Source organism: Geobacillus sp. TFV-3 (assembly GCF_009901865.1).
In the GTDB taxonomy this organism is placed as follows: domain Bacteria; phylum Bacillota; class Bacilli; order Bacillales; family Anoxybacillaceae; genus Geobacillus; species Geobacillus thermoleovorans_A.
In genome coordinates, this window is the sequence record NZ_MPSP01000001.1 from 2713794 (window position 1) to 2939425 (window position 225632).

Annotated in this window: 232 protein-coding genes, 22 tRNA genes, 3 rRNA genes, 1 other RNA gene, 10 pseudogenes and 3 riboswitches (2 of these 271 cut by a window edge); of the genes and pseudogenes, 65 read left to right on the plus strand and 203 right to left on the minus strand. The window is 52.8% G+C overall.

What is annotated here, in order from left to right:
• The 6 genes from addB to aceA all read right to left on the minus strand — a co-directional run.
• Nucleotides 1-3122, minus strand: the 5' portion of a protein-coding gene (gene addB / locus BJQ97_RS13680; RefSeq protein ID WP_328718655.1) for a helicase-exonuclease AddAB subunit AddB. 382 nt of this gene lie to the left of the window's left edge; 3122 of the gene's 3504 nt are visible here — the first part of the coding sequence; its start codon is at nt 3120-3122; the stop codon falls past the left edge of the window.
• 255 nt (nt 3123-3377) lie between these two features.
• Nucleotides 3378-3926 (minus strand): signal peptidase I, encoded by a 549-nt coding sequence (lepB, locus tag BJQ97_RS13685; RefSeq protein WP_044732177.1) that lies wholly within the window; start codon nt 3924-3926, stop codon nt 3378-3380.
• The gene (locus BJQ97_RS13690) at nt 3923-4546 is read right to left on the minus strand and encodes a TVP38/TMEM64 family protein (protein WP_044732178.1); all 624 of its coding nucleotides are present in this window, start codon (nt 4544-4546) and stop codon (nt 3923-3925) included. Before BJQ97_RS13690 ends, lepB begins: the two co-directional genes overlap by 4 nt.
• Nucleotides 4547-4649: 103 nt before the next feature.
• On the minus strand, nt 4650-5183 hold the full coding sequence (locus tag BJQ97_RS13695; protein ID WP_160157624.1) for a competence protein ComK: 534 nt from the start codon (nt 5181-5183) through the stop codon (nt 4650-4652).
• Nucleotides 5184-5303: 120 nt separating this feature from the next.
• Nucleotides 5304-5498 carry a hypothetical protein gene (locus BJQ97_RS13700; protein ID WP_160157004.1) on the minus strand — a complete coding sequence of 65 codons (195 nt, stop codon included), beginning with the start codon at nt 5496-5498 and terminating at the stop codon, nt 5304-5306.
• Nucleotides 5499-5627: 129 nt separating this feature from the next.
• Nucleotides 5628-6914, minus strand: coding sequence for an isocitrate lyase (aceA, locus tag BJQ97_RS13705; RefSeq protein ID WP_160157005.1), 1287 nt, complete (start codon nt 6912-6914; stop codon nt 5628-5630).
• 193 nt (nt 6915-7107) lie between these two features.
• Between aceA and BJQ97_RS13710 the strand changes: the two genes are divergently transcribed.
• A complete protein-coding gene (locus tag BJQ97_RS13710; protein ID WP_407066457.1) occupies nt 7108-7698 on the plus strand; it encodes an SCO family protein in 591 nt (196 codons plus the stop codon).
• A 52-nt stretch (nt 7699-7750) separates the two neighbouring features.
• Here BJQ97_RS13710 and BJQ97_RS13715 read toward each other — a convergent pair whose 3' ends face one another.
• A complete protein-coding gene (locus BJQ97_RS13715) occupies nt 7751-8056 on the minus strand; it encodes an AzlD domain-containing protein (RefSeq protein ID WP_160157007.1) in 306 nt (101 codons plus the stop codon).
• Complete coding sequence (locus tag BJQ97_RS13720; protein WP_160157008.1) at nt 8049-8765, minus strand: AzlC family ABC transporter permease; 717 nt, start codon at nt 8763-8765, stop codon at nt 8049-8051. The genes BJQ97_RS13715 and BJQ97_RS13720 overlap by 8 nt, the downstream gene beginning before the upstream one ends.
• A 254-nt stretch (nt 8766-9019) precedes the next feature.
• On the opposite strand from BJQ97_RS13720, the gene dat reads away from it, so the two are divergent.
• Nucleotides 9020-9817: a D-amino-acid transaminase gene (dat, locus tag BJQ97_RS13725; RefSeq protein ID WP_236567276.1), complete on the plus strand. Its 798-nt coding sequence runs from the start codon at nt 9020-9022 to the stop codon at nt 9815-9817.
• A gap of 145 nt (nt 9818-9962) precedes the next feature.
• On the opposite strand, the gene BJQ97_RS13730 is transcribed toward dat, so the two are convergent.
• The 5 genes from BJQ97_RS13730 to BJQ97_RS13750 form a co-directional block, all read right to left on the minus strand.
• A complete protein-coding gene (locus BJQ97_RS13730; RefSeq protein ID WP_160157009.1) occupies nt 9963-10760 on the minus strand; it encodes an ABC transporter ATP-binding protein in 798 nt (265 codons plus the stop codon).
• On the minus strand, nt 10726-11718 hold the full coding sequence (locus BJQ97_RS13735) for an ABC transporter permease (protein WP_160157626.1): 993 nt from the start codon (nt 11716-11718) through the stop codon (nt 10726-10728). Before BJQ97_RS13735 ends, BJQ97_RS13730 begins: the two co-directional genes overlap by 35 nt.
• A 130-nt stretch (nt 11719-11848) precedes the next feature.
• On the minus strand, nt 11849-12856 hold the full coding sequence (locus tag BJQ97_RS13740) for an ABC transporter substrate-binding protein (protein ID WP_160157010.1): 1008 nt from the start codon (nt 12854-12856) through the stop codon (nt 11849-11851).
• A gap of 127 nt (nt 12857-12983) precedes the next feature.
• Nucleotides 12984-14528 carry a fatty acid--CoA ligase family protein gene (locus tag BJQ97_RS13745; protein ID WP_160157011.1) on the minus strand — a complete coding sequence of 515 codons (1545 nt, stop codon included), beginning with the start codon at nt 14526-14528 and terminating at the stop codon, nt 12984-12986.
• A 137-nt stretch (nt 14529-14665) separates the two neighbouring features.
• A complete protein-coding gene (locus BJQ97_RS13750) occupies nt 14666-15400 on the minus strand; it encodes an MBL fold metallo-hydrolase (protein WP_160157012.1) in 735 nt (244 codons plus the stop codon).
• A 151-nt stretch (nt 15401-15551) separates the two neighbouring features.
• On the opposite strand from BJQ97_RS13750, the gene yhfH reads away from it, so the two are divergent.
• Nucleotides 15552-15689 (plus strand): protein YhfH, encoded by a 138-nt coding sequence (yhfH, locus tag BJQ97_RS13755; RefSeq protein ID WP_011230169.1) that lies wholly within the window; start codon nt 15552-15554, stop codon nt 15687-15689.
• A 1096-nt stretch (nt 15690-16785) separates the two neighbouring features.
• On the opposite strand, the gene hemY is transcribed toward yhfH, so the two are convergent.
• From hemY to BJQ97_RS13785, 6 genes are all read right to left on the minus strand, one after another.
• Nucleotides 16786-18225 (minus strand): protoporphyrinogen oxidase, encoded by a 1440-nt coding sequence (hemY, locus tag BJQ97_RS13760; RefSeq protein WP_160157013.1) that lies wholly within the window; start codon nt 18223-18225, stop codon nt 16786-16788.
• Entirely contained in the window at nt 18218-19168 is a 951-nt protein-coding gene (gene hemH, locus BJQ97_RS13765; protein WP_160157014.1) for a ferrochelatase, read from the minus strand. Before hemH ends, hemY begins: the two co-directional genes overlap by 8 nt.
• Before the next feature lie 16 nt (nt 19169-19184).
• A complete protein-coding gene (gene hemE / locus BJQ97_RS13770) occupies nt 19185-20222 on the minus strand; it encodes a uroporphyrinogen decarboxylase (protein WP_160157015.1) in 1038 nt (345 codons plus the stop codon).
• A 204-nt stretch (nt 20223-20426) separates the two neighbouring features.
• Nucleotides 20427-21827, minus strand: coding sequence for a hypothetical protein (locus BJQ97_RS13775; protein WP_160157016.1), 1401 nt, complete (start codon nt 21825-21827; stop codon nt 20427-20429).
• A 151-nt stretch (nt 21828-21978) separates the two neighbouring features.
• Entirely contained in the window at nt 21979-23193 is a 1215-nt protein-coding gene (locus BJQ97_RS13780) for an ABC transporter permease (RefSeq protein WP_160157017.1), read from the minus strand.
• Complete coding sequence (locus tag BJQ97_RS13785; protein WP_160157018.1) at nt 23190-23927, minus strand: ABC transporter ATP-binding protein; 738 nt, start codon at nt 23925-23927, stop codon at nt 23190-23192. The genes BJQ97_RS13780 and BJQ97_RS13785 overlap by 4 nt, the downstream gene beginning before the upstream one ends.
• 466 nt (nt 23928-24393) lie before the next feature.
• On the opposite strand from BJQ97_RS13785, the gene BJQ97_RS13790 reads away from it, so the two are divergent.
• A complete protein-coding gene (locus BJQ97_RS13790) occupies nt 24394-24816 on the plus strand; it encodes an HIT family protein (protein WP_201451700.1) in 423 nt (140 codons plus the stop codon).
• Between the two features lie 77 nt (nt 24817-24893).
• Here BJQ97_RS13790 and BJQ97_RS13795 read toward each other — a convergent pair whose 3' ends face one another.
• Nucleotides 24894-25739 carry a peptidylprolyl isomerase gene (locus tag BJQ97_RS13795; protein ID WP_160157020.1) on the minus strand — a complete coding sequence of 282 codons (846 nt, stop codon included), beginning with the start codon at nt 25737-25739 and terminating at the stop codon, nt 24894-24896.
• Nucleotides 25740-25994: 255 nt separating this feature from the next.
• Between BJQ97_RS13795 and BJQ97_RS13800 the strand changes: the two genes are divergently transcribed.
• On the plus strand, nt 25995-26084 hold the full coding sequence (locus BJQ97_RS13800) for a YjcZ family sporulation protein (protein ID WP_021322511.1): 90 nt from the start codon (nt 25995-25997) through the stop codon (nt 26082-26084).
• Between the two features lie 141 nt (nt 26085-26225).
• Here BJQ97_RS13800 and BJQ97_RS13805 read toward each other — a convergent pair whose 3' ends face one another.
• Nucleotides 26226-26405, minus strand: a complete 180-nt coding sequence (locus tag BJQ97_RS13805) for a hypothetical protein (protein ID WP_160157021.1) — start codon at nt 26403-26405, stop codon at nt 26226-26228.
• Between the two features lie 191 nt (nt 26406-26596).
• Here BJQ97_RS13805 and BJQ97_RS13810 point away from each other — a divergent pair, with 191 nt between their 5' ends.
• Entirely contained in the window at nt 26597-26938 is a 342-nt protein-coding gene (locus BJQ97_RS13810; RefSeq protein WP_011230157.1) for a YhaI family protein, read from the plus strand.
• Here BJQ97_RS13810 and BJQ97_RS13815 read toward each other — a convergent pair.
• On the minus strand, nt 26931-27536 hold the full coding sequence (locus BJQ97_RS13815; protein WP_201451701.1) for an HTH-type transcriptional regulator Hpr: 606 nt from the start codon (nt 27534-27536) through the stop codon (nt 26931-26933). The two genes, BJQ97_RS13810 and BJQ97_RS13815, sit on opposite strands and share 8 nt — an antisense overlap.
• Nucleotides 27537-27690: 154 nt before the next feature.
• Between BJQ97_RS13815 and yhzF the strand changes: the two genes are divergently transcribed.
• Nucleotides 27691-27879, plus strand: a complete 189-nt coding sequence (yhzF, locus tag BJQ97_RS18250; RefSeq protein ID WP_160157023.1) for a membrane protein YhzF — start codon at nt 27691-27693, stop codon at nt 27877-27879.
• 99 nt (nt 27880-27978) lie between these two features.
• On the opposite strand, the gene BJQ97_RS13825 is transcribed toward yhzF, so the two are convergent.
• The 7 genes from BJQ97_RS13825 to BJQ97_RS13855 all read right to left on the minus strand — a co-directional run bounded on the left by BJQ97_RS13825 (nt 27979) and on the right by BJQ97_RS13855 (nt 33482).
• Entirely contained in the window at nt 27979-28503 is a 525-nt protein-coding gene (locus BJQ97_RS13825) for a tryptophan transporter (protein ID WP_160157024.1), read from the minus strand.
• Between the two features lie 95 nt (nt 28504-28598).
• Nucleotides 28599-29681, minus strand: coding sequence for a 3-phosphoserine/phosphohydroxythreonine transaminase (gene serC / locus BJQ97_RS13830; protein WP_160157025.1), 1083 nt, complete (start codon nt 29679-29681; stop codon nt 28599-28601).
• Nucleotides 29682-29810: 129 nt separating this feature from the next.
• Nucleotides 29811-29999: a sporulation YhaL family protein gene (locus tag BJQ97_RS13835; RefSeq protein WP_015374033.1), complete on the minus strand. Its 189-nt coding sequence runs from the start codon at nt 29997-29999 to the stop codon at nt 29811-29813.
• Between the two features lie 111 nt (nt 30000-30110).
• Complete coding sequence (locus BJQ97_RS13840; RefSeq protein WP_044732201.1) at nt 30111-30239, minus strand: hypothetical protein; 129 nt, start codon at nt 30237-30239, stop codon at nt 30111-30113.
• 25 nt (nt 30240-30264) lie between these two features.
• Nucleotides 30265-31242 (minus strand): 3'-5' exoribonuclease YhaM, encoded by a 978-nt coding sequence (yhaM, locus tag BJQ97_RS13845; RefSeq protein ID WP_160157026.1) that lies wholly within the window; start codon nt 31240-31242, stop codon nt 30265-30267.
• Nucleotides 31243-31360: 118 nt separating this feature from the next.
• Nucleotides 31361-32590, minus strand: a complete 1230-nt coding sequence (locus tag BJQ97_RS13850; protein WP_160157027.1) for an ABC transporter permease — start codon at nt 32588-32590, stop codon at nt 31361-31363.
• On the minus strand, nt 32583-33482 hold the full coding sequence (locus BJQ97_RS13855; RefSeq protein ID WP_160157028.1) for an ABC transporter ATP-binding protein: 900 nt from the start codon (nt 33480-33482) through the stop codon (nt 32583-32585). The genes BJQ97_RS13850 and BJQ97_RS13855 overlap by 8 nt, the downstream gene beginning before the upstream one ends.
• 151 nt (nt 33483-33633) lie before the next feature.
• Here BJQ97_RS13855 and BJQ97_RS13860 point away from each other — a divergent pair, with 151 nt between their 5' ends.
• Nucleotides 33634-33819: a YhzD family protein gene (locus BJQ97_RS13860; RefSeq protein ID WP_044732205.1), complete on the plus strand. Its 186-nt coding sequence runs from the start codon at nt 33634-33636 to the stop codon at nt 33817-33819.
• A 37-nt stretch (nt 33820-33856) separates the two neighbouring features.
• On the opposite strand, the gene BJQ97_RS13865 is transcribed toward BJQ97_RS13860, so the two are convergent.
• From BJQ97_RS13865 to BJQ97_RS13880, 4 genes are all read right to left on the minus strand, one after another.
• Nucleotides 33857-35362: a coproporphyrinogen III oxidase gene (locus BJQ97_RS13865; protein WP_160157627.1), complete on the minus strand. Its 1506-nt coding sequence runs from the start codon at nt 35360-35362 to the stop codon at nt 33857-33859.
• 294 nt (nt 35363-35656) lie between these two features.
• On the minus strand, nt 35657-36520 hold the full coding sequence (locus BJQ97_RS13870; protein ID WP_160157029.1) for a Cof-type HAD-IIB family hydrolase: 864 nt from the start codon (nt 36518-36520) through the stop codon (nt 35657-35659).
• A 133-nt stretch (nt 36521-36653) separates the two neighbouring features.
• On the minus strand, nt 36654-37013 hold the full coding sequence (locus BJQ97_RS13875; RefSeq protein ID WP_160157030.1) for a YlbF/YmcA family competence regulator: 360 nt from the start codon (nt 37011-37013) through the stop codon (nt 36654-36656).
• Nucleotides 37014-37075: 62 nt separating this feature from the next.
• On the minus strand, nt 37076-38209 hold the full coding sequence (locus BJQ97_RS13880; RefSeq protein ID WP_160157031.1) for a DUF445 domain-containing protein: 1134 nt from the start codon (nt 38207-38209) through the stop codon (nt 37076-37078).
• A 126-nt stretch (nt 38210-38335) separates the two neighbouring features.
• Between BJQ97_RS13880 and BJQ97_RS13885 the strand changes: the two genes are divergently transcribed.
• From BJQ97_RS13885 to BJQ97_RS13900, 4 genes are read left to right on the plus strand one after another with little or no spacing between them, the layout of a single operon-like run.
• Nucleotides 38336-39412, plus strand: a complete 1077-nt coding sequence (locus tag BJQ97_RS13885) for a YheC/YheD family endospore coat-associated protein (RefSeq protein WP_160157032.1) — start codon at nt 38336-38338, stop codon at nt 39410-39412.
• Nucleotides 39413-39418: 6 nt separating this feature from the next.
• Entirely contained in the window at nt 39419-40504 is a 1086-nt protein-coding gene (locus tag BJQ97_RS13890) for a YheC/YheD family endospore coat-associated protein (protein WP_160157033.1), read from the plus strand.
• Nucleotides 40482-41834, plus strand: a complete 1353-nt coding sequence (locus BJQ97_RS13895) for a YheC/YheD family endospore coat-associated protein (protein WP_160157034.1) — start codon at nt 40482-40484, stop codon at nt 41832-41834. The genes BJQ97_RS13890 and BJQ97_RS13895 overlap by 23 nt, the downstream gene beginning before the upstream one ends.
• A complete protein-coding gene (locus BJQ97_RS13900) occupies nt 41828-42997 on the plus strand; it encodes a YheC/YheD family endospore coat-associated protein (protein WP_160157035.1) in 1170 nt (389 codons plus the stop codon). Before BJQ97_RS13895 ends, BJQ97_RS13900 begins: the two co-directional genes overlap by 7 nt.
• On the opposite strand, the gene BJQ97_RS13905 is transcribed toward BJQ97_RS13900, so the two are convergent.
• Nucleotides 42957-43358, minus strand: a complete 402-nt coding sequence (locus BJQ97_RS13905; protein ID WP_160157036.1) for a hypothetical protein — start codon at nt 43356-43358, stop codon at nt 42957-42959. The two genes, BJQ97_RS13900 and BJQ97_RS13905, sit on opposite strands and share 41 nt — an antisense overlap.
• 115 nt (nt 43359-43473) lie before the next feature.
• Here BJQ97_RS13905 and BJQ97_RS13910 point away from each other — a divergent pair, with 115 nt between their 5' ends.
• The 3 genes from BJQ97_RS13910 (at nt 43474) to BJQ97_RS13920 (ending at nt 46033) form a co-directional block, all read left to right on the plus strand.
• Nucleotides 43474-43662 carry a hypothetical protein gene (locus BJQ97_RS13910; RefSeq protein ID WP_160157037.1) on the plus strand — a complete coding sequence of 63 codons (189 nt, stop codon included), beginning with the start codon at nt 43474-43476 and terminating at the stop codon, nt 43660-43662.
• A gap of 238 nt (nt 43663-43900) precedes the next feature.
• Nucleotides 43901-44791: a PucR family transcriptional regulator gene (locus tag BJQ97_RS13915; protein ID WP_160157038.1), complete on the plus strand. Its 891-nt coding sequence runs from the start codon at nt 43901-43903 to the stop codon at nt 44789-44791.
• A 129-nt stretch (nt 44792-44920) separates the two neighbouring features.
• Entirely contained in the window at nt 44921-46033 is a 1113-nt protein-coding gene (locus BJQ97_RS13920; RefSeq protein WP_160157039.1) for an ABC transporter ATP-binding protein, read from the plus strand.
• 83 nt (nt 46034-46116) lie between these two features.
• Here the strand turns inward: BJQ97_RS13920 and BJQ97_RS13925 are convergent, their stop codons facing one another.
• Complete coding sequence (locus BJQ97_RS13925; protein ID WP_160157040.1) at nt 46117-46359, minus strand: hypothetical protein; 243 nt, start codon at nt 46357-46359, stop codon at nt 46117-46119.
• A gap of 289 nt (nt 46360-46648) precedes the next feature.
• On the opposite strand from BJQ97_RS13925, the gene BJQ97_RS13930 reads away from it, so the two are divergent.
• Entirely contained in the window at nt 46649-46861 is a 213-nt protein-coding gene (locus BJQ97_RS13930; protein WP_011230133.1) for an alpha/beta-type small acid-soluble spore protein, read from the plus strand.
• Between the two features lie 83 nt (nt 46862-46944).
• Here BJQ97_RS13930 and BJQ97_RS13935 read toward each other — a convergent pair whose 3' ends face one another.
• From BJQ97_RS13935 to tenA, 10 genes are all read right to left on the minus strand, one after another.
• Nucleotides 46945-48216: a hemolysin family protein gene (locus BJQ97_RS13935; protein ID WP_160157041.1), complete on the minus strand. Its 1272-nt coding sequence runs from the start codon at nt 48214-48216 to the stop codon at nt 46945-46947.
• A gap of 476 nt (nt 48217-48692) precedes the next feature.
• Nucleotides 48693-49718, minus strand: coding sequence for a thiazole biosynthesis adenylyltransferase ThiF (locus BJQ97_RS13945; protein ID WP_160157042.1), 1026 nt, complete (start codon nt 49716-49718; stop codon nt 48693-48695).
• The gene (locus BJQ97_RS13950) at nt 49715-50482 is read right to left on the minus strand and encodes a thiazole synthase (RefSeq protein ID WP_014194971.1); all 768 of its coding nucleotides are present in this window, start codon (nt 50480-50482) and stop codon (nt 49715-49717) included. Before BJQ97_RS13950 ends, BJQ97_RS13945 begins: the two co-directional genes overlap by 4 nt.
• Before the next feature lies 1 nt (nt 50483).
• Nucleotides 50484-50687 (minus strand): sulfur carrier protein ThiS, encoded by a 204-nt coding sequence (gene thiS, locus BJQ97_RS13955; protein WP_160157043.1) that lies wholly within the window; start codon nt 50685-50687, stop codon nt 50484-50486.
• Nucleotides 50684-51817: a glycine oxidase ThiO gene (gene thiO, locus BJQ97_RS13960; RefSeq protein WP_160157044.1), complete on the minus strand. Its 1134-nt coding sequence runs from the start codon at nt 51815-51817 to the stop codon at nt 50684-50686. The genes thiS and thiO overlap by 4 nt, the downstream gene beginning before the upstream one ends.
• A 3-nt stretch (nt 51818-51820) precedes the next feature.
• The gene (gene tenI, locus BJQ97_RS13965; RefSeq protein ID WP_160157629.1) at nt 51821-52426 is read right to left on the minus strand and encodes a thiazole tautomerase TenI; all 606 of its coding nucleotides are present in this window, start codon (nt 52424-52426) and stop codon (nt 51821-51823) included.
• A gap of 16 nt (nt 52427-52442) precedes the next feature.
• Nucleotides 52443-53225 (minus strand): energy-coupling factor transporter transmembrane component T family protein, encoded by a 783-nt coding sequence (locus BJQ97_RS13970; RefSeq protein ID WP_044732223.1) that lies wholly within the window; start codon nt 53223-53225, stop codon nt 52443-52445.
• On the minus strand, nt 53222-54676 hold the full coding sequence (locus tag BJQ97_RS13975) for an ABC transporter ATP-binding protein (RefSeq protein ID WP_160157045.1): 1455 nt from the start codon (nt 54674-54676) through the stop codon (nt 53222-53224). Before BJQ97_RS13975 ends, BJQ97_RS13970 begins: the two co-directional genes overlap by 4 nt.
• Nucleotides 54677-54690: 14 nt before the next feature.
• The gene (locus tag BJQ97_RS13980) at nt 54691-55281 is read right to left on the minus strand and encodes an ECF transporter S component (RefSeq protein ID WP_044732225.1); all 591 of its coding nucleotides are present in this window, start codon (nt 55279-55281) and stop codon (nt 54691-54693) included.
• A gap of 23 nt (nt 55282-55304) precedes the next feature.
• Nucleotides 55305-55988 carry a thiaminase II gene (gene tenA / locus BJQ97_RS13985; RefSeq protein ID WP_160157046.1) on the minus strand — a complete coding sequence of 228 codons (684 nt, stop codon included), beginning with the start codon at nt 55986-55988 and terminating at the stop codon, nt 55305-55307.
• A 106-nt stretch (nt 55989-56094) separates the two neighbouring features.
• Nucleotides 56095-56202, minus strand: a riboswitch (TPP riboswitch).
• 142 nt (nt 56203-56344) lie between these two features.
• Between tenA and BJQ97_RS13990 the strand changes: the two genes are divergently transcribed.
• Complete coding sequence (locus tag BJQ97_RS13990; protein WP_044733248.1) at nt 56345-57529, plus strand: class I SAM-dependent rRNA methyltransferase; 1185 nt, start codon at nt 56345-56347, stop codon at nt 57527-57529.
• Between the two features lie 32 nt (nt 57530-57561).
• Here BJQ97_RS13990 and BJQ97_RS13995 read toward each other — a convergent pair whose 3' ends face one another.
• The 7 genes from BJQ97_RS13995 to BJQ97_RS14025 all read right to left on the minus strand — a co-directional run bounded on the left by BJQ97_RS13995 (nt 57562) and on the right by BJQ97_RS14025 (nt 64992).
• A complete protein-coding gene (locus BJQ97_RS13995) occupies nt 57562-58767 on the minus strand; it encodes an MFS transporter (protein WP_160157047.1) in 1206 nt (401 codons plus the stop codon).
• Nucleotides 58768-58984: 217 nt separating this feature from the next.
• Nucleotides 58985-59521: a YfiT family bacillithiol transferase gene (locus BJQ97_RS14000; protein WP_160157048.1), complete on the minus strand. Its 537-nt coding sequence runs from the start codon at nt 59519-59521 to the stop codon at nt 58985-58987.
• A gap of 59 nt (nt 59522-59580) precedes the next feature.
• Complete coding sequence (locus BJQ97_RS14005) at nt 59581-61248, minus strand: glycoside hydrolase family 13 protein (RefSeq protein ID WP_160157049.1); 1668 nt, start codon at nt 61246-61248, stop codon at nt 59581-59583.
• A 141-nt stretch (nt 61249-61389) separates the two neighbouring features.
• A complete protein-coding gene (locus tag BJQ97_RS14010; protein WP_160157050.1) occupies nt 61390-62316 on the minus strand; it encodes a ketopantoate reductase family protein in 927 nt (308 codons plus the stop codon).
• Between the two features lie 164 nt (nt 62317-62480).
• Nucleotides 62481-62684 carry a YbdD/YjiX family protein gene (locus BJQ97_RS14015; protein WP_044732230.1) on the minus strand — a complete coding sequence of 68 codons (204 nt, stop codon included), beginning with the start codon at nt 62682-62684 and terminating at the stop codon, nt 62481-62483.
• Nucleotides 62677-64752: a carbon starvation CstA family protein gene (locus tag BJQ97_RS14020; protein WP_160157051.1), complete on the minus strand. Its 2076-nt coding sequence runs from the start codon at nt 64750-64752 to the stop codon at nt 62677-62679. Before BJQ97_RS14020 ends, BJQ97_RS14015 begins: the two co-directional genes overlap by 8 nt.
• A 54-nt stretch (nt 64753-64806) precedes the next feature.
• The gene (locus BJQ97_RS14025; protein ID WP_160157052.1) at nt 64807-64992 is read right to left on the minus strand and encodes a hypothetical protein; all 186 of its coding nucleotides are present in this window, start codon (nt 64990-64992) and stop codon (nt 64807-64809) included.
• Between the two features lie 31 nt (nt 64993-65023).
• On the opposite strand from BJQ97_RS14025, the gene BJQ97_RS14030 reads away from it, so the two are divergent.
• Nucleotides 65024-65473 carry a hypothetical protein gene (locus tag BJQ97_RS14030; RefSeq protein WP_160157053.1) on the plus strand — a complete coding sequence of 150 codons (450 nt, stop codon included), beginning with the start codon at nt 65024-65026 and terminating at the stop codon, nt 65471-65473.
• Between the two features lie 39 nt (nt 65474-65512).
• Here the strand turns inward: BJQ97_RS14030 and BJQ97_RS14035 are convergent, their stop codons facing one another.
• The 8 genes and pseudogenes from BJQ97_RS14035 to BJQ97_RS14065 form a co-directional block, all read right to left on the minus strand.
• The gene (locus BJQ97_RS14035; protein ID WP_160157054.1) at nt 65513-66205 is read right to left on the minus strand and encodes a TerC family protein; all 693 of its coding nucleotides are present in this window, start codon (nt 66203-66205) and stop codon (nt 65513-65515) included.
• A 13-nt stretch (nt 66206-66218) separates the two neighbouring features.
• Nucleotides 66219-66491 carry a YkvA family protein gene (locus BJQ97_RS14040; protein WP_160157055.1) on the minus strand — a complete coding sequence of 91 codons (273 nt, stop codon included), beginning with the start codon at nt 66489-66491 and terminating at the stop codon, nt 66219-66221.
• Between the two features lie 341 nt (nt 66492-66832).
• Entirely contained in the window at nt 66833-67153 is a 321-nt protein-coding gene (gene sugE, locus BJQ97_RS14045; RefSeq protein WP_160157056.1) for a quaternary ammonium compound efflux SMR transporter SugE, read from the minus strand.
• Between the two features lie 54 nt (nt 67154-67207).
• Nucleotides 67208-67310, minus strand: a riboswitch (guanidine-I (ykkC/yxkD leader).
• Nucleotides 67311-67417: 107 nt separating this feature from the next.
• Nucleotides 67418-67708 carry a hypothetical protein gene (locus tag BJQ97_RS14050; RefSeq protein ID WP_160157057.1) on the minus strand — a complete coding sequence of 97 codons (291 nt, stop codon included), beginning with the start codon at nt 67706-67708 and terminating at the stop codon, nt 67418-67420.
• A gap of 83 nt (nt 67709-67791) precedes the next feature.
• Nucleotides 67792-67893, minus strand: a complete 102-nt coding sequence (gene cydS / locus BJQ97_RS18185) for a cytochrome bd oxidase small subunit CydS family protein (RefSeq protein WP_407066458.1) — start codon at nt 67891-67893, stop codon at nt 67792-67794.
• Nucleotides 67893-68921 (minus strand): cytochrome d ubiquinol oxidase subunit II, encoded by a 1029-nt coding sequence (locus BJQ97_RS14055; protein ID WP_160157058.1) that lies wholly within the window; start codon nt 68919-68921, stop codon nt 67893-67895. Before BJQ97_RS14055 ends, cydS begins: the two co-directional genes overlap by 1 nt.
• Nucleotides 68918-69259, minus strand: a pseudogene (locus BJQ97_RS14060) (cytochrome ubiquinol oxidase subunit I); the annotation flags it as partial. The gene BJQ97_RS14055 and the pseudogene BJQ97_RS14060, both read right to left, overlap by 4 nt.
• Before the next feature lie 78 nt (nt 69260-69337).
• A complete protein-coding gene (locus BJQ97_RS14065) occupies nt 69338-70759 on the minus strand; it encodes a SpoVR family protein (RefSeq protein ID WP_160157059.1) in 1422 nt (473 codons plus the stop codon).
• A 409-nt stretch (nt 70760-71168) separates the two neighbouring features.
• On the opposite strand from BJQ97_RS14065, the gene BJQ97_RS14070 reads away from it, so the two are divergent.
• The gene (locus tag BJQ97_RS14070) at nt 71169-71774 is read left to right on the plus strand and encodes a DedA family protein (protein WP_160157630.1); all 606 of its coding nucleotides are present in this window, start codon (nt 71169-71171) and stop codon (nt 71772-71774) included.
• A 29-nt stretch (nt 71775-71803) separates the two neighbouring features.
• Here BJQ97_RS14070 and BJQ97_RS14075 read toward each other — a convergent pair whose 3' ends face one another.
• Nucleotides 71804-72052, minus strand: coding sequence for a hypothetical protein (locus BJQ97_RS14075; protein ID WP_025039331.1), 249 nt, complete (start codon nt 72050-72052; stop codon nt 71804-71806).
• A gap of 180 nt (nt 72053-72232) precedes the next feature.
• Here BJQ97_RS14075 and BJQ97_RS14080 point away from each other — a divergent pair, with 180 nt between their 5' ends.
• Nucleotides 72233-72490 carry a YhdB family protein gene (locus BJQ97_RS14080; protein ID WP_013146280.1) on the plus strand — a complete coding sequence of 86 codons (258 nt, stop codon included), beginning with the start codon at nt 72233-72235 and terminating at the stop codon, nt 72488-72490.
• 47 nt (nt 72491-72537) lie between these two features.
• On the opposite strand, the gene BJQ97_RS14085 is transcribed toward BJQ97_RS14080, so the two are convergent.
• A complete protein-coding gene (locus BJQ97_RS14085) occupies nt 72538-74295 on the minus strand; it encodes a phospho-sugar mutase (protein ID WP_160157060.1) in 1758 nt (585 codons plus the stop codon).
• Between the two features lie 114 nt (nt 74296-74409).
• Nucleotides 74410-74856 (minus strand): CBS domain-containing protein, encoded by a 447-nt coding sequence (locus tag BJQ97_RS14090; RefSeq protein WP_066233909.1) that lies wholly within the window; start codon nt 74854-74856, stop codon nt 74410-74412.
• A gap of 177 nt (nt 74857-75033) precedes the next feature.
• Here BJQ97_RS14090 and BJQ97_RS14095 point away from each other — a divergent pair, with 177 nt between their 5' ends.
• Nucleotides 75034-75471, plus strand: coding sequence for a disulfide formation protein C (locus BJQ97_RS14095; RefSeq protein WP_160157061.1), 438 nt, complete (start codon nt 75034-75036; stop codon nt 75469-75471).
• Nucleotides 75468-75941, plus strand: coding sequence for a thioredoxin family protein (locus BJQ97_RS14100; protein WP_160157062.1), 474 nt, complete (start codon nt 75468-75470; stop codon nt 75939-75941). The genes BJQ97_RS14095 and BJQ97_RS14100 overlap by 4 nt, the downstream gene beginning before the upstream one ends.
• Before the next feature lie 32 nt (nt 75942-75973).
• On the opposite strand, the gene BJQ97_RS14105 is transcribed toward BJQ97_RS14100, so the two are convergent.
• Complete coding sequence (locus BJQ97_RS14105; RefSeq protein WP_160157063.1) at nt 75974-76372, minus strand: YhcU family protein; 399 nt, start codon at nt 76370-76372, stop codon at nt 75974-75976.
• A gap of 139 nt (nt 76373-76511) precedes the next feature.
• On the opposite strand from BJQ97_RS14105, the gene BJQ97_RS14110 reads away from it, so the two are divergent.
• Nucleotides 76512-77411: an RluA family pseudouridine synthase gene (locus BJQ97_RS14110; protein ID WP_160157064.1), complete on the plus strand. Its 900-nt coding sequence runs from the start codon at nt 76512-76514 to the stop codon at nt 77409-77411.
• Nucleotides 77412-77438: 27 nt separating this feature from the next.
• On the opposite strand, the gene BJQ97_RS14115 is transcribed toward BJQ97_RS14110, so the two are convergent.
• The 5 genes from BJQ97_RS14115 to BJQ97_RS14135 form a co-directional block, all read right to left on the minus strand.
• Nucleotides 77439-78782 (minus strand): hemolysin family protein, encoded by a 1344-nt coding sequence (locus BJQ97_RS14115; RefSeq protein ID WP_160157065.1) that lies wholly within the window; start codon nt 78780-78782, stop codon nt 77439-77441.
• A 111-nt stretch (nt 78783-78893) separates the two neighbouring features.
• Nucleotides 78894-79586 carry a zinc metallopeptidase gene (locus BJQ97_RS14120; protein ID WP_066233926.1) on the minus strand — a complete coding sequence of 231 codons (693 nt, stop codon included), beginning with the start codon at nt 79584-79586 and terminating at the stop codon, nt 78894-78896.
• A 146-nt stretch (nt 79587-79732) separates the two neighbouring features.
• Nucleotides 79733-80560 (minus strand): aldo/keto reductase, encoded by an 828-nt coding sequence (locus tag BJQ97_RS14125; RefSeq protein WP_160157066.1) that lies wholly within the window; start codon nt 80558-80560, stop codon nt 79733-79735.
• A 473-nt stretch (nt 80561-81033) separates the two neighbouring features.
• Nucleotides 81034-82296 carry a dicarboxylate/amino acid:cation symporter gene (locus BJQ97_RS14130; RefSeq protein WP_160157067.1) on the minus strand — a complete coding sequence of 421 codons (1263 nt, stop codon included), beginning with the start codon at nt 82294-82296 and terminating at the stop codon, nt 81034-81036.
• Between the two features lie 213 nt (nt 82297-82509).
• Nucleotides 82510-83556 carry a TRAP transporter substrate-binding protein gene (locus BJQ97_RS14135; protein ID WP_160157068.1) on the minus strand — a complete coding sequence of 349 codons (1047 nt, stop codon included), beginning with the start codon at nt 83554-83556 and terminating at the stop codon, nt 82510-82512.
• A gap of 282 nt (nt 83557-83838) precedes the next feature.
• On the opposite strand from BJQ97_RS14135, the gene BJQ97_RS14140 reads away from it, so the two are divergent.
• The gene (locus BJQ97_RS14140) at nt 83839-85416 is read left to right on the plus strand and encodes an ATP-binding protein (RefSeq protein ID WP_160157069.1); all 1578 of its coding nucleotides are present in this window, start codon (nt 83839-83841) and stop codon (nt 85414-85416) included.
• 38 nt (nt 85417-85454) lie between these two features.
• Complete coding sequence (locus BJQ97_RS14145) at nt 85455-86135, plus strand: response regulator (RefSeq protein WP_160157070.1); 681 nt, start codon at nt 85455-85457, stop codon at nt 86133-86135.
• A gap of 157 nt (nt 86136-86292) precedes the next feature.
• Here the strand turns inward: BJQ97_RS14145 and BJQ97_RS14150 are convergent.
• Both BJQ97_RS14150 and BJQ97_RS14155 read right to left on the minus strand, forming a co-directional pair.
• A pseudogene (locus BJQ97_RS14150) lies at nt 86293-87108 on the minus strand (RNA-guided endonuclease TnpB family protein); the annotation flags it as partial.
• Nucleotides 87075-87200, minus strand: a pseudogene (locus tag BJQ97_RS14155) (LacI family DNA-binding transcriptional regulator); the annotation flags it as partial. The pseudogenes BJQ97_RS14155 and BJQ97_RS14150, both read right to left, overlap by 34 nt.
• Nucleotides 87201-87476: 276 nt before the next feature.
• Here BJQ97_RS14155 and BJQ97_RS14160 point away from each other — a divergent pair.
• Complete coding sequence (locus BJQ97_RS14160) at nt 87477-88190, plus strand: hypothetical protein (RefSeq protein ID WP_160157071.1); 714 nt, start codon at nt 87477-87479, stop codon at nt 88188-88190.
• Between the two features lie 117 nt (nt 88191-88307).
• Here BJQ97_RS14160 and BJQ97_RS14165 read toward each other — a convergent pair whose 3' ends face one another.
• A complete protein-coding gene (locus BJQ97_RS14165) occupies nt 88308-90266 on the minus strand; it encodes a PhoX family protein (protein ID WP_160157072.1) in 1959 nt (652 codons plus the stop codon).
• Nucleotides 90267-90743: 477 nt separating this feature from the next.
• On the opposite strand from BJQ97_RS14165, the gene BJQ97_RS14170 reads away from it, so the two are divergent.
• Nucleotides 90744-92402: an IS1634 family transposase gene (locus BJQ97_RS14170; RefSeq protein ID WP_160157073.1), complete on the plus strand. Its 1659-nt coding sequence runs from the start codon at nt 90744-90746 to the stop codon at nt 92400-92402.
• A 375-nt stretch (nt 92403-92777) separates the two neighbouring features.
• On the opposite strand, the gene yhbH is transcribed toward BJQ97_RS14170, so the two are convergent.
• The 5 genes from yhbH to queG all read right to left on the minus strand — a co-directional run bounded on the left by yhbH (nt 92778) and on the right by queG (nt 98984).
• Complete coding sequence (gene yhbH / locus BJQ97_RS14175) at nt 92778-93935, minus strand: sporulation protein YhbH (RefSeq protein ID WP_160157074.1); 1158 nt, start codon at nt 93933-93935, stop codon at nt 92778-92780.
• 280 nt (nt 93936-94215) lie between these two features.
• Nucleotides 94216-96111 (minus strand): PrkA family serine protein kinase, encoded by a 1896-nt coding sequence (locus tag BJQ97_RS14180; protein ID WP_160157075.1) that lies wholly within the window; start codon nt 96109-96111, stop codon nt 94216-94218.
• A 311-nt stretch (nt 96112-96422) separates the two neighbouring features.
• Complete coding sequence (gene trmL / locus BJQ97_RS14185) at nt 96423-96896, minus strand: tRNA (uridine(34)/cytosine(34)/5-carboxymethylaminomethyluridine(34)-2'-O)-methyltransferase TrmL (RefSeq protein WP_025950429.1); 474 nt, start codon at nt 96894-96896, stop codon at nt 96423-96425.
• Nucleotides 96897-96916: 20 nt separating this feature from the next.
• Nucleotides 96917-97780, minus strand: a complete 864-nt coding sequence (locus BJQ97_RS14190) for an amidase domain-containing protein (protein WP_160157076.1) — start codon at nt 97778-97780, stop codon at nt 96917-96919.
• A gap of 61 nt (nt 97781-97841) precedes the next feature.
• Entirely contained in the window at nt 97842-98984 is a 1143-nt protein-coding gene (gene queG, locus BJQ97_RS14195; protein WP_160157077.1) for a tRNA epoxyqueuosine(34) reductase QueG, read from the minus strand.
• Nucleotides 98985-99036: 52 nt separating this feature from the next.
• Here queG and BJQ97_RS14200 point away from each other — a divergent pair, with 52 nt between their 5' ends.
• Nucleotides 99037-99702 (plus strand): B3/B4 domain-containing protein, encoded by a 666-nt coding sequence (locus BJQ97_RS14200; RefSeq protein WP_160157078.1) that lies wholly within the window; start codon nt 99037-99039, stop codon nt 99700-99702.
• Nucleotides 99703-100001: 299 nt separating this feature from the next.
• Here the strand turns inward: BJQ97_RS14200 and BJQ97_RS14205 are convergent.
• The 24 genes from BJQ97_RS14205 to BJQ97_RS14320 form a co-directional block, all read right to left on the minus strand.
• Nucleotides 100002-100073 (minus strand) — tRNA-Glu (locus BJQ97_RS14205).
• A gap of 4 nt (nt 100074-100077) precedes the next feature.
• Nucleotides 100078-100170, minus strand: a tRNA-Ser gene (locus tag BJQ97_RS14210).
• A 6-nt stretch (nt 100171-100176) separates the two neighbouring features.
• Nucleotides 100177-100251, minus strand: a tRNA-Asn gene (locus BJQ97_RS14215).
• 61 nt (nt 100252-100312) lie between these two features.
• A tRNA-Ile gene (locus BJQ97_RS14220) sits at nt 100313-100389 on the minus strand.
• A 6-nt stretch (nt 100390-100395) separates the two neighbouring features.
• Nucleotides 100396-100466 (minus strand) — tRNA-Gly (locus BJQ97_RS14225).
• A gap of 167 nt (nt 100467-100633) precedes the next feature.
• A tRNA-His gene (locus BJQ97_RS14230) sits at nt 100634-100706 on the minus strand.
• 7 nt (nt 100707-100713) lie between these two features.
• Nucleotides 100714-100789: transfer RNA gene (locus BJQ97_RS14235), tRNA-Thr, on the minus strand.
• Between the two features lie 41 nt (nt 100790-100830).
• A tRNA-Ser gene (locus BJQ97_RS14240) sits at nt 100831-100921 on the minus strand.
• Between the two features lie 19 nt (nt 100922-100940).
• Nucleotides 100941-101017, minus strand: a tRNA-Ile gene (locus BJQ97_RS14245).
• Nucleotides 101018-101025: 8 nt separating this feature from the next.
• A tRNA-Met gene (locus tag BJQ97_RS14250) sits at nt 101026-101099 on the minus strand.
• 17 nt (nt 101100-101116) lie between these two features.
• Nucleotides 101117-101189, minus strand: a tRNA-Ala gene (locus BJQ97_RS14255).
• Nucleotides 101190-101197: 8 nt separating this feature from the next.
• Nucleotides 101198-101271 (minus strand) — tRNA-Pro (locus BJQ97_RS14260).
• A 6-nt stretch (nt 101272-101277) separates the two neighbouring features.
• Nucleotides 101278-101351: transfer RNA gene (locus BJQ97_RS14265), tRNA-Arg, on the minus strand.
• Nucleotides 101352-101356: 5 nt separating this feature from the next.
• Nucleotides 101357-101442, minus strand: a tRNA-Leu gene (locus tag BJQ97_RS14270).
• 5 nt (nt 101443-101447) lie between these two features.
• A tRNA-Gly gene (locus tag BJQ97_RS14275) sits at nt 101448-101522 on the minus strand.
• Between the two features lie 7 nt (nt 101523-101529).
• A tRNA-Lys gene (locus tag BJQ97_RS14280) sits at nt 101530-101602 on the minus strand.
• A gap of 295 nt (nt 101603-101897) precedes the next feature.
• Nucleotides 101898-101970 (minus strand) — tRNA-Thr (locus BJQ97_RS14285).
• 163 nt (nt 101971-102133) lie between these two features.
• A tRNA-Phe gene (locus BJQ97_RS14290) sits at nt 102134-102209 on the minus strand.
• Between the two features lie 168 nt (nt 102210-102377).
• A tRNA-Asp gene (locus BJQ97_RS14295) sits at nt 102378-102453 on the minus strand.
• Between the two features lie 4 nt (nt 102454-102457).
• Nucleotides 102458-102534: transfer RNA gene (locus BJQ97_RS14300), tRNA-Met, on the minus strand.
• A gap of 151 nt (nt 102535-102685) precedes the next feature.
• Nucleotides 102686-102761: transfer RNA gene (locus tag BJQ97_RS14305), tRNA-Val, on the minus strand.
• 8 nt (nt 102762-102769) lie between these two features.
• Nucleotides 102770-102886: ribosomal RNA gene (rrf, locus tag BJQ97_RS14310) — 5S ribosomal RNA — on the minus strand.
• Between the two features lie 242 nt (nt 102887-103128).
• Nucleotides 103129-106058: ribosomal RNA gene (locus tag BJQ97_RS14315) — 23S ribosomal RNA — on the minus strand.
• Nucleotides 106059-106297: 239 nt separating this feature from the next.
• Nucleotides 106298-107855: ribosomal RNA gene (locus BJQ97_RS14320) — 16S ribosomal RNA — on the minus strand.
• Together the 16S, 23S and 5S rRNA genes with 21 tRNA genes alongside form the textbook arrangement of a ribosomal RNA operon.
• Before the next feature lie 836 nt (nt 107856-108691).
• Here BJQ97_RS14320 and BJQ97_RS14325 point away from each other — a divergent pair.
• Nucleotides 108692-109510 (plus strand): protein-glutamine gamma-glutamyltransferase, encoded by an 819-nt coding sequence (locus tag BJQ97_RS14325; protein WP_160157079.1) that lies wholly within the window; start codon nt 108692-108694, stop codon nt 109508-109510.
• Here BJQ97_RS14325 and BJQ97_RS14330 read toward each other — a convergent pair.
• On the minus strand, nt 109481-110389 hold the full coding sequence (locus BJQ97_RS14330; RefSeq protein WP_160157080.1) for a DMT family transporter: 909 nt from the start codon (nt 110387-110389) through the stop codon (nt 109481-109483). The genes BJQ97_RS14325 and BJQ97_RS14330 overlap by 30 nt on opposite strands.
• Before the next feature lie 116 nt (nt 110390-110505).
• Here BJQ97_RS14330 and BJQ97_RS14335 point away from each other — a divergent pair, with 116 nt between their 5' ends.
• The 3 genes from BJQ97_RS14335 to BJQ97_RS17735 all read left to right on the plus strand — a co-directional run bounded on the left by BJQ97_RS14335 (nt 110506) and on the right by BJQ97_RS17735 (nt 111957).
• The gene (locus BJQ97_RS14335; protein ID WP_011232387.1) at nt 110506-111183 is read left to right on the plus strand and encodes an MgtC/SapB family protein; all 678 of its coding nucleotides are present in this window, start codon (nt 110506-110508) and stop codon (nt 111181-111183) included.
• Between the two features lie 72 nt (nt 111184-111255).
• Nucleotides 111256-111328: transfer RNA gene (locus tag BJQ97_RS14340), tRNA-Ala, on the plus strand.
• 206 nt (nt 111329-111534) lie between these two features.
• The gene (locus BJQ97_RS17735) at nt 111535-111957 is read left to right on the plus strand and encodes a hypothetical protein (RefSeq protein ID WP_236567278.1); all 423 of its coding nucleotides are present in this window, start codon (nt 111535-111537) and stop codon (nt 111955-111957) included.
• Between the two features lie 43 nt (nt 111958-112000).
• Here BJQ97_RS17735 and BJQ97_RS14350 read toward each other — a convergent pair whose 3' ends face one another.
• Complete coding sequence (locus tag BJQ97_RS14350; RefSeq protein WP_160157081.1) at nt 112001-113050, minus strand: DnaD domain-containing protein; 1050 nt, start codon at nt 113048-113050, stop codon at nt 112001-112003.
• A gap of 281 nt (nt 113051-113331) precedes the next feature.
• On the opposite strand from BJQ97_RS14350, the gene BJQ97_RS14355 reads away from it, so the two are divergent.
• Nucleotides 113332-114198 (plus strand): thermonuclease family protein, encoded by an 867-nt coding sequence (locus BJQ97_RS14355; RefSeq protein WP_407066459.1) that lies wholly within the window; start codon nt 113332-113334, stop codon nt 114196-114198.
• Nucleotides 114199-114409: 211 nt separating this feature from the next.
• Here the strand turns inward: BJQ97_RS14355 and BJQ97_RS14360 are convergent, their stop codons facing one another.
• Nucleotides 114410-114661 carry a hypothetical protein gene (locus BJQ97_RS14360; protein WP_160157083.1) on the minus strand — a complete coding sequence of 84 codons (252 nt, stop codon included), beginning with the start codon at nt 114659-114661 and terminating at the stop codon, nt 114410-114412.
• Nucleotides 114662-114717: 56 nt separating this feature from the next.
• On the minus strand, nt 114718-115218 hold the full coding sequence (locus BJQ97_RS14365) for a GNAT family N-acetyltransferase (RefSeq protein WP_160157084.1): 501 nt from the start codon (nt 115216-115218) through the stop codon (nt 114718-114720).
• A gap of 90 nt (nt 115219-115308) precedes the next feature.
• On the opposite strand from BJQ97_RS14365, the gene BJQ97_RS17740 reads away from it, so the two are divergent.
• The gene (locus BJQ97_RS17740; protein WP_236567279.1) at nt 115309-115602 is read left to right on the plus strand and encodes a hypothetical protein; all 294 of its coding nucleotides are present in this window, start codon (nt 115309-115311) and stop codon (nt 115600-115602) included.
• Nucleotides 115603-115870: 268 nt separating this feature from the next.
• Here the strand turns inward: BJQ97_RS17740 and BJQ97_RS14375 are convergent, their stop codons facing one another.
• Entirely contained in the window at nt 115871-116071 is a 201-nt protein-coding gene (locus tag BJQ97_RS14375; protein ID WP_160157085.1) for an H-type small acid-soluble spore protein, read from the minus strand.
• 111 nt (nt 116072-116182) lie between these two features.
• On the opposite strand from BJQ97_RS14375, the gene BJQ97_RS14380 reads away from it, so the two are divergent.
• Entirely contained in the window at nt 116183-117178 is a 996-nt protein-coding gene (locus tag BJQ97_RS14380; RefSeq protein WP_160157086.1) for a potassium channel family protein, read from the plus strand.
• Here BJQ97_RS14380 and BJQ97_RS14385 read toward each other — a convergent pair.
• From BJQ97_RS14385 to BJQ97_RS14395, 3 genes are all read right to left on the minus strand, one after another.
• The gene (locus tag BJQ97_RS14385; RefSeq protein WP_160157087.1) at nt 117175-117579 is read right to left on the minus strand and encodes a YugN-like family protein; all 405 of its coding nucleotides are present in this window, start codon (nt 117577-117579) and stop codon (nt 117175-117177) included. The genes BJQ97_RS14380 and BJQ97_RS14385 overlap by 4 nt on opposite strands.
• A gap of 270 nt (nt 117580-117849) precedes the next feature.
• On the minus strand, nt 117850-119199 hold the full coding sequence (locus tag BJQ97_RS14390) for a glucose-6-phosphate isomerase (protein WP_160157088.1): 1350 nt from the start codon (nt 119197-119199) through the stop codon (nt 117850-117852).
• A 768-nt stretch (nt 119200-119967) separates the two neighbouring features.
• Nucleotides 119968-121131 (minus strand): iron-containing alcohol dehydrogenase, encoded by a 1164-nt coding sequence (locus tag BJQ97_RS14395; protein ID WP_160157089.1) that lies wholly within the window; start codon nt 121129-121131, stop codon nt 119968-119970.
• Nucleotides 121132-121280: 149 nt separating this feature from the next.
• Here BJQ97_RS14395 and BJQ97_RS14400 point away from each other — a divergent pair, with 149 nt between their 5' ends.
• Nucleotides 121281-121514 (plus strand): DUF378 domain-containing protein, encoded by a 234-nt coding sequence (locus tag BJQ97_RS14400; protein ID WP_011232397.1) that lies wholly within the window; start codon nt 121281-121283, stop codon nt 121512-121514.
• Nucleotides 121515-121620: 106 nt separating this feature from the next.
• Here the strand turns inward: BJQ97_RS14400 and yugI are convergent, their stop codons facing one another.
• The 4 genes from yugI to BJQ97_RS14420 all read right to left on the minus strand — a co-directional run bounded on the left by yugI (nt 121621) and on the right by BJQ97_RS14420 (nt 124080).
• A complete protein-coding gene (gene yugI / locus BJQ97_RS14405) occupies nt 121621-121986 on the minus strand; it encodes a S1 domain-containing post-transcriptional regulator GSP13 (protein ID WP_160157090.1) in 366 nt (121 codons plus the stop codon).
• A 106-nt stretch (nt 121987-122092) separates the two neighbouring features.
• Nucleotides 122093-123265 (minus strand): aminotransferase, encoded by a 1173-nt coding sequence (locus BJQ97_RS14410; protein ID WP_160157091.1) that lies wholly within the window; start codon nt 123263-123265, stop codon nt 122093-122095.
• On the minus strand, nt 123262-123762 hold the full coding sequence (locus BJQ97_RS14415) for an Lrp/AsnC family transcriptional regulator (RefSeq protein WP_025949995.1): 501 nt from the start codon (nt 123760-123762) through the stop codon (nt 123262-123264). The genes BJQ97_RS14410 and BJQ97_RS14415 overlap by 4 nt, the downstream gene beginning before the upstream one ends.
• A gap of 54 nt (nt 123763-123816) precedes the next feature.
• Nucleotides 123817-124080: a DUF1871 family protein gene (locus BJQ97_RS14420; RefSeq protein WP_160157092.1), complete on the minus strand. Its 264-nt coding sequence runs from the start codon at nt 124078-124080 to the stop codon at nt 123817-123819.
• An 88-nt stretch (nt 124081-124168) separates the two neighbouring features.
• Between BJQ97_RS14420 and BJQ97_RS14425 the strand changes: the two genes are divergently transcribed.
• Nucleotides 124169-125392: a MalY/PatB family protein gene (locus BJQ97_RS14425; protein ID WP_160157093.1), complete on the plus strand. Its 1224-nt coding sequence runs from the start codon at nt 124169-124171 to the stop codon at nt 125390-125392.
• Between the two features lie 165 nt (nt 125393-125557).
• Here BJQ97_RS14425 and BJQ97_RS14430 read toward each other — a convergent pair whose 3' ends face one another.
• The 3 genes from BJQ97_RS14430 to kapD form a co-directional block, all read right to left on the minus strand.
• On the minus strand, nt 125558-126082 hold the full coding sequence (locus tag BJQ97_RS14430) for a superoxide dismutase family protein (protein WP_160157094.1): 525 nt from the start codon (nt 126080-126082) through the stop codon (nt 125558-125560).
• Between the two features lie 55 nt (nt 126083-126137).
• Entirely contained in the window at nt 126138-126353 is a 216-nt protein-coding gene (locus BJQ97_RS14435) for a hypothetical protein (RefSeq protein WP_063193220.1), read from the minus strand.
• A gap of 75 nt (nt 126354-126428) precedes the next feature.
• Nucleotides 126429-127049, minus strand: a complete 621-nt coding sequence (kapD, locus tag BJQ97_RS14440; RefSeq protein WP_160157095.1) for a 3'-5' exonuclease KapD — start codon at nt 127047-127049, stop codon at nt 126429-126431.
• Nucleotides 127050-127404: 355 nt separating this feature from the next.
• Here kapD and BJQ97_RS14445 point away from each other — a divergent pair, with 355 nt between their 5' ends.
• From BJQ97_RS14445 to BJQ97_RS14455, 3 genes are all read left to right on the plus strand, one after another.
• Nucleotides 127405-127836 carry a zinc ribbon domain-containing protein gene (locus BJQ97_RS14445; RefSeq protein WP_160157096.1) on the plus strand — a complete coding sequence of 144 codons (432 nt, stop codon included), beginning with the start codon at nt 127405-127407 and terminating at the stop codon, nt 127834-127836.
• Nucleotides 127837-127880: 44 nt separating this feature from the next.
• Nucleotides 127881-129203 (plus strand): ArsB/NhaD family transporter, encoded by a 1323-nt coding sequence (locus BJQ97_RS14450; RefSeq protein WP_160157097.1) that lies wholly within the window; start codon nt 127881-127883, stop codon nt 129201-129203.
• Nucleotides 129204-129323: 120 nt separating this feature from the next.
• The gene (locus tag BJQ97_RS14455) at nt 129324-129674 is read left to right on the plus strand and encodes a YuzC family spore coat inner layer protein (RefSeq protein ID WP_066227939.1); all 351 of its coding nucleotides are present in this window, start codon (nt 129324-129326) and stop codon (nt 129672-129674) included.
• Nucleotides 129675-129782: 108 nt separating this feature from the next.
• On the opposite strand, the gene BJQ97_RS14460 is transcribed toward BJQ97_RS14455, so the two are convergent.
• Together BJQ97_RS14460 and BJQ97_RS14465 are read right to left on the minus strand one after the other, a co-directional pair.
• Nucleotides 129783-129968, minus strand: coding sequence for a hypothetical protein (locus BJQ97_RS14460; protein WP_160157098.1), 186 nt, complete (start codon nt 129966-129968; stop codon nt 129783-129785).
• Nucleotides 129969-130045: 77 nt separating this feature from the next.
• Nucleotides 130046-130222, minus strand: a complete 177-nt coding sequence (locus BJQ97_RS14465; RefSeq protein ID WP_160157099.1) for a hypothetical protein — start codon at nt 130220-130222, stop codon at nt 130046-130048.
• A 305-nt stretch (nt 130223-130527) separates the two neighbouring features.
• Here BJQ97_RS14465 and BJQ97_RS14470 point away from each other — a divergent pair.
• Nucleotides 130528-130677, plus strand: a pseudogene (locus BJQ97_RS14470) (PLP-dependent transferase); the annotation flags it as partial.
• 39 nt (nt 130678-130716) lie between these two features.
• Here BJQ97_RS14470 and BJQ97_RS14475 read toward each other — a convergent pair.
• Nucleotides 130717-131316, minus strand: coding sequence for a response regulator transcription factor (locus tag BJQ97_RS14475; RefSeq protein ID WP_160157100.1), 600 nt, complete (start codon nt 131314-131316; stop codon nt 130717-130719).
• Nucleotides 131317-131456: 140 nt separating this feature from the next.
• Nucleotides 131457-132177 (minus strand): annotated as a pseudogene (locus tag BJQ97_RS14480) (IS66 family transposase).
• 330 nt (nt 132178-132507) lie between these two features.
• Between BJQ97_RS14480 and BJQ97_RS14485 the strand changes: the two are divergent.
• From BJQ97_RS14485 to BJQ97_RS14500, 3 genes and pseudogenes are all read left to right on the plus strand, one after another.
• The gene (locus BJQ97_RS14485; protein WP_160157101.1) at nt 132508-132846 is read left to right on the plus strand and encodes a hypothetical protein; all 339 of its coding nucleotides are present in this window, start codon (nt 132508-132510) and stop codon (nt 132844-132846) included.
• 891 nt (nt 132847-133737) lie between these two features.
• Nucleotides 133738-135138: pseudogene (locus BJQ97_RS14490) on the plus strand (IS1634 family transposase); the annotation flags it as partial.
• Nucleotides 135139-135499: 361 nt separating this feature from the next.
• Nucleotides 135500-136105 (plus strand): biotin transporter BioY, encoded by a 606-nt coding sequence (locus tag BJQ97_RS14500; RefSeq protein ID WP_160157103.1) that lies wholly within the window; start codon nt 135500-135502, stop codon nt 136103-136105.
• 89 nt (nt 136106-136194) lie between these two features.
• Here the strand turns inward: BJQ97_RS14500 and BJQ97_RS14505 are convergent, their stop codons facing one another.
• The 3 genes and pseudogenes from BJQ97_RS14505 to BJQ97_RS14515 all read right to left on the minus strand — a co-directional run bounded on the left by BJQ97_RS14505 (nt 136195) and on the right by BJQ97_RS14515 (nt 139566).
• Nucleotides 136195-137193 carry an inorganic phosphate transporter gene (locus tag BJQ97_RS14505; RefSeq protein ID WP_160157104.1) on the minus strand — a complete coding sequence of 333 codons (999 nt, stop codon included), beginning with the start codon at nt 137191-137193 and terminating at the stop codon, nt 136195-136197.
• 17 nt (nt 137194-137210) lie between these two features.
• Entirely contained in the window at nt 137211-137831 is a 621-nt protein-coding gene (locus tag BJQ97_RS14510) for a DUF47 domain-containing protein (protein WP_160157105.1), read from the minus strand.
• A 232-nt stretch (nt 137832-138063) separates the two neighbouring features.
• Nucleotides 138064-139566: pseudogene (locus BJQ97_RS14515) on the minus strand (leucyl aminopeptidase).
• 186 nt (nt 139567-139752) lie between these two features.
• On the opposite strand from BJQ97_RS14515, the gene BJQ97_RS14520 reads away from it, so the two are divergent.
• Complete coding sequence (locus BJQ97_RS14520; RefSeq protein WP_160157632.1) at nt 139753-140562, plus strand: cobalamin-binding protein; 810 nt, start codon at nt 139753-139755, stop codon at nt 140560-140562.
• Between the two features lie 17 nt (nt 140563-140579).
• Here BJQ97_RS14520 and BJQ97_RS14525 read toward each other — a convergent pair whose 3' ends face one another.
• From BJQ97_RS14525 to BJQ97_RS14545, 5 genes are all read right to left on the minus strand, one after another.
• Nucleotides 140580-141218, minus strand: a complete 639-nt coding sequence (locus BJQ97_RS14525; RefSeq protein ID WP_160157633.1) for a 3D domain-containing protein — start codon at nt 141216-141218, stop codon at nt 140580-140582.
• A gap of 291 nt (nt 141219-141509) precedes the next feature.
• Nucleotides 141510-141833: a YuiB family protein gene (locus BJQ97_RS14530; protein ID WP_160157106.1), complete on the minus strand. Its 324-nt coding sequence runs from the start codon at nt 141831-141833 to the stop codon at nt 141510-141512.
• A 125-nt stretch (nt 141834-141958) separates the two neighbouring features.
• Nucleotides 141959-142096: a YuiA family protein gene (locus BJQ97_RS14535; RefSeq protein WP_160157107.1), complete on the minus strand. Its 138-nt coding sequence runs from the start codon at nt 142094-142096 to the stop codon at nt 141959-141961.
• Nucleotides 142097-142219: 123 nt separating this feature from the next.
• The gene (locus BJQ97_RS14540) at nt 142220-142723 is read right to left on the minus strand and encodes an NUDIX domain-containing protein (RefSeq protein ID WP_160157108.1); all 504 of its coding nucleotides are present in this window, start codon (nt 142721-142723) and stop codon (nt 142220-142222) included.
• 120 nt (nt 142724-142843) lie between these two features.
• Nucleotides 142844-144073, minus strand: a complete 1230-nt coding sequence (locus BJQ97_RS14545) for an NAD(P)/FAD-dependent oxidoreductase (RefSeq protein ID WP_201451702.1) — start codon at nt 144071-144073, stop codon at nt 142844-142846.
• A gap of 260 nt (nt 144074-144333) precedes the next feature.
• Here BJQ97_RS14545 and BJQ97_RS14550 point away from each other — a divergent pair, with 260 nt between their 5' ends.
• Nucleotides 144334-145332 carry an NAD(P)/FAD-dependent oxidoreductase gene (locus BJQ97_RS14550; RefSeq protein ID WP_201451703.1) on the plus strand — a complete coding sequence of 333 codons (999 nt, stop codon included), beginning with the start codon at nt 144334-144336 and terminating at the stop codon, nt 145330-145332.
• 265 nt (nt 145333-145597) lie between these two features.
• Here BJQ97_RS14550 and BJQ97_RS14555 read toward each other — a convergent pair whose 3' ends face one another.
• The 4 genes from BJQ97_RS14555 to BJQ97_RS14570 form a co-directional block, all read right to left on the minus strand.
• Nucleotides 145598-145888, minus strand: a complete 291-nt coding sequence (locus tag BJQ97_RS14555; protein ID WP_144329706.1) for a LapA family protein — start codon at nt 145886-145888, stop codon at nt 145598-145600.
• Between the two features lie 224 nt (nt 145889-146112).
• Nucleotides 146113-146478, minus strand: coding sequence for a HesB/IscA family protein (locus BJQ97_RS14560; RefSeq protein WP_160157111.1), 366 nt, complete (start codon nt 146476-146478; stop codon nt 146113-146115).
• Nucleotides 146479-146630: 152 nt separating this feature from the next.
• Nucleotides 146631-147503 carry a diaminopimelate epimerase gene (dapF, locus tag BJQ97_RS14565; protein WP_160157112.1) on the minus strand — a complete coding sequence of 291 codons (873 nt, stop codon included), beginning with the start codon at nt 147501-147503 and terminating at the stop codon, nt 146631-146633.
• 131 nt (nt 147504-147634) lie between these two features.
• Nucleotides 147635-147874, minus strand: a complete 240-nt coding sequence (locus BJQ97_RS14570) for a YuzB family protein (RefSeq protein ID WP_160157113.1) — start codon at nt 147872-147874, stop codon at nt 147635-147637.
• Between the two features lie 170 nt (nt 147875-148044).
• Here BJQ97_RS14570 and BJQ97_RS14575 point away from each other — a divergent pair, with 170 nt between their 5' ends.
• Nucleotides 148045-149115, plus strand: coding sequence for an NAD(P)/FAD-dependent oxidoreductase (locus tag BJQ97_RS14575; RefSeq protein WP_160157114.1), 1071 nt, complete (start codon nt 148045-148047; stop codon nt 149113-149115).
• Between the two features lie 38 nt (nt 149116-149153).
• Here the strand turns inward: BJQ97_RS14575 and BJQ97_RS14580 are convergent, their stop codons facing one another.
• On the minus strand, nt 149154-149507 hold the full coding sequence (locus BJQ97_RS14580; protein WP_160157115.1) for a YuzD family protein: 354 nt from the start codon (nt 149505-149507) through the stop codon (nt 149154-149156).
• Nucleotides 149508-149591: 84 nt separating this feature from the next.
• On the opposite strand from BJQ97_RS14580, the gene BJQ97_RS14585 reads away from it, so the two are divergent.
• Nucleotides 149592-149834 (plus strand): NifU family protein, encoded by a 243-nt coding sequence (locus tag BJQ97_RS14585; protein WP_011232431.1) that lies wholly within the window; start codon nt 149592-149594, stop codon nt 149832-149834.
• A 40-nt stretch (nt 149835-149874) separates the two neighbouring features.
• Here BJQ97_RS14585 and thrB read toward each other — a convergent pair whose 3' ends face one another.
• The 5 genes from thrB to yutH form a co-directional block, all read right to left on the minus strand.
• Complete coding sequence (thrB, locus tag BJQ97_RS14590; RefSeq protein ID WP_160157116.1) at nt 149875-150789, minus strand: homoserine kinase; 915 nt, start codon at nt 150787-150789, stop codon at nt 149875-149877.
• A complete protein-coding gene (thrC, locus tag BJQ97_RS14595) occupies nt 150786-151847 on the minus strand; it encodes a threonine synthase (protein ID WP_160157117.1) in 1062 nt (353 codons plus the stop codon). The genes thrB and thrC overlap by 4 nt, the downstream gene beginning before the upstream one ends.
• Nucleotides 151847-153145 carry a homoserine dehydrogenase gene (locus BJQ97_RS14600; protein WP_160157118.1) on the minus strand — a complete coding sequence of 433 codons (1299 nt, stop codon included), beginning with the start codon at nt 153143-153145 and terminating at the stop codon, nt 151847-151849. Before BJQ97_RS14600 ends, thrC begins: the two co-directional genes overlap by 1 nt.
• Before the next feature lie 92 nt (nt 153146-153237).
• On the minus strand, nt 153238-154212 hold the full coding sequence (locus BJQ97_RS14605) for a 2-hydroxyacid dehydrogenase (RefSeq protein ID WP_160157119.1): 975 nt from the start codon (nt 154210-154212) through the stop codon (nt 153238-153240).
• 145 nt (nt 154213-154357) lie between these two features.
• A complete protein-coding gene (yutH, locus tag BJQ97_RS14610; RefSeq protein ID WP_160157120.1) occupies nt 154358-155359 on the minus strand; it encodes a spore coat putative kinase YutH in 1002 nt (333 codons plus the stop codon).
• A 294-nt stretch (nt 155360-155653) separates the two neighbouring features.
• Between yutH and BJQ97_RS14615 the strand changes: the two genes are divergently transcribed.
• Nucleotides 155654-156151, plus strand: a complete 498-nt coding sequence (locus BJQ97_RS14615; protein WP_011232437.1) for a phosphatidylglycerophosphatase A family protein — start codon at nt 155654-155656, stop codon at nt 156149-156151.
• An 84-nt stretch (nt 156152-156235) separates the two neighbouring features.
• On the opposite strand, the gene BJQ97_RS14620 is transcribed toward BJQ97_RS14615, so the two are convergent.
• Nucleotides 156236-157006: a TIGR01457 family HAD-type hydrolase gene (locus BJQ97_RS14620; RefSeq protein WP_160157121.1), complete on the minus strand. Its 771-nt coding sequence runs from the start codon at nt 157004-157006 to the stop codon at nt 156236-156238.
• A 24-nt stretch (nt 157007-157030) separates the two neighbouring features.
• Nucleotides 157031-157468: a type VII toxin-antitoxin system HepT family RNase toxin gene (hepT, locus tag BJQ97_RS14625; protein ID WP_160157122.1), complete on the minus strand. Its 438-nt coding sequence runs from the start codon at nt 157466-157468 to the stop codon at nt 157031-157033.
• A gap of 102 nt (nt 157469-157570) precedes the next feature.
• Between hepT and BJQ97_RS14630 the strand changes: the two genes are divergently transcribed.
• Both BJQ97_RS14630 and BJQ97_RS14635 read left to right on the plus strand, forming a co-directional pair.
• Nucleotides 157571-157840, plus strand: coding sequence for a DUF3055 domain-containing protein (locus tag BJQ97_RS14630; protein ID WP_160157123.1), 270 nt, complete (start codon nt 157571-157573; stop codon nt 157838-157840).
• Between the two features lie 57 nt (nt 157841-157897).
• Entirely contained in the window at nt 157898-158191 is a 294-nt protein-coding gene (locus BJQ97_RS14635) for a cytosolic protein (protein ID WP_160157124.1), read from the plus strand.
• Nucleotides 158192-158404: 213 nt separating this feature from the next.
• Here the strand turns inward: BJQ97_RS14635 and BJQ97_RS14640 are convergent, their stop codons facing one another.
• Nucleotides 158405-158680 (minus strand): YutD family protein, encoded by a 276-nt coding sequence (locus tag BJQ97_RS14640; protein WP_013144326.1) that lies wholly within the window; start codon nt 158678-158680, stop codon nt 158405-158407.
• A 112-nt stretch (nt 158681-158792) separates the two neighbouring features.
• Between BJQ97_RS14640 and BJQ97_RS14645 the strand changes: the two genes are divergently transcribed.
• Nucleotides 158793-159479 carry a YhcN/YlaJ family sporulation lipoprotein gene (locus BJQ97_RS14645; RefSeq protein ID WP_160157125.1) on the plus strand — a complete coding sequence of 229 codons (687 nt, stop codon included), beginning with the start codon at nt 158793-158795 and terminating at the stop codon, nt 159477-159479.
• 121 nt (nt 159480-159600) lie between these two features.
• On the opposite strand, the gene lipA is transcribed toward BJQ97_RS14645, so the two are convergent.
• Entirely contained in the window at nt 159601-160497 is an 897-nt protein-coding gene (gene lipA, locus BJQ97_RS14650; protein WP_160157126.1) for a lipoyl synthase, read from the minus strand.
• Between the two features lie 166 nt (nt 160498-160663).
• On the opposite strand from lipA, the gene BJQ97_RS14655 reads away from it, so the two are divergent.
• Nucleotides 160664-161653, plus strand: coding sequence for a M23 family metallopeptidase (locus BJQ97_RS14655; RefSeq protein ID WP_160157127.1), 990 nt, complete (start codon nt 160664-160666; stop codon nt 161651-161653).
• A 301-nt stretch (nt 161654-161954) separates the two neighbouring features.
• Here the strand turns inward: BJQ97_RS14655 and BJQ97_RS14660 are convergent, their stop codons facing one another.
• From BJQ97_RS14660 to BJQ97_RS14705, 11 genes are all read right to left on the minus strand, one after another.
• A complete protein-coding gene (locus tag BJQ97_RS14660; RefSeq protein WP_160157128.1) occupies nt 161955-162662 on the minus strand; it encodes an ABC transporter ATP-binding protein in 708 nt (235 codons plus the stop codon).
• A gap of 2 nt (nt 162663-162664) precedes the next feature.
• A complete protein-coding gene (locus tag BJQ97_RS14665) occupies nt 162665-163444 on the minus strand; it encodes an ABC transporter ATP-binding protein (RefSeq protein ID WP_160157129.1) in 780 nt (259 codons plus the stop codon).
• Nucleotides 163419-164393 carry a branched-chain amino acid ABC transporter permease gene (locus BJQ97_RS14670; protein WP_160157130.1) on the minus strand — a complete coding sequence of 325 codons (975 nt, stop codon included), beginning with the start codon at nt 164391-164393 and terminating at the stop codon, nt 163419-163421. The genes BJQ97_RS14665 and BJQ97_RS14670 overlap by 26 nt, the downstream gene beginning before the upstream one ends.
• A 16-nt stretch (nt 164394-164409) precedes the next feature.
• Nucleotides 164410-165288, minus strand: coding sequence for a branched-chain amino acid ABC transporter permease (locus tag BJQ97_RS14675; RefSeq protein WP_160157131.1), 879 nt, complete (start codon nt 165286-165288; stop codon nt 164410-164412).
• Nucleotides 165289-165389: 101 nt separating this feature from the next.
• Entirely contained in the window at nt 165390-166583 is a 1194-nt protein-coding gene (locus tag BJQ97_RS14680; RefSeq protein ID WP_160157132.1) for an ABC transporter substrate-binding protein, read from the minus strand.
• A 31-nt stretch (nt 166584-166614) separates the two neighbouring features.
• Nucleotides 166615-166737 (minus strand): hypothetical protein, encoded by a 123-nt coding sequence (locus tag BJQ97_RS17970; protein WP_268892807.1) that lies wholly within the window; start codon nt 166735-166737, stop codon nt 166615-166617.
• A 421-nt stretch (nt 166738-167158) separates the two neighbouring features.
• The gene (gene yunB / locus BJQ97_RS14685) at nt 167159-167905 is read right to left on the minus strand and encodes a sporulation protein YunB (RefSeq protein WP_160157133.1); all 747 of its coding nucleotides are present in this window, start codon (nt 167903-167905) and stop codon (nt 167159-167161) included.
• 53 nt (nt 167906-167958) lie between these two features.
• Nucleotides 167959-168261, minus strand: coding sequence for a YunC family protein (locus BJQ97_RS14690; RefSeq protein WP_160157634.1), 303 nt, complete (start codon nt 168259-168261; stop codon nt 167959-167961).
• Nucleotides 168262-168322: 61 nt separating this feature from the next.
• On the minus strand, nt 168323-169705 hold the full coding sequence (locus BJQ97_RS14695) for a bifunctional metallophosphatase/5'-nucleotidase (RefSeq protein WP_160157134.1): 1383 nt from the start codon (nt 169703-169705) through the stop codon (nt 168323-168325).
• Nucleotides 169706-169722: 17 nt separating this feature from the next.
• Entirely contained in the window at nt 169723-170622 is a 900-nt protein-coding gene (locus tag BJQ97_RS14700) for a sulfite exporter TauE/SafE family protein (protein WP_160157135.1), read from the minus strand.
• A gap of 18 nt (nt 170623-170640) precedes the next feature.
• Nucleotides 170641-171489, minus strand: a complete 849-nt coding sequence (locus BJQ97_RS14705) for a DUF72 domain-containing protein (RefSeq protein WP_160157136.1) — start codon at nt 171487-171489, stop codon at nt 170641-170643.
• A gap of 126 nt (nt 171490-171615) precedes the next feature.
• Between BJQ97_RS14705 and BJQ97_RS18190 the strand changes: the two are divergent.
• A pseudogene (locus BJQ97_RS18190) lies at nt 171616-171726 on the plus strand (LysE family translocator); the annotation flags it as partial.
• A gap of 321 nt (nt 171727-172047) precedes the next feature.
• Here BJQ97_RS18190 and sufB read toward each other — a convergent pair.
• The 6 genes from sufB to BJQ97_RS14740 form a co-directional block, all read right to left on the minus strand.
• On the minus strand, nt 172048-173445 hold the full coding sequence (gene sufB, locus BJQ97_RS14715; protein WP_011232461.1) for a Fe-S cluster assembly protein SufB: 1398 nt from the start codon (nt 173443-173445) through the stop codon (nt 172048-172050).
• Nucleotides 173446-173467: 22 nt separating this feature from the next.
• Nucleotides 173468-173902: a Fe-S cluster assembly sulfur transfer protein SufU gene (sufU, locus tag BJQ97_RS14720; protein ID WP_044732531.1), complete on the minus strand. Its 435-nt coding sequence runs from the start codon at nt 173900-173902 to the stop codon at nt 173468-173470.
• Nucleotides 173892-175112, minus strand: a complete 1221-nt coding sequence (locus BJQ97_RS14725) for a cysteine desulfurase (protein ID WP_160157137.1) — start codon at nt 175110-175112, stop codon at nt 173892-173894. Before BJQ97_RS14725 ends, sufU begins: the two co-directional genes overlap by 11 nt.
• Nucleotides 175109-176419 (minus strand): Fe-S cluster assembly protein SufD, encoded by a 1311-nt coding sequence (sufD, locus tag BJQ97_RS14730; RefSeq protein WP_160157138.1) that lies wholly within the window; start codon nt 176417-176419, stop codon nt 175109-175111. Before sufD ends, BJQ97_RS14725 begins: the two co-directional genes overlap by 4 nt.
• A 17-nt stretch (nt 176420-176436) precedes the next feature.
• Nucleotides 176437-177216, minus strand: a complete 780-nt coding sequence (sufC, locus tag BJQ97_RS14735) for a Fe-S cluster assembly ATPase SufC (protein ID WP_044732534.1) — start codon at nt 177214-177216, stop codon at nt 176437-176439.
• Nucleotides 177217-177453: 237 nt separating this feature from the next.
• Nucleotides 177454-177816: a carboxymuconolactone decarboxylase family protein gene (locus tag BJQ97_RS14740; protein WP_160157139.1), complete on the minus strand. Its 363-nt coding sequence runs from the start codon at nt 177814-177816 to the stop codon at nt 177454-177456.
• A gap of 96 nt (nt 177817-177912) precedes the next feature.
• On the opposite strand from BJQ97_RS14740, the gene BJQ97_RS14745 reads away from it, so the two are divergent.
• On the plus strand, nt 177913-178098 hold the full coding sequence (locus BJQ97_RS14745) for a hypothetical protein (protein ID WP_236567282.1): 186 nt from the start codon (nt 177913-177915) through the stop codon (nt 178096-178098).
• 126 nt (nt 178099-178224) lie between these two features.
• Here BJQ97_RS14745 and BJQ97_RS14750 read toward each other — a convergent pair whose 3' ends face one another.
• From BJQ97_RS14750 to BJQ97_RS14805, 12 genes are all read right to left on the minus strand, one after another.
• Complete coding sequence (locus BJQ97_RS14750; RefSeq protein WP_160157140.1) at nt 178225-179076, minus strand: MetQ/NlpA family ABC transporter substrate-binding protein; 852 nt, start codon at nt 179074-179076, stop codon at nt 178225-178227.
• A 15-nt stretch (nt 179077-179091) separates the two neighbouring features.
• Nucleotides 179092-179760 (minus strand): methionine ABC transporter permease, encoded by a 669-nt coding sequence (locus tag BJQ97_RS14755; protein WP_160157141.1) that lies wholly within the window; start codon nt 179758-179760, stop codon nt 179092-179094.
• Complete coding sequence (locus tag BJQ97_RS14760; protein ID WP_160157142.1) at nt 179750-180778, minus strand: methionine ABC transporter ATP-binding protein; 1029 nt, start codon at nt 180776-180778, stop codon at nt 179750-179752. The genes BJQ97_RS14755 and BJQ97_RS14760 overlap by 11 nt, the downstream gene beginning before the upstream one ends.
• Before the next feature lie 91 nt (nt 180779-180869).
• Nucleotides 180870-180979, minus strand: a riboswitch (SAM riboswitch).
• Between the two features lie 72 nt (nt 180980-181051).
• Nucleotides 181052-181399, minus strand: a complete 348-nt coding sequence (locus BJQ97_RS14765; RefSeq protein WP_160157143.1) for a sterol-binding protein — start codon at nt 181397-181399, stop codon at nt 181052-181054.
• A 151-nt stretch (nt 181400-181550) separates the two neighbouring features.
• A complete protein-coding gene (locus tag BJQ97_RS14770) occupies nt 181551-181868 on the minus strand; it encodes a thioredoxin family protein (RefSeq protein ID WP_160157144.1) in 318 nt (105 codons plus the stop codon).
• Entirely contained in the window at nt 181865-182224 is a 360-nt protein-coding gene (locus BJQ97_RS14775; RefSeq protein ID WP_160157145.1) for a toprim domain-containing protein, read from the minus strand. Before BJQ97_RS14775 ends, BJQ97_RS14770 begins: the two co-directional genes overlap by 4 nt.
• A gap of 97 nt (nt 182225-182321) precedes the next feature.
• A complete protein-coding gene (locus BJQ97_RS14780) occupies nt 182322-182558 on the minus strand; it encodes a YusG family protein (protein ID WP_044732542.1) in 237 nt (78 codons plus the stop codon).
• Nucleotides 182559-182632: 74 nt separating this feature from the next.
• A complete protein-coding gene (gene gcvH / locus BJQ97_RS14785; RefSeq protein WP_044732543.1) occupies nt 182633-183016 on the minus strand; it encodes a glycine cleavage system protein GcvH in 384 nt (127 codons plus the stop codon).
• Between the two features lie 92 nt (nt 183017-183108).
• Complete coding sequence (locus tag BJQ97_RS14790; protein WP_044732544.1) at nt 183109-183474, minus strand: arsenate reductase family protein; 366 nt, start codon at nt 183472-183474, stop codon at nt 183109-183111.
• 171 nt (nt 183475-183645) lie between these two features.
• Nucleotides 183646-185430, minus strand: a complete 1785-nt coding sequence (locus tag BJQ97_RS14795; RefSeq protein ID WP_160157146.1) for an acyl-CoA dehydrogenase family protein — start codon at nt 185428-185430, stop codon at nt 183646-183648.
• A 139-nt stretch (nt 185431-185569) separates the two neighbouring features.
• On the minus strand, nt 185570-186742 hold the full coding sequence (locus tag BJQ97_RS14800) for an acetyl-CoA C-acetyltransferase (RefSeq protein WP_066228084.1): 1173 nt from the start codon (nt 186740-186742) through the stop codon (nt 185570-185572).
• 27 nt (nt 186743-186769) lie between these two features.
• Nucleotides 186770-189157, minus strand: a complete 2388-nt coding sequence (locus BJQ97_RS14805; RefSeq protein ID WP_160157147.1) for a 3-hydroxyacyl-CoA dehydrogenase/enoyl-CoA hydratase family protein — start codon at nt 189155-189157, stop codon at nt 186770-186772.
• 188 nt (nt 189158-189345) lie between these two features.
• Between BJQ97_RS14805 and BJQ97_RS14810 the strand changes: the two genes are divergently transcribed.
• The gene (locus BJQ97_RS14810) at nt 189346-189495 is read left to right on the plus strand and encodes a YuzL family protein (protein ID WP_011232479.1); all 150 of its coding nucleotides are present in this window, start codon (nt 189346-189348) and stop codon (nt 189493-189495) included.
• Between the two features lie 75 nt (nt 189496-189570).
• On the opposite strand, the gene BJQ97_RS14815 is transcribed toward BJQ97_RS14810, so the two are convergent.
• Nucleotides 189571-190488: a proline dehydrogenase family protein gene (locus BJQ97_RS14815; RefSeq protein WP_160157148.1), complete on the minus strand. Its 918-nt coding sequence runs from the start codon at nt 190486-190488 to the stop codon at nt 189571-189573.
• A gap of 165 nt (nt 190489-190653) precedes the next feature.
• Here BJQ97_RS14815 and BJQ97_RS14820 point away from each other — a divergent pair, with 165 nt between their 5' ends.
• Entirely contained in the window at nt 190654-190911 is a 258-nt protein-coding gene (locus BJQ97_RS14820; protein WP_160157149.1) for a hypothetical protein, read from the plus strand.
• 15 nt (nt 190912-190926) lie between these two features.
• The gene (locus BJQ97_RS14825) at nt 190927-191262 is read left to right on the plus strand and encodes a spore coat protein (protein ID WP_160157150.1); all 336 of its coding nucleotides are present in this window, start codon (nt 190927-190929) and stop codon (nt 191260-191262) included.
• Between the two features lie 218 nt (nt 191263-191480).
• On the opposite strand, the gene BJQ97_RS17465 is transcribed toward BJQ97_RS14825, so the two are convergent.
• From BJQ97_RS17465 to BJQ97_RS14850, 6 genes are all read right to left on the minus strand, one after another.
• The gene (locus tag BJQ97_RS17465) at nt 191481-191627 is read right to left on the minus strand and encodes a hypothetical protein (protein ID WP_236567405.1); all 147 of its coding nucleotides are present in this window, start codon (nt 191625-191627) and stop codon (nt 191481-191483) included.
• Between the two features lie 96 nt (nt 191628-191723).
• On the minus strand, nt 191724-191918 hold the full coding sequence (locus BJQ97_RS14830; RefSeq protein WP_160157151.1) for a hypothetical protein: 195 nt from the start codon (nt 191916-191918) through the stop codon (nt 191724-191726).
• Between the two features lie 404 nt (nt 191919-192322).
• Nucleotides 192323-193702 carry an adenosylmethionine--8-amino-7-oxononanoate transaminase gene (gene bioA / locus BJQ97_RS14835; RefSeq protein WP_160157152.1) on the minus strand — a complete coding sequence of 460 codons (1380 nt, stop codon included), beginning with the start codon at nt 193700-193702 and terminating at the stop codon, nt 192323-192325.
• A complete protein-coding gene (gene bioD, locus BJQ97_RS14840; RefSeq protein ID WP_160157153.1) occupies nt 193692-194408 on the minus strand; it encodes a dethiobiotin synthase in 717 nt (238 codons plus the stop codon). The genes bioA and bioD overlap by 11 nt, the downstream gene beginning before the upstream one ends.
• 2 nt (nt 194409-194410) lie before the next feature.
• Nucleotides 194411-194974: a biotin transporter BioY gene (locus tag BJQ97_RS14845; RefSeq protein ID WP_160157154.1), complete on the minus strand. Its 564-nt coding sequence runs from the start codon at nt 194972-194974 to the stop codon at nt 194411-194413.
• A gap of 268 nt (nt 194975-195242) precedes the next feature.
• A complete protein-coding gene (locus BJQ97_RS14850) occupies nt 195243-197072 on the minus strand; it encodes a pyruvate kinase (protein ID WP_236567284.1) in 1830 nt (609 codons plus the stop codon).
• Between the two features lie 404 nt (nt 197073-197476).
• On the opposite strand from BJQ97_RS14850, the pseudogene BJQ97_RS14855 reads away from it, so the two are divergent.
• A pseudogene (locus BJQ97_RS14855) lies at nt 197477-197995 on the plus strand (FAD-dependent oxidoreductase).
• 164 nt (nt 197996-198159) lie between these two features.
• Here the strand turns inward: BJQ97_RS14855 and BJQ97_RS14860 are convergent.
• The 13 genes from BJQ97_RS14860 to hpaD all read right to left on the minus strand — a co-directional run bounded on the left by BJQ97_RS14860 (nt 198160) and on the right by hpaD (nt 209800).
• Nucleotides 198160-198627, minus strand: a complete 468-nt coding sequence (locus tag BJQ97_RS14860; RefSeq protein WP_160157156.1) for a flavin reductase family protein — start codon at nt 198625-198627, stop codon at nt 198160-198162.
• Between the two features lie 188 nt (nt 198628-198815).
• Entirely contained in the window at nt 198816-199541 is a 726-nt protein-coding gene (locus BJQ97_RS14865) for an ABC transporter ATP-binding protein (RefSeq protein WP_160157636.1), read from the minus strand.
• A 2-nt stretch (nt 199542-199543) separates the two neighbouring features.
• Nucleotides 199544-200314, minus strand: coding sequence for an ABC transporter ATP-binding protein (locus tag BJQ97_RS14870; protein WP_160157157.1), 771 nt, complete (start codon nt 200312-200314; stop codon nt 199544-199546).
• The gene (locus tag BJQ97_RS14875; RefSeq protein WP_160157158.1) at nt 200311-201372 is read right to left on the minus strand and encodes a branched-chain amino acid ABC transporter permease; all 1062 of its coding nucleotides are present in this window, start codon (nt 201370-201372) and stop codon (nt 200311-200313) included. The genes BJQ97_RS14870 and BJQ97_RS14875 overlap by 4 nt, the downstream gene beginning before the upstream one ends.
• A 13-nt stretch (nt 201373-201385) precedes the next feature.
• Nucleotides 201386-202267, minus strand: a complete 882-nt coding sequence (locus BJQ97_RS14880; protein ID WP_160157159.1) for a branched-chain amino acid ABC transporter permease — start codon at nt 202265-202267, stop codon at nt 201386-201388.
• 61 nt (nt 202268-202328) lie between these two features.
• On the minus strand, nt 202329-203501 hold the full coding sequence (locus tag BJQ97_RS14885) for an ABC transporter substrate-binding protein (protein WP_160157160.1): 1173 nt from the start codon (nt 203499-203501) through the stop codon (nt 202329-202331).
• A 78-nt stretch (nt 203502-203579) separates the two neighbouring features.
• Nucleotides 203580-204227: a GntR family transcriptional regulator gene (locus BJQ97_RS14890; protein ID WP_160157161.1), complete on the minus strand. Its 648-nt coding sequence runs from the start codon at nt 204225-204227 to the stop codon at nt 203580-203582.
• 39 nt (nt 204228-204266) lie between these two features.
• Nucleotides 204267-205778 (minus strand): 5-carboxymethyl-2-hydroxymuconate semialdehyde dehydrogenase, encoded by a 1512-nt coding sequence (hpaE, locus tag BJQ97_RS14895; RefSeq protein ID WP_160157162.1) that lies wholly within the window; start codon nt 205776-205778, stop codon nt 204267-204269.
• A gap of 16 nt (nt 205779-205794) precedes the next feature.
• The gene (locus BJQ97_RS14900; RefSeq protein ID WP_160157163.1) at nt 205795-206181 is read right to left on the minus strand and encodes a 5-carboxymethyl-2-hydroxymuconate Delta-isomerase; all 387 of its coding nucleotides are present in this window, start codon (nt 206179-206181) and stop codon (nt 205795-205797) included.
• Nucleotides 206182-206198: 17 nt separating this feature from the next.
• Nucleotides 206199-206936 (minus strand): fumarylacetoacetate hydrolase family protein, encoded by a 738-nt coding sequence (locus BJQ97_RS14905; RefSeq protein WP_160157164.1) that lies wholly within the window; start codon nt 206934-206936, stop codon nt 206199-206201.
• Nucleotides 206933-207715 (minus strand): fumarylacetoacetate hydrolase family protein, encoded by a 783-nt coding sequence (locus tag BJQ97_RS14910; protein ID WP_160157165.1) that lies wholly within the window; start codon nt 207713-207715, stop codon nt 206933-206935. The genes BJQ97_RS14905 and BJQ97_RS14910 overlap by 4 nt, the downstream gene beginning before the upstream one ends.
• A 38-nt stretch (nt 207716-207753) precedes the next feature.
• On the minus strand, nt 207754-208683 hold the full coding sequence (gene hpaI / locus BJQ97_RS14915) for a 2,4-dihydroxyhept-2-ene-1,7-dioic acid aldolase (RefSeq protein ID WP_160157166.1): 930 nt from the start codon (nt 208681-208683) through the stop codon (nt 207754-207756).
• 133 nt (nt 208684-208816) lie between these two features.
• The gene (gene hpaD, locus BJQ97_RS14920) at nt 208817-209800 is read right to left on the minus strand and encodes a 3,4-dihydroxyphenylacetate 2,3-dioxygenase (RefSeq protein WP_160157167.1); all 984 of its coding nucleotides are present in this window, start codon (nt 209798-209800) and stop codon (nt 208817-208819) included.
• Between hpaD and BJQ97_RS14925 the strand changes: the two genes are divergently transcribed.
• Nucleotides 209787-210080, plus strand: coding sequence for a hypothetical protein (locus BJQ97_RS14925; RefSeq protein WP_160157168.1), 294 nt, complete (start codon nt 209787-209789; stop codon nt 210078-210080). The genes hpaD and BJQ97_RS14925 overlap by 14 nt on opposite strands.
• Before the next feature lie 4 nt (nt 210081-210084).
• On the opposite strand, the gene hpaB is transcribed toward BJQ97_RS14925, so the two are convergent.
• Nucleotides 210085-211563: a 4-hydroxyphenylacetate 3-monooxygenase, oxygenase component gene (gene hpaB, locus BJQ97_RS14930; protein ID WP_160157169.1), complete on the minus strand. Its 1479-nt coding sequence runs from the start codon at nt 211561-211563 to the stop codon at nt 210085-210087.
• Between the two features lie 149 nt (nt 211564-211712).
• Here hpaB and BJQ97_RS14935 point away from each other — a divergent pair, with 149 nt between their 5' ends.
• Complete coding sequence (locus BJQ97_RS14935) at nt 211713-212627, plus strand: LysR family transcriptional regulator (protein ID WP_160157637.1); 915 nt, start codon at nt 211713-211715, stop codon at nt 212625-212627.
• A 126-nt stretch (nt 212628-212753) separates the two neighbouring features.
• Here the strand turns inward: BJQ97_RS14935 and BJQ97_RS14940 are convergent, their stop codons facing one another.
• The 4 genes from BJQ97_RS14940 to BJQ97_RS14955 form a co-directional block, all read right to left on the minus strand.
• Nucleotides 212754-213650: a manganese catalase family protein gene (locus tag BJQ97_RS14940; protein ID WP_407066460.1), complete on the minus strand. Its 897-nt coding sequence runs from the start codon at nt 213648-213650 to the stop codon at nt 212754-212756.
• Nucleotides 213651-213674: 24 nt separating this feature from the next.
• Nucleotides 213675-213911 carry a YuzF family protein gene (locus BJQ97_RS14945; protein ID WP_160157171.1) on the minus strand — a complete coding sequence of 79 codons (237 nt, stop codon included), beginning with the start codon at nt 213909-213911 and terminating at the stop codon, nt 213675-213677.
• Between the two features lie 531 nt (nt 213912-214442).
• Complete coding sequence (locus BJQ97_RS14950) at nt 214443-215813, minus strand: PepSY-associated TM helix domain-containing protein (RefSeq protein ID WP_160157172.1); 1371 nt, start codon at nt 215811-215813, stop codon at nt 214443-214445.
• A 114-nt stretch (nt 215814-215927) separates the two neighbouring features.
• The gene (locus BJQ97_RS14955; RefSeq protein WP_160157173.1) at nt 215928-217103 is read right to left on the minus strand and encodes a helix-turn-helix domain-containing protein; all 1176 of its coding nucleotides are present in this window, start codon (nt 217101-217103) and stop codon (nt 215928-215930) included.
• Nucleotides 217104-217330: 227 nt separating this feature from the next.
• Here BJQ97_RS14955 and BJQ97_RS14960 point away from each other — a divergent pair, with 227 nt between their 5' ends.
• A complete protein-coding gene (locus BJQ97_RS14960; protein ID WP_160157174.1) occupies nt 217331-217921 on the plus strand; it encodes a DUF6230 family protein in 591 nt (196 codons plus the stop codon).
• A gap of 16 nt (nt 217922-217937) precedes the next feature.
• Nucleotides 217938-218366 (plus strand): DUF6114 domain-containing protein, encoded by a 429-nt coding sequence (locus tag BJQ97_RS14965; RefSeq protein WP_160157175.1) that lies wholly within the window; start codon nt 217938-217940, stop codon nt 218364-218366.
• A gap of 439 nt (nt 218367-218805) precedes the next feature.
• Here the strand turns inward: BJQ97_RS14965 and ssrA are convergent.
• The 5 genes from ssrA to secG all read right to left on the minus strand — a co-directional run bounded on the left by ssrA (nt 218806) and on the right by secG (nt 223154).
• Nucleotides 218806-219157, minus strand: a transfer-messenger RNA (tmRNA) gene (gene ssrA / locus BJQ97_RS14970).
• Between the two features lie 97 nt (nt 219158-219254).
• Nucleotides 219255-219722 (minus strand): SsrA-binding protein SmpB, encoded by a 468-nt coding sequence (smpB, locus tag BJQ97_RS14975; protein WP_013144268.1) that lies wholly within the window; start codon nt 219720-219722, stop codon nt 219255-219257.
• Between the two features lie 81 nt (nt 219723-219803).
• Nucleotides 219804-222080, minus strand: coding sequence for a ribonuclease R (gene rnr, locus BJQ97_RS14980; protein WP_160157176.1), 2277 nt, complete (start codon nt 222078-222080; stop codon nt 219804-219806).
• A gap of 22 nt (nt 222081-222102) precedes the next feature.
• Nucleotides 222103-222843 carry a carboxylesterase gene (gene estA, locus BJQ97_RS14985; protein WP_044732583.1) on the minus strand — a complete coding sequence of 247 codons (741 nt, stop codon included), beginning with the start codon at nt 222841-222843 and terminating at the stop codon, nt 222103-222105.
• Between the two features lie 74 nt (nt 222844-222917).
• Entirely contained in the window at nt 222918-223154 is a 237-nt protein-coding gene (gene secG / locus BJQ97_RS14990; RefSeq protein ID WP_160157177.1) for a preprotein translocase subunit SecG, read from the minus strand.
• Nucleotides 223155-223338: 184 nt separating this feature from the next.
• Here secG and BJQ97_RS14995 point away from each other — a divergent pair, with 184 nt between their 5' ends.
• Both BJQ97_RS14995 and BJQ97_RS15000 read left to right on the plus strand, forming a co-directional pair.
• Nucleotides 223339-223593 (plus strand): toxin-antitoxin system, addiction module toxin component MazF, encoded by a 255-nt coding sequence (locus BJQ97_RS14995; protein ID WP_236567286.1) that lies wholly within the window; start codon nt 223339-223341, stop codon nt 223591-223593.
• 257 nt (nt 223594-223850) lie between these two features.
• A complete protein-coding gene (locus BJQ97_RS15000) occupies nt 223851-224066 on the plus strand; it encodes a hypothetical protein (RefSeq protein WP_044733314.1) in 216 nt (71 codons plus the stop codon).
• Between the two features lie 49 nt (nt 224067-224115).
• Here the strand turns inward: BJQ97_RS15000 and BJQ97_RS18100 are convergent.
• Both BJQ97_RS18100 and eno read right to left on the minus strand, forming a co-directional pair.
• Nucleotides 224116-224710 (minus strand): annotated as a pseudogene (locus BJQ97_RS18100) (carboxylesterase family protein); the annotation flags it as partial.
• A gap of 218 nt (nt 224711-224928) precedes the next feature.
• Nucleotides 224929-225632 carry the 3' portion of a phosphopyruvate hydratase gene (gene eno, locus BJQ97_RS17470; protein WP_201451704.1) on the minus strand. 589 nt of this gene lie beyond the right edge of the window, so only the last 704 of its 1293 coding nucleotides appear in the window; the start codon falls outside the window, past its right edge; its stop codon occupies nt 224929-224931.

A 225632-nucleotide genomic window follows, 5' to 3' on the forward strand; every position in this document is an offset into this window, starting at 1 on the left:
ATCCGAAACGGTTCCAGCAGCTTTTTCGCCATTTCCACCTCATCATCCACCCATTGCTTCGCTTGAACGATCGGATTGTGGATGTGAAAATAAAGCACCCCGGCTGGCAAAGCTGGCTGCCCGACAAGCTGTTCGGCATACGTCAGCACGATGTCCAGATAGGTGAGCATTTGCAGCGCCAGGCCGTAATATACTTCCGTCAAATCGAGCGTTTTCGCGCTCGATTTGTAATCGATGATGCGAAGAAGCACTCCTTGGCTGCTTTCCGCTTTATCGACGCGATCGATCCGCCCAACAAGCTCCATCACTGTTCCGTCGGGCAGTCGAAACCGAAGCGGCGGCAGGTCGCCATTGGGGCCGAATGACAGCTCAAGCCCGATCGGAACGAAACCGCTCGCCCGCGCATGCTCACTTAACACATGGGTTGTACGGGCAACGACATGTTTCAATTTTCGTTTCATATATTCATAGCGATGAGAGCTTGAGAGCACTTGCTGCTGGATGAGCGGGACGATTCGCTCGACCGCTTCGGCCGACAGCCGTTCACAGTCTGGTCTTGACAATTCGCGCCAATCAAGATGCTGTTCGCGCAGCCGGTCGGCGATTTGCTTGATGGCGGCATGGAACAATTGCCCAACATCTGGCGCCTCAAGTCGGAAAACGTTGCGTTCTTTCAACCGCAGCCCGTGCGATGCGAAATGGGCGTACGGGCATTTTTGAAACTGCTCCATGCGCGAGACGCTCGCCTGAATTTTTTGGCCATACAGCCGCTGGCTCCACTGTTTTTTGAGCGGCGTCGCTCCGTTTGTATAAAAGAGCGCGGAGACGGCATGCCGCACCTGCTCCTTCCAGTCCCGATGGCCGATGAATGTGTTATACACATCCCACCAAAGCGGATCGATGCCGTAGTTGCGCTTCCATGCTCGGAGCTGGCTGATCAAATACGTTTGCGTCGCCCGCGGCGCAGTCACGAACGCCTCTGCTTTTTCTGCCGGGGCGTCGAACGGGTCGTTGCCGCACAGATGCACCGGCGCATGCGGAAACAGTTCCGTAAGCTGCTTGATGAGCAGCGACGGCATCAACGCTTTCCCTTCCCCATCAGCAAGCGGATATGTAACATACAGCCGCTGGCTTGGACAAACAAGTGCCAAGTAGACAAAAAATGGGTCATAAAACAGCTGCTCCCGCCCTCCCGGAGCGAGCGCCACCCCCAACTCACGCAGATGCTCGCGCTCCACTTCCGCCATCAGCCCGTCTTCCTTCACTTTCGCTGGAATAACGCCATCGTTGGCGCCGATGACGAACGCATACTTGATGTCAATCAAACGAGAGCGATCAAGCTGAGCGACGATCACCTGGTCCATCGCCGGCGGCACAAGGGAGAACTCCAACCGATCGAGCCCAGCTTCGATAATCTTGACAAACTCAGCGAGCGGCAGTGATTCTGTCCCGAGCATTTCTACATATTGGTCAAGCAAATCGACGACGGCGTTCCACGCCTGTTCATGCTGGCGCGCTTCAACGAGGCGGCCGTCCGCTTCCGCTTGCGCGCTCATTTTCTCTAGTTTTTTTGGAATCTGCAATTCTTCCAAAAACAGATATAATGCCATACAAAACCCGCGTCCGTCCTCCGCCCGGCGCAGGCGGCGCTCCAACCGGCGAAGCGGAGCGGCCAACGCCTCACGCCATTCATTGAGCTTGTCCTCAAACTGCCGCTCTTCGTCCGTCTGTGGTGCGTTCAAACCTTCAAGCGCCTGATAGCGCCGATACGTCCAGCGCTCATTGTTTGTCCACTTATCTCCTTTGATTCCGTAAGCAAGCACATAGTTTTCGAGCTTGTCGGCCGCCTCGCGCCACATGACCAAGTCTCCGTCGGCCGGAAAAAGCAAATCCGTTTTCACCGCCCGAAACACTGCTTCATATCGCCAGCGCGTCACGACCGTCTCTAAGGCAGCGCGCACGAGTTCAATGAGCGGGTGGTGGTGCATCGGTTCTTTTTCATCCATAAAATACGGGATCCCAAAATCAAAAAACACCGTTTTCACCAGATCGCGGTACGCCTCCGTCTGGCGGATGATCAGCGCAATGTCGCGATAGCGCGCCCCTTCATCGCGGACAAGGCGGATGATTTCGCGTGCGACCGCCTCGATTTCCGCTCGGCGATTGGACGCCTCATAAAGATGGACGGCATCGGTCTTTGCACCATATGGAAGCAACGGGCGGCGGTGAAATTGCGCCTCAAGATGAACGAGCGCCCTGTCTTCATGGCGGAGGTTGGCCGAAAGCACGATCGGCTCTTCGATCGCAATCTCATTGCTTAGCGCCAACTCCCTCAGCTGGCGGTACGTTTGCGCCGGCAAATAAAAGAGATGAAGTTCGTCCGGCATTCCGTCGTCATACGGACGGTCGATCGTCAAACAAACGGTGACGCGCCGGCAATGGCGAAGAAGCTGTTCGATGATCATATATTCTTGCGGCGCAAAATGATGAAAGCCGTCGATGTAAATATCGGCATCCCGCAAATAACTTGAGCGCGGAATATGCTCAGCGAGCAAGCGCAAATAATCTTCCGAATCAAGATAGTGGCCGATAAGACTCCGCTCAAGTTCCTCATACACGAGCGCCACATCGTTCAACTTGTCAGCGAGCAAGCGTCGGCCCGGCTGGTTTGGCCCATCCTCGAACGCCTCGGCATGTCGGCGGAGTTCGCCCGGCGTCAGGCAATACCGTTTGCATTCGGCGATCATTTCGTTGAGCTGCTCGATAAAACCATGTTTGTCCGCCGCGCGGCCAAACAGTTTCAGCTCTTGTTTGCGCTGCTCAATAATTTTGCGGATCATCATCTGCACGCCAACATCATGAATGTGGTACCGGGTCATGCCGCCTGTTTCCTGCAGTACGCGCCAAGCGAGGCGGGTGAAGCTGAACACTTGGGCGCGAATCATCCCGCCCACTCCCTCGGTATGTATCAACGCGTATTCGCATTGAAATGTCATTTGCTCCGGAACGAGATAGACGATCGCCCTTCCTTTTGGATCCTCTTGCAGCTGGCGGCGAATTTCTGCAAGGCAGACAGCCGTTTTCCCGCTTCCCGACCGCCCGAGCAAAAACCGCAGCGACATTGTATCCACCACCATTCGTTTCCTTTATTTGTTTTATTTTAGCACATACGTTCGCTTTTGGGAAGAAAAAACGCCCTTCCGGCTGCGGGTTATATGGAGGCAATCTGAAACGTTAACGTTTGTTTCTTTTTGTGAAGCCAGCCGACATGTCAGCGACTGTCGGACGACTGAACAACCTCGCTTCGAAGGATCCATTTATTGGTCTCCGAAGCTTCAATTCGTTATAGAAGCGGAAGACTTCTTTCGAGATGAAGGTTAAAACTGAAAGGCGAACTGTTTAAACGGCCAGTAGCGAAAGTCCACCTTGCCGACAATTTTGTTGATTTTGACAAACCCAAAATGGCGGCTGTCCCAGCTGCTAAGCCGGTTGTCGCCAAGAACGAAAATGCAGCCGGGAGGCACCCGTGTTTTCCCGGTCACCTCCTCAAGCGTAAAATCCCCGGTCAGCCTGCCGTCAAGCAGCTTTTGCTTATACGGGCGCAAATACGGTTCGTCAACTTTTTTTCCGTTGATATACAAGATGTCATTTTTGTACGCGATCCGATCGCCAGGCAGGCCGATAACCCGCTTGACGTAATCTTCGTTTTTGTTGGCGTGAAAAACGATAATATCGAACCGGCGAATAGGCCCGATGTCATAGGAAAGCTTATTGACGATCAACAAATTGCCGCTCTCTAGCGTCGGCATCATCGATTTTCCTTCCACCACGTAATTGCTGAACACGAACAACCGAAGCGTGGCAACAACGCAAACGGCAACAAACCATGGCCATCGGCGGCCTCGTTTTTCTTTTTGCTTGGTCACTCCCCGCCCTCCTCGCCGCCTTGTTCTTCCGTCAACGAAAATCGCGCTTCCACCCGTTTTCCGGCGTACCAAAGCAACAGAACGACTGCGGCGATCATCGCTGTGCGCAGCGGCTGACGGATGAGCGCCTTCAAGTCATAGCCGATAAAACTGATTGTAAACACCATGATCATCTTTCCTAGCAGCACCGCCAATATAAACTGCTGGCGGCTGATGCGCGACAGTCCGGCGACAATATTGACAAGCGCCGACGGGGTGAACGGAAAGCAATACAATAAAAACAGCGGACCAAATCCATGTCGCTCAATCCAATGCATAAACTGCCGCACTTTGGGATGGCGGCGGACAAAATGAAAAAATCGCTTTTGTCCCACCTTCCGCGTCAGCCAAAACACGATGAGCGAGCCAAGTGAAGCACCTAGCCAAGAGATAAGAAACCCTTTCCATAGTCCAAACGCCGCTGCGTTCGCCATCACGAAGACGAACATGGGCAAAATGGGAAAAAACGACTCAAGCAACGTCGCTGCGATGCCGGGAAGCACGCCGAAAGAGCGGTATTGTTCGAGCAGGGAAAGGATGCTGTCGAGCGTGAACCATTGTTTGATTGTTTCCATATCCATGTCTATTCCCCATTCAAATGCCGTTTATATTTTTTATTTTACACGTCCAGACGCTTAATTTGAACTCATCTTTCGGAAAAACCATTTTTATCAATTTGTTCAGCTAACTCTGTTTTTCTTGCTGCATGCGAAATATGTATTGGAGTTTGCGCTCTCTCGCTTCCATCCGTTCGGACAGTTTCGTCCGGAGTTGCGCCGTTTTGTATAATTGATTGATAAACGATTTGTAGGAAACGTCGAGGAGTACGCTTTTTCCGTTGCGGAAATAAACAACGGTCCGCTCATATTTGGCAGGCTCATACTGGCAGACATGGATGTGCGAAAGCCAAACGCAGCGGGAATCGCGTGGAGAGGCGGTTGGAAATACGTAAATTTCATTGGCTGGTTCGATGGCAATCGGCGCTTTATGGGTGATGCCGATGACAGCTTTTGTCCCTTCTTTTCTCCCTTGAAAGCTGCTTCCGTAGTAATCGCAACTATGTTTAATAATGTCAATGGGCGTCTGTTTGATGATATATTCGCCGTCCTCTTCAATGACTTTCGCGTATACATCGCTGTTGACAAAGTACGGGAGAACCGCCATCGTATAACGGCTTACGACGAAATGTTTCAGCACAATGAACTCATTGACTTTCATCCGTTCATCTCCTCCCATGATCAACTGAATCACTACTCCTATCATACCATTAGGAGTCATATTTTTCTATATTTTGAAAAAAGTTAACGAAAAAACCCATGACGAATGTCATGGGGGATGTCAGGAGTTTTCAAACGTTTGACCGATCTCTTTGGCAGCCAAATATTCATTCGCCTGTTCCAAGGCGGTATGTTCGCCGACGGAGTCGCCAGCATACGTCTCTTCATTCATCGACCATTGCTCAAAATGAAGATCCGTGCTGACGCGAAACTCAGCAGGCATCAACTCCGGCAGGTCGCCTTGCTTCTTTTCCATCACATCGCCTCCTTGTACTCCATAGGATGCGTCATTTTTTCCTTATTATGCGATGGAAACAAGGTGGCTGTTCGTCTCAAACAAAAAAGCGCCCGGCCAAGCCGGGCGTCCCTTTGCTGATGATCGGCATTAGATGGCTGTAAACTGCTCCTCTTCGGTCGATCCTTTCAAGGCGACTGTTGACGATTGGCCGCCGGAGATCACTTGGGCGACTTCGTCGAAATAGCCCGTGCCGACTTCGCGCTGATGGCGCGTCGCCGTGTATCCGTACCTCTCGGCGGCAAATTCCGCTTGCTGCAACTCGGCGTACGCCGCCATGCCGCGTTCTTTGTAGCCGCGCGCCAGCTCGAACATGCTGTAGTTGAGCGCATGGAAGCCAGCCAAAGTGACAAATTGAAACTTGTATCCCATTTTGCCGAGCTCTTGCTGGAAGTTGGCGATCGTTTCGTCGTCCAATTTTTTCTTCCAGTTGAACGACGGAGAGCAGTTGTACGCCAGCAGCTTGCCTGGGAATTTTTCATGAATGGCTTCGGCAAACCGGCGCGCCTCATCCAAATTCGGCTCACTCGTCTCGCACCAAATGAGGTCGGCATACGGCGCATAGGCAAGCCCGCGGGCGATCGCTTGATCCAAACCAGCTCTTGTGCGGTAGAAGCCCTCCGGTGTCCGCTCGCCGGTAATAAACTCTTGGTCGCGCGGGTCGATGTCGCTTGTGATCAAGTCAGCCGCGTTCGCGTCGGTGCGGGCGATGAGCACCGTCGGAACCCCCATGACATCGGCGGCCAACCGCGCCGCAATCAAGTTGCGAATCGCCGTCTGCGTCGGCAAAAGCACTTTGCCGCCTAAATGGCCGCATTTTTTCTCCGATGACAGCTGATCTTCAAAATGGACGCCAGCCGCTCCGGCTTCAATCATTGCCTTCATGAGCTCAAAGACGTTCAGTTGGCCGCCGAACCCCGCCTCAGCGTCAGCGACGATCGGCACAAAGTAGTCCACGTCCCCGCTGCCTTCTAAGTATTGAATTTGATCCGCGCGCTGCAACGCTTGATTGATTCGCTTGACGACATGCGGAACGCTGTTGGACGGATACAGACTTTGGTCCGGATACATCTGCCCAGCGAGGTTGGCATCGGCCGCCACTTGCCAGCCGCTTAAATAAATCGCCTTCAAGCCCGCTTTCACTTGCTGCACCGCTTGATTTCCGGTCAGCGCGCCAAGAGCCGCGACATAATCCTCGGTATGAAGCAGCTTCCACAGTTTTTCCGCTCCGCGCCGAGCGAGCGTATACTCGATATCCAGCGAGCCGCGCAGTTTAATGACATCCTCAGCGCTGTACGGACGGACGATCCCTTTCCAGCGCTCCTCATTTTTCCAACTTTCTTCTAATTGCCGGACACGTTCAGCAAATGACGCCATGTTTCCTTCCCCCATCTCCCTATTGTTATACTACATTGTTTTCATTTACGATTTTATTATATAACAGAAAAACAAAAGTGCAAGCCTTTTTTTGAAACTTTTTTCAATTGGGAAAATGGTCGTATATTGTTCATAAACATCGCGATTTTTTCGTTAATCTTTTTGATATGATCATATTAAGGAGTGATGAATGGTGAAAAAATGGTATACGTTAGCTACCCTTCTTGTCATCATCGGCATCAGCGTCGGCATCCTGTACTTTGCTGTCTACCAGCCATCGACGATGCGGCTTCCAAATGACGTGACGATGGAAACAGCATGGGGAAAATCATACGAGTTTGGCGACCTTCCGCCGAAAGTGCGGCTTGTCGAGTTTATTTACACAAACTGTCCGGATGTTTGTCCGAACACGACAGCGCAAATGGCAAAACTGCGCGATCGTTTGAAAAAAGCCGGGGTATTTGGGAACAAGGTGGAATTCATCACGATCACGATCGACCCAGCGCGCGATACGAATGAAAAACTGCAAACATATGCCCGTACGTTTGGAATCACCAGCGACGGGCAAGGGTGGGTGTTTTTGCGCGGCAGTGAAGCGGACACGAAAAAAGTAGCGGATGCCTTCCACTTTCAATACCGCGACCCGGGCAACGGCATGATCGTACACACGACGTTCGCCTACTTGCTTGGCCGCAACGGGCGTGTCGTCAAACAAATCGGCATGGGGACATCTCAATTTCATGTCGATGAGGTATATGAGGCGATTATGGAGGAATTGTCATAAGTTTGCATAGCTGTCGCAAAAGGAAAAGAGGAAGCGATGTCCGCTTCCCTTTTTAACCAAACAACGAATACAGACTGAGCGCCGCAACCGCCGCAAGCACAACGACCATGACGTTCGCCCCAAGCCAAGCAGTGATGACGGCCGCCGCAAAACCGATGACACCGAACCAAAGATCATCTTGGAGGAAAAAAACGTCAGGAATAATGAGCGCCCCAAGCACCGCATACGGCACATTTTTCAGCACTCCTTGCCAAAACGGCGGCAGCTCGATGCCGCCGAGCAGCACAAACGGCAACAGGCGCGGCAAATACGTCACGACCCCCATGCCGATGATCATCCATACGATCGTGCTATTCACCGCCGTTTCCCCCTTCCTTCGTCAGCCATTGGACGATGATGGCCGACAACAATGTAGCCAAAACGATCGACCAGCCTTTCGACAAGTGAAGAGCAAATGTGCCGATCGAGTTAAATAAAGCCGACAGCCCCGCCAGCCAGACAATTTTCCGCTGCTTTTTCAACGCTGGAACGAGCAGACCGATAAACATGGCATACAAGGCAATGGACATACTTTCTTGCAAACTTTCCGGCAAACCGGCCCCAGCCGCATAACCAATGCCCGAGTTGACGACCCAACTGCCATACGCCATGGCAATGAGCCCAAACATATATGCGGCGTTGATCATTCCTTCTTTCATCGCCGCCACCGAAAACGTCTCATCGGTAATGCCAAAGGCGTACAGCGCTTTTTTCCAAAACGCGTCCGGCTCAGCCTTTTCATTAAGGGACGCCGACATTAAAAAATGGCGAATGTTCAATATGAATGTCGTCAACACGATTTCAAACGCCCCGGTGCCAGCGGCAAGCAGGCTTAACGCGATATATTGCGAGGCGCCAGCGAAGACGGCGATGCTCATGAGCACAGTCTCGGCGAACGTCAGTCCGGTTGTTTTGGCGAGCAACCCAAACGCCAGCGCGATCGGCATATAGCCGATGGCGATCGCTACTCCTGCTTGCACCCCTTGGCGAAACGGCGCCATCTTGCCGGCTGCCCATGTCGTTTCCATCCATTCATCCCCTCCATTTGACTAGATTGATAACTCTATTGTCTAAAAATTCCCCTCATTTCGCAACCCGAACGTCCATCTATCGTTTCCGCTCACGCCAAACACGAGACAAATGCAGAGAGAGGCCAATCTATGATATAATCAAACTGATTCATGATTGACGGCAACAGAAAAAGGGGGCACGTCCGTGTCAGTGAAACCGGTATGTATTAACCGACCGCGGCATTTTCCGTTATGAACAAGTCACGTACCCGATGGAAGAGCGCGGCTTGCAATTTGGCGATGGCGTCTATGAAGTCGTCCGCTTATATAACGGGATATATGTTTGGCTTCGCGAGCATCTTGACCGGCTGTACCGTTCAGCGGCCGCCATTCGCCTATCCGTTCCGTTTGGTTGCGAAGAGCTCATCGAACGGCTTGAGGAGCTTCGCCGCCTCAACGATGTGCAGGAAGATGCGATTTTGTATTTGCAAGTGACGCGCGGCAGCTTCCCGCGCAACCATGCGTTCCCAGCCGAAAAACGCCCGAATTTGTACGCCTACATCCAGCCGATAGCGCGGAAAACCGAGGAAATGACGTACGGTGTGCGCGCGATTTTGACAAAAGATGTCCGCTGGGAATATTGCTATATCAAAAGCTTGAACTTGCTGCCGAACGTATTGGCTAAACAGGAAGCGGTCGAGCGCAGGGCGTTTGAAGCGATTTTCCATCGCGACGGCGTCGTAACCGAAGGCAGTTCGTCAAACATTTTTCTTGTTAAAAATGAAACGGTGTACACTCATCCGGCCACCGCACGGATTTTAAACGGCATCGTCCGCACGAAAGTGAAGCAGTTTTGCGCCGAGCTTAGCATTCCATTTGTCGAAGAAGCGTTTTCCACCGCCGACCTTGCCAAGGCGGACGAACTGTTTTTAACGAGCACGACGTCAGCGATTATCCCGATCATTCAAGTCGACGAAACAGTGATCGGAAGCGGCGCCCCGGGGGCGGTGACGAAGGCGCTGCAAGCCGCTTACCGACAAGCGACACAACCGTCAGCCAAAACGATTTGACCGGCCGACCGAACAGAAGGGGCTGACCCAAAAGCGTCAATCCTCCCAAACGAAATACTATATATTGTGTTATTTTAATTATTTTTATACTATATATAGATATAAAAAAGAGTGTCCCGATCCTTTTGGGACACCTGGTTTTGTTTTATGAGCTGAGCACGGCGCGGTCGCTCGCGAACTGGCTGCCGCGGATGCGTTGGAATGCCTCAAGCAGCCGCTCGACCGTCAGTTCCTCTTTTTCTTTTCCTTCCGCCGCAAAAATGATTTGCCCACCGTCCATCATGATCAACCGGTTGCCAAGGCGGATCGCCTGCTCCATATTGTGCGTCACCATGAGCGTCGTCAAGCGGTGCTGCTCAACAATTTGCTTCGTCAACTCCGTGACCAACTCCGCGCGCGCCGGGTCGAGGGCGGCGGTATGCTCATCAAGCAAAAGCAGATCCGGCTTTGTAAACGTCGCCATCAACAGCGAGAGCGCCTGCCGCTCCCCGCCGGAAAGAAGCCCGACTTTGACGGCGAGCCGGTCTTCAAGCCCTAAATGAAGCGTTCGCAGCGTCTCCCGAAACCATTCGCGCTTTTGCTTCGTGACGCCGAGGCTTAACGTGCGCCGCTTTGTCCGGTTGTAGGCAAGCGCCAAATTTTCCTCAATCGTCATATGCGGGGCAGTGCCGGCCATCGGGTCTTGAAAGACGCGGCCGATGCAACGGGCGCGCACATGCTCCTTGAGCGCGGTTACATTACGGCCGTTGATCCACACTTCGCCGGCATCAGGAGACAGCCGTCCGGAAATGATGTTCATGAGCGTGGACTTGCCGGCGCCGTTGCTGCCGATGACGGTGACGAAATCGCCGGGGGCAAGCGTCAGATCAATGCCGCGCAAAGCGATTTTCTCGTCAGCCGTTCCTTCGTTAAATACTTTTGTAATTCGTTTCAGCTCCAGCAACGGTTTCCCCCCTCTCCAACTGCTGCGCCCTCCGCTTTTTTCGCTGCCGTTCTTTTTGCGCCGCCAACATGTTGGGCACGACGAGCGCCAGCATGACAATGAGAGCGGTAATCAATTTCACATCGCCCGTCTCCAAAAACTCCACACGCAACGCGAGCGCCAAAATAAGACGGTAGACGATGGCGCCGCCGATCACCGCCCACGTCGCGCTTGAGACCGAACGGGCGCCAAACAACGCCTCCCCGATGATGACCGAAGCCAGGCCAATCACAATCATCCCAATTCCCATCCCCACATCGCTGAATCCGCCATACTGAGCGACGAGCGCTCCGGAAAGTGCCACGAGCGCGTTCGACAACCCAAGGCCAAACACGATCAACCAATCCGTGTTGGCGGAAAAGCTCGCCACCATCAGTTTGTTGTCCCCGGTTGCCCGCAAGGCAATCCCCACTTCTGTTTTCAGCATCCAATCCAACAGCCCTTTGACCATTAGCGTGACAATCGCCATTGACACAAGCACCGCCCATGTCCGCGGCGCGAAGCCAGTGAAGGAAACAAGCTGGTTGAGCGCCGCATCTAACCCGGCTTGCCGCCAGACGGCGGTGATTTTCGTGATGACCGTTTCCTGCTGCAACAGCGGAACGTTCGATTTGCCCATAATGCGCAAATTGATCGAATACAAAGCGATCATCATTAAAATGCCGGATAACAGTGGATTGATTTTCCCTTTCGTATGCAAAAGCCCGGTCAACACCCCGGCGGCAAAGCCGGCCAAAAGCGCCGCGGCTGAGGCGGCGAACGGGTTGGCTCCATTGACAATGAGCACGGCGGCGACGGACGCACCGGTGACGAAGCTGCCGTCAACTGTCAGATCGGGAAAATCCAAAATTCGAAATGATAAATAGACGCCAAGCGCCATCACAGCGTAAATTAAGCCGGCTTCGACGGAACTGAACATCGCTGTCCACACAACTTTTCACCTACCTTTTCGGAAACACACCGAAGGCGCATTTGACACGTTGAGTGCAAAAACGCACTTTTACCTACTTTTTTGGCCCCCCCTCCTTCATCGAAGGAGGGACGGCCGCTTATTCAATATATTCCGCAATGGAATCCCATTCCGGATTGAGCTTGATGCCCATTTCTTGCGCTGCTTTTTTGTTGATGACAAGCTTCAATTTTTGTGGATATTGCACCGGCAAATCGGCTGGCTTTTTGCCGTTTTGCAAAATTTGCGCCGCCATTTCCCCGGCTTCGTAGCCGATGTCATAATAGTCGAACCCGTACGCCGCAAAACCGCCGCGCTTGACGGAATCCAATTCGCCGACAAAAAGCGGAATGTCGTGTTCATTCGCCACCTGGATCACCGACTCGAGCGCCGAGACGACCGTGTTGTCGGTGATGATGTACAGACAATCGACTTTGCCGACGAGCGACTCGGTCGCCTGCTTCACCTCTGCCGACGTCGATACTGATGCAGAAACGATTTGCAAGTCCGTTCCTTGCATCGCCTTTTTCACCTGTTCGATTTGAGCGACGGAGTTTTGTTCGCCGGCGTTATATACCATGCCGACACGGTTGCCTTTAATATATTTGTCAATAAACTGCACCGTTTTCGGAATAGCCTCCGGGTGCGTATCGGTCGTTCCCGTCACATTGCCGCCCGGTTTTTCCATCGATTGAACAAGCTGCGCGCCGACTGGGTCAGTCACCGAAGTGAACACGATCGGAATGTCTTTTGTCGCATTGAGCGCCGCCTGCGCGCTTGGCGTTGAGTTGGCAAAAATCAAGTCGACGCCGTCCGAAACAAAATTATTGGCGATCGTTTGGTTGTTGCTTTGGTCTCCTTGGGCGATTTGCACGTCATACTCAACGGACAGCCCTTTGTCTTTTAACGCCTGCTGGAATCCTTTGCGCGCCGCATCGAGCGATGGATGCTCGACAATTTGCGTCACGCCGATTTTGTACGTCTTTTCTTTCTCGCTCTTCCCGCCGCTTCCCTGGCTGCTTCCCGTCTCTTTCGCGCCGCCGCAGCCGCCAAGCAACAAAAAGCTGGCCGCGCACACCGCGGCGAGCCGCCGAATCGATTGACCCATGATCCCATCCCCCTATGTAGAGAAGTTTAGTCCTTTTAAACTTTTATGTGTTAAATTATATAAATTTCTCTGCTTGTTTTCAATATACTATTCAAAAAAAAGAAAAGGTGCTGAAAATTCAGCACCATCAAGCGTGGGAAGACGCGAGCCGCTCTTTTAGCGCTCTTCGCAAAATTTTTCCTGTCGCGTTTTTCGGCAGCTCGTCCAAAAAGTCAATCGCGCTCGGCACTTTATATTTTGCCAACCGCTCACGGCAGTAAGCAATGAGCTCTGCTTCCGTCAGCTCCCGATTTTTCGCGACGACATACGCCCGCACCGCCTCTCCGTAATCCGGGTCCGGCACGCCGATCACCGCGGCTTCCACGACATCCGGATGGCTGTACAGCACTTCTTCGACTTCGCGCGGATACACGTTGTAGCCGCCGACGATAATCATCTCTTTCTTTCGGTCGACGATATAGAAATAGCCGTCCTCGTCCATGCGCGCCAAATCGCCTGTGTGCAGCCAGCCGTCACGCAAGGCGGCCGCTGTCTCTTCGGGCATTTTGTAGTACCCTTTCATGACGTTCGGCCCGCGAACGACAAGCTCACCGACTTCGCCGACAGGCACTTCTTCTCCGTATTCGTTGACGACCTTATTTTCAACATTCTTAATGCTCGTTCCAATCGAACCGGGTTTGCGCGGCCGATCGAGCGGATTGAAGCAGGTGACGGGGGACGCCTCCGAGAGCCCGTACCCTTCCGAGATGATGACATTGAACTTTCTCTCAAAGTTTTCAAGCAAGGCGACCGGCATCGAAGCGCCTCCTGAGATGCAGAGGCGGAGCGTTCGCAAATCGTCTGCGCTTCCTTCCTCATGCTGGTAAAGGAAGTTGTACATGGTCGGCACGCCGGCAAAAATCGTCGCTTTTTCTTCGCGGGCCAGCTGGAACAACTTCGACGGACTGAACTTTGGCATAATGAGCACCGTTCCGCCGTTCATCAGCGGGGCATTGAGCGCCACGGTCAAGCAAAAAACATGAAACATCGGCAACGCGGCGATGACGCGATCGTTTTCGTTGATGCCTAAATAATCAGCCGTATCTTGAGCATTGCTGTATATGTTTTTATGAGTGAGCATCGCCCCTTTCGGCTTGCCGGTCGTCCCCGATGTGTACAAAATGACGGCGACATCGTCATCATCGAGCTCAGGTCCGGTAAAATCCGGGCTGCCGGCCGCCAACACTTCTGCAAACGATTTCATTCCTCCCGACAAGGAAATGCCTTTTTCCTTCCCTTCCGGCGTTTCACAAATGATCGCATGCTCAAGCAATGGAAGACGCTTTTTCGCCTCGTCAAACAACGGAGCGAGCAAATCGAGGCCGATCACCGCCTTTACGTCGCCGTTGTGCAAAATATAAGCGATTTCTTCCGGCGTATAAATGGGATTGATCGGAATGACGGTCGCCCCAAGCCGCAACGCTCCGTACAAGCCGATGACAAACTGCGGCGAGTTGCCAAGCAGCAAGGCGATATGGTCGCCTCGGCGAACGCCAAGCTGCGCCAACCCATCAGCAAACTGTGACACCGCAGCATTCAATTGCTGATACGTGCGCCGCTCTTTCAAAAAGACATACGCTTCCTTGTCCGGCAACTGTTTCGCGATTTGCGCCAATCGCATCGTGATGTTCATATGAGCTCCTCCCCCAAAATGAATGAATAACCATTCATTTTATAAGTAAAAAAATTCGAACTATATTCATTATAAAAAAAAAGAACAGCAAAGGGCAAGGGAAAGCGTTTCCTTTGCTGTTCCCCCTTGTTTTTGGCCTATTGCGCCCATGTCAGGCCAGTGTGGGCGAGGCGGATGACACCGCGGAACGTCCGGCCAGCCTCCTCAACCAGCTGCTCGTGCCGGCCAACGTGCGGCAAATGCGTCAGCCATAACTCGCCGACGCCAGCCCCCTCGGCAACGGCCGCCGCCTCCTCGCTCGTCATATGCCCAGCCGGCGCCGCATTTTGCCCAGCGTAAAAGTTGCACTCGCAAATGAGCAAGTCAGCTCCTTTGGCAAACGGAAGAAATTCCGGTATATAGCTTGAATCGGCCGTATAAACAACCGTCTTGCCGCCGGCAGTAATGCACATCGCGTAGCATGGCACCGGATGGACGGTTTTCATAAATGTGATCGAAAACGGTCCAACAGCCAGCACCCCATTCGGATCATAGGCAACTCCTTCCGTAATGCCGCTGTACGTCAAGCGGGAAAACGCCGCCTCGTCTTCCACATGGCCGTAAATCGGCAAGACAGGAAGGTCAGCCCCCAAATTTTTATGAATGAGACGCGCGTATTGGAGCGGGCCGATGTCGGCGATATGGTCGTAATGGTAATGGGAGATGATGACCGCATCTAAGTTTTCCACAGCCGCATAGTTTTGCAGCTTGGCAAGCGCCCCGCTGCCGCAATCAACGAGCAGGCAAAATCCGTCATGCTCGAACAAATACGCCGATGTCGCTTCATTGACGGCAGGGAATCCTCCCCAATAGCCGATGACCGTCACTTTCATTTTCGGTTCTCTCCTTCCATTCGTTTTGTCTTCATCATACACAACCGCGACTATTTTTTCATCTTTGTCGACTTTTGTTTTAAAACACATATTGACATTTTGGTTTGTGTTATAATACAATGAAATTACCAAGACAACGGAGGGGATCGGAATGTTGATGAAAGTGTTGGAATTTTTCAGAAACTTACCACCAAAAAAATGTCTGCATTGCGGCAAAGAGATTGACGAGCAACATGAATGCTACGGCAATACGTGCTCTGATTGCCTTGGCGCCGCTTACCGCCAATAGGTGAGCGGAGAAGCATCCCTTGTGTCGCAACGTCGGCTGCCCCGCCGGCGTTTGGCTGTTCCCCAATGCAGCCTGCCTTTTCTCTTGACTGCCTCCAGCTAAGAGGCATTTTTTTTGCCAATCTCAAGGACGCCATCACACACAACGTTCTAATGGCGGCCCAGCCGCAAAAAGCAATCCCCCGCCCCAGCAAATGGTTTTTATACCTATTATTTCCCATATATTGTTTGATTCCGATATTGGCCAATGCAAAAAGAGGAATGAACAGAACAGCAAAGATCCGGGACAAACACTTTCGGACGGAACACGATGGCCCGCAACTCTTTTCGCAGCATATGGCGCTCCCTCCTTTGCATAGATGACCAAATTGTTCGTATGGTCAATTCTCGGCAAAAAAAGAGGATCATCTACTTCGACAATCCTTGAAAAAATAACGGTTGACACTCCACACGGCTAAAGCCGTAGGATTCTTGGGCTGTTCGCGTCCTCATCCCTTTCTGTTTTGGACAACGCCCAAGTTTGGAGCTGTGTCATCATCCATCCCACCGAGTTTGACTTTCGTTGGTTTGTGCAGTTCTACCCTTAGTGTGATCGTGAGCATGAATTCACCTCCTTTTTCTTTTGAGATTCCACATAACGTTTGATGGTTTCGCTTGATGCATTTCCTGCTGCACTCATGACCATATCAGTCCGATGAATGAACTGCGACGGGGCTGACCCAAAAGGGAATTTCCCTTAACAAAAACACAACATATTGTTTCTTAATGATTATTTTATACCTACTATACAGTAATTAAGAAAGGGTGTCCCGATCCTTTTGGGACACCCCTATAAAGCACGAGATTTCTGTAAAACTGCCCCCATCCTTTTTTGCCCCAAACATCTAGGCGCACGTTTGGCGCTCCATTCGACATGAAAACGGAAACTCCATCACTCGCATTTTCACCGAAAACATCCATGAGCCATTTTTGCCCTTTTCCCTAGGCATGAACATGACCGTTCAAGGCGCATGTATTTTCATAAGAAAAAGACGGGCGGGCGAGCGTCTACCATCGAACGGAAGCGGCGAACCGTTCGACCGTTTACAAGTTGCTTGTTAATGGACGGTGCTATACCTAGCAGACGCCCGCTCCACCGCTGTCGGTTGCAAATGTTCAAGCACATCATGGGCCGCTTTTTCGCCTTGGTCAATGCAATCCGGCAATCCGAGCCCTTCGTATGAGCTGCCAGCCAAAAACACACCCGGCAGCGTAGCAGCCATCTGCCGCTTAATGTACGCCAGCCGCTCGCAGTGTCCGACCGTGTATTGCGGCATGGCCCGCTTCCATCGCGAGATGACGGCGAACTCCGGTTGGCCGGCAATATTCATCACTTTATTTAAATCATCCAATACAACGCGGACGATCTCATCATCAGGTTGATCGACGATCTCCTCATCGCCCGGGCGCCCGACGTAGCAGCGCAAGAGCGCCTTGCCAGACGGCGCGGTGTGTGGCCATTTTTTATGCGTCCATGTGCACGCTGTCATCGTGTAATCGCTGCGGCGCGAAACGACAAATCCGGTGCCGTCAATGTCTTGGCGGATCGCCTTTTCCGAGAATGCGAGCGCCACCGTCGCCACCGACGTCAGCGGCACTGAACGGAACGGGGCGAAAAACGGATAGTCAGCGAACATGTCGGGCACAACATGATGCGGCGTTGTCACGATGATGGCGTCTGCCCCCCACACCTCTCCTGTGCTCAGTTGCAGCCGATACGCCGAATCGGTGCGAACGATCCGCTCGACACGCACCCCTTTGATGACGCTGCCCGGCTCAAGCCGTTTTTCCACTTCGTCAACGAGCGACTGCAAACCCGTTTTTAACGTCTGGAACGCCCCTTTCCGCTCTTTTTGCTCTTTCGGCGTCGTTCGTCTCGCTCCACGGACAAGGCTTCCGTATTTTTGCTCAAGCTGAAAAAACTGTGGAAACGTCGCCATTAGGCTCATCTCATCAATGTCGCCAGCGTAAATGCCGGAAAGCAGCGGTTCGATGAGATTGTCCACCACCTCATCGCCGAGGCGGCGGCGGAAGAAGCGGCCAAGCGGCATATCACCATCGATTTTCACTGGCGGCAGCACAAAGTCAAGCGCCGCCCGCAGCTTGCCGGCCGGAGAAAACAGTCCGGTCGTCAAAAACGGGGCGATGCGCGTCGGAATGCCCATCACCGCTCCGCCCGGAATGGGATAAAGTTTGCCGTTGACCAAAATGTACGATGTTCCGGTCGCGTTATGAACGATCTCATGTTCAAGGCCGACTTCCTTCACAAGGCGAAACGCGCTCGTTTTCCTCGCCAAAAACGAGTCTGGACCGCGTTCAATGACAAAACTGTCACGGACGACCGTCTGCACTTTTCCGCCGAGCCGGTGCGTCGCCTCGACAAGTTTGCATGCAAGCGGGAGGCGTTGCTCTCGAATCGTCTTTTGCAAGTAGTAAGCAGCCGTCAAGCCGGTGATGCCGCCGCCGATGATGACGACCGTCCGTTGTCCTTCATTCATGTCGATCGCCTTCTTCCGCCCACTGCTTTAACACAACGGACGCCAATGCATCAATAAACAATGGATTTGTGTTGGGCATCTCCGGTCGGTAATAGCGGGCGCCGATCTCTTCTGTCACCTGTTTGCACTCAATGTCGTTGTCATACAGCACTTCCAAATGATCGGCGACAAAACCGACCGGCGCGTACACGAACGACGTATAGCCGCACTCTTCGTAAAGCTGGCGCGTCAAGTCTTGCACGTCCGGCCCAAGCCATGGTTCCGGCGTCTGACCGGCGCTTTGCCAGCCGACGGCATAGTGGGCGACGCCGGCTTGATCAGCAATTCGTTTCGCTGTCTCTTCGAGTTGCGTTGGATACGGGTCACCGGCTTGAATAATTTTTTCCGGCAAACTATGTGCGGATACGATCAGCACAGCTCGCTCCCGCTCACGTTCCGGCATGGCGGCAAAAATCGCCCGCACTTGTTCTGCCCAATATTGCAAAAACTTCGGCTCGTCATACCATTGATCAATCGTGTAAATGGCCGGTCCGCCGAGCTTTTCCGCTGCCGCTTTCGCCCGCTCATTGTACGAGCGAATGCTGAATGTGGAATAATGAGGGGCTAGGACGATCCCAACCGCTTCTTTGATGCCGTCATCATGCATGCGCTCGACGGCATCCTCAATGAACGGCTCAATATGCTTGAGCCCTAAATACATGCGAAACTCGACTTCATCTTGCACTTCGTTCAGCCGCTTCTCGAGCCGTTTCGCCTGCTCTTCCGTAATTTTCGCAAGCGGCGACAACCCGCCGATCGCCCGGTAGCGCGCTTTTAAATTCTCGATTTGTTCTTGCGGCGGCTTGCGCCCATGGCGAATATGCGTATAATACCGTTCAATATCATCTTCCCGGTACGGCGTTCCGTACGCCATCACGAGCAGCCCCACTGTTTTTTTCACCAATTGTGCCACCCCTCGTTTAGTTCGTTGACGTATATTCGTGGATAAAAGCGGTTAGACGCTTCAGTGTCGCCGGCTGAACATCCGGAAAAACGCCGTGGCCTAAGTTGAAGATGTAGCCCGGCTGTTCCATCCCTTCGTCCAAAATGCGCTTCACCCGTTCTTCAATCACGTCCCACGGCGCAAGAAGCACCGCCGGATCCAAGTTGCCCTGGATCGCTTTCGCAATGCCTTGGCGGCGCGCTTCGCGAATCGACAGCCTCCAGTCAAGGCCGATGACATCAAGCGGCAAGTCATTCCACTCATGCACCAAGTGACTGGCGCCGACGCCAAACATAATGAGCGGAGCCCCTTCTTCCCGCAAAGCGGCAAAAATGCGCGCCATCGCCGGCTTGATAAACGTCCGGTAATCGTCAGCATTAACGGCGCCAACCCAAGAATCAAAAATTTGCACAGCGCTTGCCCCTGCCCGAATTTGCGCCCGCACATAACGGATCGTCATCTCAGCAAGCTTGTCCATTAAGGCGAACCACGCTTTCGGTTCAGCATACATGAACGCTTTCGTCTTATGATAATTTTTTGACGGACCGCCTTCAATCATGTAACTCGCCAACGTAAACGGCGCCCCGGCAAACCCGATGAGCGGCACGTCCAACTGTTCATTGACAAGAAGCCGAATCGTTTCAAACACATACGGCACATCATGTTCTGGATCAATCTCCCCAAGCCGCTCGACGTCTTGAAGCGAGCGAATCGGATTCGCGATCACTGGCCCGACGCCGCCCTGAATCTCGACGTCCACACCAATGGCCGGCAGCGGTGTCATAATGTCTTTATATAAAATGGCGGCATCGACACCATATTGCTCAACTGGAAGTCTCGTGACGTACGCGCAAAGCTCGGGTTGATGCGTAATTTCAAACAGCGAATATTTTTCTTTCAGCGCCCGATACTCCGGCTGCGACCGTCCGGCTTGCCGCATATACCAAACCGGCACGTACGATGTTTGTTCGCCGCGGCAGGCGCGCAAAAATGTATCGTTGATCTGTCTAGCCATCTCCATCCGCCTTTCTTTCCTCACAATCCCGTCAACGGTTTCGCGTTTTCTTATCTTTAAACGTTGCCTATCTCCTTTTCACTATACAGCTTTCCGTACCCAATGTATAGAGAAGAAGGCAAACTGTCAAAAAATCGACCGATTTTCAAGTCCATGCCCATTATAGCAAAAAAGCCGCCCCGCCTGCACGGGACAGCATTTGGTTCAAATGAGAAACATGGCGACAACGGTCGTGACCAAAAGCCCGATGACAACAGGAATGAGGTTGCGGCGCGCCAACTCGAACGGATCGACGCCGCAGATGGCCGCCGCTGGAATGAGCGCCCACGGAACGAGCGTGCCGCCGCCGACCCAAATGGCGGCAATTTGGCCGAGCGCCGTCAACGTTGCCGCCCCGCCGCCGATCGCTACAGCAAACAAATGAGCGATCGAACCGGCGAGCGAGATGCCGGAAAACCCGGAGCCGTCAAGACCAGTAATCGCCCCGACGATCGTGACCGTAACCGCCCCCACCTCATTGTTCAGCGGCACTGCATGAGCCAAGGCAACCCCTAAATCATTGACGATGCCTTGCGATGCCTGGGGCAAATAGTCGCCGATGATTTTCACAAACCCCTCATCGCCGAGATAGAAAAACGCGGCGATCGGAATCACAGGGCCGAACACTTTAAACCCGAACTGAAACCCTTCAATAAAGTAATTTGTCACTTCTGCAAAACTTTCTTGCCGATGGGCGAGAACGGAGATGAGAATCAAAATGAAAATCGCCGTCCCACCGACCAGGGCAGTCGCTTCCCCGCCTTGCAACCGCAAATAAAACATCGCGATGACATCAAAGGTGAACAAAATCGGAATCAACAGCGCGAGCCATTTTTTCGTTTGTCCCGTCAGTAAATGGCTTGTTTTTTCCAGCGTCGAATCGACCGTGGCAGCCATTTCCGCCTCCCCGCGTGCCAGTCGCCCTCGCTTCATGTCACGGCGCAGCAAGTAAAACGCGGTGACCGTTGTGACGGCCCCCATGACAAAAACAAGCGGCACGCTGGCAGCGATGACATCACTGACCGGCAACCCAGCGGCATCGGCCGTTAATTTCGGCGCCCCTTGGATGATAAAATCGCCGGAAAGTGCGATGCCATGCCCGAACAAGTTCATCGCCATCGCCACTCCCAACGCCGGCAGACCGACACGGACCGCTGCCGGCAACAGAACTGCCCCCATGAGAGCAACAGCCGGGGACGGCCAGAAAAACCAAGAAATGATCATCATCAAAATCCCGATCGTCCAATACGCCCAAGCCGGCGTACGGATGAAACGGACAAACGGCGAAACCATGACATCACTGATGCCGGTGGCCGACAACACTTTGCTCATCGCCACAATAATCGAGATGACTAAAATCGTCGGCAACAGCTCCGTAATGGCGTAAATAAAGCTATTAAACACTCCACTGACCGCCGCGCTCAACGAATGGGTAGCGGCCGCCGCCAATAAAAAGATGCCGGCAATGCAAATGAGCGATGTATCTTTGCGAGCGACCATAAACCCAATAATGAGCACGATGAACAGCAAGTAAATCCAGTGCAGCGCCACAAGCTCTACACTCATGAATCATTCCCCTTTCTTCCCAACTTCCAGCCCGGCCCGCTGGACATGCGCCCAGGCCGGTGTACTACAGCATATGAAGCGGGAAAAAAGGTGTGAAAGCCCGCAGCGCCCCGTTACAAAAAGAAAAACGCCGGTGCCAGCGTAAACAGCGCTAGCGTCCGGCTTTCCGCCCGCGCGGCGGGCGCACGTACCGCCCCGCCGCCCAAAGACCCCATATGTTTCCGCCAAGCCAAGTGGCGAGCCAAAGAAGGCGCGGGGAAACAACCAACAGTACAAGATGGAATACCGTATTTTGCCCAATCAGCAGAATGGAAAGCAACCGAACCGCCGTTGCTTCCTGCTGCGCCTGCGGCAACGGATACAGCCGCGGCCATAGCGAATAGCGATGATGGGAAGGCAACGCGGCCAATTGAACGGCGGTCGCGTAAAGAAACAAAAATATGATGACCGCCCGCCCGTATTGGTGATCGATCACAGCCAACATGACGCCTCCGATCGCAGTGAGACGGACATACAGACCAGCATACCCACCGGCGCGCAAAAATGTACGGGCATACAAATGAAAAAACACATACCGCTTGCCGTACGGAATCAAAGCGAGAAGCGAATCAAGCCAGCGCCGCCGCTTCGCCGTCCCCCGCCATTCCGGAACGTCGGTAAACAAGTTGGCCAGACGATAAAACGCCCTTGCCGCCCGCTGTTCTTCGGCGATGATCTGTTCCCATTTCCACGTTTTCCCTCTCACCAACCGTGACAAATAGATGGACAGAACGGCCATCAAACCGACCAAAACGACAAAAAATGGCCATGGAGCCGCAACCAGCGCCAAATAAACGAACACCGCCGCTAGGCTGAAACGGGTAAATGCACCAACGCGATGAAAAGACTGATCGGCGATGTAGCTTCCTTGCCAACTGGTCCATAAGCTCCATCCTTTGAAGCAGAAAAGGCCAAGCAAAAAAAGCGGCCATGGCACCGGAGAAAACCGGGCATGAAGCGGTCCCGCCAACAGCAAAAGCAAAGAAAGGCCATACGCCTGCCATAACCATGAGACGAAAAACGCCCGCTGAATATACGGACCCAGTCGTTCTTCCGCCGGCAATAAAAACACCGCATCCGCCTCGCGGAACAAGGTGCGCACCGATCCGGCGGCCGCCGCCCAGCCGAACACGACCGCCGCAATCGCCGGATACGGAAACGAATCGGGAAGCGAAGACGCCCAACGCTCGTACATCACCGCTATACCGCCAAGCACGATGATCAAACCGACGAGCAAATGGTCGTTGAACATATAGCGCAAGTAGCGGATCCGTTTTCGCCATTCCGCTTGGAAACGCTGCTTCCAAAGACGGCGGGCGTCAATCATGGCGCATCGTCCTTTGTCAGTTCAATATACAGTTCATCAAGCGTTGCATTGGGCAGCCCGAGCTGGCGGCGAATGTCATCGAGCGTCCCTTTGGATTTGACGCGGCCGTTGTGCAAAATAACGAATGAGTCGCAATACCGTTCTGCCGTCGCTAAAATGTGCGTCGACAGCAAAATGCCCGCCCCCTTCGCTTTCTGTTCATTCATTCGCTCAAGCAGGGCGTGAATGGCAAGCGGATCGAGGCCGAGAAACGGCTCATCGATGATATAAAGCGGCGGTTCAAGCAAAAAGGCACATACAATCATCACTTTTTGCTTCATTCCTTTGGAAAAATAAGACGGAAACGAGGAAAGCCGCTGCTCCAACCGAAATTCGCGAAGCAGCGGCGGAAGGCGGCGTTCATACTCCTCTTGGCTCAACCCGTACGCCATCGCCGCTAGACGCAAATGTTCCTCGAGCGTCAATTCTTCATACAACACCGGCGTTTCCGGAATAAAAGCAAACTGCCTCCGATACGTTTCCGGCCCGTCCGCAAGCCGATGGCCGTTGATGGAAATCGCGCCGCGGCGCGGTTCCATCAGCCCGATAATATGTTTGATCGTCGTGCTTTTGCCCGCTCCATTTAGGCCAATCAAGGCGACCATTTCGCCGCGGTCGACCGCAAACGTCACGTCTTCAAGCACGTTTTGCGCCGTGTAGCCTCCGGATAGATCCTTCACCTGCAAAAGCGTCATCGTCCGCTCCCTTCCTGTTCAGGCCTTTATCCCCATTGTACCAAACAATCTCCACTCCTACCAAAAAAAGATCACACCGTTCTTTTGCATAAATCCACTCAAGCCGGGCATGATAAATAGCGAAGAGGGGATGAGGAATCAAAACATTGATGAACGATCCATCCGAAATGGGGTGTTCGTCAAAGACACCGTTGTGAGCCGCAAAACGTTGTAAACGTTCCTAGGAAGCGACCATCGCTTTCGTTGCTGGGAAGCAACGAGCCTGTCCAAAGGGGATGGTCACGTTGAACAAAGGAAGCGCTCACGCCGAACCAACTTTTGCTGCAAATGGGGTGTTCATCAAACGCACATTTGCTTGAATCATCCTCTCCCCTTTTCACCAATCGGGATGTAGCCTGCGTTGCAGGATTACATCCCGTTTTTTTTATGGTAAAATGAAGAAAAGAGGAAGGAAAGGGTGACCAGAGTGAGCGATTGCATTTTTTGCAAAATCATTAACGGCGAATTGCCCGCGGCGAAAGTATACGAAGACGACCATGTGCTCGCGTTTTTGGACATCAGCCAAGTGACAAAAGGGCATACGCTCGTCATCCCGAAAGTACATACAGAAAACATTTTCACCCTCACGTCGGAGGCGGCCGGCCAACTGTTTCGCGCAGTGCCGACGATTGTCCATGCACTCAAGCGAGCATTTTCCCCGGTCGGGCTCAACTTATTGAACAACAATGGCGAGCAAGCCGGGCAGACGGTGTTCCATTACCATCTTCACCTCATTCCACGCTACGGCAAAGGGGATGGGTTTGGCGCGGTCTGGAAGTCGCATGCAAGCGACTATACGCCCGCTGACCTGCAGGCGATCGCGGCTGCCATTCGCGAACAGCTCGGCTGATCTCCCGTTGTTGAACAGCAGAAAGGTCAAGCCCACAAATAAAAAAACGGAAGCAGGGATGTTCCGCTTCCGTTTTTTTACTGTTTTCCTTGCTCGTCGATCACATCTTGCAAATCTTTGTCTTTGATCTCAACACCGGCCTCTTTCACCAGTTTGTCCACTTTTGACTGCATCGTCGCAGGATCAAGCTTGTTCCGCTTGACTTCAAACGCAATTTCATCTTTCATTTCGTTGAACGACTTTTTCTTTTCTTTGTCCGTTACTTTAATGATATGGTAGCCGTAATCCGTTTTCACCGGATCGCTCACTTCGCCGACTTTCAGCTTATAGGCGGCTTCTTCAAACTCCTTGACCATTTTCCCTGGGCCAAACCAGCCTAAATCGCCGCCGTTGGACGCCGAGCCCGGATCTTGGGAGTATTCTTTGGCCAACTTGGCGAAATCCTCGCCTTTATCAAGCTTCGCCTTTACTTCTTTTGCTGTTTTTTCATCTTTGACCAAAATATGGCTGGCACGAATTTTCGGCTTGTAGTTGTCATAATACTCCTTCAGCTCTTTCTCCGTCACTTTTATGTCTTCAACGGCCGCTTTCGTCCGCAGCAAATCGAGCTTAACCATTTCGCGGATCACTTTTTCTCCGTTCTGCTGCACGGCCAAATCATATTGCGTTCCATACGCTTCCTTGATTCGTTCGATTTCGCGGTCGATCTCTTCATCGGTTACCTTGTATTTTTTGCTCAACACTTTTTCGTCAATCAAATCACGAAGGACGGATTTGCCGACGCGCTCTTTCATCTCATTATAAAATTCGTCTTTCGTAATATTGCCGTTTTTCGTTTCCACAATCGCTTCGGAACCGCCGTTACTGCAGGCCGACAAAGCCATGAGCGAAACGACGGCAGCGGCCATCATCCATTTTTTCATTCGCTTCACAACTCCTACATCTTTTTTCGATTGAATGTTCCCACGCTTTCAAGCGGCGCAGATCGAATGGCGCCCAAGCGCGCCCAAGAAACAACATGCTCGCCTCTTCAGCCACGACAATAACTATACCATATTTCCAACGAAAAAAAAACCTCTTTCCGCTTTAGTCATCCGCCCATAACATGCACGCTTGCCATACATATGATGAGGATGAAGCGCTCGACAGGCTTCTTCTTGCCGAAAGGGGGTGTTACGATGAGCGCACCTTACTCCGGAGGCTTTGCGTTGATTGTTGTGCTGTTTATTTTGCTAATCATTGTCGGCTGCGCCTGTGTCATCTACTAAACGAAAGAGGGTGCTCCCGCAAAAGGGACACCCTTTTTTGCCGCCTTCCTTGAAACGAAGGGAGAGGCAACGACAATGGAACTGGCTCCATCAAAAGGAAAACATAACAATCCCCGCATCAACCGTCAAAGCAGGGAAAAGTCATGCAAACAACACTTCAAAGTAAGAAGAGATTAATAAAATCGTAATAAGCACATTGATCGTGCGAAAAACCGCCGGCTGCTGCTCCTCTGGGATGTCACGCTGCGCGCAAAGAGAGTGGGTAAGCTGGTTGATCAAAAACAAGACTGTAACCGCCAGGAGGATGAAATAAAGCACCAAAACTGTTCCCCTCCTCATTTGATCTTCGCCAAACGCCGCCCATGGCTTTAACTTTACATCGTTCATGGCTGGAAATCAATCATTTTTCTTTTTCCGGACCCAAACCGATTTTTCTATTGGTGAATGCGCACAAATTCGGTAAAATATACGTAAAAACGGTCACATTTTCGTCACCAAAAGGAGCACGATATATGGAATCATTGGAAAAGCGAGTGGCCAAGCTGGAATTTCACCAGTCTCTGCTGATGGAAATGATCGACGAAACGAAAAAACCATTTTATTCCCTCATCATCCGCGCGGATTTGACCAAAGAAGAAGTCGACGCCTTCTTGGCGTTTTGCCAAGAGCTTGCCGACCAATACGAACAACAAAAAGCGGAAGGGTTGACGATTTTCACTCCCCTGCTCGTGCAGTTTGCTGGGATGCTTCATCCGAACCTTCCGCTGGAACAGACAGTTGACGCTCTTTTGGCCCAACAAATGTTTGTCCCGCTTATGACCGAGCTGAAAACGCTCATTCGCACCATCAGTTAGCCTGGCTGGCCAATTCTTTCTCGTGCTCTTCCGTTTTCGGCTTTCGCTTGAGAAGTTTGCCGTCCTGCTCGATAAAATCTTCTTTAATGTTTTCAAACGCCCGCTCAAAAATTTCCATAAAATCATCGCCATAAATGTTGCGGACGATGCACATCATTTCTAAAATTTCTGGAAACTTCCCGTACAACTCGCGCAGCGGCAGCGCCCCATTGAAAACGGCATTTTTCGTCGGGTCATACGTCTCCATCAGCTTCATCAACACTTCTTCGCCTTTTTCCGTCAACTCAATGTACGTATTGCGCTTATCATCCTGTTTTTTGGAAAACGAAAGCAACCCTTTTTCTTCCAATTTCTTTGAGAAGTTGAACGCCGTCGACACATGCATCACACCGAACTTGGCGATTTCCGAAATCGAGGCTCCCTTGAAGTGATAGGCAATCCATAAAATGTGATGTTCGTTAATGTTCAAGTCAAACGGCTTGATCCACCGCTGCCAATCTTTTTCAATCGATTTCCATAGCGCTTTGCTCAACTGAGCAATTCGTTGGCTGAATAACATCGCCTCTTTGATGGAATAATGCTGTTCTGTCGCTTTCATCGTTCCACCCACTCTTCCCTCACCGTATTTTTTACTCTCCATTATATCAATAAAACAAAAAGGAATAAAGACAAAAGTATTTATTTTTATGATTTTTTTTGCATATTCATATTAGTAAGCATAAGGCGCTTGGCGCATACAGGAGGAGAATGCCATGGTGTATATACAATGGCTGCTTATCGCTGTCGGATTCATATTTTTCTGTCTTTTTATAAACGCATTTTTTGCCTTATGGAAAGCGCGGGCGTACCCGCCGAAAGCATTGCTGAAAGAACAGACTTTGCGCTATATTGGAATAGCGTTCATTTGCTTGCTCACTGCTTGGCTTCTCAGCTATGTCTAATATACATCGTAAATGAATGGAACGGGAAGGATTTTTCTCCTTATCCTCTCTCTTTTGATAGCAAAAAACCCGACCAGCAATGATCGGGTTTTTCGCCGTCTACACGCGCGCTGTCACGTTCATCCGTCGAAAAATCGACGATGCGATCGGATAGATGATGGCCATCGCCACTGCGTTCAACGCCGCTGTCGGCAGCACGATGGTGACAAACAACGCCGAAAACGTCGCTCCGCCCGGCAACCCGATAAGCAAGAGCGCCGCAGCCAAAAACACCCCGCCGGAAATGACCGTGCCGACTGCCGCCAGCGCCGAAGCCCCTATGACCGTTTGGCTGTATGCTTTCATCAAAGTCGCTAGGGCAAACACGACAAAGGCGGTGATGATCTTATCGATCATATTCGGCAGCTGTCCGCCCGGGAACGTCGTCGTCATGGCTGAGATCAAGCCAGTGACGACGCCGACAAGGCCGACCGCTTTGACGTTTGGAAAAAGCAAAATCGTCAAAAACATCATCGCCAGCATCATATCCGGCTTCATTCCGAAAAACAATCCCGGAATGACCGCGTGCAACACGGCTCCGATTCCGACTAACAGCGCCATCGATACTAATGCTCTCACATTCATGCTCATCTCTCCTCATCTCCCCTCGTCTATAATCTTTTGCTCGAGAATTTTTTATCATTATATCACTTTGCAGTGTAAAAGTGAAGAAGAAATTTTCAGGCAAAACGGCGGCGGAACTCGTTCATAAACGACGCGAGCGCTTCGCACGCCTCAAGCGGCACCGCATTGTAGATCGACGCCCGGCAGCCGCCGACCGATCGGTGCCCGCCGAGTCCGACAAACCCGCGTTCTTTCGCCTCGGCGAGGAACGTCTTCGTCAGCTCCTCATTTGGAAGCGTAAAGGTGACGTTCATGAGCGAACGGCTCCCCTTTTCGGCGTGCGGTTTGTAAAAACCGCCGCTTTCATCGATCGCTTCATACAGCACGGCCGCCTTTTGCCGGTTGCGCTCTTCCATCGCCGCCACACCGCCTTGCTCTTCGACCCATTCGAGCACGAGCGACAGCATGTAAATCGCGAACGTCGGCGGCGTGTTGTACAGCGAATTGTTCTTTTGATGCGTCCGGTAATCAAGCATCGTCGGCAGCCCGTCCGGAATGCGTTCAAGCAAATCATTGCGGAGAATGACAACCGTGACTCCTGACGGGCCGAGATTTTTCTGCGCGCCGGCGTAAATGAGGGCAAATCGGCTGACATCGAACGGACGGCTTAAAATATCGCTTGACATATCCGCGACCAAATCAACCGGTGTGTTTGGAAACGCCTGCCATTGGGTGCCGAAGATCGTATTGTTTGACGTAATATGGACGTAGGCGGCGTTTTTCGGCCATTGGACGTCGTCAAGCGACGGAATGTATGTGTAGTTCGCTTCTTGGCTTGAAGCGACAACCGTTGTCAAACCGATTTTTTGCGCTTCCTTCAGCGCTTTTTCCGACCACGCCCCCGTCAGCACATAACAGCCGATTTTCCCTTCCGCAAGGAGGTTCATCGGCACCATCGAAAACTGCAAGCTCGCCCCGCCTTGCAAAAATAAAATGTCATATCCGTCCGGCACGCCAAGAAGCCGCTTGAGCCGCTCTTTCGCCGCATTATGGACAGCCTCGTATTCCTTGCTTCGGTGGCTTAATTCCATCACCGACATGCCGGTGTTTTGAAAATTAAGCAGCTCTTTTTGCGCCCGCTCAAGCACTGGAAGCGGCAGCGCTGACGGGCCGGCGTTGAAGTTGTACGCGCGTTTCATCCATCATCCCTCACTTTGCCTCCTGGTAGTCCATCGATATTATTATCCTAACACGATTCGCAAAAAAAGAAAGGGAATTTTTCGAAAAAAGCGTTTTCAGATGAAATTTTCCAAAAAAGAAAGCCCCTGCTATTGCAAGGACTTCGCTTGTTTCCGCCGCTCTCGCTCCTGGCGGATGCGCTCCATGTAAATCTCCCCTTCTTTCTCAATGAATGCTTCGTCGATTTCCCGCTCGCGCGCCGCCGTTTTTACGGTCATATAGCCGCTGAAAATAATGCCGGCAACAACCAAATACACCCACCAAGGCAAACTGAGCATCGCCATTCCCCCTTGTATGCTTGTCTTGTCTTAGTACACTATACGCGCAACAAGGGGGCAGTATGCATGGAGAAAGAGGCGGGAAAGCCGCCTCTTTCTTAGGGACAACGCTTATGCTTCGTTTCGCTTCTTCTTTGTTTTCTTCTTCGCTTTCTTCCACTGTCGGCGCAGCTCGTTCAACTCTTCTTTCGCCTGTTCATACTGAGCCGTCGAGACGATTTCAATGATCGGTTCGATCATGATCCATCCCTCCCTTGATCCGCCCCTACTCTTTACTACCCGCGTTTTTTGGCTTTGAAACAGACAAAAACGCCGGTTTGTAAAACGAACGGTTGTCAAGGGCAAAGACGCGTTCGGTGAATTCACCTGGTTTCACTTTCTCAAGCGCGCGGTCGATCATCGCAATTTTCGCATCCAAATTGTCAATGTAATGAAGCACCTCGGCTTCTTTGACAAGCGGCGGCTTCGGGCTGCCCCATTCCGCCTTGCCATGATGCGCGAGCACAAGATGCTGCAAAATGACAACTTCTTCACCTTGAATGCCGAGCTGTTCCGCCGCCTTGCTGATCTCGCTCACCATGATCGAAATGTGTCCGAGCAAATTTCCTTCAAGCGTATACGCCGCCGATACCGGACCGGATAATTCCATCACTTTGCCAAGGTCATGCAAAATGACGCCGGCATAAAGCAAATCTTTATTGAGCGACGGATAGAGATGGATGAGCGCCTTGGCGAGCTCGAGCATCGACACGACGTGGTACGCCAGTCCGGAGATGAATTCATGATGGTTTTTCGTGGCCGCCGGATACTCAAAAAACGCCTTTTCGTATTTTTTCAACAAATAGCGGGTAATGCGCTGAATATTCGGGTTTTCCATCGCAAATATGTATTCCATGACTTTCGCCTTCATTTCCTCGCGGCCGAGCGGAGCCTTCTCCAAAAAGTCATCGATGCGCACGGCATCGCCCGGATGAGCGGGACGGATCGAACGGATGCGCAGCTGCAATTTGCCGCGGTAGTTATGGATGTCTCCCGCCACTTTGACGATGCACTCCGGCACATACCGCTCTTCGTCATCCGGCGAGACATCCCACAGTTTGGCTTCAATATCGCCGCTTTTATCTTGCAAAATCAAAGTTAAGAACGGCTTGCCGTTGCTGGCGATGCCTTTCGTTGCTGATTTGATGAGCAAAAAGAGATCAACTTGTTCCCCAACCTCATAATGGATGATGCCTTTCGCCACTTCGTTCTCCTCCGTTTCTCTGTACGTACTTTCTAGTATATCATAACGGTTAGAGGGCAAAAAGAAAGCCTTGCCGAAACGGCAAGGAAACATTGGCCCAAACATCCCACCACGTTGTTTATTTTTTTGTTAACTGAATGGCCCGTTTTATATCCTTGAAAATGTTCATTCGCCCATACATCAGCACGCCGCCTCGATACACTTTGGCGCCAAAATAGATCAGCACGGCAATCGTCGCCGCTAAAAGCGAAAGGCAAAGCGCCACTTCCCATCCCGGCACGGAAACGAGGCCGATGCGCAAAAACATGAGCATCGGAGCGAAAAAGGGAACAAACGAGGCGCCGGTCACGAACGCCGACTCTGGCGCATTCAAGCCAAACATCGCGATCATAAACGCAGCGACAACCAACAACATGACCGGCGTAATCGCCGGCTGCACATCTTCGACTCGGCTGACGAGCGAACCGAGCACAGCAAATAGCACCGCATACAAGAGGTAACCGAGCAAGAAAAAAACGAGTGCGTACACAAATATTGATGCCGGCAGGTGGTCAAATCCGAGAAAACGCCACACTTCCTGCCCGCTCGTTTTTAACGCGGCGAAAGCGACGGCGAAAAAAACGAAAAATTGCGTCAAGCTGACAAGAGCAACGCCGATGATTTTTCCAAACAGCTGTTGTACCGGTGGGACGCTTGACACTAAAATTTCCATCACGCGCGACGATTTTTCCGTCGCCACCTCCGTCGCGATCATTCCTCCATACATCAAAACAAACATATACATCGCGAAAAGAAGGACATAAACAAGTGCGCGTGCTTGGTTCAACTCCTCTTCCGTCTTCGCGTTTTTTTCCAATGCCACCTTTTGGAACGGAACCGGTTTGTAAAGCTCAGTCATTTGTTCATCCGTCAGGCCGAGCTTAGCGGCTGAAAGCGCTGTTTTCAGCTGGCTTAGCACTCGTTCCAGTTCCGCAGGCGTCTGATTGTCCACAATCGTATTGGCATAATACACCGCTTCCGGCAATCCTTCCGCATCCATGGACAATACGAGCAATCCGTCCCATTTGCCTTCTTTGACTGCTTCTTTCGCTTCGTTTTCCATATCAGTAATTTTCGTCAACGCGATTTGGTCACGGTTTGCCTGCTTCTCAAGCGGACCGTACAACGATCCTGTGCGGTCAATGACCGCGACATGAGTCTTTTCATCACCGGTGAAAAATTCAATGATCGGCTGAATGTTGGCCACCCCGATGATCAACAGGCAAGTGATGGCGGTTGTCACAAGAAATGCTTTCGCCCTCAGCTTCGTTCCATACGTATGCCCCACCACAAGGAAAAACTTATTCATACGCCGCACCTACTTTTTCAATAAAGATATCATTCAGAGACGGTTCTTCCAAGGCAAACAGACGAACCGCGACTTTTCCTGCTATATGGCCGAGTATCACTTGTGCCGTCTCCTCATTGGCGATTTGCAGCCGCACCCCTTCCGCCGTCCGCTTCCACTGCAAAACGCCAGGAAACCGCGCCAATTCTTCAAACGGCCCGTCCCCTTGAATAACAAGTATTTGTTTGCCAAACGAACGTTTCAGTTCACGCAGCGCTCCAGCCACCACCGCGCGGCCGCGGCGCAAAATGCAAATGCGTTCACATAACTCTTCGACATGCTCCATTCGATGGCTTGAAAAGACAATGGTCGTGCCGTTCCGTTTTAAATCAAGCACCGCTTCTTTCAACAGTTCAACGTTCACCGGATCAAGGCCGCTGAACGGCTCATCCAAGATTAATAGCTTCGGCCGATGAAGCACAGCAGCGATAAACTGGATTTTTTGCTGATTGCCTTTCGACAGCTCCTCCACCCGCTTATTGGCGTAATCGCGGATATGGAAGCGCTCGAGCCAGCGGTCGATTTCCGGAAGAAGATCCGTCTTTTTCATTCCGCGCAACCGCCCTAAATACAGAAGCTGCTCTTGCACTTTCAGCTTCGGGTACAACCCGCGCTCTTCCGGCAAATAGCCGATCAGATGGCTTTTCGAGTCATCAATCGGTTCGCCTTGCCAACGGATCACCCCTTCCGTCGGGAGCAGAAGGCCTAAAATCATGCGAAACGTCGTCGTTTTTCCCGCTCCGTTCGCCCCAAGCAATCCGAACATCTCCCCTTCTGGAACCGTCAACGTCAAATGGTCGACGGCCGTCGCCTGACCAAACCGTTTTGTCACCTCAATGATCTCTAAACTCATCCACATTCCCCCAACATAAACCAAATTTTCCACCTACATTATTAAAACGTGCAGTCTCAAAAAAAGTTTCAGACAGAAGCAGGAATTTGCCGATCAAACCGCCAATGAAAGAGATAATATGAATGATGCTTCAGCGAAAGGAGAGGGACACATGCCGACATATACGTTGACCGCTTTTGAGCGCGATGGAGAAAAATTGCTCGATGAAACGTTTGAGGCAGCCAATGATGAAGAAGCCAAAAAAATCGGTGAACAAAAGCTGCGCGAGCGCGGCTGTTTGGACAAAACACACCGTTGCGTCAATGCCAGCGGCAAGCTCATTTTATTTCACCGCTAATCAAAACACCCCGGGGTTGCCCCCGGGGTGCTGCCGTTTAGCCAAAGATCGCTTTTAGCATATTGATTTTCTCTTCTGTATATTCGGCGAAATGCTCGTTGTACACTTTCGGTTCTTTCGGGTTCGCCTGGCGGATGATTTTCCGCGTTTTCGGATCGACGAATTTGCTTGATGCCCCGCAGCCAAGACCAATGATCGACTGCTGCTCTTCCATGATCATAATGTTGTATATGCTCTCTTGCCCCGGCAGCGCGTAGCCGACGTTTTCCAGGTTGCCGAGAATGTTTTTTTGTCGATACAAATAGTAAGGGACATAACCGTGTTCCTTTGTCCATTCTTGGGCCGCCTTCATCATCGCCTGCACTTCCTCGCGGCTGGCGACTTTGTACTTTTGTTTGTTCTTTGTCATTTCCGACGCCCGTTTAAATGACAGCGTGTGGATGGTGAGCGATTCCGGCATGAGCCGCTCCGTCTCGGCGAGCGTATGCGTAAATTCCGCCAGACCCTCGCCGGGCAGTCCGATGATTAAATCCATATTAATGTTGTTCATCCCCATTTGCCTTGCTAAATGAAACTTGTTGATCGTCTCTTCGACCGTATGATGGCGCCCGATCGCTTTTAACGTCTCCTGAATATAGGACTGTGGATTGATGCTGATGCGGTCGATCCGCCACTTTTTCAACACGTCAAGCTTCTCGGGTGTAATCGTATCCGGACGCCCGGCTTCGACCGTGATTTCGCGGACGCGGTCGACATCTGGAAATACGTCATACATATGAGCGTACAGCTGGTCCATCTCGTCGGCCGTAATGCTCGTCGGCGTCCCGCCGCCGTAATAAATCGTTGTGATGCGGATGCCGCGCTCGCGCAAAAAGCGGCCGACCGCCTCCATTTCGTAATGAAGGCCGGCCAAAAAGGCGTCGACCGACCCTTGACGGCCGTTGATGGCGTACGCCGGAAATGTGCAATAAGCGCATTTCGTTGGGCAAAATGGAATGCCGATATAAATGCTCACTTCGTGGGCCAAATCGTATAAATCCGGAACGACCGTGAGCTGACGATCCACGATCGCTTGCATTAATTCGATTTTTTCGCTTGTCACTAAATACTCTTCAGCCAGCTTCCGGTGCGCCTCTTCTTTCGAAAGGCCTGAGCGCAAAAGCTGATGAAGCAGCTTGACCGGACGAACGCCGGTCAGCACGCCCCACGGCTGAATGAGGCCGGTAGAACGCTCAAGCAACGTCAAATAGACATGCAAAACGGCGTTTTTCAGCTGTTTTTCGTACGTTTTCCCGTCAGAGCCCGCCGGCGCGCTTCGTTCATGACTCGCTTCCTCAACGCGCCCGGACGTCTTGTCGAGAAGCGTCCCAGAAACAGCGATGCATCCGTCTTCCTTGACGGAAAACATCGCGGCCATATCGGCCTCGGGAAGCGGCGCCAACGACAGCTCCGGCGCTTCGAAGAACAGCTCGGTCATCACTTCGAGCGGGCGCTGAAACCGTTCCGGATGCGGCAGTCCTTGAATTTCGATCCGCACGTTCATCACCTTTTCTTTCAAACTTCTTTCAGTGTACTGAACTGCTGTTTCCTTCGTCAAGCGGAAGAATGCACCTTTGCCGCCGACTTTATGGAAATGGCTCACGCCCGGCCAACTATATAAGTTGCAATAAAGAATTTCCGATTTTTCGTTTCTGTTTTGACCCCCATACAATTCGACTATGCTATAACTTTGCGAGTGATCGGCTGGATGTAAAACAAAATTTCAATTTATATAGATTAAAAAAGCCGGGCATTCACTCCCGGCCTCATTGAAAAACCGCAATCCCCCATGGACAGCTCACCGTTTTGTTTTGAGTTTTTGCAAAAACTCGATCCGTTGCTGTTTGCGGAAATGTTCTTTCACCATGTAGGCAACGCCGAGCTGTTCATTCGAACGCGTCACCCAGTCGGCCGCCCGCTTCACCTCAAGCGGCGCGTTCCCCATGGCGACGCCGAGCCCAGCCGCTTCAATCGCCGGCAAATCGTCAAGACCGTCACCGATCATTACCGTTTCTTTCAACGATACGCCGATATGTTGAGCCAGCCGGCGCAACCCCGCGAGTTTAGATACTCCTTGCGGGACAATTTCCATTTTTCCGTTTGGCTGCATAATCATATCAATAGCCGGAATCGATTTCATCAATAAAGCGGCCGCTTCATCCCGCTCTTCGTCTGCAGCAAAATATACATCAATTTTCGGCACAGCGATCGGTTCGTCGATCAGCACATCGCCGAGTGAATCGACAAATTGGGTCGGATAGAAAAACGGGTCGCTTGAGGAGAGAACCGTTTGCACGACAAGGTTTTTCTTCACTTTCTTCCGATTGCCGAGCGAATACCGCTCATGCATGAGGCGGATGTTGCAGTTGAAGTTTTCCAGGATTTGCACGATATTAAACGTCCGCTCCTCAGGAATCACGGCGTCAAACAGCCGATCATCAAGCGTTCTGGCAATCATCGCTCCTTGGAATGCAATGAGCATCCCATCAAGCCGCAACGCTTTCGCCACTTTCCGGGCGGAAAGCAAATTGCGGCTCGTGATTAACGTAACATAAACTCCTTTTTTCTTCACATAGTCGACCGCCTCTTTCGTTTCGCGCGGCAGGCGGCCGTTGTTTTTTAAAATCGTTCCGTCAATGTTGAGCGCCAACAGCTTATACACGGCTGTCTCCCCCTTTTGTCCGTCTCAACCTCTCTTGCCGCTGCCAGCAAGCTGGCGGCGGTTTTGCATTCCTTATCATTTTCATGACTATGACGAAACGGACAAAAAAAGAACACCCGACCGGGTGTTTTTCCTATCTTCCTTCCATGAATGAACGGTGCAACTCCTCAAGCGGCTTCATGGCGATTTGCTGAACTTCAGCGATCGTCATGCTCATTTGCTGCTCGAGCGCCATCAAGCGGGCAAGTTTCTCGTTTTGCTGGGCGAGCGCCATTGCCTTTTGCGCCTGTTCGATTTCATCAGGCAAAATGGCCGCTCCGCGCATCTGTTTTTCATGGAGCCGAAGCTGGATGTCGCGGACATTCGCGAACATTCGATAGGCGGTTTCATCTCGGCCGACATCTTCGTATGCCCGTTTCAGCTGCTGAAACGGTTCGCTCGCCCGAATCGCCTGCTCAAGCTGTCTAGCGAGCGCATGAAGGGGTTCAGACATAAAAAGTGCCTCCTATACGAATATCGTTCACGTTCTAACGTATGCGCCGCCCGACAGAGATATTACAGCCATAAGCTGATGAGCCCTTGGACAGCGCCGATCAGCCCGCCAAGCAAAGCGCCCAAATACGTAATCATCCGCAACTCGCGGCGGGCAATCGACAAAATGATCGCTTCCAACCGCCGTAACGAAAACGACTCCACTTGGTCGCGGACAATATCCGCCAGCCCAAGCTTCGCAACAATCGCCTCGATTTTGTCGCTTAACAGGCAACTGACCGTTGCCGCCGCCTGCGGGATCAGCCGGTCAAACAATGGTTGCTCGTACGGAGCGATCAACTCATCAAGCGGGCGATGCAGCCAGCCGCCGCTTTGCACCAAGCGGCGGACAGCCGAACGCACCGCCTCATCGATGCGCCGGCGGCCGATCATCTCTTCCACAGTTGCGAGCGGATAGTCCAACCATTTGTTCCACTCCGTCCAAAGAAGGCGGGAGAGCACCTCTCTTGTGCCAGCATGGCGCAAAAATTTACCGATCTCCACCTGCACCTTATCGACGAAATTGACATTGCCAAGCAGCATCTGCAGCATATTTCCAATCATCCCGCGCTCTTGGAAAAAACGCTCGATCATGCTGGAAATCTGCTGCTTTCCCTCCTCGCTGCGAAAGTAGTCAAGCGTCCTGTCGGCCAAATAACCCGCTAGACTTTCGACGCGCGCCTCCATCGTCTGCTTCAACTCCGCTGGCAAGACATCGCGTATCGGCCGCAGACGCCACGTTTCGCTCCACCGTTCGTACGCTCGCTCAGCTTGCTCGGCCGCCATCGCTTCGAGCCGCTCGGCGGGAGAGCGAATACCGAGGCGTTCAAGCAACTCAGCCGGCGCTTCTTTGCGCGCAAGCCACTTTCGAAGCCATTCCCGCCCCCACTCGGCCATCCCGGCCGTAAAGGACGGATCCATGAGTTTGCGCCGCAATCCTTCCGGCGTCACCAAATGCTCCACGACCGTTTTCCCGAGCTGTTCGGCCAGCTCCCGCCGCCGCTTTGGAATCAATCCCGGCGTAAACGGAAGCCGTTTTCCAAACACGTACATCGGCTCATATGGGCGAAACAGCATCACGATGGCGATAAAATTCGTCACCCCGCCAATGAGCGCCCCGACCGCCACCATAAACAGCAAATAAACGAACGTTTCCATCCTCTTCTCCTTCCGTCCCCGCCGCTGTCACCAAACAGCGTCCGTCATCATACGATGGCGATATAAACGTTTGCCTAATTGTTCATTATAGAGCTTGCCTGACGAATGCGCAAATGAGGGACTGCGATGAGCAAACAACGAACGATGGCCGTGCTGACGGAAATCAATGAAACAAGTGAACGGGCTGCCTTTGGATCCATCCATCACTTTTGCGAGGAATTGGCGGCATATGCTAGAATGCGTGGTCTCTTTTTTTACGTATCCTCGCCGGCGCTTTACCTAGAGGGAGTCGGCTATCAATGGACCGAAAGCGGATGGGGCAAGCGGGACGTGCCTTCGGCCGATGTCGTTTACAATCGCCTTCACTCGCGCAAGCTCGAACGCTCCCCTTTGTTTGCCGAGCTGCTCGCCCGGCTTGCCGAAGAAAACGGGCTGATGTTCAACCATCGTTTTTTGCATAAATGGGAAGTGCACTGTCATTTTGAACGTCACGAGTACTTGCGCCCGTACTTGCCGAAAACGGCTCTCTGGAGCGGCAAAGATGCGCTCGAGGCATTCCTTGGCGCTTTCCCATCCGTCTTTCTCAAGCCGATCTATGGCAGCCAAGGGCGAGGGATTTTCCGCCTCCAACATTCAGACGACGAAATTTGTCTTCGCCATTCCACTTTCGCTTCAACGGACGCATATCGTTCGATGGACGCTTTAGCTTCCGCTTTGCGGCAAAAAATCCGAACGCCGATGATCATCCAACAAGGGCTTGAGCTTCGCACCCTCGACGGCCGCCCGGTCGATTTTCGCCTGCTTTGTCATCGCGTCCGCCACAATGATTGGCGCGTCACTTCCGCCGTCGCCCGCATAGCGCCGCCCGATCAGTTTGTCGCTAACCTTGCCCGCGGCGGAGAACTGATGGCGGTCAATGATGTTTTGCGGAAGTGGTATACGAGAACTGACGCGTTCCAGCAAAAACAGCTTCTGAAAGAAATCGCACTGGAATCCGCCGCTGTTCTCGCCTCGGAAGCGGAAGGGCTGTACGGAGAGTTTGGCGTTGATCTTGCCATTGACATCCATGGCCAGCCGTGGATCATCGAAGTGAATACGAAGCCGTCGAAACAGACGGATATGGCCGCTTCCTACCAATCGGTCCGCCCGTCAGCGAAGGCGATCATCGACTATAGTTTGACATTGATGGAGGAAAAGGAGTGAACCATTTTGCTTTCACTCGGTTTTGTCACCCTTGACGAACAGCAAGACCGCACGTATTGCACTGAGGTGGCGAAACGCGCTGGACGCTACGGCATTTCCGTCTGCCGCTTTTCGCCGCTTGGCATCGATCCGCAGACGGAAAACGTCCGCGGCTTTCTCTTTCAAGAGGAAACGAACGAATGGACAAACGCCGTCTTTGCCATTCCGCCATTTTTATATGACCGCTGCTTTTACGGCAATGATGAGCGGTCCAAAAAAGCAAAACCGATTATGAACTGGTTGAAGCAGCGGCCTGACCTCACGTTTTTAGGCTATGGCCTGCCGGGCAAATGGGACGTATATGAAGCGCTCTCCTCTCACCCGCTTTTGTCCGCCTACGTGCCGCCGACTGTCCGTCTTGAGCGCGCTGATGATGTGCTTGCGCTTCTCCGCCGCGAACAAGCCGCCATCGCCAAGCCGGTGCACGGCTCCGGAGGACGCGGTATTTGTATCTTTCAAAAGAAAGGGAAGGCGCTGTCCGTCCAAGACAGTCACGGTCAAGAACAGGCCGTCATTGCCCGCCGAAGCGAGCTGGAACAGCTTCTCTCTTCTTGGGGCCGCCGCGGCGAGTATGTCCTGCAACCATTGCTTCAGCTATCGACCCCGGAGGGTGAACCGTTTGACCTCCGTATTCTTTTGCAAAAGGATGAAAACGGACGCTGGGTGGAGCGGGTGCGGGCCGTGCGTGTCGGCCGGCCGGGGGCGTGGGTGGCCAACGTCCGCGCCGGTGCGGACATTCGCCCGTTTTCCGATTGGCTCGACGGTCTATCTTCTTCCCAACGTCTCTTCGTGCTCGATGGTGTTGAGACGATCATCCGCACGCTGCCAGTTTATATAGATCACATGTTCGGCCCTTTGTTTGAAATCGGCTTGGATCTTGGTGCGACCGACAACGGGGCGGTGTGGATTTTGGATGTCAATTCCAAGCCGGGGAGAAAAGTGGTCCATCTTCTGCCCCCGGAGCAACAAAATGAACTGTACGAAGCGCCGCTTCAATATTGCTTGTTTTTGGCCAGAGGGGGAAAAGCCAATGACCTACACGTTGATCATTGACGAACAGCAAACAAATACGGTGATCCTTCCCGCCACGCTCCAAGCATCTAGGCAAACATCAGCCGCGTTCGGCAGCCTTGTCGCCCCATGCCAAGTCATTTCTTCCCCCCGTCTCACCGACTGTGTGATTGTGGCGCATGACGTTGCCCGATGCTTGTCGATCCCATTCGCCGCTGACGTTCATGTCTTTTTGACCGATGAAGCTGTTCACTTCGGGCCGCTTGTCGGCATTTTGACCGCCGGATTCACCAAGTCGCTCAACCGCCCGGTCGGCAGCCGGAGCTTCTTTTTTGCCAAGCTGCTGGCGCAAGAAAAGCAAGTCGGCGGATTTGCCTTTTTGTTTGGCGCGCCCCATATTGACTGGGAAAACGGCATGACAAACGGCTATTTTTACACAGAGCGCGGCTGGGAACGCCATACAGTGCCGTTGCCGAATGTCGTTTACAACCGGCTGCCAAACCGGCGCGTCGAAAAGGAGGAAACGTTTCAAACGATGACGAAGACGCTGCAAACCACCTACGGCATCCCGATCTTTAACGGGTGTTTTTTCAACAAATGGGACATTTACCGCCGGCTCGCTGCCCATCCGAAGGCGCAGCCGTATTTGCCGGCGACGTCCGCCCACGTGACGCAGCACACCATTGAGCAGTTTCTTGCCCGCTACCGTGAAGCGTACATCAAGCCGGCCGACGGCAGCCTCGGCCGCGGCATTTATCACCTGGCGAAAAAAAACAGTGGCTATGAATGCCGCTTTCGCGATGAACACGGAGAATTGAAAACGATGCCGTTTCCGACTGCCATGGCGGTGTGGCATCATTTACTCGCCCATGCGCCGCTCCATCGCTATGTCATCCAACAAGCCGTTCCGCTTCTTGCCGTCAACGGCCGACCGGCTGATTTCCGCGTTCACGTTAACAAAAACGAACACGGCATATGGCAAGTGAGCGCCATCGCCGCCAAAATCGCTGGAAAACAAAGCATCACGACCCATATGAACAGCGGAGGCATCGTCAAAACGCTGGAAGAAATTTTCCCGGATGCCGCCGAGCGCGAAATCGTGCTCACCCGTCTTTCTGACGCCGCCCTTACGCTCAGCCGCTGCCTTGATGAAGCATCAGAAACGTTGATCGGCGAAATCGGTTTTGACCTTGGCGTTGACCAACAAGGAAGAATTTGGATGTTTGAAGCCAATTCCAAACCCGGACGGTCGATTTTTAAGCACCCAAAATTAAAGGACGCAGACGAACGAACAACGCGGTTGCCGCTCGCTTACGCCGTCCACCTCAGCAAAACAGCCATCACCGAGCCCGAGGCGCTTTGGCCATGCTGACGATCGGCTACCATCCTGACACCGGCGAGTGGGTGTGCAACAGTCCGGGCGGCCCTTCTTATCGATTCGGCAGCGGCTGGGTTGCTCCCGCCGCTGTCCTTCCCGATCTCGTCTTTCCTGTCCGCGAGCAAGATGGACGGGTGGGACCGCTCGTCGGCGTGCTGGTCAGCGCCTCGTCCCTTTCCGCTTTGCTGTCTGGGAAAAAGCCGTGGCTTGAAACCGTCATCCGCTCCATCCACAAAGCCGGCGGCATCTCCATCGTCAGTGCGGACACCGGCATCGGAGAGAAAACGGTCTCCGGATATGTATTCGTTCCGACGCTTCATCGTTTCATCGAAGCGGCCGCTCCACTGCCCGATGTCGTCTACAATCGGGTAAAAAACCGCGAAGAAGAAGAAAGCGAGCCGTTTCAAACGGCGGCTGCCCAGTTGAGCGCCCATGGCATTCCACTTGTCAACCGCTCTTTTTTCCGCAAATCGGACGTGTATGACGCGCTGCGGTCCAACCGCCGGCTCTGGCCGCATCTATTGCCGACGGCGCCTGTCCAAACAGCGGCCGATCTTCGCGCTTGGCTCCGCCAATACAGATGCATTTACTTGAAGCGGGATGACGGCTCCAGAGGAATGGGGCTGTTTCGCCTCACCTCCTTTTCGGAGACGAAAGCCATTTGCGAATATCCGGGCGGCCAAAAACGGTTCTGCTCGCTCGATGCGCTCACATCACTCATTCAGTCCGGCCGCTACATCGCCCAAGCGGCGGCTGAAACTGACGAGTGGAACGGCCGCCGCTACGATTTGCGCGTGCTCGCCCATTGGCACAACGGCCGCCATACGATCACCGGCATCGGCGTTCGTTCGGCGGGCGTCGAGTCGGTGACGACCCATCTGTTTCATGGCGGAACCATCCTCCCGTACAAAGAAGTCAAGGAACGCATCGATGAAGCGGCGCTCGAACGGCTTATTGCCTTGAGCGGCGCACGCCTTGGCGAACGGTTTGGCTTTGTCGGCGAATTTTCCGCCGACATCGGCGTCGGAAGCGAACGGCAGCTTTACATTTATGAAATCAACGCCAAGCCGATGGTGTTTGATGAGCCGGAGATTGAGGCACGGCGGCTCGAAAGGCTCAATCAGCTGTTTGCCGAGCTCGCTCATCGTAAGCCATAGCTAGAAACTGGCCGCTGTAGCGAAGCGCCTGGCGGAACACAACATCAACAGCTTGTTTGGCGGCTCCATTTAAGCTTTGGCAGACGTTCTGGCATAACATCGCTTTTTCCCACTCAGCCGCCGCCATGGCTTGCAAGAGATCACAACGAGGTGCACCTGCTTTGCTTCGCTCTCTTTCGGCTCGACCGTCGGTGTCAGCCCCAGCAACTAAATAATGCACATATTGCCAAAGTTTACGCTGCCGCTCGGCTTCAGCCAAATAGACCGCCCATGCCTCATCCGTTTCCATCTCAGCAAGCTGCCGGGCTTGTTCTTCCGCCGCGGCGGTTGTTTCGAGCAATTTTTTGATCAGCATGATCATCGCCTGCCGCTCCTTTCTTCCCGCTTGTCCTCTTTCATCCATATGAATGACATGGATAGCATATGCCTCTTTTGGACAAACTTTAGGAAAAACGGTGAGAGAAAGGAGCGAGATGATGGAACGAAAGGAAAACGAGCGCCGGGATTCATTGTACGAAGGGCGCGATGAATACTATATGGACATCGACCGCATGATCAACGAAGGGATGGCCGGAGGTGCCGTGTACGGACACGGCGATGACGTCAACATTGAGGAAGCGCGCGATCTTGTCAAAGAAGAGCCGCCGTACGAAGCCGGCCAGTAAACGGAGCCGATTTTCCCGCCTCGGGAAAATCGGCCTTTTGTTCTATGAAGCCTCTCCGCCGATGCGTTAGGCGGGGATCGTTCGAAACGACCGCTGTTGACCAAGCCGCCCGTTCATTCGGCGGCTTTCCTGCTTTCATCCATTGTCTTTCTTTCCATTCGCGGGGATTTGGTATAATGAAAACAACGCCGATCCTCTTCGGTGTGACATCATCCTTAACGGAAAGGGGTGCGCCGTGATGCTAAAACAGCTCGAATCGCTTTATGAAGGGGACATCGTCATCAACGGTCAGCCGGAACACCCCGAAGATTACGAATGGTTTTATACCGCCGATGGTGATGAGATCGGCATCGCCAAGCATCGATTGACAGAGCAGGAGCGGCGATTGCTGGCGCTTTTTTTCACCCCCGCCGAGCGCCGGCGCGAACCGGAAAGCGAAGAGGAGCGGTCATGGAAACGATGGATGGCAACCGGCGACCCAGCCGCGCTCACTCGGCTTGCTGCTCCGTATTGCCGGTTCATTCATTTTACAGCCAGCCGGCCGATCGCCAACAAAGAGGAGTTTGCTGATGCCGTTCGCGGCTTATTTTCCTCCCCGGTTTCCATCGTCTGGGAACAAGATCGGCGCGGGCTGATCATCGAAGCAAGACAAAAACGGACGGCGGAACCACCCTTGTTGACCGACATGGCCGAAGCGCTCGCTGCTGACTTTTATACGACGATCGATTGGTTGATCGGCCCAATCCGCTCCGTTGATGAACGGCTATATGAATCGTTTCTCCTTGAAAAAGAGTGTTTTTCCGCCGCTCGGCGCTTTTGGCCGAAACGAACGGTGTACGAATGGGAAGACGTCATTCCTCTTCCGCTCTTTGAAGAAGGAGCAGTCAGTGAGAAAGCCCGCCGGATCCTCTCATTTCTTGACGGATTCGACGACGAGGAAGTGCGGGCCATGGAGACGTTTTTGCAATGCAACTTAAACGCCTCGATGGCAGCGAAAAAGCTGTATATGCACCGCAATAGTTTGCAATATCGAATCGATAAATGGACAGAGCAAACTGGTGTTGACATCAAACGGTTCAAAGGGGCGGCAGCCGTCTATTTGGCCATCTTGCACCGGCGCCGTTCGTAATCCCCCGCTTTTTTGTCATGTCGCCGAAAATCGGCGGCATTTTTTGTGCACCTTGTCCATTTACGAATGTTCCTATTTTTCTATACACTGGTCATTGGAAAACGATTTCAACGATAAGGGGGATTCACGATGGCAGAACTGCTTCTTGACCATATTTACAAAATTTACGACAACAATGTAGTCGCCGTCAAAGACTTCAATTTACATATTCAAGACAAAGAGTTTATCGTATTTGTCGGCCCGTCCGGCTGCGGCAAATCCACCACGTTGCGGATGATCGCCGGCCTTGAGGAAATTTCCAAAGGCGATCTTTACATCGACGGCAAACGAATGAACGATGTGCCGCCGAAAGACCGCGACATTGCCATGGTGTTCCAAAACTACGCCCTGTATCCACATATGAGCGTCTATGACAACATGGCATTCGGTTTAAAACTGCGCAAATTCCCGAAAGCGGAAATTGAAAAACGCGTCCGCGAGGCGGCGCGCATTCTTGGACTCGAGCAATATTTGGACCGCAAACCGAAAGCGCTCTCCGGCGGGCAACGGCAGCGCGTCGCGTTGGGACGGGCCATCGTCCGCGATGCAAAAGTGTTTTTAATGGACGAGCCGCTCTCGAACTTGGATGCGAAACTGCGGGTGCAAATGCGCTCGGAGATCGCGAAGCTCCATCAGCGTTTGGAAACGACGACCATTTACGTCACCCACGACCAAACGGAAGCCATGACAATGGCCACCCGTCTTGTCGTCATGAAAGACGGCGTCATCCAGCAAGTCGGAACGCCGCGCGAGGTATACGAAAAACCGGAAAACATTTTTGTCGGCGGCTTTATCGGTTCGCCGGCCATGAACTTCCTTCGTGGAACGCTGCAAGACGGCAAGTTTGTCGTCGGCCAAACATCGTTTGGCATTCCGGAAGGAAAAATGAAAGTGTTGCGTGAGCAAGGGTATGTCGGCAAAGAAGTCATTTTAGGCATTCGTCCGGAAGACATTCACGACGAACCGCTCTTCCTTGAAGCATCGCCGGCGACGAAAGTCACCGCTCTCGTCGAAGTCGCCGAGCTGCTTGGCGCTGAATCGATGATCTATTTTAGCATCGACAACCAAGAATTGGTCGCCCGCATCGACGCCCGCACGGAAATCAAGCCGGGCCACCGGATTGACCTAGCGCTTGATATGAACAAAGCCCACTTCTTTGATGCGGAAACCGAACGGCGCATCCGGGCGGCGGATGAAAAGTAACCCCCCATTGTTGTTCATATAGATTCATGCCAAGGCGTTCCGAAAAAACCGGGACGCCGTTTCTTTCTCCTCCGTCAACGGCTCTATTCCTTAATAAAACGAACTTCCTCCTCATGGCAGCGTGAGCAGTAAAACAAATGGACGCATTCATGGTTCATGTATGTGCGCAAATAACCGTCGACAAGCTTCATGACGTCCGCATCCATATACGGACTGTAATCATCGAAATAATCCGTCACCTTTCCTTGGTCTTCCATCGGTTGCCGGCAATAGCTGCAATACACCGTCACCCGGCGCAATCCGTTGCACAGCGGGCATACATTCATGCTGCTTCCTCCTCTAAGATGTTCCTTATCTTTACATATTCCCTAATGGTGACAGCGGTAAAACGTTAAAAATTCCCATATTCTCACCATGCATAACAGGCAAACAACGGCCCAAACTATGAGTACCGCCAGCGAAATCGTCCATCCGTTGCAACGGGGGCGCTGGCGAAGCCAAAAGCGGGTGGGCCGGTGGGTTGAGCCAAGCTTGGCACACTCCTTGCAGCGTGAAGCGTTGGTGCAAATCCAACCACCCCAACCATCCAAAATTTTAAAGAGGAGATGATCAACGATGGCACGCAACAATAACAACAACCAACTGTTAGTGGCTGGTGCTCAACAAGCCATTGATCAAATGAAGTACGAAATCGCCCAAGAATTTGGTGTGAACCTCGGCGCTGACACGACTTCTCGCGCGAACGGTTCGGTCGGCGGCGAAATTACGAAACGTCTTGTCGCTATGGCTCAGCAACAACTTGGCGGCCAATTCGGCAACATTCAATAACCCCCTTACGAGCAACTTCATATAGATGGCAAACGCCCCGGGCAGTCAGCCCGGGGCGCTTTCATATAGGAACAGGGAGCGAATCAGGCGCCTCCCGCCTGCTCGGCAAGCGGTTGGCTCAATGAGACAAGCACTTTGCGAATGCGCCGATTGTCGACTTGGCGGATCGTGAACGTCAACGGTCCGTACTGCAGCGTTTCGCCGACTGCCGGAATGCGCTCAAACATCTCAAAAATCCAGCCACCCAACGTATGCGATTCACTCTTTGGCACGTCGATGTTCATCACTTCGCAAAATTCATCCAGCGGTAGTTCAGCGCTGAACTCGAAGCTGCGTTCGTCGATTTGGCGCACCGTTTTCACTGCCTCATCATGCTCATCCCATATTTCGCCGACAATTTGCTCGAGAATATCTTCGAGCGTAATCAAGCCGGCGGTGCCGCCAAACTCATCGACGACGATCGCCATATGCACTTTGCTTTTTTGCAGCTCCGGCAGGAGATCGGACACTTTCATCGACTCGACAACGAACAACGGCTGGCGCAACAAATCGCGGATGCGCACCTCTCGCTTTTGCACAAGCTCGCTGAAAAAGTCGCTTTCCGACAAAATGCCGATCACGTTGTCAATATCCCCTTCATAGACCGGGATGCGGGAATATTTCTCTTCCAAAAACACGTCGCGAATCTCTTCAATCGGCTGGTTCACTTCCACCGCCACCATATCAGCGCGCGGTGTGAAAATTTCTCCGACCAAAATTTCATCAAAATCGAGCGAACGTTGGATCAATTCTTTTTCTTTGTTGTCGATGACTCCTTCTTCTTCACTCAGCTCAACCATCACTTTAATATCTTCCTCCGTAACAGCCGGCACAGCCACTCCATTGGCGAACCGCCTAGCGATTCGATTTTTTAAGGCTTGGAGCGACGCCGTAACCGGCGTCATCAACTTCATCAGTCCATAGGCAAGGCCGGCGTATCGGATGGCGAGCTGCTCCGCATGCTCTTTCGCCATCGATTTTGGCAAAATTTCACCGAAGACGACAAATAATACTGTCATCACCGCCAGCGTGGCAAACAAGCCCATCTGTTCCCCAAGCAACGAAACGGCGATGTCCGTAAAAAGCACGACCGTCACGACGCTGGTGAGGCGGTTGGCCACAGCAAGCGCCAACAGCACCCGGTCAAGCTGACCGATCAACGCTTGAAGGCGCTTATTGTGCAGATGCTCTTCCGCATAATGCCGCAACCGTGCCTTGCTTGCCGAAGAAAACGCGGCTTCTGCTGAAGCGAACAGCGCATTCGCGAGCATGGAGAGGAAAAACCACCCGAACAACCTTAACGGCCACTCTTCCAACGAATCTTCACACTCCTATGGATGGTGACGATGTTATTCATATCCATTTTTCCGCCAAATCATGCTGTAAAAGCCACACTTGCCGCGCTAAGCGGAAACAAAGCGATGCGGCCGGCAGCAGCCGTTTTCGCTCTTCCTATCTTAAATATAACAAATTTTTCGCCAACTGACTATAGCTGGCGAGTTGTCCTTCCATATAAATCCAGACAACCAAAAAAGAAAAATGCGCCGGATGAACCGAGGCGCATCATGATTCAAGCCAACAGGAACCAATCAAATACACCAGAACAAGCAATGAGGCAATGTTGAATGTCACTGACCACTCGGCCATTCGTCTTCCCCTCCCTTTTCTTCCCCTCTTTCATCGTACCATCTTGACGGCGGGAAAAACAGGAGAAGAAGGACGTCTTTTTGACAGTTTGATGAACAAAACAAGGGCGTCCTCCCATCAATGCATCATTTCATTTTCTCTCGTTTCAACCTAAATAACGGTAATAGATCGCCTTTGCCTCCTGCACGTCTTTTGTGCCGTGCACAAGCGCACGGCCGTCGCGAAAGACAACCAATCGCTTGTCGCCGAGCGAAGCGGAGACAAGATACGGATTCGCTTCCGCTTGAAGCCCTTGGCGGCGAAACAGCTCCGCCAATTCATTCAAGTTGTACTGGCGCGGAGCAGACGGACGGATTTGCACGGAATCGCGCCCGCACAAGACGGCCGTCTTCGTTCGTTGTTCATAGGAAAGAAACGGATACGATGGATGACGTCCGCACGTCGGGCAGCCGTCCTTTTTCACCCCGTCAATGCGAATGGCGGTGTATTCGTTCGTCCAAAGGTCAAACGAAACGAGCTTGCCGCGAAGCGCCGACCAGTCCTCCACTAAAATTTTTAACGCCTCAGCCATCTGATAGCTGACAACCATTTGCACCGCTGGGCTGATAATGCCGGCCGTATCGCACGTCAATCCCCCTTGCGGCACCGTTTCAAGCAAGCAATACAAACAAGGCGTGCGGTTCGGAATGAAGGCGCAGCTTAAACCGTAACTGCCGACACAAGCGCCATAAATCCACGGAATGTTGTACTTGTAGGCAACGTCATTGATGACAAGGCGCGTATCAAAATTGTCTGTCGCATCGATCCATAAGTCAGGGCGTTGCTTGAGGGCGATCGTTTCCAATTCTTCTGGGCCGGCGTCGCCGACAATGGCCTCGATCTCAACCTCGCTGTTGATTTGTTCAAGGCGCCGTTTGGCGGCGATCGCCTTCGGCAGCCGCTCCTTCGCATCCGCTTCGGTGTAGAGCTGCTGGCGCTGCAAGTTGCTCCATTCGACGTAATCACGGTCAATGATCGTCAATTTGCCGATGCCGGCGCGAACGAGCGCTTCGGCGTTGCCTGTGCCGAGCGCTCCGGCGCCGACTAACACGACGTGCTTTTCCCGTATTTTTTTCTGCCCTTCCTCACCAATGGGTGCAAACAATTGCTGCCGGGAATACCGTTCGTTCAAACAACACTCATTCCTTCCATTGGGCTGCTTGCTGACGCGTATCGTTTTTTCGGGATGCGTCCGGCTTCATAGCCAAGCCGGCCCGCTTCCACCGCCAGCTTCATCGCTTTCGCCATTTTGACTGGATCGGCCGCGCCGGAAACAGCGGTGTTCAAGAGCACCCCATCCGCGCCAAGCTCCATCGCCAGCGCCGCATCCGCCGGTCCGCCAATGCCGGCGTCGACAATGACCGGCACGTTCGCCTGCTCAATGATAAAGCTCAAATTGAGCGGATTGATGATGCCTTGCCCGGACCCGATCGGCGAGGCGCCCGGCATGATCGCATGACAGCCGAGCTCCTCAAGCCGCTTTGCCAGCACGACGTCATCGGATGTGTACGGCAACACGATAAACCCTTCCTCAAGCAACATTTCCGCCGCTTTCAACGTCTCGATCGGGTCTGGGAGGAGCGTTTTGTCGCAACCGATCACTTCTACTTTAATCATATCACACAACCCGGACGCTTTGGCGAGCCGGGCGATGCGCACCGCTTCTTCGGCCGTTTTCGCCCCGGCGGTGTTCGGCAAAAGCTTATATTTGCTTAAATCGAGCTGCTCTAAAAAGTTCGGCTGCTCCGGGGAAAAGATGTTCATCCGCCGGACGGCGAACGTTAAAATTTCCGCCCCTGACGCTTCCACCGCTTCTTTTTGCACGTCCAAGCTCGGATATTTGCCCGTGCCGAGCAACAGCCGCGAAGAGAATTCATATGGACCAATTTTCAACATCTCAACCGCCTCCTACAAAATGAACGATCTCTACGCGATCGCCATCGCATAGCGCCGTCGTCCCATACTCATGTTTTGGGATGATGCGGACATTGACTTCGACGATGCAAAGCTTGTTCTCAAGGCGGAAATGGGCAAGCAAATCGCCCACCGTTTTCACCTCGTCGGGCACGGCGACCGTCTCCCCGTTAATCACTAACGTCATTCCACCCCCACCTTTCCGATATGGCGTGTCAACGAAAACGGCGCAAGGTCAAACGCCGTCTCTTTCCGCTCCACTAAGTCGGCGACAAGCAGACCGGTCAACGGGCTGAGCAAAATGCCGTTCCGGTAATGGCCGGCGGCGACGAATAAGCCGCGCCTCTCCGGATGCTCGCCTAGATAAGGCAAGCCATCTTCGGTCTGCGGCCGGATGCCGCTCCATGCCCTTACCCACTCCGCCTTTTCAATGTCCGGAACAAGGTGGGCGGCGCGATGAAGCAAGTTCATCACCCCACCGGCCGATACGCGCCGGTCGAACGTGCTGGGCGTGGACGTTGCTCCGATGAGCAGTCGGTTCCCCGATTTTGGAACAATATAGCACCCGTTTTTCGCAAATACAGTCGTTTGCAACAACGGAACTGGAGTGCGCACCATGACGCACTCCCCTTTGACCGGGTAAACGGAAAGCGAAAGCCCAACCCGCGCGCCGAGCCGCGCCGCCCAAGCTCCGGAAGCGATGACGACCGCCTCGGCGGCAAACGTCCCGCCTGTTGTGTCTAGCACATGCCCACTGCTGTCGGAACGGATGTCGAACACTTCCGTATACTCGTACAGACAAGCACCGGCGGAGGCGGCGGCATAGGCGAGAGCGGCGGCGAAATCCGGCGCGCTCACTTGCCCATCGCCAGGGATGTACATCGCTCCAGCAATCGCTTCCCCCGCCAGGCGCGGCTCGATGTCAAGCGCCTCCCCTTTCGTGAGCCACTGCACCGGCTCGCCTATAACCCGCCAAAATGTATAATGGCGGTGGAGATCGTCTGCTTCCTCCTCCGTTGTCGCTAGTTTGATCATTCCTTTTTCGACAAGGCCGATATCGATGCCGGTCCTCTCCCTCAGCTCTTCAGCCAAGGCCGGCATGAGCGCCCGGCTTTGTAAGGCAAGCGGCACGAGCGGACTCCGCGCCGAAAACTCCGATTGCGCCCCGAGCATGCCAGCCGCCGCACTTGACGCCCCGCTTCCCATCGTTCCTTTTTCGAAAATGGCGACGCGATGCCGCCGCTTGGCGAGCTCAAAGCCGATGGCCGCCCCGATCACCCCGCCGCCGATGATGGCGACGTCATACCGATGCGTCATCCCCTATCCCCTCCATTTCACGATGTCTGCCAGCCGTTTAGCCTCAGCAACAGGGTCGGCTGCGAAAAAAACAGCCGACAATACCGCCACCCCGGACGCGCCTGCTTCCAACACTTGACGGGCGTTGCCGGCATGAATGCCGCCGATGGCGATGACTGGAATGGACACGGCAGCAGCGATTTCGGCAAGCGAATCCAACCCACGCGGCGGCAAACCGGGCTTGCTGTCCGTCGAAAAAATATGACCATACAAACAAAAGTGAGCGCCATCCTGTTCGGCTTGTTTCGCCTCCTCTGACCCGTGCACCGAGCAGCCAACCATCAAGTCCGGAAACGAGCAGCGGACGGCGCGCACCGGCAGGCTGTGATAAGCAAGCTGCACCCCTTTGACACCATAAACGACAGCGACGTCAACTCGGTCATTGACCACAATTTTTCGCGGCGGCACCCCGGCGCGAAGCAACGCGGTGACGAACTCGGCCACTTCGCGCGCTGTCTTTTCCTTTTCACGAATATGAATGAAATCGGCATACGGATGAACATGGGCGCAAATCGCCGCGAACTCATCGGCTGTCTGCCGTCCCGTCGAAATGAAATGAAGAATCCCCATCGCCATCCCTTTTCCTCTATCGGACATCGCTGGTCGGGATATATGGATAATGTATGCCGGCATAATAAGCCGCCAGCATCAAGGCGGCGAACAAGGCGACAAACAGGACATCATATTTGCCAAACCCTATTTCATAGTAAAACGTGCGCCGCCCATTCCCGGAAAATCGCTTTGCCTCCATCGCGACCGCAATGCGCTGGGCGCGGCGGATGCTTTGCGACAACAGCGGAATGGCGTAGCGCTTCACTTTGCTGAGGCCGCCCTTGTTCGGCACGCCGCGCACTTTTAACGCATAGCGGATCGTCTGAAACTCTTCAAGCATAATCGGCAACAGGCGAACGGCCGCCAAAAAACTGTATGCATACTTCGGCTTCAGCTTCAGCTGTTGCATGAGTGAATAAAACAGATGCACCGGCCGAGTCGTCAGCGAAAAAATCAACCCGAGAAGCCCAAGCGCCAAAGCGCGAAACCCGATATGCACTCCGCGCCAAAAGCTTTCCGCCGTAATATGGATGAGCCCCCAGCGAACCCATGTCGTCGTTCCTTCGCCAAACATCATCATCGATGAGGCCGTCGAAACAAAGACGAGGAAAAACGGCAAAAACAGCCAAAACAACACGTTTGCCGGATAGCCGGTGCCAAAGCAAAACAAAACAAACAGAGCGAGCGAAACGTTGATCAGTACGTTCGGGTTATGAATGAACAACACAGCGAAAAAGAGCACGACAAGCACAATGAGCTTTAAGCTCGGGTTCGTCTCATGAAGCCATGTCTCGCGGCAGCGAACCTCCCATTTCATCGCCCCGCCCCACCTTCCGCCAACACCGGCTCTCGGATGTCAAGCTGTTCGTCCCGAACAAGCGTCCCGTCTTCAATCACCCACCGTCTCGTCGCAAAGCGGCGGACGATTTGTTCGTCATGTGTAACCATCATGATCGCCGCTCCTTGTTCGCGGTGCGCTTCAAGCATTTCAAGCAAAGCAAACGTGTTTTTCGCGTCTTGACCAAACGTCGGCTCATCAAGCAAAAAGAGGCGTTGGCCGGCGACGATCGAAGCAGCGACGCTCAACCGCCGTTTTTGCCCAATCGACAGCTGGTACGGGTGTTGGTCTTGCTGCTCAACAAGGTCAAATTCACGCAACAGGCGAGCGATCGTTTCCTCAATTTCCGCTTCCGGCCGCCCTTCAAGCCGAAGCGAGTAGGCGAGCTCTTCGCGAACCGAATGGGTGACAAATTGCCAATCCGGATTTTGGAAAACAAAGGCAATATGGCGGTAGAGCGGGTGTTGCTGCTTGATGTCGGCCCCTAGCAGCACATACTCGCCGTCTGTATGAATGAGTTGCATAAGCGCGTGCAACAACGTGCTTTTACCGGCGCCGTTTTTTCCGGTGACGGCAATCCATTCGCCCGCATGCACCGTTGCTTCAGGAACATAAATTTTCGCCTCCCGGCCGCGGAACCCGCGAAAACGGGCGAGGCGAAGAAGCTCCTCGCCTTGATGGCGATTTCGCCGCCTTGCCGTCCGGTCATAGTCGTCCCAGACGCCTGGATACCAAATCCCTTCAGCGGCAATCACGTCTTTATAGTCGGAAAACACCGCCTTCGCCTCGCCGTCGGCGATGATGCGCCCATCGCGGCCGAACAAGACAATGCGATCCACAAAGTCGAGCACATGGTCAATTTTATGCTCGACGATGACAACCGTTTTGCCGCGGCCCACCTGCTTCACCGTTTGCCATACCGCCTTCGTCCCTTCTTCATCGAGCAGCGCCGTCGGCTCATCCAAAAACAAGACATCCGGCTCAAGCGCCAGCACCGAAGCAAGAGCCAACCGCTGCTTCATCCCGCCGGAAAGCGCATGAATATCAGTATGCGGGGCGATCTCCAAACCGACCTGGTCCAGCAGGGCGCGGATGCGGACGGGCATCTCATAGCGCGGCACGCTTCGATTTTCCAGGGCAAAAGCGATTTCCTCGTCCGCATACGGCATGCAAAATTGCGCATCAGGATCTTGGAAAACATAGCCCCACCGTTCCGGCCGCTCAAGGCGCTCCGCTTTCATCGGCACATCGATCGAGTGGGGAATGATGCCAGCCATCACTTGCAATAATGTCGACTTGCCGCATCCCGACGGACCAAGGAGGAGCACTTTCTCCCCCTCGGCAATCGAAAGCGACAAGTCGCGAAACAACAGTCCGTCGCTCCCGGGAAATTTCAGGCGCAGCCGATCAATCGCAATTGCTTGTTTCATCGCCATTCGCCGCCTTACCGGTTCAACGCATCGTAATCGTCTTTCGAGGCCGGCCGCCACATTTGCGTCACTCCGGTTTTTTCGAGCGCTTTCGCCAATGAAACAGCAAACACACCGGAGATGAGGATGGCGCCGATAAAACGCGCCAGCAAAAAGAGCGCCATATTCCATGGAGCAAGCGCTCCAATATAGCCTTTGTAAAAATCCATGATGAGCGAGCCGACCGTCGCCCCGACCGCGCCGAGCGAGACAACGAACACATCAAAGCGCCGATAGCGGAAGACGGCAAAGACAAGCTCGGCCAACAGCCCTTGGACGACCCCGTAAATGAGCACTTCAAGCCCCCATTGCGATCCCATGATCAGCTCGCCGGACGAAGCCGCAATCTCCGCAAGCAACGCCACCCCTGGTTTGCGGATCAACAAATAGGCGAGCGAGGAGGCGATAAACCACATGCCGTAAATAAGTTGATCGAGATGAAACCCTACTGCTCCCACCGCGCTATATAGCGGTCCCCATAATTTGTAAATAACGCCAAACACAATGGCAATGACGATCGTCGTTAAAATATCCGCCAATTTTAACCCTTTTGTTTTCACTTCCATCCTGTTCTCCTCCTTGTCTTGCGTCAACGGCTCGCCGCCAATTCAGCCGACGGCCACTGCTCAAGCCGATACGCCATCTCCCAAAACTCGTACTCATATTCACTGCTGATGAGGAAATGCCGCTTCATCCGATGGCGATCCTCTTCGGTGACCGCGTCAGCGATGTTGTCAAGCCGCGCGATTTGCTCTTCAACAAGCGAGCGGAACCAATCCGAACTGTAGGTGCCGATCCATTTTTCATAAATCGGATCATTCGGCCGGCACGTTTTCAAGCGCTCGCCAATTTCGTAATACAGCCAGTAGCACGGCAAAATGGCAGCGATGACATCGCCGAGATGCCCTTCGTACGCCGCGCGGTACATGTGCGACGTATAGGCGTACGCCGTCGGCGCCGGAATGAACGCCGCCCTTTCCTCTTCCGTAATGCCCAAGAGCTTGGCGAACGTTTCATGCAGCGACAGCTCAGCTTCGCAAGTGCTTTGTGCATGGTGCGCCAACCGGGCTGTCGTCGCCAAATCCGGCGATTTCGCCGCCCCGATCGCCTGCACGCGGGCAAAATGGCGCAAATAATAGGCATCTTGCATCACGTAATAGCGAAACTTCTCGCGCGCAAGCGTCCCTTGGCCAAGCTCCTGAACAAACGGATGGCGGAAACTCGCCTGCCAGATCGGATCGGCCGCTTGGCGCAATTGTTTGGCAAATGACATTCGTTTTCCCCCTTTTTGGCAAAATAAAAACGCCGCTTCCTTTGCCGATTGGCGTAAAGAAAGCGGCGTGGGCATGCGACGTTGGCAAGGCAAAGCCTAGCCTTGCTGTGCTGCTCCTCCACTTCCCTACGCTGGCATTACCCAGATCAGGTGCTAAGGGTCTCAAAGGCACACTTTGATCTCAGCCTTTCTAAAGGCCCCCCTAGTGGATGATGGTGCAATTTTCAGTTTTCTTTACACTTAATCATACCATGGCACGAACGATTGTCAATCCTTTTTTCGCCGACGTTGCGCTGCGCGTTTCAATCCGCTATGATGGAAACGCAACAATTGACGATGGAATGGGAGTGGAAACGATGGCAAAGGTCATCCTCAAACGAGAACGAAAAAAACGGCTTGAGCAAGGGCATCCATGGATTTTTCAAAGTGAAGTCGACCGCATCGAAGGTGATGCGGCGCCGGGCGACTTCGTTGACGTTTACAATCATCAAGGCTATTGGCTGGCGAAAGGATATATCAACCCCGCTTCACAAATCATCGTCCGCGTTTTGACGCAAAACCGAAACGATGAACTTGATGAGCGCTTTTTCATCGACCGCATCCGTCAGGCGTGGGCGTACCGTGAACGGATGATTCCCGGCGTTCGCTCCTGCCGCGCCGTCTATGGCGAGGCCGACTTTTTGCCCGGATTGATCGTCGACAAATATGAAGATGTGCTTGTTGTGCAAATTTTGGCGCTCGGCATGGAAAGACGGAAAGACTGGATTTTGCGCGGCTTGCTTGACGTGTTCGCCCCAAGGGCCATTTATTTGCGCAACGATGTGTCCGTTCGGGAGCTTGAAGGTCTCAAACAAGAAAAGGGCTTTTGGTACGGGGAAGGGGAAACGGAAATCGAAATCGAGGAAAACGGCGTGAAATACATCGTCGATATTGAAAACGGACAAAAAACCGGCTTTTTCTTCGACCAACGGCAAAACCGCGCCGCCCTTCGTCCGCTGATCGGTCCGGAGACGACCGTGCTCGACTGCTTCACCCATACCGGCTCGTTTATGCTAAACGCTTGTCTGTACGGAGCAAAACATGCCACAGCAGTCGACATTTCGGAACATGCCATCGAAACGGCAAAACGGAACGCCGCGTTAAACGGATTCACAAACGTTGAATTTGTCGTCGCCAACGCCTTCGACTATTTGCGCGAATCGGTGCGCGCCGGCAAACAGTGGGATGTCGTCATCATCGACCCCCCGGCGTTCGCGAAATCGGCCCATGCCGTCCCGAAGGCGCTGCGCGGCTATAAAGACATTAACTTAAACGGTTTGAAGCTTGTGAAAGACGGCGGCTTTTTCGTCACATCAAGCTGCTCGTACCACGTCCGCCCGCACCTGTTTCAAGAGATGATCGCCGACGCAGCATTTGACGCAAAAAAAGTGCTGCGTCAAGTATATTGGAACGGCGCCGGCTACGACCACCCGAAACTCCTTGCCGCGGAAGAAGGCGACTACTTAAAATTCGCTATTTACGAAGTGCATTCCCGCCGGTGAAGAACCTAGCTAAAAACGCTTAGGGGCTATCCCTAAGCGTTTTTTCCCGCCTTTGAACGAAGGGGCTGCTCTCTGTGCAAGACGGTCCAATAGACAAGCATTGAAAGGAGCACAGAACCGGCGGCGGCCAAATAAATGCTCGGATAGCCGAACCAATGGCTGATTTGGCCAAACACCATCGCCCCGACGCCGACCCCTAAATCAAAAAACGAGAAAAATGTCGCGTTCGCCATTCCCTTGCGGTGGGCAGGCGCCCGCTCGACGGACCACGCCTGCAGCCCCGGTTGCACCATGCCAAAGCCGAAACCGTATAGCACCGCCGCCAAAAGCAACGCCCATTCTCCCGGCAGCCAAGCGAGAAGAAGCATCGCCAGCAAAATAAGCCCCGCCCCAGGTAGAAAAACGGCCCGATGCCCTTTTCGATCATACAACTGGCCAGCGAACGTTCGCGTCACCATCAAGGCAAGCGCGTAAAGCAAAAAGTACAGCTGCAGGCCGCCGATCTGTTTTTGCGCCGTATATAGAGGCAAGAATGAGGCGATGCCGCCGAACGTCACCGTCAAGAAAAACAACAGCAACGACGGAGTCAAAGCGCTTTTTTCATACAAGTCCCATCTGTTCTCCCCTTTACCATGCACGGCTTCCGCTTTTTTATACGTGATCGCGGCGGCAAACAGCACCGAAGCGACTCCAAGCGCCGCACAAATGGCAAACAGATGGCTAAACGGAATCATAGCGGCAAGCACAAGTCCAAGCGACGGACCAAACGCCAAGGCGATACTCCCAGACAGCCCGTAATAGCCCATTCCTTCACCGCGGCGGCTCGCTGGAACGATGTCCGTTGCCACCGTTCCGGAAGCGGTTGTCGAAAACCCCCAACCGATTCCTTGGACGACCCGCATCAAAAAGAGAAAGAAAATACTTGAGATCAAGCTGTAGGAACCGACAGAAACGACAAAAATGAGAAGCCCCAATAAAAACACAAACCGGCGCCCTTTCGTCTCAAGCGCATGGCCGGCGAACGGACGGACGATGAGCGCCGAAAACGTAAACACACCGACGACAACGCCAATCAGCTGATCGTTGCCGCCCAAATGCTCGACAAACAGCGGAATGGTCGGCAGCGTCATTTGAAACCCAAGAAACACAAAAAAATTGGCCAAACAAATCAAAACAAAATCTTTCGTCCATATTTTTTCTTTTTGTTCTGCCATAAGCGGCTGCTGCTCCGCTCCCATACCGATCCCCCTTGCCAACTATGTATTTCGTGTCCCTTAATATTTGTTAGTATAACATAATCATATTCCGCCGTTTAAGCAAAATGCTATTTCACCATTCTCCCGGCAGGATGACGACAAAAAAGCCCCGCCCAGCCGGCGGGTTCCCAATGTTGTTTGCGCAGCATCATCTTTCTATTATGCATGAAGAAAAAAGCCGCCGAACAATCGGCAGCCTTTACCATCCTTTTCGTTTGCGCAACGACGCAACTTGCGCGGTATGATGTTTCCCATGCCATGCATATAATGCGGTCAATACATACAGCGGCATTTCCTTCGCTGCCCCTTCCAGCCGAACGGTTCGGTGAAAATCCTCCTCTGTCATCGATTCAAGCAACGCCGTCCATCGCGCATGCAGCCCGTCAAGCATTAAAAGCGACGGTTCAATGGGCAACGAGCAAGCATCGGCCGTTTTTGCCCATTCGCTTTCCGCAAACGGCTTCACCGTCGGGCTGTCTTCCGTCATCCCCCACTTCGTGCGCAAAAACGCATTCATGCTTGCATCAGCCAAATGATGGACGACTTGGGCTGCCGTCCAGCCGCCGTCGCGGTACGGCGTGTTCAGCTGTTCATCGTTCAAATCAGCGACAGCAGCCCTTAAGGCGTTCGGCAACCCGCGGATGGCAGCAATCGACTCTTGCACCTCCCGAGCGTCAAACCGCTCCGGCGCTTGAAACGTTCCGATCGGGTAGCGAATCGGATCGACCGTTGCCATGTTGATCATCTCCCTTCCGTATTCATTGATTCATTCAACACGGAAAGGCAAATTCCTCCTTATTCTTTCCAGATGTATACGCGCGCCTCGTACGGCTTCAGCTTAAAGCGCGTTGCATTTTTATGCGGACGGACCGGGTAGTTCGAGAGCGCCAAATCGCTTGACTGAAGGCGGAAGCCGTCATAGCGGTAAAGTGAAGGACGATCGGATACGTTGACAATGATAAGCGCCCGATCGCGGCCAAGCGTTCTTGTGTACGCGTAAATGGATGGGTGGTGTTCCAAAAGCAGATCGTACGTTCCGTAAACAAACAGCTCGTTCGCTTTTCGAAGCTGAATCATTTGTCGATAAAACGACCATACCGAGTTCGGGTCACGCCGCTCGGCTTCCACATTAATCGTACGATAGTTTTCATTCACCTTGATCCATGGCGTACCTGTCGTGAACCCAGCGTTCAGGGCATCAGACCATTGCATCGGGGTGCGCGAATTGTCGCGCCCGGTTTGCCAAATGATCTTCATCACTTCCTCATGCGTCCGGCCGTTCGCCCGTTCGAGCTCATACAGACGCAAGGTAGCGACATCGCGGTAGTCACGAATGTCGGAAAATTGCACGTTCGTCATCCCGATCTCTTGCCCTTGGTAAATGAACGGCGTCCCTTGCATGAAAAAGTAGAGCGCGCCAAGCGCCTTCGCGCTCTCCGCCCAATACTCGCCGTCATTTCCCCATGTCGACACTGATCGAGGCAAGTCGTGGTTTTCCAAAAAGAGCGCGTTCCACCCACGGTTTTCCAATCCTTTTTGCCATTTCGTTAACGTCCGCTTCAACCGGCGAACATCGATCGAACCATCGGCTTTCCTTTTCCAAAGCCCTAAATGCTCGAACTGAAAAATCATATGAAACACGCCGTTTTCTTCCCCGACCCATTGTTCGGCCTCATCAACCGTTACTCCGTTCGCCTCGCCGACCGTCATAATGTCATATCGTGCAAACGTTTGCTCTTTCAACTCTCGCAAATACTCCATAATCCCTGGCTGGTTCATGTGCGCAGCAAACGACGGCACATACTTCAACCCTTTCGGATTCGGAAGATCAGGAAGGCCGGGCTTTTTCTTGATGTGGGAAATCGCGTCGATGCGAAAGCCGTCGATGCCTTTGTCAAGCCACCAGTTGACCATCGCATAAAGCGCCCGCCGCACTTCGTCGTTTTCCCAATTCAAGTCGGGCTGTTTGACGTCAAAAATATGCAAGTAATATTGACCCGTCCGCTCGTCATACTGCCATGCCGAGCCGCCGAAAATGCTTTCCCAGTTGTTCGGTTCGCGCCCGTCTTTGCCATCGCGCCAAATGTACCAGTCGCGCTTCGGGTTGTCTCGCGATGACCGCGATTCAATAAACCACGGATGCTCATCACTCGTATGGTTGATGACCAAATCCAAAATGATTTTCAACCCGCGCCGATGCGCTTCAGCAAGCAATTCATCGAAATCGTCCATCGTTCCAAACTCGTCCATAATCGCATAATAGTCGCTGATGTCATATCCGTTATCGGCGTTCGGCGATCGGTAAATCGGGCAAATCCAAACGATGTCGACCCCAAGCTCCACCAAATAGTCCAGCTTTTCGATGATGCCGCGAAGATCACCGATGCCGTCGCCGTTGGCATCCATAAAGCTGCGCGGATAAATTTGGTAAGCGACGCCCTCTTTCCACCATGTTTTTTTCAAGGCAGCCTCCTCCTTGTGCATACGTTTTCACTATTAACTGTACACGATATTGGTGCGGTAAACAACTTCTCTTTTTCTCAAAAAAACAGCCGTTTGGCGGGGCTGCACGCTCCTACCAAACGGCCGAGGGGGACAACTGGTTCACTCACCGGTTGCGCGGCTCGCTTCGTAAATTTTTAAATTGTGATATACAGTCTCGAGCATCGGGGCATGGATGCCATGCCGCTTCGCCAATGCCAGCAAATACCCTTGCAAATGGTCGGCTTCGATGAGCTGTCCTTTTTCCATATCGCGTTGCATGGACGATTTCATCGTTGGGGCGATCTGTTCGAGCTGGGTGCGCTGCCGATCGGCCATTTCATCGGTCAGCGGCGCCCCATGCGCCTGGATGATCGTTTTGATTTCCCGAAACAGCCGATCGATGATGACGCTCCCGTACTCGCCGGAACGAATCGGCCCGATCGGAGCGCGGAACAGCGTCGTCACGCCCGACATCGCCGCAATGAACAAATATTTATTCCACATATCAGCCGCAATTTGTTCGCTTAAGCGAAAGCAGGCGTTGGCGCCGGCAAACAGCGATTCGAGCGCCTCCACCCGCCCAGTCCGTCCTGCGGGCCATTCACCGAAACGCATCTCATGCGTCGGGCTCGTTTGGATGATCTCCCCTCTCTCGTTTAACGTCGTCTCGATAAAGCAAAGCCCGCCTAAGACATTCTCGCGGCCGAACGCCCCCCACAACGCATCCATATGGGCCATGCCATTTAACAAGGGCAAAATCATCGTCGCCTCTCCAACATACGGTTTCGCGTCGGCGATGGCGCCGGCTAAATGATACGCCTTGCTCGAAAACACAACAAGATCAAACGGCGCAGACGGCTCGCCGGCGACAAGCAGCTTTGGCTTCAGCACCGCATCGCCATGGACGCTATGGATGACAAGTCCACGTTCCTCGATCTCCCGCTTTCTCCGCTCGCGGACGAGAAACGTCACGTCCACCCCTTTTTCAAGAAGACGGCCGCCGAAATACCCGCCGACCGCCCCCGCTCCGACAAACAGAATACGCATCGTATGTACAGCTCCTTTCTCCACTTGAGGGTTGATCCAGCGCTCCCAACGTCTTTCACAAAAACCATGCCGCCAACCGAACATGTTCTCAGCGATGATGAACAAGATGATGAACAAGAAGAAAAAAGGAAGAAGGGGACGCGCCCCTCCTTCCTTCCCAGCCGCTAGCAGCAACGCGACACTTTGCCGCCTTTAGCATTGTAGCGCGCCTCTTGCGCCTCGCAGAAAAACTCTTTCCGCGACTTAATCGGCTCGCCAGGGTGATGGGTTTTCATATGCTCGACATATTTTTCATAACTCGGCACACCGACAAGCAAGTCAAGAAACTGCCGGCGATAAGCGAAAACGTTTTGCAACCATTTAGGCATAGTGCTTCGCTCCTTCTCCATCGCGCGGCACGTACGGCGCTTCCTTGAGCGGCACATGTTTGTTTTGCAGCACTTTGATCCAGATGTTCAACGCCGAGATCAGCATCGCAATCACAACGAGCATGAAAATCGCGCACAATGTCGCATCAATGTAGTCGTTCATAATAATTTGCCGCATTTGCGCCTCATTCGTTGCCGGCGCCAAAATGTTGCCTTGGCTCAAGCTGTCTTGGAACATTTTCGCATGCGACAAGAAACCAATTTTGACATTTTCATGGAACAGCTTTTGATACCCGGCCGTCAGCGTGACGACAAGCAGCCATGTTGTCGGCACGAGCGTGACCCAAACATATGCCTTTTTGCCCATTTTAAATAGAACCGTCGTCGCAAACAACAAGGCGATGCCAGCCAACATTTGGTTGGCGATGCCAAACAGCGGCCATAGTGTGTTGATGCCGCCAAGCGGATCGACGACGCCTTGGTACAGGAAGTACCCCCACGCCAGTACACAAAGGGTCGTGGCGATCAAGTTCGAGGCAAGCGAATCCGTTTTGCCGAGCGGTTTGTAAAACGTGCCCATAATGTCTTGGATCATGAAACGGCCGACTCGTGTGCCGGCGTCAATCGTCGTCAAGATGAACAGCGCTTCAAACAGGATGGCAAAGTGATACCAGAACGCCATAAGCGCCTTGCCGCCGATGACGCTCGATAAAATGAACGCCATCCCGATCGCCAGCGTCGGCGCCCCGCCCGTGCGTGACAACACCGTTTGCTCGCCGACGTCTTTCGCCAACTGCGCAAGCATATCGGGCGTGACGGTGAAGCCCCATGACGATACCACTTTTGCCGCCTGCGCCACGTCTGTGCCAATCACCGCCGCCGGGCTGTTGATGGCAAAATACGCACCTGGTGTCAGCACGCACGCCGCAACCATCGCCATGACAGCGACGAACGACTCCATCAACATCGCACCGTAGCCGATCGGCCGCGCATGGCTTTCAAGCTCAATCATCTTCGGCGTTGTACCGGATGAAACGAGCGAGTGGAAACCGGACACCGCGCCGCAAGCAATGGTGATGAACAAGAACGGGAACAGATTGCCTGCAAACACCGGTCCTGTGCCATCGATAAATTTCGTCACCGCCGGCATTTGCAAGTCCGGCATGACGACGAAAATGCCAAGCGCCAATCCGACGATCGTGCCGATTTTCAAGAACGTGCTCAAATAGTCGCGCGGCGCCAACAATAGCCATACCGGCAACGCCGAAGCAACGAAGCCATAAATGATCATTAAGATGGCGATCGTTTCCCCTTTTAGCGTAAACATCGCCGAGAGCGTCGGATGTTCCGCGACATATTGCCCGGCCACAATCGACAAAATTAACAGCACAAATCCCCCAAGCGATGCCTCAGCAACGCGCCCCGGACGGATGAAGCGCATGTAAATGCCCATCAAAATCGCAATCGGAATCGTCGCGGCGATCGTAAACATCCCCCAAGGGCTTCCGATAAGCGCTTTCACAACAACGAGCGCCAATACAGCCAATAAAATAATCATTATGCCCAAAATGCCAAGCGCTGCGATAAAGCCCGTCACCGGCCCCATTTCTTCCTTGATCATCTCGCCGAGCGACTTCCCGTTGCGGCGCATCGAAGCGAACAAAATGACAAAGTCTTGCACCGCTCCGCCGAGCACAACCCCGATCACGATCCAAAGCGTGCCCGGCAAATAGCCCATCTGCGCCGCCAAAATCGGTCCGACAAGCGGCCCAGCGCCGGCGATGGCGGCGAAGTGATGCCCGAACAACACCCATTTGTTTGTCGGAACATAGTCTTTTCCGTCATTGAACACTTCCGCCGGCGTTTTCCGGTTATCATCGAGGCCAAACACTTTGCGGGCGATAAACCGGCTGTAAAATCGATAGGCGACCGCGTACGTGCAAACGGCAGCGACGATAAGCCACATGGCGTTGACCGATTCGCCGCGGCTTAAAGCCAAAATGGCAAACGCTGCGGCCCCAAGGACGGAAATCAGGCCCCATAGCAAAATCGACTTTAGCCCCTTCACACGGCTTCCTCCTTTTTTTATTTGTCAAAATTCTTTACGCTACTATTATATTCATTATTCTGAAAAATTTAAAGACATTTTTTCATCTTCAACTAATGTATAGTTTGGTTCTATAGGAGCGTGTTCCTGCATTCCTATTTCAAAAAAGTATAAAACAAGTCTTTGGCGCAAAAAATGTAATTGCACCCATCGATTGTCCCCAGCTCCATCTGACGGTGCAATGGACAAAGCAACGATCAACTAATATTATCTCAGTAAAGGGTTCGAGAAGGTGAAGGCGATCGAAGCATTGTTATGGAGCATTGCTTTGCCTGGATTCGGGCAACTGTTGAACAAAAAGTATATAAAAGGAATTTTGTTTATTGCGTTGGAATTTGTGATTAACACCCAATCTCATTTCAATGAAGCCATCCGCCTCAGCTTTTTGGGACGTACGGATGAGGCCGCCCGCATTGTCGATATCGGATGGCTGATGTTTTATCCATGTCTATACTTTTTTGCCATGTGGGATGCGTTTAAAGACGCTGGCGGCGGGCGAACACCGTACTCGTTTTTGCCGTTTGTCGTCTCCGCCTACTTTGTGACGGTCAGCTTGATGTACTCGTCGCACGTGACCATCGGCGGCGTGTTTTTTGGGCCGATTTGGCTGCCGATCTTATCTGTCATTCCCGGTCTCTCCATTGGGTGGCTGCTGCAATTTCTACTGCTGAAATGGAAATAGCCATCCGTTGGTGATTGCCCCACCCCCGAAAGCCGCCAATCATTCATTGGCGGCTTTCGGTTGCGGCTCTTTGGCGCTTTTTCGTTTTTTCATCGTTCCCGCCACAATGACAGCGGCAACAACGAGTAGCTCAAATCCATACTTCACGGCAGGATTGGCAAAATACGCCTTTAAAAACGGCTCATCGACGATCATTTTCGCCGCCGTCCAAGCGAGGACGCCAGCGCCGATCGTAATAATGATGGGGAAGCGCTCGATCCATTTTAAAATGAGCGTGCTGCCCCACACCATGATCGGAACCGAAATGATCAGCCCAAGAATGACGAGCAAAAAGCTGCCGTGCGCGGCTCCGGCAACCGCCAACACGTTGTCAAGCCCCATCAACGCATCGGCAATGATGATCGTGCGAATGGCCTCCCATAAACTTCCCCCAGCTTCAACATCGTCGTGGCCCTTCCCCTCAACAAGCAGCTTATAGGCGATCCAGACAAGCAGCACGCCGCCGGTAAGCAAAAGCCCTGGGATTTTCAGCAGCCAGACGACAAAGATCGTCGCGAACGCCCGGATGACGACAGCACCCACCGTCCCCCAGACAACGGCCTTTTTTTGCTGGTGTTTGGGCAAGTTGCGGGCCGCCAATCCGATCACAATGGCGTTATCCCCTGCCAGCAAAAGATCAATAATGATGATCGACAGCAATGCCGTCCAAAACTCTGCTGACAATAAATCCATGAACAATCCCCCTTTACAAGTTATATTTTTCTTTTAATGAAATTGGAGCCATCTTAATGATTTGCTGCAAAATAAATACGAAGACGGCCAAATCATCGATCAAACCAAACAACGCAAACCAATCGGGAATGAGGTCAAACGGCAGCGCTATATACAAAAGCAGCAAACCGACGGAAAACCATTTTTTTCGCATTGGAACTTCATGCGAAACGAAAAATTCGAATAAAAACGGCAGGAAACGCCGAACATGGACGATGAAGCGAAGCCGTTTCCACCATTTGCGCATGCCATCCCCTCCACTTTTTGTTCTTTTGAAGCCGAACCTATCTTCTTTTACGATTATCTTCCCCCCTTTTGTTTCATGAAATGAAAGAAGGCCTTTACCATCCTTGGTAAAGGCCTTCATAAATAAAAGAGACCTTTACCAACATCGGCAAAGGTCTCGCTAACAACGTCGCCGTTGCCAACAAAGCCGAGGGCATGCACCCTGGACTGACGACTTTGCTGTTAAAGCTACTCCCCTTTAACAAAAGAAACTGTATTCGTTTTTATTTTACACTTTCATGATATTCAATATTGATACCTGTTGTCAACTCTTTTTCTTGACTGACAAGAAATGAATCCAATTTATTGCCCCGCCGTAAACTTCAGTCCGATGACTCCGACAAGAATACAAAGCAAAAACGCCACCCGCGGCGCATTGACCGGCTCGTTTAAAAACAACATGCCGACCAAGGCCGCACCAAGCGCTCCAATTCCCGTCCACACCGCATAGGCGGTGCCGATCGGCAACGTCTTGATCGCCAAGGATAAAAAGTAAAAGCTCGCCGCCATCCCCGCAATCGTCACAACAGAAGGCCAAAAGCGGGCAAACCCGTTCGTATATTTCAGCGCAATGGCCCAAACCACCTCAAACAATCCAGCGATCGTTAAGCAAATCCACGCCAATGAGCATTCCCCCTTTCCAAAATAAAAAAGCCGCGGGAAATATCGAAACGATACTCCTCCCGGGCTTTTGTCCCTCCGTGTACGCGGGCGCGCCGCGCGTTTTCTCTCGGTCGCAGTCCAGCTGCCAGGCAGCTGCGGAACCCTAGAAAACATTCCCTGTATTTACTTGGCTGTCAATCAGTATAACACGTCAGCCAAACGCTTGCAATCCATCCGCCTTCCGCATATTTCCGACAGATGAAGGCTGAGGGGCCCCCATCCGTCTTACACCGGGTCGTTATCGACGTCGCTGTACGATTCAATCGCTTGATCCAACGCCCGATACGCCTCAGCGAAGGCGTTCGTCGCCGATTCATCTCCAGCCTCGGCCAACTCCATTCGTGCATTGCGCGCATGGGTGACGGCGCGAATGACGTCTTCAATCATTTGTTTCTTCTCCCCAGCGCTCGCCTTCAATTGTTCAAGCTCATGGAGCGCCCCGTCAAGGTTCGTCGAACGTGGTTCGTCAAATGCTTGTTCCAACTGTTCTTTCACACGCTGCAACACTTCTCTCATGATCGCCCACCCTTCCTTGATTCATTGTCATCCGCTAGTGTGAGCGATTGGCGGCAAACTATGCACCCTTGTCTCCATCGCGTTCAGTCATTGACCTGCTCATCTTTCAACCCGGCCCAAAAGGCAGCAACGACAGAAAGGGCAACAATCAGCATCGGCGCATACATAATCAAAAATGTTTGCATCATCCTTTTCCTCCTTCCCATTTTCCTTTGACGTACGCCTTGTTAAACAAAAAGAGGCGCATCAGCAAGTACAGTGACGGAATAAGCAAGAACAACCCAGCGATAAAGGCGATGATCAACGCGATGGCCATCACTTCATTCGTAAACCCGTCATAAATCGTCAAATATGGATAAAGCAAATACGGGTAATGGGAAATGCCGTACGCGTAAAATGCAAACGCGTATTGAAACAAAAGCGCAATAAATGCCAAACCGAACCGCCGCTTCCGCCAAAGAAGCCAAACGGTGAGCGCAAAAAACAAAAAGGAAACAGCGAACATCCAAGCTACCATCCATAAGTTGGCATAATGTTCAGGATTATGGTGGCGCAGCTGATAAATGATCAATAGCGCCGACAACATCGTCGGCCCGCTCCAAAGGAGAGCATAGCGGCGCAAAAGCGACCGCGCCCGCTCATCCCCCGCCGCATCCGCATAATACGTCAAAAACACGGCGGAAATGTACAAAACGCTCGTGACGCTTAACAGCACGATGCTCCACGACAGCGGGCTCGCAAACAACTTTCCGTAATCAAGCGCCAAGGCATTCCCATTTTTTTCGACAAATCCGCCCTCAGAAATCGTCAAGACGATGGAGAGCGACGCTGGAATGAACAGACCCGTCAACCCATAGGCGAGCAAATACCAATTCCGCTCCGTCCCGCCGTACGTATGGAACGCATAATACGAGCCGCGGACGGCCAAAAGAATGATGGCGATGCTGGCCGGAACGAGCAAAATCGACCCGTAATAATACGCCGTTTTCGGGAAAAAGCCGACGATGCCAACAAAGAAAAAGACGTGAAAGACGTTCGTTACCTCCCAAACCGGGGAGAGATAGCGCTGGATGATGCGATGCAAAATATGTTGTTTGTTCGCCCAATGGCTGTAGGCGCTGAAAAACCCCGCCCCAAAGTCAATCGAAGCGACAATGATATAGCCGAACAAAAACAACCACAGCACCGAAATACCGATGACTTCAAGCTTCATGGCGCCACCTCCTCGTGACCGGCGCGCTCCGCCAGCTCCCGCTCAATCGGGTTTTTGCGGAACATGCGCACAAGCACCGTCACGCTCGCAATGCCTAACATGAAATACAACAAGGAAAATAACACGAGCATTGTGTCGACATGCCCTGATGAAGTGGCGGCTTCAGCCGTTTTCATATAGCCGCGCAAAATCCATGGCTGCCGACCGACTTCCGCCAAGTACCATCCGGCTTCAATGGCTAGCATCGCCAGCGGACCTCCTGCCGCTAACAAGCCAAAAAACCACTTTTTCATGATCCACTGCCAACGGAATATCGACCCGAGCCAGTATGCCGCCGCAAACCCGAATGATTTGTGACGTTTTTCACATATCTGTCGTGACAAACAAAAAAAGCAGGATGCCCCTGCCGTTCGTGATCACAAATACTTCCGATGCACCGTCTTCCCGTCATACGTAAACAACATCGGCTTCTCTTCGACGACTGTCTCCATATGGACCGGACGGCCCCACAACTGATAAATGTATGGCAGCACTTTTTCCAAATACTTCAGATCGAGTTCGATCCCTTCATACCAATGTTTTAAATACAGCTCTCCATTGCGCATGTAGTCGCCGTCATTGACAGTGATGTACGGAAACCCGCCGTTGACTCGCATGCTGACGAGTTGGTCGCGGATATGCTCCCAGTTTTTGTCGACGATTTTATATTCTTTCCCCTGTTTTTGGAACAAATACATATCTTCGCGCATGACGAGCTCTTTCGTCAAATAGTTGCGCAAAAACGAAATGTCGGATTCCAGCTCGCGCACTTCAAAAATTTTCGCCCGTCCCGACCCCGGCTTGACACCGTATTTTTTCATCTCTTCCGTCGGGTTGTTCCACCGCTCTTCAATGTCTTCAAAAATTTTCAAGCCCAAATAGTACGGGTTAATGCCGGTGCGCGACGGTTGCACGACGTTGGCGTTCAGTTTCGCAAATTCAATCGCCTCATCGCTCGTCAAATCCATCTCGCGCAAAATGCGCTGATGCCAATACGTCGCCCAGCCTTCGTTCATGATTTTCGTCTCCAGCTGCGGCCAAAAATAGAGCATTTCTTCACGCATCATCGTTAAAATGTCACGCTGCCAGTCCTCAAGCTCGCGGCTGTATTCTTCAATGAACAATAGCACATCTTTTTCCGGCTGCGGCGGAAACTTGCGCCGTTTTTTTCGCGGCGGCGCTTTTGGCTTGTTCCGCTCCTCAAGCGACCATAAATCGTCGTAGAGCGTCGATGTTTTCGCAGGCTCTTCCTCTTCGTACACTTCCGTATCTTCCCACGTCCATGACAGCTTCGGCCGAAGCAGCGACGGATCAATATGTTCCTGAATGGCCAAGACAGCGTCCAAAAACTTTTCCACTTCCTGCTTTCCGTACTGATGTTCATAACGTTTAATCCGCTCGGCTGTCGCCGCCATGCTTTCGACCATATCGCGCTTCGTGTTGCTGAAGCGGACGTTGTTTTTGAAAAAGTCGCTGTGCGCCAACACGTGAGCGACGATCAGCTTATTTTGGATGAGCGTATTCGTATCGAGCAAAAACGCGTAGCAAGGGTCCGAATTGATGACGAGCTCGTAAATTTTGCTTAACCCTAAATCATAATGAAGCTTCATTTTGTAAAACTGTTTCCCAAAGCTCCAATGAGAAAATCGCGTCGGCATTCCGTAGGCGCCAAACGTATAAAGAATGTCCGCCGGACAAATTTCATAACGCATCGGATAAAAATCAAGGCCAAATCCTTCCGCGATTTCGGTAATTTCCGCAATGGCCCGTTCCAGCTCTTTCAGCTCGCCCTTCCGCATCCATCTCCCTCCTTTTTCCTCTTATCACAATGTATGAGGAAAAAGATGTTTTGATACGTTCGGAATCGCCAAGATGCTGACGAACCTCTCCCGCCTGCTTGGCGTTTTGGATATGTTAAAATTCGGGCTTTACTTAGTGAGGGCAGAAGGAGGAAAACAGGCGGAACAGGGCTTGGGTTATCGATCGCTCAAAACATCATCCGGCAACACCGGGGGGAATTCACCTTGACAGCGAATTAGGAAAAGGGACGGAGGTAAAACTTCTCATCCCTATTTCTCCTCGCTGCAGCGAAACCAACCAAGGGTAAATATAGGCGGATGTTTTTCTGTTGGGGGACGGCCGTTTACCTTTTTGACCCTATGATTTATAATGATGGTACAAAACATCGCGGCAAAGCGTGGTGGTCATTTGCAGCACTATTTGCAATATCTTATCGAACACTTCGGCTACATCGGCATTATGGTCGCTCTGATGCTCGGCATCGTCGGGCTGCCGATCCCCGACGAGCTGCTGTTGACATATGCCGGTTACCGCGTTTCAACCGGGGCGTTTTCGTATCCGCTCGCTTTTCTTTCCTGCTGGCTTGGAGCCATCATTGGCATCTCGCTCAGCTATATGCTTGGGATTACGCTCGGGCTGCCGTTTTTGCATAAATTCGGTCCCAAGCTCCATCTTACAGAAAAACGGCTCGAGCAAACGAAAGCGCTTTTTTCGAAGCTCGGTCCAGCGGTATTGTTCATTTGCTATTTCATCCCTGGAGTTCGGCATCTCGCCGCCTTTTGGGCCGGCATGAACGCCTACCGTTGGAGAAAGTTTGCTTTGTTCGCCTACAGCGGAGCGATCGTATGGGTGGCTGTCTTTTTGACGATCGGCGCCTATTTTGAAAGCCGCTGGATGGCCGTCAAGCAGTATATCCACGCCTACCGTCCATTCTTATTTCCTGTCTTTCTGGTCGTTCTCGGCTTCGCCATCTTCTATTGGTACATCCAACAAAAACGAAAAACACCGGGGTAATCTCCGGTGTTTTTCATTCTCTATGCGCGCTATACGTTCTCGCGCGGGCCGCGATGGTATGTTTCCGTCAGCAGACCCATAAACAGGCCGAATCCGAACATAAACATCGAAGCCCCGATAATGCCGAGACTGATGATCGTCAAGAAATAGTCTTTGTTGTAAGCGCTTGCGATAAAACTAAGCAAAAACAGTACAACTCCGACAATCAATCCCACTGACGCCATCCATTTGCACATGTTGATCATTTCTTGCCCTTCGTGCCGTTTGTTCATTCTCATCATCCCCTTATTTTGAGGATACTATCCTTGTCACAAAATTGCAACATTTATTTTTCCTTTTTCGTTTTCATTTCGGTTATAATTTATATTTTGCCTTCTGTCGCAACATTTACAGGGCAACAAAACGCCCTGCTGTCATACACTAACAATGACTCCTTCTTGATAAAGGAGGCATGCCGCTTGAACACCGTCGACTATGATAAGGCGCTCTATTACACGCATCGCTCCGAATGGGACAATTTGCTCATTTTAATGGTGCGTACGCCTGATGATATTCTGTCGAAAAAAATTGAAAAATTTCTCCACGCTTATAATTTTGAACATGACTACTCCGTCATCCAGGAGCGGCTGCACGCCTTGCTTCGCTATATTGACCATGCGCTTGAAGTGAGCGAACAAAAAATGGGAGTCGAGCAATACGCGCAGTTTTATTCGTAAAACGAACGGGGAATTGGCATCGTCCAATTCCCCGCAGATTGTCCTGATCATTGCGCATAAGAAGGCGAAACGGTGCTGAGCACGTCCTTTACGCGCTGCATGACGGCTTCCGTTAAGCGCGCCAGCCTCTCTTCACTGTCTTCTAGCGACGTTCCTTTGACGCCGAAATACGCCTTCATTTTCGGCTCCGTCCCTGATGGGCGCAGGCAAAACCACGAGCCATCCTCCAAGATATACTTGAGCACATTGGATGTCGGCAAATCAATGGCCGTTTTTTCGCCGGTCAACGTGTTCGTCCGCTCTTTCGTTTTGTAATCCTCAATCACCGTCACCTTTTTCCCCGCGGCCTCCACCGGCGGCTGTTGGCGGAACGACGCTAAAATCGCGGCAATCGCCTCTGCTCCTTCTTTGCCTTTCAGCGTGAGCGATCGTTGTCCCTCGCAGTAATAGCCGTACTGGTCAAACAATTGCAAGAGCGCCTCATACAACGACAGCCCTTGCTTTTTATAAAACGCGCACACTTCCGCCGCGAGGACAGCCGCCTGCACGGCATCTTTGTCGCGGACAAAATCGCCGATCAAATACCCATAGCTTTCCTCATATCCGAACTGGAACGCATATTGCCCTGTTTGTTCGTATTCCTTCATTTTTTCGCCGATGAATTTGAAACCGGTCAACGTATCAACCGTCTCAAGACCAAACGATTGGGCGATCGCCCGACCAAATTCAGACGTCACGATCGTTTTTAAGACAACACCATTTTCCGGCAGAGTGCCTTGAGCTTTTCGTTGCGACAGCAAATAGTGGAGCAACAAGCCGCCCGTTTGATTGCCGGTCAGCACGACATAGTTTTCCTTGTCATTTTTAACCGCCACACCGAGCCGGTCGGCATCCGGGTCAGTGGCGATCAGCAAATCGGCGTTCACTTGCTTGCCCAACTCCATCGCCATGGCGAAGGCCGCGTGTTCTTCCGGATTGGGCGAGGCGACCGTTGAGAAATTCGGATCCGGCAGCTCCTGCTCTTTGACGACAAAGACATTTTGGTAGCCGAGCTCAGCGAGCGCGCGGCGCACCGGTTTGTTTGACGCACCGTGAAGCGGCGTAAACACGATATTGATGACCGTTTCCCGAGCAAGCTCCGGATGGATGGAAATCGTTTTGACCGCATGGATATAAGCATCATCGACTTCGCTTCCGATGATGCGAATAAGGCCTTTTTCTCTTAACGTTTTCTCATCTTCCACATAAATGGCGAGCTCATTTTCGACTTCATTGACATAGCGGATTACTTGGTCGGCGACAGCAGGCGGCAGCTGTCCCCCGTCCTCTCCATACACTTTATAGCCATTATATTCGGGCGGATTATGGCTGGCGGTGATGACAATGCCGGCAAACGCCCGCAAATGGCGAACAGCAAACGACAGTTCCGGTGTTGGACGCAATTCATCAAACACGTATGTTTGAATGCCGTTCGTAGCCAATGTTTTCGCCGCCTCCATCGCGAATTCCGGCGACTTATGCCGGGAGTCATAGGCAATGACGACCCCGCGCCGCTTCGCCTCATCGCCAAACGATTGTATGTATCGCGCCAATCCTTCCGATGCTTTTCGCACCGTATAAATATTCATTCGGTTCGTCCCCGGGCCGATCTCGCCGCGCATGCCGCCGGTGCCGAATTCGAGATTTTTGTAAAAGCAATCCTCCAACCAACGTTCATCATCGCAGCGTTGTTCCAACAGCCGCTTCAATTCCGGATCAAGTTGCGGCTCACGCAGCCATTGTTCATATTTTCGTCTCCATTCCATCGCTGTTCCCCCTTGCTTTTCATCTTCCCTGTTTATGTATTCGCTCCCATCATACAATATACCTGCCAAAAGAAAAAGGATGTCCTGGAAAATGTGGACATCCTTTTTCTCCCATTACCCTTGCGGCTGCGACGGCTCGGAAATGTTCGTCAACGCCTGTTCAGCCGCTTCGTTTGATGCGCTGTTCGTCGCAATATCGCCTAGCGCAACGATGCCTTGAAGCTGGTTGTTCTCCACGATCGGCAAACGGCGGACTTGATGTTGAGCCATGACATTCGCGGCTTCCTGTACGCTCATATTCGGCGTACCGGTGACGACTTGATTTGTCATGACTTCCGCCACCTTGACTGTTGACGGGTCTTTTCCTTTGGATGAGACGCGTAATGTAATGTCACGGTCCGTAATCATCCCTTTGACTTGCCCGTTTTCCACAACCGGAAGCGCGCCAATATTTTTTTGGCTCATGATTTGCGCTGCTTCTTGCACTGTTTGGTTCGGCGAAATCGTTGCGACGTTTTTCGTCATAATGTCCTGCACTTTGTTTCCGCTGTTGTTCGTCAATGTGATCCTCCCCTTTCACCGATTAGTATGGCTCGTTTGCCGCCTGATATAGATAGAAAATGTTGTTTTCTTTCCTGCCCTTTGCCGGTTATGAATGGACGCGCCGTTTTCCATTCCCTTATAATGGAGATAACGGAAGCAAAATCATCTGGAACACGATGATAAAAAGGAGAGAATATGGAACGAGAAAAACGTGCGGAGAACTTGCTTTTGGGCGCATGGGCGACAGCGCTGATCGCCACGCTCGGAAGCCTTTATTTTTCCGAGGTGCTTGGGTACATTCCGTGCGACCTATGCTGGTTTCAACGTATTTTTATGTATCCGCAAGTCATCATTTTAGGAATGGCCGTCGTGCGCCAAGACGCGGCGGCGGCGCGTTACAGCTTCGCTCTGTCATTGATCGGCGGGCTCATTTCGCTGTATCATTATGGGCTGCAAAAAATTCCGCTGTTTCAGGAGTATGCCATCAGCTGCGGCCGCATTCCATGCACAGGACAATATATCAACTGGCTTGGGTTTATCACCATTCCATTTTTGGCGCTAACCGCCTTTATGATCATTATGTTGCTAAGTTGGGCCGTCATGCGCCAACAAAGAAAGGGGAGCGAACGTTGAAAAAATTGCTCATATTTGGCGGCATCATTGTCGTCCTGTTCGCTGCGATTGCGTTTATCACGATGTACGAACAAAAAGAAGCCGCAAGCAACAATCCTTACCATAAAAGCGAGCTGAACCCAGCCACCGTCGCCCAACTTGACGACCCGAACTACCGCAACATTATTTTGCCCGCGGAGTTGAAGCGACAGCTGGCCGAGAAAAAGACGCTCACCGTCTACTTTTACAGCCCGACATGCCCGCACTGCCACCGGACAACGCCGATCGTCGTGCCGCTAGCGAAGGAGCTTGGCATCGATTTAAAGCTGTTCAACTTGCTTGAGTTCGAAGACGGATGGGATGCGTACCATATTGAAGCCACCCCGACGATCGTCCATTACGAAAACGGCAAAGAAATCAAACGCATCGAAGGGTATCATGACGAACGAACGTTCCGAAATTGGTTTTCCTCATTGCACATTGAAAAGTAAACAAGGAGCTAAGCTATGCTTAGCTCCTTGTTTTACATCACCCATTGACTCGCCGCAGGCGCATACACGCTGCACGGCCAAAGCCGCCTGCAAGTAAACTGCTTGGCATGAAAAGGAAAAGCAATGCCATGGCGGGCCAAAATCTTTTGATTGCGAACAAACAACCATTCATACTGTTCCAAATCCCCATGCTTTCCGATATGTTCGATGACGGCAATGAGCGATTGCAACGCCGAAATGATTTGGAAAGCCTCTTTCATTGTCCCATTATATGCAACATATTCGTGGTCCAGCGAAAGAATGCCCCATTCCTCAAATTGCCGAATTTGTTCATCATCGAAGTAATACGGGAACACATCGGTATAAAAGTAGTTGAGCAAATACTGCATGTAATGCTCTTGTTCCGGAGTCGCCGCATACATCATTTTCAACGTCCATACCACCTTTTTCTCGCCGCAATGCTTGCGTTCTCCATCACTGAGACGATACTATGAGTGTACCATATCTCAAGCAAGGATAGGCGTAGAAAGTGTTTCCACGACTAAAAGGGAATTGAGAGGGTGACAACCTTTGTGGACAAGAAAAGGCGATTGGCTCGAGTGCACCATTCCTAGTTTTTGGAGCGGCCTGACCATTGAACAATTGCTGAAAGACGTATGGACGGCCTCGAAAAAGCTCGTCCACCGTTGGCGGATGGAACACGGCGTCAAACTGAACGGCCAGGCGGTTCTCTGGAAGACGGTGCTCAACGAACGCGACCGGCTTCAGCTTTACGCATATGAGCCGGAGCCGTCGTTCATCGTTCCAGAATATCGGGAGCTTTCGATTTTATGGGAGGACGACCATCTGCTCGTCTTGAACAAAGAAGCCGGCATCGACATTCATCCGTCCGAACCGGGGCAAACCGGCACGCTCGCCAATGCGGTCGCGTTTCATTTGCAGTCGCAGGCGATTTTGACAAAAGTGCGCCACATTCACCGGCTTGACCGCGACACGTCGGGAGCGATTTTATTTGCCAAACACCCGCTCGCCGGTGCGACGCTCGATCAAATGCTCGCCCACCGTGCCATTAAGCGGACGTACGTCGCTCTTGTTCACGGTCGTTTATCCCCGAAATCAGGAACCATTTCCGCCCCAATCGGCCGCGACCGCCACCATCCAACGCGCCGGCGCGTCTCGAAAACGGGGGCAAAAGCGGTGACACACTATCGCGTCATCAAAACATTCCCGTCAACATCGCTTGTCGAGCTTTCTCTCGAGACCGGACGGACGCACCAAATCCGCGTCCATTTGGCCCATCTCGGCCATCCGCTCGTCGGCGATGTGCTTTATGGCGGCAAACCATTATTTCATCGTCATGCCCTTCACGCCATGAAGCTGATGTTCCGTCATCCATTTACCAATGAAGAGGTCATGTGCCTGGCACCGACCGATGATTTTCCCATTGATCTTTCGCCGTTTTACTCATAGCAAAAAAGGCAGACGCCCCCGTCTGCCTTACAAACGAAGTTCCTCCTCTTCAGCAACGTCTGCCGCCTCTTCCTCTTTGCTCGGCTCTTTTTTTGCCACTTCCAGCGACTTCACATGATGGCCATCCATTTCCTTCACCGTAAACAAGTAGCCATCGATTTCTACACACTCGCCTGGTTTGATATCATAATGCTTCGTTAAAATCCAGCCGCCGATCGTATCGACGTCATCATCGTCAATGTCCAGTCCAAGCAAGTCATTCACTTCGCTGATCAACACTTTGCCATCCAAAATCAATCGATCGTCCATTTTTTGAATCAGCGGCGTTTCATCAATATCAAACTCATCTTGGATTTCGCCAACGATTTCTTCCAAAATGTCCTCGACTGTAACCAGCCCAGACGTGCCGCCGTACTCATCGACCAAAATCGCCATATGAATGCGTTCTTTCTGCATTTTGACCAACAAATCATGGATGGCGATCGATTCAATCACTTGAATGATCGGACGGATATAGTCTTTCATCTGTTTTTCGTTGGACGGGTTGGCAATAAAATCCGTAAACACCTCTTTGACGTTGATGAGTCCAAGCACATGGTCTTTATCGCCGTCAATGACCGGATAGCGCGTATACTTTTCTTCACGAATGATGTCCAAGTTTTCTTTGACGCTTTTGTTGATATCGAGCGCCACAATTTCTTTGCGCGGCACCATAATTTCTTTCGCTATGCGGTCGTCAAACCGGAAAATGTTATTGACATAGCGGTACTCCGACTGATTGATCTCCCCGCTTTTGTAGCTTTCCGATAAAATGAGGCGCAATTCCTCCTCAGAGTGGGCGATTTCATGCTCCGCCACCGGCCTGAGGCCAAACAGGCGCGTCACGAGCCGCGCAGAGTTGTTGAGCGTCCAAATGAACGGATACATGATTTTGTAAAACCAGATGAGCGGCTGAGCCGTAAACAGCGTAATCGCTTCCGCCTTATGAATGGCGAACGTCTTCGGCGCTAATTCACCGACAACGACATGCAAAAAGGTGATGAGCGAAAACGAAATGATAAACGCTAAAAAGTGGGAGACGGATTCCGATAAATGGAGGCGTTCAAACAGCGGCAGCAACATCCGCGCCACCGTCGGCTCCCCAAGCCAGCCAAGGCCAAGCGAGGTGAGCGTAATGCCGAGCTGGTTCGCCGATAAATAGCCGTCCAAATTCGAAATCACTTTTTTCGCCGCGACCGCCCGTCGATTCCCTTCATTGACAAGCTGATCGATGCGCGAGCTGCGCACCTTGACGATCGCAAATTCAGAAGCGACAAAAAAGGCGGTGCAAGCGATGAGAAACGCCACCAACAGCAAACTGGCTATATCCAATTCGTCTCCGAGCGCGGATGAAGCGCCCAGGTTACACCTCCTGCACACAAAAGTTTCCACTGCAGCTGATAGACGATGATGCCGTTGGGCCGCCTTAGGCAGCCCAATACGTTACGATTCCTCATTATTGTTCCCTTGGGTGAAAATGAGCACATATTTCAGCAGTTCAAACACGGCGATCAACGTTGCCGCAACGTACGTCAGCGCCGCTGCGCCAAGCACTTTGTTCACGCCGCGCGCTTCATTTGGGGCGATCAACCCTTCAGCCAGCATAAACCGCTTCGCCCGCGCACTCGCGTTAAACTCCACCGGCAAAGTAATCACTTGAAACGCTACAGCCAGCGAGAAGAACAAAATGCCGAGGCCAAGTAACGAAAACTGGTGGAACAAAAAGCCCGCCAAAAGCAAAAACGGTGCAACGCCGGAAGCAAAGTTCACAACCGGAAACATCCGGTGGCGAAGGACGAGCGCAGCGTAGCCTTGCTGGTGTTGAACGGCATGGCCGACCTCGTGGGCGGCAACGGAAATGGAAGCGATCGAACGCCCATAAAAGACCGGCTCCGACAAACGGACCGTGCGGGAAATCGGGTCGTAATGGTCGGACAATCTCCCTGGCACAACCTCCACCGGCACATGGTGCAGCCCGTGGCGGTCTAAAATCATGCGCGCCACTTCCGCCCCCGTCAACCCCGATGAGGCTGGAACTTCAGACCAGACATTGAAATTGCTCGATACCTTCCATTGCGCCCAAAGCGATATCAGGAAGGCGATAAAAATGAAAATATCCATCGGATGGAATAGCATCGCAGCACCCTCCGTTTTTTCAATGTTCATCAAATGTGTATACTATTATTTATTGTACTTGCTCATCATTTCATACGTCAAACAGCCCGCTTTGGTTTCAAAAAAAACAGCGCCTGCATCAAGGCGCTATTTGGCTAATGGAGACATCAAAAATTGAAATTGTCTGGGTCAGGGCCGACCCGTTTGTTCAAGTTCAACGCATCGATCAGTTTCATTTCTTCGTCGGTCAGCGAGAAATCAAAAATATCAGCGTTTTCCTTGATCCGCGCCGGCGTCACCGATTTCGGGATCGTCACAACACCATGTTGCAAATCCCAGCGCAGCACGACTTGCGCCGGCGTTTTCCCGTACTTGCGCCCGATGTCAACGATCGTCGGCTCGCTTAAAATTTCCCCGCGCATGAGCGGCGACCATGCTTCAAGCTGGATGCCGTTTTCTTGGCAAAACGCGTGCAGCTCTTTTTGCGTCAGGCGCGGGTGATACTCGACTTGGTTGACCATCGGCTTGATTTCACAATCGGCCAGTACATCTTGCAAATGGTGGACATGGAAATTACTTACTCCAATCGCGCGCACATAACCGTCTTTATACAGCTTTTCAAGCGCTCTATACGTTTCTTTGTATTTTCCTTTCACCGGCCAATGAACTAAATACAAGTCCACGTAATCAAAACCGAGCTTTTTTAAACTTCTGTCAAACGCCTTCAGCGTCGTCTCATATCCCTGGTCGGTGTTCCACACTTTCGTCGTCACAAACACTTGCTCACGAGGAATGCCGGATTCGCGGATCGCTTGGCCGACACCTTCTTCGTTTTCATAAAAAGCGGCTGTATCGACATGACGGTAGCCGATCTCAAGCGCGGTGCGCACCGCGCTTCTTACTTCCTCCCCTTCTTTGACTTTATAAACGCCAAGGCCGACCCAAGGCATTTTCACTCCGTTATGCAAGGCGGCGCAATCTTGCAGGCCGTTCATATCATCTCCTCCTCGAGTCTCATTATAGTTTCATTATGGGAAAAGAGGGAAAGAAAAGCAAAATATATGCTCACGAGTGTTGATTATCCATTATTTTACTAAAAACATTGAATCATACGGCTGAACACAAACTTTTCTGCCTTTTCCCTCGAACAAGAACGCTTTGCGGGCAAATGACATTTGCCCGCAAAGCGTTCACGGTTCAAGGAGGGGCGACCCAAAAGGGCAATTCCCCTTAAACAAAGCACAACATATTGCTTATTAATGATTGTTTTATACCTATATATAGTAATAAGAAAGGATGTCCCGATCCCTTTGGGACACCCTCAGTTGGTAAACGGCACGTTTGCTGACAGCGGCAGAAAGGAATAGAGCGATGTCAACAATTTGCAGCGTGCGACACCTTTCCCTCCGCAGTCAGAAACATGCGAACGGAAAAGCTGTCAATTGGACTTGCAGAGCGCTCCTAACTCTTATTTGGCCACACTCATCGAGACACGCTCCACTTCAGCTTCGTTCGGATGAAACTCGTTTTCCATTTTCGAAACGACTACCGTTGCAACAGCGTTGCCAATAATGTTCGTAATCGCCCGCGCTTCCGACATGAAGCGGTCAACACCAAGCAACAAGGCGATCCCTTCGACCGGGATCATCGGGAACGCCGCCAAGGTGGCCGCCAATGTGATAAATCCAGAACCGGTGACCCCTGCAGCCCCTTTCGAGGTGAGCATTAACACTCCGAGCAGCGTCAGCTCTTGCCAAATCGTTAAATCAATGCCGTACGCTTGGGCGATGAAAATGGCTGCCATCGACAAGTAAATCGATGTGCCGTCGAGGTTAAACGAATACCCTGTCGGGACGACAAGACCGACAACCGATTTTGAGCACCCGTATTTTTCTAGACGCTCCATCAACCGCGGCAGCGCTGATTCAGACGAAGACGTGCCCAAAACAAGCAACAGTTCCTCTTTAATATAAGCGAGAAACTTAAAGATGTTGAATCCGTAAAACTTGGCAATCCCGCCAAGCACGACGAAAATGAAGAGCGCCATCGTAATGTAAACAGAACCCATCAATTTGCCGAGCGACACGAGCGAACCGAGGCCGAATGTGCCGATCGTGTACGCCATTGCGCCAAATGCAGCGATTGGCGACACCTTCATGACCATGTTGACAACGCCGAAGAAAATTTCCGCCAACCTCTCAAACAGAGAAATCACCGGTTTGGCTTTTTCGCCAAGTGCAGCAGCCGCTAAGCCGAACAACACGGCGAAGAAGAGCACCGGAAGCAATTGTCCGCTCGCCATCGCGGCGACAACGTTATCCGGGATAATGCTTAGCACGAAATCTACAAACCCGTGGCTCGTTTCTTCCGCCTGCTTCGTGTATTGCGAAATGTCGCCGCCTTTGGCCGCATCCGTATTAAACCCGACCCCTGGTTTCACAAGGTTGACGACGACAATCCCGATCGCCAACGCAAATGTCGTCACAATCTCAAAATAAATGAGCGCTTTGCCGCCGATGCGGCCGACTTTTTTCAAGTCGCCCATATTGCCGATCCCGATCACGACTGTGAAGAAAATGATCGGGGCGATCACCATTTTAATGAGCTTAATAAATCCATCCGCTAATACTTTTAACTTCGCGCCAAATTCCGGAAATACAAATCCGACAATGATCCCTAAAATGATGCCGATGATGACTTGCACCGTCAAGTTTTTCAGCTTTCTCCGCATTTCTCCCACTCCTTTCGATATCTTGACAACGCTTTCAATATCATCATAAAGAAAAATCAGCGAAATCAAAATATTATGGTGATAATGGTCGTTTTGGTCTTTTTGGTCTCAACATTGGCATGGGCGTTTTCCTCGAAACGCTCTCCTTGCAAAGGAGTTTCACGCGTCTATACGTTAATAAGAAAAGGGCGTCCCGTTATTTTTCGGACACCCTCATTCGCACGATTGTTTCACTTCATTCAACAGCTTAGAACCAAACTGCCGCACAAACTCTTCATACAGCGGCTTAAATTTTTGCTCCCATTTCTTTTTTTCCGTTTCCGATAACATGTACAGATGAACCCCGTCCCGCTGCTCAAGCTGCTGGAGCTCCCGTTCGTTTTGCTCTTTCGACTGCTGCAAATTCCAATTCGTCGCTTCCGCCATCGCTTCCGTAATTTTTTGCTGGATGTCTTTCGGCAATCTGTCCCAAAATGACTGATTCATCATGACCACGTATCCGAGATAGCCATGATTGCTGATTGTAATATACGGTTGAAATTTGTAAAACCCTTTCGAGTAAATATTGGAAATCGTATTTTCCTGCCCATCAAACTTATGCTGTTCAAGCTCCTGATAAACGCGATCAAATGAAACAGCAACCGGTTCACCGCCAAGCAAACGAAACTGCCTTTCAATCACTTCGCTCGGCATAATGCGAAAACGCAAGCCGCGAAAATCGTCCGGTTCCATCAGCTGCCGGTTCGTGCCCATCATTTGCTTAAATCCGTTGCTCCAAAACGCCAACCCTTTGATCCCTTTCGCCTCGAGCATCTGAAGCAGCTCGACTCCCACCTTTCCGGTAAACACGCAACGCACATGGTCATCATCGCGGAACAAAAACGGCAAATCGAGCACTTGCCACTCAGGGATCAATTCTGTCACTTTCGAAAATGATGGCGCAATCATTTGCACGTCGCCGCGCAACAGCGCATCAAGCTCTTCCCCATCTGAATAAAGCGAGCCGTTGGGAAACACCTCCACTTTGACGCGCCCGTTTGTCTTTTTCCCAACGAGTTCGGCAAATTTTTGCGCCGCCAGCCCTTTCGGCGTATTCTCCGCTACGACATGGCTGAAATAAATAATGATTTGCTTTTTCAACCCCTTTTGCTCGTCGTCATAGATAAGCGGTTCACGGTTCAGTGAACGGCTCGCTGCCCAGCCGATCAGACCGAGGCCGACAAACAAAAGAATTGTCCATACTTTCCACGTTTTTCTCATTGTTCACACCATTCTTTCATCCATCATCATTGCTAACACGGTACTCCAACGGTATACTGTTTGAAGCAAAAAAGCGGCTCGAGCTCACGGACACGGATTCGGTTTGAGAGCAGCAAACGCCGCGTCTTACGCAGGCTGTCAGAATATTTGTTCCCCCACCGCCATTTTACACCTTTCATTTCTTTCCATTCAAGAAGATTTGGTATAATAAAAAAAACGTTGATTCATTCTCTTCATATGGCTGACCAACGGCCATCACGACTGACAAAAAGGAGTTCCGCCATGAACCAGCTGCCGATTCGCTGGAAAATTACGATTTTAACTTTCACTATCGTCAGCTTTTCTATGTTTCTGAGTGGTGCATTTATCATCAGCGACTTTTTCCATACAAAGGAGGAGGAGCTCAGCCAGCGCGCCTTGCTAACCGCGCGCACCGTCTCCGAGTTGCCTGAAGTCAGGCGCCATATTGTTGGAAACAAACAAAGTCGGGCGCTCATCAATCCAATCGTCGAGCGGGTGCGCGTCATTCACAGCGCCGACTATATCGTCGTTCTTGATATGAACAAAGTGCGTCTCTCCCACCCGCTTCCTGCGATGATCGGCACGATCTCCCGCGGCGCTGATGAAGGGCCGGCGTTTGCCGAACATACGTACACGTCCAAAGCCCGTGGAGAAATCGGAACGGTAGTTCGCGCCTTCGTGCCAATTATGAATAGCGAACACGAACAAATTGGCGTCGTCATCGCCGCCTACCGGCTGCCGACGTTTTTTGAAGCCATTGATTCTTTAAAGGAAGAAGCTGCCGTAGCGGTCGTTTTGTCCCTGCTTGCCGGCGGAATTGGCGCATGGCTGCTCGCCTCCCATATCAAGCGGCAAATGTTTGAGCTGGAACCGCATGAGATCGCCAAGCTGCTGATCGAACGAACCGAAGCGTTTAACGCCATGCACGAAGGCGTCATCGCCATTGACAGCAATGAAAACATTACCATCTTCAACGACCGAGCCAAACAAATGCTCGGGGTCAAAGGGGATGTCATCGGCCGGCCGATCCGCTCCGTCATCCCGGACACACACCTTCCAGAAATCTTGGAAGTAAACAAGCCGATTTACAACAAAGAGCTCCAGCTTGGCAACCTAACGATTTGGAGCAACCGCATCCCGATCAAAGTCAACGGGAAAACGGTCGGCGCCATCGCCATTTTCCAAGACCGAACGGAAGTGAAACGGCTGGCCGAAGAACTGACGGGCGTAAAGGCGTTTGTCCACGCCTTGCGCGTGCAAAACCACGAATACATGAACAAGCTTCATACGATCGCCGGCCTTATTCAGCTCGGCCATATCGAAAAAGCGCTCGAGTACGTGTTCCAAGTTACAGAGGAACAAGCAGAACTGACGCAGTTTTTAAGCCGCAACATCAAGGACGAAAGCATTTCAGGGCTGCTCCTGAGCAAAATCCGCCGAGGCAAAGAGCTCGGCATTCGCGTGACAATCGATCGCCACAGCCGGCTGCACCGCTTTCCGCCGCACCTCGATCATCATGATTTCGTTGTTCTCCTTGGCAATTTAATCGAAAACGCCTTCGATGCCTTTCATGGTGTGACCGACCGAGAGAAAGAAATTTACGTCAGCATTGAACAAAATGAAGACATTTGCTCCCTCTCGGTCGAAGACAACGGCCGAGGCATTGCCCGCGAGCATATCGGCCGCATTTTTGAGGAAGGTTTTTCAACCAAAGGGGAAAACGGACGCGGCATCGGCTTATATTTGGTGAAGCAAATTGTGGAAAAAGGAAACGGACGCATCGACGTTCAATCAGAAGAAGGGAAAGGAACAGTGTTTACGATTACGTTCGACATGTAACAGCACAGACCAAGGTCGAGACGAAGGAGGAAAAACGCATGTACCGCGTGCTGCTCATTGAAGACGACCCGATGGTGCAAGAAGTGAATCGGCAAATGATTGAACAAGTCGATGGCTTCACCGTCATCGGCCTCGCTAGAAACGGTGAAGAAGGGCTCCGCCTCATTGATGAACTTCATCCCGATTTAGCAATGGTTGACATTTACATGCCGCAGCTTGACGGCCTTGAAACAGTAAAACAAATCCGCGCCCGCGGCCATGAAGTCGATATCATCGCCATCACCGCAGCGAGCGACATTGAAACGGTGCGCCGCGTTTTGCAAAACGGCGCCTTCGATTACATCGTGAAACCATTTAAATTTGAACGGCTCAAACAAGCGTTGGAAAACTATCGGGCATTCCGCCGGTCGCTTGCCGAAAAAGAATCGCTCACCCAAGTGGAACTCGATGCCCTAAGGCGGGCGACTGAACAACCAGCCGGACCGTCCTCCGAGCTTCCGAAAGGATTGAACGAGGTGACATTGGAAAAAGTGATCACCTATTTGCGCCAACACCGCTCCCCCGTTTCCGCCGAGGAAGTGGCTGAAGGGGTCGGCATCGCCCGCGTCACCGCCCGCCGCTATTTAGAGTATCTCGAAAAAAATGGGAAAGTGACGCTTGATGTCCAATACGGCGGCGTCGGCCGTCCGGTGAACCGGTATCAGCTGAAGCAAATTTGACACTCCACACGGCTAAAGCCGTGGGATTCTTGGGTCGTTCGCGTCCTCATCCATTTCTAGTTCGGACAACGCCCAAGTTCAGGGATGTGTCATCACCCCGTCCCATCGGGTTAAGATGTACCCCAATGGGCGGCGCACCTGTGACCAGTGCGCTAGGTTAGGCGGCAAGTCCCGAAATCGCTTTGGCGATGTTGATAGCGCCATTCAAGTCGGCGTGGATGGTGTATCCGCATTTTTTACACGTAAAGTGGATGCCATTACGATTTTCCTTTTCCCGATGTCCACATTTACACGTTTGGCTCGTATAAGTCGGATTCACCCACTCGATCCGAATGCCCGCCATTTCGGCTTTGTAGGCAATCATCGTTTGCAATTGATGAAACGCCCAGGAATGAAGACTTCGTCCTGCTTCTTTGGTCGATTTTGCCCCCTTCCGAATCCCCGTCAAATCTTCCATCCGAATCACGCCAACACCGTTGGCGAGGGCAAAACGGACGATTTGACGGCTGATTTTATGGTTCATATCCTTCATCCAGCGGGACTCTTTATCGCCGATTTTGCGAATCATATGGAGCTTCTTCGCTTTTCCGAGTCTCCTTCGCAAAGCCGCGTATCGTCGGCGTATGAAGGCGCATGGATTCCCTTTGAAGAATAAAGATTTGGTTCCAACACTAGCAACAGCGATATATCTTAGCCCTAGATCAATTCCCATTACTTTTGTTTCTTTCCGTTGTTTGACTTCAAACGTGATGGGAATGGCTACGTACCATTTCTTTTTCTTTTTATAGAGTGCAGCGGTTCCTTGTTTGGCAGTCCCGTCTATGATTCGATCAAGCCATGTTTGTTGATCGGGACGCACGACAACGGGTACGCCTATTTTTTTCTCCAATGTTGGAAAAGCAACCGTGTAGAAATCTCCTTTCTTTTCTATTTTTAAGTTTTGATTATTAAAGCAACACCATCTTTTCGTTTTTCCTCGCTCACATATGGATATCCGTTCAACACCCTCGATACAGTGGCCACCGACACTCCCGCCTCTTTCGCCAAATCGCGGATATTCGCCATGTTCCCCACTCCCCTAAAAAAGACTTGCTTTGAAACGCGTTTCATACATTATGTTGATCCTGCCATCTAGTATACATGAGGAGGGAACCACATGCTTTACGGATTTGCTTTACTCTCTCTTCTAGCCGCCGCCGTGTGGGGCGGTGCGCACATCGCCCTTCATGCCAAAGAACAGACAAAAACAAACAAGCCGAAAAAATAGGGAACCCAGTCTGTTTGTTTCCACCGTTTCAATTGGTATAATGAGTGGTATATGGAACGTAAGGAGGAATAAACATGGATCGATACTGGAAGCTGTTATTTTCTCTCGCTGTCGTCTCTGTCTTGCTGACTGGCTGCGGAACGAAAGCGCAGGAACCGGAAACGGCGGCAGCGAGGGAACAACAGACAGCCGACTCAAAAGAAACGTCCGCCGATGTGCAACCGACAAACGAAAATCTTGCTTCTTCTGCCGGCCCATCTGCCGCAGCGGCGGGCGGACAAGCACCCGCGAAAGAAGAAACCGCCGAGCAGACGCCGGCGGGTAAAGAGAAACCTGCCTCTTCGCAACCAACGACTTCTTTGTCCTACCGAACGGGAAATCAAACAGTCACGAAAACAGCGACGCTGCAAACGAGCGACAATCAACATTTTTCCCTCTACGTTTTAGAAGGATGGACGCTTGACGCCGAGGAGCCAAACGCCGACGTCTTGCTCCATGGCGACACCTTTGCCCGCATCCGTCTGCTTTCCGGAGGGGAAACGAACTATGAACAGCTTGCTAAAGAACATGCCCAAGCCGTTGATGCCGACGCCGCCCGCCAGCAAACAGACGAACTGCCTAAACCGTTCACTGATGCGGTTTGGTACACCGCTCAAGCGGACGGCGTCACCGTTCATGTCATCGCCAGCGCCCAACCGACGCCGATGCTATTGACCGTGCACGCTCCAAGCAAGGAAGACGTGCTTGGCGCTGTCCTTGCTATGGCTGCCACATTGCAAAAGCAATAACGCACGGGATGGGGATAGAATCTATATCCGTCAAGTTTGGCTATAAAAATACTTCTCATCATGCCTTATAAAAAAAGTCTGCCTCATTCAGTTATGGGGCAGACTTTCTGTTATCTCTTATTTTTTCTTTTTGCTCTGTTGAGCTTTTTGCTGTTTCTTTAATTCTTCCTGAAGTTTTTGAATGTTCGGCAACCCTTGGATATAGCCAACAGCTCCAGCTTGATTAATTCCATATGTAGCATTGATCGCTTTTTTCACATCCTCAAGTTTGACAGCTGTCGGTGCAAAATTGTCTAATTCGTCCCCCGGATGCTGGAAATTGCTCATAATGTAGCTAAATCCATTTCGGTTATCAACCGCTTGAAGTCCTGTTGCCTCTGCACCAGCGGGAACAGATAAAATGCGGGATAACTTTTTCGTATCCACATTATACGCCCATACAAAATTGTTAATATGTTGGCTACTGTCTTCTCCGATAAACAATGTGCGATAATCCTCAGAAAAGCTTAAGTTATCCGGGCCAGCAATTTTATTCACGTTCGCTTTATTGCCGTAAGCGTCAGGTTGAGCCAAATCTTCACCGACAATGAGGGCTTTCATAGAAGAAGCAACATACTTACTGTTAATCGGCTCACCAGCTGTGCTCTTTTGTCTTGGCTCTAAGCTTAACTCATAAACCGCACCAGCTTTCACTTTCGGTAATTGAATGTGATCCGTTGGGTCTTGATTGTTTTTCTCCATACCTTTGCTAATATCAGAAATCGCTACATACACTTTTTTGTCTTTCGCGTTCACCGCTAAACCTTCCATTTTATTAAACTCGCTTGTTGCCCCCAACATCGCTGCATAACGACGCGTCTCCAAGAATGCCGCAGCTTTTTCCATACCCGGCTTCAATTTCAAATATTCTATTTTGCCATAGTTTGCACCTTGTCCTGAGTATTGCTTAACAGGAGTAAACCCTTCTTTTGGTTCATTCGACACTTCAAAAATATCGCTGAATTTAATGCCTTTATCAATGATCCGTTTAATTTCTTTATCCGTCGCATGCCCGAGTTTAATCCATTCTAAATTGCCGGCCCCGCCGTTTTCTGCACTTGTTTGTATAAACTTCGCCGCATACAATGTGCCAGCTGACAAATCACGCGGCTTATCAGCCACATACATAAACAGCATTGTATATTCGCCATCGTCTCCAAAGTAAGCGGTACGCTCATCCGGCATGACAACCATCAATTCATTAGAACGACGTCCGGTACTATAATGTTTCACAACGCGCGTCATTCCGTCAGAACTGACAAACACTTCAGGAATAAAGCCGTAATAATAAGGGTTTGCTTTTTTCTCATCATCAAAATATAGCTTTGCAAAATCTTTTAAATGAGCTGTTGATTGACTGGGCTTATCTGATGTGTCAAATTCAAATGAACGAGCATCAGGCTCATATTCCTCTGAACCTAAGTGCGTATTCCATGGCGTTAACGAGCCGTTGCACGGCACCCATAAACCGTTTACTGTTGAAAAATCAATTTTATCAACAGTTGCAATCTTTAGCTCTCCTGTTTTCATATTTTGATATAGTTTCGTTAACGTCATCGAAGCAGGTACACGGCGCCATGCCGGATTTCCAGCATTGTCCAAGGAATCATATTCATAATGAGAAACAAGATACAAAGAACCGTCTTTCATTGGACGAAGCAAGCTGTTCGCATCAGGCGCATCAGATACATAATGAACAGGTTTTCCATCTACGGATTTGTCGGTAATTGGGTCACCATAATAATCCGTTGGTGTACCTGCTGAGAACGTCTCGCCATTGGACATTTTAAACCGATCGGTTGTTTTAAAAAGCTGCTTATATGTAAGCGGGAAGTTTTTTGTTTTTCCATCCGTATACTTTACAACAACTGAAGCTGTTGTAAACGGCTTGCTCATTTCTTCAGCGGTAGTTGGTACTCTCGAGCCGCTAAATGAGATCGATTCAATCTTTACTTCTTTTGTTGCAGCTTGAGATGGGTGCAATGCCGGAACCATCATTCCAAGAGCCAAAGCAACGACAATTCCTTTCCTTTTCATCTTTTTCCTCCTTGTAATAAAATAAATATCCTACTTACATTTAACAGGATCATTGTTAAAATATTTTAATAGATTCGTAAATTAAATGTTAATTTATGTAAAAATGGTTCCATTTTCCTTTTAACAAAACTATATAAATGCAATTTAGAACTTTAACGTTTTCGTCTTTTATGGAGTAATCGGTGTTTTCCGACTGTCGGGTGACCGAACAACACCGCTTCCAGACAAATACATTTGTCTGTGAAGCGGTTGGTTGTTCGGTCCTCTGTCACGCGAAGGCGTGACGAAGGCAAGTCACAGACTTGCCTCCGACAGTCGAAAAAATAGGGGGTCTACTTTTTCGTCCGCCATAAGTTAAACCTCCCAGTTGTATTTATCTCACATTTCGCACCCTCCCGACGAAAATCGGGAGGATTTTTTCATCCCGATGTCGAATAGGTCCTTGGTACACAAGGAATGCAAAGGAGTTTCCACACCATGGACGTTCGAATTCGTGCTATTTATGAAAGTTCCTATTTGAATATAATAAGCGCCATCTTCAAGGATCTTGGCCTCCCCCAGCTGATTGACCGGCTAGTTCCGGTGGATCCCCAATGCCAAACCCGAGCCAGCGATGTGGTCTGGCTGCTCATCCTGGATATCTTGAGCGGCCGTCAAGCGCTGGTTCATTTGGAACGATGGGCGCATGAAATCGATTTGCCCAAGCTGATCCGGCCGGGGCTCCAGCCTTCTTGGTTCAATGACGATGCCATCGCCCGCCATCTGGATCGCCTGTATGATGCCAACATCCATCAAGTCATTTCGGCTTGCCTTGTGCAGATCTACAAGGAGGAAGGCATCCCCCTTCGGGTGTTCCATGCCGATACGACCGATGTATCGGTTTACGGCACGTATGAATCGGCCTCGCCGGATACCCTGCATATTGCCCATGGCTACAACCGGCAACACCATTGGCAAAAGCAGATCGGCTTCGGACTGATCGGCAACGAGGATGGCGTTCCTTTTTATGGAGATGTGCACGACGGCAACCTGCCGGACAAAACGTGGAATCCCGAGGTGCTGTCCCGTGTCCATGAGCAGCTGAAGCAAGCGAAGATCGAGGACGAATGGATTTATGTGGCGGATTCCGCCGCGATGACGAAGGACACGCTGGCGCAAACGAAAGCGGCGAACGCCTTTTTGATCACCAGAGGCCCTTCGTCGCTCCGGATCGTGAAAACCGTGCTGGCGCAAGCCGATGCCAGGGACACGACGTGGAGCGATCCATTTTCGCTGGCGGAGAAAAACGGCGCCACGTATCGGGTATGGGAAACGACATCGACGTATGAAGGACATCCGGTTCGGCTGGTCGTCGTCGAATCGAGTGCCCTCGACCAACGGAAAGGAAAGACGCTCGAAAAAGAACGAGCACAAGAAGCGGAGCTTCTTGCGCAGGAACAAGCCCGTTGGGAGCGCCACCCGTTTTCGTGCCGGGAAGACGCCGAACAAGCCTTGGCATCCCTCAAGGCATCCCTTCGTCCCCGGTTCCATCGAGTGGAGGCCGTCGTCGAAGAGATCGTGCGTCCGAAAAAACGGCGCGGACGGCCGAAAAAAGGGGCGGAACCGGAAATGGAGACGCTGTACACGCTTCGCCTGAGCGTGGAATTCGACCAAGACGCGTGGGAACAGGCGAGACGGAAAGCGTCCCGGTTTGTTCTCGTCACGACGGTGCCGGAGGAATGGAAGGACCGACGAATGGACGCGAAAGAGATCTTGAAGCTGTATAAAGGGCAGATCTCGGTGGAAATGAACTTCTCCTTCCTGAAAGATCCGTTCTTTACGGACGAGATTTACGTGAAAAAACCGGAACGAGTGGCGGTGTTGGGCTATTTGTTTCTCCTCGCATTGGCCATTTACCGCGTCTTCCAGCGCCGGGTGCGTCAGTTTATTACGCCGGAGTGCCCGTTAAAGGGCGCAGGAGGCCGCAAGCTGACTCGACCGACCGGGCAGGCGATTTTTCAGTTGTTCTGGTATGTGAAAGTCGTCCTGTTGGAGCTGCCGGATGGGCAAATCCAACGCGCGTTAGGGAAACCGCTCACCTACGAGCAGCGAAGGATTCTGCAAGAGTTGAGAATGGACGAAAGCATTTACGTCTAATCTCATAAGGAACGATGAGCGATGGTAAAAAAAGGATTGCCATCGCTTGTTGTGTTGGCTCAAAAAATATTTTAAAAAAATGAATAAAAAATCCTTTGTTTCTGCACTACTGGGGTGCGAAATGTGAGTTATAAAGCCAAGACTGCAAAGTTTTCACATAATCGTTCCTGTCTCCCCTCCTCAATGTTTGCCCATTCCATAAGTAATTCGTATAGTTCGACGGATAATAGATTCTACCAGTGCCGTCTACAACGTACATCATTTGTCCCCCTTTTAACACTCACATTTTCCAATCTTAATAACAACAAATTATTCCAGGTAAGCATGTCGAATTTTGTCTGGAAATCAAAAAAACCCCTTACACGAAGCAAGGGGCTACACAAACGTTTTCTTTTCTTCTTTTCGGAAAAACGTCTTCATCGCGTGAAAAACGTCTGACTTTTGCTTAAGAATATAATACCGAAACTTTTCATCTTTAATGTTTTTATAAGCAGACATAAGCGTTGAATGGCGGTTGTACTGGTTGACTTCCCCATACCCAAACATGTTCGATACGTTCATCAGCTCTTGAACAAGCTTCACGCAGCGGGCATTGTCGGATGTCAAGTTGTCGCCGTCCGAGAAATGAAACGGATAAATGTTGTAGCGCGACGGAGAATATTTCGTTTCGATCAGTTCAAGCGCTTTTCGATATGCAGACGAGCAAATCGTCCCGCCGCTTTCCCCTTTCGTGAAAAACTCCTCCTCACTGACGACTTTCGCTTCCGTATGATGAGCAATAAAGGCGATCTCAACGGTTTCATATTTTGTGCGCAAAAAGCGGGTCATCCAGAAGAAAAAGCTGCGTGCCATATATTTTTCCCACATGCCCATCGAACCGCTTGTATCCATCATGGCTAAGACAACCGCTTTCGATTCCGGCTTGACGACTTCATTCCATGTTTTAAACTTCAAATCTTCGCGGTAAATCGGATAAAATCCTGGTTTGCCGTTCATGGCATTGCGCTTGAAGGCGGCGAGCATCGTCCGCTTTTTATCGATGTTCCCCATCAATCCGGTGCGGCGGATGTCGTTAAATTCAATATGTTGGGTTACATTTTGATCCAGCTCTTTTCGTTGCAAGTTAGGTAGCTCCAATTGGCTAAAGAACGCTTCCTCAATCTCCATCAGCGACACTTCAGCTTCGTAATAATCTTGGCCCGGCAAATCGCCAGCCCCTTGACCCTTTCCTGGCCCCTGCCCCTCCCCGCTTCCGTCTCGTGCCACCACATCACCGACTTGGCTGTCTCCGTTCCCTTGGCCGACGTGTTTGTTTTTCTCATAATTGTAGCGGATTTTGTATTCATCGAGCGAGCGGATCGGAATTTTAATCACATCGCGCCCGTTGGACATGATAATGCTTTCTTCCGTAATTAAGTCGGGCAAATTGTTTTTGATCGCTTCCTTCACTTTTTCTTGATGGCGCTTTTGGTCATCATATCCTTTGCGGTGGAGGGACCAGTCTTCTTTCGATATAACAAAATTCCCCTTCATGTTTTCCCCTCCTTCGAAAAAATCATTTTCACACTTTTCGCTTTCCCGCATATACTTATGTTGGCGTCATCCAAACGGTCCATCATGATGCCAAGTTGGTTTATTTTATCCTATGCAAAAACGAAAAATAATTGACAAATGAATATGGAAAACAAAACGATGGACAAGCCCGATTGTCGATTTCACACCGCTTTAAGCAGAGACACCGCTCCCCGACCTTTTCGTCTAGAATGCGCTAAAAAGATAAGAAAAAAGCATGCCCCAGCGGCTTGAGGCATGCCTAGCGGTTCAACAAGCTGCCGACGTAGCGGAGCAATTCGTTGGCTGACGTGGAGTTGTACCCGTATTCATCAATGAGGCGGGCGACGACTTCGTTAATTTTTTTCAATTGCTGCTCATCCGGTGTTTTCGTCGACGTTGTAATTTTCACAATATCTTTTAGATCAGCGAACAGTTTTTTCTGGATTGCCTCGCGCAGCCGTTCATGCGAGTTGTAATCAAATCGTTGCCCTTTGCGCGCATAGGCGGAAATGCGGATTAAAATTTCTTCACGAAACGCTTTTTTCGCATTTTCGGAAATGCCGATTTGTTCCTCGATCGAGCGCATTAGTTTTTCATCCGGATTCATTTCCTCGCCAGTGAGCGGATCGCGCAGCTTCGTCTTGTTGCAGTACGCCTCGACGTTGTCCAAATAGTTATCCATCAACGTTTTCGCCGACTCTTCATACGAATAGACGAACGCCTTTTGCACTTCTTGTTTGGCGATTTCGTCATACTCTTTGCGCACAAGCGAAATGAAGTTCAAGTACCGCTCGCGATCTTCCTTCGTGATCGATGGATGCTGATCCAATCCTTCTTTCAACGAACGGAGCACATCAAGCGCATTGATCGACGGCACTCCTTTGCGAATGATGCAGGCGGAAATGCGGTTGATGACATAGCGTGGGTCGATGCCGCTCATCCCTTCGTCCGGATGCTCCTTTTTCAGCTCCTCCACATCGACCTCGCTGAATCCTTCGATCATTTCGCCATCATACAAGCGCATTTTCTTCAATAAATCCACATCCGGCCGCTTCGATTCTTTCAACCGCGTTAAAATGGTAAACATAGCCGCAATCCGCAACGTGTGCGGAGCGATATGCACGTCGGCGACATCGCTTTCGCGGATCATTTTTTCGTAAATACGCTCTTCTTCCGAGACGCGCAAGTTGTATGGAATCGGCATGACGATGATGCGCGAATGGAGCGCCTCGTTCTTTTTGTTGGCAATGAACGACCGATATTCCGTTTCGTTCGTATGAGCGATGATCAATTCATCAGCGCTGATTAAAGCAAACCGTCCCGCCTTGAAATTGCCCTCTTGCGTCAGCGACAGCAAATGCCAAAGAAATTTTTCATCGCATTTTAACATCTCTTGAAATTCCATAATCCCGCGGTTGGCTTTGTTCAGCTCGCCGTCAAACCGATACGCGCGTGGGTCGGACTCCGAGCCGTATTCCGCAATCGTCGAGAAATCGATGCTTCCCGTTAAATCGGCGATGTCTTGCGATTTCGGGTCGGACGGACTGAACGTTCCGATGCCGATGCGGCGGTTCTCGGAGAAGAAAATGCGCTCCACTAGCACGTCTTCAATGCGTCCTCCGTATTCTCTCTCAAGCCGCATCATATTGAGCGGCGACAGCTCGCCTTCAATGCGAATGCCATACTCCTTATAAAAATCGTCACGCAAATGGTGAGGAATGAGGTGAAGGGGGTCTTCATGCATCGGGCAGCCTTTAATGGCATACACCGCACCGCGCTCTGTTTTGGAATACTCTTCAAGCCCGCGCTTTAGCAAAGTCACAAGCGTCGACTTCCCACCGCCAACTGGCCCCATCAGCAGCAAAATCCGTTTCCGCACATCAAGCCGCTTCGCCGCTGGATGGAAATATTCCTCAACAAGCCGCTCAAGCGCTTCCTCGAGCCCGAACAAGTGCTGGCTGAAAAACTTATATCGTTTCCGTCCGTTCACCTCTTCGACCCCAGCATCTTTGATCATATTATAAACGCGCGAATGAGCCGACTGGGCCACCCACGGCTTTTCTTTTAAAATCTTTAAATACTCGGCAAACGTTCCTTCCCATTTCAACTTTTCTTCTTCTTCCCGATACCGGGCGATTTTTTGCAAAATATCCATAAAGGACCTCCTCACCCTTGATGTCTAACAGCAAGATTATTACAATTTATGCGAGGATGTCCCGCATCATTCGCCGCAAAAAAAATTTTGTCTCCGAACAACCGGCCGCAGTCATTCACATGCTTGACCATATTCGTTATAATAAAAGGGAAAATGCCTTGAAGGAGGAACAAACGATGCGCACTTTGCTTGTGCTAGGGGTTATCATTGCGTTTTTGACAGCCATTTTCACCGCTGGCTATGAAGACAAACCAGGCGTCAGACAATAAGACCAAAAAAAACGACCTCCGGTGCGAAGGTCGTTTTTTTGTTTACGACAATCCGTGAAACCGTTGCTGGCGCAACGCTTCATACACTAAAATGGCCGCCGTGTTCGACAAGTTTAACGAGCGCACTTTGTCATTCATCGGAATGCGAAGGCAACGATCCATATTGGCCTCAAGCAGCTCCTTCGGCAGCCCAGTTGTTTCGCGGCCGAACACAAAGAAAATATCCTTTTCCGTATCGCTAAAATCAAACGAATCATAATACCGGCGCCCGAATTTCGTAATGAAATAAAACTCCCCTTCCGGAAAGCGTGCGAATAGCTCGTCAAGCGAGTCATAATACGAAATGTTGACATACGGCCAATAATCAAGCCCGGCGCGCTTTAACATTTTATCATCCGTGGAAAACCCGAGCGGGCGGATCAAATGGAGCGACGTATCGGTTGCTGCGCATGTGCGGGCGATGTTTCCAGTATTGGCTGGGATTTCTGGTTGGTATAACACTACATGAAGCGGCATTTCCTTCACCTCAACAACGTTTATTTGCGATCGATGATGTGAAAAAACTTATAGCGAATGTTCGGCGTATAGGCACTGGAATCCTCATACGACCAATAGCGCATTCGGCTGTTTGTCGTATGGGCGTTCACAAGCGGCATCCCGTTCTGATCTTTCGCCACCACAATCGTTGAGTGGTCGAAGCGTCCGTCCCCTTGAAAATCATAACAGATGACATCACCTGCCATCAATTGCTCCGGCTCCGCCACTTCCACCGCCTGCAAGCCGATGCGCGACCCGCTCAAATACCAACGGAAAGCATGGGCCACAGCCCAGCTGTAACTCCAACTTCCGTTTTGACACCACCATCCCCTCGTCCGGTTCGGATAACCCGTCATCGGCGCCCCGCCCGCATACAAGCATTGGGAGACAAAATTCGTGCAATCGACTGGAAACGACGGAAACGACGGATTGTGCCGATTCCACCACATTTCCGCATACCGCACCGCCCGGGCGCGGTCATATTGGTAAGAAAGACGCTCCCCTGTCCATTGTTCCCGTTCGACGCGCGGCGCCTCCATATAGCCTCCCGTCCGGTTGATCGGTTCATCAGCTACAAGCTCACCGCGAACAAAACAGGCGCATCGCTCCTCAACCTGTTCTTCTATATATAGTGAACCCCTTTGCTGAATTAAAAATTGATGGTGGGCAATATACATAACTTTCGCTTCCCGCTCGATGGTCTGCCTGCCAACAATTTGTCCCCGGATCGTGCAACGGACGATCTCCGCGCCGCGCTTTTGGCAAAGCTGCTGCTTCCTTGCCGCTTCTTCGTTCCGTACGTTGCTTTCCGACACAAACGAACGGGCTCGCTCATCCAACCACGCGCGCAACTGTTTTTTCATGCCGCTTTCCACCACTTTCGTTTTTGTTACTACCTTATGTGGGGAAGCTGCGTTTTTTTCCCTATTCCTTTGCCTCGGACAACAGTTTCAATCCTTTTTCAATCTCAGCGATCACATCCGCATCCGTCTCCGTTTGCCGCGCAGCCTCCAAATAGGGTTTGGCGCTTGGATCCCCGATTTTCCCAAGCGCCCACGCCGCCGTTCCACGGATGACGGGACGGCTGTCCTCTTTCAACAACCGCAATAAATGCGGCACCGCAGTTCGGTCTTTGTAATGAGCGAGCGCCAAAATGCCGTTGCGCTGAATCGGCTTTTTCCCGCGCCATGAGCCCGCCATAGCCCCAAACTTCTCTTTAAATTCACGGTTGCTCATCTGAAGCAGCGGGATGAGCTTCGGCTTTACCGCTTCCGGATCCGGCTCGAATTCTGGATGCAAATGAAAGTCTTTCCCCTTATTTTCTGGGCAGACTTGCTGGCACGTATCGCAGCCGTACAGCCGGTTCCCGATTTTCTCCCGAAACTCATCAGCCAAAAAGCCTTTCGTTTGCGTTAAAAAAGAAAGGCACCGCTGCGCGTTCAGCTGCCCACCTTGCACAAGCGCCCCGGTCGGGCAGGCGTCAATGCATTTCGTGCATGTGCCGCATCGGTTTTCAACGGGTTCATCAGGGGGAAATGGAATATTCGTAATCATTTCTCCCAAATACACATACGATCCAAACTCCGGTGTAATGATGGAGCAGTTCTTGCCGCTCCAACCGATCCCTGCCCGTTCCGCCACAGCCCGATCGGCGAGCTCTCCAGTATCCACCATCCAGCGAACGCGGGCATGGGGCACTTTGGTCAGCAAAAACTCCTCGAGCTGTTGCAAACGTTCCCGCAGTACATCGTGGTAGTCCTTTCCCCATGACGCACGGCAAAAAACGCCGCGCCGTTCCGTCTTTGTCCCTTGCGGCGCATTTTTCATTTTGGACGGATAGGCAAGGGCAATGGCAATAATCGATTTTGCTTCCGGAAGAAGCAATGAAGGATTTGTCCGTTTCTCAATATCTGGTTCCTCAAAACCGGACTGATAGCCGAGCTCCTGCTGGCGGCGCAATCGTTCCTTTAATTCAACAAACGGATCGGCGCTTGCAAAGCCAATTTTATCAATGCCGATTGACCGACTGTACTCAACGACTTCCTGCTTTAATGCCATAACATCCATCGTTTTCCCTCCTTTCATCATATATGGTAAAATGAAACCCGAGGTGATCAAGATGAAATGCGTGATATCGCAACAGCTAAAGCAACGCCTTCCTTCCGGCAAATTCGGCGTCATTCGCTATCATCATATCGAGGTCAGCGATTCACCGCAAATGTTAAGGGGGCGGCTTGAGCTGTTTCAAGAATCTCTTTACATCGAGCTGCAGGAAAAGTCGATTACCGACATTCCCGAGATGGTCGAATGGCGCCGTACTTTCAAACAAATCGGAACGGACCCAAGCCGCTATCGACCATCAAGTGAAAGCCTGTACCGACGCATCCAGAAAAAAAGCTTCATCCCACCTATCCATTCAGCGGCGGACATAAACAACTTTTTTTCACTCTATTATAAAATTCCGCTCGGCATCTATGATCTAGACCGCATCGACGGGACAGTGACGCTCACGATCGGCACGGAACAAGACGAATATATCGCGTTAAACGGCCGCACAGTCAACTTTGCCAACAAGCTCGTCAGCAAAGATGAACGAGGGCCGTTTGGCAGTCCGATCGTCGATTCGGAGCGGACCGCCGTGACGAGAGAAACGAAAAACGCTTTGCAAATCGTTTACTTTCTCCCATCAACGCCAGAAGAAACCGCCAAGCACCAGCTTCAAGCCATCCAAACGATGTTTGTGCAAATTCATGGCGGCGAAGCCGACGCCCAATTGCTCGTTTGATCTTCTCCCCCACTTTTCTGCCGTTGGAAACGGGAGACTCCCTCCCTGCTTGAACGCTCTCCCGTCTACGCTCACGCGTGGAAGTGGGGGTCTTCTCGGTTTAGGGTGAGAAATAAAAAACGCAATGCCTCGTTCTTTAACGAAACGAAACACTGCGTTGTCCCCAACAATCATAACGTAATTTTGCAACTAACGATAAAGATTATAACAGATTTCTACACACATTGCAAGAAAAAACGCAAAAATCGACAAAACAAATTGTACAAAAAGGCACCAGAATCTCTGGTGCCAGCAACCAGTGACCCGTACGGGATTCGAACCCGTGTTACCGCCGTGAAAGGGCGGTGTCTTAACCACTTGACCAACGGGCCATTATGGCGGAGAAGGCGGGATTTGAACCCGCGCGCCGCAAAACTGCGACCTAACGGTTTAGCAAACCGTCCCCTTCAGCCACTTGGGTACTTCTCCGTAACATGGCTCCGCAAGTAGGATTCGAACCTACGACCTACCGGTTAACAGCCGGTTGCTCTACCGCTGAGCTATTGCGGAATGATCATGACAAATTTCATTAGTTATTATAGCGAATCCTCAGACAATATGCAATGAAACATGGTGGGCCTAAGTGGACTTGAACCACCGACCTCACGCTTATCAGGCGTGCGCTCTGACCAGCTGAGCTATAGGCCCATCAAAAGCGGGTGATGGGAATCGAACCCACGACATCAGCTTGGAAGGCTGAGGTTTTACCACTAAACTACACCCGCATATAATTTTGATTGATATCTCCCACGCTTCCCCTGTGCCCCTTCCTCTGCAAGCCTGTTCGAGGAAGCCAGATGCGTCGGGGCAACTCGCAGCAGATTCGATGATGCGAAGGCTCGTGGCTGCGGTTTTACCACTAAACTACACCCGCAAATATATTGAAGAAAAGGGCGACTAGTGGGAATCGAACCCACGCATGCCAGAGCCACAATCTGGTGCGTTAACCACTTCGCCATAGTCGCCTCGTTCTGGTGCCGGCTGCAGGACTTGAACCCGCAACCTACTGATTACAAGTCAGTTGCTCTACCAATTGAGCTAAGCCGGCATGGTTCAAATACATTTACGCGATTCATCGAGAACAAAACATGGCGGAGGAGGAGGGATTCGAACCCCCGCGCGCCTTGCGGCGCCTCTCGGTTTTCAAGACCGACCCCTTCAACCACTTGGGTACTCCTCCAAAAAAGCAACAATAATAATGGTGGACCTTGTAGGACTCGAACCTACGACCGGACGGTTATGAGCCGTCTGCTCTAACCAGCTGAGCTAAAGGTCCGATAATAGTGGCGGTGGAGGGGATCGAACCCCCGACCTCACGGGTATGAACCGTACGCTCTAGCCAGCTGAGCTACACCGCCACATTCAAGTCAAAAGGTGGAGCCTATCGGGATCGAACCGATGACCTCCTGCGTGCAAAGCAGGCGCTCTCCCAGCTGAGCTAAGGCCCCATGATAAATCGGGAAGACAGGATTTGAACCTGCGACCTCACGGACCCGAACCGTGTGCTCTACCAAGCTGAGCTACTTCCCGACCAAACGCGCTCGAGAGGATTCGAACCCCTAACCTTCTGATCCGTAGTCAGATGCTCTATCCAATTGAGCTACGAGCGCACAAGTGCCGAGGGCCGGACTCGAACCGGCACGGTAGTTACCTACCCCAGGATTTTAAGTCCTGTGCGTCTGCCAATTCCGCCACCCCGGCGGAAGTGGAGCGGAAGACGGGGTTCGAACCCGCGACCCCCACCTTGGCAAGGTGGTGTTCTACCACTGAACTACTTCCGCAAGACGATGAGCCATGGAGGACTCGAACCTCCGACCCTCTGATTAAAAGTCAGATGCTCTACCTACTGAGCTAATGGCTCATAGTTAAGTATACACTCACAACCAACGATGTCCCTTCCTCTACCAGCCCATTCAAGGAAGTCGTATGCGTCGGGACAACTCGAAGCAAATCCGAAGATGCTTCGCTCGTTGCTCTACCTACTGAGCTAATGGCTCATAGTTAGGAAAACACTCTAAGTATTATCTAGCTCTACCTGCCCCTTCCTCTGCCAGCCCATTCAAGGAAGCCAAATGCGTCGGGGCAACTCACAGCGAACTCGAAGATGCAACGCTCGTTACTGAGCTAATGGCTTACGATTTATTTGAAAATAAAGATGCCGGCTGCAGGACTTGAACCCGCAACCTACTGATTACAAGTCAGTTGCTCTACCAATTGAGCTAAGCCGGCACGATATGAATGAGAAAAGTGACTTATTGTTGAGCTTTGTGCCTCTTCCTCTGCCAGCTGATTCAAAGAAGCTGGATGCGTCGAGGCAACTCGCAACTTATTCCATGAAGCGGATGCTCGTCTCTACCAATTGAGCTAAGTCGGCATGCATATCTTAATTATATGGTGGCTCGGGACGGAATCGAACCGCCGACACAAGGATTTTCAGTCCTTTGCTCTACCGACTGAGCTACCGAGCCATATTTTCTTTTCACCATGCTCATTGGTTGCTGTTGTGCCTCTTCCTCTGCCAGCTGATTCAAAGAAGCTGGATGCGTCGAGGCAACTCGAAGCAGATTCAGCGATGTTGAAGCTCGTCTCTACCGACTGAGCTACCGAGCATTATAAAAAATCTAGGTTTGATGAAATGGCGGTCCCGACGGGACTCGAACCCGCGATCTCCTGCGTGACAGGCAGGCATGTTAACCACTACACTACGGGACCATATTGGTTGCGGGGGCAGGATTTGAACCTGCGACCTTCGGGTTATGAGCCCGACGAGCTACCGGACTGCTCCACCCCGCGGCGATAAGAAAGCCAGTAAGTTTTGATAATGCTCTGAGTGTGCTATTCGTTGCCTCTTCCTCTACTAGTTGATTCAAGGAAGTGAGATACTTCGAGGTAACTCGAAGCAGATTCATCGTTGTTGCATCTCAAAGCGATAAACTCATTAAAATGGTGGAGGATGACGGGATCGAACCGCCGACCCCTTGCTTGTAAGGCAAGTGCTCTCCCAGCTGAGCTAATCCTCCACGGGGTTGCCTAGCAGCGACCTACTCTTGCAGGGGCGCTGGCCCCAACTACCATCGGCGCTGGAGGGCTTAACTTCCGTGTTCGGGATGGGAACGGGTGTTTCCCCTCCGCCATAGCCACTAGGCAATGATCATCAACTTATGGACAATCCTTATTATATCCATCCTGTTGGATTTGTCAACAGGATGTTCATTCCTTCAAAACTAGATAACCGTCGGAAGAAGCCGCAAGCCTGCGCTTTTCGTTGTCCAGCTCCGGCTCGCCGCCGCTCGGGGTCAAATAACCTTCGCCTTCGGGATGTGAACATCCCTGCAGGCGAAGAACATTTGCCCGTCGCGGCGAAACGCTCGCCTCCGCTTTTCTAATTAGGTCAAGCCCTCGATCGATTAGTATCCGTCAGCTCCACGTGTCGCCACGCTTCCACCTCGGACCTATCGACCTCGTCATCTTCGAGGGATCTTACCCGCTTCACGCGGTGGGAAATCTCATCTTGAGGGGGGCTTCACGCTTAGATGCTTTCAGCGCTTATCCCGTCCGCACATAGCTACCCAGCGGTGCCCCTGGCGGGACAACTGGTACACCAGCGGTGCGTCCATCCCGGTCCTCTCGTACTAAGGACAGCTCCTCTCAAATTTCCTCCGCCCGCGACGGATAGGGACCGAACTGTCTCACGACGTTCTGAACCCAGCTCGCGTACCGCTTTAATGGGCGAACAGCCCAACCCTTGGGACCGACTACAGCCCCAGGATGCGATGAGCCGACATCGAGGTGCCAAACCTCCCCGTCGATGTGGACTCTTGGGGGAGATCAGCCTGTTATCCCCGGGGTAGCTTTTATCCGTTGAGCGATGGCCCTTCCATGCGGAACCACCGGATCACTAAGCCCGACTTTCGTCCCTGCTCGACCTGTCCGTCTCGCAGTCAAGCTCCCTTGTGCCTTTGCACTCTCCGAATGATTTCCAACCATTCTGAGGGAACCTTTGGGCGCCTCCGTTACCTTTTGGGAGGCGACCGCCCCAGTCAAACTGCCCGCCTGACACTGTCTCCCACCCCGCTAAGGGGTGCGGGTTAGAATTTCAATACCGCCAGGGTGGTATCCCACCGCCGCCTCCACCGAAGCTGGCGCTCCGGCTTCCCAGGCTCCCACCTATCCTGTACAAGCGATACCAAAATTCCATATCAGGCTGCAGTAAAGCTCCACGGGGTCTTTCCGTCCTGTCGCGGGTAACCTGCATCTTCACAGGTAGTATAATTTCACCGGGTCTCTCGTTGAGACAGCGCCCAAGTCGTTACACCTTTCGTGCGGGTCGGAACTTACCCGACAAGGAATTTCGCTACCTTAGGACCGTTATAGTTACGGCCGCCGTTTACTGGGGCTTCGGTTCGCACCTTCGCTTCCGCTAAGCGCTCCCCTTAACCTTCCAGCACCGGGCAGGTGTCAGCCCCTATACGTCGCCTTTCGGCTTCGCAGAGACCTGTGTTTTTGATAAACAGTCGCTTGGGCCTTTTCACTGCGGCTCTTCCAGGCTCTTCACCCGAAAGAGCACCCCTTCTCCCGAAGTTACGGGGTCATTTTGCCGAGTTCCTTAACGAGAGTTCTCCCGCGCGCCTTAGGATTCTCTCCTCGCCTACCTGTGTCGGTTTGCGGTACGGGCACCTCTTCCCTCGCTAGAGGCTTTTCTTGGCAGTGTGGAATCAGGGACTTCCGGAATGCTCCGTCGCCGTCACCGCTTGGCCTTAGCGACCCGCGGATTTGCCTGCGGATCAGCCTCACGGCTTGGACAGGCTCTTCCAGCCGCCTGCTCGCCCTATCCTCCTGCGTCCCCCCATCGCTCAAACGGGAAGAAGGTGGTACAGGAATCTCCACCTGTTGTCCATCACCTACGCCTTTCGGCCTCGGCTTAGGTCCCGACTAACCCTGAGCGGACGAACCTTCCTCAGGAACCCTTAGGCTTTCGGCGCAGAGGATTCTCACCTCTGTTTTCGCTACTCATACCGGCATTCTCACTTCTAAGCGCTCCACCAGTCCTTCCGGTCTGGCTTCTCTGCCCTTAGAACGCTCCCCTACCGATGACCAACGGTCATCCCGCAGCTTCGGCGGCACGTTTAGCCCCGGTACATTTTCGGCGCAGAGCCACTCGACCAGTGAGCTATTACGCACTCTTTAAATGGTGGCTGCTTCTAAGCCAACATCCTGGTTGTCTTTGCAACTCCACATCCTTTTCCACTGAACGTGCACTTCGGGGCCTTAGCTGGCGGTCTGGGCTGTTCCCCTCTCGACCACGGATCTTATCACTCGTAGTCTGACTCCCGGGCATAAGTCGTTGGCATTCGGAGTTTGACTGGGTTCGGTAACCCGGTTTGGGCCCCTAGCCCAATCAGTGCTCTACCTCCAACACTCTTAAACCCGAGGCTAGCCCTAAAGCTATTTCGGGGAGAACCAGCTATCTCCAAGTTCGATTGGCATTTCACCCCTACCCACACCTCATCCCCGCACTTTTCAACGTGCGTGGGTTCGGGCCTCCAGCCGGTGTTACCCGGCCTTCACCCTGGACATGGGTAGATCACCTGGTTTCGGGTCGACGACGACGTACTAAACGCCCTCTTCAGACTCGCTTTCGCTGCGGCTCCGCCTCTTCGGCTTAACCTCGCACGCCATCGTCACTCGCCGGTTCATTCTACAAAAGGCACGCCATCACCCATCAACGGGCTCTGACTACTTGTAGGCACACGGTTTCAGGTTCTCTTTCACTCCCCTCCCGGGGTGCTTTTCACCTTTCCCTCACGGTACTGGTGCACTATCGGTCACTAGGGAGTATTTAGCCTTGGGAGATGGTCCTCCCTGCTTCCGACGGGATTCCTCGTGTCCCGCCGTACTCAGGATCCGCTCGGGAGGGAACGAAGTTTCGACTACAGGGCTCTCACCTTCTCCGGCCGGCCGTTCCAGACCGGTTCGTCTACCCCGTTCCTTTCTCACTCCCATCGTGAGCGGTCCTACAACCCCAAGAGGACAAGCCTCTTGGTTTGGGCTGTTCCCGTTTCGCTCGCCGCTACTCAGGGAATCGCGTTTGCTTTCTTCTCCTCCGGGTACTAAGATGTTTCAGTTCCCCGGGTGTGCCCTCCATGCCCTATGGATTCAGGCATGGATACTGCCCCATTACGGACAGTGGGTTCCCCCATTCGGACATCTCCGGATCTACGCTTGCTTACAGCTCCCCGGAGCGTTTCGGCGTTTGCCCCGTCCTTCATCGGCTCCTAGTGCCAAGGCATCCACCGTGCGCCCTTTCTAGCTTAACCTAAAGCGTCTCGGCTTCTTCCTTGTGTCAATCGGTTATCTAGTTTTCAAGGAACGAGACTGCTTCCTGAATTTGCTTCTCTGCAGTCTTGCGTCGAGGAATTCGGTTTCTCCGAATCCGCTTGTAGACGCAGACGCAAAACATTTGAGAGAACATGACTCGTTCCCTCAAAACTGAACGAAACGAAAGCGCAATGAATTGGTAAAGTCGGCTATTAACAGCCTCCGCTTTTCTCCTTAGAAAGGAGGTGATCCAGCCGCACCTTCCGGTACGGCTACCTTGTTACGACTTCACCCCAATCACTTGCCCCACCTTCGGCGGCTGGCTCCCGAAACGGGTTGCCTCACCGACTTCGGGTGTTGCAAGCTCTCGTGGTGTGACGGGCGGTGTGTACAAGGCCCGGGAACGTATTCACCGCGGCATGCTGATCCGCGATTACTAGCGATTCCGGCTTCATGCAGGCGAGTTGCAGCCTGCAATCCGAACTGAGAGCGGCTTTTTGGGATTCGCTCCCCCTCGCGGGTTCGCAGCCCTTTGTACCGCCCATTGTAGCACGTGTGTAGCCCAGGTCATAAGGGGCATGATGATTTGACGTCATCCCCACCTTCCTCCGACTTGTCGCCGGCAGTCCCTCTAGAGTGCCCAACCGAATGCTGGCAACTAGAGGCGAGGGTTGCGCTCGTTGCGGGACTTAACCCAACATCTCACGACACGAGCTGACGACAACCATGCACCACCTGTCACCCTGTCCCCCCGAAGGGGGAACGCCCAATCTCTTGGGTTGTCAGGGGATGTCAAGACCTGGTAAGGTTCTTCGCGTTGCTTCGAATTAAACCACATGCTCCACCGCTTGTGCGGGCCCCCGTCAATTCCTTTGAGTTTCAGCCTTGCGGCCGTACTCCCCAGGCGGAGTGCTTATCGCGTTAGCTGCAGCACTAAAGGGTGTGACCCCTCTAACACTTAGCACTCATCGTTTACGGCGTGGACTACCAGGGTATCTAATCCTGTTTGCTCCCCACGCTTTCGCGCCTCAGCGTCAGTTGCAGGCCAGAGAGCCGCCTTCGCCACTGGTGTTCCTCCACATCTCTACGCATTTCACCGCTACACGTGGAATTCCGCTCCCCTCTCCTGCACTCAAGTCCCCCAGTTTCCAATGACCCTCCACGGTTGAGCCGTGGGCTTTCACATCAGACTTAAGGGACCGCCTGCGCGCGCTTTACGCCCAATAATTCCGGACAACGCTCGCCCCCTACGTATTACCGCGGCTGCTGGCACGTAGTTAGCCGGGGCTTCCTCGTGAGGTACCGTCACCGCGCCGCCCTCTTCGAACGGCGCTCCTTCGTCCCTCACAACAGAGCTTTACGACCCGAAGGCCTTCTTCGCTCACGCGGCGTCGCTCCGTCAGGCTTTCGCCCATTGCGGAAGATTCCCTACTGCTGCCTCCCGTAGGAGTCTGGGCCGTGTCTCAGTCCCAGTGTGGCCGGTCACCCTCTCAGGCCGGCTACGCATCGTCGCCTTGGTGAGCCGTTACCTCACCAACTAGCTAATGCGCCGCGGACCCATCCGCAAGTGACAGCTTGCGCCGCCTTTCAACCGAAGACCATGCGGTCTTCGGTGTTATCCGGTATTAGCTCCGGTTTCCCGGAGTTATCCCGGTCTTGCGGGCAGGTTGCCCACGTGTTACTCACCCGTCCGCCGCTGACCAAACTAGAGCAAGCTCCAGTCCGGTCCGCTCGACTTGCATGTATTAGGCACGCCGCCAGCGTTCGTCCTGAGCCAGGATCAAACTCTCCAAAGAAAGTAGATTACTTCCTGCATGATCCAGCTTCGGCTCGCCGCCGCTCGGGGTCAAATAACCTTCGCCTTCGGGATTAGAAATCCCTGCAGGCGAAGAACATTTGCCCGTCGCGGCGAAACGCCCGCCTCCGCTTTTCTATTGCGCTTCGTTTCGTTCAGTTTTCAAGGAACAAACTTTCGGCTGTTTTGTCTCTCTCAAACAGCTCTTTTATGTTAGCATAACATCTTTTTCGATGTCAACTGCTTTTTTGCTTCACATCGCTGTCAAACAACCTCTTCGATCAGCGACGTTTTTTAATATACCACCTTAACTCCACAAATGCAACACCTTTTTTAAAAAACTTTTAGGACGCGACGATCCATCCTCTTTCCCTCTTCTCCATTCCTGATCCATCTATGCACCGCCCAACTATTGTTGACAATACAAATGGCGGCTCAGAAGGCCCGCTTACGCATCAATGGCTGCCTAAAAGGCTGGTGATTGAACAGGAAATGCGGTTCAACAATGACATTTATCAAATTGAGAAACTTTATAAATGTTGCTCTTCACTCGAGAACCATCGATTTAGGGGAAATGGTTGTTTTTCACCGGCCTTCTACGCTTTCATAGAAGTGAGCGCACTCGCGCCCAAATCCTCAACGTGTTTCGTTTGTGAGGCCCATTATACGCCGTCCACTCCCCCCGAAGACATCCATGAGCCATCTTGTCCCTCCATCCAACATGAAAACAATCTTTGCCTTTTAAAAAAGCGGAATGAACGCCGCCGCGCGTGCATACATTTTTTCTATGGCATCGTTGGTTGCTTCAATCTTTTCAAGCAAGGAGGCATCTTCACTTTGATTCGCGTGTTGTCCCCCATCAACTTTGACGTTTCGAGTTCGTTTTCGCTTCCGGCCAGCGAACAACGAATCTTAGATGCTCTTGTTTCTTCGCCGCAATTATACACATACCCGAATGAACGGCAGCTTCGATTCGAGATCGTCTTGCGCGACCGCATTGTTCGGTCGGCGAGCGAGTTGGCGAAAAGCCGAGCGCGGTTTGCCATTTTCCGTTTTTCGCGCTGCAACAGCGATTTTTGGACGCGGGACGAGCGCGGCGGCTTTCATCTTCGTCCGGACGTCCCCGCTTCAGAAGCGATCAAGGACATTTTTGTCCATAGCGAGCGATACGCGTTTGAATGCGCGACCGCGATCGTCATCGTGTTTTACAAGGCCGTGCTTGACGTGATTGACACATCAGCGTTCAACCGGTTGTTTGCGGATTTGTTGCTGTATGACTGGCATACCGACCAGGATCTTGGCATTCGAACAAAAAAAGATGAACACTTTCTCCCCGGAGATTGCCTCTATTTCAAAAACCCGGAATTCGATCCGTTGACGCCGCAATGGCAAGGGGAAAACACGATCTACTTGGGCGATGGCTTGTTTTACGGGCATGGCATTGGCATTCAGACGCAGGATGGCATCATCGCCGCGCTCAATCGAAGACGAAAACGGGGAGCGACGAAATCCGCTTACCTGCTTCCCGATATCACGCAAGTCGATTTCGCTTATTTGTCCCAATTCGCCCGCGGCTTCGATGAATTCCGCCTGCCGATCCGCCGCCCGCGCTTTATCGTCGGAACCCTAGGGTCCGCTGCGTTCTTGCGCCGTTAGCGGGCCTTTTTCGTTTTTCTCCCACAAATACAGGGCGATTCCTGCTAAAATAAAAATACCGCCGATCCATTGAAACGGACGGATCGGTTCGCCAAACAGCCAGCATGCCAGAGCCGAGGCGCCGATCGGTTCAAATAAAATCGCCATCGACACCGTCGAGGCGCTCACCCATTTGACCGCCCAGTTCATGACCGAATGGCCGAGCAGCGTTGGAATGACGGCGAGAGCGAGAAAACAAAGCCAATCCGTCAGCTGATACGCCGTCAGCGAAAGGCGAAACAGCATCGCGTACAGCCACAACACCGCCGCGCTGATGCCATAGACGATGTATGTATACGTCACCAATAACAACCGTTGGCGCACCTCTTGGCCAAACAGCCAATACGCCGTGACAAACGCGCACGAAAGCAGCGCCAATCCATCACCGTACAGCGCCTCGCCGCTGACGCGGAAGTCTCCCCAGCTGATGAGAACGCTGCCGATAATGGCCAACACCGCGCTCCCGAACGCGGCGACGGTCAACCGTTCGCGGAAAAACAACGCGCCGCCTGCGAAGGCAAACAGCGGCTGCATCGCCACAAGCACGACCGAACTGGCAACGGATGTATAGTCGAGCGATTCAAACCAAAGGATAAAATGAAAGGCAAGCAACACCCCGGAACAAAGCGAAAACAGCCAATCGCGCCAAGAGATGCCTCGGAGTTCGCTTCGATGCCGGAGGAATAACGGCGTCATGATGGCGACGGCCAAAAAGAGCCGATAAAACGCGATCACCGCGGACGGCGCCTGCGACCATTTGACGAAAATGGCCGATGTCGATACGGCAAGCGCGCCGATGAATAGAGCGGCATAAGCCTTTGTAGTGCTTGAAGGCTTCATTCGTTTTCCTCTCCTTGTCTCTTCAAGCGCAATCCCTGGCCGCCGTTTTCACGCCGGGCGAAAACAGGCGTCATCGGGCGTTTTCTTTCATTATACCATGAATGAGGTGAGAAACGATGATGTTTGATCCGTTCCTCAAACTAGGGATTTCCGCCATTCTCGGGCTGATCATCGGGCTGGAACGGGAATTGAAGAGAAAACCGGTCGGGTTGAAAACGTGTCTTGTGATTTCCATTTCCAGCTGCTTGCTTACAATCGTTTCGATCGAATCGGCGTACGTCTTTCCGCTTAAAGACCATATTACAATGGATCCGCTTCGACTGGCGGCGCAAATTGTGTCCGGGGTCGGTTTTTTAGGGGCAGGCGTCATTTTGCGCCGCGGCAACGACAGCATCACCGGGCTGACGACCGCCGCGATCATTTGGGGGGCGGCAGGGATTGGAGTGGCGGTCGGCGCAGGCTTCTATTGGGAATCGGCGTTCGGCGTCGCGCTTCTCATTGTCAGTGTGGAACTCATTCCGTTTTTGATCAATTTTTTCGGGCCGAAGCAGCTGCGCGAAAAAGAGGTGCTGTTGCAAATCACCGTGGCGGACGCCAAAAACATTACAAAGGTCATCGACCATTTAAAACAACAGGACATCAACATTAAAACGATGCGCATTAAAGACGTTGAAGAGAATGAACATTTGCTGAAACTAAGAGCCGTCATTGACCAAAAGCGCTCGACCGCCGAACTTTACTACGTCATCCGCTCCATTGACGATGTTGTGCACGTTGATATTGAAAGCGGGTGATCAAAAAAGGATTGCAATTGTCCGCATCCATATATATAATGGGACATGGACAGATCATCCATATCCTTTTTTGGGGCATTAGCTCAGTTGGGAGAGCGTCGTGCTGGCAGCGCGAAGGTCACCGGTTCGAGCCCGGTATGCTCCATTCGCAAAACCCTTGCGTAGCAAGGGTTTTCTTTCAAACAAAGTCGGATGCATATCACAATTGTTGATTATCCACTATGCATCAATTTGACTGTGCGCAAGCCTTCCTGCCTTTTCCCTCGAACAAGGACGCCGGTTCTCCAGCTCATCAACACTTCCAAGAAACTCCCATATTTTGTTAGTATGATTGGAAAGGATGGAACAATCATGAATGAGCAGTTGCTCAAACAAATTTTGAATCAGTTTCATCAGCTTAACGAAAAGCTCGTTCAAGGACTTGACCAGCTCAACCAACGGCTCGGCCGCGAGACTCATCAGCTTAACGAAAAGTTTGACCAGCTCAACCAGCGACTTGACCATGAGATCCACCAGCTCAACGGAAAATTTGACCACCTCAACCAACGGCTCGACCGCCAGATTCATCAGCTTAACGAGAGGTTGGATCAAGTGGAAAACAACATGGCGACGAAAGAAGATGTGGCTGACCTTCCTCTCATCAAGTGGGCTGTTCTGGACGCCTCCGATTCCATCAAACGGTTAGAGGAAATTCAAGAAAACCAGCAGCGCATTATCGATTTGCTGTCCGCCCGCTCCATTCAACACGAAGCTGAACTGAAACGGATCAAGTAGGCCCCGCTTCTCGTTCAGCCCGGCTTAGATGTTCATGCCATCCTCACGGAGATGCTCCGTCTGGATGGTCTTTGTATTTTTTCAACCTCTCCTCAAGCTCTCGACGCGCTTGTTCGATGTCAAAATCGTCGTCTTCCGGCTGGCTGTAATCCATCTTCAGCCAATCTGGCACGATCTCGGTGCGGATCGGTTTGCGCATCGTTCTGCCGCCATCGGATGAAGACAGAGATGATCGCTGCTTTAGCCGCTGTTCCCGAAACGCCAACCGTGCGGCGCGCACTTGGTCCACGGTGCGATATCCTTTTTCCGTCCAGTCCCGCAAAATCGTTTCGACGTACACCCACCGTTTTGCGCCGTTTTCCACCGCGATTTTCAATGCTTCCAAGACCAGCTCTTCGGACGTCTCGTCCACCCACACGTTGATCTTTTCCCGCAAATAATCGCCGATCACCCCAAATCCGTTCTCCTCATAGAAGCGAACGATCTCCTTGTATGTGCGCACGCGCGCGTCTTCTTCGTCTTCTTTTTTCATCTCTGACGTCATCTCTGAAGTATTCTCTGGTATGGATGTGGTCAAATTGAGCGGCTCGACTGGCCAGTTTGAACAGCTGGACTGCTCATTTTGAACAGATGGATCGGCGATGCCGCCCGTCGTCTGCTCATGTTGAACCGTCGAAACCCCATCTTGAACCATCAAAGCGCCATCTTGAAGCATCGAAACGTCATCTTGAACGATCGTCTGTTCATCTTGCCCGCCCAGCGTTTCTTGCGTCCATTCAGCCAGTTTGTCATAGTCGATCCGGTACCATTTCGTTTTGTCAATCTTGGAACGGTTAAAATTCGCCGCGACGATGATCCCCATTTTTTCAAGCTTAGTGATGATCCGGCGAATCGTGCTTTCCGACCAGAACGGGAATTGTTCCTGCCAATCTCCGTACGTGTTGTACACCCACTTATAGCCGTCATGGACGTTTTCACTTTTCTCGAGCCAGTAATGCAGCTGCTGCACGACGATGCTTTCATTCAACCCGATCGCCATAGCCAGTTTAGGCAAAACGATCAGCGGTTGATCATCCAAAAGCAAGGCGGCCATGCCATCCTCTCCCTCCTCCAACATCCTCTATCGAGGAAATAGTTCCTCATCATTTCACTTTTTTGATAAACTTTATCGTGAACGAAAGCAAACGGCCTAAGAACGCGATAACCGCCATGTAGGCTTCATTTCGCATGGAAAAACAGCAAGAATCGGCATAAAATGCGCGACGATGCGTTGAAAACCATCATCGCGGCTGCTTCGTTCTTGTTTGAGAGGGACGGTGTGCGAGGACGAAACGCTTTTTCGAAGTGGAGGGATCGTTTTTGAAACAAATCGCCATGCTCTTGTTTTGTTTGCTGTTGATGTTCCCAATTTCCGCTTTTGCCCACCCGGGCGAGCTTGATGAGTTGGGCGGGCATTTCCGCAGCCGCGACTGCGTGTATTTGCTCCATGAGCCGACTGCGCTGGCGAAGCAGGCGAAAACGAAACAAGAGCTTGTCCGGCTTATTCAGCAATACAACGGCAACGAGAAGTGCAAGCGCAATCTCACTCCAGACCGAATTGACCTGGACGGCCATACGCTGGGGAAGAAGGATGATCGTTCTACGTTGCGCCTTGGCCGCACCTACCCGGCTGAATTGGTCAAGTGCATCGACGGCGATACGGCGAAATTCCGCGTCAACGGGCACGTGTATACGACGCGATTTTTGTTTATCGATACACCGGAGAGCACGATCCAAGTCGAACCGTATGGGAAAGAAGCGAGCCGGTTTACGTGTTCCCGCCTCCATCAAGGGAACATTACGCTTGAGACCGACGGAGACGCGCTGTTTGACAAATACCAGCGGCTGCTCGCCTGGGTGTGGGTCGGCAAGCGCCTGCTGCAAGAAGACCTCGCCAAAGCCGGGCTGGTGGAGGATTTTTACGATTACGGCACATACAAATACGAAGCACGCGTCCGCAAGGCGTACGAGGAGGCGAAACGAACCGGAGCGGGCATGTACGGCAGGCACGCCGCTGGAGAGAGGGAGGGGGTAGGGACGGACATGCGGCCGCAGACCGGGGAAAAGACGGCCAAAACCGATCACCCGCCAGCTTTGGAGAACAAAACGCCGCCCGAACGATCCGGCCGTCCGGTTCTTTATACGCTGCTTGGCCTAGCGGCGGCCGCCGCGCTCTATTGGCTCATCCGCCAATTGAAATGATCAACGGCCGGTGATGGAACGAATATCGGGCTTTGCAACAATGTTTTTCAAATTGAGAAACCTTGCAGCGCCGCAGTTTCATCCCTTGAGCTTTCTCACAAACGGATCAAGGGAATCCGTTGTGTTTCGCCGGCCTTCTGGCGAAAAGAAAAAGCCTGTCCCCATCGGGCAGGCCTTTTCTTCAACGCTTTCATCTCATTTTCTTTCTCCCTCACTGCCTCGGAAGCAGCTCTTCAATGCCATCCGCGCCGTTTTCCACCCGCGCCGGCGCCGAATCGAGCCGCCGAAATCCGTATTTCTCAAGGTGCATGATTTGTTCATCGGTCAAGTCAGCGTATGCGACAACGGACGGCGTGCCGGACGATTTGTAAATCAAATTGCCGGTCACCGGGCATTGAAACGCGTCAGCGACAAATCCTTCTCCATCTTGGATCGTAAACAGCCGAATCGGCATGACGTTCATATCCTTCCCTCTTTCCGTTCATCCTCATTACTTATGACTTCCCCGCCTCCCCCATTCTATACAAGCCGTTTGCCGACAATGACCAAATCGCGTTCCACGCCGTCCAATTCCGCCACGCGTGGAAAGTATCCCCATCGTTCAAATCCGAAGCGGGAGAAAAGCCGCAAACTCGGTTCGTTGTGGGCAAAAATAAAGCCGAGCAGCGTCTTGATCCCAAGAGACGGCGCTTGATCGACCGCCCGCTCGAGCAGCTTCGTCCCAAGCCCCCGGCCGCGGTGCGTTTCGGCGATATAAATGCTCACCTCCGCCGTATGGCGGTACGCCGGGCGGCCGTAAAACGACTGAAAGCTGAGCCAGGCGCAAACCACACCGTCGTCCTCGACGACCCAAAGCGGACGATGGTGCGGATTATGGGCCTCAAACCACGCCCGCCGGCTTTCGACCGACACCGGCTCCAAGTCCGCCGTCACCATCCGGCTTGGGATCGTTTCATTATAAATGCGGACGATGTGCGGCAAATCCGGCGCGGCCGCATCGCGGATTAAAAACGATTCCATTGTGCATCCCCCACCTTTATTCGTTTCTATAAGCAGGAAAAGCGGGAGTATAATCATAACATATGTACAGATAAAGGAAAGAGAAAAGACATGAAACGCCAGCTTGTCGTGTATCTTGTGCCGCTCGCCGCGTTTCTCGGCCCGTTTACGCAAACAATTTACACTCCTATTTTACCAGAAATGCGAGAGGCGTTTGCGGCTTCTTCGTTTCTCATCTTTCAATGCTACATGGGAATAGCGTTCGATCCGATGGCCGGCAGCATGCTGTTTGCCGCCGTCGGCTACCGTCTCGTCTATGCGGTCGATGACTTGCTTTTTCTCGCCTGCTCCTTGTTATTGGCTGTGCGCATCTTCCAGGCGTACAAGCAATCCCCTTCCGCCTGACGGGAAGGGGGCATCTCCTAAAAAAGAAGGTGTCCCCTAAGGATCAGGACACCTTTTCGAATTATCGGATATACGCATAAAATCACTGCCGGGACACGTTTTTTTTATGTTGAACGGAAACCCGCCTTTTGCGACAGCCTCTTTTCTTCCATTCTGCGCAGACCACGGTCCAAACATCAGTGGGGTTTCACCGTTGGAACGACGGGCCAGCCTTCCAAAAACCGGTGAATGCACCGGTATTCGCAGGCATCTCCACTTTCAAATTCCGTTATGGATTCGTTTCATCCCGCTCTTCCGTCAATTCCGAAACCGGCACATCCCGGCGCTCACCAGTCCGCCCGTCGCGCAAATGGACGATCGCCGTCTGCTTTTCCTCATCATACCCGTCAATCCATACCGACACGCCGTTGTAATACACCGGAATATCGGCAGGGGAAGAAACGATTTGTTTGACACGGTTCATATCCATGACCACTGTCCCCTTTCTGTGATGTTCCGTTTCCTAGTATGGAAAAAAACAGGAATGTTTATGCAAAAACGGATCACACTAAAAAAGACAAAAGCAAAAGAGGGGTGGACGATGAAAACAAGGAACGTGCTGTTATCATATTGGCGCTGGCCGCCCGTGCTTCGCCTGTTTGTCTCGGCGAGCGCGTTGATCGTGCTGTTTGGCGCGCTCATGCGCTTCATTGAACCAGAGACGTTCCGCACGGTGTTCGACGGCGTGTGGTGGGCGATCGTGACGTCGGCGACAATCGGCTACGGCGACATCGCCCCGAAAACGGTCGCTGGAAAACTCGCTGCCATTGCGCTCATCGTCCTTGGCACCGGCATCCTCACCGCTTATTTCGCTTCCATCTCCGCCGCGGCCGCCGCCCGGGAAACCGCCTTTACAAGCGGACAGCTCCGGTATACAGAACGCGGCCATGCAGTGATCGTCGGCTGGAACGAGCGGGCTCGTGAGGTGTTGCTCCGTCTCGCGCGGCACGACGCCTCCATGCGCTTCGTTCTCATCGACGCCACCGTTCCGTCCCACCCGCTTCTGAACGCGCCGGTTCATTTCATTAAAGGAACGGCAAGCGACGATGCGGTGCTGGAGAAGGCCAATATTCAAGAAGCGCGTTTTTTGCTCATCACCGCTGATCCGCATAAAGCGGAAGCGGAAGCCGATAAAGATACAATTGTGACGCTGCTTGCCGCCAAAAGCCTCAACCCGTCGGTGTACGCCATCGTGGAAATCCTAACGGGCCGAAACGTCCAGAACGCCTTCCGCGCTGGGGCGGATGAGGTGATTCAGACAAACTTGCTGGCGAGTTTCGCCATGGCCGCCAGCCTTCGCTCGCCGGGCGCCGCCAGCGTGTGGGAGACGGCGCTTTACCGCCTGGATGGACAGACGCTCTGCCTTCTTGAGCCAGACGAACAGCAAATCGGCCAGCCATTCACCGCCGTTCAACAGCAGCTGCTCAAGCAAAACGTGACGCTGCTTGGCGTCATCCACGGAGATCACGGAGCGATTTCCGTTGCACCGGACCGCCCGATTCAACAAAGCGACCGCCTGTTCGTGCTTGCTCCTTAATCGAGCAGGCGGCGCTCCAGTTCTTGGACAAGCGCCTTTCCGACGGAAATGTATCGCTCGGGTACGGTCGCATCCGGGTCTTGCGGCTCGGCAAACTGATTGAATGAGGCGCTGATGTTGCCGACATCGGCGAAATCGTCGATGCCCCGTTGGTATTTATGCCCTAGCAAAAACGGCCGCCCAAGCTCCACCGTCGTTCCGTGCGAATCAAGCTGCCCGTCGACCGCCCGAAACGGCACGCGCAAAAACTGGTAGCCCACGTCATCGGCGATTTTGTAGTCGAAATAGCCGTGATCGTAGTCCCACCCGCCGCCGATCGTGTACCCGAGCGGCTTCAGCTGCTCTTCCAAATGATAAAGCTGGAACTGTTTCCCTTCCAATCGGGATGGAATTTCAATCATGGACAATCCCTCCTTTCTTTTTATCGTTTCCCGTTTAGCGACAATTATTTGCCACGTGACGAGATGGAAAACAAAGCAGTCAAGAAAACATTGACGATCCCCAAATGGTGAAATAATGCGGCAGAGTCAGAAGGAATCAACTTTTCACAACTTCTGCACATTGCCTGCAAAGAGCGACTGGGAATGGTGAAAAAGGGTGAACGAGACGAAAAACGTTAAGAAGAAAAAGCCTCTTCCTCCGCAAAGGTGGAAGAGGCTTTCTTTTCCTTGTTATTTCAACCGTTTCTCCAGCTCTTCTTTCAACTGTTCGTACCCCGGTTTGCCCAACAGCGCAAACATGTTTTTCTTGTACGCTTCCACTCCCGGCTGGTCAAATGGATTCACCCCAAGCAAGTAGCCGCTCATGGCGCACGCTTTTTCAAAGAAGTAGACGAGGTAGCCGAACGTATATTCATCGAGCTTCGGCAACGTGATGACCAAGTTCGGCACGCCGCCGTCCGTATGGGCGAGCAGCGTCCCTTCGAACGCTTTCGTGTTGACGAAATCAACCGTTTTTCCGGCCAAATAGTTCAGTCCGTCAAGATCGTTTTCTTCAGCTTCAATGATCAGCTCATGGCGCGGTTCTTCCAGCTTCAACACCGTTTCAAATAAATCGCGGCGCCCTTCTTGAATGTATTGGCCGAGCGAATGCAAATCGGTCGAGAAATCGGCGGAAGCCGGGTAAATGCCTTTTTGATCCTTTCCTTCGCTTTCGCCGAACAGCTGCTTCCACCATTCGGCGAAATAGTGCAGCGCTGGTTCATAGTTGACGAGCAGCTCGATCGTTTTCCCTTTGTTGTACAAAATGTTGCGGATGGCGGCATATTGGTAAGCGGCGTTTTCCTCAAGCTCCGAGGAGCTGAAATCGTCGCGCGCTTTGGCCGCTCCCTCCATCATGGCGTCAATATTCGCGCCGCTTGCGGCAATCGGCAGCAGCCCGACCGCCGTCAGCACCGAGTAGCGGCCGCCGATGTCATCCGGAATGACAAACGTCTCGTACCCTTCCTCATTGGCGAGCGTCCGAAGTGCGCCGCGCGAGCGGTCCGTCGTCGCGTAAATGCGGCGGCGCGCTTCCTCTTTGCCGTATTTCTGCTCAAGCAGCTTGCGGAAAATGCGGAAGGCGATCGCCGGCTCGGTCGTCGTCCCCGATTTGGAAATGACGTTGATCGAGAAATCTTTCCCTTCCAAGAAATCGATGACGTCTTTCATATACGTCGAGCTGATGTTGTTGCCGACAAACACGATTTGCGGCGTGTTCCGTTTTTCCTTCGGAAGCGCATTGTAAAACGAATGGTGCAGCATCTCGATCGCCGCCCGCGCGCCGAGGTACGAACCGCCGATGCCGATGACCAGAAGGACATCCGAGTCCGATTGGATGTTTGTCGCCGCCTTCTTGATGCGCGCGAATTCTTCTTTGTCATAGTCGACCGGCCAGTCAAGCCAGCCTAAAAAGTCGCTTCCAACACCGGTTTTTTCATGAAGCGAATGGTGCGCGACTTTCACCGCATCGCGCAAGTATGTAAGCTCATGTTCGCCAAAAAAGGCGAGCGCTTTGGAATAGTCAAAGCGAATGTGGGTCATCGATGTCCGCCTCCCCTTCAAGAATCATTGCCTTCTTTCACTTTAGCGGAATAAACAAGGGAAATCAAGCAGCCCACTTTTTTGGAAACGGATTCATGTTTCGTCATGTTCGCCGCGCCAATTTCCTTGAGCAGCGCCTAGAGAGAGGGGGATGCAGTGAAAAAGACAACCTATCCCAATCGTTTTTCAAGCAGAGAAACCTCGCCAAATCGTCCCTCTTTTCTGATGAAACCCCGCCGATTTGCGCACAAAACTCGTTTTTCACCAGCCTTCTAGGAGGTTCGTGATGGAATCAAAAGGCTGCTCGCCTCAAGAAACGTGATCAACGTTGTGCTTTTTCCTCATTCGAGAACCATGGATTCGGGAGGAACGGCTGTTTTGCGCGCCCTCCTCACTTTCCGCCATCCCGTGGGATCAGAAGCGGCCCAATCCAACCAAGAAAATAGGAAAAGCGCCGGCTCAGGCAGATTCAGCCGCCAAGCCAGCGCCATCATCAATTCATCAAGGAAACCACTGCATCTCCCCCGGTGAACTACCCGCCACCTACACTTCGCTTAGAGGTGGAGGCTTCAAGCGACTTGTGCGTGTTTGCTGAACGGTAAGCCACACACAAGAACCCTTTACGCTTCCCTTCATTCCGAAGGTGTCCGTTCTAACCATAGACTATCATATTCGTTGGCGATTGGCAACCGAAATTCATCTCCCGCCTACTCACTGGGCTGTGCCCTTCACGTTCCTTGAGGCGGGAGACTTCTTTCGGAAATTACGTTAAAGGGAAGCGCGCAAAATGGCGAGCACATCATCGCGGTTCAACGTTTTGAAACGGCCGAACTCGCCAAACGCCATCGCTTTATCGGCCATCAGCTCCAAGTTTTCCTCGCCGATGCCATAGTCCGCAAGCCGCGACGGCGCCCCGAGGCTCGACCAGAAGGCGCGCAGCCGCTCAATGCCTTCAAGCGCCACATCGCGCTCCGGCTTGCCCGCCGGATCGACATCGAACACGCGCACCGCGAGCTGGGCGAAACGGCTGACATTTTCATCGAGCACATGCTTCATCCAGTTTGGGAACAAAATCGCCAAGCCGCCCGCATGCGGAATATCGTACACAGCTGAAACGGCGTGCTCAATATTGTGCGTCGCCCAATCGCCGCGGACGCCCATTTGCAAAAAGCCGTTTAAGGCGATCGTGCCTGAGTACATGATCGTCTCGCGCAGCTCGTAGTTTTCTAAATCGTTGATCAGTTTGGGCGCCGTTTCGATCACGGTTTTCAACACCGCTTCGCACATTCGGTCTTGCAATGGCGTGTTCGGCGTATGGTGGAAATATTGCTCAAACACATGGGACATCATATCAACGATGCCATACACCGTGTGATCTTTCGGAACGGTCATCGTATACGTTGGATCCAAAATCGAAAATTGTGGGAACGTAAACGGACTGCCCCATCCGTATTTTTCTTTCGTCTCCCAGTTTGTAATCACCGAACCGGAATTCATCTCCGAGCCGGTCGCCGCCAGCGTCAAGACGGTGCCAAACGGCAGGGCGCCGGTGACCGGCGCTTTTTTCGTGATAAACTCCCACGGATCGCCGTCAAATTTCGCCCCAGCGGCGATCGCTTTCGTGCAGTCGATGACGCTGCCGCCGCCAACCGCCAGCAAAAACTCGACGCCTTCCCGCTTGCAAATGTCCACCCCTTTTCTTACGGTCGAGACGCGCGGGTTCGGTTCGACTCCTGGCAGTTCGATGACCTCAGCGCCAATATCTCCCAAAATCTTCATCACTTCGTCATACAGCCCGTTTCGTTTGATGCTGCCGCCGCCGTACACGAGCAGCACTTTCTTGCCGTAGCGCGGCACTTCTTCTTTGAGCTGTTCGAGCTGTCCTTTTCCGAAAATCAGTTTCGTCGGGTTGCGGAAGATAAACTTTTGCATATGGATGCCCTCCTTTTTCCTGAATGGATTATGGCAGCGCCTGCCGCCGTTTGCAAAACCAACTGCTTTGGCGGCAAACGATGCATATTTTTCACGACTGCGATTCATCCTATAAGTTGAAAAGAAACTTTCCAAAGGAGGCAAACAAGATGGGAGCATTGCAACGCATTGCGCTATTGTTGACCATTATCGGCGCCATTAACTGGGGACTAATCGGCTTTTTCCAATTTGACTTAGTCGCCGCCATTTTCGGCGGCCAAGACTCCGTTTGGTCGCGCATCATCTACAGCTTGGTCGGCATCGCCGGCTTGATCAACTTGGCGCTGCTGTTCAAACCGGCAGAAGAGCTTGGTCGCACTGAACCGAAAACATCGCGCACATGACAAAACATGCAGCCGGAACACTCACCGCTTGGCGGTGGGTGTTTGATTTTGGCGGCAATTCCCGGTCAAAAGCGCCATGCCCCTTTACCGCCTAGGGGCACGGTTCTTATGGTTTCGGCCCATTTTCTTTCTTGGACTGCTCAATCCATTCGCGCAGTTTTTCCTTCAACGGACGAAACCCCGACTTGAGCGGCATTTTCATGCGCATATGGCGTTTTTCCTTCTCCCCAGCAGGTTCGAGCGCCTTTAGGGACAGGCTCGCCCTCCTCGCCTTTTGATCGACATGAAGCACCTTGACCGTCACTTCATCCCCAACATGGACGTAATCGTGCACATCTTTCACAAATTGATGAGAAATTTCGGAAATATGGATCAGCCCTTGCATGCCGTCCTCAAGCTGGACGAACGCTCCATACGGCTGAATGCCCGTCACCTTCCCTTTCACGATCGCTCCTCGTTTGGTCGTTGACAAGCGAAACACTCCTACTTGATGAATTTCGTCCTATGTTTTTGTATTATAACATAGACCGACAGCAAACCCAAAAAAAGATGTCCCGCTGACGGCGGAACATCCCCAATTACAGGCGCGCCAAAAACCGTTTCATTCGCTTAATGGCTTCTTGCAGCTGTTCCAACGATGAAGCGTATGAACAGCGGATATAGCCTTCCCCGCTTTGGCCGAAGACGTTGCCGGGGACGACCGCCACTTTTTCTTCGATGAGCAGCCGCTCAGCAAACTGCTCCGATGTCAAACCGGTCGGCTTGATGGATGGGAAGGCGTAAAACGCTCCGCCCGGCAAATGGCACGGCAGCCCGATTTCATTGAGCGAAGCGACAAAATAGTTGCGCCGCCGCCGGTAGCTGTTGCGCATCTCGACGACATCGCGCTCTCCGCTGCGAAGCGCCTCAAGCGCCCCATATTGCGCCATCGTCGGCGCGCACATCATGGCATACTGATGGATTTTCAGCATCGCCTGCAAAATCTCGTCAGGTGCTGCCGCAAACCCGAGCCGCCATCCGGTCATCGCAAACCCTTTCGAAAAACCGGAAATCAAAATCGTCCGCTCGCGCATGCCGCTAACAGCGGCCATGCTCGTATACTCTCCTTCATACGTCAGCTCGGCATAAATTTCATCGGCAACAACGAGCAAATCGTACGCCTCAGCCAGACGGGCGATCGCTTCCAGCTCCGTGCGGCTCTGCACCGTTCCGGTCGGGTTGTTCGGTGAACAAATGATGACCGCCTTCGTCCGCTCGGTGATCGCCCGCTCAAGGTGCACCGGATTGAGCTGAAACTTGTCTTCGCCAGACGTGTGAACGGCCACCGGCTTCCCGCCCGCGAGCACGACAAGCGGCTCGTAGGCAACAAAACTCGGTTCGACGATGATCACTTCATCGCCCGGGTTGATGATCGCCCTAAGCGCCAAGTCGATGGCCTGGCTCGCCCCAACCGTCACGAAAATTTCCGTTTCCGGACAGTAATCGATATGAAACTTGCGGCGCAAATAGGCGGCGATTTCTTGGCGGAGCTCCAAGAGCCCGGCGTTGGCCGTATACGACGTATAGCCTTGCTCGAGCGACAAAATGCTCGCTTCGCGAATGCTCCAGGACGTGACAAAATCCGGCTCGCCGACGCCAAGCGAAATGACGCCGTCCATGCTGGAAGCAAGGTCAAAAAAGCGGCGGATGCCGGATGGCTTCAAGCCCGCAACCGTCTTGGACACGTACGTTTTTCTCGTTTGCGGCTTCATGGCGACACCACGATGCGGCGATCTTGATCTCCTTGGTCAAAGACGATGCCGTCATGTTTGTATTTTTTCAAAATGAAATGAGTGGTCGTCGAAATGACGGAATCGAGCGTCGACAGCTTTTCGGAAACAAATTGGGCGATTTCCGCCATCGAACGCCCTTCAATAACGACTGACAAATCATAAGCGCCGGACATTAAATAGACCGATTTCACTTCCGGGAACCGGTAAATGCGTTCCGCCACCTCGTCAAAGCCGACGCCGCGCTTCGGAGTCACCTTGACGTCGATCATCGCCGTCACCCCTTCGCGGCCGTCCGCCTTCCGCCAGTCAATGAGCGCCGTATATTGGACGATCACTTTCGCCTCTTCCAGCTTTTTGACGAGCGCTTCCGTTTCCTCGACCGGCAAATCGACCATCTTCGCCAGTACATCGATCGGCGTTCGCGCATCTTTTTCCAATATTTCGATAATTTCCAGCTCTTTTTCGCTCAATTTCACCCAACATCCCTCCATTTCATCGGTCGGTTTCGCCAAGCCGGCCGCCTGTCGTCATCACGGGAGCGGACAGGACGCCGCTTGCTTTAATTCAAGCAGCCGGCGGGCGAGTTTTAGGCAGTGGGGAAAAGGAATCGGCTCGTCAAAGGCGAATTCATATATGGACTGAATGCGGGCGGCCAACAGGCGGGCGTTTTCCGTCTCATACACCGCCTGGAGCACGCTGGCCGCCTCGACGTCGTAGGCGTCTTTTCCAAGGCCAAACGGATCCCAAGCGCCGATCGTCTCAATAAGAAGCCGATTCAACTGTTGTCCATCCATGCCGCCGCCATCCACCTTCTTTTTTGATGCTATGATATAACCAATTATAAGCCATCGATTCGAAAAAAAGAAGGGAGAAGATGCAACCATGTTTCCGTTTGACTCAAACAGCCCCGCCAGCAATGGAGCAGACTGGCGGGAAGATGAAGCCGCATTTCCATTTGATCGCGTCATCGACCGCCGAGGTACGCTCTCAGTGAAATGGGATGATGTCCATCGGGTGTTCGGCTGCGAAGACGTATGGCCGATGTGGGTCGCCGATATGGATTTTCCCGCGCCAAAAGAAGTGCAAGAAGCGCTGCGAGTGCGAATCGAACACGGCGTGTTCGGCTACACCCTTATTCCTGATTCACTCAAAGAAGCGGTATGCCAATGGCTCAAACGCCGTCATGACTGGACGATCGACCCGTCTTGGCTCGTGTTTGCCCACGGCGTTGTGCCGGCGGTCGCCGCCGCCATCGAAGCGTTTTCTGAACCGGGGGATCGCATCATCGTTTTTTCCCCGGTCTACCGGCCGCTGTTTGATCTCGTCCGTCGCCATGACCGCACGCTCATATTCAGCCCGCTTCGCTTGACGGAAAACAACTACGCCATCGATTGGGACGACTTGGAGGGGAAGCTGCCCGGCGCTCGGCTTCTCATCCTTTGCCATCCGCACAACCCAGGGGGCAAATCGTGGACAAAAGAAGAGCTCAAACGGCTTGGGGAACTTTGTTTGAAACACGGCGTCTTCGTCCTGTCCGACGAAATTCACGCCGATTTAACGTTTCTGCCAGCCAAACACACGCCGTTTGCCTCGCTCCACCCGGAGCTGACCGCGCTAAGCGCGACGTTCCGCGCGCCGACGAAAACGTTCAACCTCGCCGGCTTGCAGGCGGCGGAAGTCATCATTCCCGATGAATCGCGGCGCCGGGCGTTCCGCCGCGTTCAGCAGCGGCACGGCTTTTTTACATTGAATACGTTCGCCATTGTCGGAGCGGAAGCGGCCTATCGCCATGGCGAGCCGTGGCTTGACGCCTTGCTCGATTACTTGCGGCAAAACATCGACATGACCGTCGCCTATTTGGCGGAACACTTGCCGCAGCTTCGCCCCGTCCGTCCGCAAGCGACGTATCTCGTCTGGATTGACTGCCGCGGCCTTGGCCTTTCCGAGGCGGAGCTGAAGAAGCATCTTTTGGAAAAAGGAAAACTGGCCGTCGAGTTCGGCAGCAAATTCGGTCGGGAAGGCGCCGGCTTCATCCGCTTGAATATCGCCTGCCCGCGCCCGACGCTTGAGGAAGGGCTGCGGCGGCTGGCGATGGCGCTGCACTAAAATCAAAGAAGGGCCGCGCGGGTCGGCCGCTGCCTTGCTCTAAACACAAAGAAGAGCCGAATCAATCAGCTGCTGTCATGCACTAAAATCAAAGAAGAGATGCATTGGTCGACCGCTGCGTTGCACCAAAAACGTGAAACAGGGGCTCTCGCGAGAGCCCCTGTTTCACGACGACTTGATTTCCCCGCAGGCAATCCGTCCGCCCGCATCCCCCGCCGGTTGGGTCATGCCGTCATCTTTCTTGGCGTGAATGACGATCGACGTTCCGTCTTTTGTGAGCAGCGAACCTTTTTCTCCTTCTTTCAGCGTCACATTGGGCGCTGTCAGCTCTACATGGACCGTGCCGTCATCGTTCACAATAATGTTTGGCAAATCGCCGGCATGCGCTCCCTCCGGATGTAAAAGGCCGTGCTTTTTCCCGTCCGGATTGTAATGACCGCCGGCCGACTGGAAATCAGGCGGTTTGCAGCTTCCGTTTTCATGGATGTGAATGGCATGCTCCCCCGGAGGGAGGCCTTCTAGGTCTAGCTTCAGCTGCACCCCTTCCGCCTGTTCGGTCAACTCGATCGTGCCGATCGAATCGCCGTCCGCATTGATCATCTCCACCTTTCGGCTCGTCGCATCCTCTTGGCCACATCCAGACAGCGCGAACGCCGCCGCGAGCACCACACCGTACATTTTTCGCAACACGAACCACCCTCCAGCATCACTTGTTATCCGCCAGTATTGCCGGAGGGAGGCGCGTTTATACTCCGGGCGGCTCCTTCCGTTCCTCTCGTTTTCCAAGCAGCTGTTCTTCAAGCCGCTTCGCTTCCTTCTCCTGCCGCCGGGAAATGACGATGATGAGCCGCATCGTGAACACCGCCATCAAGAAGAAGACGGCAAACGAAATCGCCGCGGGAATGTATTCGCGTTTGTCTTCCGGAAAGTACAAAAACAAATTCAACACCGATGGCCACATCACGAAAACAACCTTTCTGCCGCAAAATTGTCCATTCCCATTATAGCACAAAAAAGCCGCTGCCAACGCAGCCGGCTATAAAGCGAATTTTTTCCGCAGCTGGGTGAAATCGATCCGTTCCCCGATCGTCGGCGGTTTCGTTTTCGCCAAATATTTTTTATCGTTTTCCACCAGCCGGAAAATCGTATACGCGGTGAACGCATCATCGAGTGCGCAATGGGCTTTTCCAACTGCTTCATTGCCGTACTCTTGCACCGCCTTGCGCAGCGCGGTTTGGTTTTTGTTGCCGAAAAACCGCTTATACTCCATGGCTAAATCACGGTGCTCGCCAGTGAATGGGAATTCCACTTGCGCCGATTGGCAGTTTTCCCGCAGCACTTTCATATCCATGCTCCCCCATGTCATAACGGTCGTCGGGCGTTCGCGGTCATATTGCCGAAGCAAAGAAACCAACTCATAAAAACTCATGCCGCGGTCAATTTGCTCTTGTGTGATATTGAGAAACGACTTGCACCGTTCGGTGAGCTGCGGAAAGCGGAGCGGCTTCACATAGGAAGAAAATTGGCCGATGATTTGATCGTCAACAACCGCGACAAGGCCGACTTCAATGATTTCCGGGCAAAATCGGTTCGGGCTCGTTTTCGTCTCCGGCATCGTAAATTCAAAATCGAGAAACAAATATTGCGGGCTGTCCATCGTCGCTTCCCCCCTTTCCGGCACGCTGTTGCCGTCCGTCTTACTATTATTATATCACGCAGAAGCGATTGTTTATTTCTTTTTTCAGAAAATGGCGAAAAAGAGGCGGATGCCGTAGGAACCAGCAAAAGCCTTGGCGAAAAAGAAAGAAGGTCGGATGGACGCTTCCTATTCAAGCCAATCGCTTTTTCTCCCCCATCCTCTATACGATCTCCCCTAAACCGACTGTCCTTGAAGGAAGAGAAGAGCAGCATTTATAAGGTTGATCCATGGAAGAAATGCTATTGTTGAGCCGCATTTCCTGTTAAAACACCATCCCTCTATGATATGATCAAGAAAAAGGAGGGTGGATGGGATGGAAAACGTCGTGATTCATCAGATTGTCACATGGATTTTCACCGAAGACCAACTGCGGGCGTATTGGAAAACACAGAAGAAGAGCCTTCCGTTCAGCGGGCTGACGGACCGCCAGTACATGAAACTGGCTGAAGAAATGCTTGAACATTCCTCGCACAGCCAACTTGAGCAGCATGTGCTCGGCGGCCGCTGGCGCACAAAAGATGAAGCGGAAGGAAACGTGATCGCGGAAGACGAATCGCGCGGCGACAGGCATGTCGAGATCATTGACACCGACGCTCCAGCTGAACCGAGGCGGCGGATGTTGATCGATCGGATGCGCGAAATCCGTTGTCCGCATTGTTCCTTTACGTTTTATGTTCGTGAAGCCGCCAGCGAGCGCCGCGACTGGACGTGCCCAGCGTGCGGGAACGGCTTTCACACAGCTTGACTCCATAACAGCTTGACGCCGTAACTGGAAAGGGAGGAGTACGAATGGATCATTCTGCCGCACACGTGTCAAATCTTCAATATTATTTTGCCATTGCCGTTTTCTTGGTTGTATACGCCATCATCATTTCTGAAAAAATCCACCGTGCCGTCATCGCCTTGCTCGGGGCGGCGCTCATGGTCATCTTCGGCATCGTCGACATCGAAAAAGCGTTCACCCGCCATATTGAGTGGGGAACGATCACGCTGTTGATCGGAATGATGATCTTGGTCGGCATTACGAGGAAGTCCGGCTTTTTTCAATACATGGCCATTAAAGCCGCGAAGCTCGCGAAAGGCAGACCGGTCCGCATTTTGGTGATGCTGTCTTTGTTGACCGGGCTGTTGTCGGCGTTTTTGGACAACGTGACCACCGTCCTGCTCATTGTGCCGGTGACATTTTCCATTACGCGCCTCCTTCAAGTCAACCCGGTGCCGTATTTGATTTCGGAAGTGCTTTTGTCGAACATCGGCGGCACGGCGACATTGATCGGCGACCCGCCGAACATTATGATCGGTTCGGCGAACAAGCATCTCGATTTCAACGCCTTTTTGTTCAACCTGACGCCGATCGTCATCGTGATCGCCATCGTCACGGTCGCCCTGCTGGCGTTTGTCTACCGCAAGCAGCTGCAAACCGATCCAAAGTTGATTCAAAAGCTGATGGAGCTTCGCGACGCCGATTATATTCAAGACGCGAAGCTGATGCGCAAATCGGTCGCCGTGCTCGGGCTGACGATCGTCGGCTTTATTCTTCATTCCGTCATTCATGTCGATGCGGCTGTCATCGCCATGACCGGGGCGGTCGCGCTCATGCTCATCGCCGTGCCGGAGCACGAAATTGAGGATGTCTTTCATTCGATCGAATGGGGCACGATTTTCTTTTTCGCCGGCCTGTTCGTCTTAGTCGGCGCGCTCGTTGACATCGGCCTGATCAAATCATTGGCGGAAAAAACGCTCGAGGTCACCGGCGGCGACATTTCCACGGCCGCCTATTTCATCCTTTGGCTGTCCGGCGTCGCCTCGGCGACGATCGACAACATCCCGTTCGTCGCCACGATGATCCCGCTCATTCAAGATATGGCCGTCGGCATGGGCTTATCCCCGGGCGCCCCGCAAATCGACGTCCTTTGGTGGGCGCTGTCTCTCGGCGCCTGCCTCGGCGGAAACGGGACGCTCATTGGCGCCTCAGCGAACGTCATCGTCGCCGGCATGGCGTCGCGCGAAGGGCACGGCTTTACATACGTTGATTTTTTGAAAATCGGCGCGCCGCTCACGCTCATCGCCTTGCTTTTGTCGCACGCCTATTTATGGCTGCGCTATTTGTAGAGCCACGCCTGCGCGGACGCAGAAAAAAGGAGCGAAACCGAATGAAGGTTTCGCTCCTTTTTTGATATTCGGACATATCGTATTATCGATTCCATTTTTGTAAAGGAGGCTCAAGCGGCCATGTTCGCTCATTTCCCGCGGATGCCGGCCAGCCCGTATCCCCCGATCGACCCGGCTCTCTTTTCCCAGTCCGCCGCCACGGCGCAGGCGCTGATGAACGATGCCGCCGCCGTTTTGAAAAAACTCGCCGAATCGCGCTCGTTCGCGGCCTCGGTCATGTCGGCTGCCCAAGAAGGAAAAACGGAGGAAGTGAAACGCCTGATCCGCTCGCTCGGCATCCGCTCCAAAACGGACGTATATTTCAATCCCGACGGCATCCGTCTGACGCTGTCGCCGCCGCCAGGCGCGTTTCCGTGCTGCCAGCTCGTTGTCGGCTTGCGCTGGAACGTGTTTCCGCCTTTTGGCGGGTAGCCTTCGCCATCACGGCGGCGGGCGAAATGGGAGAAAACGGTTTGCAGGAAGCCTTCGCTTTTCGCATTCGCCGCTTTGGCCGCGGCTTGGCGATTGGCGGAAATCCGTTCAAGACGGTCGCGCCCGACGCGGCAACGCCGCTTCCAGACCATGCACGGCGCTGGAGGCGGCGTTGTTTGCCACTTGCCGCGCCAGGCAAAGCAGGCAGACAACCGTTTTCACACACAAACGAAACGGTTCTTGATCCAGCCGCCGACCTTTGTAAACCAAAAAAGACGGCGATCGTCTCATCACCGTCCAGCGCCAACGCCCCAACGAACTTGCCGGGCATCGTCGCCCGACAGCCCCTTCCGTTTCCTTTGTGCATCCGATTACGTGCGTCGATAGATGACATCACCGACAATAATCGTGATCAAAGAAATCAACATCGTCAATTTGACCACCTTGTAGTCTAAAAAGCGCAGCACTTGTTCTTCAAACATGTAGACGAAAAAGAAAATGACCATCAGCACGGCAACGAACAAGACAAACCTTTTTTTTCGATTCATGGAAACCGATTCTCCTTCATCAGAATGTATCCAATACATTGCCCGTCGTTTTGATCATATCGTCGGAAATATATACTTTTTTCAGATTGGTGCGCTTGCTGTCACTGTAGACAAAGTGATACGCGTCATATATATGATCATAATAATCACTGTAATACCTTATGATTTTTACTGTCGTCCAGTACGGTTTTATATAAGTTGCAATTTTGTTTTACATGGCATTGTTCACTCTTCTTGCCACCGTGCCAGCTTGTCAGGTGATAAAGACGGGACATGGAGATCGGAAATTCTTTATTGCAACTTATATAAGTGCAGAAGACTTAAAAGCATCCGGCGTGACAGAAGATATGATTCGGTTATCGGTCGGAATCGAAAACGTGGGCGATTTAATCGAAGACTTAGAACAAGCGATCGAAACAGCGACAGGTGTGCGGTCGATATATTCGCAAGTGTAGGTATGAAAGATGCTAGTTAGATTTTTCGACTAGCACCTTTCATTTTATGAGTTGTAACCGCAGCGCTTCGGCAACCGCTCCTGTTCGTGACAACACCCCTAATTTTCCGAAAATAGAAGAAAGGTGACGTTCCACTGTTCGTTTGCTTATATTTAGCTTTTCGCTGATTTGCGCACTCGTTTGATCATCTGCCAGCATTTGTAATATATCTATTTCAATTTTTGTCAAACAACATTTCATTGAACATGTAGTCTTACTGTCAAGCAAGAAAAGCCTCCCCCCCTCATTGCTGTCACGTATCGCATGTACCAAATGAGTAGAAACTTTTTCTTTTGGTAATATCGCAGCTATACCTGCTTCATATGAAGATAAGGCAAATGGTGGATAATTGCATAGCATAATGACATTTATCGTGGGGTGTGTTTCCTTCGCGTTTTTTATCCAGTCAAGTACTTTTATTATGTGCATGTGCATATTTATCACAATGACGTCTGGTACATGTATATGTACAAGAGTGTCTAGTGAATCAAGACAAGAAACAGAACCAACAACAGTTATGCCTCTTTCTTTTTCTAATAATTTTTCCAAACCAAGCAAACAGATAGGATCAGAATCAACAAGCAATGTACGAATAACCATACCATTTCCCCTCTACTATTTTTTACTAAATTCTACTTCATTTAATAAACTTTGTCATTTGTTTCGTATCCATTCAGCCCAATACTAGCGAGATTTTCAGAATCCAGCACCAATAGGGCATTTCCCGTATCGAAAATGCCCTAGGAGGAATGGAGAATCGTTTGGAGAGACTCCCCGCTTAGAAGTCTTTGCAACGATTCCCAAACCGGTTTCTCATGTTTTTGCAGGGTGGACATGACGCTGCGCATGACACAGAAAGCCTCGGCATCGTCTTCCTGACGAAACGTTCCAGAAATTTTTTGTTTGACTTTCACCATCCGCAAATCGCGCTCGGCTTGGTTGTTGTCAAACGGCACTTCTTTCTTTCGCAGGAAGAGAAGCGCTTCTTGCTTGCGCTTTTCTAGGCGCTGGATGAAATGTTGCGCGTTGCGGGCGCCTTCATGCTTGCCTTGTCGGCAACGCTCCTTGAGTTCTCGGCGGCCATTCGCTGGAACTTTGCATTGGGTCACGCGGTGAAGGACTCGGTGGTCAGGATTGAGGACTTGACGGAGCGTCGTTCCTCGGTGCCCCGGTTGCCCTCCCGGCTGTTTCTGCGACGGTTGGCGAGAAGGAGATTTCGCTGCAAACCGGTCAGAAGACGGCGGCAAATGGCTATTGGTGCTGTTTTTTTGTACGGGCTTCTAATTCTGCAATACGTGCTTTCCATTGTTGATTTTCTTGACGAAGTTGCTGGTTTTCTTGTCTTAATTGTTCGTTTTCTTTGATGAGTTTTTCGATGGTTTGTGCTTGGCGCTTAATTTTTGCGACCATGCTTTCGAGTGTAAAGACCGCTTGTTGGAAATCAAAAACAACGTTTGCCATCGCGTTCACCTCCCTTGTCTAGGATGGTGCTAGTATAGACAAGGGGAGCAGAAATAAACCCGATCTCGTAAACTTTTTCTATGTAACGGCTGAACAGTTACTTTCGAAGAAAATGGCGGATTTTCGTCAGGTAATTGGCAGAAAATACGGATTTTTCCATATGTTTATTTTAGTAAATTAAAAATAGCTGATCAGCTATTTTTTGAGAAGGAGTTGGGTAAGAGCATGAATACTGTATAAATACAGATTGATTTTCTGATACAAGCAAACTGTTTTGATTGTTCTTCTAGTCAATTTACTATGATTGTGATTTAAGAGGAGTGTTAGTATATGAAAAAATTAAAATCTATTTTACTTGTTTTTTGTTTTGTATTATTTACCTTTAGCTTTAGCAATTTGACTTTTGCTGAAATTAATATTACTCCTCAAGCTATTCCTCCTGAGTATTACCCAGGAAGTTCAGTTGTAATTAAACCTGGAGATGTTTTGGTAACAAATAATACCTCTTCTTATGGGGTTACAGGTCATGCGGGAATTGTAATTGATGCTTACGGAACAGTAGCGTCAATTCGAGGAAGTGGGTATCACCCAAGAACTTGGGGAATAGGCGATTGGTTTGCTGAATATCCAAACTTGGTTAGAATAGATGTGCTACCAAACCATTCATAAGGAGGGTTCATGTCTCTTGAAAAGAGGCTGATTTATGTTATCTTTGTTTTTTAACTTTCTATTTTTTTTCCTCATTCTAGTCCTTATTTTTGTAATAGTTTTTAATGATTTTATCTCTAAAAAATTACTCAGATATCTCTTTCCGTGTTTGATTATTTTAATTTTTCTAATTCTCTTAATAGGTCATTCAAATCTATTGCTAAATTATCAGTTACGAACTCAATTAGACAAATTATCAGTTGATAAAGTGAATTTCCTCTCAGATAAGAAGGCGGTAGAAGAGATCAATTCGTTAGATCATCCGCTTCGATTTAAAATTCTATCAAAGACAAAAAAAAGAAATAATATGTTTGATTTCGTTATCAAAACGGAAGATAATAAACATAAATATTTGATTCGAATGGTAAATTATACTGAACCATTTAAATGGGTTCCATTTAACGACTTTCAAATAAATCAAGTGAATAAAATTGAATAAATATAACCCGTAGTGCTATATAGCCGCAACGAAAAAGTTTAACATATCCTTGATGGAAAAGTCGCTTGTCCATTTTTCAGCTGACGGAAGGACCAAACAACCATCCGTTTCACAAGCCCATACATGGGTCTGAAAGTTGCATTGTTCGGTCCCCTTCAAAGACGGTCGCGCCCGACGCGGCAACGCCGCTTCCAGACCATGCACGGCGCTGGAGGCGGCGTTGTTTGCCACTTGCCGCGCCAGGCAAAGCAGGCAGACAACCCTTTTTCACACACAAACGAAACGGTTCTTGATCCAGCCGCCGACCTTAGTACTCACATTTCGCACCCTCCCGACGAAAATCGGGAGGATTTTTTCATCCCGATGTCGAATAGGTCCTTGGTACACAAGGAATGCAAAGGAGTTTCCACACCATGGACGTTCGAATTCGTGCTATTTATGAAAGTTCCTATTTGAATATAATAAGCGCCATCTTCAAGGATCTTGGCCTCCCCCAGCTGATTGACCGGCTGGTTCCGGTGGATCCCCAATGCCAAACCCGAGCCAGCGATGTGGTCTGGCTGCTCATCCTGGATATCTTGAGCGGCCGTCAAGCGCTGGTTCATTTGGAACGATGGGCGCATGAAATCGATTTGCCCAAGCTGATCCGGCCGGGGCTCCAGCCTTCTTGGTTCAATGACGATGCCATCGCCCGCCATCTGGATCGCCTGTATGATGCCAACATCCATCAAGTCATTTCGGCTTGCCTTGTGCAGATCTACAAGGAGGAAGGCATCCCCCTTCGGGTGTTCCATGCCGATACGACCGATGTATCGGTTTACGGCACGTATGAATCGGCCTCGCCGGATACCCTGCATATTGCCCATGGCTACAACCGGCAACACCATTGGCAAAAGCAGATCGGCTTCGGACTGATTGGCAACGAGGATGGCGTTCCTTTTTATGGAGATGTGCACGACGGCAACCTGCCGGACAAAACGTGGAATCCCGAGGTACTGTCCCGTGTCCATGAGCAGCTGAAGCAAGCGAAGATCGAGGACGAATGGATTTATGTGGCGGATTCCGCCGCGATGACGAAGGACACGCTGGCGCAAACGAAAGCGGCGAACGCCTTTTTGATCACCAGAGGCCCTTCGTCGCTCCGGATCGTGAAAACCGTGCTGGCGCAAGCCGATGCCAGGGACACGACGTGGAGCGATCCATTTTCGCTGGCGGAGAAAAACGGCGCCACGTATCGGGTATGGGAAACGACATCGACGTATGAAGGACATCCGGTTCGGCTGGTCGTCGTCGAATCGAGTGCCCTCGACCAACGGAAAGGAAAGACGCTCGAAAAAGAACGAGCACAAGAAGCGGAGCTTCTTGCGCAGGAACAAGCCCGTTGGGAGCGCCACCCGTTTTCGTGCCGGGAAGACGCCGAACAAGCCTTGGCATCCCTCAAGGCATCCCTTCGTCCCCGGTTCCATCGAGTGGAGGCCGTCGTCGAAGAGATCGTGCGTCCGAAAAAACGGCGCGGACGGCCGAAAAAAGGGGCGGAACCGGAAATGGAGACGCTGTACACCCTTCGCCTGAGCGTGGAATTCGACCAAGACGCGTGGGAACAGGCGAGACGGAAAGCGTCCCGGTTTGTTCTCGTCACGACGGTGCCGGAGGAGTGGAAGGGCCAACGGATGGACGGAAAAGAGATCTTGGCTCTGTATAAAGGACAAATCTCGGTCGAAATGAACTTCTCCTTCCTGAAAGATCCGTTCTTTACGGACGAGATTTACGTGAAAAAACCGGAACGGGCCGATGTGTTAGGGCATCTCTTTCTTTCCCGTTCGTCTGCGCCTATTTCGCCACCTTCACGCATTGCCGTTTTCATCCGTCGGCTGCCGCTTGCCGATTTCCACCGGGGTGCGCAAATCGTAGCCGTCATCGTATTTGCTTGTATGGATGATGTCTTCGTTCGCCCCGATTTTGCTCGCCCGCTTCAGCTCCTCATCCGGCACGAACCGCTCCATTGACAAGACCTCCTTTCGTGCTCCCCGCCGCGTTGCCCGCATGAGGCGCTCGAGGAGCCGTTTTTCTTATCGTCTCCCAAAGCCGCTTGATCATCCGCCGAAAAAAGAGGATTGACAGCCTAGCGGTTGTTCGGTACGATTTTGTTAACAGACAAAAAAAGGGGGTTTACATATGGAAGGACGGAGTTCCCTTCGACCGATTGACATGACGCTTGCCGCCATGTTCGTCGCCTTGATGGCGATCGGGGCGAACATTACGTCGTGGGCGCCGTTTTTGGTCGTCGGCGGTGTTCCGATTACGCTGCAGACGTTTTTCTGCGTCTTGGCTGGCGCGGTGCTCGGGCGGCGGCTCGGCGCGGTGGCGATGATTGTGTACATGTTCGTCGGACTCGCGGGCGTTCCAGTGTTCGCGAAATTCAGCGGCGGATTGTCGATGGTGTTCCAACCGACGTTTGGCTTCATTCTTTCCTTTATCGTTGCCGCTTATGCGACCGGATGGGTCATCAACCGCGGCCCGCAGCCGGCGTCCAAGGCCCGTTTCGTCACCGCCGCACTCGTTGGCATGGTCATCAACTATGCCATCGGCACGAACTGGATGTATATGGCGTACAAACTATGGGCTGAGGCGCCGGAAGGGCTTTCGTACGGCATGGTGTGGGGCTGGATGCTCGCACCGCTGCCAAAAGACATTTTGTTGTCGATCGTCGCCGGCTTGATCGCCCCAAGGATTTGCCGGGCGATCGGGCGCTCTTCCGCTGCGGGCCGTTCGGCCGCCTAAACATGAAAAAAGCCTGACCCAAAAGGGAAATTTCCCTTAACAACAATCAGAAAAGGGTGTCCCAACAAATCGGGGCACCCTTTTTCAAGTTAGAAAAACAACCGGAGAATTTGGTACACAAATCCGGCAATCAACGCCGAAATCGGCAATGTAATAATCCAGGTGAGCACAATGCGGCGCGCGACACCCCATTTGACTCCTTTCACCCGTTGGGCGGCGCCAACCCCCATGATGGCCGAGGAAATGACGTGCGTCGTGCTGACCGGCAAGTGGAACATCGTCGCCGAAAGAATGACGAGTGCGGACGACAAATCAGCCGCCGCTCCATTGATCGGGCGGATTTTCATAATTTTTCCACCCACCGTTTTAATGATCTTCCACCCGCCGACGGCCGTTCCCAATCCCATGGCCAAGGCGGCGGAAATGCGCACCCATTCAGGAATGTCGGTCGTCGCGTGGTATCCGCCGGCGATTAATGCCATCGTAATGATCCCCATCGCTTTTTGAGCATCGTTTGTTCCGTGCGTATACGCCTGAAACGATGCGGTCACAATTTGAAACATCCGAAAGCCTCTCGTCGTGCTGTATAAGTTGGCGTTTTTAAAGATAAAACGAAAAATGCTCATCATGATAAAGCCGACCCCTAACGCCAAAAACGGGGAAAGAATGAGCGATTGTAAAATTTTCAAAAATCCGCCATAATTCAAAATCCCAACCCCAGCCGCGGAAATCGCCGCCCCGGCGACCGAACCGATGATCGCGTGCGAAGAGCTGCTCGGAATGCCGTAATACCACGTGATCAAGTTCCAGGCAATGGCTGATGTCAACGCTGCTAAAATAATGAGCGGCCCATTTTCTAGCGCAAATGGGTCAACAATGTCTTTCGTAATCGTTTTCGCGACGCCGGTAAAGGTGAGCGCGCCGATAAAGTTCATCGTCGCAGCCAAAATAATGGCTTGACGCGGCGTGAGCGCCCTTGTCGACACCGATGTCGCAATGGCGTTGGCCGTATCGTGGAAGCCGTTGATAAAGTCAAACGCCAAAGCGAAAATGACGATGAGAATGGTTAAAATCAGGATCGTATCCATAAAAACAACGTCCCCTTTTATGCGTTGCGCATGATGATCGTCTCGAGCGTATTGGCGACATCTTCACAACTGTCGGCAATCTCTTCGAGCATTTCGTAAAGCTCTTTGTATTGAATGATTTTAATCGGGTCTTTTTGCGTCACAAACAAGTTTTTGATCGACGTGCGCAAAATTTCGTCGCACTTCGTTTCATAATCCTTAATTTTAATGGCGTGCTGGCGCATATCGAGCAATTTTTTATTCGCAAGCAGCTCGAGGGCATGGACGATTTCAATCGTGCTTTGGTAAATATAATCAAAAAACTTCACCATATGTTCATCGATGTCCGTAAATGAAAACATTTCAAGCCGCGCCGAACATTGCTCAAATCCATCAAGCACATCGTCCATTTTCATCGCCAACTGGTGGATGTCTTCCCGCTCGATCGGCGTAATGAACGTTTTGTTCAATTGCACGACCAGTTCATGGATGAAGGAATCGCCCTTTCGTTCATACTCTTTCATAACGCGGGCAAATTCTTTCAAGTCGCTTACGCTTTGAATTTTATACTCGACAAAATATTGCGCCGCTTCCTTCACATTTTCCGAAATCGTCAACAACATGTCGAAAAAAACGTCCTTTTTCGGCGAAAAAATCATCTCGGACACCCTCCATTTACGAAATCAAAATCACCGCTACTTATTGTAACAATTTAAAATCCATTTACAATACAAAAAGAGAAAATTTACAATAGATTTACACTAACTTTACATTTTGTTCGCTTTTCGTGCTATGTACTATAGTGCCAAACAAAAGCCGAAGCTATGCACGTCCGCTTCGGCTCGTTTGCGTCCACCGCCTAACGTCCAAGCGGCGAACTGCACGATTCTTTTAGTCGTCTTGGCCAAACCGTTCGACAAACGCGGTGAGCGTGCGCACCATGACGCCCGTCGCTCCAGCCGGGCCGAGGTCGCCGTCTTTCTTTGCGGCGGCCGTTCCGGCGATATCCAAATGCACCCACGGCGTGTCTTCCGCAAATTCGCCGATGAACGCACCGCCCATAATGGCGTGCCCTTCGCGCCCCGGCGAGTTGTTCAAGTCGGCGATTTTGCTGCTTCGCACTCGCTCGCGGTCGTGTTCTGTAATCGGCAGCCGCCAAATGAATTCCCCGGTTTCCATCGACGCTTCCAGCACCTGCTCAAACAGCTCCTCATTGTTCGTCATCGCCCCCGTTTTGTCCGCGCCCAAGGCGACGATCACGCCGCCCGTCAAGGTGGCGACATCGATGATGTAATTCGCGCCGCATTGTTTCGCATACGTCACCGCATCGGCCAAAATGAGCCGTCCTTCGGCATCAGTGTTTTTCACTTCAATCGTTTTTCCGGACAGCGACGTAATGACATCGTCCGGCTTGAACGCCTCGCCGCTGACCATATTGTCGGTCGCCGGAATGACGGCGAGCACGTTTTGTTCCGGCCGAAGCTCGCCGATGGCTTCCATCGCCCCGAGAACCGCCGCTGCGCCGGCCATATCGGTTTTCATGTCAACCATGCTGTCGCGCGGCTTCAAGCAATAGCCGCCCGTATCAAACGTCACCCCTTTGCCGACAAGGGCGATCACGTCTTCCCACTCGTCTTTTCCTTGGTATTTTAAGACGATCAGTTTGGGCGGCTGTTTTGACCCTTAGTTGACAGCCAAAAGCGCCCCCATGCCGAGCTGCTCCATGTCTTCCTTCTCCAAAATTTCATAGTCAAAGCCATACCGGTTCGCGAGCGTTACGGCATAGTCAGCCAAATCGGCCGCCGTCAGCAAATTCCCCGGCGTATTGACAAGCGTGCGCGCCGAATTCGTCGCCTTCCCGTACACCGAGCCGACAAACAAGCTCGCTTCAATTTCCACCGCTTCGGCCGCCGTGTAGACGATGAGCGATTCGAGCTGGTAATCCGGTTCTGACTTTTTCTGCTTATACCCTGGGAATTCATACGTCGCCAAATAATACGCTTCCGCCAAGGCGTGCGCCGCTTCGTTTCCATCGACGGCCTCGGTCGTAAACGTGTCCAGCGCGACCGCCGCTTTCGTCCGCTTCGCCTGCTTCAACGTGCGAAACAGCTTGCCGAACACCTCGCGCAGCCGTTCAAACGTCAGCTCTTCTTTTTTGCCGAGACCGACGAAATACAACCGCTTCGCCCCCGTCGGCAAAAATGGATGAACGGCCGCGATGCGCCCCCGTTTCGCGGAAATATCGCCTTCTTTCCGCAACTCGGACAGCTGCCCGCCAAGACGGGCGTCGTACTCGCCGGCAAGGCCGCTCCATGAATTCGCCCCTTCAAACAAGCCGATGACAAGCGCCTCATCCCGTTCCTCCACCGACGGCAATGGTTTTACCGTAAACATCGTCTCATCCCTTTCCATGTTGTTGATTCATTCCCACCTTCATTATAGCGAAGCAAAGCGGTTGTTTCGACTATCTAATTTTCTCTCCTTGCGTTCACTCAAAAAAATTAGCCGAAACGGACAGGAAATCACGTGGGGCAAGGCGAATCTGTCATCATCACGATGATTGAGAAAGGACCGATGCTGATGAGAATCGTTTCCCTTTGTCCAAGCAACACCGAACTGCTCGCCTATCTCGGCCGCCTTGACGATGTCGCCGCCGTCGATGATTCATCCGACTGGCCGCCGGAAGTGAAGCGGCTTCCGAAAGTCGGGCCGGATCTTCGCATTGATATGGATCAAGTCGAAGCGCTCAAGCCGGATCTCGTCGTCGCCTCCTTAAGCGTGCCCGGCATGGAGCGCAACGTCGAGGAGCTCAAACGGCGCGGGCTCCCGCATCTCGTGCTGGCGCCGAATTCGCTCGATGACATTGCCAACGACCTTCTTCGGCTTGGCGAGGCGCTTGGCGAAACAAAAAAAGCGGCTGAACTTGCCCACCGCTATCATGACGTGCTTGATTGGCACCGCGAGCGGGCCGCATCGGCCGAACCGGCCCGCCTTTATTGGGAATGGTGGCCGCGGCCAATCTTCACACCGGGCGGCGCCAACTGGCTGAGCGAACTAAGCGAGCTCGCCGGCGGGCGCAACATTTTCTCGGACGTCCCGCGAGCAAGCGTTCAAACGGAGTGGGACGACGTTCTCGCCCGCAATCCGTCGCACATCTTGCTCGTTTGGGTCGGGGTGCAAACAAAAAACATGAGCCCGAAAGCCGTCACGGCGCGCCCGAATGCCCAACAGGCCGAGGCGGTCCGCACCGGGAACATCCACATTTTAGAAGAATCGCTCTATTGCCGTCCGTCTCCGCGCCTCTTGGTCGGATTAAAAAAATTGGCGCCGCTTTTGCATCCGGCGCTGTTCCCTCCCGCCGACGGCCGCGATCCGCTCCTTTGCGGCTGACAGGCGGGAGCCCTCTTTCAACTTTTCGATTCCAAATATTGCTGCCGGAACACTTGCATCGTTTCATCTTCGTTCAGCCGCTTCAACTCCTCTTCCGACAGCGTGCCATCCCCTTTTTGGATAATATAAACCTGCACTTTCCTTTTTCCCCAATATTTATAGACATCTTCCACGGTTTCATAATATAAGTCAATGCGATGGCCTTTGATCGCCCCGCCTTTGTCGGCGACAACGCCGAACCCGTATCCGGGGATGAACAAAATCGTGCCAATCGGAAACACGGTTAAATCCGCCGCAATCGTCGAATAAAGATCGCGTTTGACGCGAACGCCGGAGTACGTGATGCCATACTCAGGGTGATCGGGCGTTTTCCCGGTCGATTCAATGCCGGCTGTATAGCCGGTGGCGACTACTTCAACGGATGGATATTTTGACCAGTCAAAATGATCCTCAAGCCGCGGAACAGATCGGCCCTCGTTTTTCGCAAGCCCTTTCATTCTCCAAATGGGCTGATGATCCATCGAGAAAGCGCTCGGAAAGGGATGGAGAACCGTCTTTGCGTCAACCCCGGAAACGGACTCGAATGTCGCAAAGAGCGCCGCCAAAAACAGCAGCGTCATCGCGGTTCGGCGCACGAACTGCCTGAACCCATTCAATGCTCTCAACTCCTCTCACACCTCTATTTATCTCCATCCAAAATCGAAATATTCATTGAGAATGAGACAAAAAACGAAAAAACCGTCCATGAACAGCCTGATTGTGAAACCCGAGCGCAAAGCTTGTTCGTTTGGCCGAAAACATACCCGAACCGACGTTGTGGTCTGTTCGCATGCCCATCGGTGCCGTTCACAAAAAAACGCCCCTGCCCAAGGCAGAGACGCTTGAAAACATTCAATAAACCTTTCACGCTTTTTCCATTAGAATGCGTTTGGCATTTCGGAGACGCTCTAAAACATTTGATACCCTTTGGCCCTCAACGTACGGATCGCCCATCCGGCGCAAAGAGCGCCGGCAAAGCCGCTTGACAAAATCAACAGATCCGCCGCCGCCAGCGAAGCAATTTTCCGGCCGAGCGCGGCGAACGCCTCGGACGGTGCGGTGAAATAGCGCGCCAACGGCACATCGTCGATAATGAAAACCGCAATCAACGGAAAGCAGACCGCCAAAATCCACGTCATGCGCATGATCATGTTCAGTAAAAACCCAATGCCAAAAAACAAGACGAAAAACAACACCATCGAAATCAATACGACCGGCAAACTCATTTGCATCCGCCCTTCACCTCCCGTACACCCGTTTTCAGTGTACTGGATTGGCGGATAACCGTCAATGTTCGTTCTCCTCTTCGTGATCGCCTGATTGGTTCCAAACGATGTTTCATGTCCTCAGACGAATGTCAATGTTCGTCATCCTCTTCGTGATCGCTTCCCGTTCCTTGGCAGCTGTAGCACGTTTCCGATCCGCCCAAGAGCAGCTGAACGTATCCATGCCCCTCGCAGTACGGGCAGTCGTTCATTGTCAATGTTTTTGTCATCGATGTTCCCCTCCGTTTCTTTTCTTGTTAATATATCAAAATTTTCTGTAAAAACAAACGGCGAATCCCCCCGTTTTCGCCCGTGTAAGCGGATACATCTTTCGATCGCTTTTATTTTCTTGACTATTCTTTCAATTTCGGTGATTCGAAGTAAAGGCGATATTTCGTGTAGCCGAACGGATCGCCGGGATTGAGACCGTCATGCAGCGAAAGGGAATCAAGCGGCTCGAGCGCCAACAAATAGCGAAGCAAGCCTGATGTGTTCGGATCATTCTCGAGCGCCGTTTTGCTCAAAAACGCGGCGGCATACAGCTCATCCGTCTGCACGACGATGTCGCGCGAGAGCGGGCGCAACAGAAAAATCGCCATATTGTCGCTGATCTCCCCAGCGATGACGCCGGTGCGCAAGCCTAGAAGCGCGACCGGCTCGGCGTCGATCCCCGTTTCTTCCTTCACTTCTCGAACCGCCGCCTCATCGAGCATTTCCCCCGGCTGGACGAACCCGGCCGGCAGCGACCATTTGCCTTTTAGCCCGCTGTATTTTTTCTTGACAACGAGCCATTCCCCATTCTCGTTGATAACCAGTCCGGCCGCCGCAATCCAAACGTTTCCTCGTTTGTTGTCCATCGTCCTCATCCTTTTCTCCCTATCGTTATGCACTCGTTTGTATTTCGACAATCGAGCGGCGGATCCCTGTTTCGCTGCCATGCAAAAAGCTCCCGCCATCACGGGAGCTTTTTGGATTGATTAGAAAAATTTAAATTTGCCTTTTTTCATCACAAGCGACGAACCGCCGATCAAATACAGGGCGCGGTTGTCGATCACTTTTTTCATGAAGCTCGCTTTTGTTCCCCACAACTTTTTGCCGAACACGACGCCGATGGCATCATCATGGCCGAGCGAGCAAACCGTCCCTTTAATATCCGGCTTGAACGGCTCCAGCTCCCCTTGTCCACGGATGAGCACCGCCAAGTTTTTCGCGCACAGCTGGCCTTCTTGCATGGCGATTTGCGCCGTCGGCGGATACGGGCGGTTCGTTTCTTCATCAATCACGAGCGAACAGTCGCCGACGACGAAAATGTCTTCATGTCCCGGGACGCGCAAGTATGGATCCACTTTAATGCGCGCCCGCGCCGCTTCAAATCCAGATTCCTCGATGACGCGGCTGCCGCGCACGCCGGCCGCCCAAATGACGGTGCCGGCTTTAATTTCCTCGACATCATCGCCTTTGGCCACAATGATGCCATCCGGCGTGCATTCCTTAATCGCCGTGCCGATTCGAAACTCGACTCCTTTGCGCTCAAGCTGGCTGACCGCGTACTCGACGAGCTCCGGATCGAAGCCCGGCAGCGCCGTGGGCGCCGCCTCCACGCAAATGATGCGCACTTTGTGCGGGTCGATGTCATACTCGCGGCACAGCTCCGGCATCCGGTTGGCGAGCTCTCCTAAAAATTCAATGCCGGTAAATCCCGCCCCGCCGACGACGATCGTCAATCGCTCCTCTTTCTTTTCCTCTTCCGCGTTGTACGTCGCAAACTGGTATTCGATATGTTCGCGGATTTGCCGCGCAGCGTCGACATTGGCGATCGAAAACGCGTATTCTTTCAAGCCTTTGATGCCAAATGTCTCCGACTCAAACCCGAGGGCGATGACGAGGTAATCGTATGTCAGCTCGCCGTTTTCGAGCAGCACTTTCTTTTCGCTCGGAACGATTTTCGTCACCGTATCTTGGATGAACTTCACTTTGTTTTGGTCGATGACATCGCGGATCGGGTAGCGCACGCGGTCATGGTGCAGCGTGCCGGCCGACGCCTCGTGAAGCCATGTCGTCTCGTAATGGTAATCGTGCTTGTTTACAAGGGTGATGTTCGCTTCGTTCACGCCGATGAGCTTTTGCAGGCGGACGGTCGTCATGAGCCCGCCATAACCAGCGCCTAAAATGACCACATTCGGTTTTTTCATTTGAATCCCTTCCATCCTTTTTTCATTGTGATTATAGCTTTTGCCGCTGCCCCCGTTTTTATTGAGCGAAGTTTGTGAAACACTTCACGTTTACTGCCAAAAAAATGTCGGGAGACTGTCACAAAACATTAACAATTTCTCCATTCATCATATTAGCCCTTTTTCTTTCTCATTTCAAGACTTTTTCGCTGCTTTGTCCCAAAATTTCTTTCGTTTGAACATCGTCCATTTATGGTAAGATAGAGTTGTGCAGCCATCCATTTCTACAGGGAGGGATGTTGGTGAAAGAAGATCGCACGATGTATGACGTCACGATCATCGGCGGCGGGCCGACCGGGATGTTTGCCGCGTTTTACGGCGGCTTGCGGCAAATGAAAGTCAAAATTATCGAAAGCCTTCCACAGCTCGGCGGGCAGCTGGCCGCGTTATATCCGGAAAAATACATATATGATGTCGCCGGATTTCCGAAAGTGCGCGCCCAAGAGCTTGTCAACCAGCTGAAAGAGCAGATGGACCTATTTTCGCCGACCGTCTGCCTGAATGAGTCGGTCGACACGCTTGAAAAGCAGGAGGACGGAACGTTTAAACTCGTCACCAATCAACAAATCCATTATTCGAAAACGGTCATCATCACCGCCGGAAACGGCGCCTTTCAGCCGCGCCGGCTCGAAATCGAAAGCGCTTCCCGCTATGAAGGAAAAAACTTGCATTACTTCATCAACGACTTGGGGCAGTTTTCCGGAAAGCGCGTGCTCGTCTGCGGCGGCGGCGACTCGGCTGTTGACTGGTCGCTCATGCTCGAACCGATCGCCCAAAGCGTCACGATTGTGCATCGCCGCGACAAATTCCGCGCCCATGAACATAGCGTCGAGCAGCTCAAGAAGTCGAGCGTGCAAGTGAAAACGCCGTTTGTGCCCGTTGAACTCGTCGGCGATGAATGCGGCATCCGCCAAGTCATCCTTGAGCATGTGAAAGAAGGAACGAAAGAAACGGTTGAGGTTGACGCCGTCATCGTCAACTACGGCTTTATTTCTTCGCTTGGCCCCATCAAAAACTGGGGGCTTGACCTCGAAAAAAATGCGATCAAAGTCAATTCGCGGATGGAAACGAACATCCCGGGCGTGTATGCGGCGGGCGACATTTGCACCTATGACGGAAAAATCAAGCTGATCGCCTGCGGCTTTGGCGAAGCGCCGATCGCCATCAGCAGCGCCAAAACGTACATCGATCCGACGGCGCGGATGCAGCCCGCGCACTCGACATCGCTGTTTTGAGCGTGACATCGTTTCTCTCTGTCCTTTTCGGCCGATCAAGGCGCTGTCTTACCCGCTGTTTTTCTGTCGAAAAAGAAGCTGTCTCAACAGGCCGCTCTTCACCATAGCACATCCAGCAAGTTTTATGCGTATATACGGCAATCAAAAAGAGGGTGTCCCAAAACGATCGGGACACCTTTTCTGATTACGATCAAACAATCGCGAAAAAACGATATGTTGTGTTTTGTTTAAGAAAAAACAACCTTTTCGGTCAACCCCTTCTTTTTCATGCGCCTCGCTCCGGGGAAGCCGTTTCGCCCTGATCGCTTTCAACCTTGGCCGCCCGCTCCTTCTCAAGCAGCTTGACTTGCCGACGCAAACTGAACAAACGCACCCAGCCGAGCATGCCGACAACCAAACCGCCAAGGACGGCCGAACCTAAAATGACGATAATGAGCGGCAAACGAGTTTCGCCGACTAAATAATGGATCGTCACCTGCTCGACATTTGCCACCGCCAGCAGCGCCACAATGAGCGCCAAGACAAGCGCCAAGATGACATTGATTTGTCCTTTCATCGTTTCTCCTCCTTTGGCGCTCCCGAAAAGGCGGATGTTGGAGCGCGGCCGTTTTCCCCAATTTCGTGAGGGGAAGCCCCCCTTCCAACATTTCGCCAGTCGGTGCACGCCCGCGTTTTCAACCGGCCATGCGGCGAAAACCGGCCTTCTCAAGAGCCCGACGATCACGGCAAGGCAGGCCGTTTGCCTCTGCCGGGCGGATCGAGGTCAACCTGTCCGCCCGCTTAACATTGCTCCGGCGTGCCGGCATTGGTCGCTGTGCGGAACGAGGAGCCGCAGCCGCACGTCGCGATGGCGTTCGGGTTGTTGATCGTAAACCCGCCGCCAAGCAGCGACTGTTTATAGTCGATGACCGTTCCGCGCAAAATCGGTGCGCTGTTACGGTCCACCAAAATTTTGATGCCGTGTTGCTCCAATTCGATGTCGTCATCGCGCCGCTCATGGTCAAAGCCCATGCCGTACGACAACCCGCTGCAGCCGCCGCCATGGACGCCGACGCGCAAATACGCGCCTTCTTCTTCGTGCTCTTTCATCATATCTTTGATTTGAAACGCTGCCGCTTCTGTCAGCGTAATGACTGCCTCTGCCATCCATGATCCCTCCTTTCACGGTCGACGCTGGCCAAACAACTTGGCCGTTTTTCGACAGGTTCGCCCGCTTTCACCCGGCTGCTCAGATGGGGCGAATCCCCTTGAATGGTTCCCGTCTTACTTCATAGTATACCGCCTTCCCCTTTCGATGCTCAACCGTTCCGCCCGCCTCGGTAGTAATAAACGCCGGTGCAAACGGTCTCGGCCGGTCCGGTCATGCGCACGCGCCCGTCATGCCCCCAGACGATCGTCAAATCGCCGCCGGCCAAATGGACGACCGTTTCCTCCCCGCGCGCCGTTTTGCCGTTTAACACCGAAGCGACGACCGCTGCGCACGCTCCGGTCCCGCACGCCTGCGTCACGCCGGAGCCGCGCTCCCAGACGCGAAAATGAAGCTCGCGCTCGTTCACCACTTCGACAAACTCGACGTTCACCCCTTCCGGAAAGCGCGGATCCTTTTCCACGAGCGGGCCGAGCGTCGTCACCGGCGCTTTGTTGATGTCATCGACGTAAAAAATGACGTGCGGATTCCCCATGGACAGCGCCGTAATTTCATATTCGCCCCCGCCAATGACAAACGGCTCGGCGACGACCCGATCCGTTTGCGGTCCCGCCATCGGAATGGCGCTCCGCGAAAGGCGCGGCTCGCCCATATCGACCGTCACGCTCGCCACTTCGCCGCCTTCTACCGCCACGCAGGCTTCCACAAGCCCAGAGAGCGTTTCAATCAAAAAGGAGCGCTCGCGGACGATGCCGTGCTCGTACGCGTATTTCGCCACGCAGCGCAAGCCGTTGCCGCAGTTTTTCCCTTCTGAGCCGTCGCTGTTAAAAATGCGCATTTTGAGCGGCGCTTTCTCCGACGGGCAAATGAGAATCAAGCCATCGGAGCCGATGCCTGTGTGGACATCGGCGACGCTGCGGGCGATCGCTGGCATCTCCTCTTCCGGCAATGTTTCCCGGAACAAATCAACGTATATGTAGCTATTACCCAATCCATGCATTTTCGTAAACGAAAACGAACGCACACGGCTCCCTCCTAACCATTTTTTTATTTCATGCGTATATGGAACGCATCAACTGGACACAATGAGAATATCCCCCGTTTTTTCATATACATGGAAGAGGATGCCGCACTGCGGGCATCCTCCTTTTTTCATTAAAACATTGGGTTTTCCTCAAGATGCCGATAAATATTTTCCACGAGCTGCTCGGGCGTTTCACCGCTGACAAACTCGCCGTTGACGAGCGCAAACAGCGTTTCCGCGCAGCGCGTGCAATAGCTTAGGCAACTATATTCCATGATATCCAAATTCGGATCCTTTTCCAACATTTCCATTGCTTTGTACGACCCGCTGGCTAAGTTGCTGATGCAAAATTCGATGATCGGTAATATCATGTGCGGCTCACCTTCCTGCTTCCCATCGTAGCGATTTTCCTGTGCGGCGTCAATGAACATGCTCGTTTGATCAAGGAAGCGGAAAAATTATTGTTCTTTTGTCACAATTTCGTTATACTTTTCTATGGCATTGTCGGCTTTAGAAACTCGACAAAAGGGGATTTTTCACGATGAGACAACTTGTATTGCTTGGCGGAGGATACGGCAATATGCGCATTTTGCAGCGCCTCCTCCCGGACGAATTGCCAAACGACATTCATATTATCCTCATCGACCGCGTTCCATACCATTGTTTAAAAACGGAATATTACGCCTTGGCCGCGGGGACAGTCAGCGATCATCACATCCGCGTTCCGTTTCCGGAACATCCGCAGCTTGTGTACCGATTCGGCGAAGTCGTCTCGATTGATCTCGACCAGCAGCTCGTCCATTTAAAGGATGGGAGCAGCGTCCGCTACGATGATATCGTGATCGGATTGGGCTGTGAAGACAAATATCACGGGGTGCCGGGCGCCGAGGCGCATACGTACAGCATCCAGTCGATCGATAAGGCGCGCGCCGCCTATGAAGCGCTGAACAATTTGCCGCCGAAAGCGACGGTCGGCATCGTCGGCGCGGGATTGAGCGGCGTCGAGCTGGCCAGCGAACTGGCGGAGAGCCGTCCGGACTTGCACATCAAGCTGTTTGACCGCGGTGAGCGCATTTTGCCGATGTTTCCGAAACGGTTGAGCGATTATGTGGAAAGATGGTTCGTTGAACACAAGGTGGAAATCGTCCGCAACTCCAACGTCACGAAAGTCGAACCTGGCGTCTTGTACAACCACGACGAGCCGGTGGAATGCGACGTCATCGTCTGGACGGCCGGCATTCAGCCCAACCGCGTCGTCCGCGAACTGAATGTTGAAAAGGACAAGCAAGGCCGCGTCGTGCTGACGAAGCGCCATCACATCCCCGGCTATGAAAACGCCTACGTCGTCGGCGACTGTGCGAGCCTGCCCCATTCCCCGAGCGCCCAGCTCGCTGAAGCGCAAGCCGAGCAAATCGTTCAAGTGCTGCAAAAGCGGTGGAACGGCGAAGAACCGCCCCGTGAATTTCCGCCGATCAAATTAAAAGGCATTCTCGGCTCGCTCGGCAAAAAGCACGGTTTCGGCCTGCTCGCCGACCGCCCGCTCACCGGCCGGGTGCCGCGTTTGCTGAAATCAGGCATTTTGTGGATGTACAAGCACCACCATGGGTATTGACAGCACGGCTGGCTCTTATTCAGCGAAAAAGGCGGAATTCATTCCGCCTTTTTCCCTTCCGGCGTCGACGGTCGATACCCGTATTTCTCCATTTCCGCCCAAATCGCCTTCAGCCGCGGATTCCCTTCAGCGACGACGTTTCCTTCGATCACGACAACTGGATACACCCAATCTTCCTCGACGATCGTCTGGGCAAACTTCCGCTTGGCCTCATCACCGGCCGGCGGCGCGAAAATATCGACGTACGTCATCACAAACGGCTGATCGGGATATTTGCGGCGCAGTGCGGCCTCGAGCCATTCGTACGTCTCTTTCGACGACGGCAGCTGCACGCATGACGGGCAAATGATGTCAGCCCCATATACACAAATTTCGATCGGTTTGAATGTCATCTGTGTCACCCTTTGCGAAAGCAAAATTTATCATTAGATTTTTTTTCTCACCATGATTATAATAAAAAGTAAAGAAAGGAGTCGATGGAAATGACGGATCAAGAAATTAAAGAACAAGTGCAAGAAGTTTTAGATAAACTCCGCCCGTTCCTGCTTCGCGACGGCGGCGACTGCGAACTCGTCGATGTGGAAGACGGCGTCGTGAAACTTCGCCTCCTCGGCGCATGCGGCAGCTGCCCGAGCTCCACGATCACGCTCAAAGCCGGAATTGAGCGCGCGTTGTTTGAAGAAGTGCCGGGCGTCGTCGAAGTGGAACAAGTGTTTTAATAGCCAAAAAATCCGAACAGCGGCCGCTGTTCGGATTTTTTTACGCCTCAAGCGCCAGCTTGTAGACGCGGCTGCCGCGCGGCTCGACGGAAAGACGCGCGATTTCGCAATCTGGAAAATGCGGGCGCAGCCGCTGCGCGAGCCGCTCTCCTTGGCCCGGTTCGGCAAAGACGAGCACCGTCGGCCCCGCTCCGCTCAGCGCCGCACCGATCGCTCCGTATTCAAGAGCGAGTGCCTCCGCCCGCTCGAGTTCCGGAACGAGCTGTCTCCGATACGGCTGATGGAACAAATCGGCGGCCATCATCCGACCGGCAAGCTTCCAGTTTTTCGTGAGCAAGGCAGCGACGAGAACGTTGCTGACGGCGCTCGCCTCGACCGCCCGCTCTCTCGACCATTGTTCCGGCAGCTGCCCGCGCGCTTTTTTCGTTTCCAGTTCATACTCCGGAATAATGGCGACAAGTTCTACATCCAATTGGGGAATATGAACGACATCCACGCCCGCCCCGCGGCAGCAGCCGATGACCAGCCCCCCGTACAACGAGGCGCCGACATTGTCCGGATGTCCTTCGTATCGGGTCGCCAACTCCATCTTTTGTTCGCGCGGCAACTGAAGCCCAAGCAGCGCGTCGGCGAGCTCAATGCCCGCAACGACCGCCGCCGCGCTGCTCCCGAGTCCGCGCGTAAACGGAATGTCGCTGTACACCTCCACCGCGCAGCTCGGCAGCGGGCGGCCGTGAACATCCGCCGTCTCCGCCGCCACTTGGTACACCAAATTGTCCATCCCGCGCGCAATGCCGATCACTTCCGCTGTTTTCGGCGTAAACGACCACGCATCCGCCAAGCGGACGTCAAGCGTCAAATAACGATTGACCGCGAGCCCGATCGAGTCAAACCCAGGCCCTAAGTTGGCCGTGCTTCCCGGCACAACGATTTTCAACATCTCGTCTTCCTTCATGTATGGACAACCCCTTGCAAATGCTCCAAGACAACTTGTTCATCGTTCGGCAGCACGATCGGTTCAATCGCTGCCGTCTCCAAGGCGATGGATGGATCCTTCAGGCCGTTGCCAGTGAGAACAGCAACGACGAGGCTGCCGCGTTCGATTTCGTTCCGTTCACGCTGCTTGATCACCCCGGCGATGGCGGCGCATGACGCCGGCTCGGCAAAAATGCCTTCCATTCGGGCGAGCCGCTTGTAGGCGGCCAAAATTTCTGCGTCGCTCACCTCATCAATTTTTCCGCGCGACTCGCGCGCCGCCTCGACCGCTTTGCCCCAGCTCGCCGGATTGCCGATGCGGATCGCGGTCGCCACCGTCTCCGGCTGTTCAATCACCCGGTTGCGGACGATCGCCGCCGCTCCTTCCGCTTCAAAGCCGCGCATTTGCGGCAAGCCCGTTCCTTTCGCTGCATGATACTCCTTAAACCCTTTCCAATAGGCGGTGATGTTGCCGGCGTTGCCCACTGGAATGGCGAGCACGTCCGGGGCGCGCCCAAGCTGGTCGCACACTTCAAACGCCGCTGTCTTTTGCCCCTCGATTCGGTTCGGGTTGACCGAGTTGACGAGCGTAATCGGCGCCGTTTCGCTCAGCCGGCGCACCATTTTGAGCGCTTCGTCAAAATTGCCGTCAATCGCAAAAATTTCTGCGCCATACATCGCCGCTTGCGCCAACTTGCCGAGGGCGATTTTCCCATTTGGGACGACGACGAGGCAACGCATGCCGGCGCGCGCCGCATAGGCGGCCGCCGAAGCCGACGTATTGCCGGTCGAGGCGCAGATGATCGTATGGCTTCCTTCCTCTTTCGCCTTGGCCACCGCCATCACCATGCCGCGGTCTTTAAACGAACCGGTCGGGTTCGCCCCTTCGACCTTGACATACAGCGTAATCCCGAGCTCTTCCGACAAGCGCGGCAGCGGGATGAGCGGCGTATTCCCTTCGCAAAGCGACAGCCTTGGCGTCGCCGCAGAGAGCGGCAAAAAATCGCCGTAGGCGTCAAGCAGCCCTTTCCATGCCATTACCGTTTCTCTCCTTCCACTCGATACGAGCTTTGCACCCGCTCAACAATTTCCAAATCGCCGAGCTGCTGCAAAATCTCTTCGTAGTCTTGCTGCGAGGCGTCATGCGTGACGATGACGATTTCCGCCAGACCGTCTTCCTTTAACGGCAGCTGCAAAATTTTCTCAAAGCTCACCCCGCGCTCGGAAAACAACGTTGTAATTTTGGCAAACGCGCCCACTTGGTCTTTGACGTGAATGCGCAAAAAGTATTTCGAGAAAATTTCCGCCGGCGTCTTCAACTGTTTTTCATATTGCGGAGACACCGCATAATGGCCGTTTACGCCAAGGCGCATATTTTTCATCACCGCGACCAAGTCGGAGACAACCGCCGTCGCCGTCGGCAAGCTCCCAGCCCCCGGTCCGTAAAACATCGTCTCTCCGACCGCTTCGCCGTATACGTACACCGCATTGTATTCGTTGTGCACGGATGCCAACGGATGCGAATCCGGCAAAAACGTCGGCTGAACGCTCACCTCGACCTTCTGCCCGTCGCGCTGGGCGATGCCGATCAATTTCATCGTGTAGCCGAGCCGCTTCCCGTAGTTCAAGTCTTCCTCCGTCACTTGGGTGATGCCTTTCACTTGCACATCGTCCAAATCGATGTTCATCGAAAAGCCAAGGCGGGCTAAAATGGCCATTTTTCGCGCCGCATCGAGCCCTTCGACGTCCGATGTCGGGTCGGCTTCCGCGAACCCGAGTGCCTGCGCTTCGGCGAGCACGTCCTCATAGGAAGCGCCGTTTTGCGACATTTTCGTCAAAATGTAGTTCGTCGTTCCGTTCACAATGCCCATCAACTTCGTAATCCGGTCCGACGCCAAGCCGTCGACCAAGCTGCGCAAAATCGGAATGCCGCCGGCGACGCTCGCTTCATAAAACAAATCGCAGCGGTATTCCGCCGCCACCCGAAGCAGCTCCGACCCGTAGACGGCCATTAAGTCTTTATTGGCGGTCACGACATGCTTTCGTTGCCGCAGCGCCCGCAATAGCAGCTCTTTTGTCTCCTCAATGCCGCCCATCACTTCGATCATGACATCAATGTCCGGATCGTCAATCACCTCAGCCGCACTCGTCGTAAGGAGCGACGGGTCAACGGCGACATCGCGCGGTTTCTTTACATCCCGGACAAGGATTTTTTTCACCTTTACCGGACACCCGACTTGATGCATCAACTTTTCCTGATGGTTTTCAATAATTTTGACCACGCCGCTCCCCACTGTTCCGAATCCTAACAACCCAACAAAAATTGGCTTTTCCATCCTTCCCGCCCCTTCTGTTTACGTACAGTAGACATTTGTAATTTTATAGTAGACATTATAAAAGACGATCGGCCATTTGGCAATGAAAATTTTTACGAGATCCGGTTCACCGGCGTCAGCGGCGGCCGGCCTTCGAGCACGGCGATGATGTTGTCGCGCGCCAATGTCATCATAGCGCGCCGCGTTTCGTACGTGGCGCTGCCGATATGCGGCAAGGCGACGACGTTCGGAAGCGAAACGAGCGGATGATCGGCCGCGACCGGCTCGTTTTCAAATACATCCAGCCCGGCCGCGGCGATCTCCCCGCCGACCAGCGCCTCATACAACGCCTGTTCATCGACGACCGCTCCGCGCGCCGCGTTAATGAAAATCGCAGACTTCTTCATTTGCCGAAACGCCTCGCGGTTGAACAAACGGCGTGTCTCGGAGGTGAGCGGCGTCAAGCAGACGACAAAATCGCTCTCAGCCAGCAAGTCGGCGAACGGGCGGTAGACGGCGCCAAGCTTCTCTTCGGCCTCCGGACGGCGGGAGCGGTTGTAATACAGAATGTTCATGTCAAACCCCTTCGCCCGTTTCGCCACGGCCTGACCGATGTTCCCCATGCCGACGATGCCGATCGTTTTATGATGGACATCGGCGCCCGCAAGCAAAAACGGGCTCCAGCTTTTCCATTTTCCTTCCTTCAAAAATTCAGCCGCTTCGACAAGGCGGCGGGCGGTGGCCAACAACAAAGCAAACGTCAAATCGGCCGTCGTATCGGTCAATACATCAGGTGTATTGCAAACGAGAATGCCGCGATGGGTCGCCGCCGCTACATCAATGTTATCGTAGCCGACGCCCATATTGGCGACCACTTTCAGCGCCGAACCGGCAGACAGCACAGTTTCATCGATCGGATCAGACACCATCGGCAAGATGGCCGTCGCTCTTTTCGCCTTTTCCACGAGCACATCGTGCGGCACAGCCATATCTTCATGGGGCCACATTTCTACTTCAGCGATGGTCAAAAGCGGCGCGACCACGTCCTCGGGCAATTTTCGCGCAATGAATACATACGGCTTCGTCATGATGCAGCCTCCCGCATCGTTTTTTCTAAATCTTATCACAACTTTGGCCGAAAAAAAACGGGAAGTTGCCCCTAAGGTTTAACGGCAGGGAAGCGATCGTTTTTTCGTTTGGGCCAAAAAAAGCGGGAAAGCTGTCTTCCCTGCGTTACGCCGGGGGCAGCCACTCGACCGCCGGCAGGCGGATGCGGTTTGAGATGCCGGCGATCTTGGCAAACGAAGCCAAAAACCGTTCATATTCATGCGATCGCTCCAGCAAGCGCCGCAACTCCCCCTCCCGCCTTGTCTGTTCACTCTCATCCACTGCGATATAATATGCCTCGACACATTCAAAATAGGAAAGCGGAAACAACAGCCTGGCGTAAACGAGTCTCCAAGCAAACGGCGACAGCGGCGACGCATGTTCATACTCTTGAAAAAACTGCCGCACCGCCCGCTGACAGCCAAGTCCGCTCTTTTCGTACAAATGGCGCACCCATTCCGCCAAATCGCGGGCGCAATGGTCATACACCCAGTCGGTCGGCAGCTTCGCTTCGATCCCCCCAGCCCACTTCGCCTCGGGGAGACGCTCATGGCAAAATGCCGCGTAATCGATGCGCCCTGGTTCTTCGTCAATCTCGGTATCCGCCACATACTGCACCGCGTTTTCCGCCAAACCTAAATAGTACGGAAACGACTCGATAAACAGCCGATCAAACGGCGACAACGGTCCAGCAGCGAGCTTGCTCGACCAAAACGCCTCCATTTGATCGATCCGCTTCGCCCATAGTTCCCGCCATTGGCCGATGCGCCGGCATGCGACGATCGGCCATGGACACGTTCTTCCGCATTCATGCATCACCGCCAATTCCCTTCCGAGCGAACGAAAGCGGGCCGCCGGAAGCGGAGCACGAACGAGCGCCAACGGCTGTCCATTATAGAGGGCGATATACGTTCCGGACGTCGTTTTGACCAGTTCTCCGACGCCGTCCACTCCTTTTGCCCGCAAATAGCGGCTCATTTGTTGGCGCTCTTCCATTTCCGCTTCGCTTTGCCCATCAGCGGAAACAATGAGGAAACGCTCCTGCTTATGCCAAAACGCGGTATGCATCCCTCTTTGTTCGAAGCGTTCGACGCGCATGTTGTACTGTTCACGCACCCAAGCTTCCATCGCCGCTCCTCCTTTTTCCTTTTTGCCGAAACCAGTCATTCCGCTCGTTCCACCCCTTCATCTCATCGCCGCCCCATCGATGAGCCGATTCCGCCTCCGCTCCAGCAGGAAACGGCCCCATTCACGCGCCTATGCGATCAGCCAGCGCATGGCCGCGGAAAAAGAGGGCTACTTTTTATATATGACAGCGGGCGCCAAAAAAGCCGATGAGCATTTTTCTTTATATGACGGACTGATTTATGACATGATACATATATATAGAAAACGACTTTCTAAAAGAAACAGGTGAAGTTCATGAGCGAATTCATTATGAACAATCTGGAACAAACAGCTCGGCGCTGGCTTGAGGAACGGGGGGTGACCGTGGAAAAAATTGCAGAGCTCGTGTATTACTTGCAATCAAAATATCATCCCGATTTAACGATGGAGGAGTGCATCGAAAACGTCAACCGCGTCATTTCGAAACGCGAAGTGCAAAATGCGATTCTAACCGGCATCCAATTGGATAAACTCGCCGAAGACGGCCGGCTCGATGAACCGCTGCAGTCGATCATTCGCCGCGATGAAGGGCTGTATGGCGTCGACGAAATTTTGGCGCTGTCGATCGTGAATGTGTACGGATCGATCGGGTTTACAAACTACGGCTATATCGATAAGCAAAAACCGGGCATTTTGCAATATTTAAATGATAAATCAACCGGCAAATGCAACACGTTTTTGGACGACATTGTCGGCGCCATCGCCGCGGCGGCGTCAAGCCGCCTGGCGCACCGGGCTGCCAATGCCGAGTAACGTCGGCGCCGCCCATGCGCGCCCTTCATCCGCGCCGAGCAACATGAAACGCCGCCTTGCCTTTTTTTGGCAAGGCGGCGTTGTTTACAAGCGGTCAAGCCATTCCAAAAGCGAATCGGCCGTATACGTCGGCATCCGTTCGCAACGGGTGAGCATGTCTTTTGTCGTAACGCCCGTATGAACTAACAGCGTATCAATGCCAGCGTTCATGCCGGCTAAAATATCCGTTTCATAATAGTCGCCGATCATCAGCACGTCCTCCTTCGCGACGCCGAGCACTTTGAGCGCCTGCTCCATAATGATTTTTTCCGGCTTGCCGATAAATGTCGGCTTCACCTGCGTCGATACGGCGACGACCGACGTCAGAGCTCCGTTGCCCGGCAAAAGCCCGCGCTCCGTCGGCAAGGCGATGTCGCCGTTCGTTGAGATGAACATCGCTCCATTTCGGACAGCCAGACAAGCGACAGCGAACTTTTCGTATGTAATTTGCCGATCAATCCCGATGACGACGACATCCGCATCTTCGCCGGCCAAACGGAATCCTTTGTCCGCCAAGGCGGTTTGGAGCCCTTCTTCGCCGATCACATACACGGAAGCATCCGGTTTTTTTTCAAAAATGTAATTCGCCGTCGCCTGGCTTGTCGTAAACACATGCTTCTCCTCGGCCGGCACGCCGAACGAACGCAATTTTTCCGCTACTTGCGCCGGTGTGCGCGACGAATTGTTCGTGACAAACAAATACGGAATGCCGCGGCGGTGCAGCTCGTTGACAAACATCCGCGCCTCAGCGATGCATTCGGTGCCACGGTACATCGTCCCGTCCAAATCGATGAGGTAGCCGTTGTATCGTTTCAATGCATTCTCTCTCCTTTCCCGCCATCAATTGCGAAACGCCGACACCGGACCGAGCTCGCTTTCCAGGTAAGCGCGCACCGCCTTCGGATACGCTTCAAGCGCCGGCAAATGTTTGTTCAGATCGGCGAGCAATTTCGCGTGATCGACGCTTGCATATTCGTGCACAAGCATTTTCCGATGGGCGATGAACGATTTCAATCGGTCGGCATCCGCCGGCGAGATTACTCGTTCGTCAGCCAAAATGTCGATGATGTCGTTGTAGCTGCCCGGGTCGCGCATAATAAACCCATCGATCATGGCGTTGCCGACGTCCAACACCGCCTCGATGATGATATGAGCGATCCGTTCGAGCGCCAATTGCCGAAGCGGCTCGTCCCATCGCTCCTCGGCCTTGTAACGGTCGAGCATTTGTTCCATGCAGCTGAGCGTTTCTTCCAATTTTTTGCGATCGACAAAATACATCCTTCATCCCTCCTCGTTTCTTTGTGCGATTTGCGGTCTCCCGTTTTCGCCGCCTGTCTGCTATGATGGACATAGACGAAAAAAACAGGAGGGGCTCAAATTATGGGCGAACGGTTTTATTTATACGACGACACGGTCGAAGCGGCCGTCCGCTTCGTCAGCTTTGTCGGCGAGCGGCAGCGGTTTGATTTGGCGCTCATCGAAACGGATCGTTTTTACGGGAAGCGGCTCGTGCTCGACTTGCAAAGCAACCGCTTTGCCATTCTCGGGCGCGACGATTTGGAGGAGCCAGGCTATATCGAGCACGCCTACCAGCTTCATGAACAAGATGCCAACGATTTGCGCGCCTTTTTGGAGGAGCATCTCTCATAACCTTCCTCGGTTTCGGGCATCTTATGAAACACCGAAGCAGCAAGGAAGGTGAGACGAATGGCAGAACGGGAAACATATGCCGATTTTTCCGACGTCGAGAAACAGCGCAATTTCTTGACCGCTGAAGAGTTCCCAGAAGGACCGTACGGCTCGCCGCGCCGCGACGACGCGCCGGTCGAAAACAAAAGCACGCCTTGGAAGGAAGGCCAGCGGCATTACAGCGCCTTCAACTACGAGTTTAAATCGTTCCACCAAAACATTCCGAGGCGCGACCCAGCCGCCCACCCGCCGCACGACGATCCGCATCAGAGCGAACAGTTTCCGTACAATGAAACAGAAGAACAAGCTTGACATTCAGCGGAACAACGAAAGAAACGGAGCAGCCGCCCATCCTATGGCGGCTGCCGCCTTTGCCGTCTCGCCATGCGGCGGCGATGAGAATGGCGCGGCGCCGCTTTTAGTCTGTCCGCGGACTGTCTTCCCTCCTGCGAGCCTTTCGCCGCGCAGCGATTTCTTGCTCCCGCCTCTTCTCCGGCACCGCCGCACCCCAGTCGGCTGGCGCGGTTACCGTTTCACCTTGCGCAGCACAAAATACGCGCAGCCGAAGTTGCAATATTCATACAAATATTCGGACAACGTGCTGATTTTCGTATCGTACGTCGCTTTTTGGTTATGGTCGTCAAAAAACCCGCGCAACCGGAGCTGGTTGTACCCCCAGTCCCCGACAATGTAGTCGTACTTCGCCAAAATGTCCGCATATCGGGCGCGGAAGGCTTCTTCATTAAAGGCGTTTTTCACATTTTCCACCAGTTCGTAACAATGATTGTTAATGCAAATCACTGTTCTCACCTCGCCTTTCCACTTCCATCATAAAAGATGCACCGCACCCAATCAATTACTGTCATCAAATGAACCGCTCTGTGCCACCCTAAAAGCGAAGGGGGTGCTGACGATGAGACGACCATGGCTGGCCGTTGCGTTCGGGACGGCCGTCGCCCTCGCCGGCTGCGCGCAGACGGCCGAGGACGAAAACACCGACATTTACAAGCGGAGCGGCAACACGATCAACGTCACCGACCGCAACGAGCTGTACAATGAAAACGGGGTGCCCAACGGCGATGACACGCCGATGAACAACTTCGGGTACGTCCGCCATCAAAAAAGCCCGATCCTCGGCGATGCAAACGGCTATAACGACATGCCGTCCTTCAACCGCGAGAAAGCGGCTGATTTAATCAGCAAATTGTGCACCCAGTTGCCGGGCGTCAAAGACGTCGCCACGCTCGTCACGGACGAGGAAGTGCTCGTCGTGTATGACGCGGATACGAACAACCGGCAGCTAACCGCCGATCAAGTGAAAAAAACAGCGCTTTCCGTCGTTCCCCGCTACTACCATGTGTATGTCGCCGACAATCCGCAGCTGATGAAGGACATCGAGCGCTTCGGGCGCCTTGATTCGAACACGCGCAACATCGACCAAATTCTCGATGCGACGATTCAGCGGATGTTGAACTATCCGCAAGGGAAAAAGCTGAGCGACGGGGAAAATGAAAACGGCGAAATGATCAATGAAACAAACGATGAATTAGACCGAGATTTCCGCGACGGCACGCCGCGGGCGACGAAAGCGGGGCGCTAGGGAAAAGAAACGGTCTGCCTTCTTGATGAAAGGCATGACCGTTTCTTCGCGTTCATCCGGCCGGGAGATGCTTACAGCCGCTAAAACAACGCTTACTTGCTTTCGCGCCGTTCGGTGGATGTTACGCTTTCAACTGCCGCGCTTTCGCCGCTTCATTCACCTGCTCATCGGCATGGTACGACGAGCGGACGAGCGGGCCGGCTTCACAATGGCTGAACCCTTTGCTCAACGCGATTTCTTTCAGCTCTTGAAACTCATCTGGATGGTAATATTTTACAACTTTCAAATGTTTTTTCGTCGGCTGCAAATACTGGCCGATCGTCAAAATGTCGACATGGTTGGCGCGCAAATCGTCCATCGCTTCCACGATTTCCTCTTTCGTTTCCCCAAGGCCGACCATGATGCTCGATTTCGTCGGAATGTCCGGCTGCAATTCTTTCGCGCGCCGCAAAAACTCAAGCGAACGTTCGTACGTCGCGCGGGCGCGCACCCTTGGAGTCAAGCGGCGCACCGTTTCGATGTTATGGTTTAAAATGTCAGGGCGGGCATCCATCAAAATTTTCAAGTTTTCATACACCCCGCCCATATCCGACGGTAGCACCTCAATCGTCGTAAACGGGTTTTTCCGGCGGATGGCGCGCACCGTTTCGGCGAATATCGCCGCCCCCCCGTCTTTCAAGTCATCGCGGGCGACGGCGGTGACGACGACGTGTTTCAAGTTCATGATGCGCACCGATTCCGCGACGCGTTCCGGCTCCTGCCAGTCGAGCTCGGTCGGTAGTCCAGTTTTGACAGCGCAGAAGCGGCAGGCGCGCGTGCAGACGCTGCCTAAAATCATAAACGTCGCCGTCCGCCGTACGGCCCAGCATTCGTGAATGTTTGGGCACTTCGCTTCCTCGCAAACAGTATGTAAACGGTTTTCCCGCATCAGCTTCTTTAAACCGATATAATTCTCGTTCGTGTTCAACTTGATTTTCAACCAGTCCGGCTTGCGGACGTGTTCTTCTTTCGTCGCCATCGTTCTCACTCCACTTGTCGAGGATTGTTCATTTCTCATTATAATGAAAAGCGCAGGAAAACACAAAAAAATCGTCCATCAGACGATTTTCCTCCTTTTAACATTTATGAAATCCCCGTTTCTCCCCAAACTAAACATATGAAACGGGCGGAAAGGGGGAATACGCGTGCATCGATGGCTTGCCGCCATATCGGCGGCAGCGATGCTGTGGATCGCCGCCGGCGCGGCTTCCGCGGCGGAACAGGAAGAGGCGGTGTATGAAAAGCGGATGGAGCTGTACAAAAAGGCTGAAGCCGTTTCCTTGATCCCGTGGCATTACTTTGCGGCCATTGACCAGTATGAGCGAAACGTCCGGCAAGTGCGCCGCGACCTGCCCAAGCCGGCCGGCGTGCTCGGCATTTATATGAAGCCGGAAGTATGGGCCGGGCCGCTGAACAAAAACCCGCACGATACGAACCCGTTTACGATCTCCCAGTTTGGCGGCCTTGGCGTGGACGGCGACGGCGACGGCTATGCGCGGGCGGACGACGACGACGATGTGATCATGGCCATGGCCCGCTATTTGCAGACGTACGGCATCGATCACCGCCATATCAAAATCGCGCTTTGGAACTATTACCAACGCGCCAAGACCGTCGACTTGATTTTAGGAAAGGCAAGAATTTACAAAAAATATCAGACGTTGAAATTGGACAACCACGTGTTTCCGCTTCCGCTAGGGGCCACTTACAGCTACCGCGATACATGGGGCGATGCGCGCGGCTGGGGCGGGCGGCGCATTCATGAAGGAACCGATATTTTCGCCGGCTACGGCGTTCCGGTGCGCTCGACGTGCTACGGCATCGTCGAGCTGAAGGGGTGGAACAAATACGGCGGCTGGCGCGTCGGCATCCGCGACATCAACAACACGTACCATTACTTCGCCCATTTGAACGGCTTCGCCGCCGATCTTCGCGAAGGGCAAATCGTCGAGCCGGGGACGATCATCGGCTCAGTCGGCAGCTCTGGCTACGGTCCGCCCGGCACGGCAGGGAAATTTCCGCCCCATCTTCACTACGGCATGTACAAAGACAACGGCTATACCGAATGGGCGTTTGATCCGTACCCGCACCTAAAAGCATGGGAGCGGGCCGAGCGGCAACAACGGCGCCGCTAGCCGCGCGGGGGCTGGCGTGATCGGGTTCTCTCCGCCAACGCCAGACGCCCAAATAAGCGGCATGTTTTTTCAAGAGCAGAGACGTCCCGGACGCCGATGTTTCCCGTCCCTCCATCCCAGCCGGCATTCGCCGGACAAAACGGGGCAAGCAGGGAAAAGGGCCCTCTCCAAAAGGCCATTTCCTTTAAACCTAATATCCAGCAATTAGAAAAGGGGCCCGATCTGTTCGGCCCCCCTTTTTCCACGGCGGCGCCAACCGTTTGAAACGGCTTTCCGCTGACGTTCTTCCGCCTATCGTTTCTCAATGCCCGCCCAAATACGCCTGCTTCACCTGCTCGCTCGCCTGCAGCTCGCTCGCTGTTCCCGACAAGACGACGCGGCCCGATTCGAGGACATAGGCGCGATGCGCGATGGAAAGCGCCATATGGGCGTTTTGTTCGACAAGCAAAATCGTCGTCCCCGACTCGTTGATTTCCTGAATGATGCGGAAAATCGTTTTGACCAAAAGCGGCGCGAGCCCCATTGACGGTTCGTCAAGCAAGAGCAACTTCGGGCGCGCCATGAGCGCGCGGCCGATGGCGAGCATTTGCTGTTCGCCGCCCGAGAGCGTGCCGGCCAATTGCTTGCGCCGCTCCTCAAGGCGCGGGAACAGCTGAAAGACTTTGGCAAAGTCTTGTTGAATGCCTTCTTTGTCTTTGCGCAAAAACGCGCCGAGCTCCAAGTTTTCCTCGACCGTCATATTGGCGAACACGCGCCGCCCTTCCGGCACGTGAGAAATGCCTTGCTTGACGATTGTCTGCGCCGCCTTGCCGGCGATCGAGGCTCCCTCATACACGATGTCGCCGTTTTTCGGCCTAAGCAGCCCGGAAATGGTTTTCAGAAGCGTCGTTTTCCCCGCACCGTTCGCTCCGATCAGCGTGACGATCTCGCCTTTGTTCACCTCAAGCGATACGTCTTTTAAGGCATGAATGTTGCCGTAAAATACATCGATTCCATCCACTTTCAACATGGTCACGACACCTCCTCGCCAAGGTAAGCCTCGATCACTTTCGGGTTGCTGCGCACTTGTTCCGGCGTGCCTTCAGCGATCAGCTGGCCGTGATCCAACACGTAAATGCGCTCGCATATGCCCATGACAAGCGACATGTCATGCTCAATCAACAAAATCGTCAAAGCAAACCGTTCGCGAATGAACGCAATCAACTTCATCAATTCTTTCGTTTCTTGCGGGTTCATGCCGGCGGCCGGCTCGTCAAGCAAAAGCACTTTTGGCTGCGCCGCCAGCGCCCGGGCGATCTCAAGCCGGCGCTGCTGGCCGTACGGCAAGTTTTTCGCCTTCTCGTGCATGACGCCATCAAGCTGGAAGATTTTCAAAAACTCGATCGCCTTTTCTTCCATCTCCTTCTCACCGCGGAAATGGGACGGGAGGCGGAGAATGGAGCTCGCGATCGAATGGCGGGCGTGCGCATGGTAGGCGACTTTCACGTTGTCCAAGACCGACAGTTCGCCGAACAGACGAATGTTTTGAAACGTCCGGCTGATCCCTTTGCGCGTAATTTTATATGGCGGCAGGCCGTTCAACGTCTCGCCGTCAAGCATAATCCGCCCGTCAGTCGGCACATACACGCCCGTCAATAAGTTAAACAGCGTCGTTTTCCCGGCGCCGTTCGGGCCGATGAGCCCGACAAGCTCCCCTTGATGAAGCTCCATCGTCACACCGGAGAGCGCCTTCAGCCCGCCAAACTGGATGCCGATGTTTTCTGCCTTAAGCAACGGTGTTGTTGCCGCCATGATTCATTCCTCCCTGCGCTGCCTTCCGCCATTTGAAGAGCGAAGATAGTTCTTTCGTCCCCATCAGCCCGGTTGGACGGTACAGCATCACCAAAATCAAGACGATGCTGTAAATGATCATCCTTGTTTCCGGATAGTTTTGCAAGAACGTCGAAACGATCGTCAGCAGCACCGCCGCCACCACCGCGCCGGATAGGCTGCCGAGCCCGCCGAGCACGACGAAAATCAAAATGTCAAACGATTTTAAAAAGCCGAAGTTCGACGGCTGAATGATGTAAAAGTGATGGGCGTACAGCGCCCCGGCGATGCCGGCGAAAAACGAACCGATCGCAAACGCCGCCACTTTGTAATACGTCGTATTGATCCCCATGGCATCCGCGGCGATTTCATCTTCGCGAATCGAGATGCACGCCCGCCCATGCGTTGAGTTGGTGAAGTTGGCGATCACCAAAATCGTCACAAATAGGCAGGCGAACACCCACGGCCATGTCGTCATATGCGTCACCGTCATGCCGCTCGCCCCGCCGACGTAATCGATGTTCAAGAGCGCGATGCGGACAATTTCGCCAAACCCAAGCGTGGCGATCGCCAAGTAATCGCCTTTTAAACGCAGGCTCGGCACGCCGATGATGAGCCCGGCGAGCGCCGCCGCCGCCCCGGCGGTCAAGACGCCGACCGCAAACGGCAGCTGCAGCTTCATCGTCATGACGGCTGAAGCGTAAGCGCCGACGGCGAAAAAGCCGGCATGTCCAATCGAAAACTGTCCGGTGATGCCGATGATCAAGTGAAGGCTCGCGGCCAGCATGACGTTGATCGCCATGAAAAAGAGGGTGTTCACATAAAACACATTGAGCGTCCCACTTGCAATCAGCCACTCGACAACAGCGAAAAAGGCGAAAGCCAGTATGACGGAAACCCAAAATCCACGAGTCCGCTTCCAAGTTGCCATTGTCCCCTACCATCCTTTACACTTTTTCTCGTACGTTCTTGCCAAACAATCCGGCCGGCCGGAAAATGAGGATGAGAATTAAAATGACAAACGCTGCTCCGTCGCGCCAGAGCGAATAGCCGAGCCCGCTGACGAGCGATTCGATGACGCCAAGCAAAAGCCCTCCGACCATCGCTCCTGGAATGATGCCGATTCCGCCCAGCACAGCGGCGACAAACGCTTTCAATCCAGGAAGAATGCCCATCAATGGCTCGATTTTTGTATAATAAATGCCGAAAATGACGCCGGCCGCCCCCGCAAGCGCCGAACCGATGGCGAACGTGGCCGAAATCGTATTGTCGACGTTAATCCCCATCAACCGGGCCGCTTCCGCATCGTGGGAGACGGCGCGCATCGCTTTCCCGATTTTTGTCCGGTGAACGATGAACTGAAGAAGGACCATCAAAACGAGGGACGTGCCGAGGATGAACAGCGACTGGCTGCTGATGACAACCCCAAACAGCTCCAAATTCCGGTCCGGCAGCAATGTGCTCGGATACGCTTCCGGCTGGGCTCCGCGCAAATAAATGGTGACGTACTCGATAAGCAGCGAAACGCCGATCGCCGTAATGAGCACAGCGATGCGCGCCGCATTGCGCAGCGGCTTGTACGCAATCCGCTCGATGATCATCCCAAGCACGGCGCAAGCTGCCATCGCCAGCAAAAGCGCCGGGACAAAGCCGACGTGAAGCATCGTGACGGCGTAAAAACCGACGAATGAACCGACCATAAAGACGTCGCCATGGGCGAAATTGATGAGCCGAACGATGCCATACACCATCGTATAGCCAAGAGCGATGAGCGCATAAATGCTGCCTAGCGAAATGCCGTTGACCAGCTGTTGAATGAGTTCCATGTCTGCACGCTCCTTAACGAAAACTCGTTCCTTGTCCAAACGAAAGGCCGGACAGGGAGACGCCCCATCGAGGGCGCCCCCTCCCCGCCCTGTCCGCCTCATTACGGATTAACTTTTGTTTTAAATTGCTGCTGCCCGTCTTTGTATTCCAAAATGGCCGCTGATTTGACCGGGTCATGGTTTTCATTGAGCGTCAGCGTGCCGGAGACGAGCTGCAAATCTTTCGTTTGCGCCAGCGCGTCTTTAATTTTCACCGGATCGGCGCTGCCGGCCCGCTTAATGGCATCGGCCAGGAAGTAGGCTGTATCATAGCCAAGCGCGTTGAACGCATCCGGGGCCTTGTTGTATTTCGCTTTAAAGGCTTTCACAAACTCTTGAATTTTCGGATCCGGGTCGCCGGACGAATAATGGTTGGTAATGTACGTGTTGTTCAATGCGTCTTTGCCGGCAATTTCAACAAGCTTCGGCGAATCCCAGCCGTCGCCTCCCATGATCGGCACGTTCAAGCCAAGCTCGCGCGCCTGCTTGACGATGAGGCCGACTTCTTCATAATAGCCCGGCAAGAAAATGAACTCCGGATTTTTGGATTTGATGCGCGTCAGCGTCGCACGGAAATCGGTGTCTTTCGCGACATATGCCTCTTCAGCGACAATTTTGCCGCCGCCTTGGGTGAACGCGTCTTTAAACGAAGCGGCCAGCCCTTTCGAATAATCGCTTGAGCTGTCGATCAAGACCGCCGCGTTTTTCACTTTCAAGTCATTCAGCGCAAATTTCGCCGCCACGGTTCCTTGGAACGGATCGATAAAGCACGTCCGGAAGACGAACTCGTTCACTTTGCCGTCTTTGTTCGTGATCGTCGGGTTCGTGCCCGTCGGCGTAATGAGCGGCACTTTATTGTCATTGGCGACTTGCACTTGAGCGAGCGTGTTCGTGCTCGTCGCCGAGCCGATGATGGCGACGACTTTGTCTTGGCTGATTAACTTGATCGCGCCGTTCGTCGCTTCGGCCGCTTCCGATTTGTTGTCGACTTTCACCAACTCCAGCTTTTTGCCATTGATTCCTTCTTTGTTGATTTCCTCAAGCGCCAAGTCCAGCCCCTCAGCGATCGACTGGCCGTACGAAGCGACCCCGCCGGACAGCTCGAGGTTGGCGCCGATTTTAATCACATCGCCGCCTCCTCCGCCGCCGTTTCCGCCTGAAGAACTGCCGCCTTGCTGGTTGCTGCCGCAGCCGGCCATCAAGCCCGCTGTCAGCATCAATGAGAAAAAGACTCCTGCCATTCTTTTTTTCTTCACTTGTTTTCCCCCCATTGTTCAAAATGTTCTGTCACGAAAGCGCACCGCCTTTCGTCCCAGGCCATACGGACAAGGCCTGCCCGCCTTGTGCGCTCGTCCGCCGCGCCGGATGGCGCAGCGAAATGATGTATGCCTTCCGATGCCAGCCGTTCATTCCCCCTCTCAAACCGCTATGTAAATAATAAAACTATTTTCAATTTAATATAATATTACAAAATTTACAGCGGCTCGTCTAGTTCTTTTCTATTTGAAAAACAAAAAAGCTGTTTCCTCTTGACAAGCGCCAGAGAAACAGCCAAAGCCCCTTTGCCGGGAAGAACACTTTTTTTGCATAACATTTCCATGTTTCTGTCAAAACCATTCCCAACGGCGAACGCGGGCCTCCGTCAACCTAACGGCGGGCGAACACTGGCCGCAAAATAAGCTCTGCTTCTAGATGGGCGGTGATGGTATGAAAAATGAGGCTCAACTTGAAAACCCTTATCAACTCCACTCTTCTCTCTAATCGAGAACGATCGATTTAGGAAAATGACGGCCGCCGGCCTTTTAGAGGCGCGCATTGACAGCCTTTCCCGCTACCGCTTCGGAAGCTGGATGGACGGACCCACTTGACCGCCGTTTTTGTTGTAAAATTGCGGCACTTCTCCCGGAATGAAGCGCATCACAACTGGAATATCCGTTGTCACATTGGAAATTTTCGATGCAAAAGGAATGACGACTTGGATGTCGACCGATACATGAATGTCAATTTCAATAAAAAAACTGTTAATATCATAGGCTCGAATTTCTTTCGTCACTTCCGAGTCGACATTGCCAACGATCTGAAACTGCACCGGAATGCGCGGGCCGAGATTGGCTAAAAGCGCATTGTTCGTCACTTGCCCGAGCGGAATGTAATAAATGATGCCGCGGCTGTTTCCAGTGCCGGACTCGACTTCGGGAAGCACCATTCGTTCAATCCGCCCTTCTGTCGCCGCCTTTAAACTTTCCATCACATAATCGTCCGTTTCCGATAAGATGCGGTTGATCACTGCGGTGTCAAAATCGACCGACACAATTTTGCCGCTTTCGTCCTTTTGAACCGTAACCAGCTGCCGAAATTCTGGATTGTCTTTTTGAAACTGCTGCTCAATGGCATTATTGATCACCAAGTTGGCAATCCGCTTCGTTTCCGTTTCAGCGATTTCCATCAGCACCGGTTTAATGCCTTTATTCACAATCCAAAGGCTGGCCGCCGTCGAAAACATAAAAAAAACGAACGTCAATAAAAACACATAGCGGAACGGGAGCGGCCCTCTCCGCACGAATCGGGGGCGCAGCAAAATGAAAATCCCTCCTTTACAAGCTATATGTATGCTTGCAAGGAGGGAGATTTTCACCACATTTTCAACAGTGCGTCTTTTCCTTTCATTCCCTGTTCAATGCCGAGCTCCAAAGCGGCGACTGTCACCGATTCGAGCGGCGCCTCAAGCAACTGTTCAATCGTGCGCACCCCGACCGCCCGTCCGGCGATAATGCCACGATCGCGCAATTTCTCATTCAACAGCGCCACATCGAGCGCCCCGCACATAATGTACCCTTTTTCACTCGCCACCGCCAACAAATTCGTTTTCGGCAGCTGGACAGACACAGCAATAAACGGATGCCCCTCTATGATGATCGGCTTCACTTCGACCATCGCCGCAGCCACACTCCTTTCCATACTCCAATGTATGAAGCATGAAAAAAGAGGTGCCTGCCTATTGGGCCAATTTCCAAGCGAGAAGATCGCGCAAAAACTCGGGCATGTAATACGTTTTCTCCGCCGCCCGCTGAATCTGCGGATAAAAATGGCCGATCGCAAACATATCGATCGTCGCCACCTCATACGTGCGATCCGGATCGAGCAGCTCGCCATTGATCGTAATGCGGCGGATATGCCATTGCCCATCCTCCTCGAGATCGGCCTCAATGTCCACGCCGTCGTACACCATTTCCCCCATCACTTCGCCGCGGAAGCCAAATCCTTTAAACCGCAAATGCTTCATCCGTTCCGTGTTGGCCTCAAGCATAATCTCTTTGAGCTCCGCACCGCGCAGCTTCACCTTGCACGGGTTGAGCGGATGCGGACAAATGCGGTGCAAGTCTTTTTTTGTCACGGGACCTTTAGAAAGCGGCGCCAGCAGCACGCCGGCGTTGACCATGCCGATTTCCGCTTGACACCATTCACGCAAAGCGGAAGCGAGCAAATTCGCAAGCGGCGACGGAGCGAACCAGTCCAGCGGCAAGTCATCATGGAGCACAGCGACTCGTTCCGCTTCGAGCCGCGCCAAGCTTTCCTGCTCAAGGCAAACAAGATGGCGCTCGACCTCTTCGGAACGTGGCAATGGTTCGACATCCACGACCGTCGCGGATGCCCTGGACAGCTGGTTTTGGTTAATCTCCAGCTTAACAACCCCAACATATTTTCCGTATTTCCCCGCCGCGCAAAGCAACGTTTGATTCAATGTTTTTCCTTCTGGAAAGACATGGTGGGTGTGAGCGCCTAAAACAATATCCACGCCCGGGATCGTCGCAGCGATTTTTTCATCCTCATTCACCCCAAGATGGGACAGCACAACGACGCAATCTGCCTGCCGCTTCACTTCCTCCACCGCCGCCGCCAACAGATCAAACGGCGGGGCGACTTTCCAACCGAGCAGCTCGTAAAATTTCACAAACGGAGCGGTGGCGCCAACAACCCCAACGCGAAACGTCTCCGTCGCCGGGATGACGACATACGGAAGCGCCCAATGCGGACGTGCGCCATCTCGGCGAAACAAATTGGCGACAACGACCGGAAACCGAGCCCGTTCGTACAGCGTATCCAATTCATCATAATCAAGGGTGATCCCTTCGTTGTTGCCAATCGTCACCGCATCATAGCCGAGATCGTTCAATAAGTCCACATTCGCTTTTCCGCGCGTCGCCTCGGTAATCGGATGCACGCGGTCGAGAAAATCGCCGACATCAAACAAAAGCATCGCCTCGTTGCGTTCGCGATGCTCTTGCCGCCGCTCCGATAAGAAGCGGGCGATTTGCGGCCAATGTTCAAAATGGCTGTGCACGTCGTTCGTATGATAAATGTAGACGGTTTGCTTCAATGCGCAAGCCTCCTTGGTTACGACAAACTTTCGATCACAAGCCGAAGGCCAAGCAAAACGAGCACCATCCGAAGCACGACGACAAGCATCCGGCTTGGCATCCGCTTATTGATCCACGCCCCGGTTTTCGCGCCGATCCATACGCCGGGAATGAGGGCAAGGGCAAACCACCATTGCACATTTCCCATCGCGACATGGGTGAGAGAGCCGACGAGCGAGGACAAAAAAATCATCAACATCGACGTGGCGACCGCGACATGAGGCGGAAAGCGAAACAGCACGATCATCGCCGGCACCATGAGCGAGCCCCCGCCGATGCCAAACAAACCGCCGAAAAAGCCGACCACAAACGCAATGGCGATCGCCGTTGCCGGATGATAGCCGTAAACTGCCGTCTCTCCGTTCCGATCCATATACGTGCGTGTCACCCGCTGCGCCCACCACTGTTTTTTCAATGTTTCTTCCGCTTCTGTCTCAGGAATGGCTTGCTCCCGTTCATTCTCCGTCGTCGCCGCCGTCTCGTCCGCCGAGCGTTTCGTTTTCTTCTGGCTCAGCGACAAAAACAGCGACATGGCGATTAAAAACAGCCCAAAATACAACGAAAAATGAGCGGCGCTCAACGTATTGTTCATCCAAGCGCCGATGACCGCTCCAGGAACGCTGCCAAGGCAAAAGAGCAAGCCGCTTTGATAGTCGACCATTTTGTCTTTCATATACGACAATGTGGACGATAAGCCATTAAAAATAATGACGACAAGCGACGTGCCGACCGCCGTTTGCGGCGTCACAGCCGAGAGCCAGCCGAGAGCGCCGAAAAACAAAAGCGCAGGCACGATGATCACCCCGCCGCCAAGACCGGCCAAACTGCCGACCGTCCCCGCGATAAAGCCGATCAATAAAAGCAACATATATGCCATTTTGTCTCTCCCCCCGCTTCAAAACAAACCAAGCTGCCGCGGCGCAAGGCCCGTGTACTCAATGCCAAGCAAATCGATCAATTGTTTGGCGTTGTCGGCGGCATCGCCGCCGGAGTTGTTGTTAAATAGCACGTAAATCTGTTTCGTTTTTTTCTTTAATGCCTCTATATGGCTCGCCCACTCTCGCAGCTCGCGCTCATTGTACCGGTATAAATAGCGGACGGCGCGCCAGTTGTCTCCTGCCGTCGCCTTGTTCCACCCGTGGACATTCCGTCCGTGCAGGCGGATGAGCGTCTTTTCCCGATCGGTCGGATGCAAAACGGTGGGCACCGACCCTTCCCCTGCCTGCGGCTCGTCGCAAATCGTGTTGATCCACCCTTCTTCTTCCATAAAACGGAGCGTTTTGTCATAAAAGCGCGGCGAAAACCACGACTGATGGCGGAATTCCAACGCAACGGGCACGTCCCCCATGCGCGCCTTCACCCAGCGCAAGTACGCCACATGCTCGCGCCGGCAGTCAAACCAAGGCGGGAACTGAAACAGCACCATCGCCAGCTTGCCCGCTTCTTGAAACGGCGCGATCGATTCCAAAAACGCGGCAAACATCTCTTCCTTGCTTTCATACGGAATCGGGCCGCGCTCATGTCCGGTCATTCCTTGGTATGCTTTGACGATGAACTGAAACGACGGCGGCGTCTCGCGAATCCATTTTTCCACGTTGGAATGCGGCTGAATAGCGTAAAAGTACGAATCGACCTCGACCGTCGGAAAATGGGCCGCATATTCCAGCAATTTGTCTTTCGCGGCAAGGCCGGGCGGATACAAGCTGTCATGATCCCCCCAACCGGTCAGTCCGATGTAAATCATCCCGATCACCAATTCGTTCGATTTCCAGCTATCTTCACTATACCATATGCGCCACCGTCAGGAAATAAAAATGACCGCCGCACCACCAAGGGGCAGCGGCGGTTTATAAAGAACAAAAAAGTCAATATTTACAATCTCATGAAGCAGCCGAAAACGAAAAAATGGATCGAAGTCACCACCGGCGCGGTCATGATCGGGTTTGGCATCAAATTGGCGCTTGAAAAAGTCCAGCGTTAAACGAGGAATAGGACGCAACGAAACGAAGCTGCCCAGTATGACAAAACAAATAATGCAGGGGGAGCGCTCTTGTTCAGGCGCTCCCCCCTAAAAAACATGAATCCTCCGTGAAGGGGTGAAACGACTTGCGACGCGGCAGGCAGCTGATTAGTGGGGGCCTGCCTTAGCGCTTCCGGATGTGCGATTCATCCGATCATTGGAAAGAATAAGCACCAGCCGCGCCCCGTTTTGTTCTGTTCCGATATGTTCTCCAAGTCCACCCACAAAGACCATACGGGTGAAACACCCGCTCACAGGTGCTCCACCCTTGATCCATCAAGCTTATCCGATGCTCCCTTCCATCTCGAACTTGATCAAGCGGTTCATCTCGACTGCGTATTCCATCGGCAGCTCTCTTGTGAACGGCTCGATGAAGCCCATGACGATCATTTCCGTCGCTTCCTGCTCGGAAATGCCGCGGCTCATCAAGTAGAACAGCTGCTCTTCCGACACTTTCGACACTTTCGCTTCGTGTTCGAGCGACACGTTGTCGTTTAAAATTTCGTTGTACGGAATTGTATCCGATGTCGACTGGTTGTCGAGAATCAACGTGTCGCATTCGATGTTCGAGCGCGAGCCAGACGCTTTGCGGCCGAAATGAACCATCCCGCGGTAGGTGACTTTGCCGCCTTGTTTTGAAATCGACTTCGAGACGATCGTCGACGATGTATTCGGCGCCAAGTGGATCATTTTCGCCCCGGCGTCTTGGTGCTGGCCTTTGCCAGCGATGGCGATCGACAGCGTCAAGCCGCGCGCCCCTTCGCCTTTTAAGATGACGGCCGGATATTTCATCGTCAGCTTCGAGCCGATGTTGCCGTCAATCCATTCCATCGTCGCGTTTTCTTCGCAGACGGCGCGCTTCGTCACCAAGTTAAAGACGTTGTTCGCCCAGTTTTGGATCGTCGTGTAGCGGCAGTACGCGCCTTTTTTCACGATGATCTCGACGACTGCGCTATGGAGCGAGTTCGTCGTGTAAATCGGCGCTGTACAGCCTTCGACGTAATGGACGTGCGCCCCTTCGTCGACGATGATGAGCGTTCGTTCAAACTGCCCCATGTTTTCCGAGTTGATGCGGAAGTACGCCTGAAGCGGCGTATCGACTTTGACGCCTTTCGGGACGTAGATGAACGAACCGCCCGACCAGACGGCCGAGTTGAGCGCGGCAAATTTGTTGTCCGTCGGCGGCACAACTTTGGCGAAATACTCGCGGAACAAATCTTCGTTTTCCTTCAGCGCCGAGTCGGTGTCTTTAAAGATCACCCCTAATTTCTCGAGGTCTTCTTTCATGTTATGGTACACAACCTCGGACTCGTACTGCGCGGACACGCCGGCTAAATATTTTTGTTCCGCCTCTGGAATCCCTAATTTATCGAACGTCGCTTTGATCTCCGCCGGCACTTCATCCCATGAGCGGCCCGATTTTTCCGTCGGCTTGACGTAATACGTAATTTCATCAAAATCGAGGCTTGACAAGTCGCCGCCCCATTGCGGCATCGGTTTGCTGTAGAAGATGTCGAGCGCTTTTAAGCGGAACTCGAGCATCCATTGCGGCTCGTTTTTCATCCGCGAAATTTCTTCGACGACTTCGCGCGTCAAGCCGCGTTGGGCGCGGAAGACGGAGACGTCCTTGTCGACGAAGCCGTACTTGTATTCACCGATTTCCGGGGCTTTTTTCGCCATCTCGGTTCACCCTCCTTCATGTTCATTGATTGTTGAGCCCTTTTTCGAGCGCTTTCCACGCCAATGTCGCACATTTGATGCGGGCGGGAAATTTGGAAACGCCTTGGAGCGCCTCGATGTCGCCAAGGTCAACGGAATCGTCGTACTCTTTCCCTTGGATCATGTCGGAAAAAATGTGGGCGAGCCGAAGCGCTTCCTCCACCGTTTTTCCTTTGATCGCCTGCGTCATCATCGACGCCGACGACATCGAAATCGAACAGCCTTCCCCTTCAAATTTGACGTCGGCGACTTTTCCGTCCTCGACTTTCATCGTCAAGTGGATGCGGTCGCCGCACGTCGGGTTGTTCATGTTGACATCGACGTTCGTTCCTTCAAGCACCCCGCGGTTGCGCGGGTTTTTATAATGGTCCATAATGACTTGGCGGTAAAGCTGATCCAGCGGATGGTTAGAAGACATGGCTGAAGTACTCCTTCGCTTTCTGTAATGCGGCCACAAACCGGTCGATTTCCTCTTTCGTGTTGTACAGATAGAAGCTGGCTCGGGCGGTCGCCGTCACATGAAGCCATTTCATGAGCGGCTGGGCGCAATGGTGGCCGGCGCGGATGGCGATTCCTTCGGCGTCAAGGACAGTCGCCACATCGTGCGGATGCACCCCGTCGATGTTGAACGTGACAAGCCCCGCCCGCTCTTTCGGGCCGTAGACGGTGACGCCTTCGATGTCCGCCATTCGTTCAAGCGCATATTGCGCCAGCTCGTGCTCATGGGCGGCGATGGCGTCCAAGCCCACTTGTTCAAGGAAATCGATCGCCGCCCCCAGCCCGATCGCCCCGGCGATGATCGGCGTGCCGCCTTCAAACTTCCACGGCAGCTCTTTCCACGTCGAATCGTACAGATCGACGAAATCGATCATTTCCCCGCCGAACTCGATCGGTTCCATCTGCTCAAGCCATTTCTTTTTGCCATATAATACGCCGATTCCCGTCGGCCCGCACATTTTATGGCCGGAAAACGCCAAAAAGTCGCAATCGAGCTCTTGGACGTCGATTTTCATATGCGGAACGCTTTGCGCTGCGTCGACGACGACGACCGCTCCGCGTTCATGGGCGAGGCGGGCGATCTCCCGCACCGGATTGATCGTCCCGAGCACGTTCGACACATGGGCGATGGCGACGATCTTCGCCGCTTCAGTGATGGTCGCTTCGACATCGCCCCAATCGATCGTGCCGTCTTCCTGCAGCGGAATGTATTTCAGTGTCGCGCCCGTTTGCTTCGCCAGCTGCTGCCATGGGATCAAGTTGCTGTGATGCTCCATGTACGTGATGACGATCTCGTCGCCTTCTTTAACATTGGCGCGCCCGTAGCTTGCAGCGACCAAGTTGAGCGACGCCGTCGTGCCGCGCGTAAAAATGATTTCCTGCGCCGATTGGGCGTTTAAAAACCGCCGCACTTTTTCGCGCGCCCCCTCGTACGCGTCAGTCGCTTTCGTCCCAAGCGTATGGACGCCGCGATGGACGTTCGAGTTGTATTCGCGGTAATAGCGGTCAAGCGCCTCGATCACCGGCAGCGGCTTTTGCGACGTCGCCGCGCTGTCAAAATAAATGAGCGGATGGCCGTTCACTTGTTGGTGCAAAATCGGAAACAACGCGCGAATTTCATTGACATTCATGATTGAACTTTCCTTTCAATCACTTCAATTAATTGGTTTTTCACGCCTTCAAGCGGAATCGCCTCGACAACCGGTGCCAAAAAGCCGTGGATGATGAGCCGTTCCGCGTCGCGTCTCGGAATGCCGCGGCTCATTAAGTAATACAATTGAATCGGATCGACGCGTCCCACCGATGCCGCGTGGCCCGCCATGACGTCGTCTTCATCAATGAGCAAAATCGGGTTCGCATCGCCGCGCGCTTTTTCGCTCAACATCAACACGCGCGACTCCTGCTCGGCGTTTGATTTCGACGCGCCGTGCTCAATTTTGCCAATGCCGTTGAAAATCGAGGTCGCGCTGTCACGGACGACGCCGTGTTTTAAAATGCTTCCTTCTGTATGCTTGCCATAATGAATAACGCTGGTCGTAAAGTTTTGCACTTGCTCGCCGCGGCTGACCGCGACCGTTTTCGCATCGCCGAACGAGCCGTCGCCGACAAGGCGGGTGATGTTCTCGGAGACCGTGTTGCCGTCATTCATCAGCCCGAGCGCCCATTCGATCCGTCCGTCGCGCCCAGCGATGCCGCGCCGATTGACATACGTCGTTGTGCCTTTTGCCAAATGGTCGACGGCGGCGAAAAAGACGCTTGCGTTCGCTTGGGCAAACACCTCGGCGACCACATTGGCGACTGCTTTTCCTTCCCCGTTTGCCGATATATAGTTTTCGACAAACACGACGCGGCTGTTGTCTTCCGCGACGACGATGACATGGTTGAACAAGGCGATGTCATCCTCATCTTGAATGTAGACGGCTTGAAGCGGCGTTTCGATCTCCACGTTTTTCGGAACGTAAACGAACACGCCGCCGTTAAACAGCGCCGCATGGAGCGCGGCGAGGCGGTGCTCATCCGGCTTGACCGCCGTCATAAAATAGTTTTTCAGCAAGTCGCCATGCTCGCGCGCTGCTGTGAAGATGTCGGTGAAAATGACGCCTTTTTCTTTCAACTCATCGGACAGCGACACGTACGCCGGCGTATGGTTGCGCTGCACGTACAAGTTTTTCGTTCCTTCGCCTGCTTCAATGAGCGCCTTGACCGCTTCCGGCAAATCGTCAAGACCATCATACGGCGCGCTGTCGACCGTGTGGCGGGCGAACTCGGTGAAATTCCATTTGTCGATTTTCGTCTTCTCCGGTTTCGGAAGCGGCAGCCGCTCCGCCAGCTCAAGCGCCTCAAGGCGCCGCGCCGTCAGCCAGTCCGGCTCGCCGCGCCCGCTTGAGAACGTGCGGATGTATGATTGCTCGAATGGGATTTTCGTTTCTGTCGCCATAATCCTCCTCCTAACGCTTACGCTTCTTGTCCGACCGTTTCGTCTTCGATGCCAAGCTCTTTTTTGATCCAGTCGTACCCTTCCGCCTCAAGCCGCTGCGCCAGTTCCGGACCGCCCGATTTGACGATGCGCCCTTGCATCATGACGTGCACGTAATCCGGCGTGATGTAGTTCAATAACCGTTGGTAGTGAGTGATGATCAAACAGCCGAATTCGCTGCTGCGCATTTCGTTGACGCCTTTGGCGACAATTTTCAGCGCGTCAATGTCCAATCCGGAGTCGATCTCGTCCAAAATGGCGATTTTCGGTTCAAGCATCATCAGCTGCAAAATTTCGTTCCGCTTTTTCTCCCCGCCCGAGAATCCTTCGTTCAAGTAACGGTGCGCCATATCCGGGTTCATTTCAAGAAACGCCATTTTTTCATCAAGCTTGCGGATGAATTTCATGAGCGAAATTTCGTTGCCCTCCCCAAGCCGGGCATTGATCGCAGCGCGCAAAAAGTCGGCGTTCGTCACTCCGCTGATTTCGCTTGGGTATTGCATCGCCAAAAACAGGCCGGCGCGCGCCCGCTCATCGACTTCCATCTCCAAGACGTTTTGGCCGTCAAGCGTAATCTCGCCCTCGGTCACCTCATATTTCGGATGGCCCATAACCGCCGATGCCAGCGTCGATTTCCCCGTCCCGTTCGGACCCATGATGGCGTGGATTTCCCCGCCTTTTACTTCCAAGTCCACTCCTTTTAAAATTTCTTTTCCCTCCACGGAGACGTGAAGATTTCGAATCGTCAATACTGCCATGCAGCATACCTCCAATTCCCGCTTGAAAGTAATCGTAGCTCGCTCATCTTCTAGCGATCGCTCATTCTCAATTTATTCTCATTATAATTTTATAACAAATGAAAACTGCCTGCAACTTTCTCGCTCTGTTTTCACTATGACCGTGTGAAAAAACAGCGCCTTTTACTATTTTACACGAAAACCTCAAGCTTGTACGAGTTTTTGCAAAAAAAAAAAAGACCCCGTTTTTTCCGGAGTCTAGTGAGCCGCTCGCAACTCGCCGAGGCATTCCTGCACAAGCGTCACCGCCTGGCTCATCGCCGCCCCGCCGCCAAACGCGGCCGCCACCGCGCATGCTTCCAAAATTTCTTGTTCCGACGCCCCTTCATCAAGGCAGCCTTTCGCATGGTAAATCGTGCAATACTCATCTTGCGCGGCCACGCTGATGCCAAGGGCGATCAATTGTTTTTCTTTTTTCGACAGCGCCCCTTCGGCAAAGCATGCTTCCGTAAAGGCGTTAAACCGTTCCGCCACGTTCGGAAGTTTTTGGGTGAACGCCCCAAGCCCTTCCTTATAGTGGCGAAGCGCCGTTTCGACCGACGCATATGTTCCGTTGTTCATCTTCGTTTTCCTCCTTTGCTCGTTTCAGTTGTTAGTATGCATGGAGGAAAACGAAATTAAACAACGAATTGTATTGAGAAAAAGGAGGAGATAACCATGGCTCGTTGGTTTGTCTTTTGGCTGACTGCCGTTGCCGTTTCATTCATCGTTTGGCTGGGCATCGCCTCCATGTGGAACGAGCAAGGAGACGGAGAGCTGAGTCTGGCGGCGGTGATCATGTTGCAAAACTGCGCCATCATCGTGATGCTCGCCGCCGTGCTGGCGCGCTTGAACGGTCGATGAAGCAGCGGAAAAGCAGGTTGACCACGGCGCCCTCGCATTGAGAACCGTTTTGAACGTTGGAGCTTTCTTCGGGCAAGGGGGCGGCTTTTTTGGGACAAATAAAGAAACGGAAGCGAAATGCTCCCGTTATTGATTGGTTTCCGCCGCTGGAATGACGGCGCCGTGGTATTTTTCTTTGATGAAGTCTTGAATTTCTTTCGATTGCAGCACTTCGACAAGCGTTTTGATTTCTTTCCGGTTTTCATCGCCTTTGCGCACCGCAACAATGTTCACATACGGATTATTTTTCGGCGACTCAACGGCGATCGGGTCTTTCGCCGGATCCAAACCGGCATCAAGCGCATAGTTGGCGTTGATCAGCACGGCATCGCCTTCGCCGTTTTTGTAAATTTGCGGAAGCAGCCCAGCGTCGACGTCGGCCTTAAATTTCAAATGTTTCGGGTTTTCCACGATGTCGTTGACCGTCGCTTTCGTTTTATCGACACCCGGTTTCAATTTAATGAGCCCTTTTTCTTGCAGCATCGACAAAATGCGGCCATGGTCGGCGACCGAGTTGCTCATGATGATCGTCGCACCGTCCGGCAGTTCTTCAATGCTTTTGTATTTTTTCGAGTATAAGCCGATCGGCTCGATATGAATGCCCCCGGCGTTGACGAAATCATAGCCGTATTCTTTCTTTTGCGATTCTAAATACGGGATGTGTTGGAAGTAGTTGGCATCTATTTGCTTCTCCGCCAACGCTTTGTTCGGCAAGATGTAATCTTGGAATGTGATGATCTCCAAGTCGATGCCTTTTTTCTTCAAAATCGGTTTCGCTTTTTCCAAAATTTCCGCATGCGGCACGTTTGAGGCGCCGACTTTCAGCTTCACCAAATTGCCGTCTTTGCCGCCTTCCGCGTTGTCGTTCTTGTTGCCGCCGCATGCCGCCAAAGCCAAGACGAGAACGGCCGCGAGCAGAGCGCCAAGCCATTTTTTCATCGAGTTCTTCCTCCTTTATCGTTTATCAATTTTCGAAGTGACAAAGTCACCGATAAACTGAATGACAAAGACAATGATAAGCACCAATACGGTCGCGACAAACGTCACATCGTTATGGTTGCGCTGGAACCCTTCCAAATACGCCAAGTTCCCAAGCCCGCCGGCGCCGATGGCTCCAGCCATCGCTGTGTAGCCGACAAGCGACACCGCCGTGACGGTAATGCCGGAGACAAGCGCCGGCAGCGATTCGGGCAAGAGCACTTTCCAAATGATTGTCCACGTTGAGGCGCCCATCGCTTGGGCTGCTTCGATGACTCCTTTATCAATTTCGCGAAGCGCGATTTCGACCATGCGGGCGTAAAACGGCGCAGCTCCAATGACCAGAGCCGGCAGCGCCGCATTGGCGCCAAGCATCGTCCCGACGAGCCATGTTGTAAACGGAATGAGCAAAATGATCAAAATAATAAACGGAATGGAGCGGAAAATGTTCACAAACGCAGCAATCACTGTATTGACAAACCGGTTTTCCCACAGGTTTCCTTTCGCTGTCAAAAACAACAGCAAGCCAAGAACGATCCCGAGGACGAAGGTGGCCGCCACCGCCACTCCCGTCATATACAGCGTCTCGACCGTCGCCGCCCACATCGTCTCCCATTGCACGTTCGGCAGGAGGTCAGCGAGCATCTTGAATCACCTCCACCGCCACTTGCTGGCGTTGAATATAGTCAAGCACCCGGTCGATTTCATCCTTCGCTCCGTCGAGGTGCACGAACAACACCCCATAGGCGCCTTGATGGGTTTGCGAAATTTTCCCTTGCAAAATGTTGACATCAACAGCAAACTGCCGCACCACTTCGGTGATGAGCGGCTTTCCGGCGGCTGCGCCGACGAACGTCAGCTGGGCGATCAGCCCGTTCGGGTATTGGCCAAACAAATGGGAAATCGCTTCTTCCGTCTCCTCAGGCTCGATCAATTGTTGGACGAACCGCTTCGTAATCGGCTGCTGCGGGTGGCGGAACACATGCAGCACTTCGCCTTGCTCAACGATTCGGCCGCTTTCCATCACGGCGACGCGGTCGCAAATTTTGCGGATGACGTGCATTTCATGGGTGATGAGCACAATCGTCAGCCCAAGACGTTTGTTGATGTCAACGAGCAAGTCTAAAATCGCATCGGTCGTCTGCGGGTCCAACGCCGATGTCGCCTCGTCGCAAAGCAGCACTTTCGGATTGTTCGCCAGCGCGCGGGCAATGCCGACCCGCTGTTTTTGCCCGCCACTCAGCTGCGACGGGTAGGCATCCTCGCGCCCGGAAAGGCCGACAAGCTCGATCAATTCACCCACCCGCTTGTTCCGCTCCTCTTTCGGGACGCCGGCAATTTCAAGCGGAAAGGCAATGTTTTCCCTGACGGTGCGCGACCAAAGCAAGTTGAAATGCTGAAAAATCATTCCGATTTCTTGGCGCGCCTTGCGCAGCTCTCGGCCTTTGATGCGCGCCATATCGCGTCCGGCGACAACCACCCGGCCGCTCGTCGGCTTCTCGAGCCCATTGAGCAATCGAATGAGCGTGCTTTTCCCCGCGCCGCTGTAGCCGATGATGCCGAAAATTTCCCCTTCGCGAATTTCAAGCGACACGTTGTCGACGGCCGTGACCGAACCGTTGGCCGCTTGATAAATTTTCGTCACTTGTTCTAATGCAATCATTGTTTCACCTTCCTTTCTCCCAAGGCAGCAGAGCACAAAAAGAAAACCTTTCTGCCCGCAGAGAACAGAAAGGTATTGTTCACCATTCCGTCTCTTATCTCTCAAAGCAGGCCGCTTTGTGTGAATTGGCACCATTTCAGCGCATGCGCTGACGGTTGCCGGGCTTCATTGGGCACATCCCTCCACCTCTCTTGATAAGAGCGCAACAATCGTCTATTCAATTATTACAAATCTGATTGTATCATCACTTGTCGAACGCTGTCAACAAATTTTTCACCCAACATGCCGATACGGTTTGGCCAAATGGAGGAGCGACTCAAGCAGTAGCAGATGGCGGAAGCTTCCTGACACGTACACTTCTTGCAGCCGCACGAGCTGCTGCAGCTTCAATTCCCCGTTCAACAACGACTCGATCGATGCTTTGGAACCTTTAATCGTCAATGTCTTCCGTTCATCGTGTTCCCTCTCCGCCGCAGCAGGCTCTTTGCCAACCATCAACAGCACGGTTTCATCCCCGCTTTCAAAGCGAACGCACAGCTGTTCATCCGGCAAAATCGGCAACAAATGGCGCAACCCTTGCATCCGTTCCACGAATTGCCCGACCAATTCGCGCATTTCCATGGACATCCCCCTCCTCCATTCCTTATATTTCTTTCACTTCCATTCTGAAGAGGGGAAATCCTTTACAAAAATCTCGACAACCCGTTGACGAATGAGCGCCGTTTTTGTCATTTCCCAAGAAATGTGTCAAACAGCGTCAAAAAAAGGCGAATCACTCGTCCGGCAAGCAGGCTTGAATCACTTCATACAAATACGGAACGGAGTGAAAGGCATACCACTTGCCCGCGATCGTTCCATCCCTAAAAAGAAGCAGGCACGGAACGCTTTCGATTTTCCACGCAGCCGCCTGCTCAGGAATATAGTTGATGTCCGTTTCATAAAACGGCAGCGCCGGAAACAACTGCTCCACCACCGTGAGCATCCGCCGCGCCAGCTGGCACGTGCCGCACAGCGGGGTATACAAGTAAAGGGCCAGAAGCGGCTCTCCTTCCACCACTCGTTTGACATCGTTTCGATCGATCGCTTTCACTCGCCTCTCCCTCTCATCAGCCATTCGATGCGGACGTCGAAATCGGCGCGCAGCAGCACTTGCGCCAAGTGCCAAATCGGAGCGGCCGCGACTTCACGGTACGCCCGGTCAATGTAAAGATGCTCCGCTTCTGGAAGCATGCGGCGAAACTGCCGGCGCAATTTTTCTCCCGCCTCATCGGCATCCGCCAGCAAGTACACATCATATCCTTCCAGCTCATCAGCCCATTCTTCCAAACGCGCGTCACTGATCGTGCCGTTCGTGCAAAGGATGACGACAGGCTCATTCAGGACAGCCGCCACTTTTTGCTTGTCCGATCGCCCTTCCACAATGATCACTTTTTCCACGCGTCGCATGTCCGACCCACCTAACTTCGAAAGGAGATACGATATTGTATGCCCCGCGCCGGCGAAAGGTGGAAAAAGAAAAGCAACGGCATCGCACCGTTGCCTTTCAACACCAGCCCGCTTCCCCGTCGCAGTCGACATATTTTTGGTCCGGTTCAACGGTAGCGGTCACCTGTTTGAAAATTCGCCCGTTTTGTTCGATATATCCATGTTTCAACGGGACGGCCGCCGGAAGCGGAAGGCGCCCGATGAGCTCTCCTTCCTCGTACAAGTCCAGCGAGCGGCCGTTCAGTTTGCCGATGATCCGGTCCGTGACATCCATGTGCTTCGTTTGCAACACCACAGCGAGCACCCCTTTTTCATCAAAATTCCGGTATGTATAGAGTGCCCGAATGGAAGCGAAGATTGCAGGAACGTTTATCCTTCGTTGATCATCGCTTCGTACTGCTCAGCCGTCAACAAGTGGTCCATTTCGCTCAAATCGTTCGGTTTGACGACGATCATCCACGCTTTGTCATAGGGCGATTCGTTCACGTACTCCGGATGGTCGTTCAACGCCTCATTCACTTCAACGACCGTGCCGCTGATCGGCGCATACAATTCGGAGACCGTTTTCACCGATTCAACGCTGCCGAACGGCTCGTTGGCCGCAACCTCTGCGCCCACTTCCGGCAGCTCGACAAAGACGATGTCGCCAAGCTCCGATTGGGCGTAATCCGTAATGCCGATGCGCACGTTCTCTCCTTCCACGCGCACCCATTCATGCTCCTTTGTGTAACGAAGTTCTTTCGGCGTGTTCATCGAATCCCTCCATCGCGACAAAATGTATCCTTTTTCATCATAACCGATTTTCCGCAAAAACTCACTGAATTCACCCGATTTTGCAAAAATTTTTATGCCTTCTTGGCGAAAAACGCCTCGTATTCTTGTTCTCGAAAGCCCACGACAACCCGCTCGCCGTCCGTCAAAATCGGCCGTTTGACGAGCATCCCGTCCGAGGCGAGCCAATCGAGCATCTCGTCTTCCGATGCGCGATCGAGCTTGTCCTTCAAACCAAGTTCGCGGTATTTCATGCCGCTCGTATTGAAAAATTTTTTGAGCGGCAGCCCGCTTTTCCGGTGCAGTTCAGCGAGCTCTTCTTTCGTCAGCGGTTCGTCAACCAAATGCACCGTTTGCACCTCAACGCCGTGTTCATCCAACCATTTTTTCGCCTTCCGGCACGTGCCGCATTTTGGATACCAATAGAGCGTCAACGCCATAGCCACCCCTCCCTTCAAATGATGGATCAACCAACCGCCGCGTGCCTCACCCCTCTTTGAAATGATGGATCGACGATCGCGGCACGGCAAGCCTGTCTTGGCGTCTGGCCCGCCCGAATGAAATGCCCATCAAGCAAAAAGTACCAAGCCGCAGCTTGGTACTTCCTATTATCACACAATATACCGTTCTGCTTCAATGAGCGCGGCGGCCGCTTCGCGTTTTTTCGCGATCACATTGATCGGCGTATGGCGCGTCAGCCGGCGGAGCGCGGCGAGCATCATTCGCAGCGTGTCGCCTTGTTCGACGGCGACGAGCGTTTCTTTCGCATGGGCTTCAATTTCATTGAACGCCTCTTGGCAGAAAATTTGCGTATAAAGAAGTTTTTGTTTGTTTTTCTCTTCCCCGCTCGCGTTGATCGCTTTTTCCGTGCGCAAGAGCGCTGATTCCATCGCGTAAATGTTCGAGACGATGTCGGCGATGTTCACAAGCACTTCTTGCTCTTCTTCAATGCGCTGGCCGTATTTTTGCGCCGCTAAGCCAGCGACCATCAAGGCGATTTTTTTCGCGTTGCGCACGAGATATTTTTCTTGTTCGAGCACGCCCGAACCCGGTTCCTCGGCCGTCATCATCATCAGTTCTTCCTGAAGCTGCTGCGCTTTTTGGAAGAGCGGCAGCTCGCCTTTTAACGCTTTTTTCAAATACATGCCCGGCACGAGAAGGCGGTTGATTTCATTCGTCCCCTCGAAAATGCGGTTGATGCGCGAATCGCGGTAAGCGCGCTCAATTTCGTATTCCTGCATAAAGCCGTACCCGCCGTGGATTTGCACGCCTTCATCCACGATGTAATCGAGCACTTCCGTCGCGAAAAACTTGTTGAGCGAACATTCGATGGCGTATTCGGCGATCGATTTCGCCACTTCTTTTCCGTCTTTCGCCTTTTCCGCATCCAAGAGTCCCATCCGCTCATCGAACAAGCCGACTGTGCGGTAAACCGAGCTTTCGGCGGCATACAGGCGTGATGCCATCGTCGCGAATTTTTCCTGCGTCAATGTAAACTGCGAAATCGGCCGTTTGAATTGTTGGCGCTGATTGGCGTATTTGAGCGTGATCTCCAACGCCCGTTTCGCGCCGCCGACCGCCCCTAACCCAAGCTTATAGCGGCCGATGTTCAAAATGTTGAAGGCGATGACATGGCCTTTTCCGATTTCGCCGAGCACGTTTTCTTTCGGCACCGGCACGTCTTGCAAAATGAGCGTCCGCGTCGACGAGCTTTTGATTCCCATTTTCTTTTCTTCAGGACCGGTCGACACGCCTGGGAAATCGCGCTCAACGATGAACGCCGTGAAATGCTGGCCGTCGACTTTCGCATAGACGACAAACACATCAGCGAATCCAGAGTTGGTGATCCATTGTTTTTCACCATTTAAAATGTAATGCGTGCCTTCCGCGTTCAGTTTCGCCGTCGTTTTCGCGCCGAGTGCGTCCGAACCCGACCCCGGCTCCGTCAAGGCGTAGGCAGCGATTTTTTCGCCGGTCGCCAAATACGGCAAATATTTTTGTTTTTGCTCTTCCGTGCCAAACAGGACGATCGGCAGCGAGCCAATCCCGACGTGCGCCCCGTGCGAAATCGCAAAGCCACCGGCCGGAGCCATATGTTCCGCGATGATGGCCGAGCTCACTTTATCCAAGCCCAATCCGCCGTATTCTTCTGGAATGTCGGCGCTCAACAAGCCGAGCTCGCCCGCTTTGCGGAGCAGCTTCACAGAGCGGTCAAACTCATGGTTTTCGAGATGCTCGAGCTGCGGGAGCACCTCATTGTTGACATACTCGTCCGTCGTTTTGGCGATCATGAGATGTTCGTCGGTGAAATCTTCCGGCGTAAACACGCGCTCGGCCGAAATGTCTTCGATCAAAAAGCTGCCGCCTTTGATCGCTTCTTCGATTGTTTTCGCCATCGTTGTTTCCTCCCTCGAAATTCAGATTGATGATCCGGGCGGCGTTGCCGCCCGGGAAATAGGCGTTCCATGCAACCGGGCAAATGCGGAGGCATGCCTCGCGCGAGCTGATGTGGAGCCCGCTCGCTTTCGGCTGCCGCTACAACAGTTCAAACACGCCGGCTGCGCCCATGCCGCCGCCGATGCACATCGTGACGATGCCGAACTGCACGTTGCGGCGCCGCATTTCGTAAAGCAAAGACAAGGTCAGTTTCGCGCCCGTGCAGCCGAGCGGGTGGCCCAGAGCAATCGCGCCGCCGTTCACATTGACAATGTCCTCATCCAACCCGAGTTCGCGGATGACTTGGATTGATTGCGAGGCGAACGCTTCGTTCAGCTCGATCAAGCCGATGTCGGACAGCTCAAGACCGGCCAGCTTCAACGCTTTCGGCACCGCCGCCACCGGGCCGATTCCCATCACTTCCGGCGGCACGCCGGCGACCGCGAACGACCGGAACTTGCCGAGGGGCTTCAAGCCGAGCGACTCCGCTTTTTCGCGATCCATCACCATGACCGCCGCCGCCCCGTCGCTCATTTGCGACGCGTTGCCGGCGGTGACCGTGCCGTTCACCGCAAACGCCGGGCGCAGTTTCGCGAGCGTCTCCATGTTCGTATCTGGGCGTACGCCTTCGTCTTTAGCAAAGACGATTTTCTCTTCGACGAGTTTGCTTCCTTCCACTTTGCGCACCGTCACTTCAACCGGCACGATTTCTTCATCGAACTTTCCTTCGGCAATCGCCTTGGCGGCGCGCTGATGGCTGCGCACGGCGAACGCGTCTTGGTCTTCGCGGCTGACGCCGTATTTTTTCGCCACTTGCTCGGCCGTGTGCCCCATCGACATGTAGTATTCCGGCGCTTCTTCCGCCAAGCGGGCGTTCGGGCGGACGACATGCCCCATCATCGGCACCATGCTCATCGATTCAACCCCGCCGGCGATGACCGTGTCGGAATGGCCGAGCATCACCCGTTCCGCTGCATAAGCAATCGCCTGCAAGCCGGACGAGCAATACCGGTTGATCGTGATCGCCGGCACGGTATACGGCAGCCCGGCGAGCGCGCCGATGTTGCGGGCGATGTTCAATCCTTGCTCCGCCTCCGGCATGGCGCACCCAATAATGAGATCGTCAATGTTTCCTTCATAGTTCCCCGCGCGCTTGATCGTTTCTTTCACGACGAGCGCCCCTAAATCGTCCGGCCGCACATGGGCGAGCGTCCCTTTTTTCGCCTTTCCGACCGGTGTGCGCGCACCTGCGACAATAACCGCTTCTCTCACGCCAATCCCCCCTTGATCTCCCCCGCTTTAGTTGCGGAGCGGTTTTCCTTTCACAAGCATATGCTGCATGCGCGCTTGCGTCTTCGGCTCGCCAATTAGGCTCAAAAACGCCTCGCGCTCGAGATCGAGCAAATATTGCTCGTCGACTTCCGTTCCGTATGGCACCTTGCCGCCGGCTAGAACATACGCCAGCTTTTTCGCAATTTTCAAATCGTGCTCGCTGATGTAGCCGGAATGGAACATCGACTGCGCCCCAAGCAGCATGGCGGCATAGCCGCTTTCGCCGGCGACCGGCACTTTTTTCCGAACCGGCGGCCGGTACCCTTCCTCATACATCGAGAGCACCGCCTGTTTCGCTTCATACAGCAGATGGTCGCTGTTCATCGTGATGCCGTCGCGGTGATTCAAAAAGCCAAGCTCGCGCGCTTCCGCCGCTGACGTCGACACTTTCGCCATGGCGATCGTTTCAAATACACTGGCCGCGATTTTGACGTAGTCGACGTCGACCCCGCGCGGCAGGCTGTTCAACCGTTTGATGTACAGCTCCTTGTTGCCGCCGCCGCCCGGAATCAAGCCGACGCCGACTTCGACGAGCCCGATGTACGTCTCGGCCGCCGCCTGGATGCGCGAAGCCGCCAGGCTCACTTCCGCCCCGCCGCCCAACGTCATGGCAAACGGCGCCACGACGACCGGCTTCGGATTGTATTTCATTTTGAGAAGCGCTTGCTGGAACTGGCGAACGGCAAGTTCCAATTCAAAAAAGTTTTCGTCTTGCGCCTCCATGAGCATCATGGCAAGGTTGGCGCCGACGCAGAAGTTTTTCCCTTGGTTGCCGATGACAAGCCCTTTGTAGTTGCGGTTGACTTCCTCAAGCGACTCGTTGATCATTTGGACAATATCAGCGCCAATCGCGTTGTTCGGCGAATGGAACTCGAGAAGCGCCACGTCATCACCGAGGTCAACGAGGCTCGCTCCGGCGTTTTTCTTGATGACGCCGCGCGCTTCTTTCAGCCGGCGGATGTGGATGACTTTTTCGTTTTCTTCTACTGTTTTATACCCGCCCGGCGCATAATAGAACAGCCGGCCGTTTTCCGTTTTATAGAATGATGTGGCTCCGTCGGCGAGCATGTCCGTGATCCACGATGGGATGTCGCGCCCTTCCGCCTGCATTTTGCGCACCGACTTCTCAAGGCCGATCGCATCCCACAGTTCAAACGGGCCTTGTTCCCAGCCGAACCCCCACTTCATCGCCCGATCGATCGCCACGATGTCGTCGGCGATCTCTCCGACAAGACGGGCGGTGTACAGCAATGTCGGTGCGATGATGTTCCAAAGGAGCGTTCCCGCGCGGTCGCCATCGGCATACACGAGCGTTTGCAGCTTGGCGGCCGCTCCTTTCGCCTGCTTCGCCATCTCCACCGCCGGGGTGACAAGCTTTTTGCGCGGCTCGTATTGCATCGTGACGTAGTTCAGCTCGAGAATGTCTTTTCCTTGCTTGACAAAAAAGCCTTGTCCGGATTTGCTGCCGAGCCAGCCGTTTTCAAGCATCGTGTTCATAAACTCCGGCACGCGGAACGCCTCTTTTTCTTCCCCTTCGACGTTTTCATACACGTTGTTGGCGACATGCACGAACGTATCGAGCCCGACGACGTCAAGCGTGCGGAACGTCGCGCTTTTCGGCCGGCCGATGAGCGGCCCCGTCACCGAATCGACCTCGCCGACGCTGTAGCCGCCTTGCATCATCTCGCGGACGGTGACAAGCAAGCCGTACGTGCCGATCCGGTTGGCGATGAAATTCGGCGTATCTTTCGCCATGACGACGCCTTTGCCGAGAACATCTTCGCCGAATGTTTTCATGTAGGCGACGACTTCCGGATCCGTATGCTCCGTCGGGATGATCTCAAGCAGTTTCAAATAGCGCGGCGGATTGAAGAAATGCGTGCCTAAAAAGTGTTTTTTGAAATCGTCGGAACGCCCCTCCGCCATCGCGGCGATCGAAATGCCGGATGTGTTCGAGCTGACGATCGTCCCCGGCGTCCGCACCTCGTCAACGCGGGCGAAAACCTCTTTTTTCACTTCCAGCTTTTCCACGACCGCTTCAATGATCCAATCGACTTCCGCCAGCCGGTGGAAGTCATCCTCGAAGTTGCCCGTTTCAATCAAGGCGATGTTGTCTTTGGACATGAGCGGCGCCGGTTTTTGCTTGAGCAGCCTTTCGATCGCCTGGTTGGCGAGGCGGTTGCGCACTTGTTGATGTTCGAGCGTCCAACCTTTTGCTTCTTCCTCTTTTGTCAATTCCCGCGGCACGATATCCAACAGAAGCGTCGGAATGCCGACGTTCGCCAAATGGGCGGCAATGCCAGAACCCATGACGCCGGAGCCAAGCACCGCGGCGCGCCGAATGCGTTTTGCCATTTCGGTTCCCCCTCACACCATTGAATGAATGGTCATTCATTTTTTGATGAAAAAAATATCGTTGAAACCGCTCTCTATAACTAAATATATAGTATGTTAGTAATTTTCGCAACATATTTGCCGCACATTTTTCCCGACATTGCGCTCCGAAGTTTTGCCCATACTAACGTTCAGGAGGTGAGCCACCGATGGCCCGGTTGAAAAAAAATCCGTCTGAACGCGGCGTCAGCGCCGCGAGCGTGAAAGGAAACGCCGGCCCGACGGTCGAAGCCGACGGCGGCGGCAAGCGGACGAGCCAAAACCAGCAATACAAAAAGCACAACATGCAAGGGGACTGACGCCCATGGCGTCAGTCCCCTTGCCGTTGTGCACATCCGAGATCGGCGCCGGCGTTTTCCTCTGTTTTGCGCCCCCTACTTGCGGATGATGCCTTTTAAAACAAACGCCACGTTGGCCGGACGTTCGGCGAGCCGGCGCATAAAGTAGCCGTACCAGTCCGTGCCGTACGGAACGTACACGCGCATCGTATATCCTTCGCGCGCCAGCTGCACTTGGCGCTCCGGGCGGATGCCGTACAGCATTTGGAACTCAAACTGGCTGTTGGGAATGTTGTATTCTTTGACGAGCTGCTTCGTATATTCGATGATGGCGTCGTCATGCGTCGCTACAGCTGTATAGTTGCCATTTAGCAAATGCATTTTGATGATCTTCTTAAAGTTCTCATCGACATCTTTTTTATCCGGAAACGCCACTTCAGGCGGCTCTTTGTACGCTCCTTTGACGAGCCGCAAGTTCGGGCGGTACGGCTTTAAGTCTTCAATGTCCTGCTCAGTCCGGTACAAATACGCCTGCAGCACCGTGCCGACGTTGTCGTATTCTTTTTTCAACGTTTTAAAAATGTCAAGCGTTTTTTGGCAGCGCGAATAGTCTTCCATATCGATCGTCACAAACACGCCGCGCTGTTTTGCCGCATCCAAAATGCGGCGCATGTTGCGCATGACAAGGTCATCGGAAATGTCAAGCCCCATCGATGTCATTTTCAGCGACAGCTGCGAGTTCAACTTCTCCCGACTGATCGCCTCAATCGCCTCCAAGCAATGGCGCGCCATCTCATTCGCTTCCTGCTCATTGTCGACAAACTCGCCCAAATAGTCGACCGTGACCGCCAACCCTTTTTCGTTGAGCTGGCGGATGACGCGCACCGCTTCCTCGATCGTTTCGCCGGCGACAAACCTCGACGCGCCGAAGCGGAGGCCGTATCGTTTCGCCCATTTCGTCAACGTTTTATTTTTCGATAAGAACAGAAAAAAATCGCGCATCAACTGCTCCACTGTTGCAAGCCTCCTTGTATGGAAACGCATTCACCATCCCTTATTGTACCATGTTTCCGTTCTATTGAATATGTTTTTTCCTGACGTTTTATTTTTTATTTATGTATAATTTTCCACTCGTTGGACAATCTACAAGCGAACAACCAACGAAAGGAGCGAACAGCGATGCAACAGCAACCGCAAATGAACCCGCAGGCGGCGATGCCCGAGCCGCCGCAAATGGTGTCCACGAAAGACGCCATGTATTTTTCCGACATGATGTCATGGAACTTGCTCGCGGCGAAAAAAGCGCACTTTTTCGCCGCGCAATGCCGAGACCCTGAAGTGGCGCAAGCGATCGAGCGCGCCGGGCAGATGCATCAGCACCATTACGAAATGATTTTGCGCCATTTGCAAGCCCCGCCGCAGCCGCCGGTGATGTGAAAGGAGGAACGCCGCATGAACACGAAACAAGTGCAAAATCCAGAGACGCAAGTGCCGAAAACGCCGCAAATGAACGAGCGTGATTTTCTCAACGACATGCTGGCGACGGAAAAATACATGACGTTGTCATACAGCGTCTTTTTGCATGAAGCGAGCAACCAACCGTTATATCAAGATATGATGAATATTTTCACCGAAACGCAAAACTGTCAGCGCGACTTGTACAATTTGATGTTCAAAAAAGGATGGTACAAGCTTGAAGCCGCCGATCCGCAAAAACTTCAGCAAACGTACCAGCAGTTCCAAGGATATACCAGTCAACTTCCCTATCGAGGCAACGTGATGCAATGATCCCGTTCGATGAGGATGTCCTCGCTCCACCCGGACATCCTCTTCCGAATGAGCAGTTGAGAAGAGGAAGGAGGGGATGGCGGCGCCATCCGAATCGGTATGGAGCATGCTACAAACGTCAGAGATTGCGGCGGGCGTCCGCATCCTCGACACCGGAATCATGGAATAAGCATCCCTTCTTGTTCCACAGGGATGCTTATTCTTTCATGGATAGAGGATTAATACCACCAGCCTGGATACGGCGGGTACGGCGGATACGGCGGGTACGGGTAAAACGGACGCGGAGCCAACGCGCCGCCGAGCAGTCCACCCAAGAAACCGCCGACAAATGGGGCGCCAAACAACAATCCTGGAAATAGCATCATTCCTTCTCCTTTCCCCAAAGCTAGAATGCTACACTTTATTCATATGCAACAACAAGAAAAGAGGGTGGGCCGTCCGCCCACCCCTTGCCCGTTTTCTCACCACCAAATCGGGCCGTACCACCACGGATAGAGAAACGGCGGGACCAATGCGCTTCCGAGCAAACCGCCTAAAAAGCCGCCGAAAAATGGAGCAACAAAAAACGGAGCGCCGAAGAAAAATGGGTGCGGACGCCAAAACCACCAGCCCCATGGCCGCCAAATGCGCTCATCCGCCATTTGGAGATGACTCATCTTGCTTCCCCCCTTCCGCCTGTTTATTCCCACTGTATGATGTAAAACGCCTGCTGCTTAGGCCAGCACCCAAGGAGCATGGAAAAACCTCTTGAAACCGGCGGCGCCTGATTGGAAAGGAGGGCTGGTCTGACCAAACCTCTTCATCTGGAAGGGGATTCATTCATTTGGGGGAAATGCTCAGCTTCACATGATCTGACCAAACCCCTCCATCTGGAAGAGCGGTGAAAAACAGGGCCCGCATGCAATTGGATGAAATTTGCCCAGAGAAGAAACTGGTATGGGAAAATTTTTTCAATAGGGAAACAGTTAGAGCGGACAGTCTTCTCCGCTACATCCTCAGTCTTCTAGAGATTTGATCAATCTGCCGAACACGAAAACAGGCGGCTGTCCGCCGCCCGCGTTCACACAAGCTCTATGCGCACCTGTTCATACAAACAGATGATCGAATCGAACAAAATGCGCACCGCTTCAGTCATTTCGTCTTCGCTCATGGAAAGAACCGGAATGAACGTCAACACCGGGCCGAGCGGACGGATGACAAGCCCTCTCCGGCGCGCCTCGAGGATGATCCGGTGCTCCACCATGGCCGCGCGTGGGAACACCTCTTTCGTTTTTCGGTCTTTCACGATTTCAACGCCGCACATCAAGCCTTTTTGCCGGATGTCGCCAACAATTGGAATTTCATACAACCGCTCAAGCCATTCGGCCAGTCGGCGCGCCTTCCGCTTTACGCTGTCAATCAGGCCGCGTTTTTCGATGAGCTCAATGTTTTTCAGCGCGACGGAACAAGTGAGCTGATTCCCCGTGTACGTATGGCCGTGATAAAATGTTTTGTCTTCGTCCACATCGCCGAGAAATGCGGCATAAATCTCTTCCGTGACCAGTGTGGCCGCGAGCGGCAAATATCCTCCCGTGATCCCTTTCCCAAGACAGACAAGATCCGGCTTCACCTCTTCCTGCTCGCAGGCGAACATCGTGCCGGTGCGGCCAAAGCCGACGGCGACCTCGTCGCAAATGAAGAGCACCCCGTAACGGCGGCAAAGCGTCTCCACTCCTTTTAAAAACCCACGCGGATGGACAATGATCCCCGCCGCTCCTTGCACAAGCGGTTCCACGATCACACCGGCGATGGAGTCGTGCTGCTCCTCAAGCACCCGTTCAAGCTCGCGCAAACAATAGCCGACGATCTCCTGCTCACTTCCATATTCGTCCATGCGGTACACGTACGGCGACGGCACTTCGATCCGCTCAAACAAAAGCGGCGCAAAAATGCGGTGGAACACATCCATCCCCCCGACGCTCACCGCCCCGACCGTATCCCCGTGGTACGCTTCCTTCAACGAGACAAACTTGTTCTTCTTCGCGTATTTAACCGGATCGATGTTTTTCCAATACTGATAGGCGATCTTGAGGGCAATTTCCACCGCCGCCGCCCCGGTATCGGAATAAAACACTTTCGACATTCCCGGCCAATAGTCAACGAGCGTTTTGGCGAGCAAAATCGACGGCACATTCGCCGAGCCGAGCAGCGTCGAGTGGGCGATTTTCTCTAATTGCTCGCGAAGCGCCGCATTCAACTCCGGATCGTTATGCCCGTGGACATTGACCCACAGCGACGCATAGCCGTCTAAATACCGGTTGCCGTCAACATCGTACAAATAGCTTCCTTGCCCGCGTTCAATGATCAAGGGGCGTTCTTTGGCATACTGCTTCATTTGCGTGAATGGATGCCATACGTATTGCTTGTCCCACTGTTCCAATTGCTCATAGCTATACGCCAACGCCAAGCACCTCCAGCCATTGATTCGCCTTTCCTTGTTCGATCCAATGCTCAGCTAGGGTTTCCAGTTCCCGCCTTGAGACTGCAGGAAGGAGCGGCACGACCCCGAGCACCGGCAGCCGAAGCAAGGCCACGATCGTTTCGACATTGTTTTGGTGGATGACCTCTTGCTCTTGAAACTGATTAAACACAAGGCCCAACAGGCGAATGCCTTTGGCGTCCGCATACGCCGCCGTCGTCACCGCATGGTGAATCGCGCCAAGGCCCGAGAGCGACACGAGAACCGCCGGCAGCTCATAGTCACGGACAAAATCGCTCGTCATATAGAATCGTCCGTCGCGCTCGCACCACGGAACGGCCAACCCTCCCGCTCCTTCGACGAGCACGACATCATAGCGTCGCTTCAGCCATTCCAATCGTTCAGCAATCCTCTCTGGTTCGATGGACGCGCCGGTCAACTTGGCCGCCAAATGCGGCGACATCGCCGGTTCCATATAGTACATGCCTTCTGATGCGGAAAGCTTCGCCACTCGTTCATACCAATATTGTTCGGCAAACGACATCCCGTCTTCGGCCAGTCCAGTCTGAACCGGTTTAAACACGCTGACCTTCATCCCAAGCCGCTCCAGCGCCAACGCCGCGATGGAAGTGACGACCGTTTTGCCGATTTCTGTTCCTGTTCCCGTCATGAAAATGGCGGTTCCCATTCTTATCCCCCCATCCCTCGAGCCATTATGATCGGCTGGATGCGCGGCCATACGCGCGCCGCGATGACAGAACAAACGACGCAAAGCACGAGATCTCCCGGCATCGGAAGAAGAAAGCCAAACCATAGCGTTTGGCCGATGGAAAGCGGAGTCTCTGCGATCCATTTCATCGCGATATACAGCCACGCGCAGCCAAACGCATACACGACCAACAATGCCACTGCATTCGCTTTCCATATGTCCTGCGCTCTTGTCCATTGAAAGCGGTGCACAAGCGAGCCGCACGTATACGCCCCGGCGATGAAGCCAAGCAAGTAGCCAAACGTCGGTTTCCAAATATAACCGAGCCCGCCGCCTTCCGCAAACACGGGCGCGCCCGCCAACCCAATCAACACGTAAAGCATCTGGCTGAGCGCTCCTACTCTCGGACCAAGCAGACAGCCAGCCAAGTAAACCGCAGCGATTTGCAGTGTAAACGGCACATACGGCACCGGAATTTTGATCCACCCGCCAACAGCCGTCAACGCCGCAAACAGTGCAGCCCAAATAAAGGAACGGATGCGCACGTTTCCCCTCCTCCCCAATATTTGTTTCTATTTTGCCTAATGCGCCTTTTATTTGTCAACCTTATTTTTTATAAAGGTTTACATTTAAAAAAATGATGAGGGTGTCCCGAAAGGATTAGGACACCCTTCCTTGTCACCATTTATAGTTACGAAAGATTGATCCACTCACAATATGTTGTATTTCATTTGGTGGGGATGGCGATTTTGAGTCAGCCTCTTTGTTCGTTCAGTTCACCAAGCAAACTACGGCGCAAGCAACAGCCAACGCTCAACCTTCATCCTCCCACAAGCGGAACGGGTCCATCCGTTCGCCGTCCGTTTTCGGCATCACCGGTAATCCGCTTTGCCCCTCTTGTTTTTCCAACAAAAAAGACAACAAACGCACCGCCTCCGCAATATGCCTTCCCTTGTTCAACATGATGCACTGCGCCTTCCTTCCAAGCGAAACGTCCGAGATTTCCGCTCGCGACGGAATTCCCTTTTTTGTCATTTGTTCAAGCACTTGCGTCGCCCAAATAACCGGGATGTGGGCCGCCCGGCATAGCGCCAAAACGTCGTTCTGCGCGGCCGCGAGATGTTCAAACCCGATCTCCAAGGCCAAATCGCCGCGCGCAATCATCACACCAAACGCCGGAAACTTCAATCCCTCAAGCAAAATGCGAACGAAGTTATGAAGCGCCGTCCGCGTTTCGATTTTCGCGATCACCGGGAGAGAACCAGCCCCTTGTTCGGCAAGCAAATGATAAAGTTTTCGGAGATCATAAGGGGTCTGAACAAACGACAGCCCGACGATGTCCGCCCATTTTGCGATGAACGGAATCCATTCAAGGTCCCGGTTCGTGAGCGGTGGAACCGTCAAATGAGGGAATGAATCGGGAAGATGAATGCCCGTTCCTTGCTTAATCGCTTTCCGCTTTCCTCCATCGGCAACGACTTTGGCCTCTACATGCCGCTCGTGCACTTTCACGACCCGCGCGACAATTTGCCCATCGTTCAAGTAGAGGCGATCTCCTGCCTTCACATTGCGCCACGCCTTCGCCAACGTCGTCGTTATTTTCACACCGCAGCCATTCTGCGCCGCTGCAAACGCAGCGTCATCGAAATAAATATACAGCGGCGTACCGACGGTGACGAACGCTTTCATTGGAATGAACAAAACAGAAGAAAGGGTGAAAGAATCCGACCCGCGCCCCAGTTTCATCCCTTTTTGCACATAGGCCGTCCGCGAAAGAAGAACTTTAAAACAAGACGGCGCAATTTGTTCAATGACCCGCAGTTTTCGTTTTTTTCCGCGCACATCGGTAAACAGCAGTTCATCCCCTTCTCGAACGGCCGCTCCGTCCTCAGCCGTCAACTGCCACAAGAATGAAACATCGCGGGGGAACGGAGACGGCGGAGGAGAAGAGAAAGAAATGACGCCGATGAGCGGCTCCATTGGTTCTCCATATTGATTTTTCTTCACTGAGAGCTTCATTGGCCCCGCATCGACCGCCAAGCGGGCAACCCGGATTTTTGGACCCGGCAGATCCATGTAAATACGGCATCGCCTCCCTCGCAGCTGCAACTCCAACTGCTTCTCGGCTTGACGAATGATGGAAACGAGCGCCTCCCACGTTTCCGGAGAACCGTAGGCGCAGTTGATGCGGGCAATGTCCATGCCATAAAGAAGCAGCAACTCGATCAGCCCTGGCTCATCCACCCATGCCTCGTCCATCGTCACCATGATGCGTGTCGGCCGAACAGAACTTGGGCTTCCAAACACCGCATCGGCCCGTTTATGAAGCAACTGTTTCGCTTCCTTTCTTGTCATCTTTCGAAGCCCGCATCCACCATCAATCGGCGTGCGCAAATATGCCAAAATTTGTTCGATCGCATCGATGAGATGATCCTCTTGCCCCTCGAGCCGCCACCCGGCGTCTTCCATCGCTTCAAGCAAATCCGACGGCATATGCTCTCTCATATATAAGCAGGCAAGCAACTGATCCCGGCTCTCTTCATGGGATGGAAGAGGAAAATGCTTCTGCTTTTGTTCCACCCACTCCGCCATCCCGCGGTAAAAAGCGGCCAAGCGGGCGCCCAAATCTCGTTTGTCGTGCATCAGCGGCACCAACCCTTGTGAAAAATGCGGTTTTACTTTTATATATTCGCCGCTTTCGTAAATGAGAAGACAAAAAAACCGGCGCCATTCGCCGGTTGAATGCGACAGAAACAGGAAGCCGCTTCTCGCTGTATTATTTTTGCACGACAATTTTCATTCCGCATTGGCAAAGCAACGAATGCTTCAACCGCCGCAACGGCTGACCGCACTGTTCACAAACGATCGTTTTATTCACTCGTTTTCTCCCCTTTGTTGCGTGGTTGGTTTCTATTATACACCTATGATTATTTAAAGTAAATATAAAATGATAATAATTATAAATATCAAGCATATCATTTGGTCTCTGTTTCCATTTATGATAAGGTAATAATAGTGCCAATATTCAAAACAAGGGGGCTGTCACGATGTACGACATCGCCATCATCGGCGCTGGGCCGGCGGGAGCGAGCGCTGCGATCTTCGCCGCCAAAGCGGGAAAAAAAACGGTGTTGTTTGACAACGACAAAGGCATGACAAAACGCGCCTAGGTGGAAAATCATTACGGCGTTCCGGAAATCAGCGGCGCGGAATTGGTTGAAACACAAGTGACGGACGTGCAAAAAACGGACAACGGCTTCCGCCTCGAAACGAAAAACGGCTCATTTGAGGCGAAACACGTCATTTTCGCCACTGGCGTCGCCACTGATCTGGCGGAAAAAGTCGGCCTGCGCACCAAACCAGGCACGGAGCCGCGCATTAAAACGGTGATTGACGTCGACGCCAGCGGCAAAACGAACATCGACGGCATTTGGGCGGCCGGGACGGTCGCCGGCGTCAGCGTCCATACAATCATCACGGCGGGCGACGGGGCGAAAGTCGCCATCAACGTCATCAGCGAGCTGAACGGCGAACGGTACGTTGACCATGACGTGCTGAAAAAATGACAAAAAGGTGTCCCGAACGAGACGGGACACCTTTTCTGATTGCCGTATAAACGACCGGGACACGATATGGCGGGCTATGCTGAACGAAGAACCGCTTTTGGAGACAGCCTTTTTTCATCCCCACATCGAAATGTCAGCCGACTGCCTCGCCAATCCCGGAGCACTTACTGTCCGATGCTTCGGTATTGTCCTTCGAAAAACAAAAGCGGGTCGCCCGGTTCGTCTTTCATGAAAATGTCGGTCACTTCGCCAAAATACAACGTATGATCGCCGGCCACGTGCGAGCTGTGGACATTGCATAAAATATTCGCCAACGCCTCCGGCAAAATCGGATGGCCGTTCACCCACTCAAACGAAACGGGGCGTTCTTCTTTCAACTGGCCGGCAAACAAGCGCGACAAGTCCTCTTGATCGCGGCGCAAAATGTTGACGGCAAATTTCCCCGTTTGCTTGACGATGTCATGCATTCGCGCTTTATGTCCAATGGAGACGACGACAAGCTTCGGGTCGAGCGAAACGGACATAAAGGCGTTCGCCGTCATTCCTTTCGCTTCTCCTTGAAATTCGGTCGTCACGACCGTCACGCCGGTCGCAAATTTTCCCATGGCTCGGCGAAATGTGCGATCATCCATACGGTTCTCCCATCCTTCCCTTTTCGTCATCAGCCGCCCTGACTCTGCAGCTGGCGTGCAGACGCTTTCTTCCTTTAACTTGAGGTTTTACGCTTCTCCGGCATTTTGCCTCTATTCATGCCAGAATGCAAGCCAAATCTATCCCCATCATAGCAGAAATAGAGGAAAGAAACAACGATATACGGCAGTCATCGGCGGCCTGCCGCTCCAAGGTACGCCTCTGCCACCCGTTCATCGGCGAGCAGCTCGGCGGCCTTCCCGTGCACCACGATGCTTCCCCGCTCCAGCACATACGCCTCATCCGCTGTCTGCAGCGCGGCGCGCACGTTTTGCTCCACAAGAATAATGGCCGTGTGAAATTGGTCGCAGAGCTGTGTCAGCAGTTCCATGATTTCTTTCACGACGAGCGGCGCCAGCCCTAACGATGGTTCATCGAGCAAAAGCAGCTTTGGTCTCGCCATCAGCCCGCGGGCGATCGCCAACATTTGCTGTTCTCCGCCGCTTAATAGTCCTCCCGGACGGTCGAGCATCGTTTGCAGCTTCGGGAACAGCTCGAGCACCCGCTCATAGTCGCGCTTCACTTCCTGTCCGTTGCGGCGGTGTCGTCGATAGGCTCCAAGCAGCAAATTATCCTTCACCGACAGGCTGTCAAAAATTTGCCGCCTCTCCGGAACAAGGCAAATACCTTTTTCCACCATTTGCTCCACCTTTCCGTATGGAAGCGGTTCATGTTCAAAAAGAATCTCCCCTTCCTTTGGGGCGTACACGCCGGCAATCGTGCCGAGCAACGTGCTTTTGCCCGCCCCGTTGGCGCCGACAACAGCGATGATTTTTCCTTCGCCCACTTGCAAACTAACCCCTTTTAACACGTGCAAATGGCCGTGGTAGACATGGACATTGCGAAGCGTGAGCATCATCAGACCGCCTCCTCTCCTAAATACGCCTTGATGACGTCCGGGTGCCGCGCGATCTCTCCCGGCGTCCCTTCCGCTATTTTTTTGCCGTAATCAAGGACCATGATCCGGTCGGCGATCGACATGACTGTTTCCATATCATGTTCCACGAACAAAAAGGTGAACCCTTGTTCTCTCATCGCCAGCAACACATCGACGAGCCTCTTTGATTCTTGCGGGTTCAGCCCGGCCATCGGCTCGTCAAGCAAAATGAGCGAAGGACGGGACACAGCCGCCCGGGCGATTTCCACAAGCCGCTGCGTTCCATACGGCAGTGTGCCTGCCCGCTCCCATGGAAGATGAGCCAAACCGACCTGCTCGAGGCAGGAAAACGCCTGTTCCTGCGCTTGCTTTTCTTCTTTCACCGTGCGCGGCAGCCGGAAGCCAGCGCTGAGGATTCCGCTCTTCAACCGTGAATGAAATCCGACCATCACGTTTTCCAGCACCGTCATATCGGAAAACAGCTGCAAGTTTTGAAACGTCCTTGTCATTCCCAGCATCGCCAGCTCGTGCGGCTTTTTTCCAGTGACTACAGCTCCTTGGAAGCGAACGAGACCACTAGTCGGCGGAATAATGCCGCTGATCATATTGAACAAGGTGGTTTTGCCTGCCCCGTTCGGCCCGATCACCGCGACGATTTCTTCTTTTTTCACGTGGAAGGACACGTTTTGCACTGCCTGAACGCCGCCAAATGACTTGGACAATTGCTCCACCTCAAGCAGCGCCTCGTTCATCCTTGCCCACCTCCAATCGAACCAGCTTGGCGGCTGTCGACTGCAGCCTCCCTCTTTTGACGCCGGCCTGTTTCCAAAAGCCGCTTCATTCCCTTGGACAGGACACCCGAAAGTCCGTTCGGCATGTAAATCAACATCACCACGAGCAACAAGCCAAAAAAGACAATTTCGAACTCGCCGCCAGCATGAGGAATGAGAAACGGGACAACGGCTTTCAGCCATTCTCCTAAGCAGACATAAACAGCCGCGCCGACGAGTCCGCCCCACACATGGGACGATCCGCCGATCACCACCATAATCAAAAAGTAAATCGACGGGACGATGCCGAATAAGTCTGGATTGATAAACGTGACGTAATGGGCGTATAAGCTCCCGGCAACCGAGGCGTAAACAGCGCTGAGCATAAAAATTTGCAGCTTGTATTTCGTAATGTTCACCCCAAGCGAGCTTGCGGCCACCTCGCTTCCGTGAATCGCCCGCAGCGCTCTTCCGACCCGGGAGCGGACGATATTATGGGCAAACCATAGCCCGGCAAGGACAAACAACGAAACGAGGTAGTAAAACTGGAGATCGCTTTGCAGCGAGACCTCGGCGATATGAATCGGAGGGATGCCGAAAAATCCATTCAATCCTCCCGTAATTCCTTTCCATTCTTTAAAAAACGTAAACATAATGACGCCAAATCCTAACGTCGCCAACGCCAAATAATGTTCGCGCAGCCGAAAAACCGGAATGCCGACAACCAACGCCACCAATGCAGCCAAGGCCGCGCCGGCAGCCAACGCCAGCCAAGGCGACCATCCCGAATGTGCCGTCAAATAGGCGGACGCATAGGCGCCAATGCCATAAAAGGCAGCCTGGCCGAGCGAGATTTGCCCTGCATACCCCATCAACAGCGTCATCCCCGTGCTCACGAGCGCATAGAGCCCGATGAGAATGAGCGTGCTTAACACATAATTATTGCCGAAGACAAGCCAAGGGAGACCGAGCCAGACGGCTGCGCCGGCAAACCAAAGCCACCGTTTTCGTCCATCTGCCATTCGTTGACCGTGCTGCATCCATCCGCCCCCCTTATACCCGCTTTCCGGTCATCTTGGCGAACAGCCCGTTCGGCATGAAAAACAGCACAAGCAATAGCAGACCGAAACTGATCGCTTCTTTGTATCCCGAGGACAAGTATCCTTCCGCAAATGATTCAAGCAGCCCAACGAGAAACGCACCGGCGATCGCAGCCGGGGCGTTCGTCAATCCCCCGACAACGGCGGCGATGAACGCCTTCAGCCCAATCATCATCCCCATATCATACGAGGCTCCGGAGATCGGGGCGATGACGATTCCCGCGAGCGCCCCCAGACCGGCGCTGACGGCAATCGCGCCAAGCGACATTTTGCGGATGTCAATCCCCATCAACCGAGCGGCAAACGGATTGATGACACAAGCGCTCACCGCTTTGCCGAGATATGTCCGATTAAAGAATACATGCAACGCCATGAAGCTGACGACCGAGATGGCAATCGCCCAAACGCTTTGCCATTGGATGACCGCGCCAAACATGCGCAGCGCCTCATTTCCGGTAAACGGGCGCAACGCATAAGGGTCAGTCCCCCAAACGAGCAAAGCAATCCCCCGAAACACAAACGAAACGCCGATTGTGATAATAATGAGCACGGCGACAGACGAACGACGCGCCGGCTGAATCGCCAGCCGTTCAAACAGTCCGCCGACGGCCATCACCGATGCAATGCTGAGCCCAATCGCGAGCGCAAACGGCACGCCGCTGTTGACGAATGTGATGCAAAACAGCGCGCCTAACATGGCAAAATCGCCTTGGGCCAAGTTCAAAATGCCGGTCACACTGTACGTAATGACAAATCCGAGCGCTACGAGCGCATAAATGCTGCCAATCGTGAGCCCGGAAAACAACAGCTGGACAAACTGGCTCCACGCCTCCATTTCCCATCCCTCCTTCAGCAGTTAAGTGAAACAAAAGGGAATTAGCGGTCTAATTCCCTTTTTACTGCTCAACAAGGACAAACTTGCCGTCTTGAATTTGCACCATCACCAAACTGTCGGCATCAAGCCCCGTATGGTTGTCTTTTGACATATGGAAGACGCCCGAGATGCCGATAAACTTTTTCGTATTCTCCAGCGCCGACCGTATTTTTTCTTTATCAGTCCCCGCCTCTTTCATCGCATTGGCCAACAGGTGAAATGCATCCCACGCATGTCCGCCAAACGTGGTCGGCTCATAACCGTACGCTTTTTCAAAGTCTTCTTTGTATTTTAACAACGTTTCTTTTTGCGGATCGTTGTCCGAAAGCTGGTCTGCCACTAAAATGCGCCCGACCGGGAAAATGACGCCGTTAGCCGCATCACCGGCTAGATCGATAAAACTTTTTGTGCCAATGCCGTGGCTTTCAACAATCGGCACATCAATGCCCAACTGCCGGATGTTTTTTGTCACGACCGCCGATTCCTGCGCTGTTCCCCATACGATAATGGCTTGCGGATTCGCTTTTTTCACCTTTGTCAACATCGCTTTCGCATCATCGACCGTCGCCTCAAACTCCTCTTCGATGACGGCTTTCACCCCATATTCCGGGGCATAATGCACAAACTCTTCATGCCCGCTCGTTCCATAGGCATTGGCGACATTCAGCCAGGCGACGTTCATCCATCCTTTCTCTTTTAGAAAACCAAGCAGCTTCTGAATGACGATATTGTCCCCTTGAGCGGTTTTAAATGTCCAATGACGTGAGGATCCATCGCTTGGATTGACGATTTGTTTGCTTGCGGCGAGGGAAATGTACGGAATGCCTGCTTTTTCAATGAGTGGAATCATGGCTAAGGAGTTGCCGCTGATCGTGCCGCCGATGATGGCCGTCACGTTGTCTTGTTCGATCAGTTTTTTCGTGGATAATACGGCCTCATTTTGGTTGGACTTGTCATCATAGACAATCAGCTTGATTTTCTTTCCATCAATGCCGCCTTGCTTGTTCCATTGCTCAACGAGCATTTTGACCGTCTCCATCTCCGGTTTGCCAAGCGGGGCCGCCCCGCCTGAGGCAGAGAAAATGGCGCCGACTTTGATCTCATCCTCTCCATTCCCAGATGTCGATGTCTTTCCACAGGCGGCAAGGAAAAGGAACAGCAATGCCGCCATGAACAGAGACATTCTCTTTTTCATTATTTTGTTCCCCCTTTTATATTGACAACGCTTTCAAATTAATTTTCTTCCGCCAGGCCTTCACCCGGCGGAAGAAAATCAGCGCCGCCGCTTAAACGCTTCGGCGGTGTTTATTTTATGTTGCCGGACGTATTGCTCAATTTCATGCAACGGCGCCTGTTCCCGCAGCAGGCGGACAATCTCTCTATGTTCTTCGATCGAGGCTTTTGCCCGCTGCGGGACAAACGTGAATCCGTACACGCGGATGCGCTTCATCCGCTGCCAAATTTGCTTGATTTGCTCCTCAAGATATGCATTGCCGCAATGGGCGTAAATCAAGGAATGAAACTCGTAGTTCAGCTCGCTGAACCGTTCAAGATCCAGCTCTTCAAGCGCCCGCTCCATTCGTTCGTTCAACTGCTCAAGCTCTTCGATCGCCTCCTTCGTCAAATGGGTGGAGCCAAGCGCAGTCGCATAGCCTTCTAAGACAGCCAAAACGGATAACGTTTCTACATATTCTTTCTCGTTAATGGTGCTGACGACAGCGCCTGCATACGGCTTGAACTCGACTAATCCTTCTGCCTCAAGCTGACGGATCGCTTCGCGCACTGGGATGCTGCTCAACCCCAGCTCGCGGGCGATTTGATCGATGACGACGCGGTATCCCGGCCCGTAGACGCCGTTTTCAATGCGGGAAAGAATATACTCATAAGCCAATTGGGTTTTGTTTTTCGCTTTCGTTTCCATACGTTTATCATATACTAGATCATATACATTGACTAGTCGTTATGCCTGTTCGGCAGACAAGGCGGTCCGTTTCTCCCCCTTGCCAAACGCGGGGATCGGCGGATCGCCGACCGCGACGTGGACGACTTGCACTTCCGTATAGAAATCAAAGCTGTAATGCCCGCCTTCGCGGCCGATGCCGCTGTATTTCGTCCCGCCAAACGGGATGCGCAAATCGCGGACGTTCGGCGAGTTGACCCACGCCATCCCGCTTTCGATCGCTTGAGCGACGCGATGGCCGCGCTTCATGTCGCTCGTCCAGACGTATGCCGCCAGCCCGTATTTCACATCGTTCGCCAATCGAATGGCCTCTTCTTCACTCGCGAAAGACATGACCGCCATGACGGGGCCGAAAATTTCTTCCTGCGCCACTTTCATATCGTTACGGCAGTTAAGCAACAATGTCGGCGGCACGAAATTGCCACGCTCCAATCCTTTCGGAACGCTGGGGGCATAGACGTCCGCCCCTTCCTGCTTGGCAATCTCGATATAGTGATTCACCCGCTCCCAATGATTGCGGTGAATGAGCGGTCCAAGCTCGGTCGCTGGATTCATTGGATCGCCGATGACGATGCGGTCGACGCGGTCTTTCAACCGCTTGACAAATTCGGCGTAAATCGACTGCTCAAGCAAGAGCCGCGAGTTGGCCGTGCACCGTTCGCCATTTAATGAAAACACCCCCCAAACCGCCGCGTCGAGCGCCCGTTCGAGATCCGCATCGGCGAACACGATGAGCGGCGACTTGCCGCCGAGCTCCATCGATGTTTTTTTCAACGTCGCAGCGCTGTTGCGGATGATTTCCATGCCGGTCGTCGTTTCACCGGTAAACGAAATGAGGCGCACATCCGGGTGGGCGACCAACGCAGCGCCCGCCGCTTCGCCAAACCCGTGCACGACGTTGAACACCCCGCGCGGCAGCCCGGCTTCATCGATGATTTCTGCGAGCTTATTCGCCGTCAACGGCGACCATTCGGCCGGCTTCAACACGACGGTGTTGCCGGTGGCGAGCGCCGGAGCGACTTTCCATGTCTCGAGCATAAACGGCGTGTTCCATGGCGTGATAAGCCCCGCCACGCCGACTGGTTTATAAACGGTATAGTTTACAAACTGTCCATTCACATGGTACGCTTCACCGACAAGGCGCGTTTTCACCATTTCTGCGTAGAAGCGGAAGTTTTCCGCCGCGCGGGCGGCTTGCTTTTTCGCCTGGCTGATCGGAATGCCGGTGTCAAGCGCCTCTAGGTAGGCGATGTCATCCGCATATTTTTCAATCAAGTCGGCAATGCGAAAGAGATAGCGAAGCCGTTGTTCCACCGGCATCGTCCGCCACGGGCCATGATCAAACGCCTCTTTCGCCGCCTGGACCGCCGCGTCGATGTCTTCCTTCCGCCCCTCGGCCACTTCGTTGATCGGTTCGTTCGTAAACGGATTGATGTTGTGAAAATACGCGCCAGCCGCGCTTTCGACAAACTGTCCGTTGATATAATGAAGCACGTTCGGCTGCTTCGCCATTCGTCTCCTCCTCCCGCTATGTCCGATAGCGCGCATGAATGTTGTTGTGCTTGTACGTCCCCGCCCCGCTGAATTCATACAGCTCAAGCGACAGCGCCAAATAGCGTTTCGCAAACAGCGGGGCGAAATGATCTTTCATGACCGCAAACAGTTCATCGCCGACCGCTTTTTTGACTTCCTCGGGGCGCCCGGCGGCGATTTTCAGTGTCGCGTGCACGAACGCATCATCTTCCGCACCGTCAGCCACATAATATTCGCTGAGCCGAACGGCGCGCGAGCGAATGCCGCCGATCGGAAACCAATCGCTCCGCTTGATCAACACGCGGTGGACTTTTTCCAGCAAGCCGCGAATGTCGGCCTCTTCACCGAGATTGTCCGTGTACTCGACAATAAAGTGCGGCATGATTCCCCCTCCTTTGGCTAGACGATGTAATTCACTAGCCTCCCGATGCGCTCGATTTCCGCCACGACCTCATCGCCGGGCCGGACATTGACCGCCCCTTTCGGCGTGCCGGTCAAAATCAAGTCGCCAGGCGCGAGCGTCATGAATTCGGTGATGTACTCAAGCAAGTACGGGATCGAAAAAATCATATCGCCCGTATATCCTTCCTGCACAACGGCTCCATTGACATACGTCCGCAGCCGGAGCGCCATCGGATCGCCGACTTCGTCATGGCTGACGATCCATGGGCCGAGCGGCGTCGCCCGGTCGCGGTTTTTGACGCGAAAATTCGGTCGATAGTAATTTTCCAAGTAGTCGCGAACGGCGTAATCGTTGGCAATCGTATAACCCCAAATGTAGTCGTACGCTTGTTCCGCTCTCACCCGGCGGGCAGGGCGGCCGATCACCACCGCCAGTTCGCATTCGTAATGCATCATGTTCACGCCATCGGGTCGAACGGTTTGACCGCGATGGCCGACGAGCGTGTTTTTCCCTTTGAAAAACAAAAGCGGCTCTTTCGGCGCGGAAAACGACAGCTCGCCGGCATGGTCGGCATAATTCAATCCAAGCGCGATGATCGTGCCCGGCTCCACCGGAGGAAGCCATATCACCTCACGTTCGTTGACGATCGTTCCGTCCGGCAGGCGGAGGCGGTCACCGTCAAGCGGCTCGGCTTCGGCCACGATTCCGTTCCAAGCGACGCGCGCCCTCTTCATCGCTCATCGTCTCCTTGTTCCGGGGCGATTTCGTTTTCCAACACCCCGATCCCTTCGATTTCAATGCACACCACATCTCCTGCCGAAACAAGCGGCGCATCAGCCGGCCAACTGAAAAACAGCACATCGCCCGGGTAAAGGGTCATAAACGCGGTTACATCGGCCAGCCATTGTTCCACCGGCTGGCGGAAGCGGCTCGGATCTGCGCGCTGGACGAGGCGCCCGTTGACGTATACGCGCGCGGTGAGAGTGGAGAGCGGCGCCGCTTCCTCTTTCGGCACGATCCACGGGCCGACCGGGGCAAAGCCATCGCGCGCCTGCTCCTTCACCGCCGGGCGATAGCGCTGCTTGTGCGGAATCGAGAGATCATTGACGATCGTATAGCCGAATACAAAATCGAGCGCCTGCTCGCGCCGTACGCGCGCCGCCGTCCGCCCGATCACCAGCCCGAGGGCTGGAGCCGCCTGAAGGTGCTTCACCCCACGAGGCAGCAACACCGGCCGCCGATGGGCATTGATCGTGTTGACCGGCTTCATATACAGCACCGGGCCTTCGGGCGGCTTTTCATACGGCGGGGCAATCATCTCTCTTGACAACGCCGCCCATTCCTTCAAATCATTCAACGCCACTCCGTACATCGCTCCGTCAATGGGCGCGTCCCATTCCCATTCATCGACGCGGCAGACGCGCCCTCCAATCAACACCTTCCCGCCGCGCGGATCCGCTTTTGCCTCAATCGTCCGCCTCATGCCGGCCAGGCGCAAGCGTACATTCGCCATCACTTCTCCTCCTCATCTGCCTGCTGCATGCGCCTGTTTTATGTCGTTTGCTGCGGCGTCGCTTCTGCCAACAGTCCGTATTTGACGAGCGTGCGGCGGATTTGCTGCTGATGCTCTTCGCTTGGCAAATCGAGCGGCAGCCGGAGCTTCGGGGTGATTTTTCCCATCATCCCGAGCGCCGCCTTGACCGGGCCCGGATTCGTTTCAATGAACAGCACATCATTGAGCTCCATCAGCTCAAAATGAAGATCTTGCGCACGCTTGATGTCACCTTCGAACCAGGCGTCGTGCAGCTCCGCCACTTTATCGGGCACGACGTTCGCCGTCGCGCTGATCGATCCGGCGCCGCCGATCGAAAGCATCGGATAGCACAATAGCTCGATGCCGGAAAAAAGAAGGAAATCGCGCCCGCAATGCCACAACACCCGGTTGACATGTTCAAAATCTTTATTTGACTCTTTTACCCCGATAATGTTCGGACAATCCTCGGCCAACCGCGCTAACGTCTTCACTTCCAAATTGACCGCCGTCCGCCCCGGGATGTTGTAGACGATGATCGGGATATCGACCGCCTCGGCCACCGCCTTAAAATGTTTATACAGCGCCTGTTGGGACGGACGGTTGTAATACGGGACGATGACCATCGCCGCATCGGCCCCAATCTCTTGCGCAAATTTGGTCAGCTCGATCGTTTCCGCATGGTTGGTCGAGCCCGTCCCCGGCACGAACGGCACCCGCCCCGCCACCGCTTGTTTCGCCGTTTCCATCACCTGTTTTCGCTCTTCAAGCGTCAGCGAGCTCGGCTCTCCCGACGTTCCCGTGACGGAAATGCCGTGCGTGCCGCTTTCAATATGCCAATTGATAAGTGCAGTCATCGCCGCAAAATCCACGTTTCCTTCCTCATCAAACGGCGTGACGACCGGCGCGATCGAGCCGCGCAGCCGTTCTTTCGCCTCGCGGTATGCCATCCCCTTGCCCCCTATTGACTTTATTTTTCCGAATCTTATTTATATTGTACATATTGTCATATATGAAATCAACGATAAAATCATATATAATCATGTTCCCGAAAACCGCCGGCAGAAGGGATGCGGCCCTTTTCTAAATCAGGAAAGTCGGTTTCCGCTTCGCCAATGTCGGTTCGTTCAGCTCGATCGGCTGGCCGCTGTGAACGTCAAGAACGACGGACGCTTCTTCAAACCAGCTGTCCGGCGCCGCATGCCCCCAAAACGTTTGCCGGCGCGGATCGTCTAAATCCCAGCGGATCGGCGGAAAATCGGGGTCGCTCGTCAAATAATCGCCGTTATACAGCTCAATTCGGTGGCCATCCGGGTCGCGCAAATAGACAAAGAAGGCGTTCGACAATCCGTGGCGGCCCGGCCCGCGTTCAATGTTCGGCGCATACCCGGCCGCCGCCAGCACATCGCAGGCATGAATCAAACTGAGCGGGTCCGACAGCCAAAAACCGATATGGTGCAGGCGCGGCCCTTTCCCATTCATCAGCGCCAAGTCGTGGACGTTTTGCTTCCGGTGCAGCCATGCCGCCCAAAGTTTCCCATCCTCTGTTTCCGTATACTCTGAGCAGGCAAAGCCCAAACCATGGACATAAAAGTCGTACGCGTTCTTTACATCCGTCACCGCGCAGTTGAAATGATCGATGCGCTGCACGCGGGCGCCGCGGTGCAAGTCATACCGTTGCAAAAGCCGCTCCGTTTTCTCCATATGAGCGAAAAACTCAAGCGGCAGCCCGGACGGATCTTGCACGCGAAACGCTCTTCCGACGGCGCGCTGGCTCCCGTCTTCCAACCATTTCGGCTGCAGCGTTTGCGCCGCAAACCATTCATAAAGCGCTTCCAATTCCCGCTCGGAGCCGACTTTGTAGCCAAGCGCTTCGACCGCGGGGCGGGGCGCCTTTTTCAATAGAAGGCTATGATGATGATATTCTTCAAGTCCACGCAAATACAGATGGCTCTCATCCGCTTCCGTCACAACAAACCCAAGCACCCGTTCATAAAAATCGCGGGCGGCGGCTAAATCAGTCACATGCAGCACCGCGCGGGCGCAGCGAATAATGGAAAATGTCATCACTCTCTTCCCCCTTTCGCAACATTCCTTCCTCCAAAGTCAGGCGGCCTACAGAAAGAATCTTTCTTTTCTGCTGGCGAACATGGAACAAAGCCTTCCTGAGCTGCTCGCCAAATCCCTTCGCTTCAAACATCTCGCAGCATGCCCCGATCAGCGGCTTGCGCGCCGCTATGCCCTCCTTTTTTCAATCGGCGGCAACCTTGAGACACGCCGCAGCGCGCGATCCTCCGCACGCCTCAACCGTTCCAACGCCCGCCCGTGTTTGCGAGCGTCCAAATGAACGGTCAATGCTTGTTGTCAGAAGGAATGAACACGCTTTTGGCGCCGCGCATAAATTCGCGCACGAACTGTTTATACGGCTCTTTTTCATAGCCGTCAAAATACGCCATCCCCATCCGAACCGGATCGCCGAAAAAGTAATATTCATAATGCGTCTGCCGGGCGCCGAACGCGCTCATCGTGAGATCCCAAGCAAGCCGGAACAGCTGGACGCGTTCATAGCCGTCCACCGTCGCCCCTTGCATCGCTCGGCTTACAATCTCGCCAATTTCTTCGTTGTGGAAATCCGCTTCGGTCGGAATCGCCATCAACCCCGATGCTCCTAAAATGCGGATGATCTCCGAAAGCCGGGGATAAATGCGCGGATACCAGTTGCGCGCGGCATCGAGCGCAGCAAAATCCGGCGTCATCGTTCCCCAGCGGTCCGGTCGGGCGTTGTGCTCAGCCCGGTACAGATGGCTTTTCATCGTCTCGAGGACGAGCATGATTTCCGCCCCTTTATCCTTCACATGCTGGAACTCGCCGATGCCGATTGCTTCGATGAGACAAAGCGTGACACCGAGCAAAAACTCCGTTTTCACAATATTTTTCGCCACCACTTGATGGGACATATGAACGACCGCGTTCGTCTCACGGAACGTCCGGTTGCAAATCGACGAATTGCCGCAAACAAACACGCGCTCCCACGGCACAAACACGTTTTCAAACGATACGATCGCATCGCCCTCTTCAAAGCGGGACGCGAGCGGATGATCCCACGCGCTCCGCCCATAGTCAAACGCCTCGCGGCAAATGAACTTCACGCCCGGCGTGTTGTTCGGAATGGCAAAGGCGAGCGCGTACGGATCTTCACCGGCTGTCGATTTTTTCACGGTCGATGGAAACACTAAAATTTCGTCCGTAATCCCGCCTTGTGTCGCCAACAGGCGGATGCCGCTGACGATGATCCCGTCTTTTCGCCGTTCCACCAAATGGAGCGGCACATCGGCGTCTTTTTGTTCATGAAGCGCCTTGGCCCGGTTCATTTGCGGATGAATGAGCGTGTGCGTCAAGCTGATGTCGTTTTCGCGCGCGTACTCATAGTAGTTTTTCGCATTTTCGGCAAACATCGGATCATCTTCAGCAAACAGATCATTGGCGACGCCCATCGCCATGACTTCCGCGTTTAAGTAATCCGGCGAGCGCCCCATCATCCCCGCCGACATACGCGCCCATTCTTGCGTCGCCTCGCGGCGGGCAATGAGCTCTTCAATCGTGGTCGGCTGAATGAACGTCATGCCGACGGGCTGCCCGGTTGTCGGCGACCGATACAACATTTTGTCCGGCTTCTCATATTGCCGGTCGTAAAGCGCCGCCATCGAACGGACGACGTTGCAAAACGCCGGATGTGCGGTGACATCCTCGACTTTTTCCCCGTGGATGTACACGCTGCTTTTTGCCCGCTTGAGCCGCTCCATATACTGTTGCCCCGTTTTGGCCGGCATTTTCATTCCCTCCGTTTTCATGTATAATAGACAAGGAAGTGCATTTATTCAGAATGTTCAAAATTAATATAACATATTATTTCATATATGAAAAATACAAAAATGATGAACGATCCTATACGAAAAAGATATAGAGAGGGAACATGACCATGATCGATGTGAAACAGCTGAAATATTTCGTCACCATTGCGGAAGAAGGGCAAATCACCAAAGCGGCGCAAAAGCTTCATATCGCCCAGCCGCCGCTCAGCCAGCAACTGAAGCAGCTTGAAGAAGAGCTCGGTGTTCCGTTGTTTGACCGCAAGGCGAAAAAAATGGAGCTCACCGCACCAGGCAAAGCGTTTTATGAAAAAGCGAAGCAGCTGCTGCGCCAGCTTGATGACGCCGTAGCGGAAATCAAAGAAATCGAAGCGGGAGCGGCGGGAACGCTGTCGATCGGCTGCGTTAAATCATGCTTTTACTATTTGGCCCAAGCGATCCGCCACTTCCATGAACAAGTTCCGAACGTGACCTTTCATCTCCGTGAAGGAGATACGTTTTCCATTTGCCAGCTGCTTCAAGAGCGGCACATTGACATCGGCATCGTCCGCCTGCCGATCGACTCGGCTGATTACGACGTCATCCGCCTGAACGGCGAACGCTATGTCGGCGTGTTGCCGGCGCAATGGAAAACCGACCAAACCGCGTTATGCATGCGCGATTTTGCGGATTGGCCGCTTCTCCTTCTCCACCGGGTGCACGGCGCCGGACAGTACGAGCGGGTCATCGAGGAATGCCGCCGCCATGGCTTTGAACCGAACATCCTATGCGAATGCCCGGATGCCACGATTTTGCTTTCCCTTGTCGCCCAAGGCCTCGGGGCCGCCATTGTGCCGCAATCCACCGTGGCCTTGTTTCGCCTCCCCGGCATCCGCGTGCTCGAGATCGCCGACTCTTCCATGACCGCGGAAGCCGCCGCCATCCTCGATCCGCAACGGTATTTGCCGAAAAGCGCCCGCCGCTTCCTCGACATCCTCCAAACCGTTGCGGTCCGCGCCGCCGACGGACAACATGAAGAAAGATAGCGATTCGGCCAATGGTGGACGCTCAAGTGAAGGAAAAAACAACATTGGCATCATCTCTTCGTTGCGCCGCACTTTTTGTTCAACGACCGGTTTTCCAAAAAAAATCAGGCGCCGTTGGGCGCCTCGTCACAACCCTGCCGACCGCTGCAGCCGCTTGGCGATTTCGAAAAAGTCTTCAGCCGAAATCCCAGGGGCGAATTCTTCCGGCACTTCGTCCAAATCCGGGATCGCCCCCCCTTGGGGCGCTCCTTCGACCACCTCAAGCGGCTGCCCATCGCTCGGATGCGTGCCCTGCCAAATGCGGACGATTTCTTTGTAATAGCGATCGCTGAACGTATAAAGCCGTCGGTGGACGCCTTGATCCTCATACTTTCTCGCCTCGTCGAACACACGGTTATCCAACTTCGGGATCGGCAGCAGTTTCGTCACATCAACGCCCGTCGCGACTTCCAACGCCTTGGCATACGCCAAAATATGGACGCCCCCGCGCACAAGCAAGTAGCCGATCATCTCGCGGGCCGTAGGATGGTCGGTCATTTCATAGACGCGCATTTTATGGGTGCGCGCTCCACACTCAAGGAAGAAGTTATGAAGCAAATCCAAAATCAAGTTGCCGCTGTTGAACACATACTCCCCCGTCCACGCCTTCCCCATCGAATCGCCGGGAAACGCCGTCTGCGCCGTGGCAATAAAATGATACGTATTGCGCTTGTCTTTCGCTTCCTTCATCGGCGTTGTGTCCGGATCACCCGGATGGGTGGAGCCGGTCAAGCAAAGGTTGATCGCATTGGACACGAGCTCCACATGGCCGAACTCTTCGGCGGTGATGCTCGCCACCAACTCGTAAAACGGGCGTAGTTTCTTTTTTTGCCGAAAATTGAATGACTGAAACAAATAGTTGTTTAACGTGGACATTTCGCCAAAACGGCCGCCAAGCAACTCTTGAACAGCGGCAGCCGCATTGGGGTCCGCGTACTTCGGCTTCGGCAATTCGATCGCCAGCCGGTCGATCCGCTGAAACACCAACGCTCTTTTCCTCCTTTGCAATTAATTGCCGAGGCGAACAGAAACGACTTGCGCCAAGCGGATATAATAAACCGCCTGATGCGCCGAGATGACAATATGGTCCGGCTTCACATCCCTCACTGTTCCTTGGATCGAACCGCGGACTGTTTCCACCACCACTTCTTTGCCGTTCAAGCCTTGGAAAGCGTGGTACACATACGGGTCAACCAGGGCAATGAGCTGCGGCGGCGAAGCATAGGACGCGTAGGGCTGGTTCATTCTCATTTCCTCCCTTTTGATGCACTGAAGAAAATCCTCTTTTTATCCATATGCCGCCCGAGGAAAAACATGACACCGAAATGCGCCAACTCCGTTGCGTCTTCCTTTCGTCTTCTCCTGCTGAACGAATAGCAGGGGGGGCCCAAAAGGATCGGGACACCCTTTCTCATCACCATATATCGCCGCGAAACAATGAATCATGCGCAATATGTTGTATTTCGTTTGAGAAGAATGACGTTTTTGGGTCAGCCCCCGTTTCATAATACTTCAAGCCCTAGAAGGCTGATGAAAAACTCGTTTGTTTGCTCGAACCGACGGCAGTTGATCAGAAAAGGAGACAGATCTGACAAGGCTTCTCTAATTGCAAAAATATTAGGATGAGCCGCCCTTTTCATTCCATCACCAGCCTTCTAGAAAGGCGGTGAACATCAGTCATTTCCCTTGCATCAATGGTTCATACGCAAAGAGAAAAGCGGTTTTGATCATTGCCTTATTTCCTGCTAAACAATTGCTCGTCCGCGAACGAACGGTTCATGCCGCCAAAAAACGGCGGACTTTGGGCATCTTTTGCACAACGAAACGATCAAACAACCAAATCACAATCAATGACAATCCAAACAACGGCATCACAATCCCAGCAACGATCATGCCGCCCCACACCGTTTTCACCGCTTGCTGATCTTTGATGCGCGCGGGCGCCCCGAGCCCATCTTTCGGTTTGCGCTTGCGCCACATGACAAAGCCGCTGACGCCTAAAAAGACGAGACCGAGGCAAATCGCAAGGTTAAGCAGCTGGTTCAAAAGCCCAAACAACCGTCCTTCATGAAACGCAATGCCAATCGTAATCGCTTTGGCCAATGCGCCATAGTCGGAAAAGCGGACATCGCTCAGCACCCGGCCCGAATATTGGTCAATATGCAAAGTGGCGTTATCCCACGGCTTCGTCTTCGATGTCGCAACGGTAAACACCCCTTTCGGCCCTAGCGGCAGCGAAATCGTAAACGGCTTTTTCACCTTTTTCGCCTCCGCAATCCGATACACCTCATCGAGCGACAACGAAGCCGCCTTGCGCACGCGAACAGAAGGCACAGGCAGTTGTTCGGCCGCCCATGGCACGTCTTGCGCCACGTCTTTGGTGGCCACTTTCGATTCCGGCTTCGGTCCGAAGCTGAACGCAAACAGCGGATAACCGGTGTTTGTCGCCGTCGCCACGCGGTTGATGACCTCCCCCATGACCCCTGTCCACGGCATCCCCGTCACAATGAGCAACAGGATGCCGATGCTCAACCATATGCCTGTCACTGCATGCCAATCGCGCCAAGCCAACCGTTTTTTCGCCCGCCAGCGCGGCCAAAACGTCCCGAACACCGAGAATGACTGCCGCGGCCACCAGAGGTACAGGCCTGTGGCAAGCAAAATGAATCCCCAGCAAGCCGCCAGCTCCACAAAACGGTTGGCCGCCGTTCCGCCAATCAGCAGCTCGCTGTGGACTTTTTTCGCGATTTCCGTCCAATTCTCATCCGCGCGCAGCGTCCCCTGCACCTCCCCGGTATACGTATTGACAAAAGCGAACACCATTTCTCCTTTGTCCATCATCCCGACTTTCACGGTTCGATTTGCTTCGTTCTCAAGCGTCACGGAGACGATGGCATGATGCGGATATTTCTCTTTGACCCGTTCCGTCAGCTCGACGAGAGGCAGCTTCTTTTCCCCGAGCTTGTCCACCTCGTACAAATGGCCGTACAGAGCCGATTCGATTTGCGGCTTGAACAAATAGACGGCGCCGCTCAACGCTAAAATGATCAAAAAAGGCGCAAAGAGGATCCCGGCATAGAAATGCCATCTCCATACCGCCCCATACATCGGCTGCTGTTTTTCCGCCGCCTTCACCGTTTGTTCCACTGTTTTCCCCCTATTGTTTTTTCAGAAAAAGTATAGGAGAAAACTGTGTCCAAACGGTGAGCAATCGGCGAAAATGGTGTGAAATGAAACAGCCGGACAGACCGGTCCGCCTCGTCATCCAATCAACCCAAGACGCAGCGCTTTCGCCACCGCTTCCGTCCGATTTTTCGCGTGAAGCTTCCTTAAAGCGCTCGAAATATAGTCGCGCACCGTAAATTCGCTCAAATAAAGCTGACAGGCCGCTTCCAATGTCGAGGCTCCGTCCGCGAGCAGCTTCAACACCTCGATTTCTCTCGGCGACAACGATTCAACCATCGCTCCCGCTTCTTTTTTGGGCGCCTCGATCCATTTCAGCAGCAGCTCCCCCGCGCTTTGGCCAAATTTCATCAACGCCGGAAACAACCGACGGTCGATGGAGAAAAATCGCCCCGGCCCCCGATCAAGGACAACGCCGCCAATCATCCGCCCCTCTGTCGGCACATACACCGGAACGATCACCAGCGATGCCAAATCGAATGGCTCGACATATGCCTTTGGAAACTGTTCGCTCGCCCTCGGCACGTAAATCGGGCGAAAATGGCGAAACTCATGCACTTCCGCTTTCAATTTCCCCACGCTTTCTTTCAACATCGGAATGCTGTCCAATTCCACGCGCAGCCGCTGGATTTGCCTGTTGTCCACGCCATGCCCGTATAGACCGATGGCCGTGCTCTCCTGATTGACAAATTGAAACAGAGCGCACCGGCTGAAGGGGAGAAAATAGGAAAAACCAAAACAAATATGCGCTGCCGATTCCTCGAACGTCTGCGCCCGCAAAATCCATTCGTTGAACAAAATGACGGCATCTTTCCACAATGATTCTTTTTTCCACGCGGAATCGCCGCCAGTTTTGAATGATTGTTCATTCACTTCATACAGCAGCCATTCATTCCATTTGAAAAACAAATACCGCACGGCTGGGTGCAGCGCAGCAGCCGCTTGGGCATGCGCCTTCAACACTTGATGAACCGTATTTTCCATTAAATTCAGAGAAAAGATGATCATCTCCGGATGAAACGCCGCGATGCGCTCCAAATGCCCATCGGCTGAATGCCCGCCCCCATACGGCAACCATCGATGCTGAACGAATGCGCACAGGGTGGAAAAAACGTCTGTGGCCCGCGCATTCCGCTTGCCAAGCGCTTCGCCGATCCGCTTCCATTCCCGGTCCAATTCCGCCTCATACCTATGCAAGATGTCCGCCGCCTCCCGCAGCAAACGAAGCAAATGATCATTTAATTCCTTCGACATGCCCATCCTCCCCTCGCATCCCCGCTGGTTATCGACTACTTTGATCATCTACTTTCTTAATTCGCTCGGTCAATTCCTTCTTTTGCCCGTCAAGTTTGTCCAAGAGCACTTAAAAAATCCGACAAACATAGGGATTTAATGGAATGAATAATTGTCATAAAATTTGAACAGATTGGCTAAAGCGCTTACATCGCTTATCATTCAAAAAAAGGGGGAGGAGAAACGCCATGGAAATGGCAGCAAAACCGGTCATCATTGGGGGGCGCACGGCGAAAAAGCCATTGCTCGCCGCATTGTTGGGAGGGTTTTTGTTTCTTGGCGCTTTGCTGTCTATCTTTGGGCTGACAGGCGTCGCCTATGCCGTGCCGATCAGTGGAGTCGGCGAATTTACCGTTCAGTTCGACAAGCTGAACGGCACCGGGTTTAAAATGTACGGCGGAGTCGCAGAAGCTGGAAATGCATCGCAAACACCCGTATTTGTCAACGAAATCGAAAAAGCGACGATTCAAGGCCTTCGGATTTCAAAAGATTTTCCAGCGCTCGGCATCCGGGTCATCATTGTAGCCAGCGAGCCAGTGTCGATCGACGGGCTCGTGCAAAAAGCGACGCAAATTAACGGCAACATTTCCTTCGGCAGCTTGACGATGAAAGAAAGCTATGTCGGCGATGTGAGCAATCCGGTCGAAAAAGCCGCCAAAGAGTTCACCCAAGGGGCCGACAACATTACGATCGAAAACGGAGATTTGAAAACGGTCTATTTGTTCCAGCAAAAAGTCACCCTTCCAGGCATGAAAGTGTATTTTGAAAAACTCAATTAATAAAGGATGAGAGGCAGTGGACACGATCCGTTCGAACTGGCGGGCGTTCCGGCATTGGCAAAAACGACGCCCGTTTTGGGGGGCGACGTTTCTCCTATTGTCAAGCCTTGTCATTTTATGGATTCCGATGCAACTGTACGAAATTTCACTCGTCCCTGGAAGCATGGTCTTCGCTGGTTTTTTCCTCGGTGGCATGGTCTTGCTGATGGGCATTCTGGCCTATGCGATGCCGCGGTTGTCCACCTTGCTCGGCATCATTGGCATGTTCAGCGCGATTGTATCGATTATGGGCGCCTTGGGAGGCTTCTTGGTCGGCACGATTCTCGGCATCATCGGCGGGGCGCTTTGCATCGCTTGGCGGCCGCAATGGGCCGAAGCCGACGCGCCGATGGCGCATAGCGAGGCAGCCGCGGACAAAGAACCATCCGCTACGGCGGCTGACTAAAAAACAGGCCGGACGAGGCGAATCCTCACTCGTTCGGCCTTCTTTTTCTCCCTCCTTGCACGAACCTCCCTATGAGCCCCTTGTTTCGCGATCAGGAAGCCATAGCAGACAAACTGCACACATATACCTGTATGCATCATCACCTTAGAAGGCTGGAGAACGAAACCCGCAGTTGGCCGGTTCTTCGGCAAGATCGATGGAAGCGAAATGCATTTTTTCACCATCTATGTATCGTTAAGTCTCCCTTCTGACACGCGCTGTGCGAGATTCACGGAAGCACCTTTCGGACGGCAGGCGATAGGGCAACCAACGATGGTTCACTGCAAGGAAATGGCCAGGCATGGAAGCCGCATTTAAGCTCCCGCAAAAATAAAAACGACCGCCATTGCGGTCGCATCGACGGTTTTGCGATTTTCGATCCGAACCGTTCGGATGTTGGAAATGGAGACGGTGGGAGTCGAACCCACGTCCAGAGGCATCGCCACTTAAGCATCTACGAGCGTAGTCGGTATATTTCGCTTCGCCGTCCGTTCCGCCTACCGACAGGCCTCCCGGCGGCTAGCCTGATTCGTCTCTTCCCTCATCCTCAGGCGGCGGATTTGGGCGTAGCCCGCTCCATATGAGCCCCTCGAACACCACGCGGGCGATGGCGGGAGGAGCTAGCTGCAGCAATTAGGCAGCTAAAGCGTAGTTTTGTTTGCCAGTTATCTTTAGGTGACGTTTTTACGAGGACGTCCCCCTCGGCTCGCCGCTTAAGCTCGACCTACCCCTGTCGAATCCGGATCGTCCCCGCGGTGCGAAGAGATCGGAACAGCTTAAGCATCGGATAACTGGCTGTTGCAATTCTTATTATAGCATGGCTTTGCATATTTTCAACGGAAATGTTTTCTACAGTTTTTGCCGCTCGCGAAACGCCCGCTCGATTTCGCGCTGCGCTTCTTTCCGCTTCATGTCTTCACGCTTGTCGTATTTTTTCTTCCCTTTGGCCACCCCGAGCTCCACTTTGGCAAAGCCGTTTTTAATATACAATTTCAGCGGCACGAGCGTATACCCTTGCTCTTTCGTGTAGCCGATCAGCTTGTTGATTTCGCGCCGGTGCAAAAGAAGCTTTCTCGTCCGCAGCGGGTCATGGTTGTAGCGGTTGCCTTGTTCGTACGGGCTGATATGCATGTTATGGAGAAACACTTCCCCTTTTTCCACTTTGGCGAACGAATCTTTCAAGTTCACCCGGCCGTTGCGGATCGATTTGATTTCCGTCCCTTGCAACACAAGGCCGGCTTCATACGTCTCTTCGATGAAATAATCATGGTGCGCTTTTTTGTTTTGGGCGATTACTTTTCCTTCGCCTTTCGGCATCCGTTTTCCCCCTCCTCATCGTAGCGTTTCTTATTTTACCAAAAACGAAAAAGAAGGAAAAGCCGCCTATTCGGCTTTTCCTCACCGTTTTTTCTTTTTCTTCTTTTTCGCCTTCGCGCTGCGGTTTGACCCGCTTTGCGCTTTCGGCTCCGCCTTCGCTTTTCCTTTCTTTTGCTTTTTCCCTTCAATGACGACCGGAGCGGCTTTCGCTTTCGGCGGGCGGCGCCCTTTCATGCCGACGACTTCAAAATCGACGATCCGCTCGTCTTTGTTCACGTTGATGACGCGGACGGTGATTTCATCGCCGATGCGGTACATTTTTCCCGTCCGCTCGCCGATCATCGCATAGCTCCGTTCGTCATAGCGGTAGTAGTCATCGGTTAAGTAGCTGACGTGCACCAACCCTTCGATCGTGTTCGGCAGCTCAACGAACAAGCCGAAGTTCGTCACCGAGCTGATGATGCCATCAAATTCCATCCCGATTTTGTCTTCCATAAACTCGGTTTTCTTCAGATCGTCCGTCTCCCGCTCCGCCTCAACGGCGCGCCGCTCCATATCGGATGCATGCTCGGCAATCTCCGGCAGCTTTTCCGCCCATTTTTGCTGCGTATCCGGATCCATTTGCCCGTTGATCAAGTACGTCCGAATGAGACGGTGGACGATCAAGTCCGGATAGCGGCGGATCGGAGACGTAAAATGGGTGTAAAACTCGGTCGACAGGCCGTAATGGCCGAGGCTTTCCGCGTCATAGCGCGCCTGCTTCATTGACCGAAGCATGACGGTCGAGATTACCATTTCTTCCGGCTCGCCGCGCACCGCTTCGAGAATTTGCTGGAGGGCGCGCGGATGGATTTGGTTGCCCGTTCCTTTGACAACATAGCCGAAGTTCGTGATGAACTCCAAAAAGCGCTGCAGTTTTTCCGGCTTCGGATCCTCGTGAACACGATAAATAAATGGCACGTTCAACCAATGGAAATGCTCGGCCACCGTTTCGTTGGCCGCGAGCATAAACTCTTCAATCAACCGCTCGGCAACCGACCGCTCGCGCAAGACGACATCGTACGGTTTGCCGTTTTCGTCGACAAGCACTTTCGCTTCTTTAAAATCGAAATCGATCGCTCCACGCTTCATCCGCTTCGCCCGCAAAATGTCGGCAAGCTCAGCCATCAGCTCAAACATCGGCACAAGCGGCGCATATTGTTCCCGCAAGGCTTCGTCTTTGTCAACGAGAATTTTATTGACATCGGAATACGTCATCCGTTCCACCGTACGGATGACGCTTGGGAAAATGTCATGGCGTACCACTTCACCTTGCGGGGTGATCTCCATTTCGCACGAGAGCGTCAGCCGGTCGACTTTCGGATTGAGCGAGCAGATGCCGTTCGACAGCCGATGCGGAATCATCGGGATGACGCGGTCGACCAAATACACGCTCGTGCCGCGCTCGTACGCCTCGCGGTCGATCGGCGAGCCTTCCTCGACGTAGTAGCTGACATCAGCAATATGAACCCCGAGTTTGTAGTTGCCGTTCTCAAGCTTTGTCACCGTCACGGCGTCGTCCAAGTCTTTCGCATCTTCCCCGTCGATCGTCACGATCATTTCGCCGCGCAAATCGCGGCGCCCTTCCAAGTCTTTCTCCGTAATGACGTCCGGCACCCGGTTGGCATGCTCGATCACGTCTTCTGGAAATTGAAGCGGAAGGCCGTATTTATAAATGATCGCTAAAATGTCGACGCCCGGGTCGTTTTTATGGCCGAGAATTTGAACGACTTCCCCTTCAGCGCTCATTCGTCCTTCAGGGTATGAAGTGAGTCGGACGACGACTTTATGCCCTTCAACCGCCCCGTTCGCCGCGTTTTTCGGGATGAAAATGTCGTTGACGATCCGTTTGTCATCCGGGATGACAAAGCCGAAATATTTGCTTTCCGTGTACGTGCCGACGATTTCTTTCACCCCGCGCTCCACAATCCGGACGATCGTCCCTTCGCGGCGCGCCCCGGATGAATCGGCTTGGACGCGCACAAGCACCGTGTCCCCATGCATCGCGTTTTTCAACTCCGACGGCGGGATGAAAATATCGTCCATCCCCGGCTCCTCCGGCGCGACAAAGGCAAATCCCTTCGCATGGCCAATCACCTTGCCGCGCACGAGATTCATCCGCTCGGGAACGCCGTAGCGGTTGCTGCGCGTCCGAACGACAAGGCCCTCCTCTTCCATGGCCACAAGCGTTTTGACAAACTCCTTGAACCCATCGGCATCCTCGATGCCAAACGCTTCTTCCAGTTCTTCAACCGTGAGCGGCTTGTACGCCTCATCGCGCATAAACGTTAAAATTCGTTCGGCCAATGCGTGATCCATCAGCCATCCCCTCCTTTCTCCTTTACCAATCTAACGATTCAAGAAATGCATAAATATCTTCATGCAGTTGATCTTTTTCTTGATCAAGCGTAATCACATGGCCTGATTGCTCATACCACTTGATTTGTTTGACCGGCGATTCAATTTCGTTATAAATGATGTTCGCGCTGTCGGGATTGATCATCTCATCATGGCGCGCTTGGACGACGAACGTCGGCGCATAAACCAAATCAAGATGGCGGCGCACATCGGCGATGAGCTCTTGCAAGGCTTTCAACGTCTTCATCGGCGTCTGCTTGAACCGTTCCATTTCTTGTTCGATTTGCTCCTCTGATTTTCCTTCCCGCTTTTTATACTCGCGCGCATACTCAAGCACGCCTTCATACATCGTTTCCTCGCTTTTGATGTACATCGGCGCGCACATCGTCACAATCCCTTCTATAGGTACAGTGTAACCTAATTTCAATGAAAATACGCCTCCAAGCGACAACCCGGCCACGGCAATTTTTTCGTAGCCGTTGTTTTTCAAAAACTGATAGCCGTTCATGACGTCTTGCCACCAATCATCCGGCCCGGTGTGGACGAGCTCCTCAGGCGGCACGCCGTGCCCTTTGTAAATCGGGGCATGGCATGTGTAGCCTTTCGATTCCAAAAATCGCCCGAGCATCCGAACGTCAGCCGAGTTGCCGGTAAACCCGTGCAAAAGCAGCACCGCCCGCTCCCCGGCTTCAAAGAAAAACGGCTTCGGCGGAACAATTTTCATCATAAGCTCTCCTTCCTCTCTAGTGTGAAATAGAAAGGGCAGCCCTTCATTCTATGGACCGCCCCATGTTTGACTTATGATGGCTGTACGTACGTAACCAGGATCGTCAATACGAAAAACAAGACGGCCAACACGACCGTGACGCGCTGAAACACCGCATCGAGCCCGCGGGCCTTTTGTTTGCCGAACAGCTGCTCCGCACCGCCAGTGATCGCCCCCGACAGCCCAGCGCTGCGGCCCGACTGCAACAAGACAACGACGATCAGCGCGATCGACACAATGACAAGCAACGTCACAAGCAAGGCATGCATGCCTGACACCTCCAACGACCGACATTGCAATACTTTCACTATACCATAGATCGCCGTTGGCGGCAACTGGCGGGCCTGTCTCAACATGACAAAAGACACAAATTCACTTTTTGGTGAAACATGTGATCATTTTTAATCAATTTGTATATACCGTGTATATACATTTAAGAGCAGAGATGATAGAATGAATTCAAAACAAAACAACAGCGTGAAAAAGAAAGGCTATCCGTTTGAAGTGGATTTGCCAAAAGGAGGAATATTTCTAGAAGACGGCGGCGATCCCATCACAGGAGTCATTTTATCCGATCAAATCAAATCATTGGATTGGAAAGCCCGTCATCTAAAAATTTTAAAATACAATCGAGAAGATGCTCAAATAGAGGAAATCAACGAAATCATTGACGAATGCCTGGCTAAAATCGCCACGTATCTGACTTGATCTGATCGGCTTGGAGGCAGCGGAAGAATGGAACGTTGTTGAAGGAAAGGCTGCGTTTCCTATCTTTGCAAGACAGCTGAATCGCAGGGCGGAGAGCCAAAAAAATTTCCCGCCTCTACACCTTTACATAGATAGGGGAGCGTTTCATCCTCCATCCGCTTGACGCTCCATGCCTCGGGCGCGGTATGATCATTGTCGTCCGCAGCCAAAATACGTTACAATGAAAGCAAATCGGCAACGATTGGAGGGACTAAAAAATGGCAAGACCGGACGAACGAGTCGTCATCGCGATTGACGGCTATCAATTCAAACGGGCGCGGGAGGCGAAGGAAGGGAAAATTTTCGTCACCTCGCCGATCGGAGCGAACTTCACATTTGACGTCAACGTCATGCGGAAGCTGCTTGAGGCGATCGACCGCGACCCGGAGCTGGCGGAACAGTTCGGGCTTCCTGCGAAAGAAGCAAACGATTGAATCGATACATAGAAAAGGAACGGCCGTTAGGCACCGTTCCTTTTTTCGATTAGGCGCGCCCTTGCCACGCCGCCCGCCCGCGGCCGAACGGATCGTCTTCCACATGGCTTGCGGCGGAAAAGACGAACGCCGGCTTGCGCTCATTCGTATACGCCGGCCACTCTTCCGGCAAGTGATCGCCGTTTGGATTGCCCGTGCGGGCGAACGAAAGCCAAGCATAATGCATTTCGTTGGCGATCGCCTCGCGCTCCGGCCGATTCACCGAAAATCGTAATGTTGTCCGGATCGCCGCCAAACGCCTCAATGTTCTCTTTCACCCAGCGCAATGCCGCCACTTGGTCCAAAATGCCGAGATTCCCCGCTTGGGAGTAAGCTTCGCCAAACATATCGCCAAGATGCAAAAAGCCGAACACGTTCATCCGGTAGTTGATCGTCACGACGACGACATCGCCATGTTTCGCGAACGCCGTCCCGTCATACCACGGCGAAGAACCAGAGCCGAACAAAAAGGCGCCGCCGTGAATCCAAACGAGCACCGGCCGCTTCTTCCCATCGGCCGCCGGCGATCAAACGTTCAAGTACAGCCCATCTTCGCTCGGCGCCTCATTCATCCGCCCGAGCAATCCGCTGAAAATCGGATCCGACGTTATTATAGGTACAACTATTCCGTTAACTGGGTAAAAATTAGACTTTTTTCTACAAACTATGCCACTTGACTTTGTCTAATCATGAGACGTGGAGCGTTTTAATCTTCACTCGCAGCTTTCCTGAATGCATCGAGGCATCTTTATCACCGTCAGCCATTCCTTTTGCCCCCAATCAAAACAACAGGCGCCCCCTCCGTTGGGGACGCCTGTTTCCGTCATTTTTTCAAATTGTAAAACGAACGGATGCCTTGGTAAATCGCCGTATGGCCGAGTTCATCCTCGATGCGGAGCAGCTGGTTGTATTTCGCGACGCGGTCGGTGCGCGACGGCGCTCCGGTTTTGATTTGGCCGGCGTTCGTGGCGACGGCGATGTCGGCGATCGTGCTGTCTTCCGTTTCGCCGGAGCGGTGCGAGACAACGGCCGTATAGCCGGCGCGTTTCGCCATTTCGATGGCGTCAAACGTTTCGGTGAGCGTGCCGATTTGGTTCACTTTGATCAAAATCGAGTTCCCGACGCCTTTTTCAATGCCTTCGGCCAATTTTTTCGTGTTCGTCACAAACAAGTCGTCGCCGACAAGCTGCACTTTTTTGCCGAGCCGCTCGGTGAGCAGTTTATGCCCTTCCCAGTCGTTTTCATCGAGCCCGTCTTCGATCGAGATGATCGGGTATTTCGATACAAGTTCTTCATACCAAGCGACCATTTCTTCCGACGTTTTGACGACGCCTTCGCCTTCGAGATGATATTTGCCGTCTTCTTTGTTATAGAGCTCGGACGACGCGACGTCCATCGCCAGCATCACTTGTTCGCCCGGTTTGTAGCCCGCTTTTTCGATCGCTTCAATGATCGTTTGCAGCGCTTCTTCGTTCGATTTCAAGTTCGGGGCAAAGCCGCCTTCATCGCCGACCGCCGTGTTGTAGC

Coding starts and splice junctions, on each gene's coding strand:
- BJQ97_RS14095 (WP_160157061.1), top strand. CDS start 75,034: ATGGAACGAGAAAAACGTGCGGAGAACTTGCTTTTGGGCGCATGGGCG.
- BJQ97_RS13775 (WP_160157016.1), bottom strand. CDS start 21,827: ATGAGTGTAGAGCTTGTGGCGCTGCACTGGATTTACTTGCTGTTCATC.
- thiO (WP_160157044.1), bottom strand. CDS start 51,817: ATGACGCATCGGTATGACGTCGCCATCATCGGCGGCGGGGTGATCGGG.
- BJQ97_RS14545 (WP_201451702.1), bottom strand. CDS start 144,073: ATGGAAGGGATTCAAATGAAAAAACCGAATGTGGTCATTTTAGGCGCT.
- BJQ97_RS14390 (WP_160157088.1), bottom strand. CDS start 119,199: ATGACCCACATTCGCTTTGACTATTCCAAAGCGCTCGCCTTTTTTGGC.
- BJQ97_RS14085 (WP_160157060.1), bottom strand. CDS start 74,295: ATGGAATGGAGACGAAAATATGAACAATGGCTGCGTGAGCCGCAACTT.
- BJQ97_RS13815 (WP_201451701.1), bottom strand. CDS start 27,536: ATGAAAGCGACAGAACAGCATTATTCCATCAAAGAGGCGATGTTATTC.
- BJQ97_RS13740 (WP_160157010.1), bottom strand. CDS start 12,856: ATGGGTCAATCGATTCGGCGGCTCGCCGCGGTGTGCGCGGCCAGCTTT.
- BJQ97_RS13825 (WP_160157024.1), bottom strand. CDS start 28,503: ATGAATGTGAGAGCATTAGTATCGATGGCGCTGTTAGTCGGAATCGGA.
- BJQ97_RS14630 (WP_160157123.1), top strand. CDS start 157,571: ATGGGCGAACGGTTTTATTTATACGACGACACGGTCGAAGCGGCCGTC.
- BJQ97_RS13785 (WP_160157018.1), bottom strand. CDS start 23,927: ATGACGCTTTTGCAGGTGAAGGATCTATCCGGAGGCTACACGGCGCAA.
- BJQ97_RS14860 (WP_160157156.1), bottom strand. CDS start 198,627: ATGGATGATCGCACATTTCGCCGAGCCATGGGAAAATTTGCGACCGGC.
- BJQ97_RS14995 (WP_236567286.1), top strand. CDS start 223,339: ATGAATTCAAAACAAAACAACAGCGTGAAAAAGAAAGGCTATCCGTTT.
- BJQ97_RS14795 (WP_160157146.1), bottom strand. CDS start 185,430: ATGGCGAAAACAATCGAAGAAGCGATCAAAGGCGGCAGCTTTTTGATC.
- BJQ97_RS14465 (WP_160157099.1), bottom strand. CDS start 130,222: ATGAATCGAAAAAAAAGGTTTGTCTTGTTCGTTGCCGTGCTGATGGTC.
- BJQ97_RS14645 (WP_160157125.1), top strand. CDS start 158,793: ATGAGACGACCATGGCTGGCCGTTGCGTTCGGGACGGCCGTCGCCCTC.
- BJQ97_RS14670 (WP_160157130.1), bottom strand. CDS start 164,393: ATGGCAACTTGGAAGCGGACTCGTGGATTTTGGGTTTCCGTCATACTG.
- secG (WP_160157177.1), bottom strand. CDS start 223,154: ATGCATGCCTTGCTTGTGACGTTGCTTGTCATTGTGTCGATCGCGCTG.
- BJQ97_RS14925 (WP_160157168.1), top strand. CDS start 209,787: ATGGAAAATGTCATCACTCTCTTCCCCCTTTCGCAACATTCCTTCCTC.
- BJQ97_RS13700 (WP_160157004.1), bottom strand. CDS start 5,498: ATGGAAAAGAAGCAAGGCGACCTGCCGGAGTTGATGCCTGCTGAGTTT.
- BJQ97_RS13995 (WP_160157047.1), bottom strand. CDS start 58,767: ATGGGAGCGGAGCAGCAGCCGCTTATGGCAGAACAAAAAGAAAAAATA.
- BJQ97_RS14445 (WP_160157096.1), top strand. CDS start 127,405: ATGGAAAACGTCGTGATTCATCAGATTGTCACATGGATTTTCACCGAA.
- BJQ97_RS14805 (WP_160157147.1), bottom strand. CDS start 189,157: ATGGCAAAACGCATTCGGCGCGCCGCGGTGCTTGGCTCCGGCGTCATG.
- thrB (WP_160157116.1), bottom strand. CDS start 150,789: ATGAAGGAAGACGAGATGTTGAAAATCGTTGTGCCGGGAAGCACGGCC.
- BJQ97_RS15000 (WP_044733314.1), top strand. CDS start 223,851: ATGGCAAGACCGGACGAACGAGTCGTCATCGCGATTGACGGCTATCAA.
- BJQ97_RS14485 (WP_160157101.1), top strand. CDS start 132,508: ATGAAAAAATTAAAATCTATTTTACTTGTTTTTTGTTTTGTATTATTT.
- BJQ97_RS14600 (WP_160157118.1), bottom strand. CDS start 153,145: ATGGAAAAGCCAATTTTTGTTGGGTTGTTAGGATTCGGAACAGTGGGG.
- hpaB (WP_160157169.1), bottom strand. CDS start 211,563: ATGCCGGCCAAAACGGGGCAACAGTATATGGAGCGGCTCAAGCGGGCA.
- BJQ97_RS14510 (WP_160157105.1), bottom strand. CDS start 137,831: ATGATTTTTTCGCCGAAAAAGGACGTTTTTTTCGACATGTTGTTGACG.
- BJQ97_RS13980 (WP_044732225.1), bottom strand. CDS start 55,281: ATGGAAGTGAAAACAAAAGGGTTAAAATTGGCGGATATTTTAACGACG.
- hpaE (WP_160157162.1), bottom strand. CDS start 205,778: ATGGCGAAGCAGCCGAACGTGCTTCATTATATCAACGGACAGTTTGTC.
- dat (WP_236567276.1), top strand. CDS start 9,020: ATGGAAGAGCGCGGCTTGCAATTTGGCGATGGCGTCTATGAAGTCGTC.
- hpaD (WP_160157167.1), bottom strand. CDS start 209,800: ATGACATTTTCCATTATTCGCTGCGCCCGCGCGGTGCTGCATGTGACT.
- BJQ97_RS13950 (WP_014194971.1), bottom strand. CDS start 50,482: ATGTTGAAAATTGGTCCATATGAATTCTCTTCGCGGCTGTTGCTCGGC.
- BJQ97_RS14450 (WP_160157097.1), top strand. CDS start 127,881: ATGGATCATTCTGCCGCACACGTGTCAAATCTTCAATATTATTTTGCC.
- yhzF (WP_160157023.1), top strand. CDS start 27,691: ATGGTGTATATACAATGGCTGCTTATCGCTGTCGGATTCATATTTTTC.
- BJQ97_RS13840 (WP_044732201.1), bottom strand. CDS start 30,239: ATGATCGAACCGATCATTGAAATCGTCTCGACGGCTCAGTATGAACAG.
- BJQ97_RS13810 (WP_011230157.1), top strand. CDS start 26,597: ATGGAATCATTGGAAAAGCGAGTGGCCAAGCTGGAATTTCACCAGTCT.
- BJQ97_RS14905 (WP_160157164.1), bottom strand. CDS start 206,936: ATGAAGAGGGCGCGCGTCGCTTGGAACGGAATCGTGGCCGAAGCCGAG.
- BJQ97_RS14755 (WP_160157141.1), bottom strand. CDS start 179,760: ATGCTCGCTGACCTCCTGCCGAACGTGCAATGGGAGACGATGTGGGCG.
- BJQ97_RS14505 (WP_160157104.1), bottom strand. CDS start 137,193: ATGGATACGATCCTGATTTTAACCATTCTCATCGTCATTTTCGCTTTG.
- yhfH (WP_011230169.1), top strand. CDS start 15,552: ATGTTGATGAAAGTGTTGGAATTTTTCAGAAACTTACCACCAAAAAAA.
- BJQ97_RS13850 (WP_160157027.1), bottom strand. CDS start 32,590: ATGAATAAGTTTTTCCTTGTGGTGGGGCATACGTATGGAACGAAGCTG.
- BJQ97_RS14960 (WP_160157174.1), top strand. CDS start 217,331: ATGGAAATGGCAGCAAAACCGGTCATCATTGGGGGGCGCACGGCGAAA.
- BJQ97_RS14040 (WP_160157055.1), bottom strand. CDS start 66,491: ATGCGCAAATGGTGGAAACGGCTTCGCTTCATCGTCCATGTTCGGCGT.
- BJQ97_RS14520 (WP_160157632.1), top strand. CDS start 139,753: ATGAGAATCGTTTCCCTTTGTCCAAGCAACACCGAACTGCTCGCCTAT.
- BJQ97_RS14360 (WP_160157083.1), bottom strand. CDS start 114,661: ATGAACGTCATGCCGATTCGGCTGTTTACGATCCAAGATGGAGAAGGA.
- hemY (WP_160157013.1), bottom strand. CDS start 18,225: ATGAATGAAGGACAACGGACGGTCGTCATCATCGGCGGCGGCATCACC.
- BJQ97_RS13735 (WP_160157626.1), bottom strand. CDS start 11,718: ATGTTCAGTTCCGTCGAAGCCGGCTTAATTTACGCTGTGATGGCGCTT.
- BJQ97_RS14705 (WP_160157136.1), bottom strand. CDS start 171,489: ATGATTTACATCGGACTGACCGGTTGGGGGGATCATGACAGCTTGTAT.
- BJQ97_RS14745 (WP_236567282.1), top strand. CDS start 177,913: ATGGCTCGTTGGTTTGTCTTTTGGCTGACTGCCGTTGCCGTTTCATTC.
- BJQ97_RS14575 (WP_160157114.1), top strand. CDS start 148,045: ATGAGACAACTTGTATTGCTTGGCGGAGGATACGGCAATATGCGCATT.
- BJQ97_RS14790 (WP_044732544.1), bottom strand. CDS start 183,474: ATGGCGTTGACGCTCTATTGGTATCCAAAATGCGGCACGTGCCGGAAG.
- BJQ97_RS14765 (WP_160157143.1), bottom strand. CDS start 181,399: ATGGAAATGCGCGAATTGGTCGGGCAATTCGTGGAACGGATGCAAGGG.
- BJQ97_RS13865 (WP_160157627.1), bottom strand. CDS start 35,362: ATGAACGTGCGGATCGAAATTCAAGGACTGCCGCATCCGGAACGGTTT.
- BJQ97_RS13905 (WP_160157036.1), bottom strand. CDS start 43,358: ATGATCATGCTGATCAAAAAATTGCTCGAAACAACCGCCGCGGCGGAA.
- tenA (WP_160157046.1), bottom strand. CDS start 55,988: ATGTCATTTGCCAAACAATTGCGCCAAGCGGCCGATCCGATCTGGCAG.
- BJQ97_RS14615 (WP_011232437.1), top strand. CDS start 155,654: ATGAGCGAATTCATTATGAACAATCTGGAACAAACAGCTCGGCGCTGG.
- BJQ97_RS14555 (WP_144329706.1), bottom strand. CDS start 145,888: ATGAAAGGACAAATCAATGTCATCTTGGCGCTTGTCTTGGCGCTCATT.
- gcvH (WP_044732543.1), bottom strand. CDS start 183,016: ATGAACACGCCGAAAGAACTTCGTTACACAAAGGAGCATGAATGGGTG.
- BJQ97_RS14380 (WP_160157086.1), top strand. CDS start 116,183: ATGAAAACAAGGAACGTGCTGTTATCATATTGGCGCTGGCCGCCCGTG.
- BJQ97_RS13860 (WP_044732205.1), top strand. CDS start 33,634: ATGCCGACATATACGTTGACCGCTTTTGAGCGCGATGGAGAAAAATTG.
- BJQ97_RS13990 (WP_044733248.1), top strand. CDS start 56,345: ATGGCAAAGGTCATCCTCAAACGAGAACGAAAAAAACGGCTTGAGCAA.
- BJQ97_RS13745 (WP_160157011.1), bottom strand. CDS start 14,528: ATGAACATCACGATGCGATTGGCGCAAATCGCGAAACAGTTGCCGGAC.
- BJQ97_RS14850 (WP_236567284.1), bottom strand. CDS start 197,072: ATGCACGACAAACGAGATTTGGGCGCCCGCTTGGCCGCTTTTTACCGC.
- BJQ97_RS14880 (WP_160157159.1), bottom strand. CDS start 202,267: ATGGAGGCGTGGAGCCAGTTTGTCCAGCTGTTGTTTTCCGGGCTCACG.
- yhbH (WP_160157074.1), bottom strand. CDS start 93,935: ATGAAGGGGAATTTTGTTATATCGAAAGAAGACTGGTCCCTCCACCGC.
- BJQ97_RS14330 (WP_160157080.1), bottom strand. CDS start 110,389: ATGAAGCCTTCAAGCACTACAAAGGCTTATGCCGCTCTATTCATCGGC.
- BJQ97_RS14910 (WP_160157165.1), bottom strand. CDS start 207,715: ATGGCGAATGTACGCTTGCGCCTGGCCGGCATGAGGCGGACGATTGAG.
- sufD (WP_160157138.1), bottom strand. CDS start 176,419: ATGGCGACAGAAACGAAAATCCCATTCGAGCAATCATACATCCGCACG.
- sufB (WP_011232461.1), bottom strand. CDS start 173,445: ATGGCGAAAAAAGCCCCGGAAATCGGTGAATACAAGTACGGCTTCGTC.
- BJQ97_RS14750 (WP_160157140.1), bottom strand. CDS start 179,076: ATGAAAAAATGGCTTGGCGCTCTGCTCGCGGCCGTTCTCGTCTTGGCT.
- BJQ97_RS14375 (WP_160157085.1), bottom strand. CDS start 116,071: ATGGATATGAACCGTGTCAAACAAATCGTTTCTTCCCCTGCCGATATT.
- BJQ97_RS14190 (WP_160157076.1), bottom strand. CDS start 97,780: ATGAAAAAACAGTTGCGCGCGTGGTTGGATGAGCGAGCCCGTTCGTTT.
- BJQ97_RS13895 (WP_160157034.1), top strand. CDS start 40,482: ATGACCTACACGTTGATCATTGACGAACAGCAAACAAATACGGTGATC.
- BJQ97_RS14700 (WP_160157135.1), bottom strand. CDS start 170,622: ATGGCATATATGTTGCTTTTATTGATCGGCTTTATCGCGGGGACGGTC.
- BJQ97_RS14500 (WP_160157103.1), top strand. CDS start 135,500: ATGGAAGGACGGAGTTCCCTTCGACCGATTGACATGACGCTTGCCGCC.
- BJQ97_RS14635 (WP_160157124.1), top strand. CDS start 157,898: ATGGCAGAACGGGAAACATATGCCGATTTTTCCGACGTCGAGAAACAG.
- BJQ97_RS14825 (WP_160157150.1), top strand. CDS start 190,927: ATGAACACGAAACAAGTGCAAAATCCAGAGACGCAAGTGCCGAAAACG.
- BJQ97_RS13855 (WP_160157028.1), bottom strand. CDS start 33,482: ATGAGTTTAGAGATCATTGAGGTGACAAAACGGTTTGGTCAGGCGACG.
- trmL (WP_025950429.1), bottom strand. CDS start 96,896: ATGCCGCTTCATGTAGTGTTATACCAACCAGAAATCCCAGCCAATACT.
- BJQ97_RS14885 (WP_160157160.1), bottom strand. CDS start 203,501: ATGAAAAAGAGAATGTCTCTGTTCATGGCGGCATTGCTGTTCCTTTTC.
- BJQ97_RS13690 (WP_044732178.1), bottom strand. CDS start 4,546: ATGGATATGGAAACAATCAAACAATGGTTCACGCTCGACAGCATCCTT.
- rnr (WP_160157176.1), bottom strand. CDS start 222,080: ATGGATCACGCATTGGCCGAACGAATTTTAACGTTTATGCGCGATGAG.
- BJQ97_RS13885 (WP_160157032.1), top strand. CDS start 38,336: ATGAGCAAACAACGAACGATGGCCGTGCTGACGGAAATCAATGAAACA.
- BJQ97_RS14945 (WP_160157171.1), bottom strand. CDS start 213,911: ATGAACCAGCCCTACGCGTCCTATGCTTCGCCGCCGCAGCTCATTGCC.
- BJQ97_RS14135 (WP_160157068.1), bottom strand. CDS start 83,556: ATGAGAAAAACGTGGAAAGTATGGACAATTCTTTTGTTTGTCGGCCTC.
- BJQ97_RS14035 (WP_160157054.1), bottom strand. CDS start 66,205: ATGGATTTATTGTCAGCAGAGTTTTGGACGGCATTGCTGTCGATCATC.
- BJQ97_RS13835 (WP_015374033.1), bottom strand. CDS start 29,999: ATGCTCAGTTTGCCTTGGTGGGTGTATTTGGTTGTTGCCGGCATTATT.
- BJQ97_RS14385 (WP_160157087.1), bottom strand. CDS start 117,579: ATGATTGAAATTCCATCCCGATTGGAAGGGAAACAGTTCCAGCTTTAT.
- thiS (WP_160157043.1), bottom strand. CDS start 50,687: ATGACGTTAGTGATTAACGGGGAGACGGTCGCCGTGCCCGACGAGGTG.
- BJQ97_RS14955 (WP_160157173.1), bottom strand. CDS start 217,103: ATGTCGAAGGAATTAAATGATCATTTGCTTCGTTTGCTGCGGGAGGCG.
- BJQ97_RS14660 (WP_160157128.1), bottom strand. CDS start 162,662: ATGTTGAAAGTGGATGGAATCGATGTATTTTACGGCAACATTCATGCC.
- BJQ97_RS14400 (WP_011232397.1), top strand. CDS start 121,281: ATGGGAGCATTGCAACGCATTGCGCTATTGTTGACCATTATCGGCGCC.
- BJQ97_RS13975 (WP_160157045.1), bottom strand. CDS start 54,676: ATGAAACAAGCAATTGCGATTGATCGGCTGCGCCTGAAATTTCCCGGG.
- BJQ97_RS17465 (WP_236567405.1), bottom strand. CDS start 191,627: ATGATGCTATTTCCAGGATTGTTGTTTGGCGCCCCATTTGTCGGCGGT.
- BJQ97_RS14425 (WP_160157093.1), top strand. CDS start 124,169: ATGTTTCCGTTTGACTCAAACAGCCCCGCCAGCAATGGAGCAGACTGG.
- cydS (WP_407066458.1), bottom strand. CDS start 67,893: ATGCAAACATTTTTGATTATGTATGCGCCGATGCTGATTGTTGCCCTT.
- BJQ97_RS13800 (WP_021322511.1), top strand. CDS start 25,995: ATGAGCGCACCTTACTCCGGAGGCTTTGCGTTGATTGTTGTGCTGTTT.
- BJQ97_RS14740 (WP_160157139.1), bottom strand. CDS start 177,816: ATGAACAACGGAACATATGCGTCGGTCGAAACGGCGCTTCGCCACTAT.
- BJQ97_RS13750 (WP_160157012.1), bottom strand. CDS start 15,400: ATGAAAGTGACGGTCATCGGCTATTGGGGAGGATTCCCTGCCGTCAAT.
- BJQ97_RS14570 (WP_160157113.1), bottom strand. CDS start 147,874: ATGATATTACCGATCATCGAATTTTGCATCAGCAACTTAGCCAGCGGG.
- BJQ97_RS17740 (WP_236567279.1), top strand. CDS start 115,309: ATGAAACGCCAGCTTGTCGTGTATCTTGTGCCGCTCGCCGCGTTTCTC.
- yutH (WP_160157120.1), bottom strand. CDS start 155,359: ATGGAAGCTTGGGTGCGTGAACAGTACAACATGCGCGTCGAACGCTTC.
- BJQ97_RS14130 (WP_160157067.1), bottom strand. CDS start 82,296: ATGCGGAGAAAGCTGAAAAACTTGACGGTGCAAGTCATCATCGGCATC.
- BJQ97_RS14900 (WP_160157163.1), bottom strand. CDS start 206,181: ATGCCGCACTTTATTGTCGAGTACACGGACAATCTCGGTGAAGAGGCC.
- aceA (WP_160157005.1), bottom strand. CDS start 6,914: ATGGCGTCATTTGCTGAACGTGTCCGGCAATTAGAAGAAAGTTGGAAA.
- sufU (WP_044732531.1), bottom strand. CDS start 173,902: ATGTCTTCTAACCATCCGCTGGATCAGCTTTACCGCCAAGTCATTATG.
- BJQ97_RS14120 (WP_066233926.1), bottom strand. CDS start 79,586: ATGCTATTCCATCCGATGGATATTTTCATTTTTATCGCCTTCCTGATA.
- BJQ97_RS14530 (WP_160157106.1), bottom strand. CDS start 141,833: ATGCAAATGAGTTTGCCGGTCGTATTGATTTCGATGGTGTTGTTTTTC.
- BJQ97_RS13880 (WP_160157031.1), bottom strand. CDS start 38,209: ATGGAAACGTTCGTTTATTTGCTGTTTATGGTGGCGGTCGGGGCGCTC.
- BJQ97_RS14050 (WP_160157057.1), bottom strand. CDS start 67,708: ATGAGAGAAGTGTTGCAGCGTGTGAAAGAACAGTTGGAACAAGCATTT.
- BJQ97_RS14140 (WP_160157069.1), top strand. CDS start 83,839: ATGAACCAGCTGCCGATTCGCTGGAAAATTACGATTTTAACTTTCACT.
- hpaI (WP_160157166.1), bottom strand. CDS start 208,683: ATGGCATACCGCGAGGCGAAAGAACGGCTGCGCGGCTCGATCGCGCCG.
- thrC (WP_160157117.1), bottom strand. CDS start 151,847: ATGGCATGGAAAGGGCTGCTTGACGCCTACGGCGATTTTTTGCCGCTC.
- BJQ97_RS13795 (WP_160157020.1), bottom strand. CDS start 25,739: ATGAAAAAATGGATGATGGCCGCTGCCGTCGTTTCGCTCATGGCTTTG.
- BJQ97_RS14355 (WP_407066459.1), top strand. CDS start 113,332: ATGCTCTTGTTTTGTTTGCTGTTGATGTTCCCAATTTCCGCTTTTGCC.
- BJQ97_RS13970 (WP_044732223.1), bottom strand. CDS start 53,225: ATGAAATGGGAGGTTCGCTGCCGCGAGACATGGCTTCATGAGACGAAC.
- BJQ97_RS14820 (WP_160157149.1), top strand. CDS start 190,654: ATGCAACAGCAACCGCAAATGAACCCGCAGGCGGCGATGCCCGAGCCG.
- BJQ97_RS14935 (WP_160157637.1), top strand. CDS start 211,713: ATGATCGATGTGAAACAGCTGAAATATTTCGTCACCATTGCGGAAGAA.
- BJQ97_RS13875 (WP_160157030.1), bottom strand. CDS start 37,013: ATGTCTGAACCCCTTCATGCGCTCGCTAGACAGCTTGAGCAGGCGATT.
- BJQ97_RS14890 (WP_160157161.1), bottom strand. CDS start 204,227: ATGGAAACGAAAGCGAAAAACAAAACCCAATTGGCTTATGAGTATATT.
- BJQ97_RS17970 (WP_268892807.1), bottom strand. CDS start 166,737: ATGAACGGCTGGCATCGGAAGGCATACATCATTTCGCTGCGCCATCCG.
- lipA (WP_160157126.1), bottom strand. CDS start 160,497: ATGGCGACGAAAGAAGAACACGTCCGCAAGCCGGACTGGTTGAAAATC.
- BJQ97_RS14180 (WP_160157075.1), bottom strand. CDS start 96,111: ATGGATATTTTGCAAAAAATCGCCCGGTATCGGGAAGAAGAAGAAAAG.
- BJQ97_RS14015 (WP_044732230.1), bottom strand. CDS start 62,684: ATGCCTAAATGGTTGCAAAACGTTTTCGCTTATCGCCGGCAGTTTCTT.
- hemE (WP_160157015.1), bottom strand. CDS start 20,222: ATGGCTAGACAGATCAACGATACATTTTTGCGCGCCTGCCGCGGCGAA.
- estA (WP_044732583.1), bottom strand. CDS start 222,843: ATGAAAATTGTTCCGCCGAAGCCGTTTTTCTTTGAAGCCGGGGAGCGG.
- BJQ97_RS13780 (WP_160157017.1), bottom strand. CDS start 23,193: ATGATTGACGCCCGCCGTCTTTGGAAGCAGCGTTTCCAAGCGGAATGG.
- BJQ97_RS14165 (WP_160157072.1), bottom strand. CDS start 90,266: ATGAAAAGGAAAGGAATTGTCGTTGCTTTGGCTCTTGGAATGATGGTT.
- smpB (WP_013144268.1), bottom strand. CDS start 219,722: ATGCCGAAAGGCGAAGGAAAAGTAATCGCCCAAAACAAAAAAGCGCAC.
- serC (WP_160157025.1), bottom strand. CDS start 29,681: ATGAAACGCGCGTACAACTTCAACGCCGGCCCGTCAGCGCTGCCGCTT.
- BJQ97_RS17735 (WP_236567278.1), top strand. CDS start 111,535: ATGAATGAGCAGTTGCTCAAACAAATTTTGAATCAGTTTCATCAGCTT.
- BJQ97_RS14560 (WP_160157111.1), bottom strand. CDS start 146,478: ATGGCAGAGGCAGTCATTACGCTGACAGAAGCGGCAGCGTTTCAAATC.
- kapD (WP_160157095.1), bottom strand. CDS start 127,049: ATGGACAGCCCGCAATATTTGTTTCTCGATTTTGAATTTACGATGCCG.
- BJQ97_RS14420 (WP_160157092.1), bottom strand. CDS start 124,080: ATGGATGGACAACAGTTGAATCGGCTTCTTATTGAGACGATCGGCGCT.
- BJQ97_RS14580 (WP_160157115.1), bottom strand. CDS start 149,507: ATGACATTCAAACCGATCGAAATTTGTGTATATGGGGCTGACATCATT.
- BJQ97_RS13695 (WP_160157624.1), bottom strand. CDS start 5,183: ATGAAAGTCAATGAGTTCATTGTGCTGAAACATTTCGTCGTAAGCCGT.
- BJQ97_RS14000 (WP_160157048.1), bottom strand. CDS start 59,521: ATGGCAACGGTCGATCCGATTCGCTACCCGATCGGAACGTTTCAAGCG.
- BJQ97_RS14775 (WP_160157145.1), bottom strand. CDS start 182,224: ATGCGACGCGTGGAAAAAGTGATCATTGTGGAAGGGCGATCGGACAAG.
- BJQ97_RS14725 (WP_160157137.1), bottom strand. CDS start 175,112: ATGAATGTCAATGAAATTCGCGCGTTGTTTCCGATTTTGCACCAACAA.
- BJQ97_RS14365 (WP_160157084.1), bottom strand. CDS start 115,218: ATGGAATCGTTTTTAATCCGCGATGCGGCCGCGCCGGATTTGCCGCAC.
- bioD (WP_160157153.1), bottom strand. CDS start 194,408: ATGGGAACCGCCATTTTCATGACGGGAACAGGAACAGAAATCGGCAAA.
- BJQ97_RS14410 (WP_160157091.1), bottom strand. CDS start 123,265: ATGAAGCCGCAAACGAGAAAAACGTACGTGTCCAAGACGGTTGCGGGC.
- BJQ97_RS13925 (WP_160157040.1), bottom strand. CDS start 46,359: ATGAATGTATGCCCGCTGTGCAACGGATTGCGCCGGGTGACGGTGTAT.
- BJQ97_RS14475 (WP_160157100.1), bottom strand. CDS start 131,316: ATGGTTATTCGTACATTGCTTGTTGATTCTGATCCTATCTGTTTGCTT.
- BJQ97_RS14540 (WP_160157108.1), bottom strand. CDS start 142,723: ATGGACAACAAACGAGGAAACGTTTGGATTGCGGCGGCCGGACTGGTT.
- BJQ97_RS14865 (WP_160157636.1), bottom strand. CDS start 199,541: ATGCTCACGCTTCGCAATGTCCATGTCTACCACGGCCATTTGCACGTG.
- BJQ97_RS13720 (WP_160157008.1), bottom strand. CDS start 8,765: ATGGAAACGACATGGGCAGCCGGCAAGATGGCGCCGTTTCGCCAAGGG.
- BJQ97_RS14550 (WP_201451703.1), top strand. CDS start 144,334: ATGTTGGTGAAAGAAGATCGCACGATGTATGACGTCACGATCATCGGC.
- BJQ97_RS14870 (WP_160157157.1), bottom strand. CDS start 200,314: ATGAACGAGGCGCTGCTTGAGGTGGAGCAATTGTCCAAGTCATTTGGC.
- BJQ97_RS14665 (WP_160157129.1), bottom strand. CDS start 163,444: ATGGCGGCAACAACACCGTTGCTTAAGGCAGAAAACATCGGCATCCAG.
- BJQ97_RS14690 (WP_160157634.1), bottom strand. CDS start 168,261: ATGGTCGAAGTGAAGCCGATCATCATAGAGGGGCATCCGTTTATTGCT.
- BJQ97_RS13920 (WP_160157039.1), top strand. CDS start 44,921: ATGGCAGAACTGCTTCTTGACCATATTTACAAAATTTACGACAACAAT.
- tenI (WP_160157629.1), bottom strand. CDS start 52,426: ATGGGGATTCTTCATTTCATTTCGACGGGACGGCAGACAGCCGATGAG.
- BJQ97_RS14010 (WP_160157050.1), bottom strand. CDS start 62,316: ATGCGTATTCTGTTTGTCGGAGCGGGGGCGGTCGGCGGGTATTTCGGC.
- BJQ97_RS14335 (WP_011232387.1), top strand. CDS start 110,506: ATGATGTTTGATCCGTTCCTCAAACTAGGGATTTCCGCCATTCTCGGG.
- hepT (WP_160157122.1), bottom strand. CDS start 157,468: ATGTATTTTGTCGATCGCAAAAAATTGGAAGAAACGCTCAGCTGCATG.
- BJQ97_RS14065 (WP_160157059.1), bottom strand. CDS start 70,759: ATGCGGAAGGGCGAGCTGAAAGAGCTGGAACGGGCCATTGCGGAAATT.
- BJQ97_RS14585 (WP_011232431.1), top strand. CDS start 149,592: ATGGAAATGACGGATCAAGAAATTAAAGAACAAGTGCAAGAAGTTTTA.
- BJQ97_RS14350 (WP_160157081.1), bottom strand. CDS start 113,050: ATGGCCGCCTTGCTTTTGGATGATCAACCGCTGATCGTTTTGCCTAAA.
- BJQ97_RS14675 (WP_160157131.1), bottom strand. CDS start 165,288: ATGGAACTCATTCAACAGCTGGTCAACGGCATTTCGCTAGGCAGCATT.
- BJQ97_RS14760 (WP_160157142.1), bottom strand. CDS start 180,778: ATGATTGCATTAGAACAAGTGACGAAAATTTATCAAGCGGCCAACGGT.
- BJQ97_RS13910 (WP_160157037.1), top strand. CDS start 43,474: ATGGAACGAAAGGAAAACGAGCGCCGGGATTCATTGTACGAAGGGCGC.
- BJQ97_RS14145 (WP_160157070.1), top strand. CDS start 85,455: ATGTACCGCGTGCTGCTCATTGAAGACGACCCGATGGTGCAAGAAGTG.
- BJQ97_RS14535 (WP_160157107.1), bottom strand. CDS start 142,096: ATGACAAAAACATTGACAATGAACGACTGCCCGTACTGCGAGGGGCAT.
- BJQ97_RS14435 (WP_063193220.1), bottom strand. CDS start 126,353: ATGTGGCCATCGGTGTTGAATTTGTTTTTGTACTTTCCGGAAGACAAA.
- sufC (WP_044732534.1), bottom strand. CDS start 177,216: ATGGCAGTATTGACGATTCGAAATCTTCACGTCTCCGTGGAGGGAAAA.
- BJQ97_RS14810 (WP_011232479.1), top strand. CDS start 189,346: ATGGCCCGGTTGAAAAAAAATCCGTCTGAACGCGGCGTCAGCGCCGCG.
- BJQ97_RS14160 (WP_160157071.1), top strand. CDS start 87,477: ATGGATCGATACTGGAAGCTGTTATTTTCTCTCGCTGTCGTCTCTGTC.
- BJQ97_RS14170 (WP_160157073.1), top strand. CDS start 90,744: ATGGACGTTCGAATTCGTGCTATTTATGAAAGTTCCTATTTGAATATA.
- BJQ97_RS14075 (WP_025039331.1), bottom strand. CDS start 72,052: ATGAGAATGAACAAACGGCACGAAGGGCAAGAAATGATCAACATGTGC.
- BJQ97_RS14875 (WP_160157158.1), bottom strand. CDS start 201,372: ATGCAGCACGGTCAACGAATGGCAGATGGACGAAAACGGTGGCTTTGG.
- BJQ97_RS13930 (WP_011230133.1), top strand. CDS start 46,649: ATGGCACGCAACAATAACAACAACCAACTGTTAGTGGCTGGTGCTCAA.
- BJQ97_RS13915 (WP_160157038.1), top strand. CDS start 43,901: ATGCTAAAACAGCTCGAATCGCTTTATGAAGGGGACATCGTCATCAAC.
- BJQ97_RS14200 (WP_160157078.1), top strand. CDS start 99,037: ATGAAATGCGTGATATCGCAACAGCTAAAGCAACGCCTTCCTTCCGGC.
- BJQ97_RS14395 (WP_160157089.1), bottom strand. CDS start 121,131: ATGCAAAAGTTTATCTTCCGCAACCCGACGAAACTGATTTTCGGAAAA.
- BJQ97_RS14455 (WP_066227939.1), top strand. CDS start 129,324: ATGTTCGCTCATTTCCCGCGGATGCCGGCCAGCCCGTATCCCCCGATC.
- queG (WP_160157077.1), bottom strand. CDS start 98,984: ATGGATGTTATGGCATTAAAGCAGGAAGTCGTTGAGTACAGTCGGTCA.
- BJQ97_RS14830 (WP_160157151.1), bottom strand. CDS start 191,918: ATGAGTCATCTCCAAATGGCGGATGAGCGCATTTGGCGGCCATGGGGC.
- BJQ97_RS14125 (WP_160157066.1), bottom strand. CDS start 80,560: ATGAACGGCCTGCAAGATTGCGCCGCCTTGCATAACGGAGTGAAAATG.
- BJQ97_RS14055 (WP_160157058.1), bottom strand. CDS start 68,921: ATGAAGCTTGAAGTCATCGGTATTTCGGTGCTGTGGTTGTTTTTGTTC.
- BJQ97_RS14605 (WP_160157119.1), bottom strand. CDS start 154,212: ATGACGAAGCCGTATGTATTCATTGCGCGAAAATTGCCCGAGGACGTG.
- BJQ97_RS13900 (WP_160157035.1), top strand. CDS start 41,828: ATGCTGACGATCGGCTACCATCCTGACACCGGCGAGTGGGTGTGCAAC.